Here is a 228,617-nt window from a genome sequence, read left to right as displayed (position 1 = left end):
ATCGCGATGGGTGACGAAGATCAGTTCGTCATAGGCCGGCACGCCGTGTTCCTCCGGAAAGAAGGAGCGGCCTTCATGTCCCTCGAGCTTCATCTGCGTCAGCTCGAAATTGCGGAAGCCGCCCAGCGTGGCATCCACCTTGCCGGCGATCAGTGACGGCGAGAGCGAAAAATTGACATTGATGAGTTCGATATCATCCTTCGTAAGGCCGTCCTTTTCCAGCATGCGCTTCAGCATCGCATCTTCAAAGCCGGAAACGGAAAAACCGACCTTCTTGCCCTTCAGGTCTTTCAGGTTCTTGATCGGGCCATCGGCCAGAACGGTGACGGTGTTGAGCGGGGTTTCGACCAGCGTGCCGAAACGCACGAGCGGCAGGCCGGCATCGTGATCGAGATAGAGGTTCGGCTGGTAGTGCACGCCGATATCGGCCTGTTTGGCCGAGACGAGACGCGGCACGGCGGAGGGGTCTGCGGGCGGAACCAGTTCCACCTCCAGCCCTGCATCGGCAAACAGGCCGCGTTCCTTGGCGATCACCATCGGCGCATGATCGGGGTTCACGAACCATTCGAGCAACACGGTCAGCTTGTCGGCCGCATGCGATTGCATCGGTGAAAGCACGCTTGCTGCCGCGACGACGAGGGAAAGAAGAGTTCGTTTCATGGTGCCGAAAGTCTCCGTAAAGATCTGAAAGGAATGGTGTGTTCTGTTTCCTTGGCCCAGGGGGCCAGATTGGCGGTCGCCCGATCTACGATGAGCCGCAGCAGCACAGCCATGACGGCGAGAATGGCCATGGCGGCGAACATGGTGTCGGTCTGCATGCGGGCATTGGACTGGATCATCACAAACCCAAGCCCGGCCGATGCGCCCACCCATTCGCCGATGACGGCGCCGAGCGGGGCGAGTGGCGCCGCCACCCTCAGGCCTGAAATCAGCGAGGGCAACGCCAGCGGCACACGCAACCGGGTGAGGATCTGCCAGTGGCTCGCCTCAGTCAGCGAGGCGGCATCGAGGATGGCGCGATCGGTGCGGTTGAGCCCGTCAGTGAAAGCGGAGGCAACGGGGAAGAAGATGATGATCGCCGTCATGACCACTTTCGAAGCCATGCCGAAACCGAACCAGAGGACGAGGATGGGGGCGAGCACGAAGACCGGGAAGGCCTGCAACACCAGAACTATCGGCCAGACAAGGCGGCCGAGGCGCGGGATGGCGGCAATCGTGAAAGCGACGAGAATGCCGGCGGCGATGCCCGCCGCAAGCCCGAGCGCCATTTCACCAAGCGTTACCAGTGCCTGCCCGAACAGGAAGCCGGGCTGGCGCCAGAAAGCGCCAGCGACATCGGCGGGCGATGGCAGGATATAGCGGGGCGGCGAAAACAGCCATGTACCCGCTTGCCAGAAAACCAGCAGAAGACCGACACCGTTCAGCGCATGGGTGGCACGCATGAGCCGGACCTCAGACGCAGACGCACCGTGTGCGAAGGGCGGGAGGTTTCAGCATCATCATTCGTCTCCAGATATGACAATCCCGGAGATCAGGCAAAGCGGAGAAGAGAAAGGGCAGCGCCTCTTGGCGCGACAGTTCCGTTCCTACGCCGGCATGACCCGGATCAGGTTCAAGGGTCCAGCTCATCGCCATCTCAGCACCGTTCGGTGCTCCCCTCGGAAGAGTTTGTTTTGTAGGTCAAGTTTCATAAATGTCAACGTCCCGCCGGCGATCCGTCGTCAGGCGTGATCGTCAATGCCTGAACGGGTTTGCGCTGATGCGCATCTCCCATTGGTGTATTAGTTATTGAGGAAATTAGATTTATCGAAAATTAGTTATCTCTTGAAACTGCCTTTCAATATTATTCGGCTAACTTTCGCTCCGGGGAAAAGTTCCGGGGGCGAATTTGAAGAACATCTGGCAGGATAAATCGGGAAATTTCGGCATTCTCAGCGCCCTGTTGATGGTGCCGCTGATTGGGGCGGCCGGCGTGGCCCTTGATGTGACGCATGGCATGGCCGTCAAATCGGACCTGCAGATGGCGGCGGATGCTGCGGCGCTTGCTGTGGTTGCCGATACGTCGTCGAGCGTTCACAAAGCAAAGGAAATGTCGGGCGACGGTGTCATTTCGCTTGGCACTGATGAAGCGTCCGCATTCTTTGAAAGCAATGAGCGGGCCAATCCCGATTATAAGCTCCTGTCTCTTGATGTGTCGGTGATCAAGAAGGGTAACGCGATCGAATCCTCGGTCAGCTTCAAGGCATCCGTCGGCACGACGCTTTCACGGATACTCGGAGGGGATCTCATTACCGTTTCGGGCAAGGCGACCGCCAAATACGAGACGGAAACATTCAGCGACTTCTATGTCCTGCTGGATAACACCCCCTCGATGGGTGTCGGCGCGACGCCGACCGACGTTGCTACCATGGTTGCCAATACGAGCGACAAATGTGCTTTCGCCTGTCACATCGTGAAAAACGGGGTGGTCGATACAAACAGCTATTACTACAAAGCCAAAAGCCTCGGGGTCACGACGCGCATCAATGTGGTGGCGCAGGCCACGGCAAGCCTGATGGATACGGCAAAGTCCACGCGGAAAAGCAGCAATCAATATCGCATGGCGGTCTATACCTTCGGAGAGAAGGCGGAAGACACGAAGCTGCTCGAAGTCGTTCCCCTGACCTCGGATCTGGCGACCGCGAAGAAAAAAGCGGGCGAAATAGATCTGATGTCCATTCCCTATCAGGGCTATAATAACGACCAGCAGACCGACTTCGACCGGGCGCTGACCCAGATTGGAGACAGGATCGGCTCTTCGGGCACCGGTGCGAGTTCGGCGAGCCCGGAGAAGATCGTCTTCTTCGTGTCAGATGGCGTCGGCGACAGCTACAAGCCATCCTCCTGTACCAAAAAAACGACCAGCGGCCGCTGTCAGGAACCGATCGATATCAAATATTGCACGAAGCTGAAGGAAAAGGGTTTTCGCATCGCCGTGCTTTATACCACCTATCTGCCGCTGCCGACCAATGGCTGGTACAATAGCTGGATCGCGCCCTTTCAGCCGGAAATCGGCGCACGTATGCAGCAATGCGCTTCGCCGGGCCTGTTCTTCGAAGTCAGCCCATCGCAGGGCATCAGCGATGCGATGACCGCCCTTTTCAAAAAGGCCATCACATCACCCCGCCTGACGGGGTGATGGCAGGGACGAACCCACTAGTTCAGCCGATGGTGCGAAGCTGTTCAAACAGCGAACGATGGCTGCTATCGGCACGATAGAACACCGCCGGCTCGCCGAGCGGCGCTTCGACGATGACGTCCTGTCCGCCGGGATAATGCGCGCCGCTCCACAGGTGCACCCATTCACCGTCGCCCGGAAGATAAAGCGAGCGTTGCGTTTCGCCCGCTTTCCAGACGGGTGCGACAAGCATGTCCGCCCCGTAGAGATAGCAGTCCTGAATGATATAGGTCCGCCGATCATTCTCGTAGTGCAGGAAGAGCGGACGCTGTACTGGCAGGCCCGTCCTGGCCGCTTCCGCCGAGAGCGATTTCAGATAAGGGGCCAGCGCGACATAGATGGATGTCATGCGGGCGAAATGGGCAAGAACCGCCTCATCCTGATCGATCTGGAGATTGTCGCGCGGCCGGTTGCCCTCATGGGTACGCATGACCGGCGTGAAGGCGGCCATCTCCGTCCAGCGCATGATGAGCTCTGCGGTTCTGACATTGCCGAACAGGCTGGTGTAACCGCCAATATCGGAATGGTGATAGGCATTGCCCATGAGGCCGGAGGAGAGCGCCCCGCAGATGACGGTGACCAGACCGTCGTGACGGGAGAAATCGACCGACTGGTCGCCGCCCCAGATGAGCGGGCAATGGGCCTGTACACCGGTGAAGCCGGCGCGCATGAAGAACAGCGCTTCGCCGGTCTTGCCGCGACTTTCGACGGCCTTGGCGTTGACCTCGGCCCAGAGCGTTGGCCAGGCATTGTGCATCAGCTTGGCGTCGACGCCATTGGAAAGCGTGATGTCGATCGGCAGATATTCACCGAAATCGGCCATCCAGCCGGAAAGGCCGAAATCGAGCATGTTCCTGCCGATGATCTCCTCGGCAAACCAGTCGGCCGCAGCCGGATTGGTGAAATCGACCACGCCGCAATCGAACTCGCCGAAATCCACCAGCGCCGTCTTGCCCTCGGCGTCGGTGGCGAAATAGCCGGCTTTTTCGGCCACCGGGAACAGCGGGCCATCGACGCAGAGATAGGGGTTCACATAACCCAGGAAACGGATGCCCTGATCGGCAAGCTCGGCGATCTTCTGGCGCAGATGCGGATAACGCGTATCATTCGCCTGCCAGTCCCAGAACAGGCGCGCGCCGAAGGATGTCTGGCGCAGACCCACCCAGTCTTCGCACCACAGGCCGGACACCTTCGTTCCAGCCGCACGGATTTTCTCCAGCCGCGCAAAGGAGTTGACGCCGTCCTTTAATCCGATGATCGCGCCGCCATAGATCCATTCCGGCAGTTCCGGCTGGCGTCCGAACCGCAGCGACAGGGCGGAAACTATATCGGTGAAATGATCGCCGGTGAAGAATTCGATCTTTTCGGGGATGGCCCAGATTTCGATCTCATGGAAATCGCCGTTGCGGAAATCGAACACCGAATAGGCGCTTGTCTCCACATGGAGGGCGTATCTGCGCGACGACAGGTAAGTCGGCTGCGGGTAGTTGGTGTTGTAATAATCACCGCCCGCCTTGCCGCTGACATCGGACTTGAAGGTGATTTCGGTGGTCTTGTCGCGGCCGACCCCCGGCTCGGAGGTCCAGAGCGGGAAATGCCGGCCGCGCATGTCGAAATAGGACATCTGCTCGCCGCCGCCCCAGACATGCTCATCCGTTTCCGCCACGACGCGCAGCCAGAGGCGGTTGATGGTCTCATCCAGTGCGGTGAGCCGCATCGCATTGCCGTCGAGCGTCAGGCGAAGGCGCGGTGCCTGTCCCTGCGCGGATGAGAGCGTGACGCTGTCGCCGCTGACCTCGGCGTGGCGCAGGGCGGTTCGTTCGATAAGGTAGTCCTCGATATCGAAATTGCCGCGATACATATCCATTCGCTCCTTGCCGAAACCGGCGAAGAAGGCCGGGTTTTCGGATGAATGGGAAAGTATGGTGCGATTGCCTATCGCGAGCGTGAAGCCGTCTTTGGTCGTTTCGAAATGCATGACTGTACCTGTTTAGCCCTTGAGACCGCCGGCGGTGAGGCCGGAGACGACCCGTTCCTGAAAGATGACGATCAGGATCGCGACCGGCACGATGCCAACCACCAGCGCTGCCGAAATGACCGGCCAGGGGAAGGCGAATTCACCCTGATAAAGCTGGATGCCAACGGGAAGCGTGCGGAGCGCCGGATTGGAATTGAAGGACAGCGCCAGCAGGAACTCATCCCAGGCATTCACGAAGGCAAGGATGCCGGCGGTGAAGACGCCCGGCGCGCAGAGTGGCACGACGACCTTGAACAGCGCGCCGATGCGGGTGCATCCGTCGATCATGGCGGCGTTTTCGAGATCGCGCGGAATGCTTTCGAAGAAGGAGACCAGCATCAGCGTGCAGACCGGCAGCGAAAGCACCGTGTAGGGCAGGATAAGCGCCGTCCAGCTGTTGAGCAGGTTCAGCGCCCGCATGATTTCGAACAGCGGCACCAGCAGCGTCACCAGCGGGAAGGTGGAGACGGCGATGATGAGCGAGAGGATCAGCGCGCGATATTTGAGGTTCAGCCGCGCCAGCGCGTAGGCGGCCAGCACCGAAATCAGGATGGTGAGCGCGGTCGAAAGCAGCGCCACCATGAAACTGTTGAACAGGAAGAGATGCAGCGGCTGGTCGGAAAAGGCCTGCATGTAATTGGCCAGCGTCGGCGCGTGCGGAAACCAGGTGATCGGCTTGACCGTCAGTTCCGCTTCGGTCTTCAGCGAGGTGAAAAGGATCCAGATCGCCGGAAACAGGCCGTTGACCAGAAGAATGGAGGCCGCGATGAAGCGTAGCGGCTTGCCGGAAAAGAAGGAGGACAGACCGGAATTCGCAACGGTGCTCATGGGATCAGTCCTTCGTCCTGATGATGCGGAGATAAACGGCGGTAATGCACATGGAGAGGGCAAACATCATGACCGCCAGGGCCGAACCGTAACCGAGATCGAGGAAGGAAACGGTGTTCTGGTGGATATACATGGCAAGCGTGGTGGTGGATGTGCCGGGGCCGCCGCCGGTCATCATGTAAGGAATATCAAAGGTCTGCAGCGCCGTGATCGTGCGGAAGATGAGCGCGACGACAATCGAGGGTTTGAGAAGCGGCAGGGTGATTTCGAAGAACTGCCGGATTTTGCCGGCGCCATCCACATCCGCCGCCTCGTAGAGCGAACGTGGAATGGTCTGCAGGCCGGCAAGGATCATCAGCGCCATGAAGGAGGATGTCTTCCAGATGATCGTCAGGCAGATGGCCGCAAAGGCCCAGTTCGGCGAATTGAACCAGATGATGCCTTCGAAGCCGAAACGGTTGAGCACATCGTTGACGACGCCATATTCGTAATGGAAGAACCATGCGAAGATGAGGCCGGCGAAGGACAGCGGCAGCGCCCAGGGGATCAGCAGCGAAAGCCGCATCGGCCACTGCATGGAAAAAGGCAGGTTGGCGAGCAGTGCGAGGCCAAGGCCCATGATGAGCGCGCCGGGCACGGTGATCAGCGTTATCAGAACCGTATTCCTGGTCGTTTCCCAGAAGATCGGGTCGTCGAACATCGCCGTGTAGTTTTCAAAGCCGATGAATTCCGCTGGCAGGCCCGATGTCAGCGAAAGGCTGAAAAACGAGGTGTAGACGAGCCGCGCCACCGGATAGACGATGATGAGCGACAGCAGGATCGCCGCCGGCGCCAGCAGAAGCACGGCCAGCGGCCGGTCGCCGAGATCGAGCCACCGCGTCCAGCGCGGCTGCGGTTTCTCGTCCACCCGAACCATGGTTCTTTCCGGCATTGTCACGTCTGCCACTCCCGCAACTGGATTCACGTCGTCGTCTCCCGATCGGACCGGTTCTTATCCGGCCCGTTTATCGCGCCCTTCAGGCGGCTTTATTCCTGTCAGTCGAAGCGGCCGGAAAGGGCATGGCAGGCATGCCGCTTTCCGGCCGGAAAGGGCATGGCAGGCATGCCGCTTTCCGGCCCAAAGCTTAGCGCAGAACGCGCCGCAGACGGCTTTCCATCTGCTTTGCGCCATCCTCCGGCGTCATGACGCCGGCAAGCACACCGTTGACGGTGGTGCGGATCGTCTCGCTGACCTCGTTGTAACGCGGCGTTACGGGGCGGGCCTTGGCGGTTTCAACCACGGGCAGGGCATCCGCGAACCACGGGATCGCCTTTGTCACATCCGCATCCTTGTAGAGAGCGGCATAGGTGGGCAGAAGCGCGGCGTTGATGGCCATGAACTTCGAAACATCCTGACCGGAGAGATATTCCACCAGCTTCTTGGCTTCCTCCTGCTGCTTGGAATAGGCGGAAACGCCGAATTCCCAGCCGCCGAGGCAGGTCGTCTGCTCGCCGCCCTTGACGGCCGGCAGGCGGGCGACGCCGACCTTTTCGTTCACCTGCGATTCCTTGCCCTGGAAATGGGTCCAGGCATAGGACCAGTTGACGGCGAAGAGCACCTTTCCGGCCTGGAATTCCTTGCGGGTGTCGTCGGTCGCGACTTCCGAAATATTCTTCTTGGAAATGCCTTCGTCGACAAAGCTCTTCCAGAGCTTCAGCGAATCCACGGCAGCCTTATTGTCGAAATTCAGCTTGCCGTTTTCGACCAGCGACTTGCCTTCGCTCCAATAGGGCAGCAGGAAGGTGCAGACCGCACCCTCGATCGCCTTGCCCTGGAAGGACAGGCCCTGAAGCTCGGGGTTCTTTTCACCCTCCATCACCTTCTTGGATGCTTCCTTCAGCTCGTCCCAGGTGGTTGGCGGCTGAATGCCGTATTTGTCCAACAGGTCCTTGCGGTAATAAAGGAACATGGAGTCGGCGAAGGCGGGCAGCGCCACGATCTTGCCGTCCACGGTGTTGGCTTCGGCATAGGTCGGCAGATAGGCGGACATGTCCTTGCCGGAGAAATCGCTGGTCCAGCCGGCGGTGGCGAATTGCGCGGGGCGGATGACGTCGAGCATCAGCACGTCAAGGCTCGAATCCTTGGCCGACATCACGGTGTTGAGATATTGCGCCTGCATTTCCGAGGTGTTGCCGCCGGTTTCGATGACAACCTTCACGCCCGGCGTTTTCGCCTCATATTGATCCAGCGCCTTGCGCCAGACATCGGGCTGATGCTGGCTGGAAACGAAGATTTTCAGTTCGGCGTCGGCAAAGGCCTGTCCCGAAAAGGCGAGCATGGTTGCGCAGAGCGCGGCACCCATGAGGGCTTTGCCCTTGATGGTTTTAAATGTCATGTGTTCCTCCCATTATTAAACCTGTTGGCCGCAGCGTCTCTTCGCCCGGCAATCAGTGAATCGAGCGTTCCGTCGCGGCGTCGAAAAGATGGACCTTGGACGGATCGACGCCGATCTTCAGTTCCTCATTCGGCGCAGGCCGCAGATGCGGCGGCATGCGTGCGGTCAGCGCCGCATCGCCAAGGCTGAAATGGACGAGCGTGTCCGAGCCGAGCGGCTCCACCACCTGCACCTTGACCGCAAGCTGCGTGTCGAAGCCCTCGACGGGGCCGAAATGTTCCGGACGAATGCCGACGATGACTTCGCGCCCGTCAAGCCCCGTTTCGCGGGATGGCCGGATGGCTGCCATCGGCAGGGAGTTGCCGTCGGAAAATGCCAGCCGGTCGCCGCTCACCTTTGCGCGGGCGAAATTCATCGCCGGCGCGCCGACGAAACCGCCCACGAAGACGCTTTCCGGACGGTTATAGACCTCGTCCGGCGTGCCGACCTGCTCGATATCGCCGCCGCGCAGGATGACGATACGGTCGGCCAGCGTCATGGCCTCCACCTGGTCATGGGTAACGTAGATGATGGTCGTGCCGAGCTGCTGGTGCAGCCGCTTGATTTCCGTGCGCACCTGCCCGCGCAGCTTGGCGTCGAGGTTGGAAAGCGGTTCGTCGAACAGAAACACCTGCGGGCGGCGCACGATGGCGCGGCCCATGGCCACGCGCTGGCGCTGGCCGCCGGAAAGCTGGCCGGGCCTGCGGTCAAGAAGGTGCTCGATGCCGAGCATCTTCGCCGCCTCGTCGATGCTGGCATTGGCCTGCGATGCGCTGACACCGCGCACCTTCAGGCTGAAACCCATGTTTTCGCGCACGGTCTTGTGCGGATAAAGCGCATAGTCCTGAAACACCATGGCTATGTCGCGCTCGCGCGGCGGCAGCCGGTTGACGACGCGGTCGCCGATCTTCACTTCGCCGCCGGTAATGCTTTCAAGCCCGGCGACCATGCGCAACGTTGTCGATTTGCCGCAGCCGGAAGGGCCGACGAACACGACGAATTCGCCATCGTTGATTTCAAGGTCTATGCCCTTGACGATGCGAAGCGCACCGTAACTCTTGTCCAGCTTGCGCAGGCTGACCGAAGCCATATTTTCCTCCTCACGACCGGCGCGTCCAGAATTCGGATGGACGCCATTGCCGGTATCAACCTTCAAGTTCCACGCATCGCATCGTCGAAAATCGATCCCGATTGTCTGGCGATATCGTGGGATGGCGAAACGCCTGTCTCCCTGAGGACGTGATATTACCTTTCAAAAAAAGGAAATCAATAGTGTATCAATTTTATTTCTGACAGAAATCAAAAACTATTAAGTCATTGATTTAAAGAAATATAGTCGCAAAACAGCCTGCAAGACAGGCCGCTGCTTGCTTGCCTCCCGTCAAATTTCTCTGCCGATCTGGAACACGCGAATTTTGTGCAGTCTCAACGTATGCGGGAAACGTATCGTGCAACGCTATGATCGAACCAGGTCCATGAAACTTCGGCCACCGCACCATCCTGCGCCTGGCTAAGACGCAACACCCGCGGCACCAGCGCGCCTGATTTCTGACCGAAGACCTCGGGCGCCCATTCCGGTACTTCGCTGAGATCGATGCGATCCTCCGCCTTCGATATCCAGAGGTTGAGGCGGGTGCGATAATAGAGATAAAGGGATTCCGACATGTTCTCGATGGCGATAGTGTCGACGTAAGAACCGTCCAGCCAGATTTCTTCGATGGCTGCCGGTTTGCCGGCAATGCGCCGCAGGCGGCGAATCCTGTGTCCTTCGGTCGATGTGCCGAAAGCGGGCAGGTCGGCGGGCTTGGCAAGACGCGCCACATCCAGAACTTCCGCCGTCGGCAGGCCGCCGCCCTCGATCAGTTCAAGCCGGAAGAAGGCGTAGACGCTTTGCGGATCGCTGACGGCGCGAATGTAATTGCCTGAGCCCTGCACCCGCTCCAGCAGGCCGCGCTCCTGCAATTCGGCGAGCGACTTGCGCAACGTGCCAACGGCGATGCCGAGATCGGCCGCCATATCGCGCTCCGGCGCGAGCTTCTCGCCATCGATCAGCCGACCCGCGGCCACTTCGCGCACCAGCATTTCCGCGATCTGCATATACATTGGCAGGCTGCCGCCAGTGTGTTTCATATGCCGTTTCCTCCCCCGAAACAAAAATTGATACATCATTGATTTACATATTTCTTGATGTTATGCAAGAAAAACGAGAGCGGCCCTGAGGAGGAATTGCATGACCGTCGTACCCGTTACATCCGCTGATCTCGATGCTGCCGAGGTCTCCTGGTTTTCCGCTTTGTGTTCCGATGACTACGCCTATCTTGGCGTGCCGGATGGCAGCCTGCGTTCCAGTTTCGAGCATTGTTCCGATATCGTCAAAAAGGCCGAAGAACTCGGCTTCCGCAACATCCTCTGCCCTTCATCCTATCAGGTGGGGCAGGATACGCTGAGCTTCGTCGCTGGCTGTGCGCCGATCAGCGACCGCATCAATTTTCTTGCTGCTATCCGTTGCGGCGAGATGCAGCCGATCATGCTGGCGCGCACGGTGGCGACGCTCGACCACATGTTGAAGGGCCGCCTGACGCTCAACGTCATCAGCTCCGATTTCCCCGGCGAAGTGGCTGATAGCGCGTTTCGTTACAAGCGCAGCCATGAGGTGGTTGAGATTCTGCGCCAGGCCTGGACGCGCGACACCATCGACCATGACGGTGAAATCTACCAGTTCAAGGGCGTCTCCACCGAGCCGGCACGGCCGTACCAGCAAAATGGCGGACCGCTCCTTTATTTCGGTGGCTACTCGCCGGATGCGCTGGAACTCTGCGGCGCGCAATGCGATGTCTATCTGATGTGGCCGGAAACGAATGACCAGCTTGCGGACCGCATGCGTGCCGCAAATGAACGCGCCGCCGCCCATGGCCGCACGCTGGATTATGGCCTGCGTGTCCATATGGTGGTGCGCGATACCGAACAGGAAGCCCGCGAATATGCCGAACATCTTGTTTCGAAGCTCGATGACGAATATGGGCAGCTGATCCGCAACCGCGCGCATGACAGCGGCTCGCTCGGCGTGTCGCATCAGGCGCGTGCCCGCGAACTCGCCGATAAGTTCGGTTATGTCGAACCCAATCTGTGGACCGGCATCGGCCGGGCGCGTTCGGGCTGCGGTGCGGCGCTGGTCGGTTCCACCGACAAGGTGCTTTCGGCGCTGGAGGAATACCAGAAGATGGGCATTCGCGCCTTCATCCTTTCCGGTTATCCGCATCTCGATGAGGCGGAGCACTTCGGCACCAAGGTTCTGCCGCAGATGAAAACCTGCTCCCTGCCACATGCCTATGGCCGGGTGCCTTCTGAAACGCCGGCCACGCCGCTCGGCAACGGGGAACGCCACTGATGGAACGTATCGCTCTTTCCGACAAACTCGAACTCAGCCGCATCGTCTACGGCATGTGGCGCATCGGTGACGATGCCGATACCTCGCCCGCCCACGTGCAGGCCAAGATCGAGGCTTGCCTCGCGCAGGGCATCACCACCATGGATCAGGCCGATATTTACGGCGGATACACGGCGGAAGCCATTCTGGGGGCCGGCCTGAAAGCCGCTCCGGGGCTGCGTGACAGAATAGAAATCGTCACCAAATGCGGCATCGTAGCACCTGCAGGCCGTCACTCCGCCGCCCGCGTCAAGCATTACGACACGACGGCCGGCCACATCAACGCCTCGGTCGAGGCGTCGCTTCGCGACATGGGTACGGATCACGTCGACCTGCTGCTCATTCACCGTCCCGATCCGTTGATCGATGCGGAAGAAACCGGCAAGGCACTCGATGCGCTGGTGGCATCCGGCAAGGTCAAGGCCGTCGGCGTCTCCAACTTTCGCCCGTGGGATTTCTCCCTGCTGCAATCGGCGATGAGCAACCGGCTCGTGACCAACCAGATCGAAATGAGCCTTCTTGCCACGGATTGCTTCACCAATGGCGATCTGGCCTTCTTGCAGGAAAAGCGCGTTTCTCCGATGGCATGGTCGCCGCTTGGCGGCGGCTCGCTGTTCTCCGGTGCTCATGGCGGCACCATGGCCGCCTTGCAGCGCATCGGCAATGAGCAGGGCGTGGATGCCACGGCAGTGGCGATCGCTTGGCTTTTGCGGCATCCGGCCAAAATCGTGCCTGTGCTCGGCACCAACAATATCGAGCGTATCAGAACGGCGGCCGATGCGCTTCGCGTGACGATGGACCGCCAGACGTGGTTCGAACTCTACACCCTTGCGCTTGGAAAAGAGGTGCCGTGATGACAGTGGCAGAGGCGATCAAAATGCCCAATGAGCATGTATTCGTTCCCGGCGGCGAAAACAGCCGCAGCTTCCGCAATGCGCTCGGCGCTTTCACGACAGGTGTGACGGTGGTGACCGCCACGACGCCGGAAGGGCCGATCGGCATGACGGTCAACAGCTTTGCGTCCGTGTCGCTCGATCCGCCGTTGGTACTCTGGTCGCCGGCCAAAAGCTCGTCGCGTTATCAGGCCTTCAGCGGCGCCACCCATTTCGCCATCCACGTGCTGAGCGCCGATCAGGATGTGCTGAGCGCCCGCTTCACCCGCAACGGCCGCGCTTTTGACGACCTCGACTGGGAAATGAACGACGAGGGCGTTCCCGTCATTCCCGGCACGCTTGCCCGTTTCGAATGCCGGCAGGCGGCGTCCCACGATGCGGGCGACCACACCATCATCGTCGGCGAGGTGCTGCGCGCCGCCCATCGCGACGGGGACCCGCTGTGCTTTTCGGGCGGAGCATTTGGCCGGTTTTCACGGCAATAGGCAGAGGCCGATAGTATTTTACCTGCTGCTTAAAAAGAATATTATTACAGAAATATTTCATCAGTATTGCGGAGCGCGCCCGTCGTGCTCCGTTTTTGTTTTTTTATCATCAGTAAAAATACAGTTTGTTCAGTTTTTACTGACAATCATTTTTCAAAAATAGGCTAATTGAGTTGATTGTGACGATGATTCGCCGAATCGGGAGCGAGGCGCCGGTAAGGGAGATAGAATGTCCGGTTGTTTTTGCCGTGACAGGGGTAAGCCGCCGAAGACCGGCCTGAGCGCGACGGTTACGTCGGGCTGTTCGGGGAAGGGACAGGCGAGCTTTTTCGCGCTCGCGTTTTCCGCAGTGCTTGCGCCGTCCGCTCTGGCGGAAACGGTCGTCTGGGTCGGATCGCCGACGGATGACTGGTTCCTGGCCTCCAGTTGGTACGGTTATACGCGCGTTCCTGGATCAAACGATACCGCTAGCATCAACTCCGCCGGGCCGACGATTGCGGCTGGAACAAGCGTAAATCTCGATGGTTTGGTCATCGGGGTCGACGCCGGAGGAACGATGTCGGTGAATGGCGCGCTGTCGACAGTTTCCACTACTCTCGGGTCCTCGGCCGGCTTTTCCGGCAGGTTGGATTTTTCCGGTGCGACATGGTCGAATGACAGCAATGTGTCGGTGGGTAGCAAAGGGATCGGCGACCTCCGTCTCAGTGGCAGCTCGGCGGTTTCCGGCGGAAATATCTATATCGGCGAGACAAATACGGGACAGGGCGCCTTCGTACTGGACAATTCGTCCAGCCTCGAAAATTCCGGCACGGTTTTCGTGGGGTATGGCGGCAGCTTCAATCTGCTGGAGGTGTTGGATGCAAGCCGTCTGGAAACCGGCGAGCTGGTCGTGGCCGATGGGGCTGGGGAGAATCAAGCCACCGTGAAGGGGCAGGACAGCAGCCTGACCGCTTCCGGCAATATGGTTATCGGCAACGGCGGCAGGGGGATTTTCACCATTGTCGGCGGCGGGGCGGTCACGAGCCGGGGCAACACGATCGTCGGCAATCTCGAATCGGCGGACGGAAGTGCGCTCAATATCGATGGCGCCGGTTCCCTGCTGAAAACGGAAGGCACGCTGGTCGTAGGCAATATGGGCGCCGCAACTATGTCGGTCGGCACGGCGGCGGCCGTTCTCAGCGGGACCGTGGTTATCGGCCGCCATTCGGGGAGTTCTGTCACAATAAAAGGTGGCGGCACGAAATGGACGACAGATGGTTTGCTGATCGGCGGCGATGCTTCCGATCCTGCCGAACCCGCAGGCAACGGCAGGCTTGAGGTCACGACGGGCGGTAAGGTGGAGAGCACTTCCGCGCGCCTCGGTATCGTTACGGGCGCGACGGGAGCAGTCACCGTGGATGGCGGCGGTTCTGGCTGGACGGTCGGAAGTGCCGGTCTTGGTGTCGGCATCGACGGTATCGGCTCGCTGGGCGTAAGCGGCGGCGGGGTCGTCGATTCCGCCACCACGGTCCTCGCGGTAAACCCCGGCAGCAGCGGCAGCGCCACGGTTTCCGGTTCCGGAAGCATCCTGCGCAATGCCGGCGACCTCTATGTCGGCGGCGCTGGCGAGGCTTCGCTCCATATCGAGGCGGACGGCGTTGTCATCAGCGATAGCGGATATGTTGCGCAGCTTAGCGGTTCGATATCGTCCGTGACCGTCTCCGGGGGCGGGTCAAAATGGACGCTGGGCAGAACCCTGATTGTGGGCCATCAGAGCGGCACCATGGGAGACGTTTCTGTCACCGATGGCGGCGGCATTCAGGCGGGACAGCTCGCGCTGGGTGCCCTTGAAGGTTCCTCCGGCTCGCTGATGATCCGCGGAGCTGGCTCGGAGGTTACGGTAAAGGTCGACAATAGTCTTGCCTACTCCGGCTATATGGACGTCGGTTACGATGGCTCCGGCAGCCTAATCGTATCCGACGCGGCCTCGCTCGATGCCTATCAGCTTTATCTGGGCACGAAGGCGGGATCGAGCGGCACATTGCATGTGATCGGCACGGGGTCGCGCGTTGAGATCGGCAATGCTCTCACGATTGGCTCCAGCGGCAGCGGCACAGTGGAAGTGGCGGGCGACGGCTCACTGGCGGCGACGACCATCTTCATCGCTTTCGAGGCAGGCTCGACCGGTGTGCTGAATATTGGTGCAACCGCAGGACAGACGGCCTACGCCGCCGGAACCGTGGAAGCTGACACAATCACCTTCGGCGCCGGCAACGGCCGCATCGTGCTCAACCATTCCGAGACGAATTATACCTTATCCGCCGATATTTCCGGTGCAGGCCATGTCGATGCGGAAAACGGCGTCACTATCCTCAACGGTGACAACACCTATTCCGGCGGCACGACGATTTCGGGCGGAACGCTGAAGGGAAGCGCCACGAGTTTCGGTTCGGGCAGGATCGCCAACGATGCGCAGCTTGTCGTGGATGGGGCGGGTACGCTTTCGAATGTCATCAGCGGTTCCGGCACCGTTGAGAAGACGGGCAGCGGGAATCTGGTTCTTACCGGGAACAACAGCTATTCCGGCGGCACCGCGATTGCGGCCGGCACATTGACGGGAGGGGCGACAGGCTTCGGTTCGGGAGAAATCATCAATAATGCGCAACTCGTCGTGGAGGGTGCGGGGATTTTTTCGAATGTCGTCAGTGGCACCGGCGCTTTTGAGAAGACGGGCGATGGCAATCTGGTTCTTAGCGGCGACAGCACATATACCGGCGTTACCGAGGTTTCGTCCGGCAAGCTCAGCGTCAACGGCTCGCTTGTCAGCACCGTTTTCGTAGATGACGGGGCGACGCTTGGCGGTTCCGGCACCATTGGCGGCCTGACCGTTGCTTCCGGCGGCACGCTTTCGCCAGGCAATTCCGTCGGCACGCTCACCTCCACCGGCGATGTGACATTCGCCAGCGGCTCGGTCTATGCGGTCGAAATCGATGCGTCCGGCAATTCCGACAGGCTCGATGTCAATGGCACGATCACCATCGGCAACAATGTCAATCTCGTCGTCACGACGCTTTCGAGCCATTCGGCCTATAGTCTCGGCACACGATACACCATCTTAACGGCGACGGGCGGCGTTAGCGGCGTTTTTTCCAGCATAGATGAAAATTTCGCCTATTTGATCGCAAGCGTAACCAAGAGCACCGATGGCGGTACCGCTTATCTCTCCTTCACCCGGACATCGCCGGAGGCAGGGCTCCTTGCCTCCGCGACGTCGACGGAAAATGCGGGCGCGGCGAATGCTGTCGAGGCGCTCGGGGAGGCTGCGCCGCTTTATCAGGCAGCCGTGTTTCTTCAGCAGGGAGAAGCCCAATCCGCCTTCTCGCAGCTTGCCGGTGCACTCCAGCCTTCGCTTGCAATGGCATTGATAAGCCGTAGCCAGCTGACGCGCGACGTTATTCTCGACAGGATGCGCAGCGCCTTTAACGGCATCGATGCGCGACCGATTTTGCCCCTTGCCGGTTCAGGCGGAAGGCAACCAGAGAATATCGGCGAAGACCACCTCACTTTCTGGTCCAGTGGTTTTGGCTCGCGCAGTCGTCTCGGTGGCGATGGTCATGGTTTTTCTGTCGAGACCAAGGGTGGCGGCGTTCTTTTCGGTGTCGATGGAGATTGGGACAACGGCTGGCGCACGGGTCTGGCCGCCGGTTACGGTCACGACACCGTCAGCCAGATCGACCTCGCCGCCTCGGCGAATGTGGACAGCTATTATCTCGCCGCTTATGCGGGCACGGCGATTGGACCCACTTCCCTGCGCTTCGGCGCAATTCACGCCTTCCAGAATGTGGAAACCCAACGGGCGATTTCGTTTTCGACACTGAAGGGGGAACTCGCTGCCGGTTACGATGCCTCCACCACGCAGGCCTTTGCCGAAGCGGCCTGGCGTTTCGACTTCGACCCGACCCATGTCGAGCCCTATGCCAATATCAGCTACGTGAACACCCATACGGATGCTTTTCGGGAGGTTGGCGGCATTGCCGCCGTTTCGTCCGGCCCGGCAAACCACGGCCAGCTCTATACCACGCTCGGCGCGCGCATCGGTCGCGATTTCGCCGTTGAGGGTGGGCTTGGGCGGGCGATGTTCGACGTGGCGTGGCGACATGGCTATGGCGATCGGACCCTGGAGAGCAGATTGTTTTATGATGGCGGCAGCGGCTTTTCCGTCGCAAGTGCTGCGACGGCACGCGATGCGGCATTGCTGAATGTCGGCCTGAGCTATGATCTCAATCCCTTCGCCACTTTGACATTCCGTTATGGCGCAGTTTTCGGAGCGGGGGTGCTGGAGCAATCCGCCTTTGCCGAGCTGGGAGTTCGTTTCTGATGACGTGCACTCTAAACCGGCTCTGGAAAGCATTCCTGCTTATTCTCGCCGCCAGCGGTGGAGCGAATGGTTCGACTGCGCAGGAGGCTGCGAAGACGGCTGCGCCCTTGCATGAGGTTTATGGTAGCTGGCAGGTCGCCTGCGCGGCGCTTGCGAAAAAAGGGGATGCTGCTGCAACCCCAATACCGCTCTGCGCCATCGCCCAGATACAGCTCGAGGAAAAAACGCGAAAGTTGGCCATGTCCGCCGAATTCCGGCTGGACGATGCGGCAAGGCCGGAAAGGCTTTCCGGCGCATTGGTGATGCCTTTCGGTCTGGCGGTCACGAAGCTTTTTTCGGTGAAATCCGGAAATATTCGGCTGCAGGAAGTACAGGTCAGCACCTGTCTGCCGGTGGGTTGCATTGTTTCCTTCACGCCATTCGTGGAACTCGTGTCGGCTTTGAAGGCGGAGCAGACCTTGACGATTGAGGCCCCTGATCTCGAGGGGCGCATCATTTCGTTCCAGCTGCAGGGCAAGGGATTTGCCGAGGCGCTGAAGCGCCTCGAAAATCTGCGTTAAGCGGCAACGGAGTCCGGTTCGCCGGTCCCTTCTGGCTTCTGCGGTTCGGCGTGTTTTTCCGCCTTTTTCCGGCGGGAGAACAGCCCGGTGAGGAAATGGCCGAACCGGCCCATTTCCACGAAGATGACGGGCGTGATGAACAGCGTCAGCAATTGCGACACGATGAGGCCGCCGACCACGGCGATGCCGAGCGGCTGGCGCAGTTCCGAACTCGCGCCCGAGCCGAGCGCGATGGGAAGCGCCCCAAGCAGCGCGCAGAAGGTCGTCATCATGATCGGCCGGAACCGGCGCACGCAGGCCTCGTGAATGGCGGTTGCGGGCGGTTCGGCCTTTTCGCGCATCAGTTCCACCGCGACATCGATCATCATGATCGCGTTTTTCTTGACGATGCCGATCAGCATCAGCAGGCCGATCAGCGCGATGATCGAGAAATCCATGCCCATCACCTTCAGCGCCACCAGCGCGCCGAAGGCCGCCGCCGGCAGGCCGGAGAGGATGGTCAGCGGGTGGATGAAGCTCTCGTAAAGCACGCCGAGAACCACATAGATGGTTAGCACCGCCGCCAGAATGAGGATGCCGGTATTGCCCTGGCTCTGCTGGAAGATCGCCGCCGTGCCGCCATAGCTGGTGAACACATCCTGCGGCAGGCCTATCGTGCTCTTGATCTGATCGATCCGGCTTGTGGCATCGGACAGCGCCACGCCATCCGGCAGGTTGAAGGAGATGGTGGTGGAGACGAGCTGGCCCGTCTGGTTGATGGTAACAGGCGCCTGTGTGCGGGTGAGGCTGGCGAAGTTTGAAAGCGGAACCAGAACGCCCGATTTCGCCGAAAGAATGTTGATATCGCTGAGGAAATCATCATTCCACGGTTTCGAGCTGTCGAATTCCACAATCACGTCGTAGCTGTCGCCGGTCGACTGGATCTGTGCCGCCGTATAACCGCCAAAGGACATTTCCAGCGTCTTGCGCAACTGGTCATTGGTGATGCCGAAGGCGGCGGCCTTTTCCGGGTCGACGGAAATCGTTGCGGCGATCGCGCCGTTCTGGGCGTCCGAGGTGACGGAGGTGAAGGTGTGGTCGCGGCGCATCGCCTCCATCAGCTTGTTCGACCATTCATTGGTCGTGTCGGCGTTCAGGCCCTGAACGACGAGCTGGTATTGGCTGGCGGAGCTGCGCCCGCCGAAACGCAGGCTCTGCTGCGGATTGATATAGGTGCGGATGCCCGCCACTTTCGACGTGGCCTGCCCCAGTTCCGCCAGCACCTGGCTGAGCGGCGCGCGCTCTTCCTTGGGCTTCAGCTCCACGAACATCGAGCCGTTGTTCAGCGGATTGCGTGAATTGCCGCCGACAATGGAGGTGACATGCACCACGGCCGGATTCTTGCGGATCTGATCGGCGACCTGAGCCTGGAGATCGCGCATCGCCGTATAGGAAATATCCTCACGCGCCTGCGTCGAAACGGAAAGACGGCCAATATCTTCCTGGGGAAAGAAGCTGGAGGGCAGGGTTTCGAAGAGATAGAGCGATGCCGCGACCGAAGCGAGAAACGATGCCAAAACGATGCGGCGATGGGAGAGGCACCAGCCGACGGCGCGGCCATAGGCACGCAGCGTGCGTTCGAAACCCGCATCGAACCAGCGGATGATCGCCGGTGGTCTGGAGGAGTGGCCGGAGAGGCGCGAAGCGAGCATCGGCGTCACCGTCAGCGAGACCAGCGCCGAGGCCATGATCGCGAGCGTGACGACCATGCCGAACTCGTTGAAGAGCCTGCCGATAACCCCGCCCATCAACAGGATGGGAATGAAGACGGCAACCAGCGAGATGGACATGGAAAGAATGGTGCTGCTGACCTCCGCCGCGCCCTGAAGGGCCGCTTCGCGCATGGGCAGGCCTTTTTCATGCAGGCGCAGGATGTTTTCCAGCATGACGATGGCGTCGTCCACCACCAGCCCCACCGAAAGCGTCAGGCCGAGCAGCGAGATATTGTCGATGCTGTAGCCCAGAACATACATCATGCCGAAGGCGGTGATGAGAGACAGGGGGACTGCAAGACCCGGAATGATGGTCGCCGTCAGGTGCCCAGTGAAGAGATAGATGACCGCAACCACCAGCCCGATGGTGAGAAACAGCGTGAACTGCACGTCCGAAATCGCGTCCTTGATGGCGGTCGAGGCGTCATTCATGACGTTGATATTGACCGAAGGCGGCAATTGCTGGTGAAGCGCCGGCAGCTTGGCCTTGATGGCGTCCACTACGTCGACCGTATTGGCGTCCGGCTGGCGCTGCACGGCGAGAACGATGGCCTGTTCGCCGTCGAACCAGCTGCCGGCATTGGTGTTGTCGATGCTGTCGGTGACATTGGCGATATCGCCGAGATGGATCGGCGCGCCATTATTCGTCGAGACGACCAGCGAGCGGAAGGCGGCCGCATTGGTGCGCTGGGTATCGGCCTCGATCGTCAGGCGCTGATTGTCGTTCTGTAGCGCCCCGACGGGCACCTGATTATTCGCCTGGGCGATGGCGGTGGTGACGGTGTCGACGCCGAGCCCTCTTGCCTGAAGCTGGGCCGGATCGAGGCCGATACGCACGGCATAGGTCTGCGCGCCATAGATGCTCACCTGCGCGACGCCCGATATGGTGGAAAGAAGCGGCGAGATGATGTTCTCGGCGATTTCATCGACCTTGCTGGTCGGCATCTCCTTGCTGTTGACGGCCAGCAGCAGCACCGGCGCATCGGCCGGGTTGGTCTTGCGATAGCTCGGCGTTGTCGTCATATTGCTCGGCAATTGCCGCTGTGCGCGGGAAATCGCGGCCTGTACATCGGCTGCCGCTGCATCGATATCGCGGTTGAGATCGAACTGCAGCACGATCGAGCTGTTGCCGAGCGTATTGGTGGCGCTGATTTCGCTGACGCCGGGAATGGTCTCGAACTGCTTGACCAGCGGTGTGGTGACCGATGTGGCCATGGTTTGCGGCGAAGCACCTGACAGCGACGAGGAAACGTTGATCGTCGGGAAATCCACCTTCGGCAGGGCGGCGACGGGCAGCAGGCGGAAGCCGGCAAGCCCGGCCAGCACCAGGCCGATGGCGAGAAGCGTGGTGGCGACGGGCCGGTTGATGCAGAAATTGGGGATCATTGGTCGCCAACCTTCTCCTGCGGAATATTGGCGGCCAGATTGCCGGCCGCGCCGCCCTTGTCGGAAAATTGCTCGACAACGAACTGGCCGTCGGCAAGTTCGGATTGACCCTCGATAATCACATGCTCGCCGCCATTGAGGCCGCTTGCGATGGCGGTAAGATCGCCGTTCGAGCGGGCGACTTCCACCGGCGTCATATGGGCATGATGCTCGCTATCGACGGTATAGACGAAATTGCCCTTCGGCCCCGGCCGCACGGCAACCGTCGGTACGACGATCATTTCATCGTCCGACACGAAGTGGGCCGTGACGTTGACGGACTGGCCGGGCCATAAAAGACCGCGATCGTTCTTGAATTCCGCCTTGGCCAGCACCGTGCCGGAGGTCTGGTCCACCGTATTGTCGTAGAACCGCAGTACGCCGCTCATCGGTTCGCCCCCCGTCGCCGCGGGGTCGACATCGACTGCGGTATCCTTCGCCACGCCTTCGCGCAATTGCGGCAGATAGCGCTGCGAGAGCCGGAAACTGACCGAAATCGGATCGTATTTGGTGATCGTCACGATATTGACGCCGGCGCTGAGATAGGCGCCGGGGCTGACGCTGATATCGCCGAGCCGCCCATCGAAGGGGGCGCGGATTTCCATGTGCTCGAGCGTCACCTGGTCGGAGGCAAGCGTTGCCTTGTCGGCATCGATCTTGGCGCTGGCGCTATCCCGCGCCGCCCTTGCCTGATCCAGCACCTGCTGGGATTCCGCGCTCTGCTTGACGAGGTTGGCGGCGCGCTGGAAGGCGGCCTCCGTCTGCTCCAGCGTTGCCTGATCGGCCGCGATATTGGCCTTGTCCTTGTCGACAGCGGCGCGGGCGATGCGGTCATCCATCTTGAGGATAAGGTCGCCCGCCTTGATATGCTGACCGTCCTTCGCCTCGATTTCCATGACGAGGCCGGCCTGAAGCGGCGCGATATTGGTAATGTCGGCCGCAACCGCCCAGCCCGTCGCCGTTGCATCCATCGGCAGCGTCGCCTTGCCGACGGCGATGGTGCTGACGGTGGGTGGCCCGCCATTGCGCCGCCCTCCGCCCTGTCTTTGTCCCTGCTGCCGGGCTGGTTGGCCGCTTTGGGAGGACTGCGTCGCCGTTTCGGCGTCGGCCCTGGGAGACACGCTGGCAAATTGTTTGAGATAGGGGACTTGATCGAGCGGCAGGCGATCCTTGAAATACCAGGCACCGGCGGCTGCGATGGCAAGAACGCTGAGAGCGGTCCAGAAACGTTTCATCTGACGATTCCGCGTAATGAGAGCGATACATGTTTCCCGAACATGTGCGGTAAGCCTTGGGAGCAGCTTTCCCCCACAAGACACCCAATGCGCTGCGAAATCACCTTAAACTTTTGTAATGGCGGCGACAATGACCGTCGCTATATGCCCTGTCTTTTGGGGAACTGACGTTTTCGGTTCCTGCCCCATGCAATGCTTGACCATGTTCCCTTTCGCCACTGGTTCCGGCCAAAGAAAAAGCCGCCTCGTTTCCGGGGCGGCTCTGGCATGGATGGTGAAAAGCCTCCGATTAGAAGGCCCGGATGGCGTTGCGGGTCGCAAGCACGTCCTCGGCGACATTGCCCGTCGTTGCCGGTACGGAGCCGACGAGATCCAGGAACTTGTAAAGTTCGGTGGCCTGCGAGTTGGTGACATAGATGATGTCGCGATCCTGCATCGGGAACTTCGTGGCGGCGAAGAAGGTCGACGGATCGCGCAGATTGGCGCGGAAGATGACCGGAACGTCCTGTCCGGGGAACTTCGACGTATTGATGCCGAGCTTCACGAGAAGATCGCGCTTGACGATACGATAAACATAGACCTGAGCCGGGTCGGCACGGGAATCGAGCAGTCCACCCGCTTTGCCGAGTGCATCCGAAAGCTTGAGATCGGCATCCTCGAACTCGAAACGTCCGTTGAGGCCCGAAGCGCCGAAGGCAAGGTAGGTGCGGCGCTCACGTTCCACCATGATCGTGTCGCCCGGAACCACATAGATGTTTTCGGACGGCGTGCTGACGAGGTGGTTGTAGTTGACGCGGGCGGTCTTGCCGCGGCGGATCAGCGTGACATAGGACTCGATATTCGGGGCGCTGAGGCCCTTTGCATAGGAGATGACGTCGAGAACCCGATCGCCCGCTTCCGAAAGCTGAACCTTTGTTGGCTCCTTGACGTCGCCCAGCACGGAGGCCTGTGCGGAGCGGCTGGAAATCTTGGTGATGAGAACCTGCGGCTCGATGGCGCGGTTGGCGAGCCGTTCCTCGATTTCGCTCTGCACATCCTCGACATTGCGGCCGGTGGCGCGAATCTTGCCCGCATAGGGGACGCTGATATTGCCTTCCCGGTCCACGGTCTGGTTCGGCAGGCTGATGAAGTTGCCGGGACGGCTGCCCGCGTCGTTCGGAATGAACAGGCCGCCGGCCTGGCTTTCAAAGATTGCAACCTGCACCACGTCGCCGACGCCCATCGGCAGCGCCGGAACGCCGCCCTTGCCGCCGCCGAAACTGCCGAGCAGGGTGGTGGTTGTGGTGTCGCCGACGTAATTGAGGACGGAACTGTTGATGTCGAGCAGTGCGTAGTCGACACCGGCGGTTTTCTGCTTATCCTTGGAGGCGAATTTCACCGAAGCGTTAGATTCGATCGAGGCTGCATCGGGGCCGGAGGCCGCGGTCACCGTGCAACCCGCCAGTGCTGCAGAGGCAAGCAGAATCGAAACATTCAATAAACGCATTTGGTCCTCGAAATGAATGCCGTCCGAAAAGCAGAAATAATCCGGACATCGTATAAGTTTTTAAAAATAAGCACTTCATAAATGACACCGGTAAAGGAAATCCAAACCGGCATTACATCCGTTCAGCGGAATCGCATCCCTGGATGTTTACCTCCCCTATCAGGCATATGCCCAATTTCAGACGATGCTTCAAGTTCATCATCGCTCAACTGCGCCGAAAAATTCCGGGCGGGGCACGGTGTTCGAACCTTCTGATGGTGTCAGTATTGTTGCGCTTCAATATTCAGTTGGATGCCATAATCTCTTTGATTGCTGCATTGCGCTAGTGCAGTTTTGTCACGCTTGCGCGGTTTCTTTTGCTGTTGACTGACGTGAAGACTAATCAATTGTTTTATAAAATAATTTTTCCTATTTCAGTATAAATGCTTCTGAAATAAAGAGCCTGCCCGCGACTTCAAGTCGTTCTTTAACTCCCGGAATTGCGAGGTTCGCGTCCACGCTAATCGTCAGACCCTTGGACTGCTATGCAGCACTGGCATTATGTCGGCGATATGCCGAAGCGGGCAGAGCCACCCATTCATGTATCCCGAAACGTATTGCGGCCATCTGAACAATGGCAGGCAGGGCAACGCCAATGATTGTCGTGATTGCCAACAGGCTCGCTATGTCCGTTACATGAAGCAACTTGACCGCGACAGCCCGGCCAAAACCGATGGCGATGATATGCATCACATAAATTCCGACGGACAACTGGCCGAGTGTCTTGAACATCAATGAAATAGGGCTTTCGCGAATAACTAGTGCCTGCGAAATTGCGATCATCAAGACTATGCCGAGACCCGCCGATAAGAAAGGAAACCGTTCGGGGATTTCAATTTGCCACGAGACATAGGCGGAAATCGCAAAGGCTGCCAAAAGCGCGAGAAATGAGGGCGTCGTGTATCGCTTCTGCTGAAAGCCGTATTGTTTTGCGACAATGCCGAGTGTGAAATAGATCAAGCCATACGCAATGTCCCATGGGACCTGTTGGCCCTGCAGATAAAAGAAAATGAACAGAATAAGCGCGAACGCCGCTCGGACGAGGGCAGGCACCCGAAGGAATACATGAGAGGCAAGTTGGCAGAAAAATAGTGAGTAAAGAAACCAGAAGGGGCTGATTGGGCTCCATAGGATTTCCAGGACTCTGGTAAAATCGATGGTCGTGTTTGTAAGACCCAAACGCCCCATCACCACCATCAGGCTGCCATGCAGGACTGACCAGAATAGATAGGGATAAACGATATTTCTTACGAGCTTGGCGAAAAAATCCCTAGGTGCGGTATCTTGTCCAGAGAAGAACAGTCCCGATACGAAGAAAAAAAACGGCATATGGAAGGTGTAAATTGCATAGTCGGCGAAGCCCATAAGGCTGAAGTGCGGCGGCGCAACGGAACCATTTAGGCCTCTTTCCGCATGGCCGAAAACAACAAGGAATATACACAGACCTTTGGCGACATCATAACTATAGTCACGCGGAATATTAGGTTTCATCCAAGCACTCAATGGAAGTTTTCATGTGTAGATGTTGGCCGAAGGCATTTCTTTATTACGCCCGCTCAGCCAGTGCGAAATTCACCGTATCCGCGAATTCCCGCAGGAAGCGCTCGCGTGAGAAGCGGGCGGCATTGTTGATGCAGGCGTTCTTGTCGAAGCGGTCGGAATTGTCGACGAACTCCTGTACGGCGGCACAGATCGCCTCCGGTGTCTGCTCACCGAAATAAAGGCCGGTCGGATGGTTGGAGGCGCCGAGCGGAACGACGGTTTCCAGCACGCCGCCCTTGCCATAGGCGATGACCGGTGTGCCGAGCGCCTGGGATTCGACGGGCACGATGCCGAAATCGTCTTCTGCTGCAAAAACAAAGGCCCTGGCCTCGGCCATGTATTTGTGAAGTTCCTCATTGCCGACGAAACCGAGGATTTCGACATTCGGCGTGGCGATTTCGCGGATGCGTTTCATGTCCGGTCCGTCGCCGATGACGACCAGCCGTTTGTCGGGCATCTTTGCAAAGGCTTCAACGATCAGGTGCACCTTCTTGTAGGGCACGAGCCGCGATGCCGTGACGAAATAGTCACCCTTAAGCTCGGACGGGGAAAGATGGGACGTGTCCACCGGCGGATAGATCACGGTGGAATCGCGGCCATAACACTTGCGCACCCGGTTACGGATGAATTTGGAGTTGACCGTCATCAGGTCGACGCCGTTGGCGGTGCGGATGTCCCACATGCGGATATAGTGAAGAATGGCGCGCGCGATCCATGAGGTGAAGCCGCGCGTCAGTCTGGTTTCCTTGAGATACTGGTGCTGGAGGTCCCAGGCGTAGCGGATGGGGCTATGGATATAGGAGACGTGAAACTGGCCCGGGCCGGTGATGACGCCCTTGGCGACCGCATAGCTCGAGGAAATCACCAGATCGTAGCCGCTCAGATCGAACTGCTCGATGGCGAGCGGCATGAGCGGCAGATAGGAGCGGTATTTTTTCCGGGCGAAAGGCAGCTTCTGGATGAAGGATGTGTTGACGGGGCGGCCGCCGAGAAACCCCCGGTCGCGCTCGCTCATGAAATCGACAAGGCAGTACAGATCCGCGTGAGGATAAATTTCAAGAAGGTTGTGAAGCACTTTTTCGGCCCCGCCTCTGTCGGTGAGCCAGTCATGCACGATTGCCGTCTTCATAATTTCCTCAATAATTTCAACGTAATAAAAATTAATGTTCCGCCATGGAATAAAGTTTGGCGGTGTAGAATATCAGGTCTGTCTGCAGCCCTTGAAAATACGGCTGGCGGCGTCAAATAGCGTAACGATTAATAAAAATATGCGGGTATGTCTGTGGTGGCCTAGCGTTAGTCCGCTCTTTAATAGCACTTTGTTCGCAAATGCGAAATATCCAACCTTCTTAATTCCCTTTCTTCCTTTGCAGTCAAGCGCCGGTCGTCATTCCCTCTCTCCCAGCCGGAAGAGATGGTTATCACAGCACGCCGCATTTTTGGCGAAACTCCCATTTTTTCATCGCCTTAAACGGTGCCGCTTTCTTTCGCAAAGACCTGTCTTGCGTTTCGCCGATCATGGAAACCCATCATCGTGCCGCATTGTCATTGACAAGGCGTCTTATCGAGATATTCTGTTATAAAGATGCATATAACATAATAATGGAACACATAAGAGCTGGGAGCTTGACCATGAGACGTAAACTTGCATTTCTCGCCACCGCCGCTTTGCTGCTTGCGCCGGGTGTAATGATGGCTGCGGAGAAGGGTGGCGTCATCAATGTCGCCACCATCGGCGAGCCGCCGACCCTCGATCCCATGGCGTCTACTGCCGATCTCGTCGGCATCGTCACGCAGCATATTTTCGAAACGCTCTATACCTTCGACAAGGGCTGGAAGGTGACACCGCTTCTGGCGGAAAGCCTGCCCGAGATCAGTGCGGACGGCAAAACCTACACGATCAAGCTCAGGCAGGGCATCAAGTTCCATGACGGCAGCGACATGACGTCCGAAGATGTCGTCGCCTCGCTCGGCCGCTGGATGAAGATCGCTTCGCGCGGCAAGCAGGCAGCCGGCTTTATCGAGAATATCTCCGCGCCGGATGCCGGAACGGTGACGATCGCCCTCAAGCAGCCCTATGCGCCGCTCGCCTCGCTGCTCGCCTTCAACAATTCCGCAGCCATCATTCTGCCGGCCGAAAAGCAGGCGGAGCCGATGGCCGAATTCATCGGCACCGGCCCCTATATGCTGAAGGAGCGCAAGGCAGACCAGTATATCCAGCTCGTCCGTTTCGATGGCTACAAGTCCCGCGATGGCGAAAGCGACGGTTATGGCGGCGCACGCCATCAGTATCTCGATGAAATCCGCTTCGTTCCGGTGCCCGATCCGAATACCCGCGTCGAAGCCGCCGTTTCCGGCCAGTATGATTACGTCGATTCCATTCCGGTCGAATCCTTCGACAAGGTGAAGTCTTCCTCGGCCTCGCAGCCGCTGATGCTGAAGCCTTTCGGTTATCCGGTCTTCGTGTTCAACACGAAGGAGGGGCTTTCTTCCAAGCTGGAGGTCCGCAAGGCGGTGACCGAAGCGCTGAACACGGAGGATATGCTGGCGGCTGCATTCGGCAGCACGGATTTCTATGCGCTCGATGGCGCCTATTATCCCGATAATTTCTCCTGGCATTCGGAAGAGGGCGTCGAGGGCAATTACAATCTCGGCAACCCGGAAGCCGCCGCCGAAAAGCTGAAGGCGGCCGGCTACAACGGCGAGCCGCTGCGCATCCTCACCAGCCGCCAGTATGAGTTCCATTACAAGATGGCGCAGGTCGCGGCGGAATATCTGAAGCTTGCCGGTTTCAAGGTGGATATGCAGGTGGTGGACTGGGCGACACTGACGCAGCGCCGCGCCGACCCGAAGCTCTGGGATATCTACATCACCCACAGCCCCTTCCTGCCGGAGCCGGCGCTGATCGGCGCGCTCTCCACCGGCTCGCCGGGCTGGTGGGATACGCCGGCGCGCAAGGCGGCGGTTGATGCCTTCACCTCCGAAGCCGATCCGGACAAGCGTATCGCGCTTTGGGCCAATGTGCAGAAAACGATCTATGCCGAGCTGCCGCTCATCAAGATCGGCGACTTCAATGCCGTGGCGGCCAAGTCCAACAAGCTGGAAGGCGTCGATCCGGCTCCATGGCCTTACTTCTGGAACGCTTCGGTTACGAAATAAGGCCGGCACCGCACGCCGTCACCCCGGCCTTGAGCCGGGGTCCAGCGCGATCAAGTCCTTGATCGCAAGAGACCTTTTCACCACGCGGACGCGTGGTGGCTGGATGCCGGATCAAGTCCGGCATGACGGAAGTGAGCAGTCGATCTTTAAGCAACCCGGTTCAACCGTCGCCTGATAGCGGCAATCACGCGCTTCGGAGCTATTATACGTGATACGGTATATTTTCCAGAGACTTGCGGGAATGATTGTGGTGATGTTCCTTGTCGTCACCATCGTCTTCGTCATCCTGCGCGTAACACCCGGAGACCCGGCGGCCGTGATGCTGGGGCCGGATGCCTCGGCGCAGGACATTGCCGAGTTGCGCAGCCGGCTTGGCCTCGATCAGTCGCTCGGCGTGCAATATGTCTATTATATCGGGCAATTGCTGAAGGGCGATCTCGGTCAGTCGATCTTTCTCAACATGCCGGTCGGCTCAGCGCTGCTGGACCGGGCCGAGCCGACCTTCTTCCTGACGATCTTTTCGCTGCTGATCGCCAGCGTCATCGCGCTTCCCATCGGTATTTATGCCGCTCACCGTCGTGGCTCTTTTGTCGATCAGGCAGCGACCACGGTGGCGATGCTGGCGGCGAGCATTCCGAGCTTCTGGCTTGGCCTTATCCTCATGCAGGTCTTCGCCGTGCGGCTCGATATGTTCCCGGTGTCGGGTTATGGCGGTCCGGGCGCGAGCTTCCTTGAGCGCATGTATCACCTGACCCTACCGGCAATCGCGCTCGGCCTCGTTTCCTCCGCCCTTATTTTGCGCTTCACCCGCGCCTCGATGCTGGATGTTTTAGGCGACGACTATGTCCGGACCGCCCGTGCTAAGGGCGTCAAGGAGCGCCGCGTGGTGATGAAACATGCGCTGAAGAACGCGCTTATCCCCATCCTCACCGTGCTCGGGCTCACCGCCGCCGTGCTGATTTCCGGCGCAGTGGTGACGGAAACCGTTTTCGGCCTGCCGGGCGTCGGCAATCTCGTCGTCTCGGCCGTTCTCCGGCGGGATTATCCGGTCATTCAGGGCGCGCTTCTCGTCATCGCCGGGCTTTACGTCCTCATCAATTTTGCAATCGACATGCTCTATTTGCTGGTCGATCCGAGGGTTCGTTACTGATGGCCGATATTGTTTCCACCGCCCCGCCGGCACGCAACCCGACCGTCCTGTTCATTCGGCGTCTCCTGAAGCGCAAGACGGTCGCTGCCGGTCTCATCGTGCTGCTCGTCTTCGTGCTTCTCGCGGTTTTCGCGCCGATGATTGCGCCGTATTTGCCATCGAAACTGTCGATTGTGAACCGCCTGAAGCCGCCAAGCGAGCTTTACTGGTTCGGCACCGACGAGTTTGGTCGCGACGTCTTCTCGCGCACCATCTATGCCGGAAGACTGTCGCTGTTGGTGGGTGCAGCCGTGGTGGCGCTTTCGGCGCTGATCGGCATCACGCTCGGTTTGCTCGCCGGTTTCTTCCAGAAACTTGATACACCGATTGCCCGGTTGATCGACGCAATGATGGCCTTTCCGGATATTCTGCTCGCCATCGCTTTGGTGGCCGCGCTCGGTCCGTCGCTGACGACGGTGATCATCGCGCTTGCCGTCGTTTATTCGCCGCGCCTTGCCCGCATCGTGCGCGCCTCGACGCTGGTGATCCGTGAATTGCCCTATGTGGAGGCGGCGAAGGCGCTCGGCATTTCCACCTTCCATATCATGACGCGGCATGTGCTGCGTAATCTGGTCTCGCCGATCCTCGTGCAATGCACCTTCCTTTTCGCCAGCGCCATGCTGGCCGAGGCCGGCCTGTCGTTTCTGGGGCTCGGTGTCAGCCCGGAAATTCCGACCTGGGGAACCATGATCTCCGCCGGCCGCCAATATATCGGCCAGGCCGACTGGATGACCTATTTCCCCGGCCTTGCCATCATTCTTTCCGTGCTGTCGCTGCAAATGGTGGGTGACGGGCTGCGGGACATGCTCGACCCAAGACTGCGAAGGGATTTGTAATATGACGTCCGGTGAACAGGCGAAAACGCCTCTTCAAGCTCCCATTCTTCTCACCAATGTCAAACCCGTCGGTTTTGGAAAGGGGGCATCCCAAGCCTCGACCGATATTCTGATCGGCGGCGATGGCAAGATCGCTGCGGTTGGGCCTGCCATTCAGGCGCCTGCTGATGCGCAGCGCATTGATGCCAAAGGCGCCTTCATTTCGCCCGGCTGGGTGGATCTGCACGTGCATATCTGGCACGGCGGCACCGATATTTCCATCCGCCCCTCCGAGTGCGGGGCGGGACGCGGCGTCACGACGCTGGTGGATGCCGGTTCGGCGGGCGAGGCGAATTTCCACGGTTTCCGGGAATATATCATCGAGCCCTCGAGGGAACGCATCAAGGCCTTCCTCAATCTCGGCTCCATCGGGCTCGTCGCCTGTAACCGCGTGCCTGAACTGCGCGACATCAAGGATATCGATCTCGATCGTATCATCGAATGTTACGCCGAAAACAGCGAACATATTGTCGGCCTCAAGGTGCGGGCGAGCCACGTCATCACCGGCTCCTGGGGTGTCACACCGGTCAAGCTCGGCAAGAAGATCGCCAAGATCCTGAAAGTCCCGATGATGGTGCATGTGGGCGAACCGCCGGCACTTTACGATGAGGTGCTGGAAATTCTCGGCCCAGGCGATGTCGTGACCCATTGCTTCAACGGTAAGTCGGGTTCCAGCATCATGGAAGACGAGGACCTGTTCAACCTTGCCGAACGCTGCGCGGGCGAAGGCATCCGGCTGGATATCGGCCATGGTGGCGCATCCTTCTCCTTCAAGGTGGCGGAAGCGGCGATTGCACGCGGGCTGCTGCCGTTCTCGATCTCGACGGATTTGCATGGGCACTCGATGAATTTCCCGGTCTGGGATCTGGCGACGACCATGTCGAAGCTGCTGTCGGTTGATATGCCCTTCGAAAATGTCGTCGAGGCCGTTACCCGCAATCCTGCCTCCGTCATCCGCCTCGATATGGAAAACCGTCTCGATGTTGGCCAACGCGCCGATTTCACCATTTTCGATCTAGTGGATTCCGATCTGGAAGCGACCGATTCCAACGGCGATGTGGCGCGCCTGACGCGTCTGTTCGAGCCGCGTTACGCGGTCATCGGCGCGGAAGCGATTGCTGCCAGCCGTTATATTCCAAGAGCGCGCAAGCTGGTGCGCCACAGCCATGGTTATTCCTGGCGCTGAACCCAAATGGACAAGGCGGAGGAGGGCAATCCCCTCCGTCTTCCGCAGAGATTAAGGGATACCCGTCCCTGTATTATGAGGAATTCGCGTGAAACAGTCTTCGCTTGAGGCAGAGGGACGCCATTCGCCCTATGACCGGCTCGCCGCGCTCGGCATCTCCCTGCCGCCGCCGCCGCCGCCGATTGCCAATTTCGTCACGCATGTGGTGGAAGGCAACATGCTTTATCTTTCGGGCCAGGGACCGCGGGAGGAAAACGGCCATCTTTACGCCGGCAAGGTGGGCGCGGAAATCGGGCTGGAAGAGGCCTATAACCACGCGCGGCTCACCGGCATCAACCTGCTTGCCGTCATGCATGAGGCGCTGGGTGATCTGTCGCGGGTGAAAAAGGTGGTCAAGCTGCTCGGCATGGTGAACGCCGTCAGCGATTTCCGCGATCACCCGAGCGTCATCAATGGTTGCTCCGATCTCTTCATCGATGTGTTCGGCGATGCGGGACAGCACGCCCGCTCCGCCGTTGGTTTCGGCTCGCTGCCGGGTAACATCACCGTTGAGATAGAAGCCATCGTCGCGCTCAAGGATTGAGGCCGTTCAATGGTTGCGCCAGCCCATCAGCTTTTCGATCCGTTCCGCCGAAACCCTGACCTGTTCGGTATAATGGTTTTCGTCCGCCAGCACCTTTTGTTCCGGCAGCACGATGGAAATCGTCGCCACGCATTCGCCCCTGTTGTCGCAGATCGGCGAGGCGATGCAGGCGACGGCGTAATCGGATTCGGCGACCTGTATCGACAGCCGGTCATGGAAGGCGGCGCCTGCCGATTGCGACAGGGTCTCCGGGTTGATTTCCGCACGGCCCGTGGGCGAGGTGCGGGCGCAACGGCGGAAAAGCTCGACGCGTTCTGCCTCCGGCAGATGCCCGACGAGCAGGCGGCCGGAGGCCGTCCAGTTCAGGGGAACACGGGTACCGACGCGCGAGGCGACCTGAAAATGGCTCGGACCATCGGCCATGGCCAACACCAGCATATGGTCGCCATCGCGGCCGCAAAGCTGCACGGTTTCGCCCGCATGGCGGCACAGATCGTGCATTTCGTGGGTGGCGACACCCATGAAGTCCAGCGAGCGGGCATAGGCGAGGCCATAATGATAAAGCCGCGCGCCGAGCCAGATGTTGCCGTCGGCATTACGCGCCAGCATGTTCTTTTCGACGAGATCGTCGACGATCACATAAACGGTGGAAAGCGGCGCCTTGATCGCCTTGGCGATGGCGTAAGCGCCGGCCGGCGATCCGGTTTCATAAAGGTAATCAATAACCTGAAGGGCGCGGTCGATGCCGCTGACGCGCGAGCGCTTGGCCGCCTTCGCGTCCGCGTTTTCGTCGGCGTCGGACAGGGCGGTTGAAGGCGTTTCGTCCAGTTTATGGGCGTCCAATTTTGGCTCCTCATGAATTTTGAGAAGCTATTACATTATTATGGCATATATGTCGATGCCCATCGCATCGCAAAGACAGGAGAAAGACATGACCGAGGATATCAGAAGCAGGATCGGCCTTCGCCCGGTCATCAACGTCTCGGGCACCATGACCTCGCTCGGCGCTTCTATCGTCGTTCCCGAAGCGGTCGAGGCCATGGCGGCGATCCTGCCGCAATTCGTCGAGATCAACGATCTGCAACGCAAGGCAAGCGCGATCATTGCAAGGTTGACGGGCGGCGAGGCCGGTTTCGTCACGGCCTCCTGCTCCTCGGGCATCAGCCTTGCGGTTGCGGGTGCGATTACCGGCAACAATCTGCTGGCCATCGAAAAACTGCCCGATGTGACCCCGGAAAAGAATGAGGTTCTGGTCCAGATGGGCCATGTGGTGAGCTATGGCGCGCCGGTGGATCAGGCAATCCGGCTCGGCGGCGGCAAGGTGGTGCTGATCGGGCAGGCAACATCGACCCACCGTTTCCATATGGAAAACGCCATCACCGAAAAGACGGCGGCGGCGGTCTATGTCGTCTCGCACCATGTGGTGGATTACGGCCTGCTGCATCTTTCCGAATTCGTCGAGATCGCCCATGCCAAGGGCGTGCCTGTCATCGTGGATGCGGCTTCCGAATATGATCTGAAGCTGTTTCTGGCAACGGGCGCGGATGTGGTGCTTTATTCCGGCCACAAGTTCCTCGGCGGCCCGACTTCCGGCATCGTCGCCGGCAAAAAGGAGCTGGTGCGCAACGCCTTCCTGCAGAATATGGGTATCGGCCGCGGCATGAAGGTCGGCAAGGAAAGCATCTATGGCGTCATGGCGGCGCTGGAAGCCTGGGAAAAGCGCGATCATGCCGGTATTCGCGAGCGTGAAACCGGCTATCTCAACCTCTGGAAAAAGACGCTGGACGGGCGCCCCGGCGTGACGGCGCTAATCGAGCCCGACCCGACCAATAACCCGCTCGACCGGCTGCGCGTCATCATCGATGCCGAAGAAGCCCATATCACCGCCTGGGACCTGACGACGGCGCTCGCCAAAGGCAGCCCGCCGATCATTGCCCGCGATCACGAGGTGGAACACCGTTATTTCTATCTCGATCCCTGCAACCTGCATCCCGGCCAGGAAACCATCGTGGCTTCCCGGCTGGCCGAGGAACTGGACAAGGCGCGCGCCTCCAACGAGGTGATTGCGACGCCGTTCGAGGACCGCAGCCGTCACCGTTTCGACGGCATGCTGCGCTGGCCGGATTAAGCGAAGCGAGCGGGTGCCGCGTATTTCTTCTCCCCGAGGGGGAGAAGGTCGCGGCAACGGGATGAGGGGGCACGGGTGCGGTCTATCTCCGGCGTTGCCCCCTCATCCGACCCTTCGGGCCACCTTCTCCCCGGCGGGGAGAAGAAATTTGCCGCAACGCCGTGCTTGAGTTGAAACATAAAAAGAAGGGAACGATCATGACCATGCCGCAGGCAGCACCGCTTGGTGCCGAAGATGCCGTGCTTTCCGTCCGCAATCTCACCACGTCCTTTCACGTGGATGGCGGCTGGAAGCCGGTGGTGCGTGATATTTCCTTCGATGTCGGACCGGGAGAGACGGTCGCGATCGTCGGCGAAAGCGGCTCCGGCAAGAGCGTAACATCGCTCTCCATCATGCGGCTGCTGGATCGGGAGAGCAGCAGGGTTCAGGGTGAAATCCTGCTGGGCGGGCGCAATCTGCTGTCCCTTTCCGAAGACGCCATGCGGCGGGTGCGGGGCAATGAGGTCGCCATGATCTTTCAGGAGCCGATGACCAGCCTCAACCCGCTCTTCACCATCGGCGACCAGATTTCCGAGGCCCTGCTGTGCCATCAGCCGATGTCGAAAGCTGAAGCGCGGGCCGAGACGATCCGCCTTCTCGAAAAGGTCCGTATCCCGTCTGCCGCCTCGCGCTTCGATGAATATCCGCATCGCTTTTCCGGCGGCATGCGCCAGCGCGTGATGATCGCCATGGCGCTTGCCTCGCGACCAAAACTCTTGATCGCCGACGAGCCGACGACGGCGCTCGATGTGACGATTCAGGGCCAGATTCTCGACCTCATCAAGACGCTGCAGGAAGAGGAGGGCACGTCGGTCCTCTTCATTACCCATGACATGGGTGTGGTGGCCGAAATCGCCGACCGTACGGTCGTCATGTATCGCGGCGAGCAGGTGGAGGTCGGTGCGACGGCCGATATTTTCCATCGCGGCAAACATCCCTATACGCGCGCACTTTTGTCCGCCGTTCCGGTTCTGGGGTCGATGAAAGGTGAGGAAAGACCGCTCCGTTTTCCCATCGTCAACACCACCACGGGAGAAACGCAGGAGCCGGCGCGTCCGGCCGATACCGTCGACGCCGCTGCACAGCCCGTGCTCAAGGTGGAGGGGCTGACCAAGCGCTTCGATATTCACTCCGGTCTTCTGGGGCGTCTAAGTGGCCGCGTGCATGCGGTGGAAAACGTGTCCTTCGATCTCAGGGCCGGTGAAACATTGTCGCTGGTGGGCGAAAGCGGCTGCGGCAAATCCACCACCGGACGCGCCATCATGCGGCTGATAGAGCCGAATGCCGGTTCGGTCATGGTCAATGGCGAAAACATTCTCGCGCTCGACAAGACGGGCATGCGGGACATGCGCAAGACGGTTCAGATGATCTTTCAGGACCCCTTCGCCTCGCTCAATCCGCGTATGACGGTGGGTGCGGCGATTGCCGAACCTTTTCTGGAGCACCGCATGGGAAGCGCCCGCGAGGCGAAGGATGTGGTGGCCGACATGCTCAAAAAGGTTGGTCTCTCACCGGACATGGCTTCGCGTTACCCGCATGAATTTTCCGGCGGCCAGCGCCAGCGCATCTGCATTGCCCGCGCGCTCGCCCTCCAGCCCAAGGTGATCGTCGCTGATGAGAGCGTTTCGGCGCTGGATGTTTCCATCAAGGCGCAGGTCATCAACCTGATGCTGGACCTGCAACAGAGCCTCGACCTTGCCTTCCTGTTCATCAGCCATGACATGGCGGTGGTGGAACGCGTCAGCCACCGGGTGGCGGTGATGTATCTCGGCGAGATCGTGGAAATCGGGCCGCGCGCGGCTGTCTTCGACAATCCGCAGCATGACTATACCCGCAAGCTGATGGCCGCCGTTCCGGTGCCGGACCCGGATCGCCGCAACACGCGTCGGGGTGCTGCGAATGACGAGCTGAAAAGCCCGATCCGCGCCGTCGATTATGTCGTCAAGCCGCGTGAATATCGTGAGGTTTCGCCCGGCCACCTCGTTGCCTGCTGAAGCTGGTTACAGGCCGGGCACGTCCGATGTCGCGAAAGGTATACGGTAACCGCGCTGAAAACTTTCCCGCTGTCCGAGATGGCGATACCATGTCTGCACGGCTGGAAAGTCGTCGAGGTTGATCCTGTGGCGCGCGAAACGCGAGACCCATGGCCAGATGGCAATATCGGCTATTGAAAAATCGCCGGCCACGAACTCCCGCTCGTTCAAGCGGTCGTTCAATGTCCGGTAAAGCCGCGCCACATCCGTCGCGAAACGCGTCTCGGCAAAGGGGGCCTTTCCGGCATGGTAGGTCAGGAAATAATGGGCATAACCGAGTGTCGGGCCGAAATTGGCGGCCTGCCACATCAGCCATTCGGTGACGACCAGTCGCTCGGTCGCGGCGGCGGGCAGAAGCCGGCCTGCCTTTTCGGCAAGATAGATCAGGATCGCGTTCGATTCCGTCAGGACGGTGCCGTTTTCATCATCGACAATCGCAGGGATTTTCGAGCCGGGATTGATGCGGACGTAATCGGCGGCAAATTGCTCGCCTTTTTCGATGTCGATGGCATGGCTTTGATAGGGCAAGCCAAGTTCTTCCAGTGCAATCGAGATTTTAAGGCCGTTGGGCGTGATCCAGGTATAAAGGTCGATCATGCTAGTCGAACATCGCCTCATCAAGCGGCAGTGCCCGTCTGCCTTTCTTGCCGGTCACATCGGAAAGGTCCGTGTAAAGACCGCGCAATGTCAGAACGAGCTCAATAATTCGCGGATCGGTGACACGATAGATCACTGCTTTGCCTTCCCGCGAGCCTTCGATCACACCAGCGTCGCGCAATTCGGCAAGTTGCTGCGAAAGCGTTGGCTGCTGGATGCCGAGTTCATATTCCAGCGCGGAAACGGAAGCCTCCGTTTCCATGAGATAACAGACGATGGCCAGACGATTGGCGTTGGCGACAAGCTTCAAAAGCTCGCTCGCTTCCACCACGCTGCGGCAGATGAGATTGGAAACCGGTTTCGTCACGACTACAGGCCCATTTTTCAAACTACAAAAAAGTAGAATGTATGACGATAAATTTCAATGGCTTGATGAAAGCTAGTTCGACTCGATCAAGCATTTTTCAAAATCTACAGGATTGGTAGACTTCTCTTTCGCTTTCCGGCCGAGGATCGCCAAAACGTTCCTCGAAAACATTCTATAAAAAAGTAGATTGATTGCGAAATGAGGTGTCGACATGAAAATCGGGGTCCATCCCAACAATCTGCATTTACGTCTCGCCCGGCTCTGGCCCGGCGCCTTTGAAGAATTCGATCCGGAATTCGTGGCCTATCGTGAAGGCCGAGATACGGCGGCGCTTCTGGAAAAGGGCGAAATCCATTTCGGCGGTACGGGTTCGACGCCGCCCATCGAGGCGGATGCGCGCGGACTTTCAGCGGTCTATATCGCTGCTTCCGCACCACGGCCCGCCAATGGCGCGATCCTCGTGCGGCGCGATAGCTCGATCTGCTCCGCCGCCGATCTTGCGGCAAAGCGCATATCGCTGATTGACGGATCGTTTCATACCTATCTTCTGGCGCGCAGCCTGGAAGGGGCGGGGCTTGGTCTTGCGGATGTGACCCGTATCGAAAGCGGCGACAGCGATAGCCTGCGCGATCTCGTGGAAGGCCGTGTCGATGCCTGGGTGACGATGTCGCCGCGGCTGGAAAAGGCCCTGACCCATGAGGAGATCAGCCTTCTGGTTCGCTGTGGCTCCACCATTCCCAACCGTTCGCTATTCTGGACGCTTTCGCGCCACAACATAGGGGGCGAGACAGGGCAGGCAATTGCAACCGAACTGGATCGCGTCGGCCGGGCCGTGATGGCGGATATCGACAAAGCCGCCGCCCTTCTCGCCGCGGAACCGGGCAGCGAAGGTGATGCACAGTCCTGGGCCAAGGTGCTGAGGTCGCGTGACCTTTCGGTCGTGGCCGCTGCCGAAAATATCCTTGCCGAACAGCAGGAGGAGGCCGATACGCTTTACAGGCACGGTCATTTCTCTTTACCGGTTCTGACCGGGCAATCAGCCAGCGTGGGAGGCGGCAGATGAATGTTTTCTGGTACATGTGCGCGCCCGATGGCGCCTATCCCTGGCAGCCGGAAGGGTCCCGCAAGGTCGATCTCGGTTATTACAAACAGCTGGCGCTCGCTTACGACCAGCTGGGTTACACCGGTGCGCTGTTTGCCACAGGCGCGCATGACGTCTGGGTTCTGGCGGGCGCGCTGCTTTCCTATACCGAGCGGCTGAAGTTTCTGGTCGCCATTCATCCGGGCCTTGTCGCGCCGACGCTGCTCGCCAAGATGGCGGCAACGCTTCAGGAGTTTTCGCGCGGGCGCCTGCTGATCAATGTCGTCTCGGGCGATGCCAAGATGCTCGGCGCATACGGCATGACCATGCCGCATGATGAGCGCTACGATATGGCGGATGAGTATCTGCAGATCTGGCACCGTCTTTTTGCCGGCGAAACGGTCGATTTCAAGGGCCGGCATTTCCAGACGGAGGGCGCAAAGCTGGCGCTGCCGGTTGGGCAGGGCATAGAGCCGCCGCCTTTGTGGTTCGGCGGCTCCTCGGACAAGGCCATCGACGTCGCGGCCAAACATGTCGAGACCTATCTTTCCTGGGGGGAAACACCGGACCAGATCGGCGCGAAGGTCGATCTCGTCAAGGCGCGGGCGGAAAAGCTCGGTCGTGAGCTGGAATACGGCATTCGCCTTTACGTTATTGTGCGTGATACGGATGAAGAGGCATGGGCCGCCGCCGCCGATCTTTACGGGCGCATGGATGAGCGTGCCATTGCCGCCAACCAGCGTTTCGTCGGCAAGACAGATTCCGTCGGCCAGCAGCGCATGACGGCGATGCATGGCGGGCAGAAACCGGAGAACCTGCGCGATCTTGAAATCGCGCCCAACCTCTGGGCGGGCATCGGCCTCGTGCGGCCGGGGCCGGGAACCGCGATTGTCGGTTCGCCGGATACTATCATCCGCACGCTGGAGGCCTATAAGAAGGCGGGCGTGAATACCTTCATCCTTTCCGGCATGCCATTGCTGGAAGAGGCTTTCCGCTTCGGCGAAAAGGTTCTGCCGCGTCTTGACGTATCGCGTGAGGTCTCGACGGCAAAACAATTCACCTGGTCGACCCTGTTCGATCGCGACCTCTCGGCCAAGGCCTCCTGAGCATGGTGCGGGAGTGGAGAGACAAGACATGACGGCAAGTCCGGCAACAACAATCGCGCAACGGCGCATCGGCCCGCAGCTCGCAGCGGAGCGGGCGCTTGCCATTCTCGACAAGGCGCTCGGCGCAGTCGCCGCCGCGATCCTTGCAACGCTTCTCGTGGTGGTGCTGGTCAACGTCACCCTGCGTTACCTGTTCCATACCGGCTTTATCGGCGCGGAAGACCTCGGCATCTGGCTGCATGTGGCCATGATCGCGGTCGGTGCGCCGCTCAGTCTCAAAAGCGCGCTCGCCATGCGACTCGATGTCTTTGTGCGGTTCCTTCCGCAACGATTTCACGCGGCGACCGAAATTCTGGCCGATGCCTTCTCCTTCGTCGCAGCACTCATCCTCGCCTTCGGCGGGGTGGAGATCGCGGCGATGCTCGGCGGCACGTCTCCAACGCTTGGCCTGCCGGAATGGGTGCGTTTCGGCTTTCTGGGTGCAGGCGGTGCGCTTATCCTTCTTTATCTGGCACTTCAGCGTGTCAGTGAAGGCAAGCTGTTTGCCGTTCTCGCATCTCTTGCCATCGCTATTGTGGCTTACGTCGGCCTGCCGGAAGTTTTCGTCGATACGAGCCTGCCCCCGAGCCTGTTTCTGGCGCTGACGGCGGCGGTGGGGCTGGTGCTCGCCGCACCGCTTGCCCATGCCTTCCTTGCCGCCGCTTATGTGGCGATCGCCTTCGGCAGCACTTTGCCGGAACCGGCCATCGTTTCGTCAACCGTGACCGGCATGTCGAAATTCCTGCTGCTCGCCATTCCCTTCTTCCTGCTGGCCGGCAGCCTGCTGACGGAATCGGGCGTCGCCAACCAGCTCGTCCGTTTCGCCACCTCCATGGTCGGGCACCGGCGGGCAGGGCTGGCGCAGACGACGCTTTTGACCAGCGTGCTGTTTTCCGGCGCGTCCGGCTCATCGGTCGCCAATGCCGCCTTCGGGGCCTCCACCTTCCAGCCGGAACTGGTGAAACATGGCTATCCCCCGGCGCAGGCGGGCGCGATCATTGCCGCCACCTCCGTGCTGGACAATGTCATTCCACCTTCCATCGCCTTTCTCATCCTCGCAACGGCCACCAACCTGTCGGTCGGCTCGCTGCTGGTCGGCGGTTTCTTTGCCGGCGGGCTGATGGCAATCTGCCTTGCGGTGGCGATCCATCTCAGCGTGCGCAGCGTCGATACCCTGCCGCGCGCGACAGGCAGCGAACGCTGGCGTTCGGCCGTGGCCGCGATACCCGCCTTCGGGCTTGGCGTCATCGTGGTGGTCGGCATCCGCATCGGTGTTGTCACCACCACGGAGGCTGCGGCTCTTGCCGCCCTCTACACGCTGTTTCTCGGTTTCGGTTACCGGCTGGGCGCGGGCCGCATTTTCGCGACCTTCCGCCAGTCGGCGGGTGAGGCGGCGGCCATCGGTCTTCTGATTGGCACGGCGGGGCCTTTCGCCTTCCTGCTGGCGGTGGACAATGTCTCCGGCCTCGTCACCGACTTCGTGACTTTGCTCGGCGGCAGCAAGATCGCGGTACTGCTGCTCTCGAACCTCATCCTGCTCGTGGTGGGACTGGTGCTGGATATCGGCGCGGCCATTCTGCTGTTCGGGCCGATCCTGCTGCCTGCGGCCGTGGCCGCCGGCATCGATCCGATCCATTTCGGCGTCATCCTCGTGGTCAATCTGATGATCCATGGCCTGACACCGCCGCTTGGCATGCTGATCTTCGTGGTCAGCGGCGTCACCCGCATTCCGGCGACGGCGCTGTTCCGGGCCGTCACTCCCTATCTCGTCTCCCTTCTCGTTTCCCTCGCCATTCTGTGCGCCTGGGCCATTTTCTTCTAAATCCGGGGTTTTATTCATGACTATTATCGATCGCCGTAATCTCCTGAAACTGTCTGCCGCGGGCGCTGCCGCACTTGCTGCACCCGCCTTCATTCGCACCGCCAATGCCAGAACGCGCAGCCTCACCGTGGCGTCGCTTTTCGCCGACGACAAGCCGGAAACGAAAATCTGGGTAAAGATCAGCGAGCTGGTGGAGGCGAAGCTGCCCGGCCGTTTCCGTTTCAACATCGTCAAGAGCGGTGCGCTTGGTGGTGAAAAGGAAGTGGCGGAAAATATCCGGCTCGGATCGGTTCAGGCGAGCCTTTCCACCGTCTCCTCGCTTTCCGGCTGGGTGCCGGAATTGCAGATTCTCGATCTGCCCTTCCTGTTCCGCGATGCCGAGCATGTGCGCAAGGTGGTGACGGGTGAGACCGGCAACGAGCTGAAGACGAAACTCGGTGCGCAGCAATTCGTCGCCGCGGATTTCATCAATTACGGCGCTCGCCATCTTCTGACCAAGGAGCCTGTTACCCGACCGGAGCAGTTGGAGGGCAAGAAGATCCGCGTCATCCAGAGCCCGCTGCACACCAAGCTCTGGAGCGCCTTCGGCACCACGCCGGTCGGTATTCCGATCACAGAGACCTATAATGCGCTGGCGACCGGGGTGGCCGATGCCATGGACCTTACCAAGTCCGCCTATGCCGGCTTCAAGCTTTACGAGGTCGTGCCCTATATGACCGAGACCGGCCATATCTGGGCCTCGGGCGTCGTCTATTACGGCGCGACCTTCTGGAACCAGCTGGACGACGAAGAAAAGAAGGTTCTTTCGGAAGCCTCCAGCGAGGGCGCACAATATTTCAACCAGCTGATCGTCGAAGACGAAACGAAGTCCGTTGAGCTTGCGCTCTCCAAGGGCGGCAAGGTGCTGCAGCCGGAAGCGCTGGATGAATGGCGCAGGGGTGCTCAGGGCGTCTGGCAGGATTTTGCCGGCATCGTCGGCGGCATCGACAAGATCGAGGCGATCCAGTCCGCCAGAGGATAGGGTCTTTGAAATTGAAGAACCCCGGGCACCAGTCGGCGCACGGGGTTTTCTTTGTTCAGGATCAGTGCGAAGCGCCGGAACCGCCGACGGCGACGATGGAGAAGGGCTGGCCTTCCACCGCAACCGTGCGGTTTTCCTTCAGGCTTTCCGCATCCACCACGCGCACCAGCGAATGGCGCGGATCGGAAATTGCGACCTGCCCGTCGGCAACGGCGAGGCGCGGACGCGGATCGCGCCAGTGGCCGTCCTTGCTGTAGGGCTCGGTCACCTTCGCCTTGCGGGTGATGGCGCCTTCCAGCACGTCAAGCACATGCAGGTCGCCGTCTTCCGTCAGAATATAGGCGTTGCGCGGATTGGCGGGATCGAGAATGAAATCGACGCGCCGGGTCGGCAGTTCCACCAGACGGAAGGCGTCCTTGCTATCCGGATCGATCAGGACAACCTTGTCCTCACCGTAATTGCCGAGGAAGAACTGCATGGATTTGCCGCCCAGCAGCGTGCCGGTATAGGCTTTCGGGAAATCTTCCGGATAGGGCAGCATTTCAAGCTTGGGACCATCGGTGCCGCCGGGGCGGGCAACGAGAATGCCTTCCTTGCAGCCAAAAGCGACAAGCCGCGCGGATGTTGCCTCGCCATGCAGATCGGTGCATGCCGCCTGTTCGCCGACCTGCTTGCCCTCCCTGTCGAGAACACGTAGCCCGATGCGTGGCGGCAGCGTGTCGGGTTTGGTTTCGATCTGCGTGTTGGGTACGGATACCAGAACGTAACGGCCCATGGTCACCGCCACGCCGTGATGCGGGGCGGTCGTATCGACGGTGCGGACCTTGGCCTTGCCGTCCAGCAGGGCCGCCTCGTCGATGATCTCCGCCTTGCCGCCACGGTCATAGAAAAGGATTGCATGATCGTCATGCGGCACGACGTGGAAAGGGCGCTTGCCTTCGAAGGTGACGGGCAAAAGCGCTGCATCTTCCACATCCAGATCGCGATGCTCGCCGTGATCGGAAAAAACGATGCCGGTCTTGATCACATGCACCATGTCGGCATCCGATTGCGTCGCGAAGACCGTCTTGCCGGAGGCGCTGGCGGTCAGCGCCGCATAGCCCTTGAGATCGTAGCGTCCGAGTTCCTTGCCGGTTTCGAAATCAATTGCGCGCACCACCGGCTGGCTGTGATCGGCGACGAACAGCCGCCATTCCTTGACGCTGTCGCTGCTTTCTTCGGCCAGCGCCATGCCTGGGGCAAGGGGCATGGCGAGGGCAAGGCATGTTGCAAGCGTGCTCATGCCGAGATGGTGATGAAGGGAAAATCTCATGGTGTTCCTTCCAGACGTTGTCATCCTCTTGCGGAGTTGAACCGATAGCGGTCTTTTGAGGATGATTGTAATGTTATTACGTTACGAGTTACGTATTAGCATTACGTGCAGGGCCAGTGTCAACCGAGCAGAACGTCGCAATGTGGAAAATCTGGAAGAGGCTGGAAGAAGTAGATGACGCGCCGGCGTTGGGCCGCATCTCTCGAAAGGCCGATAGCCCTCTTTAAAGGCCGGCTGAAAGAATGGCAGGCGCGTTGCCGCGCCTGCCGTCGTTCAATTTAGCGAATGTCTTCCGGCAGAACGTCCGAAGGGATGTTTTGGTAGGAAACCGGGCGCGTGAAGCGGCGGATGGACATGGTGCCGACCGAAGTTGCGCCGAAGTTCGTAGAGGCCGGGTAGGGGCCGCCGTGAACCATGGCGTCGCAGACTTCAACGCCGGTCGGGAAACCGTTGGCGAGAACGCGGCCGGCCTTGCGCTCAAGGATCGGCAGCAGCTTGCGGCCGAGTTCGGCGTCGCCAGCATCGAGATGCAGGGTGGCGGTCAGCTGGCCTTCGAAGCTTTTCGCAACCGCGATCATCTCTTCCGGGCTCTCGACCGTCACGATCAGGCCGAGCGGTCCGAAGACCTCTTCGGCAAGCGCGTGGTTTGCAATCCAGTCCTTGCCGGACACGCGGTAGAGATAAGGCGTGGCGTTGCGCAGGTTGCAGGTGGTGGTCAGCACGTTACGTACGCCATTGCCGGCGGCGATGCGGTCGCGGCCGTCGCGATAGGCGGCAGCGATGCCGTCGGTCAGCATGACCTGCGGGCCGACTTCCGACAGGGCTGCACGGGCGGTTTCAGCAACGGCATCCGCCTGCGAGGCGAGAATGACGGCAATGCCGGGATTGGTGCAGAACTGGCCCGCGCCCATGGTGAGCGAACCCGCCCAACCCTTGGCGATGGCTTCGCCGCGGGCGGCAACGGCTTCCGGCAGCAGGAACATCGGGTTGACGGAACCGAGTTCGCCGAAGAAGGGGATCGGCTCGGGGCGCTGGGCGCAGAGATCGAACAGCGCGCGGCCGCCGGCGAGCGAGCCGGTGAAACCGACCGCCTTGATGCGCGGATGCTGCACGAGCGCGGAGCCGACATCGCGGCGGCCGCCCTGGATCAGCGAGAAGACGCCGGGATGCAGATTGTGCTTCTTGACGGCGGCGAGAACGGCTTCGGCAACGATTTCGCCGGTGCCGGGATGGGCGGAATGGCCCTTGACGACGACCGGGCAGCCGGCTGCCAGAGCGGCGGCGGTGTCGCCACCGGCTGTCGAGAAGGCGAGCGGGAAGTTGGAGGCACCGAAGACCGCAACGGGGCCGATCGGACGCTGCATCAGGCGGATATCCGGGCGCGGCAGCGGCTGGCGGTCCGGCAACGCCTCGTCGTGACGGCGGTCGAGATAATCACCCTTGCGGATATGCGAGGCGAAAAGGCGCAGCTGGCCAACGGTGCGGCCGCGTTCGCCCTGCAGGCGTCCTGCGGGCAGGCCGGTCTCGGAGGAGCCGATTTCGGTGATGGCGTCGGCGCGGGCTTCGATCTCATCGGCAATGGTGTCGAGGAATGCGGCGCGCTCTTCGCGGGTGGTATAACCATAGCTCCAGAAGGCGTCTTCGGCTGCTTCACAGGCCGCATTCACCAGATCGACGGTGCCGACCGAAAAATCGAAAGCTTCGCCATGTGCAGGCTCGCTGCGGAATTTAGCTTCCGTTGCGACCCATTCTCCTGCAACCAGATGTTTGCCATGCGGCTTGAAACTCATTTTGCTCTTCCCTGAAAATCTGATCCTGTGTGGAAAATCCACCCGACACCGTGACGTTGCACCGAAGGGCGACAGCGCAAACGCCATCAGCCGCGATCCTCGCCCGGTTGCCTTCTGCCTTAGCCCGTGTGGGGCCTGAGCGAAAGCCGGTTTTTCAACTATCTGACCGAAAAGTGTGATTAATTGGGCGAGGCGTGAAAAAGACCCGCTTCCGTTTACGCGTACGGCGCTCTATTGTGACGCCATGATGACAAATAGACTTCCGAAATATGTCGCCTGGTCGGTTTTTCTGCTGATCGTGATCGTTACAGTTTGCCCTATCGGCTTTCGTCCGCACACGCTGACGACGGTGGGCATGGACCGCGCCGCGGCCTTCGCCTTCTGCTCGGCCGCCTTCGTGCTCGCCTATCCGCGTTACTGGCTGGCGATCATCGTGGCAGGCATTGCGGCGGCTTTCGGCATCGAGGCGCTGCAATTCCTGTCGCCCACCCGCCATCCGCATCTGATGGACGCCGCCGTGAAAGCCGCCGGCGTCATTGCCGGCGGGCTAGGGGCTTTTTCCTGGCTTCAGTTCAAGGCGCGATTGACCGCAGGTTCTCTTATCCGTCATTCCGGCCTTGAGCCGGAATCCAGCCAGCCCAAGTCCTTGGGCTGAAAGGAGTCTTTTCGCCGCGCAGACGCGCGTCGGCTGGATTCCGGCTCGAGGCCGGAATGACGGATAGGAAGCCGATCAAACGCGCCGTGCTTTCGCTTTTGCTCAGCGATCACCCTTCGCCAGCCCGAAACGGTTGTGCGATAACGTGCGTTCGATGCCGCGCAGCTCAGCCAATCCCTTCAGCCGGCCAATGGCGGGATAACCGGGCTGTGCGCCGCGCGTCAGGTCGTCGAGGATTTCCTGACCGTGATCGGGCCGCATCGGAATGGTGTGGTCTTCGCGGCCCTCCGCCCGGCGGCGCGCCTCTTCGGTGAGGAGTGCTGCGATGACGGCGACCATGTCGGTTCCGCCTTCCAGATGTTCATCCTCGAAGAAGGAGCAGGGCACGGTGTCTGTGTCGCGCGTCACGTTGCGCAGATGTACGAAATGGATGCGATCTGCAAAACGGCTGGCGATGAAGGGCAGATCGTTATCCGCCCGTGCGCCCAGCGAACCGGTGCAGAGCGTCACGCCATTGGCGCGGCTGTCGACCTTTGAGAGCATATGGGCGTAGTCGGCTTCGGTGGAGAGAATACGCGGCAGGCCGAGCAGCGGCCATGGCGGATCGTCGCCATGGGCGCAGATGTTGATGCCCACTTCCTCGGCAACCGGCGTCACTTCCGAGAGAAAGTCGATGAGGTTCTGTTGCAGCCTTTCGCGGTCGATGCCGTGATAGGACCGCAGCTTTTCCAGAAGCTGGGCAAGCGTGTAACCATCCGCCGAGCCGGGCAGACCCGCGCCGATATTGCGCCCGAGGGCGGCGATTTTCGTGTCCGACATGTCGGCGAAACGTTTTGCCGCTTCCTCCGCAAGCCAGTCCGGATAATCGGCCTTTGCTCCGGGGCGTTTCAGGATGTGGATGTCGAAGGCGGCGAAATCGGTGAGGTCGAAACGCATCGCCTTTGCGCCGTGCCTCGTTTCCCAGCGCAGGTCGGTGCGGGTCCAGTCCAGCACGGGCATGAAATTGTAACAGACGGTGCGGATGCCGGAGGCGGAGAGGCGGCGCAGCGTTTCCTGCCAGTTGGTTATATGGGTTTTCCAGTCACCGGTCTGGGTCTTGATATCCTCGGAGACCGGCACGCTTTCCACCACGTCCCAGTATAGACCACCGGCCCTGATCGCCTCATGCCGTTTGGCGATTTCATCCACCGGCCAGACATCGCCGGTGGCGATGTGATGCAGCGCGCTGACGATGCCTTCCGCACCCGCCTGAGCCGCATCCTGAACTGTGACCTTGTCGACCGGGCCGAACCAGCGCCATGTATGTCTCATCTTTAATCCTCAAATATCAGTCTGCGGAAAATGTCAGTTGCACCTTGCAGGCGGCGGAGCGGTCTCCGGCCTGTTCGAATGCCGCTTCCGCCTCGCCAAGCGGGAAGCTGTGGGAAATGATCGGTCGCACATCGATCCTGCGGGTGGAGATCAGCCCGGCGGCAATGGCGAATTCGTCGTGGAAACGCTGTGAGCCGCGCCAGAGAATTTCCTTGCCGACCAGCGCGTTGAGCGGAATGGTGATGTCGCCGGTGACACCGACCTGCACGATGGTGCCGCGCGGGCGCACGCAGGTAAAGGCGGTGCGAAGTGCTGGACCGGCTGCGGAGCAATCGAAAATGACGTCGAAATAACCCTTATTGTCCTGATAGGGCAAAAGCGCCTCGGCGTCTTTCGCGACATTGATCGTGCGGTTGGCACCCATGGCGGGAGCGCGTTCCAGCGCCGCATCGGTGAGGTCGGTGGCGACAATGGTGGCCGCACCGGCATGGCGAGCGGCGGCGATGGTCAACAGACCGATGGGGCCGGCGCCCGTCACGAGTACGTTTGCCCCTTTCAGGTCGCCGGCCTGGGCCACCGCATGCAGGCAGACCGCAAGCGGCTCGGTACAGGCGGCTTCGGCGGGTGAGGTATCCTCTGAAAATGTCGCGCATTGTTTGGCGGGAACCACCAGCCGGTCTCGGAACATCCCCTGTTCATGTGGCAGGCGCATGGCGCTGCCCATGAAGCGCATTTCAAGGCAATGGATCGGCTGGCCCTTCAGGCAGAAATGGCAATGGCCGCAGGGCTGGGAGGGATTGACGGCGACAAGCTGGCCGATGGCAAGCCCGCTGACACCAGCGCCCAAAGCCGCGATATGGCCGGATGCCTCGTGACCGCAGATGATCGGCTCACGCACACGGACCGGGCCGAAGCCGCCATCCTGATAATAATGCAGATCGGAGCCGCAGATGCCGCCCGCCGCCATGGCAAGCAGCACTTCGCCGGGTCCCGGTGCGGGAAGGTCCTGCGTTTCGACGCGAATGTCCTTCTGGCCGTATAGACGTGCCACGCGTGTCTGCATGACGATGCCCTCATATGTGTATGGGATGAAGAAGCCCGCGCGGGAAACCGCGCGGGCGATGATGTTGGCGTTAGCGGATCAGGCCCATTTCGGTCGGCAGCCACAAAGTGATGGCCGGAACGAAGGTGATCAGCAGCAGCGCCACGAACAGCGGCACCAGCCATGGCAGGATGGCCATTGTCGTGCGTTCGACGGAGAGTTTCGCCACGCGCGAGAGCACGAACAGCACCATGCCGAGCGGCGGGTGCAACAGCCCTATCATCAGGTTGAGCGTGATGATGAGGCCGAAATGCACCGGGTCGATATTAAACTGCAGCACCAGCGGCAGCAGGATCGGCACGAGGATGGTGATGGCTGCGATGGTATCGAGGAAGCAGCCGACGAACAGCATCAGGAGGTTGACCAGCACGAGGAAAATCCACTTGCTGTCGGTGATCGTCAGGATCGCCGCCGAGAGAAGCTGTGCCGCCTGACTGACCGTCAGTAGCCATGCGAAGACCGATGCCGCCGCGACGATGAAGAGCACCGAAGCGGTCGTCTCAATCGTGTCGAAGGTCGATTTCGCCAGCGTCTTGAAGGTCATCGTCCGGTAACGGACGAGCCCGAGGAACAGCGACCACAACACGGCCGCGACAGCCGCCTCCGTCGGTGTGAACCAGCCCATGGTCATGCCGCCGATCAGGATCACCGGTGTCATCAGCGCCATCACGGCCGAGAAGTCGAAATACCAGTCGCAGGCCAGCAATATAACCAGCACGATCAGGATCGACAGGTTGAGCGACAGGCCGAACGCCGTGAGGATATAGATGCCGAGCGGCACCATCATCACCACGAAGACTTCGATCGACGCGCCGAAGATGGTTCTGAGGCTGAACGGCGTATCGGAGCCCCAGCCCTTGATATAGGCGAAGACCGCAACCGTGATCATCATCAGAAGCGTCATGACGACGCCCGGAACGATGCCGGCCATGAACAGTGCGCCGATGGAGACGTTGGCCATCATGCCGTAGATGACGAAGGGCAGCGACGGCGGGAAGATCGGCCCGAGCGTTGCGGAAGCGGCGGTGACGCCGACGGCCGCTTCGACCGGATAACCGTGATCCTTCATGGCCTTGATTTCGATGGTGCCGATACCGGCCGCATCGGCAAGTGCTGTGCCGGACATGCCGGAAAAGATAACCGAGCCGATGATGTTGACCTGTGCAAGGCCGCCCTTCATCCAGCCGACGAGTGCGACCGCGAAGGAATAGATGCGTCCCGTCACCCCTGCCGTATTCATCAGGTTGCCGGCAAGGATGAAGAAGGGAACGGCCAGAAGCGGGAAGCTTTCCACGCCCGCAATCAGGCGCTGCGCGGCGATGATGTCAGGCGCGACATTGTAAAACACGATGTAGAGCAGCGAGGCCGAGGCCATGGAAATGGCGACCGGCAGGCCGATCAGCATCAGGAGAAGAAATGAGCCGATAAGAAGCAGCATATGATCAATCTCCCGCGCTCTGGAATTCTTCAGGCCGCTCGAGCACGGAATAACCACGCTGCATATTGGCGATGAAGACCTGCACCGACCGGAAGAACATCAGAACGAAAGCGGCCAGAACCGTATAAAAGACGATGTTGCGCGGCAGCGCCACGGTGACCATCTCCTCATCGGCGACGATTTCCATATACCGCCACATCAGCCACGAGGTGTAGGCGAAGAAGAGGATGCGCAGCACGTCGACGAGGATCGACATGGCGCGGGCCACCTGCGGCGGCACATAATGATAAAGCACATCCACCTGGATGTGGCGCGACATGCGCACGCACATGACCGAACCTAAAAAGACGACGCCGATCAGGCAGTTGACGGCGATTTCTTCCGTCCAGGCGTAGCTGTCGTTGAGCACGTAGCGGGTGAAGAACTGAAGGAACACGCAGCCTGTCATCAGCCAGAAGAGGCCGAGCGTGACCCAGTCTTCGAATGAATAGACCTTGAGATCGACTTCCGGCGGCGCCTCGTCGAACGTATGGGCGAGTTCCTCAGGCGTGACCTGAGTATGGATTTCCTGCGACATTGAGATATCCCGTCTGGAGAGAAAGGGCGGTGCGGCAACGGGGCCGCACCGGATCTTGGCTCACTTGACGGCGCGAATGGCTTCCCAGTCGGCCTTGTCGTAACCGAAGTCCTCGAACTTCACCTTCTCCAGAACGTTCTTCTCGAAGTCGGCCTTGTCCACCTCGGCGACGGTGAGACCACGCTTCTTGAAGTCTTCGACGAGGCTTTTTTCGCGGCCTTCGATGGTCTTGGTGGTGCGCTCGGCGGCCTGCTGCATGACTTCGGTGAAGATTTTCTTGTCTTCATCGGAGAGCTGCGACCACAGGTTCTTGGAGATCACCGTGTTGAGGTGGTCGACGATATGGCCGGTCAGGACGATGTTCTTCTGCACTTCGAAGAACTTCTTCGCCTCGATGGTGGTCAGCGGGTTTTCCTGTGCGTCGACCGTGCCGTTCTGGAGCGCCAGATAGACTTCCGCAAAGGCAATCGGGGTCGTGTTGGCACCGCAGGCGCGCGGCATGGCGAGATAGGCCGGAACGTCGGGAACGCGCATCTTCAGCCCCGCCATGTCGGCGCAGGCGGCAATCGGCTTGTTCGATGTGGTGTGACGTGTGCCGTAATAGCTGACGGCGGCGATGTGGTTGCCGGTCTTGTCTTCGTAACCCTTGGCGAGACGCTTGAAGATATCGCTCTTGGTATAGGCGATCAGATGGCTCGGGTCGCGGAAAATGTAAGGGAAATAGGTGACGCCGATCGGCTTGAAGTCACGCGCGGCAAAGCTCGAGCCGGAAATGATGATATCGACGGTGCCGATCTTCAGGCCCTGGTTGATATCGGCTTCCTTGCCGAGCTGCGAGGCGGGGAAAACATCCACCTTGTAGCGGCCGTCGGTGCGCTTGGCGATTTCTTCCGCGGCCCAGACCGAATCCGTATGGAAAGGTTCAGAGGTCTCGTAGACATGCGCCCATTTCAGCGTGGTCTGCGCCTGTGCCGCCATGGCGGAAAGCAGGATGGCGGCTGTTGCGCCCATCAAAGTCGACAATCTGATTTTCATTCTTAACTCCTCCCGAATTAAAGCCAGATTTCTCATTTTTCCCGTCGCCGGTTGCGGCGCGGTCACTCTTCTCCGATCGTTTCCTCCCCGAAACTTTCGGAAAATCTCTTTTGCGACAGCGTCAGATGCTGCCGCATCGCCTCGCGTGCGCCTTCCGGGTCGTTGGCGGCAATGGCGTCGCGGATTGCGCGGTGTTCCTGAACGGCAAGGCTCCAGGTGTGCGGCCCCTCGAAATAGCTGGCGAGCTTTTCGAAAAAGGGTGACAGGCTGCGCTCGTCATAGATCAGGCCGGTAAAGCGATTGAGCGCCGAGTTACCGATGATATCGGCGATGGCGGTGTGGAAGGCCCGGTCGAAATTGAGCGCCTGCGGCGAGTTGTCGAGCGCGCCGGCCATGCGTTCGATGATATCATCGAGCTTGGCGATGCATTCCGGCGTCGCAAGCCTTGCCGCTTCCTCCGCAATCGCGCTTTCGATGATGCAGCGCGCCTGCAGGATTTCGAATGGCCCATGCGCATCCGGCACCGGCGGCTTTTCCTTGGCCTGCTTGCCGGCTGCGCTGACATAGACGCCCGAACCCATGCGGATATGGATATGGCCTTCCACTTCCAGAACGATAAGCGCTTCGCGAACCGTCGGGCGCGATACGCCGAAACGTTCGGCAAGATCCCGTTCCGCCGGCAGGCGCTGACCTTCGGTCAGTTCCCCGCTTTCGATGAGCAAACGAATTTGTTCCGCGACCAGCCGGTAAAGGCGGCGCGGCTCCAGAGCCACAAACATGATATCCTCCCAGCGCGAAAGTCTCCCCCGATCGCGCAAGCGGTAAGATGGTCTTACCAATTTTATTAGGGCGCATTTATGCGGTGCTGTCAATTGGCCGCTGGTGGAAAAGTGTGCGGGGCCTGGCTTGAGGTCAGTACGGCAGGCTCGGCATTTGCTTTAGTTTACTGCTTTGCCGTCTCCGTCATTCCGGCCTTGAGCCGGAATCCGGCCAGCCCAAGTCCTTGGGCCGAGGGTTATGGCAAAGTCCGAAAACGTCTCCTCCGTCATGCTCGGGCCTGTCCCGAGCATCTGCAGCCGATCGGCTTTACGATACGTGGTTGGATCCTCGGGACAGGCCCGAGGATGACGGCGCATTTGGGGATGTTGTCAGCGCAATGAACCCAAGCCGTTGGGTCAAAGGGGCTTTCAGCCTCTGTTGCCCGCGAGCTTCAGGCCGCCATTCTCACCAATGACGACCTCCAGCTCACCATAACCCCCAATGGAAAGATGCGGCGTTTCGATGAGATGGGAGTGGGTGGCGTTGATGACGACCACGGTTGCGCCCATACTTTCCCCGGCCTGAATGCCGGCGGGGGCGTCCTCGAAGACGACACAGTTTTCAGGCGCGACGCCGAGCTTTTCTGCCGCCTTTTTATATCCTTCCGGATCAGGCTTGCCGTTCACCACATCCTCGGCGCAGATCATTACCGGAGGCGGGGTGAGGCCTGCGGCGGCCAGCCGGCGCTCGGCGAGCGCGCGGGCGGCGGAGGTGACGATGGCCCATTTGCCGGCCGGCAATTTTTCGAGAAATGCCGCAGCCTCGGGAATCTGGAGGATGCCGTCGACATCGTCCATTTCCTTCTGCAGCAGCATCGCCGCCTGTTCCGCGACATCGAGACCGGGAACGGCCTCGCGGCGCACCACTTCCGACGCGCGCATGCCATGGATGCGCTGCAGGAAAGCGTTCGGCTCTATGCCGTTGTCCACGGCCCATTCGCGCCAGACCCGCTCCACCACCGCAATCGAGTTGAGCAATGTTCCATCCATGTCGAACAGGAAGGCCGCATAGTCTTGCGAAAATATCTGGTTCTGCGGCGGGACTTTGCTGTGCATCTCATTCTTCCGTTGAAGCTGTCGGGACCGCCTGTCTCTACAGCATCGGCGGACATAACGGAATCGCTTTTCCACCTTGAAGGCATAATGCGCTCATCTGGCCGAAGGCGGATATTGTCCCGGAATCGGACGTTCGCGTGTTCCGCGACTCGCCGGGTTGGGGTAGGGGAGAAGGCGTGCCCATCTCGCGATGCCGGGCGTCAGGTTGCAGCAAGGATGAGCTGCTATCGTGAGTTTTCACGAGCGCCGGAAACGCGCTAAATCAAAAGGTAATGAGGGATTTTGAATGTTTCGCATGAAGTTTTTCGGGGCGGAATTTTCTTAACGAATCCGCCGCTTCAGGGGTGGCGTTAACCATTTGTTAACCATATTCGAGGTACCTAATTGTCAACGATTTGTTTACCAAGATGACCAAAGTGCTAACAGACCAGCGTTCGATCCGTATCAAAGGCCGCTCCTTCCTTGCAGTCGTCCTGTCCCCCGAATCTCCGGTCGATCAATGGCTGGAAAGGCTCGATGATCTCGCCGCCCGTTCGGCGGGCTTCTTCCTGTCGCGTCCGGTGGTTCTGGATGTGTCGGAGCTGTCGCTCGACAAGGCGGGGCTGAAGGAGCTGCTGGCGGCGCTGACGGAGCGCAATGTCGGCATCATGGGTATAGAGGGCGTTCGCCCCTCGATGATCGAGCCGGGCATGCCGCCGTCGCTGAAGGGCGGAAAGCCCGCTTCCGATGTCGAGGTTGAGCCGGTCGCCATCGCCGCCGAACTGCCGGAGGAAAAGCCGCGCGCTGCCGGCGAGGTCAGGGCCGTCGTGCCGTCGCTGGTCATCAACGAGCCGGTTCGCTCCGGCCAGTCGATCATGTTTCCCGAGGGTGACGTGACTGTCATCGGTTCTGTCGCCTCGGGGGCGGAAATCATCGCCGGCGGTTCGGTGCATATTTACGGCGCCCTGCGCGGTCGCGCCATGGCCGGTTCGCTCGGCAATGTTTCGGCGCGCATCTTCTGCCGCAAGCTCGAAGCGGAGCTTCTGGCCATCGACGGCGTCTACAAGGTGGCCGAGGACATTGACGACAAGCTGCGCGGCCAGCCCGTTCAGCTCTGGCTGGAAAACGATACGATCAAGGCCGCAAAGCTTGGCTGATAACAGAGAAACAACACAGGAACAGGAGAGCCATATGGGGAAGGTAGTCGTTGTAACTTCCGGCAAGGGCGGGGTGGGAAAGACCACCTCGACCGCAGCGCTTGGCGCCGCACTGGCGCAGAACAAGGAGAAGGTCGTGGTCGTCGATTTCGATGTCGGCCTGCGCAACCTCGATCTCGTCATGGGTGCTGAACGCCGCGTGGTTTACGATCTCGTCAACGTCATCCAGGGCGATGCCAAGCTGACGCAGGCGCTGATCCGCGACAAGCGCCTCGAGACGCTGTTCCTCCTGCCTGCCTCGCAGACGCGCGACAAGGACAATCTGACGCCGGAAGGTGTCGAATGGGTCATCAACGAGCTGAAGAAGCACTTCGACTGGGTGATCTGCGACAGCCCCGCCGGCATCGAACGCGGCGCGACGCTGGCCATGCGCCATGCGGATGTGGCCGTCGTCGTCACCAATCCGGAAGTCTCCTCGGTGCGCGACAGCGACCGCATCATCGGTCTGCTGGATTCCAAGACGCTGAAGGCGGAACGCGGCGAGCGTATGGAGAAGCATCTGCTTCTGACGCGTTACGACGCTTCCCGCGCCGAGCGTGGCGACATGCTGAAGGTCGACGACGTTCTGGAAATCCTTTCCATTCCGCTGCTCGGCATCATTCCGGAAAGCACGGATGTGCTGCGGGCCTCGAACGTCGGTGCGCCTGTTACGCTGGCGGATGCCCGCTGCGCGCCGGCCATGGCCTATTTCGACGCCGCCCGCCGCCTGTCCGGTGAGGATATTCCGGTGGTCATTCCGGGCGAGAAGCGTGGCATCTTCTCCAAGATCTTCGCAAGGAGGGCTGCATGAGCATCTTCAGTCTTTTCCGCAAACAGAAGTCGGCACCGCTTGCGCGTGAACGCCTGCAGGTGCTGCTCGCCCACGAAAGGGCATCCTCCGGCTCCGATCTGGTCGCCATCCTCAGGGAAGAAATTCTCGGCGTCATCGCCAAACATGTGCAGATCGACAATGATCGGGTGCATGTGAAGATGGATCGCGACGAGCATGTCTCCATCTTGGAGATCGATGTCGAGATTCCTCTGGGTGCCGATCTGCGCGCCGCGTAAGATACGTGTCGAAAAACGCCGCCCGCCACCGGGCGGCGTTTTTATTCCGCTGTCGTATCGACGGGTTTTCGAAATGCCTCGGCCAGATCGCCGGGCAGCGGGCGCTGCAGGTTGATGCCGTTTGGCGGGATCGGCGCGTTGAACCATTTGTCGTAGATTTTATCGATTTCGCCGCTCTCATAAATTTGGCCGAGCGCCTCGTTGACGGCGTCGCGAAAGCCGGTATCGCCGTGGCGGAGCATCAAACCATAGGGTTGCGGCGGAGCGAGATATTCATCGGAGATGACGTAGTCTTCCGGCTTGCCGGTCTCGGCGACGAAGGATCGCAGAAGTATATCGTCCATGACGAAGGCCGAGGCACGGTTTTCCGTCACCATGTCGAAACTGCCCTCGGTGCTGTCATTTTGCAGAACCGCGACGTTCAACCCCAGTTTGCGATTGAGCACGTTGAGTTGGGTGATGTTGATGGTTCCCGTCGTCACCACCACCGTTCGCCCGGCGAGATCGGCGACGGTGTTCAGGCCGCTCGATTTCAGCGCCACATAACGGGTGCCGGTGATGAAGTGGCTGTAGGAGAACCACACGGCCTTGCGTCTCTCTTCCGTGTTCGTGCTCGCCACGCATTCCATGTCCATCGTGCCGTCATTGAGAAGCATGATGCGGTTGCTGGGCGTGCGCTTGACGAACTCGACCTTCAGTTCCGGCAGGCCGAGCTTTTTCTTGATGGAATCCGCCACTCTCAGGCATAGCTCGATGCTGTAGCCGATAGGCTCCGGCCCGGCGCCGAGATAGGAAAAGGGAATATTGCGATCTGCATAACCGAGCTTGATGGTGCCGGTTCTGGCAATGGTTTCAAGTGTCGGCGGTTGGGCATCCTCGCTCACCGCCTGGGCGGGAAGAAGACTTGAAAAAACGAGCATAAGCCATAATGTCGATCTCTGCATCGCGCATCTCCAGCCAAAGAATCCGTCAAAACATTTTCATGAAAATCGATACGGGTGGACGCCTTGCGCTCTCAGTCCTGGTATTCGCTCGGATGTTCGTATGCCTGTTTCAGAGAGGCGGCCATCGGCAGGTTCAGGTTCATGCCGTTTGGGGGAATGGGCTTGGTGAACCACTTTTCATAAAGGCCATGAATAACCGGCCCGGTGAAAATATGCCGAAGGCTCTCATTGACCGCCGCCTTGAAACCCGGATCGTTGCGCCGGAAAACCAGGCCATAAGGCTCGGGGGCGCTCAGCGTTTCCTCAGAAAGCGCATAGAGGTCCGGATTCTCTGATGTTGCCGCCAGCGCCGCGAGCAATATGCCATCCATGACAAAGGCGGAGGCCTTGCCGGAAACCACGAGTTCGAAGGCTTCCTCATTGGTTTTCGTCGGCATCACCGAGATATTGAGGTTCTTCGCCCGGTTGACGGCGTTGAGCTGCTCGATATTGACCGTGCCGGAAGCGGATGTGACGGACCGCCCGGCGAGATCGGCAAGGCTTTTCAGATTGTCCTCTTTGCGGGAGAGAAACTGCGTCGCGGTCATGAAGTTGGGATAGGAGAAATCCACGATCTTGCGGCGTTCGCTATTATTGGTCGTGGCCGCGCATTCAATGTCGATCTGGCCGCCGCGGACAAGGATGAAGCGGGTCGCGGGCGTCGCCTTGACATATTCGAGTTCGATCCTGTCGAGCTTCAGTTTCCTGCGAATATCTTCGCTGATCGCCCGACAAAGATCGGTCGAGAAACCGGTGACCTCCCCATTCGGCAATTGATAGGAAAAGGGCGGTTCGGCTTCGCGATAGCCGATGCGGATCTTTGCGGTTTTGGCGATCTGCTGAAGCGTGTCGCCTTCGCCGGCAGCCTGGAGAGGCGTGATGGGAGCAAGGCATGTGAGGAAAAGGCAAAATACTGAAAGACGCATTTTATGTCCTCTGGGCCGGCGGCCGGTTTCTCAAATGGCTTTTTGCGGTGGGCAATAGGTTTCCTGTGTCGGTCGACCGATATCGCCGAATTCATCCTTCCCAATCGGAGCGATGACGGCGCGGTTCTTGAGAATGCGGGCAAGCGGCGCGGGCTCGGCAAAATAATAGCCCTGCGCTTCGTCGCAGCCGGAAAGCTTGAGCGCTTCGACCTGCTCCCTGTTTTCAACGCCCTCAGCGGTGACCTTCAGGCCGATCTGTTCTGCCATGTCGATGACGGTGTTGACGATGGCGGAACACATGGGATTGGACGGCAGGCCGGAAACGAATTCCCGGTCGATCTTGATCTTGTCGAAGGCGACATGGGTGAGCGTGCTGAGGCCCGCATAGCCGGTGCCGAAATCGTCAAGCGCGAGGCGAACGCCCCTTTCCTTCAGCAGTTTCAGGGCTCGGGCGCTGTTGTCGCGCTCCAGCATGACCGTTTCCGTCACTTCCAGTTCAAGCCGTTCCGCCGGGAAGCCGGATGTTTCAAGCGCCCGGTCCACAATCGGTACGATGTCGTCATTGCTGAGCTGAACGGCGGATAGATTGACGGCGAGCCTGATATCCTTCGGCCATGTCATCGCATCTCTGCAGGCCTGCGCCAGAACCCACTCGCCCAACGGTTTGATGAAGTTGTTTTCTTCGGCAAGCGCGATGAAGCGGTCCGGTGCGATGAGGCCAAGCTTGCTGTGCCGCCAGCGGGCCAGCGCTTCATAAGCGACGATGCGACCGCTCTGCAGATTGACAACCGGCTGGTAGTGCAGCTCGAATTCCTGGTTTTCGAGCGCGGATTTCATGTCTATTTCCAGCGCATGCTTGTGCTGCGCCGCCATGTCCATGCCGGGCTCATAAAAGACGAAATAACCGCAGCCCATGGATTTCGCCCGGTAAAGGCCGAGATCGGCATGTTGCAGAAGCTGCGTTGCGGATGTGCCGTGGCCCGGCGCGCAGGCGATGCCGATGCTGGTGTCGATGCTGATATCGCTGCCTTCGAGACTGAAACTGCGCGAGACGGCATGCACCACCCGCGCGGCCAGCATCGCCGCGTCGCTCTCGCAGTCGCCGTTTGCCGATTGTATGATCGCGAATTCGTCGCCGCCGAGACGGCTCACCATGTCGTTTTCACCCAGCACGGAGGAAATCCGTGAGGCCACCGCCACCAGCAAGGCATCGCCGGCGGCATGTCCGAGTGTGTCATTGACGGCCTTGAAGCGGTCCAGATCGAGCAGCATGACATTGAACGGCTGGCCTGACGCGGCAAGCTGTTCGAGACGGTTTTCCAGCGTCTTCATCAGCAGCACGCGGTTTGGAAGTCCGGTCAGCGCATCGTGATGGGCCATATGTTCCAACTGCTGCGCCATATCGCGAATCTGCCGCAGGCGTCCGCGTTCCAGAACCGCCTCGCGCAACGTCTCGATAGCGGTGGCCATGTCGCCGATCTCGTCCCGCCGCTCCTGAAACGGCGTGGCGACATCCGTTTCCTCGCGGGCGATCCGAAGCGTCGCCTGCACCAGCGCCGGGACCGGTTTCAGGAAATGCCGGGCGATGACGGTCACAAGCACGCCGGTGACGGTCAAGACCACGATCAGCGCGGCGAGCGAATTATAGATGAGCTTGCGCTGCGCGCCATAAAGCGCGTCCGAGCCGCCGATGCTGACGGCGACCGCGCCGATGGGTTTCTTCGTTTCCGTGCTGATGATCGGCAGCAGGCCGATATAATGGCTGGATTCGCCGATGGTCGCAAAACCGGTGGAAAAACGCGCGGCGACCGCATCCCGGGAAAAGATGGGATCGGTGGCGAGCGGCTTTTCATCGTCGTCGGTGGCGTTGTCGAAAGCCGCCGCGATCTGCCGGAAGCCGGAATCTGCCTCGTCATAACGGAAAAGCCAGACGGCATTCTTGGTCTGTGCGCCGATAAGCGCGAGAACGTCGCTGGGGTTGAAGCCGGTGACGAGAATGGATTCGTCGTCGCCGATGGGTTTGTCGGTCAATATGCCGTTGACCTGCCCGTCGGCATCGGCGGTGACGCTGACATAGGTGTAGATGCTGCGAAGCGTGGCGCTGGCGATCTGCGAATTGACGCGGGCCTGGTTGAGCCATTGTTCGCTGGCGGCGGCGACGAACATATACCAGCCGACAAGTGCGCCGATGCTGTAGGAAAAGATCACGCCGCCGAGGAATATCAGGGTTATCTTGTTGGCGAGCGAACGCCGCCGCGAAAACCGGCCTGTTTCCGGCTGCGTTGGCGAGCGAAGCGTGTGGCCCGGTTCAACCTGTCTATCTGTCCCGCGATAGGCAGTCTCTTCCATTCGCGATAGTCCCCCGCGATGTCGCGTTATAATTGTTATATGGAATTTTATAGGGCATGCATTTCAATGCTGTCTGCTAAATAATTCAACAAAGTTTAGATGCGATTAAGAATTAATCCGTCTTTTTATAGTCGTAGCTTATATAAGAGATGGCGTTCCTGCACCTCAGGTTGAAAAAATCGGAGGTTAGAAATGAATCGTCAAGGATAAACTCCAAAATTCTGCGATCTCCGCCATGTTTCCCGATCCGGTATGTCTCTCATCGATAGCGCGGCGATTGGCCTTGCCAACTGGCCGATAAACGGCATGTTGTGCGCAACATGCCGCTTTCAGGGAAGATATCATGGCTCATAAAGGCAAAAGCATCGCGCAGCTTTCCGTTCTCCTCCAGAGCGGCCATCTCGATCCGCGTGCCCTGGTGGAAGAGACGCTGGATGCGGTTGGCGGAGAGGACGATCAGGCGATTTTTGTCGAGTTGACGGCAGCGCGGGCGATGTCGGAGGCGGAAGCCGCGGCAAAACGCATTGGTGAGGGCCGTTCCTGTGGTGTGCTCGATGGTATTCCGGTGGCCTGGAAGGACCTGTTTGACCTTGAAGGCATGGTGACCACGGCGGGATCGACGGTGCTTGCGAACGATAAGCCTGCATCGCGCGACGCGGATGTGGTGACGGCGCTGAAACAGGCGGGCATGATCTGTATCGGCCGCACCAATATGAGCGAGTTCGCGTTCTCCGGTCTCGGCATCAATCCGCATTACGGTACGCCACGCAATCCTGCTTCTACGGATGGTCACCGTCTGCCGGGCGGCTCTTCATCGGGCGCGGGCGTCGCCGTGGCTGCCGGTCTGGTGCCGGTAGCGGTCGGCACCGATACCGGCGGATCGGTGCGTATTCCCGCCGCCTTCAACGGCGTGGTGGGTTACAAGGCAAGCCGTGGCCGTTATTCGATGCGCGGGGTTTATCCCTTGGCGAAAAGCCTCGATTCGCTCGGACCGCTCACGCACACCGTACAGGACGCCGTCTGGGTGGATGCCGCCATGCGCGGCAAGGTGGCTGCCGATTTCACGCGCGCGCCTCTTTCCGGCCTGTCGCTGGTGGTGCCGGAAACGGTCTTTTTCGATGGCATCGAGGATGGCGTCGCAGCCGCTTTCGAGCAGGCGGTGGAACGTCTCGTCCGCGCCGGCGCCTCGGTGCGGCGGCAGGCATTCCCGATTTTTTCGGAACTGTTCGATCTTATCAGGGAAAAGGGTGCGCTGGTGACGGCGGAGGCCTTCGCCCTGCACAAGACCCGGCTGGAAGGTGCCGACGCCGCCCGCATGGACCCGCGCGTGGTGGCCAGAGCGAGGCTCGGCGCGAATATTTCCATGCCGGACTATATCGCCATCATCGAGGCGCGCGAACGGATGACGGCGGCGTTTTCCGGCATGATTGGCAGGCAAGAACTACTGGTGTCGCCGACATTGCCGCATGTCGCGGCCAAGGTTGCGCCGCTTCTCGAGAGTGACGATGCCTTTTTCGCCATGAATGCGAAGACCCTGCGCAACACCCAGATCGGCAATTTTTTCGATCTCTGCGGTGTTTCGATCCCATGTGGAACGGGCGATGCGGGCATGCCGGTCGGCCTGCTGCTTTCCGGCCTGCACGGCACTGATAACCATGTGCTGGGTGTCGCGATGACGGCGGAAGAGATCATTCGGGGCTGAGGAGAAGGCGGTTCACACAGCCATACTCCGTCACCCCGGACTTGATCCGGGGTCCAGCGCGATCAAGTCCTTGATCGTGAAAGACTCCTGACGCCGCGCAGACGCGCGGCTGCTGGATGCCGGATCAAGTCCGGCATGACGGAGAGAGTACTTGGCCGCCTACTCCCATAACCTCACCGCGCCGCCCAATTCGCGCCACGGCGGAACATGGTTTTCATCTGCGGCACGGAAAACTCCTTGGCCTGATGGCCGAGCGCCGAATAGAAGACGCGGCCCTTGCCGTATTTGCGTTTCCAGACAACCGGCATCACCACGCCGTCAATCCACCAGGCATGATCGCCGGTGAATTTCGTCGTCGCCAGCACCTCGTTGGAGGGGTCGACATGCATGTAATATTGCTCCGACGTATAGGGGAAATCGGCAATCCCCTCCATCAGCGGGTCGTCGGGACGAGTGATGTTGACGTGGTAGTCGATGATATTGCCGGGATGGGCAACCCATTGGCCGCCGATCATGAACTGATATTCGACGCATTCGCGGAAACTATCGCCCGCACCGCCATGAAAGCCGGCAATGCCGACGCCGTTTTCCACGGCGGCCGTCAGGTTCTTGATCTCTTCCTTTTCGATCTTCGACATGGTGACGATGGGCACCACGAGGCTGAGATCATGCACCGAAGGATCGGCGAAGGCCTCCGTGCTGTGCTCTACATAGACCTTGAAACCGTCCTCCTCCAGCATGTCCTTGACGATGGTGGCGCATTCCTGCGGCTCATGGCCGCTCCAGCCGCCCCAGACGATGAGTGCTTCGCGCATTATTTCCTCCTCCGGATTATTTGCCGAGCTGGCCGTCGACCAGCGATGTTTCGAGCGGAGCCGGGCGCTCCGCCTTGGTGGTGATGGAAACGGCGGTGCCACTGTCCGATGCGGTCTGGAAGGCTTCCATCACCTCCAGCACATGCAGGGCAAGATCGCCATTGGCGCGATGCGGGCGGTTTTCGCGGATCGCATGGGCCATATCCGCTACGCCTATCGAACGGTAATTGCCGTCCGCATAGGGGGATGACAGGGCCTGCGGCTCGAACTGGCCGCCCTTCTTCAGCAATTGCACCTCGCCGCCGAAATGGTTGGGATCGGGCACGATCAGCGTGCCTTCAGTGCCATAGAGTTCCAGCGGCACATGTTTGTGGCCTGCCACATCGAAGCTCATGCCCACCTGCACCACGGCGCCGTTCTCAAAAGCCAGCACGCCGGACACATGAGTGGCGACATGAACAGGGATTTTTTCGCCGTTCTTCGGCTCGCTGGTGATGAGGCGCTCATTGCGCGGGGCGATGGCAAAGCCCGCCACTTTGGCGACCGGGCCGAACAGATTGACGAGATCGGTGATGTAATAGGGGCCCATATCCAGCATCGGCCCGCCGCCAACCTCGTAATAAAAGGCCGGGTTGGGGTGCCAGCGCTCGTGGCCGGGGCACATGAATGTGGCCGTTCCACCGACCGGCTGGCCAAGCACGCCCTCATCGATCAGCCAGCGTGCGGTCTGGTGCCCGCCGCCGAGGAAAGTATCCGGGGCCGAGCCAATGCGCAGACCCTTTGCCTTTGCCGCATCCGCAAGCCGCTTGCCCTCGGCGAAATTGATACCGAGCGGTTTTTCGGAATATGCGTGTTTGCCGGCGTCAAGCGCGCGCAGCCCCACCTCCACATGCGCCTTGGGAATGGTGAGGTTGACGATGATCTCTACGGAAGGATCGGAGAGAAGCGCGTCGATGCTGGTTGCCTGAAGGCCGAATTCATCGGCACGGGCTTTCGCCGCCGCCTCGTTCATATCCGCAAGACCGCGAATGTCGAGAATGGGAAACGACGCCATGGCCTTGAGATAGGCGCTGGAGATGTTGCCGCAGCCGATGATGCCGATACCGACCCTGTTCATGTGATTTCCTCCCGTAAATCAGAAATGCCGAAGCCCGTGCTCAACCCGTGGGCTAAAGCGCCGGTCCCGTGGTGTTCCATGGCGATTCGTAAAGTTCGTAAAGCGCGACGGCCGCAGCCCCCTGCGCCCATAATTCGTCGCTCGCAATGTCGAAAACCAGCGCGGCGACGCCGGCCAGCGAAGGCGGCACGGCGGCATTGTAGCTGTCACGAATACTGGCGATGAAGGGTTCTCCGAGCTCGAGGCTGGAGCCGGTGATGATGACCCGTGGCGGCGCGAACAGTGTGACGATATTGGCAAGCGTCAGGCCAAGCGCTGCGCCGGCGCGCAAGGCTGCCGCGATGAGGTCGTGGTCTTCCGCCGCAATCAATGCATGGGCATGCTGCATGCCGCGGCCGAGCCGGATCGCCTCGGCAAAGCGCCCATCCGCCGGGCGGGAGCCCAGAATGGCGTTTTCGCCCGCCTGGCTCGCCAGCCGCACCGTGCCCTCATTGGCAAGGCCGATGACGAGGTCGCCGAGATTGTGGCTGAGCCCGCCAGCGCCGCGAAACAGCTGGTTCTGGTGCAGCACGCCAAGCCCGAGCGTCTGTTCGAGCGAAATCAGCACCATGTCTTCCAGATCGCGGGCATGGCCGAACCAGTGATGGGCGAGCGTGATGGCGTGGGCGTCGCTTTCGATGATGGTCGGCGAATTCAGCCGCGCGGTCATTTCCTCGGCGAAATTGACGTTCACTTCGCGTAAAATCGGGCTGCTGCGAATTTTCCCGGTGCGATGCTCGATGACGCCGGGCAGGCCGAGGCAGACCATGTCCACATCTTCCAGCGAAAGCCCGGCATCGACGACGCAGCGCCGCACCCCGTCCTCCACCAGATCGGCGATGACGCCGATGGGCTGACGGTCGACACGGATCGGTAGTGCAAGCGTTGAAAGCACGTTGCCGCAGAAATCGGTGACGACGAAGACCATGCGGCTTGCGGCGATCTTGGCGCCCACCACGCGGGCGGCATCCGGGTTCAGTTCCAGCATCACGCGCGGCCTGCCGCGTGCGCCTTCGGTGCGGATATCGCCGATATGACGGGTGAGGATAAGCCCGTCATCGAGCAGCGAGGCGGTGATCGCCGAGACGGTGGTGGTGGAAAGCTGCGTTCTTTCGCTGATTTCCACCCGCGAGATCGGCCCATGGCGGCGGATGCTGTCCAGCACGCTCAGCCTGTTGATCGCGCGCATTAATTCTGGGTCTGCGGTCTTCATGGGGTCCTGCTGCGATCGGCTTCGATCTAAAACGAATTTATATCGGATTGCGGATTAAATAACGTCTGCCGGGAGGGGTGTGTCAAGCCATCAGGGTAAAAAATCAGCAACCCGCCTTGACATTGGGCAGGGTGTGGGGTGAATTAATCCGCATTGGGGAATAAATGGTGAGGAACCCCAGGGAGGATCACGAACATGACCTATTGGCACGCAGGCGCAAGCCTGAGCGGCAGGCGGATCGCTTTTGCCGCAACGACAAGCATAGCCCTGATGCTCGGCGCGGCCAGCGCCTCGGCGGCGACCGTTGTTAAATGGATGCATGTGGAATTGGACCCAAAATCCGTGGCTGTCTGGGAGGAGATCGCCAAGGAATACGAGGCCAAGCACCCCGATGTTGATATTCAGCTGCAGTTCCTCGAAAACGAGGCTTTCAAGGCGAAATTGCCGACGCTGCTGCAATCCAACGACGTGCCGGATTTCTTTTATAGCTGGGGTGGCGGCGTCCTTGAGGAACAGTCCAAGACCGGTGCGCTGAAGGATCTGACCGAGGTTTTCGACGCCAATGGCGGCAAGCTGCGGCAGGCCTATAATGCATCCGCAATCGACGGCCTGTCTTTCGACGGTAAGGTCTGGGCCGTGCCTTACCGTGTCAGCCTCGTCAGCTTCTTTTACAACAAGGAGCTGTTTGCCAAGGCCGGCGTGAAGGCCGAGGACATCAAGACCTGGGACGATTTCAGCGCCACGGTCAAGAAGATCAAGGAAGCGGGCATCGTCCCGATTGCCGGTGGCGGCGGTGAAAAATGGCCGATCCATTTCTACTGGAGCTATCTCGTCATGCGCAATGGCGGGCAGGCCGTGTTCGATGCCGCCCGCAAGGGCGAAGGCGAAGGTTTCATGGATCCGGCGATCATCAAGGCGGGTGAACAGCTGGCCGAGTTCGGCAAGCTCGAACCCTTCCAGCCCGGTTATCTCGGCTCCACCTGGCCACAGGCGCTCGGTGTCTTCGGTGACGGCAAGGCAGCGATTATTCTCGGTTTCGACAATACGGAAGCCAACCAGCGCAAGAATGCCGGTGACGGCAAGGGGCTGGCCGCAGACAATATCGGCCGCTTCGCCTTCCCGGTTGTCGAGGGCGGTGCGGGCAAGGCCACAGATACGCTGGGCGGCCTGAACGGCTGGGCTGTCACGAAAAACGCGTCCAAGGAAGCGATCGATTTCGCCACCTTCCTTACCAGCAAGGAAAGCGAAGAGAAAATGGCGACCGCCGGTATGATCCTGCCGGTTGCCACAGGGGCTGCCGGTGCGGTGAAGAACCCGCTGCTGGCGGATTCCGCCAAGCAGCTGGCTGCTTCCACCTGGCACCAGAACTTCTTCGACCAGACGCTCGGCGCTGCCGTCGGTCGTGTCGTCAACGATATCTCGGTTGAGATCGTTTCCGGCCAGATGACTGCCGAAGAGGGTGCCCAGCAGATTCAGGACGCATTCGAACTGCGCTGATCTGGTTTCCATGGCGGCGCCGCGAATGTGCGGCGCTGCTTATCTGCCTCCACGAAAGCGGATAGAGATGACGGATATTTCCATGACTTCTGCGTCCATACCGGCGCGCGGCGCGGCGAAGACAAAGCGCAAGCAAAGCTCGGTCGCGCACGACCGGGCGCTGACCCTTCTGGTCTTCCTGCCGCCCGCACTGCTGCTCTTTACCCTGTTCGTCATCCTGCCCATGGGCGAGGCGGCGTGGTACAGTCTTTACCGCTGGAACGGCTACGGCACGCCGACCGATTTTGTCGGCTTGAAGAATTTCCAGGTGCTTTTCGGCAATGCCGCATTCTCGCAGGCCCTGATCAATAACGGCCTCATCATCCTCATTTCGATCCTGATCCAGATTCCGCTGGCCATCTGGCTCGCCATGATGCTGGCGCACCGCATTCCCGGTGTCGTCGCTTTCCGCCTGGTGTTCTTTCTGCCTTACGTTCTCGCTGACGTCGCGGCGGGTCTGATCTGGCGTTTCGTTTATGATGGCGATTATGGCCTGTTTGCCGCCATTTCCAATTTCTTCGGTTTCGCCAATCCCTATGTGCTGGCCGATAAGGATGTGGCGATCTATGCCGTGCTCGGCGTCATCGTCTGGAAATATTTCGGCTTTCACATGATGCTGTTCATCGCCGGCCTCCAATCCGTCGACAAGAATGTGCTGGAAGCAGCCGAAATCGATGGCGCTTCCGGCTGGCAGAAATTCCGATACGTCACCTTGCCGATGCTCGGCTCCACCGTTCGCCTCTCCGTCTTCTTTGCGGTCATCGGCTCGCTGCAGCTCTTCGACATGATCATGCCGCTCACCGGCGGCGGGCCGTCCAACTCCACGCAGACCATGGTCACCTTCCTATACACCTACGGCGTCATGCGCATGCAGGTGGGGCTTGGCAGCGCGGTCGGCGTCGTTCTCTTCGTCATCTGCGTGACGCTCGCCTTCGGTTACAAAAGGATTTTCATGCGCCATGACTGACACATCCACCTCCGTCCGCATGCCGCTGCAAACCAAGCTTTATCTTTATATATCGCTGAGCCTGATTGCGGCCATTGTGCTCATCCCGTTGCTCACCACCGCGCTTGGCGGCTTCAAGACGCTGGGAGACCTGCGCGTCAACCCGTTCGGCATTCCGGCCGAATGGCAATGGGCCAATTACGGCGATATCCTTTTCGGCAAACGCTACTGGCTGCAAATCTTCAACTCGCTTGTCATCGCGCTGTTGACGGTGTTCCTGACGCTGACCGTCTCGGCCATGGCCGCCTTCACCTTCGCGCATGTGAAGTTTTTCGGCTCGTCCTTCCTGCTGAATTATTTCCTGCTGGGGCTGATGTTCCCGGCGGCCACCGCCATCCTGCCGCTGTTCATCCGCATTCGCGATCTGGGCCTGCTCGATACCTATTGGGGTGTGGTGCTGCCGCAGGTGGCCTTCGGGCTGGGCATGAGCATTCTCCTGTTCCGCAATTATTTCCGCAATCTGCCGGAGGAGCTGTTTCAGGCCGCCTTCGTGGATGGGTGCGGTTATCTGCGCTTCTTCTGGCACATTTCCGTGCCGCTCTCGCGGCCGATCGTGGCGACCGTCGGCATCGTTTCCTTCGTCGGCAGCTGGAACAGCTATATCCTGCCGCTGATCATGCTAAATTCGGAATCGAAATATCCCTGGCCGCTCGGCATCATGGTCTATCGCGGTGAATTCGGCACCGAATGGCAGCTCGTTCTCGCCTTCATCACGCTGACGATCCTGCCGACCGTCATCGTCTTCTTCCTCGCACAGAAACACATCATCGCGGGCCTGACGGCCGGTGCCGTCAAATCGTGACGTGAAAGGAGCAAAACATGGCTTCCGTCGAACTCAAGGATATCCGCAAGTCCTATGCCGCCCTCGATGTCATTCACGGCATCTCGCTCGATATTGCGGACGGCGAATTCATCGCCCTGGTCGGGCCTTCCGGCTGCGGCAAGTCCACCCTGCTGCGCATGATCGCCGGGCTGGAGGAAATCACCGATGGGGATATTCTCATCGGCGACAAGGTGGTCAATGGCATGACCCCGCGTGAGCGCAACATCGCCATGGTGTTTCAGTCCTATGCGCTTTATCCGCATATGACGGTGGCCGAAAACATGGGCTTCAACCTGAAGCTAGCCGGCCAGCCGAAAAACATCATCGAGGAGCGCGTGGCGGAAGCCGCTCGTATGCTCGATCTCGGCAAGCTTCTCGACCGCAAGCCCTCGCAGCTTTCCGGTGGCCAGCGCCAGCGCGTCGCCATGGGCCGCGCCGTGGTGCGCAATCCGGCCGTCTTCCTGTTCGATGAGCCGCTGTCCAACCTCGACGCCAAGCTTCGCGTGCAGATGCGTAGCGAAATCAAGGCGCTTCACCAGAAGGTCGGCACCACCTCCATCTATGTCACCCATGACCAGATCGAGGCGATGACATTGGCGGACCGGGTGGTGGTGCTCAATCACGGTCGCATCGAACAGCAGGGCACGCCGCTCGAGCTCTACAAGACGCCCGCCAATCTCTTCGTCGCCGCCTTCATCGGCTCGCCGGCCATGAACCTCATCGAAGGCGTTGTCGATGGCGAGGGGGATCAGCCTGCCGCCCGGCTGAAGGACGGAACCGCGATCCGTATTGCCGCGACACGCAAGGTCAAGCGCGGCCAGCCGGTGACGATCGGGCTCCGCCCCGAACATATCGGTTCGACCATCGGCGGCGATATATCGCTGTCCGGCCGGACGGTTTTGGTGGAACCGACGGGAGCGCAGACCCATGTGGTCTTCGAACTGGCGGGCGATCAGGTGACGGCGGTGGTGGATGGCGAGCAGCCGGTCAAGGTCAATACCCCCTTTGCCGCGACCGTGCATCATGAGCGCGTGCATGTGTTCGACAGGGCGAGCGGGCTGGCGCTTTAGCCGGTTTTCGCTTTTTTAGTGAAATAGCGAAATTCTCTCGCCCCTCCGCTTTTGGGGCTTGTTTGAAAATTACGACCGGTTAGCTTGGCGCTGGGAGCCAAAGCGGTTTTACCGCTTAACTGTATCGATACAGGGAGGAGTTTTTATGAGAACGATCAAGGGACCGGGTATTTTTCTCGGCCAGTTCGCCGGTGATGTCGCCCCTTTCAACAGCTGGGACAGCATTACCAAATGGGCGGCGGAAAAGGGCTATGCCGGTGTGCAGGTGCCGACATGGGCAGGACAGCTGATCGATCTCAGAAAAGCGGCGGAATCGAAGGATTATTGCGACGAATTTGCCGGGGTGGCGCGCCAGAACGGTGTCGAGGTGACCGAGCTTTCCACCCATTTGCAGGGCCAGCTGGTTGCCGTTCACCCGGCCTATGACGAGGCTTTCGACGGTTTTGCAGCACCTGAAGTGCGCGGCAATCCGAAAGCCCGCCAGCAATGGGCGGTGGAGCAGGTGAAGCTGGCGCTGAAAGCGTCGAAAAATCTCGGCATCAAGGCGCATGCGACCTTTTCGGGCGCGCTCGCCTGGCCCTTCGTCTACCCGTGGCCGCAGCGTCCGGCCGGTCTGGTGGAAACCGCCTTCGATGAGCTGGCGAAACGCTGGACGCCGATCCTCGATTATGCCGATGAGCAGGGTGTGGATGTCTGCTACGAAATCCATCCCGGCGAAGACCTGCATGATGGCGTGACTTTCGAGATGTTCCTGGAGCGGGTGAGGAACCACAAGCGCGCCAACATGCTCTACGATCCGTCGCATTACATTCTGCAATGCCTCGATTATCTCGACAATATCGACATCTACAAGGACCGCATCAAGATGTTCCACGTTAAGGACGCGGAGTTCAATCCGACCGGCCGGCACGGCGTTTATGGCGGTTATCAGGGCTGGGTCAACCGCGCGGGCCGGTTCCGTTCGCTGGGCGACGGGCAGGTGGATTTCGGTGCGGTCTTCTCCAAGATGGCGGCCAATGATTTCGATGGCTGGGCCGTGGTCGAATGGGAATGCGCGCTGAAGCATCCTGAAGACGGTGCCCGGGAAGGAGCCGAATTCGTCAAGGCACATATCATCCGCGTCACGGAAAAAGCCTTTGACGATTTCGCATCGAGCGGCACGGACGATGCGGCCAACCGCCGTATGCTCGGGCTTTAAAAGCATTTCAGGGGAGATATTATGGCTATTGAAGGAAAGACAACCGACAAGGCGAACAGGCGGATTCGCCTTGGCATGGTGGGTGGCGGTTCGGGCGCATTTATCGGCGGCGTTCACCGCATGGCCGCGCGACTCGACAATCGTTTCGATCTCGTGGCGGGGGCCCTGTCCTCGACGCCGGAAAAATCGCTAGCCTCCGGCCGTGAGCTGGGGCTCGATCCCGAGCGCTGCTACGGTTCGTTCGAGGAAATGGCCGAAAAGGAAGCGCTGCGCGAGGATGGCATCGAGGCGGTGGCGATCGTCACCCCGAACCATGTGCATTATCCGGCCGCCAAGGCGTTTCTGGAGCGCGGCATCCATGTCATCTGCGACAAGCCGCTGACCTCCAATCTGGAAGACGCCAAAAAGCTGAAGCAGGTGGCCGACAAGGCCGATGCGCTGTTCATCCTGACGCATAATTATACCGGCTATCCCATGGTGCGGCACGCGCGGGAACTGGTGGAGGCCGGTGAACTCGGCAATATCCGTCTGGTGCAGATGGAATATCCGCAGGACTGGCTGACGGAAGCGGTGGAACAGACCGGTGCGAAACAGGCTGTCTGGCGTACCGATCCGGCGCAATCGGGCGTCGGCGGCTCCACCGGCGATATTGGCACCCATGCCTATAATCTCGGCTGCTTCATTTCCGGTCTGGAAGCGGATGAGCTGGCGGCAGATGTGCACACCTTTGTCGAAGGCCGTCGACTGGACGACAATGCGCATGTGATGCTGCGCTTCAAGCAAAAGGGCGGCAAGCAGGCGGCCAAGGGGCTGCTCTGGTGCAGCCAGGTTGCGGTCGGCCACGAAAACGGGCTGAAGGTTCGTGTTTATGGCGACAAGGCCGGTATCGAGTGGACGCAGGCGGACCCAAACTATCTCTGGTTCACGAGGCTTGGCGAACCCAAGCAATTGATCACCCGCGGCGGCGCCGGGGCAGGGGCTGCCGCAGCGCGCGTCACCCGCATTCCGTCCGGCCACCCGGAAGGTTATCTCGAAGCCTTCGCCACCATCTATACCGAAGCGGCGCATGCCATCGAGGCCCGCCGCAGCGGCTCGGCGCTCGACAAGGCGGTGATTTACCCCACCGTGGACGACGGGGTTAAAGGTGTCGCTTTCGTCACAGCCTGCATCGAGTCCGGCAAGAAGAATGGTGGCTGGGTGAAGCTGTAAGACTGGGTTGCCGCGTATTTCTTCTCCCCGATGGCGGGGAGAAGATGCCCTTGGCGTCATCTGCCGATGGGATCAATTGACGCGGGTTGATTGCGTCTGAACCCTATCCGTTATGGGGCAACCGTCCTGAAGCTTGGTCCAGGACGAAACGTTGAGCTTCATCTCGCAGCGCGCAAGATAAGAGCCGCCGTCGACCTTCAGGCAGGATGTCTGGCCGAGCTGGAACATGACGCCGCGATTTCGGCATTTGCAATTGTGGGCATCCGCCAAAGTCGGAATAAGGGCCAAGATCAGGCCAAGTATGAGCACTCCAGGTCGCATGGCTGAGGCTCCAAAGGATCTCCAGCCAGATTACTCCTGTCCGAGGGCATAGTCAAAACGTCTTCCCTCCGCGATCCACGCCGGAAAGCCCGTAATCGCTGCGAACTCCCCCGCTATCACCCGATCAAAATCGCGCGGATATCATTCACATTCGTCAGCGTCGGCCCCGTCACGACAAGGTCTCCTGCTGCCCTGAAAGCGGTGTAGCTGTCGTGGCCCACGAGCGACTGACGCGGATCGACACCGGCTTTGCGCATACGGGCAAGCGTGTCCGGTGTTACTACCGCACCTGCCGCATCCTCCACGCCGTCTATGCCGTCGCTATCGCCGGCAATGGCCCAGATGCCGTCCGCACCTTTGAGCGTCAGCGCAAGGCTCAGCAGGAATTCCGTATTGCGTCCGCCCTTGCCGGCCGGCCCCTTGCCGATCGTCACTGTGGTTTCGCCGCCGGAAAGCAGTACGGCCGGACCTTTGACCGGCAGACCCTTGCGGCTGGCGGAAAGAGCGATGCCGGCCATGACAGCGCCGACATCCCTGGATTCGCCTTCCAGCGAATCTCCGAGGATGAGCGGCGTAAGCCCGAGTTTCACCGCCTCATCCGCCGCGGCCTGCAGGGCGAGCGAGGGGGCGGCGATGAGCCGGATATCTTCCTCGATATCGCCCGCCTTCGGGGTTTCCTCGCCTTTTTCCAGCACCTTGCGCACGTTTTCGGGAAGATCGAGCGCATAACGGGAGACGATTTCCCGCACGGTTTCAATATCGCTCGGATCTGCAACCGTCGGGCCGGAGGCGATTTCGGAGGGATCGTCTCCCGGCACATCGGAAATCAGCAGCGAAACGACCCTGGCCGGTTTGGCAGCCAGCGCCAGCCGCCCGCCCTTGATGCGGGAGAGATGTTTGCGCACGGCGTTCATTTCGGAAATCGTCGCGCCGCTGGCCAAAAGGGCACGATTGACGGCCATCTTGTCGGCAAGTGCCATGCCTTCGGCCGGCGCGACCATCAGCGCCGAACCGCCGCCGGAAATCAGTGCGATGACCATGTCGTCGGCGGTCAGGCCTTCAACGGCGGCGAGAATGCGTTTTGCCGCTTCCGCGCTTTTATCGTCGGGCACGGGGTGCGAGGCCTCGATGATCTCGATACGTGTGGTTGGGACGGCATGGCCGTAACGCGTCACCACCACGCCGGAAAGATCGACATGCGGCCATGCCGCTTCGAGCGCGGCAGCCATGGCGGCGGAAGCCTTGCCGGCGCCCACCACCACGCAGCGGCCTTTGGGCGGGGAGGGAAGGTGGTGTTGCAGCACCTTTGCCGGATCGGCGCTTGCGACTGCCGCCATGAAAATCCGGTTGAGAGCGTCTTTTGCGCTGTGATCGTTCCATGCGCTCATCGGTTCATGCTCCGATCCAGAGGAAGCCGAGCGCGAACAATGCCGGCAATGCCTGAATGAACAGGATCTTCATATTGGCGGTGATGGCGCCGAAAATACCGGCCACCAGAACGCAGGTCAGGAAGAAAACCTTGAAGCTCAGCCCTTCATCGCCCTGCATCAGCCCATAGATCAGCCCCGCTGCGAGAAAACCGTTATAAAGTCCCTGATTGGCGGCCAGTACTTTCGTCTGCCGGGCAAAATCCGCCGAAAGACCGAAGGCCTTGCGGCCGGCTGGTTTTTCCCACAGCAGCATTTCCAGAATGACGATGTAAATATGGATGGCCGCAACCACGGCAATCAGAATGCTGGCGATCATCGGCGGTTTCCTCCAAACCATGATGTCCGTTGCCGGCGGCTGTCAGAGTAAAACAGGTGGCGAGCGGACAATTCCGTTTTAACGGCAGGGCAGAGGGCCGCAAGGCCAGAATCCTCTCTTCCCGTGCAAACTGTTGAAGACCGGCAGCCTATTGCTTGACTCTTTGCTGAAATAGGAACAAAACAGGAACAATAAAGATGAATAACCGGAATTGAAACCTGTCATGCCATGCAAAAGCGCGCGGATCAGTTGCTCGTTGTCGAAGAGCTGCGTGAAAGGCTGGAAAGGATCGGTAACGGCGCTCCGCGCCTGCACGAGACCTTGCCTTTCGGCGTGGATGCCATCGACCATCGCCTGCCGGGAGGCGGGCTGAAGCTCGGTTGCCTGCATGAGGTGAGCGGCGGCGGCAATGGCGCTGCCGATGGCGCGGCGGCCGCCCTTTTTGCGGCCGGTGTGGCGGCACGGCTTTCCGGCAAGGTTTTATGGTGTGTCACCCGCCGGGATCTGTTCATGCCGGGGCTGACGCAGGCCGGCCTGTCGCAGAACCGGGTCATCATCGTTGAATGCCGCGATGAGAAAGGCGTGCTCGATTGTTTCGAGGAGGGCTTACGCTGCAACGGTTTCGGCGCGGTGATGGGCGAGCTGGCGAAGCTGCCGATGAATGCCTCGCGGCGGCTGCAACTGGCGGCGGAAACCTCCGGTGTTACCGGCATCGCCATCCGCCGCTTCCGGCGTGCGGCCGATGCGGCGCTGTTCGGCGAGCCGACGGCGGCGGTGACCCGCTGGCGCATCTCTGTCCGGCCCTCATCCCCCTTGCCGGTGCCGGGGGTGGGCAGGCCGCGCTGGTTTCTGGAACTTTTGCGATGTCGCGGCGGCGAAAGTGCCGAATTTGAAGTGGAAGCCTGTGATGCAAAGGGTCGTCTCGCTCTACCTGCCGACATGGTCGACGGATCGTTTCCGGCGTCTTTCGGGCAAGGACGCGCCGCCGGTTGAAAAGCCGCTGGTCATGATCGGCCGCCAGGGCAGCCGCCGGCTGGTGCTGGCGCTCGACAAGGCGGCAAAGGCGGCGGGCATCCGGCCCGGCACGCCGGTCAGCAAGGCGCAGGCGCTGGTGCCGGGCCTTATCGTGGAAGATATGGATACGGCTGGAGATGCCCGCGCCCTGCAGCAGCTGGCCTTTCATTTCCTGCGCATCTATGCCCCCATCGTTGCCGCCGACCCGCCGGACGGGCTGGTGCTGGACACGGCGGGGGCGGACCATCTGCACGGCAATGAGGCGCTGATGCTGAGCGGCATGGTCAACCGCCTGCATGCCGCAGGCTTTGCCGCCCGCGCCGCCATTGCCGATAGCTGGGGGGCGGCCCATGCGCTGGCCCGTTTCGGCCGTGAGGAAATCAGCATCGTGCCACCGGGCGGGCAGCGGGTGGCGGTTAGCGGCTTGCCATTGGCCGCGCTCAGGCTGGAAGAGCGTATTGTTTCCGGGCTGAAGGTGCTCGGTTTCCGCAGCATCGGCGAGCTGGCCGATGCCCCGCGTGCGCCGCTGACCCTGCGTTTCGGCCCCGAACTCGTGCGCCGTCTTTCCCAGGCTTTGGGGGAGATCGGTGAACCCATCGAACCGGTGCGCGTGGCCGAGCTGGTGGAGGTGCGGCGCGCCTTTCCCGAACCCATTGCAGCGGCGGAGACGATTGCCCGTTATACGCAAAAACTGGTTGCTGACCTTTGTATCGCGCTGGAAAAGCGCGGCCTCGGCGCACGCCGGGTCGATCTGGTGCTGCACCGGGTCGATAGCGGCCTGCAGGCGGTGCGGGCCGGCACCTCCAGACCGGTGCGAGACATTAAACAGCTTGTCCGGCTTCTGACCGACCGTATCGACACCATCGATCCCGGTTTCGGCATCGAGATGATGGTGCTGACCGCCACCCATGCCGAGCCGCTTGTCGCCGCGCAGGCCCGATCCTCGCTTCTGGAGGAAGGCCGTGCGGACATCGCCGATACGGTCGATGTCATTCTCAATCGCGGCCACCGGGTCTATCGTTATGCGGCGGTGGCGAGCGATGTGCCGGAACGCTCCGTTGCCCCCGTTGCGGCGCTTGCGCCAGAGGATAGGCTCGGCTGGCCCGGCCACTGGCCGCGCCCGGTCAGGCTTTTTGCAAGGCCGGAACCCATCGAGACGCTGGCGCTGCTGCCGGACCATCCGCCGCGTTATTTCCTCTGGAAAGGCGTGCGCCACAATGTGCGGCGCGCCGACGGGCCGGAGCGGGTGTTCGGCGAATGGTGGAAACGCGACCGGGAAAAGGCCGCCGTGCGCGATTATTTCACGGTGGAAAATGAAAGCGGCGAGCGCTTCTGGATTTTCCGCTCCGGCGACGGCGAACATATCGAGACTGGTTCTCAGGGCTGGTTCATTCACGGGGTCTTCGCATGAGCGCGCCGCGTTATGCCGAACTTCAGGTGACCACGCATTTTTCCTTCCTGCGCGGTGCAAGCTCCTGCGACGAACTGTTTGAACAGGCCAAAAATCTGGGCATCGAGGCGCTCGGCATTGTCGATCGCAACAGTCTTGCGGGCATTCCCCGCGCTTACGAGGCGGCGAACAAGCTTGGCATCCGCCTCGTCATCGGCTGTCGTCTCGATCTGGATGACGATATCTCCGTGCTTGCCTATCCCATGGATCGCGCGGCTTACGGGCGGCTTTGTCGGCTGCTTTCCGTCGGCAAGAAAAGAGGCGGCAAGGGCAAATGCCGGCTGGCTTGGGACGATCTGGTTGCCTATGGCGAAGGCCTGATCGTCGTATTGCTCGCCGATCTGGCCGACGATCTCTGCGCGCTTCGCCTGCGCCGGCTGAAGACAGCCTTTGCGGACCGGGCCTATATGGCGCTCAGCCTCAGAAGGCGGCCCAACGACCAGATGCGGCTTTTCGAACTGTCGAACATGGCGGAAGCGGCTGGTGTGCCGACCGTGGTGACCAATGACGTGCTGTTCCATGTGCCCGAGCGGCGCATGCTGCAGGATGTCGTCACCTGTATCCGGCACAATTGCACCATCGACGAGGCGGGTTTCCGGCGCGAACGCCATGCCGACCGCTATATGAAGCCGCCGGAAGAGATGCATCGGCTGTTTGCCCGCTACCCCGAAGCGCTCTCCCGCAGTCTCGAAATCGCGAAGCGCTGCACCTTTTCACTGAAAGAACTGGTCTATCAATATCCCGAGGAGCGCACGCTGCCGGGACTGACGGCGCAGCAGGCGCTGGAAAAGCTCGTCTGGGATGCGGTGCCGGGGCGATATCCGCATGGTTTGCCGGAGAAGGTGGAAAAGGCACTGCATCATGAGTTGGATGTTGTCGGCAGATTAAATTACGCCCCCTACTTTCTGACCGTGAGTGCTATCGTCCGACAGGCACGTAAGATGGATATCTTGTGCCAAGGACGCGGTTCGGCGGCAAACTCAGTTATCTGTTTTGTACTTGGTATCACCGCCATTGATCCTGCTCGTTTCAGCAATCTCGTCTTTGAGCGTTTCGTTTCCGAAAACCGGGGTGAACCGCCTGACATCGACGTCGATTTTGAGCATCAGCGTCGTGAGGAAATTATTCAATGGGTCTACAAAACCTATGGCCACGATAAAGCCGCGCTTTGTTCAGTCGTTACCCGCTATCGTGGTCGAGGGGCATTGCGAGATGTTGGTAAAGTACTGGGTCTGCCGGAGGACCTGACCAAACTTCTATCCTCGCAAGTCTGGCGCTGGAGCGAAGGTGTTGATGAAAAACAGGTAAGGGAACTAAACCTCAATATGGATGATCGCCGCCTGAAACTGGCTTTCGAGCTTGCCAACCAGCTTGTTGGCACGCCACGCCATCACAGCCAGCATCCGGGTGGCTTCGTACTTTCCCATGATCGGCTAGATGAGCTCGTGCCGATTGAACCTGCTGCCATGGATGATCGCCAGATCATCGAATGGGACAAGGATGATATCGATATCGTGCAGTTCATGAAAATGGATTGCCTGGCACTTGGGATGCTTTCCTGCATGAAGCGTGGCTTCGATCTGCTGGAGGCTCGTACAGGAGAAAAATACGATCTTGCTGCGATGCCACCGGATGATCCTGCAACGTTTGCAATGATCCAAAAAGCAGACACGCTAGGCACTTTCCAGATCGAAAGCCGGGCGCAGATGTCGATGTTGCCGCGTTTGAAGCCCGCCAAATTTTACGATCTTGTTATTCAGGTCGCCATTGTCCGTCCCGGCCCCATTCAGGGAGATATGGTACATCCCTATTTGCGGCGGCGTCAGGGAAAAGAGCCCGTTCGGTATGAAAAACCGGAGCTTAAAAATATTCTCAAAAAGACGCTGGGCGTCCCGCTGTTTCAGGAACAGGCCATGCGGATTGCCATGGATTGCGCCGGTTTCACCGCAGATGAGGCGGACCAGTTGCGTCGAGCCATGGCTACTTTCAAGAATGTCGGTACTATTTCCAAATTCAAGGAAAAACTGGTCACCGGAATGGTGACGAACGGCTATGAAAAAGAATTCGCCGAACGTATCTTCAAACAGCTCGAAGGTTTCGGCAGCTATGGTTTTCCCGAAAGCCACGCGGCATCCTTCGCGCTGATCGCCTATGCCTCCTCATGGCTTAAATGCCACCATCCCGATATTTTCTGCACGGCGCTTCTCAATTCACAGCCCATGGGGTTTTACGCCCCGGCGCAGATCGTGCGCGATGCGCGCGATCATGGCGTGGAGGTGCGCCCGGTCTGCGTCAATAACAGCCGCTTCGATTGCACACTGGAACCGACTGGCAAGAGGGATGCCAATGGCAAAGAACGTTATGCCGTGCGGCTCGGCATGCGTCTGGTGAAGGGGCTTTCCAACAATCATGCTGCCGATATCGTCGCCGGCCGGCAGGACCGGGCGTTTGCCTCGGTGGATGATCTCTGGCGAAGGGCGGGCGTTCCCGCCGCCGCACTGGTCTGTCTTGCCGAAGCCGATGCCTTTCTGCCGTCGCTTTCGCTTGCCAGACGCGAGGCGCTCTGGGCCATCAAGGCTTTGCGGGATGAGCCGCTGCCGCTTTTCGCCGCCGCCGCCAGCCGGGAAAATACTGTCGTGGACGAGCTTCAGGAACCCGCCGTCGCGCTCCGGCCCATGACGGATGGCGGCGAGGTGGTGCAGGATTACGGTCATGTGGGGCTGACGCTACGCGAACATCCCATGACCTTCCTGCGGCGCGATCTTTCCCGCCGGCGCATCGTTACCTGTGCGGAGGCGGTGCGTGTGCGTGACGGCACATGGCTGGAAACGGCGGGTCTGGTGCTGGTGCGCCAGCGCCCCGGCTCGGCCAAGGGCGTGATTTTCATGACGCTGGAGGATGAGACGGGCATTGCCAATGCGGTGCTGTGGGTCAAGACCTTCGAAAAATACCGGCGTGTGGTGCTGTCCGCCGGCATGGTCGGCATTTACGGCAAGATCCAGCGGGAGGGCGAGGTGGTGCATCTGGTCGCCCACCGGTTGACCGATCTGTCGGAAGCGCTGGCAAGTGTGGGCGAGCGTAACCACGCATTCCCCCTGCCGCATGGGCGGGGCGATGAGTTCCACCACGGCATGCCGCCGGAAGATCATCGCACTATTAGGAAACGCCCGCCGGCTACGGTCGATGATGACGATGAGGTGGAGCGGATAAAGGTCATTTCCCGCAATTTTCATTGAAAAGGCGGTTCAGATTATCTTTTACGCGCCACGATATAAGGGCGCTTGTCATTGCCCTTTGTCGCGTGAAATTCCGTGGCCAGAATGTCGAAGCCTCCGGCTGTCATATGTCGGCTCAACTCGGTGGCGGTGAAGATGCCGGCATAGGGCGCCTTGCCGATTGCGCGCATGGCCGGCAACACAAGGCGGATGAGTGGGTTCATATCGCCGACGCAGGGTGTCTTGGTGATGAGAAGCCCCTGCGCGGCGAGCAGGGAATGGATGTGCTGCAATGTGCCGGGCAGATCGCGGACCAGATGAAGGTAATTGAAACCCAGAACCGCGTTAAACTGCGCGGGGTCGGGCACAAGCGTTTCCACGGTCGCCATGCTGAAAACGAGGTTGGTGAGAGAGCCGGCGGCGTGTTTTCTTTCCTGCGCAATCGCAATCATGTCGGTGGAAATATCCGTCGCAAGATAGTTTTTGACACCGCCTGCCAGCCGGATTGCCGTTGTCCCGGTGCCGCAGCCCAGTTCCAGTACCCTGTCATCCGGTTTCAGCAGGGCAAGGGTCCGTTCCAGCGTGCGCGCATATCCGGTTTCGTCCGAAATCCTGCCCCCGGCATATTTCCGGGCAGACCGGTTCCAGAAACGGGCGTCGTCGGCAATGCTCATGGTGGATGTTCCCCGAACCCCACGCTTTCGCGTCACGCGGATCTGATTTCACCCGATATTCATATCTGTTTTATTTGAAGCTTTTAAGCCGCATCCTCCAACCCGGCCGTGTCCTTCCTGCGGAACTGGCTGGGCGGCGCGCCGAGCACGCGTTTGAAGGCGCGGCTGAAGGAGGCTTCGGAATCGTAACCGAGCTTTTCCGCCGCCAGCGTCACGCGCATGCCTTCGCGCAGCCACAGCCGCGCCTGATGCATGCGCACGCGCACCACATAACGGGCGGGGCTTTCGCCCACCACGCGGGTGAAACGTTCTGCGAAACTGGAGCGGGATGCGCCCATCAGAGAGGCAAGCTCCTCCACGCTCCAGTCCTTTTCGGGGTTGAGGTGGATGGCGGCCAGCACCCGCCCGAGTTCGGGATTGCGCACGGCGGCCAGCCAGCCGCTGGAATCGCCGCAGCCATATTCCACCCATGTGCGGATCAACGTCGCGGTCAGCACATCGGCAAGCCGTGCCAGAATGCCGCCCGCGCCCACGCGGTTCAGTTCCACCTCGCGCGTCATGGCTTCAAGCAGATGGGGGATAGCCGGGTCGCTTTTGGCCAGATCGCTGGTCAGCATCACATCCGGCATCAGCTGCAGCAGCGGGTGCAGATTGTCCATGTTGAAACGCATCGAAGCGGTAAAGGCGACGGTATCGCCGCCGGCGCTCGCGCATTCCATATCGAAGATGCCCTGGCAGACTTCCTTCTTGCCGAAGCGGTCGAAAAGGGTGGGCTTCACATCCTCGCCGCTGCCCAGCACATGGGCGTGCCCTCGCGGCAGAAGCACGGCGTCACCGCAGGTCAGCGTCAGCCATTCCCCGGAAGGTTTCAGCAATTTCGCCTGACCGACGCCGATGAAATGAAACCGCGCGGCTTCCTGTTCGGGAAAGGCCGTTGCCCAGGGCGTGGCCATTCGGCACCGGCCGTATTCGACACCATCGAGCCTCAGGCCACGCAACATTTCGGTCAGGGCATCGTTCATGGCTTGCTCGCAAATTCGGATTTTTGGTTAAGGAATATGGATTTTCTAGCATGGAAACGCCGGGATGTCACGCATAGCTTATGTGCATCGATTTGCGGTTGTTGAACCGGGCTCCCACCGGTTTCACCATTTCGCCTTTCCGTTTCAGGACGCATTCCGGGAATGCGCATCAGGAGATTTTCATGAACAACCGGACCATAAACGAGCTTGAATATGTGCCGCGCAAGACAGAGCCGGATGCGAAATGGGCGGCCGTGGTTTCGCTTTCGCTCGGCGTTTTTGGGCTGGTGACGGCGGAGTTCCTGCCGGTCAGCCTGCTCACGCCGCTTTCGGCCGATCTCGCCGTCAGCTCCGGCATCGCCGGTCAATCCATCACCGTTACGGCGCTGGTCGCGGCGGTCGCCGGCCCCGGCGTCGTCATCGGCACGCGCAGCATCGACCGCCGCTGGACATTGCTTGGGCTGACCACGCTGCTGATCATTTCCAGCACGCTGGCCGCCTTCGCCAACGGTCTTTTCATGCTGTTCGCCTCGCGTGTCCTGCTCGGCATCGGCCTTGGCGGTTTCTGGGCCATGTCGGCGGCGCTGGCGCTGAGGCTGGTGCCGCTTGAGAAGATGCCGCGCGCCATGGCCATCATCCTGACAGGGGTTTCGGTTGCCACCGTCTGTGCAGCGCCGGTGGGCGCGTGGATCGGCGCGACGCTTGGCTGGCGCTCGGCCTTTGTCGTTGCGGGTGCGCTCGGTGTCATCGCACTTCTCGTGCAATTGCTCACCGTTCCGTCGCTGCCGCCGGCTGGCGCACCCGGTCTTTCCACAATGTTCCGCCTGTTGCAGCGGCCGCAGGTCCGGATCGGCCTCCTGACGACGCTGTTCATCGTTGCGGGTCACTTTGCCGGCTTCACCTATGTCCGTCCGTTCCTGGAAGATGTGACGCTTCTTGGCGTCGAGGCGATTTCCCTCATCCTTCTGGTTTATGGTGTCGGCGGCTTTTTCGGCAATCTTTTCGGCGGTTTCCTCTCCGAGAAAAACACGGCATGGGCGGTGACGTTCGCCGCGACTCTCATCGCGGCATCGGCCTCCGTTCTGGTCGTTGCGGGTGCGTCGCCCCTCGTTGCGGGCCTTGCCATCGCTGCCTGGGGCTTTGCCTTCGGTGCGCTTCCGGTCAGTGTGCAGAGCTTCATCACGCGGGCCGCTTCCGATGAAGCAGAAAGCGCCGGTGCGCTGCTGCTCACCACGTTCCAGATCGCCATTTCCAGCGGTGCGGTTCTGGGCGGCCTGCTGATCGATCTTCAAGGGGCGACGATGGTCTTCGTCTTCGTAGCGATTGCCGCCCTTCTCGGCGCATCGCTGATGGCGTCGCGCCGTGGCGTGGTGCCGCAGGTCGAGGCATAGCAGGGGTAATTGGTCGAAGAAAAACGGCCCCGCATTCCTGCGGGTCCTACTACTCCTCAAACCGTCTTGATCGCCTTCTGCGTCCGGTCTTTACCGACCTCGATCACGTGGCGCATGGCTTTCACCGCCGCATCCGCGTCACGCGCCGCAATCGCATGCACGATGCGCAGATGATTGGACGCGATTTCGGCAATGGTGCCAGGCGAAGCGGCCGGCGAAGAGAGCTGGAAGGAAATGGCAAGTGCTGCTTCGATCAGCCCGCTTGCCGAGCGCATGAAGGGGTTGCCGGACATATGCGCCACGGCAAGGTGGAATTCGAGATCGACCTTGGCAATGCTTTCGGGCGTATGTTTCGGATTGTCGAATTTGGCGGCGATGACGTAAAGCGAAACGATATCGTCATTGGAGGCCTGCAGGGCCGCTGCCGCTGCCGCCGCCGGTTCCAGCGCCAGGCGGATCTCCGCCAGATGCGTGACGAATTCCTGGTCTATGCCGGCCTCGCAGCGCCAGCCCAGCACATCCGGATCGAAGAAGTTCCAGCTTGAGCGGTCGAGAACGCGGGTGCCGACCTTCGCCTTGGGTTCGACCAGCCGCTTGGCCGCCAGCGTCTTCATGGTTTCGCGCAGCACGGTGCGCGAGACGCCGAAGCGCATGGAAAGTTCCGCGTCATTGGGCAACAGGGAGCCTTCCGCAATTCTGCCCGAAACGATGGCGCTGCCGAGTTCGGAGACCACATGGGCGTGGCTGTTCCGGCGTTTTCGCCCGCTTATCGTCGTTTCGAGCAGCCCCAAGCAAGCCTCCCTTGGCAATTATGCCGGATGCGGTCCGGCCAGTCTCCTGTTTGAATACCAGATGATTGCGCGCTGCAACACGATGAAGATGAAAAGCAGCACACCGATGACGATTTTCGTCCACCAGGAGGAAAGCGTCCCGTCAAAAACGATGTAGGTCTGGATCAAGCCCTGTATCAGAAGGCCGATGAAGGTTCCCGCCACCAGCCCCGTGCCGCCGGTCAAAAGCGTGCCGCCAATGACGACGGCGGCGATGGCGTCGAGTTCCACGCCCACCGTCGCCAGCGAATAACCTGACGAAGTGTAGAGCGTATAGACGATGCCGGCGAGGCCCGACAGGAAACCGGAAAGCGCATAGATGCCGATGGTCGTCGCCCCGATCGGCACGCCCATCAGCTCGGCCGATTGCGGGTTGCCACCCAGCGCATAGACATTGGCGCCAAAGCGGGTGCGGCTGGCGATCAGCATGCCGGCAGCAAAGACGAGAAGCATCAGCAGGGCCAGCGCCGTCAGCCTGCCGCCGCCGGGAAAGCGATAATAAAAGCCCTGTATCGCATCGATGAAGGGATGCGAGATCGGCACGGACTGGGTGGAGATGAGGTAAGCCGCGCCGCGTGCCAGAAACATGCCCGCCAGCGTCACCACGAAGGGCGGGATGGCGAGGAAGCGGATCATCGCCCCCATCAGGCAGCCGAACAATGTCGAGACAACCAGCACGATGGCGAAGGCAAGCAGCGGATGGATATTATAGGTGCCGACCATCACGGCCACGAAGACGCTGGTGAAGGCGATGACCGAACCGATGGACAGATCGATGCCGCCAGACAGGATGACGAAGGTCATGCCGACGGCCGCGATGCCGAGAAAGGCGTTATCGGTCAGAAGGTTGCCGATTACCCGCGTGGAAAAGATCGCCGGATATTGCAGCACGCAGAGGAGATAGGCGATGACGAAGATCGTCAGCGTGGTGAGGAAGGGCAAGTTGCGGCTGTGGATCATCGCGCGGTTCCTTCCTTGGTCATGCCATTGGCGGCGGCCGGTTTAGCGTGTGGCTTGGGCGCTTTCACGAAGCCAAGCACCGTCATGATTGCCGGCGATTGCAGTGTCAGCACCACCATGATGATGCCGGCCTTGATGATGAGGTTGAATTCCGGCGGAAAGCCCGAGACGAGAATGCCGGTATTGATGGTCTGGATGATGAGCGCGCCGATCAGCGAGGCGGTGATGGAGAAGCGCCCGCCGTTCAGCGAGGTGCCGCCGATGACCACGGCGAGGATGGCGTCCAGCTCCAGCCAAAGCCCGGCATTGTTGGCATCCGCGCCGCGAATATCGGCGGTCACGATCATGCCGGCGATGGCCGCGCAGAGGCCGGAAACGGCATAGACGAAAAACAGCAGGAAGCGCGCCCTCACGCCGGCCAAGGCTGCGGCGCGGCGATTGATGCCGGTCGCCTCGATCAGGAAACCGAGCGCGCTCTTGCGCACCAGAAGGCCGATCAGCAGTGCGGCCGCCACCCAGATGATGACGGGCAGCGGAATGCCAGCGAATGCGCCGGAACCGATGGCGGCAAAGCTGTCATTGTTGAAGGTGAGAATGACGCCTTCGGTAATAAGCTGGGCGATGCCGCGCCCCGCCACCATCAGGATCAGGGTGGCGATGATCGGCTGTATGTCGAGAAGGGCGACCAGCACGCCGTTCCAGAGGCCGCAGGCGATGCCCACCGCAAGCGAGATGACGATGACCAAGGGAATGGAATGGCCATTGCTGATGAGCGTGGCTGCGACCGCGCCGCAAATGGCGATGACGGCGCCGATGGAAAGGTCGATGCCCTTGGTGGCGATGACCAGCGTCATGCCGATGGTCAACAGCGCGACCGGTGCGGCGCGAACGAGAATATCCACCAGACTGCCATAGAGCCGGCCGTTCTGGAACGAAACATGCAGGAAACCCTGCGAAATGATTGTAATCGCTGCCAGAATGATGAAGAGCGCGGCAAGCTGGGGAGCAAGCCTTTTCAGGCGTCGTGTCACTGCTGCCATCACGCCGCCTCCGTTTTCGCCGCATCGGCAATCGCCCGCATGATGTTGTCGGCGGTCACTTCGCCGCCCTTCAATTCGCTGACATGGCGGCGGTCGGAGAGCACGATCACACGATGGGCGACGGCGGTAAGCTCTTCCAGTTCGGAGGAGATGACGACAAGCGACATGCCCTCGCTGCAGAGTTTTTCGATCATTTTCAGGATTTCCGCATGCGCGCCGATATCGATGCCGCGTGTCGGCTCGTCGAGGATCAGCAGCCGGGGATGGGTGGCGAGCCAGCGCGCCAGAATGGCTTTCTGCTGATTGCCGCCGGACAGGAATTTGATCGGCCGCTCGGAGTCGGCCGGGCGGATATCGAGCGACTTGATGAAGCTTTCGGCAAGCTCAGCCTTCTGCCGGCGCGAGAGTGGCCGTGCCCAACCCTGTCGCGCCTGCAGCGCCAGCGCGATATTGTCGGTGACGGAAAAGTCGCCGATGATGCCGTCCGTCTTGCGCTCTTCCGGACAGAAGCCGAACCCGGCTGAGATGGCGGCTTCAGGAGACGAAATCGCCGCCGTCTTTCCGTCGATTGTCGCCGTGCCGGTATCGGGCCGGTCGATGCCGAACAGCAGGAAGGCGGTTTCGGTTCGGCCGGAGCCAAGGAGACCGGCGACGCCGACGATTTCTCCCGGCCGGATGCCGAGATCGAAAGGCGCGATGCTGCCGCGTTTGCCGTAACCTTCGAAACGGATCGGCGGCTCACCCTCGGCAACCGTATCTTCGGTCGCCTGATGGTCATGCGTGATGTGCTGAAGCTCGCGGCCGAGCATCATCGAGATCAGTTCGGAACGGGGCAGGCTGCCGATGTCGCGGGTGCCGACGAGGCGGCCATTGCGCAGCACCGTCACCCGGTCGGCGATATCATAGACCTGGTTGAGGAAGTGGGTGATGATGACGATGCCGATGCCGCGGGCGCGCAGGTTTTTCAAAACCCCGAACAGCATCTCGACCTCATGGGCATCAAGGCTGGCGGTTGGCTCGTCCAGCACCAGCACCTTGCCGGAAAGATCGACGGCGCGGGCAATGGCGATGATTTGCCGGATGGCGACGGAATAACTTGAAAGAAGCGCGTTGACATCGATGGAAAGCCCGTATTGGGCAAGCAGCGCCTGCGAATTCTTTTGCATCGTGTTGCGGTCGATCAGCCCGAAGCGGCGCGGTTGGCGGCCGAGAAACAGGTTTTCGGCAACCGTCAAGTTTTCGAGAAGGTTCACTTCCTGATAGACCGTGCCGATGCCGAGCGCCTGCGCCTCGCCCACATTGGCGGGCGAAATCTCGCTGCCCTCCAGAAAGATCGAGCCGCTGTCGCGGTGATAAACGCCGGTCAGGATTTTGATGAGCGTCGATTTACCCGCGCCGTTTTCGCCGAGCAGGGCATGGATTTCACCATGTCCAAGCGAAAAATCGACGCCATCGAGCGCCGTGATCCCCAGAAAGGATTTGCCGATGGCGCGTGCTTCCAGAAGTGGTGCCGTTTCGGACATTGAGCAGGTTCCGCATGAAGAATGCCATGATGGAGCGGCACGAACGACGCGCCGCTCCTTCCGAAGAATGGGTTGTTAGTAACCCAGACCCTTCTTCGCCTCGTAGACCTTCATCGGGTCGTCGGACGCCGTATAGAGCTTGGATTCGGTCTGAATCCACTTCGGCGGCGCCTTCTTGTCCTTCAGATAGGCTTCGAGCGCGTCGAAAGCGGGGCCGGCCATGTCAGGCGTCAGTTCGACGGTGGCGTTGGCTTCGCCGGCCGCCATGGCCTTGAAGATATCAGGCACGGCATCGATGGAAACGACCTTGATGTCGGTTCCGGGTTTCAGGCCGGCTTCCTTGATCGCCTGGATCGCGCCGACGGCCATGTCGTCATTGTGAGCGTAGACCGCACAGATATCCTTGCCGCCGCCTTCGGCCTTGATGAAGCTTTCCATCACTTCCTTGCCCTTGGTGCGGGTGAAGTCACCCGTCTGCGAGCGCGCGATCTTGATGTTCTTGTGCGAGGCAATCGCCTCTTCGAAGCCCTTCTTGCGGTTGATGGCGGGCGAAGAGCCGGTCGTGCCCTGCAATTCAACGACCTTGCAGTCCTTGGAGCCGACATCCTTGACCAGCCAGTCGCCGGCAACCTTGCCTTCATGAACCTGATCGGAGGTTACGGCGGTGAGGTAAAGATCGTCCGAAGCCTCGATCTGGCGGTCGAGCAGGATGACAGGGATTTTTTCTTCCTTGGCTTCCTTCAGTACGGCGTCCCAGCCGGTTGCGACGACCGGAGCGATCAGGATCGCATCGACGCCCTGCGCGATGAAGCCGCGAACGGCCTTGATCTGGTTTTCCTGCTTCTGCTGCGCATCGGCGAATTTCAGCGTGACGCCGCGCTTCTCCGCCTGCTGCTTGGTGACGGTGGTTTCAGCCGCGCGCCAGCCGGATTCCGAACCGATCTGCGAGAAGCCGACGGTAAGCGATTGTGCGGAAACACTGGATGCAAGGCATGCGGAAACGGCGACAGTGAATGCCGCAAGAGCTTTTCTCATCTTATCCTCCCAGAGATGATGTCAGCGTGACGGCGATACTATGAGCATATAGTAATACTCTTGAAAAGTGGTTTTTTGGCCTTTTTGCAATTTGGCTTTCACGAACTGTGACTAAATTTTGTCATAAAATACAATGAATCAATGGTTTGTGCAGAAATCAATTATACTCTTTCTCTGTTTGAACACGCCGAAAATGGCCTGTGATGTGGCTTGACAGCCAATGACGGCATCTAATAGTAATACAAATAAAGAGATCAGACTGAGGCGGAGTGCCGGGCCATCGGGCCAGACGCATTCCGGCAAGGCAGGGAGGAAGAGGCCGTTGCGCGACACCGGTATCATCGTAAATGCCGAAAAATATTCGGTTAAAGCCGAAGAACAGCTCCAAATCACTCGTCTGGGGCTGCTCTGTCGGTTATGCGTGATCTCCGAAAGCTGATTCCATTTTCCTTGCGCACAACATAAGCTTGTCGCATTTCGTAATATTTTACCGTTGGCCACTTCCGGCTGGAGACCCGCATCATGACTACATCCGACAATCTTCCCGCAACCCAGGGCAAGGGAGGCAAGCTTCGCTCGCGCGCGTGGTTCGACAATCCCGCCAACGCGGATATGACCGCGCTTTATCTCGAGCGTTACATGAACTTCGGTCTCAGCCAGGCCGAGCTTCAGTCCGACCGCCCGATCATCGGCATTGCGCAGACGGGTTCTGACCTTTCCCCTTGCAACCGTCACCACTTGGAGCTGGCAAACCGCCTGCGTGAAGGCATCCGTGAAGCGGGCGGCATCGCCATCGAGTTCCCGGTGCATCCGATCCAGGAAACCGGCAAGCGCCCGACCGCCGGTCTCGACCGCAACCTTGCCTATCTCGGCCTCGTGGAAGTGCTTTACGGCTATCCGCTCGATGGCGTCGTCCTGACCATCGGCTGCGACAAGACCACGCCTGCCTGTCTTATGGCGGCGGCCACCGTCAACATTCCCGCCATCGCCCTTTCCGTCGGCCCCATGCTGAACGGCTGGTTCCGTGGCGAGCGCACCGGTTCCGGCACCATCGTCTGGAAGGCGCGCGAATTGCTGGCGAAGGGCGAGATCGATTATCAGGGCTTCGTCAAGCTCGTCGCCTCGTCGGCTCCCTCCACCGGTTACTGCAACACCATGGGCACGGCGACGACCATGAACTCGCTTGCCGAAGCGCTCGGCATGCAGCTTCCGGGTTCGGCCGCCATTCCGGCGCCTTACCGCGACCGTCAGGAAGTCTCCTACCTGACCGGCCTGCGCATCGTTGAAATGGTCAAGGAAGACCTGAAGCCCTCAGACATCATGACCAAGGATGCCTTCATCAACGCCATCCGCGTCAATTCCGCCATCGGCGGCTCCACCAACGCGCCGATCCACCTGAACGGCCTTGCCCGCCATGTCGGCGTCGAGCTGACGGTGGATGACTGGCAGACCTATGGCGAAGACGTGCCGCTGCTCGTCAACCTGCAGCCGGCCGGCGAATATCTCGGCGAGGATTATTACCATGCCGGCGGCGTTCCTGCCGTCGTCAACCAGTTGATGAACCAGGGACTGATCATGGAAGACGCCATGACCGTCAACGGCAAGACCATCGGCGAAAACTGCCGTGGCGCGATCATCGAAGACGAAAAGGTCATCCGTCCCTATGAGCAGCCGCTCAAGGAGCGCGCCGGCTTCCGCGTTCTGCGCGGCAATCTGTTCTCCTCCGCCATCATGAAAACCAGCGTGATTTCGGAAGAGTTCCGCAACCGTTACCTCTCCAACCCGAACGATCCGGAAGCCTTCGAGGGCCGCGCCGTGGTGTTCGACGGTCCGGAGGACTACCATCACCGCATCGACGATCCGTCGCTGAAGATCGACGCCAACACCATCCTCTTCATGCGTGGCGCCGGTCCCATCGGTTACCCGGGTGCCGCGGAAGTGGTGAACATGCGCGCGCCGGATTATCTTTTGAAGGAAGGCGTCAATTCGCTGCCCTGCATCGGCGATGGTCGTCAGTCCGGCACATCCGGCAGCCCGTCCATCCTCAATGCTTCGCCCGAAGCGGCGGCCGGCGGCGGTCTCGCCATCCTGCAGACGGGCGACCGCGTCCGCATCGACGTGGGTCGCGGCAAGGCGGATATCCTGATTTCCGGCGAGGAACTGGCCAAGCGTTACGAGGCGCTTTCCGCCGAGGGCGGTTACAAGTTCCCCGATCACCAGACGCCATGGCAGGAAATCCAGCGCGGTATCGTCAGCCAGATGGAAACCGGCGCGGTTCTGGAGCCGGCCGTGAAGTATCAGCGCATCGCCCAGACCAAGGGCCTGCCGCGCGACAACCACTAAGGCAAGGCCGTTTCGGCCGACCGCTTTTTAATCGGCCCCGGGGTAAAACCCGGGGCCGAAACATTTTGAACACCGTGCTTCGCAACCGCGTAAACCGTGCGGGCGGCCGAAGAGCGAGATAGCATCATTGCTTACCTGCCTACTTCCCCGATGGGGCTGGCGGCTTTCCCAGATATGGCAGGAAGAACATGTACAGCCCGCTGAAAACAAGCAAAGTCAGCGGAATCAGCGGAGCATAGACGATCATCGGCGGCGTCGGGCCGAAGGCCATCGAAGCGAAGTTCGCCAGAATGGTGACGGTCAGCAGAATGCCCAGCCACCGATGGCCCTGCCTTATCCAGTTTCGCAAGATCAAAGTCGCCCCCAAGAAAAAGCATCCATGATGGAATGTGACACATCGGCGCTTCAGCGGGCCTGAACGAGCTTCCAGCCATTGCCGGAAGGATCGCGGAAGCTCGCATCCACCGAGCCGTAGCGGGCGATCGGTTCCTGGGTGAATTCGACGCCGCGTTTGTGCATGGCGTCAAAGGCTTTCTGGCAATCCTCGACCACCAGAACCAGCGGCGGCATGGCGCCTTTGGCCACGGCTTCGTTCAGGTCCTGCGCCGTCGCATCGTCAACGGTCGGGGCCTGCGGCCGAAACAGACCCAGCTGGAAATCCGGCTGGTCCGGGTGCTGCACGGTCAACCAGCGATAATCGCCGTTGCGTGCGTCCGTATGCAGACGAAATCCGACTTTTTCGACATAAAATTGCAACGCTTCGTCCTGATCATGAACATAAAGCCCGACAAGTTGAACACCATTTTTCATGAGCTATCTCCCTTTCACTCACCGTGCCTACCGCTTTCCGATCGCCGGCGCTTCTCCGAAACTGCGATTGTGAGATGGGGACGATGCGCGGCGCTGACGAAGCAATGGGGAACCTGCTCAAGGTCGGCAGGCAAAAGCCGCATCCTGCGCCGCAATTCACTCGGGTTTTCCCCCGTCACGTCGCGGAAAACACGGCCGAATGTGCCGATGCTGTTCCAGCCGGTTTGCAGCGCGATGTCGATGATCGGAAGGTCCGTGTCACGCAACAGCGCCACGGCGCGCTCCACCCGGCGGGTTAGCAGATAACGGTGAGGAGGTATGCCGAAAGCATCGCGAAACGATCTCGCGAAGTGCGCCTGCGAGGCGCCGCTGACACTTGCAAGGCGTGAAACAGGCCACGCCTCATGGGGCGCCGCGTCCATATGATCCTTGGCCCGCAGAAGGCGGCGCAACAGTTGCAAGTCTCTGTTCGCAGAGTTCTTTTCGGGCCGGCGCATGCGGCAATCATTGAATGAACCCGCGGTCCTTGGCAAGGTTCATGCCTGCAAGCCGCTGTGAGTGGCTCAGATCACCGGGTAAAGCGACCAGAAGAACAGTTCATATTCCTGATCGCGGTCGTCATCGTGCGACTCGTCATCGGGTCTGCGCGGTGTTTTGTCCTGAAACTCGGTCTCCACCCGCTCATTGACGACGGGCATCCTTCGGCCGATGCCAAAGAGGTCAAAGGAGAGCATATTGAACCCTGCTACCATGGCCATTTCCCTTCTTCACGCGAGTTAACGTAGCGTTAAGTTTCGCGCGTTGCCATGATTTCGTCAAGATTGGCCGAGGAATTTGTCTACCATTTTTAACAACAATGTCGTGACTGACATTCCAACGCTGCCGGATTTGGCGCAATGAACGTTTATTAGCCGCATTAAACGCCGTTCGCAGGGGCGTCAGAATAGGTTTTTTCAGTCGCTTCCAGTGCGGAATCGGTATCTGCGGCATGGCCGAGGCTTTTCAGGGCGCTGGAGAAGGCGGCGATATTGGCTTTCACCGCCTCCGGATGCGCCCTCCGACCGGTGTGATTGAGCCTTATCAGCCGTTCCGCGCCGGGGCCGACACCGGCGGAAAGATCAGCGCCCTGCTTTTGGGATGCAGCCGCGAGAAACGCTCCGGCTTCTAGGGTATCCGGCAGGATCGCCGTGGAAACGAGGGCGGAGGCGTGTGCCTCTTCCACCCAGGTCGGGATACCGAGCGCCCTGATGCCGTTCCGGGTGGCCGCCGCCGCTCTTTCGTGGCGTTCGTTGGCGGATGCCAGACCTTCCGCCTCTATCCGGTCGAGGGCGGCCTCCAGCGCGTAGAATTCCAGCGGAGCGGGCGTTCCGGGCAGTGCGCCGCGGCCGGCATCGAGCCAGAGTTTCTTCTGGTCCAGAAGCGAGAGCATGGAGTTTTCCGGCGCCTCACCATGGGAAAGAAGCTCCCACGCTTTTTCGCTGACGGAAATGGCGGAAACCCCCGCCGGGCCGGCCAGCGCCTTTTGCGGGCCGATCACGGCGATATCGATGCCCAGCCTATCGACCTCGAAGGCATGGCCGCCGATGGAGGCGACGGCATCGACAAGGGTCACGATGCCCCTTTGCCGAGCGAGCGCGGCAATGGCGGGCAGGGGGTTGAGAATGCCGCTTGCCGATTCCGCATGGACGATGGCGAGAAGATCGAAGCCCGGACCCTCGTTCAGCGCCCGCTCCACCTCCTCCAGCGTGACCGGCTTTGCCGGGCTGGCGGTCAGGTTGCGCACCGTCGCGCCGCCTCTCGCGAGCCAGCCGCCGAACCATGCGCCATAGGGGCTGGTGACGATGTTGAGCGCTCTAAGGCCCGGTCGGGCAAGGCTCGTCGCCGCCGCCTCAAGCGCCAGCACGGCTTCCGCCTGCATGAGAAGGACGTCGTTCCCCGTGCCCATCAAGGCTGCCAGCCGGTCAGAAAGAATGGCGTAACGCTCCGCGGGAAAAGCGGGTGGGTCGAGCAGCAATGCATAATCCGGAACGGGCATGTCTTTTCCTTACGTGGCAATGGTCAGGCGCGGTGCGGCGTCGATCAGAGTTCTGGCGGTCGAGGATTGCGGCGCCGAGACGATATTTCCCGTCCTGCCGATTTCAACGATCCGCCCCGCTTCCATGATGGCGACGCGGTGGCAGACGGCCCGGATGACTGCGAGGTCATGGGAAACGAAAATACAGGAAACGGCCGTCTCCCGCTGTATTTCCACCAGCAGTTCGAGGATTTGTCGGCGAACCGAAACATCGAGCGCGGAGACGGCTTCGTCCAGAATGAGAAGCGACGGTTTGAGCGCAATGGCGCGTGCAATCGCAACACGCTGCCTTTGGCCGCCGGAAAGCTCGAAGACCGAGCGGCCGGCATAGCTGGCGGGCAGGCCCACGCGCTCGAGAAGGCGGTGTATTTCCGCTGCACGCTCGCGTCTTTTGACCGTGCGGTGAATGCGCAACGGTTCGCCGATGGCATCCTCGACGCTGGCGCGCGGATTGAAGGCGCCATGCGTGTCCTGAAACACCATCTGCATGTGCCGGCGGGCGGCGCGAAGCGTGCCGCCGTCAAGCGCCAGCCAGTCACGGCCTTTGAAATGGATCGTGCCTTCATCGGCCGGGATCAGCCGCATCAGAATGCGCGCCAGCGTCGATTTCCCGCAGCCGGAGGGACCGGCTAGCCCCATGGTCTCGCCGGGCTGAAGCGAAAAGGAGATGTCGGAAAGCGCCGCCACCGTTCTTGCGCCGGTGCGATAGGTTTTCGACAGTCCGTCGACACTCAGAAGGGCTTCGTTCATGACGCGGCCTCGCCGATGAGCGGCGGGGTGGAGAGATCGAGATAATCGGCAAGCAGCGCACGCGTATAGTCATGGCTAGGTGCGGAAAGCACCCGCCGCGTCGGGCCGTGTTCCACCAGCAGCCCCGCGCGCAGAACCGCGATCTCGTCGGCAAGGCTGGAAGCAAGGCCGATATCATGGGTGATGAAGACCAGCGTCTTGTTTTCCTGCCGCACCAGATCGTCCAGCAGCGTGGCGATGGCGGCCTGACTGACCGTATCGAGCGCGCTCGTGGCCTCGTCGGCAATCAGGATCGAAGGACTGGCGGCAATGGCGGCGGCAATCGCCACGCGCTGCCTCTGGCCGCCGGAAAGCTGGTGCGGATAGGCGGTGAGCAGATAGGAAGGATGCGGCAGCCGCACCCGGTCCAGAAGATCGCGGGCAAGATCGCGCGCTTGCCTCCATGACAGGCCGAGATGCCGCACGGCGCCTTCCGCCACCTGTTCGCCGATGGTGAGAACCGGGTTCAGCGTCGCGCCGATATCCTGAAAGATCGTGCCGATATCGCGCCCCGGCAGCGGTCTGCCATGAAACAGGCCGCTATCGCGGCTCCAGGAAATATCGCCGGAAACCCGCGCATTGCCGGGAAGAAGCCCGGCAATGGCTCTGCCGAGCGTGGATTTTCCCGAACCGCTTTCGCCGATGATCGCCAGCCTCTGCGCCTGCCGGATCGTCAGCGAAACATTCTGCAAGGCCGGTGCATCGCCTGCCGCATAAAAAACGCTGAGATCGTCGATCCGGCACAGCGCATTTCCGCTCATGGCGCTTGCCTCCTCGTCGCCATCGCCCTGTTGATGCCTTCGCCGAGAAGGTAGACGCCGAGAACGGTGACCAGAAGGCCGATGCCGGGGATAACGGACAAAAACGCGGCCGAGCGCAGGACGTTGCGTCCTTCGGCGATCATCGAACCCCAGGTGACGATATTGGGATCGCCGAGCCCGAGGAAGGACAGCGCGGCCTCGGTGAGGATGGCGGCCGCGACGATGATGGCGGCCAGCGCCAGAACCGGCGGCAGGGCATTCGGTAAAATCTGCCGGAAGGCGATTTCCAGCGGATGCATGCCGATGGCGCGGGCGGATTGCACGTAGTCGCGCTCGCGGATGCTCAACACCTGCGCCCGCATCAGCCGCGCCGGATCCGCCCATGCGCCGAGCGCAATGGCGAGAATGACGATGGGCATGGAAGGGCCGATGGTGCTGACGAAGGCGAGCGCGAGCAGGAAATTCGGCACGATCTGGAAGGCATCGGTGACGCGCATCAATGCTTCGTCCACGAGACCGCCGGCAAAACCGGCGATGGTGCCGATGACGGTGCCGATCACCAGCGCGGCGGCGGCGGCACCCATGCCGACGAGCAGGGAGGCCTGCGCGCCATGGGCAAGCTCGGCCAGCACATTGCGGCCCAGCCGGTCGGTGCCCAGCGGCAGGGCGGCATCCGTAAAGGGCGCAATCAGCGGCTCGCCGACGATGGCCAGCGGGTCGCCCGGAAAGAGGAGGGGGGCGACAAGCGCCGTCATGGCAAGCAGCACCAGAATGATGGTGCCCGTGGCGCCTTCGAAACTGCGCAGCAGCCGGAGAGCGAAACTCATGCCTGTCGCTCTCCGCTGCCGATGCGCGGATCGAGGACGGCATAGACAATATCGACGGCGAGATTGACGAGGATGACGAAGACGGCGCTTGTCAGAATAATGCCCATCAAAAGCGGCGTATCGCGGCCGCTGACCGCCTCCTGCGCCAGCCGGCCGAAGCCGGGAATCGCGAAGACGCTTTCGATCACCACGCTGCCGCCCAGCATGGTCGCAGCCTGCAGGCCAAGTACGGTGACAAGCGGAAGAGCGGCATTGCGCGCGACATGGCGCAGCACGATCCGCCGTTTGGAAAGCCCCTTGGATTGAGCAAAAAGCACGAAATCCAGCGGCCAGACCGCAGCCATGGCAGTGCGCATGACGCGCAGGAACAGCGCGAGATAAATGAGGCCGAGGCTGGCGACCGGCAGCACGAGATGGCGGGCAATATCGAGCGCCCTTGCAAATCCCTGCTTGCCCGAGGCGATGGTTTCGATGCCTGAGGTCGGCAGCCATTTGAGTTGAACGGCAAAGACGATGGCCAGCACGAGGCCGAGCCAGAAGCCGGGCGTGGCGTAAAGCGCCAGCGAAAGCGTTGAAAGCACGCGGTCCGTCAGCCCGCCGGGACGCGCACCGGCCACGATGCCAAGCCCGGTGCCGAGGATGAAGGCGAATGCGGTGGCGCTGCCCATCAGGAGAAGCGTGTTCGGCAGCCGCTCGAGGATCAGCCCCAGCACCGGCCGGTCGAAGGCAAGCGACCAGCCAAGATCGAGCCGCAGCACCGAGCTGGCATAGAGCCAGAAACGGGCCAGCACCGAACCGTTCAGGCCATATTGCTCGCGCAATACATCCCGCAGCCCGGCATCGCCGCCGCCGATGGAGACGAGATAGGCGTCTACCGCGTCTCCAGATGCATTTTCAAGCAGTACGAAAGTGAAGATGAGAACGATCAGCAGCACCGGAATGGCGCTGACTGCCCTTCGCTTCAGCAATGTTACTGCACGCTTCACGATGCGTCCTTACGTATCGACCGCCGTATCCGCCCAGTTGGAAACGGCCCAGCGGGGATTGCTGGCGACATGTTTGACGGTATCGCGCGCCACCGTGATGAATCCCCATTCGGCAACGTTGATCAGCGGCAGATCGGCGGCGACCTGCTTCTGGAAATCCTTGTAAAGCGCTGTGCGCGCGGCGGTGTCGACCGTTATCGCCGCCTTGTCGATCAATTCGTCCAGCGTCCTGTTCTCGTAACCGCCCTGGTTGGAGAAGCCGACGCCCGCCGGAATGCCGGAACGCACGAGAATGGTGGTGGAAATTGCCGGATCGCCGCGGAAGACCGGCGGCGCAATGGCGAGATCGAAAGCATGATCGGTGTAGACAGCCTTCTGGTGAGCGGCTGAATCATTATTGACCAACTCGGCATCGATGCCGATTTCCTGCAGCGCCTGACGAAGATAGGAGCCGAACTGTCTGGTTTCGTTGAAATAGGGCGCCGGCAGAAGTTTCAGCGAGAAACGTGTTCCGTTCGGGCCGCGCGGATAACCCGCCTCGTCCAGCAGGGCATTGGCCTTGGCCACATCGAAATCATAGGTCTCGACATCGTCGGTGTAGAATTCAGGGGCGTTCTTCGGCACCGGGCCTGTGGATGCCGTGGCGTAACCGAGGAAGACCTTGTCGATGACGAATTTTTTGTCGATGGCGTGGGCGATGGCCTTTCTGACCTTGAGATCGGCCAGTTCCTTGCGGCGATGGTTGATTTCGACCACCAGCTGATAGGTAAGCGCTTCGTAACCATCGGCAATGACCTTGATGCCCGCCACCTTTGAGATGCGGTCGAGATCGGCCAGAGGCACGGCGGAGAAGGCGGCGAGCTGGATTTCCTCTGCTTCGAGCGCGGAGGCCGCACCCGCCCGGTCCGGCAGGACGCGGTAGATGATCTCTTCGAGCTGCGGTTCGTCCTTGCCCCAGTAATTGGGATTGCGGGTCAGGCGATAATATTCGCCGGGCTTGTATTCGGCAAAGACGAAAGGCCCGGTGCCGACCGGTTTGGTATTGGCCGGGTTGGTGGCGATATCGGTGCCTTCATAAAGATGTTTCGGCACGACGCTGGTAACGACCGGCAGCGCGTTGCGGATGAGCTGGAAGGGCGTGGGCTTGGAGAAGCGGAAGATCGCCGTGTGTTCATCCGGCGTATCCACTTTCTCGAGATTGGCGAAGACCAGCCGTCCGAGATTCTGCAGCGGCTTCCAGATGGAGAGCGCCGAAAAGGCGACGTCCGCCGAGGTGAACGGCTTGCCGTCATGCCAGGAGACGCCTTCGCGCAGCTTGAAAGTGGCGCTGAGACCGTCATCCGATCCCTGCCATTCGGTCGCAAGCCGCGGCGTGAGCCCGTCCTTGCCATCGAAGGAGGCCTCGGCCAGCGGCTCGACGATCTTGCTGGCAATATAAAACACGCCGTTTGAGGCGACGATTGCCGGGTTGAGGTTCTTCGGTTCCGAATCGGCCGCCACGATCAGCCTTCCGCCGGGTGCCGCCTGCTGCGCGGCGGCGATGCCCGCCAAACCCGTGGTTGCGGCAAGAAGGAGTGACGTCTTGAGAAGCGAGCGGCGGGACAGGTGGACAGGCGACATGATTCACTCCGGAAATGAGGGCTGGGCGGGCCTTTCCACTTGGTCCGCGGCGGCCGATCTTAAGACTGCAACCTCGGCAGTGTCCACGTTAATTCGCGGGCTTTACAGCAATGATTTTACGTTGCGCGGGCCTTTGCGGAAACAATATGCTTTCCGGCGGCAATGCGCTTTTCTCCTGCTGCGGTGCTACCGGCGACGATGTTCCGGAAAATTGATTTAACGCAATGAAATTAGGTGGTTGGGATGCCGGCGTTTCGGCCGTGTGTGTCCCGTTGCCCCTGTGGGCGGAGCGAAAATCTGCCGCGGTGACCCCGTTTGGAAAGGGGTAATTAACCTTTATTTTCTATTTCAGGGAGACCGAAATATGTACGTTTATGATGAGTGTGCACGCTGCCATGAGTTTCTCCCGATCCAGATTCCAGAATTCGTCCAATAGCGTAGGGGAGGGGAGCGAGAAGGCTCGTCATGCCGGCGGCCAGTCGGTTGCCGCTCAGCAGACGGCGGGAATGAAGGCGGGCGCGGCACCCCGGCCGAATGCCGATGTCAGCGCAGCCGATGCCATTGAAGGCCGCGCCGAGATGCCCGGCTGGCAGAATGCTTTCGTGCTCGGCCCGAATGTGCGATTCACCCGCACGCCGGAAAGCGCCTTTGCCCGGCGCATGCCGGTCGAGACACCCAATATTCCGGAAGAGGAAATTCTGGATGCTGCCCCGCCTGAAACGGTGGAGCAGGAAGCGGTGGCGCAGCAACACGCCGTGCAGCAGGAGGTTTCTGTCCCTCAACCCGTCGTGAAGCCGGCTGAACAGCGCGTGCCGCCGCCGCGCATGCCGTTTCTGCCGCAGCCGCCGGAGGCCCGGGGCGCCAGGGCGCTGACTTACAAATTGCGGCTGGAGCTTGCCCGCAAGCAAGCGGAAGAGGCGGCTGCCGCTGCTCAGATGCCGGTTCAGGAGGGTATCTCCGTAGCCGTGGAAGCGCCTGTGCCGCAGATATTCCCGTCGGTTCAGCCGCAATCCGTCGCGCCTGCTGTCGAGGTCGCTCAGGCTGTCATTCCTGCTTTCGCCGCCCATCTGCCGGATGAGCTTTTCTGGGAAGTGATGACGCTCGATCTGCCGGGCAGTGCCGGCGAGGGCATTTCCGCGTCCACGCGCGCCGTTCTTGCAAATTCGGTCGTCACGGCGCCAGCGATAATCGCGCCGGTCGCCGTCGTGTCGCCGGCAGCCGCTGCGATCGTGCTTTCGTCCGAACCTCCTGTCGTCACCGTGCCGGGCGGTTCTGCAATCCGGCTTTACCGCGAGATCGGCGTGCGTCAGTCCGCCATTCCTGCCGCGCTTCCGGTCGTGGAACAGGAAGTCGCGCCGCTGCCTGTCGCTGAAGCGCCGATGGTTGTCGAGACGCCGAGACCTGTGGAGCAGGTTCAGCCGGTTGAGAGAATTGCGGCCGAGCCGCGCTTCACGCCGCGCGCGCCCATCCAGGCCTCGCAGCCGATGTTCCGCGAAGCGCCTGTCTTCGCCGAGGGGGAATATGAATATCCCTCGATCGATCTTCTGCAGGAGGCCCGCGTCCAGCAGACCACGACCATGACGCCGGAAGCGCTGGAGCAGAGCGCCGGGCTTCTCGAAAGCGTGCTGGAGGATTTCGGCATCAAGGGCGAGATCATCGATGTCCGCCCCGGCCCCGTCGTCACGCTGTATGAGTTCGAACCCGCCCCTGGCGTCAAGTCCTCGCGCGTCATCGGTCTCTCGGATGATATCGCCCGCTCCATGTCGGCGCTCTCGGCCCGTGTCGCCGTTGTGCCCGGCCGCAATGTCATCGGCATCGAACTGCCGAACCCGGTGCGCGAGACGGTTTATCTGCGGGAACTGATCGAAGCGACAGACTATGCCGAGACCCGCCAGAAGCTCGCACTTTGCCTCGGCAAGACCATCGGCGGCGAACCTGTCATCGCCGAACTGGCGAAGATGCCGCATCTGCTGGTCGCCGGCACCACCGGCTCCGGCAAGTCGGTCGCCATCAACACCATGATCCTGTCGCTGCTCTATCGTCTGAAGCCGGAAGAGTGCCGTCTCATCATGGTCGATCCCAAGATGCTCGAGCTTTCCGTTTATGACGGTATTCCGCATCTGTTGACGCCTGTGGTTACCGATCCGAAAAAGGCGGTCATGGCGTTGAAGTGGGCCGTGCGCGAAATGGAAGACCGTTATCGCAAGATGTCGCGTCTAGGCGTGCGCAATATCGACGGCTACAATGCAAGGGCCGCTGCCGCCCGCGCCAAGGGCGAGACGGTGTTCTGCAACGTGCAGAGTGGTTTTGACCGCGCCACCGGCGAGGCGGTCTACGAGCAGGAGGAAATGGACCTCACGGCCATGCCTTATATCGTCGTCATCGTCGACGAAATGGCAGACCTGATGATGGTGGCCGGCAAGGAAATCGAAGGCGCGATCCAGCGTCTGGCGCAGATGGCGCGTGCTGCCGGCATCCATCTCATCATGGCAACCCAGCGCCCGTCGGTCGATGTCATCACCGGTACGATCAAGGCGAATTTCCCGACCCGTATCTCCTTCCAGGTGACCTCGAAGATCGACAGCCGCACCATCCTCGGTGAACAGGGCGCGGAGCATCTGCTCGGCCAGGGCGATATGCTGCACATGATGGGCGGCGGCCGCATCGCCCGTGTCCACGGTCCCTTCGTTTCGGATGAGGAAGTGGAAAAGGTGGTCGCGCATCTGAAGACGCAGGGACGTCCGGAATATCTCGGCACCGTTACCGAAGACGCTGACGAAACCGACGAAGAGGCGGAAGAGGAAGCCGCTGTTTTCGACAAGACCGCCATGGGTGAGGACGATAGCGACGATCTTTATGAAAAGGCCGTCAAGGTGGTGATGCGCGACAAGAAGTGCTCCACATCCTATATCCAGCGCCGCCTGTCCGTCGGTTACAACCGTGCCGCTTCGCTGGTCGAGCGTATGGAACAGGAAGGCATCGTCGGGCCTGCCAACCATGTCGGCAAACGCGCGATTATCGCCGGCGAACGCTCTTCTTACGATGCCATGGGAGCGGAAGACTGATTGAGCCTTCGGGCGCGCGATATTCGATTGCAAAAACGCGCCCCGTGAATAGCTTGTGCGGCATGGATTCTGGAATTGGGAGGATTCCCTCATGGCGCACAGCAATGAAAAAGCCACCGTTCTGGCGAGTCTGGATGAGCTGGAGCGGTTTTGCCGCACCGTTTTCCTGGCCGCCGGCACCGATGACGAAACGGCCGATGCGGCGACGCGCGCCATGATGCACGGCACAAGGCTCGGTGTAGACAGCCACGGTGTGCGCCTGCTCGCACATTATATTACTGCGCTCGAAGGCGGGCGTCTCAATCGGCGGCCGCAGATTCGCCGCGTTTCGGGCTTCGGCGCGGTGGAGACGATCGACGCCGACCACGCCCATGGCGCCCGCGCCACCTATGCGGCGATGGACAGCGCCATGGCGCTCGCGGAAAAATTCGGCATTGGCGCGGTGGCGATCCGCAACTCATCGCATTTCGGCCCGGCCGGCGCTTATGCGCTGGAAGCGGCGCGACAGGGCTATATCGGCCTCACCTTCTGCAATTCCGACAGTTTCGTGCGCCTGCACGATGGCGCCATGCGTTTCCACGGCACCAATCCCATCGCCATCGGTGTGCCGGCAGCGGATGACATGCCCTGGCTGCTGGATATGGCCACCAGCGCGGTGCCCTATAACCGTGTCCTGCTTTACCGGAGCCTTGGCCAGCAATTGCCGCAAGGTGTCGCCTCGGATGGTGATGGTATCGATACCCGCGATCCCCATGCCGTTGAAATGCTTGCCCCGGTCGGCGGTGAGTTCGGTTTCAAGGGGGCCGCACTTGCGGGAATGGTCGAGATTTTCAGCGCTGTTCTAACGGGCATGAAACTCAGCTTCGATATCGCTCCCATGGGCGGGCCGGATTTTTCCACGCCGCGCGGGCTTGGGGCCTTCGTTCTGGTGCTGAAGCCGGAAGCCTTCCTGGAGCGCGAGGTGTTCGACGAGGGCATGAAACGTTATCTCGAGGTCCTGCGCGGCTCCCCCGTGCGGGAAGACTGCAAGGTCATGGCGCCGGGTGACCGGGAGTGGGCGGTGGCGGCAAGGCGGGAGAGGGAAGGGGCTCCCGTCGATCCCGTCACGCGGGCGGCCTTCTCGGAGCTTGCCGCAAAATTCTCGCTCAACCCGCCCGCTTATCATTAAAGCGGCCCGCAGCTGACGGCGGCGTTCCGCCGTCATCCAGCGATCAGGCGGGGCGTAGCAGCATATTCGGGCGCGGATAGGGCGCTGCCGCCGCGCCCAGCCTTTCGGCGCCGATGGGGCGACCGATATAATAACCCTGCGCGTAGTCGATCTCCATCTGACGCACGAGCCTCAACTGTTCCTCGGTCTCTACGCCTTCGATCAGGATCTTGTGGCCGCGATTGCGGATGAGGCGGATCATGTCCTGCAGCATCGCCCGGCCACGCGGGGTCTTGCTGTCGTGCAGGAAGGAGCGGTCGATCTTGACGGTATCGAAATCCGTCATGCGCAGCCACGAAAGGCCGGCAAAACCCGTTCCGAAATCATCCAGCCAGATATTGATGCCGAGCGTTTTCAGGTCGTTCAGACAACGCAGCACGTCCGAATGCATTTCCATGTCGACGCCTTCGGTGATTTCGAAGGCAAGCCTGTTGCCGGCAATTCCCGCCTCCACGAGAATGGCCGCCACGGAGGTGGCGAAACCCGGATTTTTCAATTGCATCGGCGACACGTTGACACTGACGACGGCCACCTTGTCATCGGCCAGTATCTGCTTGCAGACGGTCTTGATGGTCCACAGGCCCAGTTCCATGATCGTGCCGGTGCGTTCGGCAATCGGAATGAAAATACCGGGTGCGACTGGATTGCCATCCAGCAGGCGAAGCCGCATCAGTGCTTCGACCCCCGCGGTCTCGTTGGTCGAAATGTTGAGAATAGGCTGATAGACGAGGGAAACGAGATCTTCCGCGACGGCGATTTTCAGCAGGGCGGCAATATTCTCCGTCTCGTCGCTGGTTTGCGGGTCGTCCGGATCGAACAGCTTCATGCAGTTGCGGCCATTGCCCTTGGCGATATAGAGCGCGCGGTCGGCCTCGTTGATGATCTTTTCCAGCTTGCCGTCCGCATTGGGGCGGGTGAAGGACGCACCGATGCTGACGGTGACGATGAAGGTGCCATCCCGGCGCTGGTCATGCGCAAGCGACAGGTCTTCAACGGTGTGGCGGATCGTCTCGGCAAGCTCACCCACCTGCTGCTTGGATTTGAACGGCGCCAGCACGATGAATTCCTCACCGCCATAGCGGCCGATGGAAGCGCCATGTTCGGTGATCGCATTCTGCAGGGCTTTGCCCACCGTCACCAGGCATTTGTCGCCTTCCTGGTGGCCGTAACGGTCGTTGTATTTCTTGAAGAAGTCGACATCTATCAGGAAAACGGCAAAGCCTTCTTCCTTCCTGATCCAGTTGTCCCACAGCAGGCGCAGATGGTGGTCGATGGCGCGGCGGTTCTGCAGGCCCGTCAGGGAATCGGTATTGGAAAGCCGCAGCAGCGCCTGGCCACGTTCGTCAGCCGCCTTCTGCTGGGCCTTCGCCTCCAGCCCATTGACGAAGACATGGTAGCGCTCCCGGTTCAGATTCCAGTTTACGTAAGATGTGAAGACGAAACAGGATATGTAGAAGGTGCCGAAGGCGAACTTGTAGAAGCTGTCTTCGGGAAACTGCGTTGCCGCCAGAAAATAGGTGACGAGAATAATGCCAGAAGACACCAGCGACAGATGGAAGCGGAAGGTGAAAAACAGATTGGCGCCCATCATGAAGATCGCCCCGAAAACCATGTAATAGGACATGTTTTCGGTATTGTCGGTCAACAGCGACGGCAGCAGCCAGCCGATATAGCCCATGACGAGAGCGGTGGCGCAGGTGAGATCGAGCGCCGTGGTGCTGGCGCCCTTGCTTAGCTGAATCTCCAGCGTCAGCAGGGATGACAGCACAACAATCAGGCGTGCGATAATGGTGTAAAAAGCGACGTCGGGTATCAGAATGATGTCGGTTGCGGCAAACAGCAGATAGATGAAGACAGCGGTCCACAGGCCCCGCCGGATAGAACCGCGGCGGCTGCGCTCACCTTCCTGCTGGTAAAGGGCAAGGAGTTCATCAGAAAACCGGGAGTCCGGCCGCCGATAGTCTTGCTGTCCACTCACCTCTCCCAATGTGTGCTTCATGCACTTTCCCATAGTGTTGCGTATACTTTATTAAGTAACTGCTTATTCCACTTTTCCGTGTGCTGTCGCACCCAGTGCGGGTTCCCGTCGATCTCTGCCGATGTGTGCGGAGAACATGGAAAGGAAGAACGCATCATACGTTCGCAACATTAAGTTTCACTAAATCGCGTATCTGCTTTCTCCCGTCCTCACGAGTGTGACCAAAAAAATACGCTAATTTACTAATGTATCCCTACACCGCTCAAAAATCGAAAGCGAGTGGCCTTCCACCTCCCAGAAACGTATAGTTAACAATGCGTTAATACTGGAGGCTGAAGTGGTGCGGGTAAAGAAGAAAAATCTTGACGGGGCAAGTCTGATTACCCCGGATACTGTCGCAAAAGAGATTTTTGCACGCAGAACGGAAACATTCGATGAGCAGTTCGCCGTTGCGAAAGCAGAGATTGCGCTCATTCTCGAATTGGCACAGCAGCAGTTCGACAATCGTATTTCAGCACGTGAGATAATACATAGAACGGCGGGCGCACTGCATGGTCTGCGTGAGAAGCTCCACTCCAGCGTGTGGGCTGAACTGATTCCGTTGGTGCAGAATCACCCTGTTTCGGTCCATTTTCTGGAGGACCCGTTCACGCGCTGGTCTTTCGAAAAGCCGCGGGGTTATTCGGGCGATGCGCAGTTGCTCGATTTCATTTATGGCCACGACAGTGTTGCCGAACTGGTAAATAATGCCACGCCGCTCGGTGCGGCCCTTTACGACTACACCAAGGATGCCAGCTCCTCGGTTGCCGTGCGCGAGCGGCGCGATTTGCTGACACGGTTCGTCGATGAGGCTGCGGCCCGGCACGGTAATGAGACGGAAATCCTCACCATCGCTTCCGGCCATCTGCGCGAGGCGGATGCCTCCGTTGCGCTGAAAGAGGGCAAAATCAAGCGCTGGGTGGCGCTCGATCAGGACCCCTTGAGCGTCGGTTCCGTCGCCCGCGATTTCAACGGCAGCTGCATCGAGGCGATCGACGGTTCCGTGCGCGATATCGTCCTGCGCACGCAGGAACTCGGCACTTTCGACCTGATCTACGCGGCCGGTCTCTACGACTATCTGAACGACCGCGTGGCGATCAAACTCACGCGGCGCTGCATGGAAATGCTGAAGCCCGGCGGCATGTTCCTCTTCGCCAATTTCTCGGAAGACATCGTCGTCGACGGTTACATGGAAACCTTCATGAACTGGGCGCTGCTGTTGCGCTCCAAGGCGGATATGTGGCGGATCGTCAATGCCAGCGCCGATCCCGCAAGCATCGAGGCGGATGTGTTCTTCGGCGAGAACCACAATATCGTCTACGCCACGATGCGTAAGAAGGTGTGACATCCTTCGGGCCAGTCTCTGCTTGCCAATAACCATTTGATTAAACGCCGGCGCGGGCCTAAGAATCCGCGCCGAATGCGTTGCAGAATGGAATGGCTGAAATGAAGAGATATTATTCGGATATGGGCGGTCTGCCGGGACAGACGGAACTTCTGTCGAGCAAGGCGGTGTTCAAGACCGCCTATGCGGTCATCCCCAAAACCGTCATGTCCGATATCGTAACGAGCGTGCTGCCGCACTGGGCTGGCACCCGGGCCTGGATCATCGCCCGGCCGATGACGGGTTTTTCCGAAACCTTCGCGCAATATATCGTCGAGGTGCAGCCGGGCGGCGGTAGCGACCGGCCGGAACCGGACGCACGGGCCGAAGCGGCGATCTTCGTTGTCGACGGCGAAATGACCGTGGAATTCGAGGGCGTGCAGCATGCGTTGCGGGAGGGCTCCTTCGCCTTCCTGCCGGCCGGCTCCCGCTGGCAGCTTCGCAATTCGGGCAAGGCGCCCGTCAAGTTCCACTGGGTCCGCAAAGCGTTTCAGGCGGTCGACGGGCTGGAGCCGCCGCCGGCGATCTTCACGCATGAGGATGAGCACGCTTTGTCGGCCATGCCGGATACGGACGGCAAATGGGCGACGACCCGCTTCATCGATCCGGAAGACGTGCGTTATGACATGCATCTCAACATCGTCACCTTCGAGCCGGGCGCGACCATTCCTTTCATGGAAACCCATGTGATGGAACATGGCCTTTATGTGCTGGAAGGCAAGGCCGTCTACCGGCTGAACGAGGACTGGGTGGAAGTGCAGGCGGGCGACTTCATGTGGCTGCGCGCCTATTGCCCGCAGGCCTGCTATGCGGGTGGGCCGGGCCGCTTCCGTTACCTGCTCTACAAGGATGTGAACCGGCACGTGAAGCTCTGGTAACGGGCGTCATATCCGCAAAACCCATGAATTATCGCGCAATCCGGCGGTTTGCGCGATAAATGCTTGCGTTAAATCGAATATCTCTAATAAATCCGGTTATGTGGGCGGCTATCGCCGTTGCGCACCGTTTCGGCATTCGCCTGCTATCCTTGAGAAGACCTCCCGTATGAATGAGATAATCGATACCAATGTCTTCAATCTTGCCCCCGTGGCGATGTGGATCGAGGATTTCAGCGAGGTGAAAAGCCAGTTCGATATCTGGCGATCGCAGGGCGTCGAGGATATCCGGGCGTTTCTTCTGGAAGATTTATCGAGGGTGGCGGCCTGCTCGCAGAAAATCCGCGTGATCAAGGTCAACGCCAGGACGCTGGAACTGTTCGAGGCCCGCGATCAGGCGCATCTCATCGACAATCTCCACCGGATTTTTCGTGACGACATGCTGGAAAGCCATGTGAACGAGCTTTCCGAACTCTGGGCGGGCAAGACGGAATTCACCAGCAACGCGGTCAATTATTCAATCGGCGGCAAGCGGCTGGATATCCAGTTGCGCGGCGCGGTCATACCCGGCCATGAAGAAACCCTTGGGCGGCTGCTTCTGACCACCGAGGATGTGACGGAGCGGGAGGAGGCGCGCCGCAAGGAGCTTCTCAACCGCCGTTACGCCGAAGGCATGTTCAAACATTCGCCCGTTTCCCTGTGGGTGGAGGATTTCAGCCGGGTGCGGCGGCTGATCGAGGAGGTCAGGGAGCGCGGTATCATCGATTTCCGCGTGTTCATGGATGTGCATCCCGAATTCGTGCGGCAATGCATGAGCGAAATCCGCGTCATCGACGTCAACCGCGCCACGCTCGACCTGTTCTGCGCGCCGGACCGGCAGGTTCTGTTGCAGCGGCTCGGCGATATTTTCCGCGGCGAGATGGAAAAACCGTTCCGGGAACAGCTGATGGAGCTTTGGAACGGCAATCTCACCCACCATCGCGAGGTGGTGAATTACGCGCTTGACGGTTCGGAGCGGCATGTGCTCCTGCATTTTTCCGTCTTCCCCGGCCATGAGCGCGACTGGTCACTGGTGCAGGTGGCGCTGACGGACATTACCGCGCGCAAGAAGGCGGAAGCCTATCTCGAATATCTCGGCAAGCACGATGTGCTGACCAAGCTGCACAATCGTGCCTTCTATTCGGACGAGCTGAACCGGCTGGAGCGCAGCGCGCTCAGGCCGGTTTCGGCCATCGTCATCGATCTCAACGGCCTGAAGGACGCCAATGACAAGCTGGGACACGATGCCGGCGACGCATTGTTGCGGCGTGTGGGCGAGGTGCTGAACGGCGTGGTGACCGCGCCGAACCATGCCGCGCGCATCGGCGGCGACGAATTCGCGATCCTTCTTCCCGGCGCCGACAGGCAGGTGGCCGCCGCCATGGTCGAGACCGTTTATGAGCTGCTGAAGATCAACAACCAGTTCTATTCCAGCGCGCCGCTCAGCCTGTCGCTGGGCGTGGCCACCAGCGAGGCCGGCGAGACGATGGAATCGCTGGTGCGTCGTGCCGATATGAATATGTACGAGCAGAAGAACGCCTATTATGCGGCCCTGCGCAACAGATCCGCCGACAATAACGACACGACGAAACCTGGCCCGCAGTCGGAAGCCTCCTCGCTGAAGCGTCAGTTCTGAACGGGCGGGTGACGGCGATTAGGATGCTACGCCAGCACCCGCCGCCCTGAGAACCAGTGCTATGCTGCTGCGGGCGATGCGCTCCAGATCCGCTCGCGCCGTGCCGGCCCGGGCGCGTTGCGCAAGGCTGTGCTGCAGGGCGGCAAGCATGTCGGCAACGGCATTAATGTCGGTGTCGGGCGGCAGCTGGCCGTTGTCGTACGCCATCGCGATCCGCTCGCGAAACCGTGCATCGGTGCGATCGAGGGCGGTGGAGAGTTCCGCTCCCATCACCGGATCGGTCGTCGCTTCGCCGGTGATGACGCTGAGCACGGGGCAGCCGAGCGGGTAATCGTCGCCTTGCGAATAGATCGCAACAATCATCATGAAATAGTCATTGAGCGCCTTTGCGAGCGAGACGGCGGCAAAGAGCGCGTGGCGGCGACTTTCGCCGCTCTTCGCGATGTAATGCGCGATGGCTCTGAGATAGATGGCGCGCTTGTTGCCGAAGGCGGCGTAAAGGCTTGGCCGCGCCATTTTTGTCACCTCCGACAGATGGTCGAGCGAGGTGGCGGTGTAGCCGTGGCGGCGGAATTCGGTGAGGGCCGCGTCGAGGGCGGCGTCGGTATCATATTGGCGGGGGCGCCCTCTGGCGGACTTCTGTTTCATTTTTGTACCGTTTCGCAATAAATTTGTTGCGCCGTATTTTTGTGCGGTCTAGTATAAAAATAAGCGACATGGAAAACAATCCCTTCGGGGAGGGCGGCGGCGCACATGCGCGGCGTGCCATTCGGGCTGCGCGGGCGGGAGAATTCCTGCCTTTTCTTCTCGATCAAAAGGACAATCGATGACTGACAAAATCCGTATCGGCATTAACGGGTTCGGCCGCATCGGCCGCACGGTTTTAAGGGCGGCGACGGCGCGGGGCGATGTCGAGATCGTGGCGATCAACGATCTGCTGCCGATAGACCACCTCGCTTACCTGCTTAAATATGACAGCGTGCACGGTGCTTTCCCGGGCAGGGTGGCGGCATCGGAAAGTGCGCTTGCCATCGATGACAGGGCGGTCAGGGCCTTCAGCGAACGGGAGCCGGGCGCAATCGGCTGGGCCGGGATTGGCGTGGATGTCGTCATCGAATCGACTGGTTTCTTCCTGGCGAAAAAGGCAGCGGATGCACATCTCGCCGCCGGTGCCGGCAAGGTTCTGATCTCGGCGCCTCCCGATGACGACACGCCGGTCTTCGTCATGGGCGTCAACGCGAATGATTATGCCGGGCAAGCCATCGTTTCTAACGCTTCCTGCACGACCAATTGCGTCGCGCCGCTCGCCAAGGCGCTGAACGACGCCTTCGGTATCGAAGAAGCTTTGATGCTGACGGTGCATGCAACGACCTCGGGACAGAACACGGTGGATGGCGTGGCCCGCAAGGACTGGCGTTTCGGTCGCGGCATTCTGGACAATATCATTCCGGCAACGACCGGCGCTGCCCGCATGGTTGGCCGAGTGGTGCCGGAACTGAACGGGCGTATCAACGGCCTGGCGGTACGCGTGCCGGTCTCTGATGTCTCCATGATCGACCTGACATGCCGGCTCCGGGACAAGGTCTCCTACAGGGATATCTGTGCGATGATCCGCACGCAGGCGGCGGGCGACATGCGCGGCATTCTCGCCTACTGCGACGAACCCGTCGTCTCCACCGACATGCGTGGCAATTCGCATTCCTCGATCTTCGATGCGCTGGCCGGAATGCAGACGGAAGGCGGTCTTACCAAACTGGTCGCCTGGTACGACAATGAATGGGGCTATGCCTGCCGCTGCCTTGACATGGCGGCGCACATCTTCCGGGCCGGATAGGCAGTTTCGGCGCTGCCATCGGGCAGCCTCCGACGCCGAGAAGCGTCTCCGTTCTCGGCGTCGTCCTCGGGCCTGTCCCGGGGATTTGCCCCACGCCGGGAAAAGAGGAAGGTCGCAGATATTCTGTGCAGCCTGCGGGGCAGGGCGGTTTTCATTGGCCCCGCACCGTCTGTAAGCCTCCGGCTGCGGTTGGATACCTGCCCTGTCCCCCCGGCCTCGCCGCATCATTCCGGCTAATTTCCGTCCGTTTGCACGCAACTTCACAAGCGCGTGAGACGGCTTTTGCGCTGCAACAATTTTATTGCCGAAGTTTTACATACGTCTTAGTATGTATGTAAATGTGACATTTTTTATGGATTCGGAGCGCAGTATGGCGAAGAGATTGGGGCAGATCGCGGCGGTGTTGTTGACGGGCATCGTTCTTGTCGGATGTAGCGATGAGCAGGCGTCTGCGCCCGGCGCGCCGCCGCCCGGTGCGGTGAAGGTCGTGACGGTGAGCCAGGAAGAACTGCCCATCACCAACGAATTGCCAGGACGCATTGCGCCGACGCGGCTTGCCGAAGTGCGCCCGCGTGTCTCCGGCATTATCGTGGAGCGGGTGTTCGAACAGGGCTCGCTGGTGACGGAAGGCGATGTTCTCTACCGGATCGATCCCGCGCCGTTCCAGGTGCGTGTCGACAGCGCCGAGGGCACGTTGCGTCGGGCGCAGGCCGCGCAGCTGCAGGCGCGGCAGACGGCCGATAGACAACAGCAGCTGCGCCGTTCCAATGTCGGTTCCCAGCAGGAATTCGATAACGCCATCGCCCAGCTGGCGCAGGCCGATGCCGAGGTGGCCGTGGCCGAAGCCGGTGTCGCGGAAGCGAAGCTCAATCTGCAATATGCCGATGTCAAAGCCCCGATCAGCGGCCGGATCGGTCGCGCGCGTATTACCGAAGGCGCCCTCGTCAGCGCCACTGGCTCTGAAAATCTCGCGACGATCCAGCAGCTCGATCCGATCTATGCCGACTTCACCCAGCCGGCGGCCGATCTTATCCGTCTGCGCAAGGCCCTGCAGGATGGCAAGCTGATGACTGGCCCGAACGAGGCAGAAGTCAACCTGCTGTTCGATGACGGCAGCCGTTATCCGCTGCCCGGCCGCCTGCTGTTTTCCGAAGCGGCGGTGGATGAAACCACCGGTCAGGTGACGCTGCGCGGTGAGTTCCCGAACCCGAACGGCGATCTGCTGCCGGGCATGTATGTCCGCGTACAGATCCAGCAGGGTATCCAGAAAGCGGCCTTCGCCGTGCCGCAGCAGGCGGTTCAGCGCGATGCCGGCGGGCAGGCGAGCGTGCTTGTCGTCAATGCCGAAGACACGGTCGAGCAGCGTCGCGTCAGCGTCGGCCGCTCCATCGGCGATCGCTGGGTGATTTCCGAGGGCCTGAAGGATGGCGACCGCGTCGTGGCCGAAGGTTTCCAGAAGACCGCTCCGGGCGCGAAAGTGAAGCCGGAACCGTGGTCCGATGAGGCCGATGTCGCCACCGCCGCTGACAGCGAGAGCGCGGCTCCGGCTGCGAAGCAATAAGGACCGATTTCATGGCACGTTTTTTCATCGATCGGCCCATTTTTGCCTGGGTCGTCGCCATTTTCATCATGCTGGCGGGCCTGCTCGCCATTCCCATGCTGCCGATTGCGCAATATCCGAATGTCGCTCCGCCGCAGATCTCCGTCTCGACGACCTATCCGGGCGCATCGCCGGAGGATATTTACCAGAGCGTCACGCGTCCCATCGAAGAAGAGCTGAACGGCGTTCCAGGCCTGATCTATTTCGAATCGACGTCGGAATCTTCGGGCCGCATTTCCATCAACGTCACCTTTGCGCCGGGCTCCAACATCGGTGAAGCTCAGGTTGAGGTCCAGAACCGCATCGCCCGCGTCGAACCCCGCCTGCCGCAGGCGGTGACGCAGCAGGGCCTGCGCGTGGAGCAGGCGGGTACGTCGTTCCTGATGATGGTGGCGCTCACCTCCGTCGACGGCAACACGGACGCCATCGGTCTCGGCGATTATCTCAGCCGCAATGTGCTCGGCGAATTACGCCGCGTTCCCGGCGTCGGCAGCGCGCAGCTCTTCGCTACCCAGCGCTCCATGCGTATCTGGATGGACCCGGACAAGATGCTGGGCCTCAGCCTGACCTCGAACGACGTCATCGGCGCCATTCAGGCGCAGAATTCGCAGGTTGCCGCCGGCCGCATCGGCGCGTCGCCAAATCCCATCGGGCAGCAGATTTCCGCAACCGTCAACGTGCAGGGCCAGCTCACCTCGCCGGAAGAATTCGGCTCCATCGTGCTGCGCGCCAATCCGGACGGCTCATCCGTGCGGTTGCGCGATGTCGCACGTGTGGAAGTGGGCGGCGAAAGCTATAACTTCTCGAGCCGCCTGAACGGCAAGCCGAGCGCCGCCATCGGCGTGCAGCTTTCGCCCACCGGCAATGCGCTGCAGACCTCCGAGGGCGTTCGCGCCACCATGGAAGAGCTGTCCCGATATTTCCCGCCGGGTCTGGAATATGAAGTTCCCTATGACACCAGCCCCTTCGTGAAAATCTCCATCCAGAAGGTAATCAACACGCTGGTGGAGGCGATCATCCTCGTCTTCGTGGTGATGTTCGTCTTCCTGCAGAATATCCGCTACACCATCATCCCGACACTGGTGGTGCCCGTGGCGCTGCTCGGCACCTGCGCCATCATGTATGTCTCGGGTTTCTCGATCAACGTTCTGACCATGTTCGCCATGGTTCTCGCCATCGGCATTCTGGTGGATGACGCGATTGTCGTCGTCGAGAATGTCGAGCGCATCATGGCAGAGGAGCATCTGTCGCCCAAGGAGGCCACCCGCAAGGCGATGGGCCAGATTTCCGGCGCGATCATCGGCATCACGCTGGTGCTGACCGCCGTGTTCGTGCCCATGGCCTTCTTCCCGGGCGCCGTCGGCATCATCTATCAGCAGTTCAGCCTGACCATGGTGGTGTCGATCCTGTTTTCGGGCTTCCTTGCTTTGTCGCTCACGCCGGCGCTCTGCGCATCGTTCCTGAAGCCCATCAAGGCCGGACACCATGAGAAGAAGGGCTTCTTTGGCTGGTTCAACCGCGGCTTCGACAAGGCGTCACACAAATATTCCTCGTCCGTCGGCAGCATCATCAAGCGTTCCGGTCGCTTCATGGTCATCTACGCGGCTTTGCTGGTCGGTCTTGGCTGGGCGTATATGCAATTGCCGAGCTCGTTCCTTCCAAACGAAGATCAGGGCTATCTGATCGTCGACATTCAGGCGCCGGCGGAAGCCAGCAGCGACCGCACCCTGCAATCCATCCAGCAGATCGAAAAGATCTTCATGGAAGAGCCGGCGGTGGATCGTGTGATTGCGGTTTCGGGTTTCTCCTTCTCCGGCTCCGGCCAGAATGCGGGTCTCGCCTTCGCCACCCTGAAAGACTGGAGCGAACGCGGACCGAACGATTCCGCCGCCGCCATATCGGCGCGCGTCAACGCCAAGCTGTGGGGTCTTCCGGACGCCATGTCGTTTGCGCTGTCGCCGCCGCCGATCCAGGGCCTCGGCAATTCCAGCGGCTTCACCTTCCGCCTGCAGGATCGCTCGGGCGCGGGACAGGCGGCTCTCAGCGCCGCCGGTGCGCAACTGATGGCCGCCGCCCGTCAGAGCCCCATCCTTGCCGGTCTTCGCATCGAAGGCATGCCGGATGCGGCGCAGGTCAATCTCATCATCGACCGTGAGAAGGCCAATACGTTCGGCGTCACCTTCAGCGACATCAACGCCACCATCTCTGCCAATATGGGGTCGTCCTACGTCAACGACTTCCCCAATGCCGGCCGCATGCAGCGCGTGACGGTGCAGGCGGAACAGGGCCAGCGCATGAAGACGGAGGATCTTTTGAACCTCAACGTCCGCAATGCAAATGGCGGCATGGTGCCGGTGAGCTCATTCGCCACGGTGGAATGGGTGCGCGGTCCCTCGCAGGTGGTCGGTTACAACGGCTATCCGGCGGTCCGTATCGGCGGCCAGTCCGCACCGGATTACTCCTCCGGTGACGCCATTGCCGAAATGGAGCGCTTAGCGGGTGAGTTGCCGAGCGGCTTCGGTTTCGAATGGACCGGCCAGTCGCTGCAGGAAATCCAGTCCGGGTCGCAGGCGCCGGTATTGATCGGGCTCAGCGTTCTGTTCGTCTTCCTGCTGCTTGCAGCACTTTACGAAAGCTGGTCCATTCCGCTCTCCGTCATGCTGGTGGTGCCGCTCGGCGTCATCGGCTCGGTGGCGGCGGTGATGCTGCGCGGCATGCCGAACGACGTCTACTTCCTCGTGGGTCTCGTCGCGATTATCGGGCTTTCGGCCAAGAACGCGATCCTGATCATCGAATTCGCCAAGGATTTGCGGGCGGAAGGAAAATCCACCTATGATGCGACGGTGGAGGCGGCGCACCTGCGCTTCCGGCCGATCCTGATGACGTCGCTCGCCTTCTCGCTCGGCGTGCTGCCGATGGCGATTGCGTCGGGCGCCAGCGCGGCGAGCCAGAACGCCATCGGCACCGGGGTTCTCGGCGGCATGATCTCGGCGACGATCCTTGCGATCTTCTTCGTTCCCGTCTTCTTCGTCTTCGTCATGAAGATTTTCGGGGATCGGAAGAAGGAGAATGAGATTGCTGCTGACGCGGTATCGCCGGCGGAATAAAACGGGTGTGACGGCTGGGCGAAAAGTCACGTGAATGCGTTCATCTGATTGACAGCCCGGCAAAGCAAACAAGGCACGGTGCGAAAGCGCCGTGCCGCGACTGGAAGGAGACATCAGCATGCGCCGAACCAAGGCCGAGGCAGAAGAGACCCGTCAGGCGATCCTTGCCGCTGCCGAGCGGGTGTTCTTCAAGAAGGGCGTGGCCAACAGCTCTCTGGATGAGGTGGCGGCTGCGGCCGGCGTTACGCGCGGGGCGATCTACTGGCATTTTTCCAGCAAGAGCGACCTTTTCATCGGCCTTTACGAATCGGTGGCGCTGCCGGAATCGGACCTGCTCGATTTCGGCGATCCGGACCTCAAGGGGGAAGCGCTGCTGGCCAAGATCGAGGACGCCGCGTGCAACTGGCTTTCGCTTCTTTCAAAAGACGAACAGCGCCAGCGCATCATGACCATCAGCCTGCGCACCAATTATTCCGATGAATTCGCCCCCGTGCTGCGCGCGCAGGAGGAGCTGGACCGTTACCACAAGCGGCTGCTCGAGGAGGCTTTCGAACGGGCGCAGGCGGAAGGGGCTTTCAACGATAACTGGACAGCCGAGTCCGCGCTCGGGGCGCTCTACTGGCTGCTGAAAGGCATGTGCTCGGACTGGCTGCTGTTCGGCAAGCGTTTCGATCTGGCCAACGAGGGTGCGGAAGCGGTGCATCGTCTCATGAAGGCTTTTCGACGCTCCCCGGCATAGCGACCGGATTTCCCGGACCCGCGCGGCGCTCAAATTTGAGTGTATTCTAAAACACCAACGAAATTTGCTTTACGTACCTCAAAACGAAGGCTAGCTTCTTCCTCGAGCTTTGGGAGGAGTTCGCAGATGGTCGTTTCAGATAAAATCAAGGGGCAAGCGCCGTCCGTTCACGCCGGATTCCGGTGACGGCACATGGCTTTTGCTGACGAATCTCCAGACCACGCCCTTATCCGGACGGTTGGGCTGTCCAAGTCTTTCGGGCCGGTACAGGTTCTCAAGGATATAGAGATCGCGGTGCGCGCCGGTGAGGTCCACGCGATCATTGGCGAGAATGGCGCCGGCAAGTCGACGCTGATGAAGCTGCTGGCCGGTAATGAAAAGCCGTCGGGCGGCGAAATCCGCATCGATGGCGAAGCCGTTATGCTGAGCGGTCCGGTGGATGCCGAACATCGCGGCATCGTTCTCGTGCATCAGGAAATATTGCTGGCCCCGGATTTGACGGTGGCGCAGAACATCTATCTCGGCCGCGAAGTGCGCCGGGGCGCCATGGTGGACGACCGCGCCATGCGTGCCGGCGCCCGCAAGGCAATCGCCGATCTTGGCGGTACGATCGATCCGGACGCCATTGTCGGCAGCCTGTCGATTGCCCAGCGGCAGCTGGTGCAGATCGCCCGTGTGCTGCTCGTGCCGCATCGCGTGGTCATTTTCGATGAACCGACGGCGAGCCTGACGCCCATCGAAACGGATGCGCTGCTGAATGTCATCAGGGACATCCGGGCGAAAGGCGTGGCCGTGCTTTACATTTCGCATCGTCTGCCGGAGGTGAAGGAGATCGCCGACCGTGTGACGGTTCTGCGAGACGGCAGGCTGGTCGCCTCCCATCCGGCATCGGCGCTGGAGCCTGCCGATATGGCGCGGCTGATGGTGGGGCGCGATGTCGCCAAGCTTTATCCGGACCGCGCCGCCGGCGGCGAGCACGAGCCGGTTCTGCAGGTGGAGCATTTTACCGTACCGGGTTATGCTCAGGATGCCGGTTTCAGCCTGCGCAGGGGCGAAATCCTCGGTTTTGCCGGTCTGGTCGGCGCGGGCAGAACGGAACTCATGGAAGGAATACTCGGCCTGCGCGCCGGTCGAGGAGCGGTGCGTCATCACGGCAGGCCGGTGCATTTCGCAAAGGCGGAAGACAGCCTGAAGGCCGGCATCGTTTATCTGAGCGAGGATCGCAAGGGCAAGGGCCTGCTGCTCACCAAGGATTTGCGTGTCAATCTCACGCTTGCTTCGCTCAAGAAATTCAGCCGGCTGTTCCAGATCGATACCCGCCGGGAAACGGCGGCGCTCGATGATGCGGTCCGCGATTTCGACATCCGCACCGGCCGCAAGGATCTGCTGGCGGGCCAGCTTTCCGGCGGCAACCAGCAGAAGCTGCTGCTGGCCAAGATGATGCTCATCGATCCGTCCATCGTCATCATCGACGAACCGACGCGCGGCATCGATATCGGCACCAAGGAGCAGATTTACCGCTTCATCGCCAGGCTCGCGGATGAGGGGCGCTCGATCATCGTCGTTTCCTCGGAAATGCCGGAGCTGATCGGCATCTGCGACCGCATTCTGGTGATGCGGTCGGGCAGGATCGTCGGCGAGGTGACGGGTGAGCGCATGACTGAAAACGACATCGTGGCGCTGGCGACGGGCGTTCATACGCAGGAACCCGCCTGAGCGCCCGCGTGCCGGGAAACATGGCCTGATAAAAGAGACTGAGGGGAAACATGACTGAGGCCGCATTTGACAACGGCAAAACGCCGAAGACCTCGAAGGACTGGGATCTGCGCGCCGTCGCGCCTTTCGTGGCGCTGGCCCTGCTGCTGGTTCTCGGCACCATCGCCAATCCCAATTTCATCGGCATCGACAATCTCCTGAACGTCATCACCCGCAGCGCCTTCATCGCCATCATCGCGCTCGGCGCAACTTACGTCATAACCTCGGGCGGGCTCGATCTTTCGGTTGGCGCGATGGTGGCTTTCGTCGCCAGCCTGATGATCCTGTTCATGAATAGCGGCGTCATCGCCAGTCCGCTTTTGATGCTGCTCACCGCCATGGCGCTGGCGCTCGCCATCGGGGCTGCCTGCGGGCTGACGAACGGCCTCATCACAACTATCGGCCGCATCGAACCCTTCATCGCCACGCTCGGCACCATGGGCATCTATCGCGGCTTGACCACATGGCTGTCTCAGGGCGGGGCGATCACGCTGCGCAATCCGGAAATCCAGACGCTTTATCGTCCGGTCTATTTCGGCAATGTCCTTGGCGTGCCGGTGCCGGTCATCGTCATCTTCGTCACCGCTGCGATAGCCGCCTTCGTGCTTTACCGCACCCGGTACGGGCGGCATCTGACCGCAGTAGGGTCGAGCGAGGATGTGGCGCGTTATTCCGGTATTTCGGTCGCGCGGGTGCGCACCATCGCTTATGTGGTGCAGGGGCTGTGTGTCGCCGTTGCGGTGCTGCTTTACGTGCCGCGCCTCGCTTCCACGTCGGCCACCACAGGCATGTTGTGGGAGCTGCAGGCCATCACCGCCGTCGTCGTCGGCGGCACGGCGCTGAGAGGCGGGGTAGGGCGCATCTGGGGGACGATCTGCGGCGCCTTCATTCTGGAGATCGTCGGCAACATCATGATCCTGTCGAACTTCGTCAGCGAATATCTGATCGGCGCCATTCAGGGGGCCATCATCATCATCGCCATGCTGGTGCAGCGTTCGCTCAGCCGCAGGTGACGTATCACGCCGCGCCATGTGGGGCAGGCGCGGTCGAAGGAGGAACGCCCCAGTCTTGGGAGGAAAGAGACTATGCGTAGTAAATTCATCGGCGTGGCCTTTGCCGCGCTGGCCACGGTGCTTGCCGCTTCAGCGCATGCGCAGGACAAGAAGGTCACCATCGGCGTATCCATTCCAGCGGCCGACCATGGCTGGACGGCGGGCGTCGTCTACCATGCCGAGCGCGTGGCGAAGCTTTTGATGCAGGAACATCCGGGGCTCAACGTCATCGTCAAGACGTCGCCGGACGCCGCCAATCAGGCGAATGCGCTGCAGGACCTTGCCGTGCAGGGGCTTGATGCGCTGGTCGTGCTGCCGTCCGATCCCGATCCGCTGGTCAACGCCATCAAGGAGATCAAGGACAAGGGCACCTTCGTCGCGCTGGTCGACCGCGCGCCGAGCGTCAACGACAATTCGATCCGCGATCTCTATGTTGCCGGCAACAACCCCGCACTTGGCCAGGTGGCCGGCGAATACATCAAGAAGACCACGCCTGACGCCGAAGTCGTGGTCATTCGCGGCCTGCCGATCCCGATCGACCAGCAGCGCCAGGATGGTTTTGACAAGGGTATCGCCGGTTCCAGCGTCAAGGTTCTCGACCGTCAATATGGCAACTGGAACCGCGACGACGCCTTCCGCGTGATGCAGGACTATCTGACCAAATACAAGAAGATCGACGTGGTCTGGTGTCAGGATGACGATATGGCTATCGGCGTGCTGGAGGCCATCCAGCAGGCGAAACGCACCGATATCCAGTATATCGTTGCGGGCGCCGGTTCCAAGGACATGATCAAGAAGGTCATGGACGGCGACAAGCTAGTGCCGGTCGACGTGCTCTATCCGCCGGCGATGGTGGCGACCGCCATGCAGCTGACGGCCGGGCATTTCTACGATCAGGTGCCGGTTGCGGGTGAATATATCCTCGATGCGACGCTCATCACCAAGGACAATGCCGAGCAGTTCTACTTCCCGGATTCGCCGTTCTGACGAGCTGGCTTCTGCCATGCGACGCCCGCTGAAACGCGGGCGTCGATGCTGCTAAAAGTTTGCCGAGGTTTGGATTTGGCGAGACGGCTGCATCCCACTCCGTCACCTCGGACTTGATCCGGGGGCCAGGGCGATCAAGTCCTTGATCGCGGGAGAGTCCTTTCACGGCGCAGACGCGCCGTGGCTGGATGCCGGATCAAGTCCGGCATGACGGAGGGATGCTCGGCGAATGCCATGCGGCTCTTCAACCGTTCTTCCTGAACCAGGCCGAGAGATAATCCACGAAGCTGCGCACCTTGGCCGGCAGGTAACGGCGATGCGGATAGACCGCATAGATACCCCTGTCCTTGGAAATATAATCGTCGAACAGCGTCACCAGCTCGCCGGACTGGATATAGGGCCGGGCGATGAAATCCGGCACCATGGCGATGCCGAGGCCGGCGCGGGCGGCGCGCAGCGTCGCCTGTGGGCTGTTGACCTCGATAGGCCCACTGATGGTGACCGAATTCGAGCCGCCATCCGGTTCGAGATAGCGCACTGTATTGTGGAAACGCGTATTGGTGTCGATGATGAAGGGAACGCGGGAGAAATCCTGCGGTCCGTCGAGCGGTCCATGCTGGGCCACAAAATCCGCCGTCGCCACCGCGTAGACCCGGAAATCGGAAAGCTTGCGGGCGATGAGGCCCGAATCCTCCAGCCGGGTTATGCGAACCGCGAGATCGAAACCCTCCTCGATCAGGTCGACGAACCGGTCCTCGGCGACGATTTCCAGCGACAGTTCTGGATTTTCCTTGGCGAAGTCGATCAGGCTCTGGCCGACATCGGCATCGATGAAGGTGCGGGGAACGGAAATCCTGAGCTTGCCCTTCAGATCGGCATTCTTTTCGCGCACCAGATCGGCGAGATTGTCGATCTCCTTCAAAATATCGGAAGCGGTGCGGTAATAGGTGTGCCCGGCTTCCGTCAGAGAGAACTGCCGGGTGGTGCGGTTGAGGAGCAGCGCGCCGAGATCGTCCTCCAGTTCCCGCACATATTTGGACAGAAGCGCCTTGGAACGCCCCGTCTTGCGCGCAGCGGCGGAAAAACCCTCCGCTTCGACGACATCGATAAAGGCGCGGATGCGGGTGAGCGTGTCCATGAAAATCCTCCAGTTCGTTCCATATAATTGAACGGCGAGGGCGGACTGTTCAACCCTTAATTCATTGCCGAAAAAATCCGCTCTTTGGTGAAAAAATCCTCTTGATTATGACTGCGAATATTCTTATTTCCCGTGCTGCCCAAAGTCGCACGTGCCCATGTGTGTCCGCCGATTCCTCGATGTGGTGAGGATTTAGGTAAGGTACCTGGAACTAACCCCTCCAGTCGCTATTCCGGCCAACCGGAAAATGCGAGGACATACGAAGCAACGACGGTGCGGGCCTTTCTGGTTCTCTGCCGGCTTTCCATCAGCCGGGGTACTAAAGAGGCACACCATCATTGCCTGAAGTGCGGTCGGGTCATTCCCTCCAATCCATGGCAGACAAAGCCGAATGATGCTCTGGCAGGGCATCGTTCACATTCGCGCCTTGAGCGTATGCTATCGATTCTGCGCCTCCACCGGCTGATTCGAATGCATATCTCGAGCGTCCTTTGTCCTCCGGATTTTTCCGGAGCCGGTTTAACAGGGAATACATCGATGACGACTGCACGCATTCTCGACTTCATCAAGACCCGACGTCCCGAAGGCCCTTGCCTCGTGGTTGATCTCGACGTCGTGCGCGACAATTTCAACGCTTTCCGGCATTCCCTGCCGAACAGCGCCATCTATTACGCCGTCAAGGCAAACCCGGCTCCCGAAATCCTGAAGCTGCTCGCTTCGCTCGGCTCCAACTTCGATTGCGCCTCCGTCGCTGAAATCCAGATGGCGCTCGATGCGGGCGCGACGGCCGACCGTATCTCCTTCGGCAACACCATCAAGAAGGAACGCGATGTTGCACGCGCCCATGCGCTCGGCATCGATCTCTTCGCCGTGGACAGCCATGAGGAAGTCGAGAAGGTTGCCCGTGCCGCTCCCGGCGCGCGCGTCTTCTGCCGCGTGCTGACGGATGGCGAAGGTGCCGAGTGGCCGCTGTCGCGCAAATTCGGCTGCGTTCCGCAGATGGCTGTCGACGTTCTGGTCTATGCACATCAGCTCGGCCTCGAATCCTACGGCGTTTCCTTCCATGTCGGTTCGCAGATGATGAATCTCGACGCATGGGATGCGGCGCTGGCCGACGCCAAGCGCGTCTTCGCTTCGCTTGCCAAGCAGGGCATCCACCTGCAGATGGTCAACATGGGCGGCGGTTTCCCGACCAAGTACCTGCGTGACGTTCCTGCCGCCGAAGAATACGGCCAGGCGATCGACACGGCGCTGCGCAAGCACTTCGGCAACCAGATCCCGAAGACGATCATCGAGCCGGGCCGTGGCATGGTCGGCAATGCCGGCGTGATCAAGGCGGAAGTCGTTCTCGTGTCGCGCAAGTCCGACAATGACAACCACCGCTGGGTGTTCCTCGACATCGGCAAGTTCGGCGGTCTCGCCGAGACGATGGACGAGGCTATCCGTTACCCGATCCGCACGGAGCGCGATCAGGACGAGATGGAGCCCTGTGTTCTGGCCGGTCCGACCTGCGACAGCGCCGATGTGCTGTATGAAAAGAACATGTACCCGCTGCCGGTCTCGCTGACCATCGGCGACGAAGTTCTGATCGAAGGCACGGGCGCTTACACGACCACCTATTCGGCGGTCGCGTTCAACGGCTTCGAGCCGCTGAAGGCCTACGTCATCTAAAGCATCGAACCGAAAAGCGTTACGCGGTTTTCGGAAAATCCGATGCTCCTTAAAAGTCCGAACGCCGTCCGCTGAGCAGGGCGGCGTCTCGACCAAGCTTCCGTTCCGGCTTTGCCGATTTTGCTGATGCGCAAATCCCTGCTTGCTGCACCTCTTCCAGCCGAGGAAAGCGTGTCGGCGGGCCGGAACGGCTCCACCAATTTTTCATCAAGGGCCGCGTGTGGGCGGTAGTGTGACGGGAGGCCAAGGATGGCCGCTCTTTTGAATTCGGTACGGGCATTTTTCACGCCGCAGACATTTCATGTCGATCAGGAAAATCCGGGCGATGTCGTCGCCCGTGAGAACCTGCTCGACCGCGCCATGGGCGCCGGCCGCCGCCGCAAGTCTTCCGAAAAGCTGCGCGCGGGTCGCATTCCGGCCGAAGGTCTCGCGCTCGTCGCTCGCGATGAGGATGGCCATGTCATCGGCACGGTGCGCCTGTGGAACGTCGAGGCCGGCATCTCGCGCGAAGGCCGCGCCGTCGAAGCGCTTCTGCTCGGCCCGCTGGCCGTCGATGCCGCCCATGAGGGCAAGGGCATCGGCTCGGCGCTGATGCGCGCCGCCATTGCCGAGGCCACCAAGCGTGGCCACGGCGCCGTTCTTCTGGTTGGCGATGCACCTTATTACGAGCGCTTCGGCTTTTTCGCCGACAAGGCCCAGCACCTCATCATGCCCGGCCCGTTCGAGCGCAGCCGTTTTCTGGCGCTGGAACTGAAAGCCGGCTGGCTTGAAGGCTCTGCCGGCCTGCTGGTGGCAAGCGGGCGCAGGCTCTCGGCCTGAGACTGGCCTCGCTGCTGATATCAAACCCCGGGCCAAAGCCGGGGTTTATTGTTTCTGCTCTATGGCCATGGGGTCGGCCGTTGCCCGCCGATAATTTCTCCCAGCGCATCTTGCGCGCAGAAATTTACGGGTATATACCCGAGACAAATGCCAAACGATAGTTGCCATTGCATCCTGTTGCGCAAAGCATCCCGCAAGGTTTCGTCCTATTATGACGAGGCCCTGGCGCCGCTTGGCGTGAATATCGGTCAGTTCAGCCTGTTGCGGAACATCAATCGCACCGCGCCTGTCTCGCTGACCGATCTGGCCGCGCGGGTGGAACTGGATCGCTCCACCGTCGGCCGCAACGCCAAGGTGCTGGCTCGCATGGGTCTGGTGGCCATCGGTCACGGCGAGGATCAGCGGGAAGCGATGCTGACCGTGACGAAGGAAGGGCATGCTATCCTGAAAGCGGGCGCGCCGCTCTGGGATGGGGTGCAGGATGAAATCGAGGCCCGGCTTGGGCCTGAGAAGACAGCACAATTGCAGGAATTGCTCGCAGCCCTGTGATTTTTTGGGGACACAAGCGGGTATCTGCCCGCAATACAGGGTATATACCCGTAAATCGGCCGCGGCCGCTGGAAAGGGAATTTGAACATGCTCTCCACACGCCTCGCCAGCTGGATGGCTGGCAGAAATCTGCATTATGGCTGGCTCGTTGCCGCAACCACCTTTTTGACCATGCTGGCCACCGCCGGTGCCATGGGGTCCGCCGGGGTGATGATCCAGCCGCTGCATCAGGAATTCGGCTGGGATATTGCCGATATTTCCTCTGCAATGGCGGTCAGGCTGGTGCTTTTTGGCCTGCTCGGGCCTTTTGCCGCCGCCTTCATGAATCATTTTGGTGTCCGGCAGGTGGTTTCCACCGCGCTTGCCCTGATCATGGGCGGCATTGTCGCCTCCTTCTTCATGACCGAGGTATGGCAATTGCTGCTGCTTTGGGGCGTGGTGATCGGCGTCGGCACCGGCATGACCGCGCTGGTATTGGGCGCCACCGTGGCGACACGCTGGTTTTCCAAGCGCCGTGGACTGGTGATCGGCCTCATGACGGCGAGTAACGCCACCGGCCAGCTGGTTTTCCTGCCGCTGCTGGCGGCGCTGACGGAAGCCTATGGCTGGCGAACCGCCTTGACCCTGTCCGTTGCGGTGATCGCCACCGCCATGGTCCTCGTCCTGCTTTTGATGCGTGACCATCCTGCCGATGTCGGCCTGCCGGCCTATGGCGAGACAGCGGTGGCAAAACCGGTCAAGCAGGATCACAATCTTCTTGCCACACTGGTATCGCCGCTGGTGACCCTGAAGAGCGTCTCGGGCAACCCCGTCTTCTGGGTACTTTTCGGCACCTTCTTTGTCTGCGGACTTTCGACCAACGGTCTCATCCAGACACACTGGATTTCGATCTGCGGCGATTTCGGCATGGCTGCGGTGACGGCGGCAGGCACGCTGGCGGTGATCGGCATTTTCGATTTCTTCGGCACCATCTTCGCCGGCTGGCTTTCCGACCGGTTCGACAATCGCTTCCTGCTGTTCTGGTTCTACGGTCTGCGCGGCCTGTCCCTGCTTTATCTCTCATTCTCGGGGTTCAGCTTCGTGGAGCTTTCGGTCTTCGCCGTCTTTTATGGGCTGGACTGGGTGGCGACCGTGCCGCCGACGGTGAAGCTCGCTGCCGAGAATTTCGGCCGCGAAAAGGCCGGTCTCGTTTTCGGCTGGGTGTTTGCCGGCCATCAGCTGGGAGCCGCCACCGCCGCCTTCGGCGCCGGTTTCTTCAAGAGCGACTTCGATACCTATATGCCCGCGCTGCAGATTGCCGGTCTGATGTGCATGATCGCAGCCGTCTCGGTTCTGCTTCTGCGCAAGCCGGGTTCCGCAACACTGACGCCCCAGGCCGCGTGATAGAGGTGATGCACTGGAAGGAGGCCTGCAAATGCGGGCCTTTTTGTATTTTTCCGACATCTGCCGGGCGCGTTGTGCACCCGCTCTTTGATTGCTGGACGGCACTTGTTGCGCAATTGTCACAATGCTTGCCGGTTAATCGTTCCGATCCATGATCGGGGTCCCGGTTTGATCCATCTCAATCGGCCCGCCTCTCCCTTCGTCATAGTGGCCCCAAGCGGTTGCGGCAGGCGAAGATTCGCGAAAGCCCGCCGTCATCAGCCGGTTCCGGGGACTTGCCCGGCTGCGGTGCGCTATAGGAGAGATGGAATGACGAACAGAAACAAAAAAACCGCCTTGCTTGCCAGTGTCGCAGTTGGTGTTGCGGCCATGCTGGTATCCGCCGATGCCATGGCTGCCGATCTGGCCCAGGCAGCGCCGGCCCCCACCGCCGAAGAGGCGATTGCGGCGGCAAGCCCGTGGATGCTGCGCGTGCGCGGCCTCGGCGTCATCACCCATGACAGCGGTAGCGTCGACGGTTTGCCGGGAGCGGGCCTGTCCTATTCGGACACCGTGATCCCGGAACTCGACATCAGCTATTTCTTCACCGAAAACTTCGCCGCAGAGCTTATCCTCGGCACCACCTATGCCAAGATCAATGGCGAGGGGTTGCTGGCCGGCACGCCGGTCGGCAAGACTTGGCTGCTGCCGCCGACATTGACGCTGCAATATCACTTCACCGATTTCGGTGCTTTCAAGCCCTATATCGGCGCGGGCGTGAACTATTCGCTGTTCTATAACCAGACGGAAAAGCCCGGTTTCAGCAATCTCGACGTCAAGAACAAGGTCGGTGCAGCCGTGCAGGTCGGTTTCGACTATATGCTGGACGAGCATTGGGGCGTGAACTTCGACGTGAAGAAGATCTTCATCAAGACCGACTGGACGGCGGAACTCGGCGGCACGCCGATCAGCGGCAAGGCCAAGCTCGATCCATGGCTGATCGGCGCGGGTATCACCTATCGCTTCTGATTGCGTGGGTGCCGGGCGCTCCCTTTGACGGGCGGCGCTTTCTGGGCTATAGGGACGGCCACGGGCATAAGAGCCCCGGCCGTCCGCAGGCGTTTGCGCCCCTGGTGAAGCTCTTTCTTAAATAACGGTCATCCCATGTTTTGCATGTCGTCGATGGCAACGCGGACCCCCTTCGGAACATTCGGCATGCGCATGTTGGAGAACCGTTATGAACGTGTCCAAACCGCTTCCCGCACTTGAGGGGCTGAAAGAACAGGCAAAGCGCCTGCGCGCCGCCCTTGAGGATCAGGGGCAGGCAATCACCCATTCGAAAGCGCTGGAACTCATCGCCGCGCAATATGGCTTCCGCGACTGGAACACCCTCCACGCATCGGCCGGCAACCGCCCCGCCTTCAACCCCTATCTTCTGGGTTCAAGGGTGGAAGGTTTTTACCTCGGCCAGCCTTTCGTGGCCTCCGTTCTGGGCGTGCAGGCGCTCGGCGGCGATCCCGAACGCTACCGGCTGACCCTGCATCTCGACGATCCGGTGGATGTGGTGACTTTCGAAAGCTTTTCCGCCTTCCGCCAGCGCGTCCACTGCAATGTCGACACATCCGGCCGCACCGTGGAGAAAACCTCCAACGGTCGGCCGCAGGTGGAACTCGTCTGGTAACGAGCCGTCGGAGATTCTAGCTATAGTGCGAGCACCCACCGAGTGGCGGGTGTCCCTTTTTCGTCGGCAGGCTTAGATTCTCTTCCCCGCCGCATCGAACAGGTGAAAATCCTTCGCCTGTGCGGCGATCTTCAGCGTTTCGCCGATGCGAAGCTGAGAGCGGCCGTGGACGCGGAAGACGATGGTGGTGCCGTCGGCGAAGGAGCCGTGCACATAGCTCTCCGCACCCACCAGTTCCACGGCATCCACCTGCACGGTGCCGGTGAAGGCGGCGTCTGCGGGGGCTTCATCGGCAAGGGTAATGTCTTCGGGGCGAATGCCGAGCGTGGCGACGCCCTGCGGCAGTGCCTCGGTTCCCTGCACCGACCAGCCGGAAGAGCCGTTTGCCGATGTCGCGCCATGGCTCAGCAGGTTCATGGAGGGCGAGCCGATGAAGGTGGCGACGAAGGTTGTCGCCGGTTTTTCATAAAGCTCGATCGGCGTGCCCATCTGCTCGATGCGGCCTGCATTCAAGACCACCAGCCGGTCGGCCAGCGTCATGGCCTCCATCTGGTCATGGGTGACATAAACGCTGGTCGTGGCGAGCGAGCGTTGCAGGCGGCGGATTTCCACCCGCATCTGCACGCGCAGCTTGGCATCGAGGTTGGAGAGCGGCTCATCGAACAGGAAGGCCGCCGGTTTGCGCACGATGGCACGGCCCATGGCCACGCGCTGGCGCTGGCCGCCGGAAAGCTGGCGCGGCTTACGCTCCAGGAACTGCTCGATCTCCAGCGCCTTGGCCGCCTCGGTGATGCGCCGTTCGATTTCCTCCTTCGGCGTGTTGCGGTTCTTCAGGCCATAAGCAAGGTTCTGGCGCACCGTCATATGCGGATAAAGCGCATAGTTCTGGAACACCATGGCGATATCGCGGTCGGAGGGTTCGAGATCGTTGACGACGCGGTCGCCGATGACGATCTGGCCGCCGGAAATGCCCTCCAGCCCGGCGATCATGCGCAGCAGGGTGGATTTTCCGCAGCCGGAGGGGCCGACGAGCACGATCATTTCGCCGTCGGCGATATCCATCGATACGCCCTTGATGGCCTCGACATTGCCGCCATAAACCTTGCGGACGTCTTTCAGCGCAATTTTTGCCATTACTTTTCGGTCTCCACCAAACCTTTGACGAACCAGCGCTGCATCAGCACCACAACGATAATCGGGGGGATGATGGCGAGGATCGCCGTCACCATCACATAATTCCAGGGCGTCGAAGCGTCGGTGAAATCCACCATGCGCTTCAAGCCGATGATGATCGTGTTCATCTTGGCGTCGTTGGTCACGAGCAGCGGCCAGAGATACTGGGTCCAGCCATAGATGAACAGGATCACGAAAAGGGCGGCGATATTGGTTCTCGACAGCGGCAGCAGAATATCCCGCATGAAGCGGAATGGCCCTGCATTGTCGATACGCGCCGCCTCGACCAGCTCACCGGGAATGGTCAGGAAGAACTGCCGGAACAGGAAGGTTGCGGTCGCCGACGCCATTAGCGGCAGTGTCAGCCCGGCATAGGTGTCAATCAGGCCCAAATCGACGATGACCTTGTAGGTGGGCAGGATGCGCACTTCCACCGGCAGCATGAGCGTGATGAAGATCATCCAGAAGAAGCCCATGCGGAAGGGAAAGCGGAAGAAGACGATGGCGAAGGCCGACAGGAACGAGATGACGATCTTGCCGATGGCGATGGCGAACGCCACGACGAAGCTGTTGAACAGCAGCCGTTCGAGGCTGACGCCGACCACTCTTTCGACACCGCCGACCATGGCCTCGGTGTAATTGGCGCTCAGATGATCGCCGGGCAAAAGCGACATGGGCGGGCGGATGATATCCGTCGACGTCATGGAGGAGGCGACGAAGGTGTAATAGATCGGGAAGGCCACGATGATGATGCCGAGTACCAGCATCAGATGGGCGATCACGCGGGCGACCGGGCGATTTTCAATCATCAGTAAATCCTCAGCCGTAATGCACGCGCTTCTCGACGAAGCGGAACTGGAAGGCGGTGAGCGCGATGACGATCACCATCAGGATCACGGATTGCGCGGCGGAAGAGCCGAGATTGAGGTTCACGAAACCATCATTATAGACCTTGTAGACCAGCGTTTCCGTCGCCTTGGCGGGGCCGCCGCCGGTGACGGCATGGATGATGCCGAACGTATCGAAGAAGGCGTAAACCGTGTTGACGACCAGAAGGAAGAAGGTTGTCGGCGCAAGCAGCGGGAAAACGATGGTCCAGAAGCGCCGCGAACCGCGCGCGCCATCAATGGAGGCCGCTTCCAGCAATGATTTAGGAATTGCCTGCAAGCCTGCGACAAAAAACAGGAAATTATAACTGATCTGCTTCCACGCGGCAGCCGCGACGACGAGCAGCATGGCCTGATCGCCGTTGAGCAGCGGGTCCCACATGATGCCGTTGCGGCGCAGAATGTAGGAGAAGGTGCCCATGGCCGGGTTGAACATGAAGAGCCACAACATGCCGGCCACCGCAGGGGCGACGGCATAGGGCATGATCATCATGGTGCGGTAAAAGCCCTTGCCGCGCACCACGCGGTCCGCCGCCGTCGCCAGAAGCAGCGCCAGCCCCATGGAGACGAGCGCGGTCAGGATGCTGAAGATGACGGTGACCTGCAGCGAGTTCAGATAGCTTTCATCCGACAGCACGGCGGAAAAATTCGCCAGCCCGACGAAATTGCTGTTCAGCCCGAAGGCGTCCTCGCGCATGGTCGACTGGTAAAGCGCCTGGCTTGCCGGCCAGAAGAAAAAGATCACCGTGAGGATGATCTGCGGCGCGACCAGTAGATAGGGCAGAATCTTGTTGGGGAATACGACGCTTTGCACGGCGATCTCCTGATGAGATGGGAATGCCGCCCGCACCCTGTCGAGGATGCGGGCGGGGCAGGGGATCTCTTAGTTGCCGGCAGCCTGTTTGATGGCCGCATCGCCGCGCTCGACGATCTTGTCGAGTGCCGCTTTCGCGTCCTGCTTGCCGGCCAGCATCGCCTCGAACTCCTCATTCATGATGTCGCGCACCTGCGGCAGGTTCACGAGACGCACGCCCTTGGAGTTTTCTGTCGGCGGCTTTCCCATCATCTGCAGCAGCGGCGTTTCACGGGCGGGGTTCTTGTCGTAGAAGCCGGATTTCTTGGTTTCCTCATAGGCCGCGATGGTCACGGGCATGTAGCCGGAGACCTGATGCAGGCGTGCCTGAATCTTGGTCTGGGAGAGGAAGTGGAAGAACTCGGCCACACCCTTATATTCGGCATCGCTCTTGCCGCCGAAGACCCAGAGGCTGGCGCCGCCGGGAATGGTGTTCTGCGGACCATGGCCCTCGTAATAGGGAAGCTGACCGATGCCGTAATTCATGCCGGTCTTGACGATATCGCCAAGGCCGCCGGAAGATTCGGTCAGGATGCCGCATTCGCCGGACATGAACAGCTGCTTGGCTTCCGAAGTGCGGCCGCCATAACGGAAGGTGCCGTCTTTCGCGAGATCGGCAATCGCCTGGAAATGCTCGACGAAGAGCGGTGCATTGACCGCAAGCTTCACATCCGTGCCGCCAAGGCCGTTTTCATTGCTGCCATAGGAGACGTTGTTCCAGGCGGCGAAGTTTTCGGTCTGAATCCAGGTAAGCCAGGTGGAGGTGAAACCGCATTGCGCCGCACCGCTGGTCTTGATCTTCTTGGCGGCTTCGAAAACTTCCGGCCAGGTCTTCGGTGGGTTAGCGGCGTCGAGGCCGGCCTTCTGGAAGACATCCTTGTTGTAATAGAGGATCGGCGAGGACGAATTGTAAGGGAAGGACAGCATGGTGCCGTCAGGCTTGGAATAATAGGCCACGATGCCGGCCAGATAGTCGGCCTTGTTGAAAGTGTAGCCGCCTTCCTTCAGCACGTCCGCCACCGGCTTGATGGCGCCGGCAGCACCCATCATCACGCCCGAACCGGCGTCGAAGACCTGAATGATCGCCGGCGGCTGCTTGGCGCGGAACGCCGCAATGCCGGCATTCAGCGTTTCCGGATAGGTGCCCTTGAAGACGGGCGTGATCTTGTATTCTTTCTGGCTATCGTTGAATTCTTTGGCAAGCGTATCCACGACCTCGTTGTTGGCGCCGGTCATGGCGTGCCACCACTGAATGTCCGTTACTGCATATGCATTCGATGTGACAAAAAACGAAAGCGCGGATGCCGCGGCGAGGCGGTAGCTGAGTTTTTTCAAGGTCATTCCTCCCGTTATGAAAACAGTAAAAGATACAGCCCCTTATTGCAGTCGTTCCTCCTCGATCCGGCTGCGGGCGATCTTTTCTGTACTAGCGATCTGATTAAAAGCGAACTCTAACGAAAATGCAAGAGAACGTGGAACGATTAAAACGAAAGTGAAGGAAACGGATTTATTATTCCATTTCCTTCGTTCCATGGTTTTTTCATGCGCCCGACCGTTAGGGGCATGCCGGCGCGGGATCAGCTCCCGCCGGAAATCCAATAATCGTCATTGATATGTTATTACATTACGTATTATGGTGCGGCGAATTTATGGATGGCGAAGGTGCGGATGTGTTCGGAATGAAGCGGAAGAAGGCGGTCGATTCCAGGGACGATTCGGCCGTCGCGCCACCTGTCCGCACGGTGCCGGTTACGCTGCTGACCGGTTTTCTGGGAGCGGGCAAGACGACGTTGCTGAACGCGCTTCTGACTGAGCCGTCCATGCGCGATGCCGCGGTCATCGTCAATGAATTCGGCTCGGTGCCAATCGATCACGGTCTGGTGCGAACGGGTTCTGAACGATATTTCAGAACGACGACGGGCTGCATCTGCTGTACGGCCACCAGCGATATCCGCACCTCGCTTTATGAGCTGCATCAGGCCTTTCTGGAAGGGATGATGCCGGAAGTATCGCGGGTCGTCATCGAAACCACCGGCCTTGCCGATCCCGCGCCGATCATCAACAGCCTGATCGCCGGTGGCACGCCGGCGCTTGGCCTGCGCGATCACATCGTCGCCCGGCATTTCCACCTTTCAGGCGTGGTCACGGCTTTCGACGTTGTCTCCGGTCCGGCGATGCTCGACAGCTTTATCGAAGGTTGGAAACAGCTTGCCTTTGCCGACCATATCGTTCTAACGAAAACCGATCTTGCCGATGCCGCAGCCGTGGACCGAGAAAGTCTCGCCGATCTCAATCCTGCGGCCTTGTTTCACGACCGTAATGCCGCCGATTTCGATCTGATGTCGTTGTTTGCAGCCTCGGATTATTCGCTGCGCGGCAAGCCGGAGGATGCGCCGGGGTGGCTTGCGGCCGACAGGCTGAGCCTTCATGCCGCCCACCAGCACGATATCAACCGCCATGGCGTCGGGGTCGAGGCTTTCGATCTCACCTTTGACGGCGCTTTCGATCCGCAGGCGATCGTCACGTTTCTGGAGCTCGTCACAAGCAATGTGCATTCCGGCCTGCTGCGGCTCAAGGGAATTTTCGGTGCGACGGATGACCCGGAGCGGCCGGTTGTCGCCCATGCGGTGCAGCACCGGCTTTATCCATTGACCCGCCTGGAGCGCTGGCCGGATGGCAATCGTTCCACGCGCATCGTGCTGATCGGCATGGACATGCCGCAGCAGCCGATCCGCGCTCTCTTCGAGACATTGGCCTCGCAGGCGGGGCGAAAGGGCAGGGCATGAACAATCCGCTTGCGCGCAGCGGCTCCGCAATTGTCTCGCAGGCCCGTCTTCTGAAGCAATGGTCCCGCGATCTGCTGCATCTCCACCCCGAAGACATTATCACCGTCAGCGAGCTTTCCTGCTCCCTGCCGGATTGTCCGCCGCGGGAAACGGTGATCGTCATCCTGTCAGCTGCCGGCACAAGCCGGCAACTATCCGTCCACAAGCCGCTTCTCGCGGTGGATCATGACGATATCGTGCGCGCCATTGCCGCGAATTCGGCTTGAGAACCCGTTTTCAGGCTCAAGATGCGCTTGACCGCCGACGCCCTCATCCGCCACTTCAGGGGCAGTGACGGGATTCGCGGATGATAAAGGGCGGGCGATGGCCGATCTGGCGGTATATGCGGGTTTGTTCCTGACGGCGTTTATCGCGGCGACCATTCTGCCCATGCAGTCGGAGGCGGCACTGGCCGGCCTCATCCTTCTGAAATCACAGCCCGTCTGGCTGCTGGTCGTCGTGGCCAGCGCCGGCAATGTCGCCGGCTCCTTTGCGAACTGGCTGCTTGGCCGCGGCATCGAGCGCTTTCGGCATGAACGCTGGTTTCCCGTCGGGGAGGCGGCGCTGGAGCGCGCCCAGAACTGGTATCGTCGTTATGGCAAATGGTCCCTGCTCATCAGCTGGGCGCCGCTGATTGGCGATCCGCTGACTGTCGCCGCCGGCATCATGAAGGAACCGCTGCCGGTCTTCCTGCTGCTGGTCACCATCGCCAAGGTCGGGCGTTATCTCGTTCTGGCGCTGGTGACGCTGAATTTTCTATGAAGCCTCTCCTCCGTCATGCCGGACTAGATCCGGCATCCAGCCACGGCGCGTCTGCGCCGTGAAAGGAGTCTCTCGCGATCAGGTACTTGATCGCGCTGGACCCCGGACCTAGTCCGGGGTGACGGTTTACGGATGCTCCGCATCGGTAGCTATCGATCAAGCCGCCTGCCGGTCCCAGCTTGCAAAAGGATCGGGCAGGTGCCGCCATGCATCCGGCGTGAATGCCTCGGTATCGATCAGGCAGGCGTCGAGCTGCGCGCGGATGCGCGCCTCGTTCATCGGATCGGAGCCGATGAAGACGATTTCCTGTCGGCGGTCGCCGAAGACCGGATCGAGATAGGGCTTCATCATATCGAGGAACTGCTTTTCGCGCGGCCATTGCTCCTTCGGCACGGCGGACCACCACAGGCCCATCTTGCCGGTGCGCACCAATGCGCCGGCCTGGCTGATCTCGCCGACGTAACGCGGACGCGTCGCCAGCCAGAAGAAGCCCTTGGCGCGCACCACGCCTGGCCAGGCGCGGTCGATGAAGCGCTGGAACAGCACGGGGTCGAAGGGTTTTTGGGCGCGGTAAACGAAGGAGCGGATGCCATATTCCTCGGTTTCGGGAATGTGGTCCTTGAAGCCGTGCAATTCCTTGAACCACAGAGGGTGTTCTTCGGCCCTGGCGAAATCGAAACGCCCCGTGCCCAGAACCTCCTTCAGCACCACTTTGCCGAAATCGGCTTCAATCAATTTCGCATCCGGGTTCAGCCCGACAATGATTTTGCGGGCGGCGTCTCGCTGTTCCGGTGTGGCAGTCCCGATCTTGTTGAGAACGACGACATCGGCGAATTCGATCTGCTCCACCAGAAGGTCGACGATGGTGCGGTTGTCGCCATCGCCCGCCGTTTCGCCCCGGTCGGCGAGAAAATCGGACGAGCCGTAATCGTTGAGAAGATTGGCGGCATCCACCACCGTCACCATGGTGTCGAGACGCGCGACATCGGAAAGGCTGCGGCCGTTTTCATCGCGAAAATCGAAGGTTGCCGCGACCGGAAGCGGCTCGGCGATACCGGTGGATTCGATCAGCAGGTAATCGAAACGACCCTGTTCGGCCAGCGCCCGCACCTCCGTCAGGAGGTCGTCGCGCAGCGTGCAACAGATGCAGCCATTGGTCATTTCCACCAACTGCTCCTCGGTGCGTGAAAGATTGGCGCCGCCATCGCGCACCAATGCGGCGTCGATATTGATCTCGCTCATGTCGTTGACGATCAACGCCACGCGCAGACCATCGCGATTGGCGAGAATATGGTTGAGAAGCGTCGTCTTGCCAGCGCCGAGAAAGCCGGAAAGCACGGTGACGGGAAGTTTTTGCGACATATGGACCTCGTTCTTTGGCAACGCTCGCGTGGACCTCATGGCGGCCATGCGCACGATCTGGAAACGACGGGTTCAGTGCTGCCCCGTCCTTGTTTTGTAACGTAATAACATTACATATTGGCCGCCTGTCAACGGGCGACAGAAAAAAAGCGTCCCCGCAATGCGGAGCTGCGGCTTATGCGAAGCGCAACGTATCTTTCCGATAGTTAATGTTATTTCATTACATATTCGTTTGACGAATGTAATAACATTACATATCAAGGGCCATCGAATGACATCCTGCCCCGGAGGGATCGATGAGCGATCCGTGCCTCGCCTTCAAAAACCTGACGCTTGGATATGCCGGCCGCGCGGCCGTGCATCATCTGAACGGCGATATTGCCAGAGGCTCGCTCACTGCGGTGGTTGGCGCCAATGGCTCTGGAAAATCGACGCTGATGAAAGGCATTGCCGGCATTTTGAAGCCGCTCGGCGGCGAATGCCGGGTAAGCCCAAATCTGTCCGTCGCTTATCTGCCGCAGCAATCGGAACTCGACCGTTCCTTTCCAGCGCAGGTGCGGGATCTGGTAGCGCTTGGTCTCTGGCCGAAACGCGGCCTGCTTGGCCGCCACCGTCCCGAAGACCGGGCGGCGATGGGCCGCGTGATGGAGGCGGTCGGGCTTTCCGGTTTTGAAAAGCGCAATATCGACTCGCTCTCCGGCGGCCAGATGCAGCGCGCCCTGTTTGCCCGCGCCATGTTGCAGGATGCGCAGCTGATCCTGCTCGACGAACCCTTCAACGCCGTCGACGAGCGCACCGTTTCCGACCTTATGGTCCTCATCAAATCATGGGTGGCGGAGGGGCGCACGGTTCTGGCCGTCCTTCATGATTTCCAGCTCGTGCGGCAGCATTTTCCGGAGACCCTGTTCCTTGCCCGAAAGCTTGTCGGGCTGGGTCCGACGGCCGAAGTCCTGAAGGCGGAGAACATCCGGCAGGCGCGGCATTTCCACGAGGCGTGGGAGGAAAATGCGCCCTGGTGCGAACCGGCCGAGGCGCCCTCGCTGCAGATCGTCGGGGCAAGCCCGCAGGCGGCATCCGCCCATTCCCATGCCCACTCCCACGCGAATTCGAATGTCCATGGCTGATATCTTCATCCAACCCTTCGTCCAATATGTCTTCATGCAGCGCGCGCTTGCCGGTGCGCTGATCCTTGCCGTCAGCTGTGGCCCGGTCGGTGTGTTTCTGATGCTGCGCCGCATGAGCCTGACGGGCGACGCCATGTCCCACGCCATCCTGCCGGGAGCGGCGGTCGGGTTTCTGTTCTACGGGCTGGAAATCCTGCCCATGACCATCGGCGGGCTGGCCGTCGGCCTTCTGGTCGCGCTGGGTGCAGGCGCTGTGTCACGCTTCACCATCCAGAAGGAAGACGCCTCGCTTGCCGCCTTTTATCTCATTTCGCTGGCGCTTGGCGTGCTGCTCGTCTCATGGCGCGGTTCCAGCGTCGATCTGATGCATGTGCTGTTCGGCACCGTGCTGGCGCTGAACAATGAGGCGCTCGGCCTGATCGGCGGCATCTGCATCGTGACGTTGGTGGTGATGATAACCTTCTGGCGGGCGCTGCTGGCGGAATGCCTCGATCCCCTGTTTCTGCGCTCGGTCAGCAACTGGGGCAGCCCGGTGCATTTCCTCTTCCTTGCCATCGTCGTGCTCAATCTGGTCGGCGGCTTTCAGGCGCTGGGAACACTGCTCTCGGTCGGGCTGATGATGCTGCCCGCCGCCGCCAGCCGCTTCTGGTCCAACCGTGTCGCGCCCATGTGCTTCATTTCCATCGGCATCGGCATGGTGTCCTGCTTCGCTGGCCTGCTTCTGTCCTATCACGCGTCGCTGCCATCCGGCCCGGCGATCATCCTTTCCGCGGGCGTCATCTATGCGCTCTCCATCCTCATCGGCACGCGTGGCGTGCTCAGCGATCTTCTCGGTTCCGGCCGTCACAGGACGGCCTGAAAACAGCGTTCGAAAAAGGAGAACCTTCATGTTCAAAACCTTCCGTCTGGCCACCTGCGCCAGCCTTCTTTCCCTCTCCCCGGTTCTGATGGCGCAGGCGTCCGCCGCCGAACTCAAGGTCGTTGCCAGTTTCTCGATCATCGCCGATTTCGCGAAGAACGTTGGCGGTGATCGCGTCGAAATCACCACGCTGGTCGGGCCGGATGGCGACGCCCATGTCTATGAACCCCGTCCGGCCGATGCCGTCGCCGTCAGCAAGGCGGATGTGGTGCTGGTCAACGGTCTGGAATTCGAAGGCTTCCTGAAGCGGCTGATCGACACCAGCGGCACCAAGGCGCCGGTGGTGGAGCTGACCAAGGGTGTGGAGCCGCTCAAGCTTTCCGAAGAGCCGGCCGGTCACGCCCATCCGGAAGCCGAGGAAGAGGAAGGTCACGACCACAAGGCAGAAGAAGCCGGCCACAGCCATGAGACCGCCGAGGCCCACGATCACGACCATGGCCATGAGGGTCATCACCATCACGGCGAGTTCGACCCGCATGCCTGGCAGTCGATCAAGAACGCTGAAATCTACGTGAAGAACATTGCCGGCGCCTTTTGCGAGGTCGACAAGGCCGGTTGCGCGACCTACACCGCCAATTCGGATGCCTATATTGCCAAGCTTGCCGCTCTGAACGAGAAGGTGAAGACCGAGATCGCCGCCATCCCGCCGGAAAAGCGCGTCATCATTACCTCGCATGACGCCTTCGGTTATTTCGAGCATGCCTATGGCCTGAATTTCCTCGCACCTGAAGGCGTTTCGACGGAATCCGAAGCCTCGGCCGCCGATGTCGCCAAGCTGGTGGATCAGGTGAAGCACGACAAGGCTTCGGCGATCTTCGTCGAAAACATCACCGACAAGCGGCTGATCGACCAGATCGCCAGCGAAACCGGCCTGAAGGTTGGCGGCACGCTCTATTCCGACGCGCTTTCGACTGCCGAAGGCCCGGCTGCAACCTATATCGACATGATCAACCACAATATCGAGACGATCACGGCGGCCGTGCTCGGCCAGTAAGTTCGACCATATCGCTGTGAGTTCGGGGAGGGTGGCTTGTGCCGCCCTCTCTGCTTTTGTGTTCATGCAATGGCCCTGGAACTCTTCCTTTAGCGATTTCCATATCGGTGCTACAAAGCCTCCTCATGTCCGATGCGCTTCACATCTTCACCGACGGCTCCTTCGACGATGCTTCCAAATCCGGAGGATGGGCGTTCGTGGTTCATGAAGCGGGTCACCAAGTCCATTCCGCTTCAGGCAGGACTGTCGGCACATCGAACAATACGTTCGAGGTTCTCGCCGTCCTCAATGCACTATCCTGGATCGCTGTCGAGGCGCCAACGCGGGCAGTCACACTCTGGACGGATGCCGTTCATGTCATCGAAGGCTGCCGCCGATATAGGGCGATCTGGCGCAACAACGGCTGGAAGCGGATCACGCCCAACCAGCGCACTCGCCGAAGACCGATCCCCGACAGGGACATCTGGCAGCAGCTCGACAGCCTGCTGGAGCGGCATCCCCATGTGGTTGTAGAATGGTGCAAAGGGCATTCCGGCACTGTCGGCAACGAGCATGCCGATGCTTTGGCGCGTGGAGTGGCCCGCGCGACGGTGCTTTAGCCGGCGGCCGTCAGTCGTCGTGATTCGGCGCTTTAATCTCTTCACTTCAGCCATCTCCCGTCTCGACCTTTTTCCGTATCGAGCGGTCGCGCCGGTACTCTTTCGCGACTCCAACCGAATGGTGTGCACGCACGGCCGCTTGCCGGTTGACAATCGACATCCCGTTTGAAATGGTAAGATGTCAGACCAATTTAGAGGGTGCGTCTTGGACAGGTCCAGCCGGGAACTCATGCAGCCGATTCCGCCGAGCGACCGCGTGCGCCAGGTCGAGGCCGCGCTTTCCGACTATGTGGAGCGGGCGGGGCTGAAGGCGGGAGACCGGCTGCCGGCCGAGCGGGAACTGATGGCGGCGCTCGGCGTCGGCCGCTCCACCATCCGCGAAGTCATCCGCAAGTTTCAGGCGCTGGGCGTCATCGACAGCCGCAAGGGTAGCGGCAATTATCTGCTGAAGCCGATTTCCGCCGCCACCGTGCATATGCCGATTTCCATCGATGCCGAAAGCCTGCGCGATGCGCTACTGATGACGCTGGAGGTACGGCGCGGCATCGAAGTGGAGGCCTCCATGGCCGCCGCCCGCCGCCGCACTCCAGAAGATATCGCCATCATGGAAACGCGGCTCGATGAGATGGAGCGGGTGCATCTGGCCGAAGGCACCTCCGGCAAGGCCGATCTCGCCTTCCATCTGTCGATTTATGACGCCACCCACAATACGCTGTTCAAGCAGCTTCTGGAGCAGATGCGCGAAGGTTTCGAACGTTTCTGGTCGAAGCCGTTCGACCGCCCGGATTTCGCCGGCCGCTCCTTCCCCTTTCACCGCACGCTGTTCAACGCCATCGCCGCCGGCGATGCGGCCGGTGCGCGTGAAGAAACACTGAAAATCCTCGCTGTCGTCGAGGAGGATATCAAGGACATGTCGAAATGAACCATGGCAACGATCTCTTCGATCCCGCCTCATTTATCGTTGCGCATGACGAGGCCCACGCCTTCGAAGCCGTGGTGCCGCCCATCGTGCAGACCTCGCTTTTCACCTTTTCCAGCTATGACGAAATGGTCTCCACCTATCGCGGTGAGAAGGTGCGGCCGGTCTATACGCGCGGGCTGAACCCCACCGTGCGGCTGTTTGAGGAGATGCTGGCGAAGCTGGAAGGGGCGGAAGATGCGCTCGGTTTTGCGAGCGGCATGTCGGCCATTTCCTCCACCGTGCTTTCCTTCGTTTCGCCGGGCGACCGTATTGTCGCGGTGCGCCATGTCTATCCCGATGCGTTCCGCCTGTTCGGCACCTTCATGCAGCGCATGAATATAGAGGTGGTCTATGTCGACGGCCGCGACGAGGCGGCGGTTGAAAAGGCGATGCCGGGTGCGAAGCTGTTCTACATGGAAAGCCCGACGAGCTGGGTGATGGAGGCCCATGATGTCGGCGCGCTGGCGGCCATTGCCAAGCGGCACGGCGCCGTCACCGTCATCGACAATTCCTGGGCAAGCCCGGTCTTCCAGCAGCCGATCTCGCTCGGCGTCGATCTCGTCGTGCATTCCGCCTCGAAATATCTCGGCGGCCATAGCGACGTGGTCTCCGGCGTGGTGGCCGGTTCGAAGGCGATGATCGACCGCATCCGGGCGGAAACCTATCCCTATCTCGGCGGCAAGATGTCGCCCTTCGATGCCTGGCTGCTCATTCGCGGGCTTCGCACCCTGCCGCTGCGCATGAAGGCGCATCAGGCCTCGGCGCTTGAGATCGCAACCCGCCTGCAGGCGCTGGATGTGGTGGAGAAGGTCTGCCATCCGGGACTGGCGAACCGCCTGCCGCCCGGCCTTAACGGCACGTCGGGCCTGTTTTCCTTCATCTTCAAGGAAGGGGTGGATGTGCGCGCTTTTGCCGACCGCCTCAAGCTTTTCAAACTGGGTGTTTCCTGGGGCGGGCATGAAAGCCTGATCGTTCCGGGGGAAGTGGTGCTCGAACAGAAGGCGCAGCCGAACTCCGCTCACACCTTCGGCATCAGCGCGCGTTCGGTGCGCCTGCATGTCGGGCTGGAGGGCACGGAAGCCCTCTGGAGAGATCTCGAACCCGCGATCAAGGCGGCCTCTGCCGCCTGACGCATTTTTAAACTGACCACAAAAAAGGGGAGAACAGACATGAAAAAACTGGTAACAGCAGCAATCTTCACCGCCCTGATGACCGGAACGGCGCTGGCGGACACGACCTTGAAGCTGGTGGAAGTCATCACCAGCCCGGAACGCACCGAAACGCTGAAGGGCATCGTTTCGAAATTCGAGGCCGCCAATCCCGGCACCAAGGTGGAAATCATCTCGCTTCCCTGGAGCGAGGCCTTCCAGAAATTCGCCACCATGGTCTCTGCGGGCGATATTCCGGACGTGATGGAAATGCCCGACACCTGGCTGTCGCTCTATGCCAATAACGGCATGCTCGAAAGCCTCGAGCCATATCTCGCCAAATGGGAGCACACCGCGGGTCTCAGCGACCGCACGCTGGAACTCGGCCGCGACGTGAAGGACACGGCCTATATGCTGCCTTACGGCTTCTATCTCCGCGCCATGTTCTACAACAAGAAATTGCTGGAACAGGCGGGCGTGAAGGAGCCACCGAAGACGCTCGACGAATTCGCCGATGCCTCGAAGAAGGTCGCGGCCCTTCCCGGCAAATATGGCTATTGCCTGCGCGGCGGTCCGGGCGGGCTGAATGGCTGGGTCATGTTCGGCGCATCCATGGCAGGTTCGAACGAGTTCTTCACCAAGGACGGCACCTCCACCTTCGACAGCCCCGGCTGGGTGAAGGGCCTGACCTATGTGGTCGATCTCTACAAGAACGGTTACGCGCCGAAGGACAGCGTCAACTGGGGCTTCAATGAGATCGTCGCCGGCTTTTATTCCGGCACCTGCGCCTTCCTCGATCAGGACCCGGATGCGCTTATCGCTATTGCACAGCGCATGAAGCCGGAAGATTTCGGCGTCATGACCATGCCCAAGGGACCTGACGGCAAGACCTTCCCGACGATCGGTTTCGCCGGCTGGTCGATGATGTCGAAATCCGAAAACAAGGACCTTTCCTGGAAGCTGATCGAGACACTTGAGGGGCCGGAAGGCAATATCGAGTGGAACAAGAAGACCGGTGCGCTGCCGGTGCACAAGTCGGCGGAGAAGGACCCCTTCTATGCCAGCGAGCAGTTCAAGGGCTGGTTCGACGAACTGGCCGACAAGAACGCCGTGCCGACGACGATGCCGACCTATCTTGAGGAATTCGCCTTCTTCAAGGATTCGCTTGTGATCAAGACATCGCAGGAAGCGCTGCTCGGCGACATCACGCCGGAAGACCTTGCCAAGCAATGGGCTGATTACATGACCAAGGCGCAGCAGAAGTTCCTGGCGTCCAAGTAACGACATTGACCAGCCGTGCGGGCGCAAATGCCCGTGCGGCGGTCTTGCCGGCCTTCGCTGCGACAGGCCGTTTCCTCGCAATTTTTCGGATCGGTAAGCCGAGAGGCTGGAAAACCCGTCCGTTCCGTCGTCCGATCAGGGAGCGATACAATGTCCTATGCCCATGGCGCCGGGCCGGTGGCTGCGCGCAAACCGGCTGGCAAGCCCGCGATGCGGCGGTTTGCTGATTGGGCCGAACCGTGGCTTTACAGCGCGCCCGTGCTGGTGCTCATCGTCGCCGTCATGCTGGTGCCGCTGGTGCTCGGCCTCTCTTATGCCTTTCGCGATGTGCAGCTGCTCAATCCGTTTTCCGGCGGTTTTGTTGGCCTCAAACATCTGGAGGCGCTGTCGCAGGATGCGGCTTTTTACCGGGCGCTGAAAAACACGCTGTGGTGGACGGGCGCTTCGGTTTTCCTGCAATTCTTCTTCGGCCTCATTCTGGCGCTGCTGCTCGATAAACCCTTTGCGGGCAGGGGGCTGGCACAGGCGCTGGTGTTCCTGCCATGGGCCGTGCCGACCTTCCTTGCCGGTCTCAACTGGGCATGGCTGTTCAATCCGGTCATCGGGCCGCTGCCGCACTGGATGGTTTCGCTCGGGCTGTTATCCGCACCCAACAATATTCTCGCCGATCCGCAGCTTGCCATGTGGGGGCCGATCATCGCCAATGTCTGGTGGGGCATTCCCTTCTTCGCCATCACTTTGCTGGCAGCACTTCAGGCCATCCCGCGCGATCTTTATGAGGCGGCGGAAATCGATGGGGCGAACCCGTTGCAGCGTTTCACCTCCATCACCCTGCCGTTTCTGGCGCCCACCATCGCCATCACCATCCTGCTGCGCACCGTCTGGATCGCCAATTTCGCCGATCTCATCATCGTCATGACCAATGGCGGGCCGGCCGACCGCACGCAGATCGTCGCCAGCTACATCTTCACCCAGGCCTTCCGGCGTCTGGATTTCGGTTATGCCTCGGCCATTGCGCTGGTGCTGCTGGTGCTGCTGCTTGCCTATTCCATGCTGATCGTGCTGCTGCGCCAGCGCCTGATCGAGAAGGACTGACCGATGACCTCAAGGATATTTCTTACCCTTGCCCATCGTCTGGCGATCCTTGCCTATATCGCCTTTGCGCTGTTCCCATTGTTCTGGCTGCTCAAGGTTTCCGTGACGCCGAACGATCTGCTCTATAGCGAAGGTGTCAGGATGTGGCCATCGCGGGCGACCTGGGATCATTATCGTTTCGTCATAGAAAACAGTGCCTTCCCGACGTTTTTTAAGAACAGTGTCATCGTCGCGGGCTCCACGGCAATTGCCGTGACGATACTCTCGTCGCTGTCGGGTTACGCACTGTCACGCTTCCGTTTCAAGGGCAAATACTGGATCGTGGCGTTAATGCTGATCACCCAGATGTTTCCGCTGGTCATGCTGGTCGCGCCGATCTTCAAGATGCTGTCGCCGCTCGGCCTCACCAACAGCCTGACGGGCCTCGTCATCGTCTACACCGCCTTCAACGTTCCCTTCGCCACCTTCCTGATGCAGTCCTTCTTCGATGGCATTCCGAAGGATCTGGAAGAGGCGGCGATGATCGACGGGGCAAGCCGGTTTACGGCCTTCCGCCAGATCATCCTGCCGCTGACGCTGCCGGGCATCGCCGCGACGCTCGGTTTCGTCTTCACCGCCGCGTGGAGCGAGCTTCTGTTTGCGCTGATGCTGATTTCCGGCAACCAGAGTGCCACTTTCCCGGTTGGCCTTCTGACCTTCGTTTCGAAATTCTCCGTCGATTTCGGGCAGATGATGGCGGCGGGCGTTCTGGCGCTCATTCCGGCCTGCCTCTTCTTCCTGCTCATTCAACGTTATCTCGTGCAGGGCCTGACGGCCGGCGCGGTGAAAGGATAATCCCATGGCTTCCATCGAGCTGAAGAATGTCGGCAAGACCTATGGCGACCTCGCCGTGCTGCATGGCGTCGATCTTGATATCAGGGATGGCGAGTTCATCGTCCTCGTCGGTCCCTCCGGCTGCGGAAAATCGACGCTGCTGCGCATGATCGCAGGCCTTGAAGAGATAACATCCGGCGACCTGTCCATCGATGGCGAACGTGTCAATGATCGCCGGCCGAAGGATCGCGATATCGCCATGGTGTTCCAGTCCTATGCGCTCTATCCGCATATGAGCGTCGCCGACAATATGAGCTATAGCCTGCGCCTGCGCCGCAGCCCGAAAGAAACCATCGCTGCGGCGGTGGCCGGTGCTTCCGCGAAACTCGGCCTCGATCCCTATCTCGCCCGCCGTCCGAAGGCGCTTTCCGGCGGCCAGCGCCAGCGCGTCGCCATGGGCCGCGCCATCGTGCGGCAGCCAAAGGCCTTCCTGTTTGACGAGCCGCTGTCCAACCTCGATGCCCGGCTGCGCGAGCAGATGCGCGCCGAGATCAAACGCATGCACGCCGATCTTGGCGCAACCTCGGTCTACGTCACCCATGACCAGATCGAGGCGATGACGCTTGCCTCACGTATCGTCGCCATGAATGCCGGCCATGTGCAGCAGATCGGCGCGCCGCTCGATCTCTATGATCGCCCCGCCAATCTCTTCGTCGCCGGTTTCATCGGCTCGCCGGGCATGAATTTTCTCGAAGGCCGGATCGGGCGAGAGAATGGCGGCAGCTTCGTCGTGCTGGGCGATGGCACGCGCCTCGCACTCGGTCGCGATGTGAAGCTTGCCGATGGCGAGCCGGTCACGCTCGGCATCCGGCCGGAACATGTCGCCGTCTCACCCGCCGAAAGCAGCGTCGAGGCAACGGTGGATCTGGTCGAGCCAACCGGCCTCGGCGTCATCCTGCACCTCACCGTGCATGGATTGCCGTTCAAGCTGTTTTCGTCAGACCGGGCATTGTTGCAGCCGGGTAAATCCCTGCGGGTCGGTTTCCCGCAGGAAAGGCTGCATGTCTTCGACAGGAATGGCGTCAGGATCGGGGAGGCGTGAGGTTTGGCATAGTACGCAGGAATATTTCCTGTGCGGTTGCACACCCACCTCCGTCATTCCGGCCTTGAGCCGGAATCCAGACGACGCGCGTCTGCGCGGCGAGAGACCCCTTTCAGCCCAAGGACTTGGGCTGGCTAGATTCCGGCTCAAGGCCGGAATGACGGAAAGTTGGGGGTGTTGGGAGCCGTCGCAAACGCCGCGAATCTGGCGTCAGATTATCCTTTCCAGTCTTCCCGTCATATCGCCTTACCCTTTTCTTCGAACCTGTGGATCTTGGTATCATCGGGCGTGATGAAGACAGTATCGCCGTGTTTGCATTCGAACTCGCCGTCCGTGCGGGCAGTGATCGGGCCGATACCGTCGACCTCGAGATGCAGGAAGGTATCCGATCCGAGATGTTCGGCCACCGTGACCTTGCCCTGCCACAGCCCGCTTTCCTTCGACAGCAGCAGATGCTCGGGCCGCACGCCGGCGGTGGTGGCGCCCTTTTGGCGGGCAAAGTCGCCCGTCACCAGGTTCATGCGCGGCGAGCCGATGAAGCCGGCGACGAAGAGGTTGGCGGGGGAGCGGTAAAGCTCCATCGGCGAACCGACCTGCTCGATATTGCCGCGGTTGAGCACGACGATCTTGTCGGCCATGGTCATGGCCTCCACCTGGTCGTGGGTGACGTAGATCATCGTCGTTTTCAGCGTGTTGTGCAGTTCTGAGATTTCCAGCCGCATGGTGCCGCGCAGCGCCGCATCGAGGTTGGAAAGCGGCTCGTCGAACAGGAAGGCTTTCGGTTCGCGCACGATGGCGCGGCCGATGGCGACGCGCTGGCGCTGGCCGCCCGACAGCTGCGAGGGCCGGCGTTCGAGATAATCGGTAAGGTTCAGCACCCGGGCGGCGTCCTCGACCTTTTTATCGATGATGGCCTTGTCGAGCTTGGCCATCTTCAGCGGAAAGGCGATGTTGTTCCTGACACTCATATGCGGATAAAGCGCATAGGACTGGAACACCATGGCAAGGCCACGCTCGGCCGGCGCCTTTTCGGTGACATCCTTGCCATCGATGACGATCTTGCCGCCGGAGACATCTTCCAGCCCGGCAATCAGGCGCAAAAGCGTGGACTTGCCGCAGCCGGAGGGACCGACGAAGACGACGAACTCGCCGTCGTTGATATCGAGATCGATCGACGGGATGACTTTCGCCTCACCGAAGAGCTTGGACACGTTCTGAAGGGAAATGCTGCCCATGTTTGTCGTTCCTTATTTCACGGCGCCGAAGGTCAGGCCACGCACGAGTTGTTTCTGCGAGAACCAGCCGATGACGAGAATGGGGGCGATCGCCATCATTGAGGCGGCCGAGAGTTTTGCCCAGAACAGCCCCTGTGGGCTCGAGAAGGAGGCGATGAAGGCCGTCAGCGGCGCTGCATTGGTGGTCGTCAGCCGGATCGTCCAGAAGGCTTCGTTCCAGGCGAGGATGACGTTGAGGAGCAGCGTCGAGGCAATGCCCGGAACCGCCATCGGCGTCAGCACATGCACGATCTCGTTCCACAAGGATGCGCCATCCATGCGGGCGGCTTCCAGAATCTCGCCGGGGATTTCCCGAAAGTAAGTGTAGAGCATCCAGATGACGATCGGCAGGTTGATGAAGGTGAGCATGATGGTGAGCCCGATGCGGGTATCGAGCAGGCCGGCATTGCGGAAGATCAGGTAGATCGGCACCAAGACGGCGACGGCCGGCATCATCTTGGTGGAGAGCATCCACATCAAAATGTCCTTGGTGCGTTTGGTCGGCGAGAACGCCATGGCCCAGGCGGCGGGAATGGCGATGATCAGCGCGATGATCGTCGAGCCGAGCGACAGCACCACCGAGTTCATGAACGGCTTGAAGTAATCGCGCTGGGTCTGCACCGTCACGTAATTCTCGAGCGTGCCCGAGGGAATGAGGCTGAAGCCGGCGATTGCCTCGGGTTCGGTCTTGATCGAGGTGAGGAAGGCATAGAGGATCGGGAAGAACAGCAGCAGCGCCACGGCCCAGGCCGCGATGGAAAAGCCGATCTTCGCACGTGTGGTTGTCTTGCGGGCCATGATGTTTCCCCCTTACCGGTCGAGGTTCTTGCCGACGGCGCGCATCAGGAAGATGGCGACGATATTGGCGAGGATGACGGCGATGATGCCGCCGGCCGAAGCGCCGCCGACGTCGTAACCGAGAAGCGCCGTGCGATAGATGAGGAAGGCGAGGTTGGTGGAGGCATAACCGGGGCCGCCATTGGTGGTGACGAGGATTTCCGCATAGACGCCGAGCAGGAAGATCGTTTGGATGAGAATGACGACGGTGATGGCGCGCGACAGATGCGGCAGGGTCAGATGGATGAAGCGGTTGACGAAGTTGGCGCCATCCATCTCGGCGGCTTCCTTCTGCTCGCCATCGAGCGACTGCAGCGCCGTCAAGAGGATCAGTGTCGCAAACGGCAACCATTGCCAGGCGACGATGATGATGATGGAGAGCAGCGGAAACTGCGCGAACCAGTCGACCGGCTGGAAACCGAAGAAGCGTGAGAGATCGGCGAGAACGCCGTAACCGGGATGCATGATCATGTTCTTCCACACCAATGCGGCCACCGGCGGCATGACGAAGAAGGGCGAGATGATCATGATGCGCACGATGCCCTGGCCGAAAATGTCATTGTCGAGCAGAAGCGCAATGGCGATGCCGCCAACCACCGTGATCAGAAGGACGCCGCCGACGATCAGCAGCGTGTTCCAGATCGACTGGAAGAAGGCCGGGTCGGTGTAGAAATACTGGTAATTGAAGAGACCCGCGAAGCTGACATTGGCCGGGTTGAGGAGATTGTAGTTCTGGAACGAAAACCACAGGGTCATCGCCAGAGGCACGATCATCCACACCAGCAACAACAGCACCGATGGCGCTAGCATAACCCGCGCTAATCCGCTTGTGTTTCGGGTTGCCATGAGTTTCCCCTCCCTGACCGATACCCGCAACGTCTCCCGCCGGGGTATCCGAATTTAACGATTGTCTTAGTGACGATCTTCGCCGGTTGCCGCATGGTAGGTCGCCAGCACCTGATCCACTGCCGCGACCAGAACCTCCTCCATATCCTTTCCTGCAACTGCCGCGAGCGGCAATTCGCCGAGATACTGGCGCAGCAGGGGTTCGGGAATTGTCTTCCCATCCAGCGCCTTATGCAAGGCGGAAACGGCCGCAAGCGCTTCCGGCCGCGTCCAGTAATAGCGGATGCGGTCGCTGTAGCTGTAGTGGCGCTGCAATCGGAGCGTGATGTCATCGCCATGGTAATGTCCGCGCCAGTCGCCGGGTGAGGAGAGCATCAGCTCCTCCATGGTCCGCGCCAAAGGACGGTCGCCATAATCGCCGATCATCTCGGAGGCGATCATATCGAGAGCGTAAAGCGCCTCGCGATAGGCGAAGGTCAGGCCGGGGCCCACTTTCAGGATGGGATATCCATCGCATACCAGTGTCGTGAGGGCGGCCTGCGTCTGGTAATCGGTGGAATGGGCCTCGAAGACCAGTTGCGGTTCGGCGTCCAGCACGGCGCTCAAGGCGGTGGCCGCTTGCGGATCGTAAGCGACGACATTGTCGCTGCCGAATTCCACGCCGGGCTGCACGACAAAGGCGATGACCCGTTCGAACGCATCGGAAAGGCCGTGTCGCGCGAATATTTCGCGGTGAAGGTCGATGGTCTGGCGCGCCGCCTGCGGCTGCGTCGGCGCGACCGTATCGAGCACATGGTCAGCCCCGCCTGGCACCGGCACCTCGGTGCCGAGAATATAAAGCGGTTTCGGCAGGCCGGCAGCCGCGGCGGCCTTTTCGGCGACGGCCGCAAGTTTGGCGGCGCGGTTGGCTATCGTGTCGTCGTCCAGCGCCGCCGGTTCACCGGCGCAGCCCATCGAGGCATCGAGATGGATCTTGCGAAAACCTGCCGTCACATAGGCCTCGACCATGGCGGCGGCTTTTGTCAGCGCTTCCTCGGCCGGTTCCTTGCGCCAGGGATTGGGGCCGAGATGGTCTCCGCCAAAAATCACCAGTTCGCGGGGCAACCCTTCTTCCTCGGCAATGCTGTTGACGAAGCTGACGAAGTCCCGCGGCGTCATACCGGTATAACCGCCGAGATGATTGACCTGATTGCAGGTCGCCTCGATCAGCACCGGTGTCCTACCGGCGGCGGCGCGGCGGATTGCGGCGCGCAGAACAACGGGATGGGCGGAGCAGACGGAGGTGATGCCGGCGGGCTTGCCGGAGCGGCGCGCGGCGGCGAGATTTTCGAGTATACCGGTCACAGGATTTCCTCCGACAGTTGCGCGGCCAGAAAGGCGTCGAGTTCGGAAAGGCTGGCGGCGCCCTCCATCGGGCCGCGGCGGGTGACATTGTGCGCACCGGCGGCATTGGCATAGGTGAGCGCCTTTTGCGGATGCATGCCGAGGCGGCGGCAGGTGAGATAGGTCGCACCGAAACAGTCGCCGGCACCGGTCGGGTCGATTTCGCGGACCCGCAAGCCGGGGACGTCGATGCGCCCATGGGCGCGGCTGAAATGGCTTGCGCCATCCGCGCCGCGCTTCAGCACGATTTCGCCGATACCGGAGGCCAGCAGCTTTTCGATAGCCGCGTCCTCGTCATCCAGCCCGGAGGCTGCCTGAAGCTCCTCACCGGAGGGCAGGAGAAGATCGGTAACACCAAGCAGATCGTCGATCAGCCTGCGGCCGGCATCGCCCTGCGCCAGTTCCTTGCGGATGTTGGGATCGAAGGAGACCGAGCCGCCGCGCGCCTTGACGCTTCTGATGGCTTCGAGAATGATGTCGCCAATGCCGGCAATCGCGAAGGCCGATCCCATGACATGCACATGGCCGGCTTTTTCGATAAGAGCCTGCGCTTCATCGGTCATATGCGTTTCGCTGGCCGCCGAATGGGCAATGTTGAAAACGAAGTCCCTTGCGCCGTTTTCCCGGTAACGCACGAAGGCGCTGCCCGTCGGCCGGTCGGCTATGGTGGCGATGGCAGATACGTCGACGCCGTCGCCGCGCAGCCTCTCGACATTGAGACGGCCGAAATCATCGTCACCCACCGCCGCGATGATGCCGGCCGCTCCGCCGCAGCGCGCCACCTGATCGATGAAGATGGCGGGTGCGCCGCTCGGGAAGGGGCCGATCAGTGCCTGCGGCTCCAGAAAGCCGTCGCCCACCGTCGTCGCCATGATTTCCACGAGGATTTCCCCCGCCGTGATGGTCGGGCCTTTCGTGTGCGGCGCCAGTGCGGATGTCTGCCTCATCGTCTCCTCCATATGCATTCGGCTCCCGTCCTTTTGGCGGATGCAAATCCACCGTCCCGAGGGCTTCTGGTTTTCGGATATCATTCAAAAATTTACGCGCGTCAATATATTGGATGATGAAAATTTTGTTGCATCGCAGCAAGAGAGGCGCCTCTGGAAATAATTTTTTATGGTATTATTCGCTTTAAAACAGCGGCTTATCGGCACGGGTGACGATATCTCCATGCTCCGATTTATTTTCAGATGTTGACAAGAGAGCGAATTTCGCGAGATAAAAAATTTACGCATGTATTGTTATGCGTGGACATCCGTAAAGGAGGAGCGGGTCTCATGAGCAAATTCATTGGAATTCTGTCGTCGTCTGTCGTGGGAGCGGGCCTTTTGGCCGGTCTGGCGCAGGCGGAGGAAATCAACATCGCCACCGTCAACAATGGCGACATGATCATCATGCAGAAGCTTTCCAGCGCCTGGGAGAAGGAGACGGGCAACAAGATCAACTGGATCGTGCTGGAAGAGAATGTCCTGCGCGAACGTGTCACCACCGATATCGCCACCAATGGTGGGCAGTTCGACATCATGACCATCGGCGGTTACGAAGCGCCGATCTGGGGCAAGCAGGGCTGGCTGGCGCCGGTCGACGATCTCGGCGACGACTATGATTATGCCGATCTGCTCGACCCGATCAAAAAGGGCCTGACGGTGGACGGCAAGCTTTACGCCGTGCCGTTCTACACTGAAAGCTCGTTCACGCTTTACCGCAAGGACATGTTCGACGCCGCCGGCCTGAAGATGCCGGACAATCCGACCTACGACCAGATCAAGGATTTCGCCGCCAAGCTGACCGACAAGCCGAAACAGCAATATGGCATCTGCCTGCGCGGCAAGCCGGGCTGGGGCGAGAACATGGCTTTCCTCGGCACCATGATCAACACCTATGGCGGCCGCTGGTTTGACATGGACTGGAAACCGCAGCTGACGAGCGAGCCGTGGAAAAAGGCGATCTCGGATTATGTGGCGCTGATGACCTCCTACGGCCCGCCCGGTGCGGCCGCCAACGGCTTCAACGAGAACCAGACGCTGTTTTCATCCGGCCGTTGCGCCATGTGGATCGACGCCACCTCGGCGGCGGGCCGCGTTTACGACCCCAAGCAGAGCCAGGTTGCCGACAAGACCGCGTTTACGCGTGCTCCGGTGGAGGCAACGCCGAACGGTTCGAGCTGGTCTTGGTCCTGGAACCTTGCAATTCCGAACACCACGAAGAAGCTTGAAACCGCCAAGTCCTTCGTCAAATGGGCGACGTCAAAGAACTATGTGAAGACGGTCGGTGAAAGCGAAGGCTGGGTGGCGGTGCCGCCGGGCACGCGCAAATCCACCTATGAGCTGCCGGAATACAAGAAGGCCGCGCCCTTTGCGGATACCGTGCTGAAAGCCATCATGTCGGCCGATCCGTCCAAGCCGACCAAGGATCCGGTGCCCTATACCGGCGTGCAGTTCGTCGCCATACCGGAGTTCCAGTCCATCGGTACGGTTGTCGGCCAGCAGATCGCGGCAGCACTTTCCGGCCAGCAGACCGTCGATGCGGCGCTCGAAGGCGCACAGAAGCAGGTCGAGCGTGACATGACCCGCGCGGGCTACATCAAGTAGCCGCGTCCTCCCGGCGTGCCGCCCGTTCGCCTTTCGGGGGCGGGCGGCATGGGTGGGTTCACACACCCGCCACTCTCATTCCTGTGCTTGTCACAGGAATCCAGTCAGTCCAAGTCTTTGGGCTGGAAGGACTCTCTCGCCGCGTGGGAGCCGCGTCTGCTGGTTTCCTGTGACAAGCACAGGAATAAGCCGGTGAGAACAGTATCTAACAACAAGCGAGCATGGCCAGATTCCCCACCATGCATCACGGAGATCGACATGAGATTGAATAACAAGGTCGCGCTGATCACCGGCGCCGCCCGCGGCATCGGCCTTGGTTTCGCGCAGGCTTTTGCCGATGAAGGTGCGAAGGTGATTATCGCCGATATCGATATTGCCCGCGCGACGGCTTCCGCCGCCGCCATCGGCCCTGCAGCCAAGGCCGTGAAGCTGGATGTGACCAATCTTTCCGAGATCGACGCCGTGGTGAAGGCGGTGGATCAGGAATTCGGCGGTATCGACATTCTCGTCAACAATGCCGCGATCTTCGATATGGCGCCGATCAATGGCATTACCGAACAGAGTTATGAGCGGGTCTTCGACATCAATCTCAAGGGGCCGCTGTTCATGATGAAGGCGGTTTCCAATGTGATGATCGAGCGGGCGCGCGGTGGCAAGATCATCAATATGGCCAGCCAGGCCGGCCGTCGCGGCGAAGCGCTCGTCACGCTTTATTGCGCTTCCAAGGCGGCGATCATTTCCGCCACGCAGTCGGCGGCGCTGGCGCTCATCAAGCACGGCATCAATGTCAACGCCATTGCACCCGGCGTGGTGGATGGTGAGCACTGGGAAGTGGTCGATGCGGAATTTGCCAAATGGGAAGGCCTGAAGCCGGGCGAGAAGAAGGCGGCGGTGGCGAAATCCGTGCCGATCGGCCGTTTTGCGACGCCCGATGACATCAAGGGTCTCGCGGTTTTCCTCGCCTCTTCCGACAGCGACTATATTCTCGCCCAGACATATAATGTCGACGGCGGCAACTGGATGAGCTGAAAAGCCGGAGATGACCATGCATGCCATTCAATTCGTCGAGAAGGGACAGGCCGTTCTGGCGGACGTTCCGGTTGCCGATCTGCCGCCGGGCCACGCGCTCGTGCGGGTCAAGGCTTCGGGGCTTTGCCACACCGATATCGACGTTCTCCACGCGCGTTACGGCGACGGCGCCTTTCCGGTCATTCCGGGGCATGAATATGCCGGTGAAGTCGCGGCCGTGGCCGCCGATGTGACGGGCATAAAGGCCGGCGACCGGGTGGTGGTCGATCCCAATCTGCCCTGTGGCACGTGCCCGAGCTGCCGTAAGGGGCTGACCAATCTTTGTAGCACGCTGAAGGCCTATGGCGTTTCCCATAATGGCGGTTTCGCGGAATTCAGCGTCGTACACGCCGATCACCTGCATGGCATCGGCTCCATGCCCTATCATGTCGCGGCGCTGGCCGAACCGCTCGCCTGCGTCGTCAACGGCATGCAGAGCGCGGGCATCGGCGAGAACGGAACGGTGGCTGAAAATGCGCTGGTTTTTGGCGCCGGTCCCATCGGCCTGCTGCTTGCGCTGTCGCTGAAAGCGCGCGGCATCGAGACGGTGACGATTGCCGACATCAACGAAAGCAGGCTGGCTTTTGCCGAAGGTCTCGGGCTTCAGGTGGCGGTTTCCGGCTCGGAAACGCTCCTGCGGCAACAGAAGTTTTTCGATGTTGTGGCGGATGCGACCGGTATCGCACCCGTTGCGGAAGCGATGATCCCGCTGGTTGCCGATGGCGGCACGGCGCTGTTCTTCGGCGTTTGCGCGCCTGATGCCCGCATTTCGGTTGCGCCCTTCGAAATCTTCAGGCGTCAGCTCAAGCTTGTCGGTTCGCATTCGCTGAACCGCAACATACCGCAGGCGCTCGCCATTCTGGAAACGGATGGCGATGTCATGGCGCGGCTCGTCTCGCACCGGCTGCCGCTTTCGGAGATGCTGCCGTTCTTTACGAAGAAACCATCCGATCCGGCCACCATGAAAGTGCAATTTGCAGCCGAATGATCGTTTGGTGGTTGATAACCGCAGTCGACCGGCTTTTCGTGCGAAGGCCGGTCGATATAAAGTACCACATGTAATATCTCATGGGGGCAAGCACTTTGGCCAAATCTATCAGGACGATGGAAGAGTTTTCGGAATTCGTCGGCCTTTCGCGCCCGACTGTTTCGAAATACTTCAATGATCCGGCCTCGGTCCGCAAGAAGACGCGGGATGCCATCGAGGATGCGCTGAAGAAATCGGGCTTCAGGCCCAATATTTTCGCCGTCAATCTCAACCGCCGCCGCTCCAATATCATCGGCATCATCATCCCGAATTCCACCGATCCCTTCTATATGGCGCTGACGAGCCGCATCGAGCTCATCGCCAACGAGGCGGGCTTCCTTGCTTTCGTGCTGTCATCGGATGGCAAGGCGGAAATCGAAGACCGCGCCATCCGCACCTTCAAGTCGATGAATGTGGCGGGCGCGATCATCGCGCCGCTCGGCGTCAAATCCCACCGCGCCACGCTGGAGCAGCTCGCGGCCAGCATTCCGATCGTTTATGTCGATTCGCCGCTCGACGAGACCTCGGCCTTTGTCGGCACCGACAACCGCCAGAGCGTCGGGCTGATGGTCGACTATCTCTGCCGCTCGGGCGAGCCGCCCTGTTTCTTCGACATGCCGCAGGTCAATACCAATGCCGCCACGCGTCGCACAGCCTATGAGGAGGCCATGCGGCGCCTTGGTTTCGAGCCGCAGGTGATCAACGTTCCGGATATTGTCACCTGGGATTTCGAGCGTTTCGCTTTCGATGAGGCCGGCCGACTGCTGGAAGGGGCGGGGTCTCTGCCCTCGCGCACCATTCTGTGCGCCAACGACCGTATCGCCTTCGGCGTCATCGCCGCCGCCTTTCAGAAGGGCATCAGGGTCGGCCATGGTGCGGATTACGACCTCAGGGTCGCCGGCCATGACGATCATCCGCTGTCGCGTTATGCCTGCCCGCCGATTACCACGGTGGCGCAGAATTATAACGAGATCGGCAGGCTGTCGATCGAGCTTCTGTTGCAGAAGCTGGACGAGGAGGCGGATGACACGACGCGGATGCGCGAGCGCATTCTCCTCAGCGCCGATCTGATGCTGCGCAAATCGGCCTGATTATTTGTTAGATAAGCTAAACAAAGAATCTGATTTTCTAAATAGAACTAATATTTGAACGCTCCTACTCTGTTCTCAAGGTTGCTTTGGGAGGCGACCGCGAGAGTCGGCGCAAAGGCGTGCCGGTATCCGGGAGGAACGTTAGATCGTCATGCCATCGGTGCCGCGAGGGACAAGCCTTCGCTGCCTCGGTATCGCATGGCCTTCGCCGGGCTGACTGGACATTCTCGCCAGCAATTTCCCCAGCGAAGGATGTCAAAACATGAATCTCTATTCTCTTCTGTCAGAGCGTGCAGCCGGCGGCAGGCCTGTGCGGGTCGGCCTCATCGGCGCGGGCAAGTTCGGCTCCATGGTGCTGGCGCAGGCGCAGCGCATTGCCGGTTTCCACATGGTCGCGGTCGCAGACCTCAATGTCGGCAAGGCGAAGGAATCGCTGGATCGCGTCGGCTGGCCGAAGGAGCGTTACGATGCGAAGAGCTGCGCCGAGGCGCTGAAGAGCGGCAAGACCTATGTGACCGACGACGTGAACGAGCTTTTCGCCTGCGGCGAGATCGAATGCGTGATCGAGGCCACCGGCCATCCGCTGGCCGGCGCGCGCCATGCGCTGGGCGCCATCGACCACAACAAGCACGTCGTCATGGTCAACGTCGAAGCCGACGTGATGGTCGGGCCGATCCTTGCCGAGAAGGCCCGCGCCAAGGGCCTGATCTATTCCATGGCTTATGGCGATCAGCCGGCGCTGATCTGCGAGCTGGTCGACTGGGCGCGCGCCACCGGTTTCGAGGTCGTCTCCGCCGGCAAGGGCATGAATTTCGAGCCGCGTTACCGTTATTCGACGCCGGACACGGTCTGGGGTTATTTCGGCTGGACGGACGAGGAAGTGGCCAAGGGCGACTTCAATCCGAAAATGTACAATTCCTTCACCGACGGCACCAAGGCGGCCATCGAAATGGCGGCCGTCGCCAACGGCACGGGGCTGGATTGCCCGGATGACGGTCTGGCCTTCCCGCCCGCCGGCCTGCACGATCTCGCCCGCGTCTTCCGTCCCGCTGCCGATGGCGGCCGCATGGCGCGCTCCGGTCTCGTCGACATTGCCGCAAGCCAGGAGCCGGATGGACGCGAGGTGTTCAACAACATCCGCTACGGTGTTTTCGTCACCTTCAAGGCGCATAATGAATATGCCCGCGCCTGCTTCAAGCAATATGGCCTCTTGACCGACCCATCCGGCTGGTACGCCTCCATGTGGCGTCCGTTCCACATTATCGGTCTCGAAACATCGATCAGCGTGCTCTCCGCCGTGCTGCGCAACGAGGCCACCGGTTGCTCGAAAGAATTTCGCGGCGATGCGGTTGCGACCGCGAAGAAGGACATGCAGCCCGGCGAGATGCTTGACGGCGAGGGCGGTTACGCGGTCTGGGCCAATGCCATTCCCGCCACCCGCAGCCTCGATATGAAGGCGCTACCGATTGGCCTTGCGCATAATGTCAAGCTGAAGCGCGCCATCAAAAAAGACCAGATCGTCAGCTTCGACGATGTGGAGCTGGTGAACGACCTCGATGTGGTGAAGCTGCGTCAGGACATGGAAAACCGCTTCCGTCCGCAAAAAGACGCAGCCGCGTGATGGGCGGAGAACGGGACATGTCGAAGGGAGCTTTCGTGGTAATCGCGGAATTCCGGGTGAAGCCCGACGCGATGGACGCCTTTCTCGACGCCGCGCGCGATGACGCCAGGCATTCGGTTCAGGATGAACCGGGTTGCCGGCAATTCGATGTGGTGCGGCCGGAAACGGGAAACAACGTGGTGTTTTATGAGGTCTATGACAGCCGTCAGGCTTTCGACGATCATCTCAAAACACCGCATCTGGACCGGTTTCGCGAGGCGTTTCCCGTCCTTATCGAAGAAGAACTGCCGGTACGTTTCCTGAACCGGCAATGGCTTTGAAGGATGGGGACGATGGCAGACATCCGCCGGATCGCCGTTATCGGAACGGGTATCATGGGTGCTCCCATGGCGGCGCGTCTGGCGGAGGCCGGATTTTCCGTCAAGGTCTGGAACCGCAGCGCTGAAAAAGCTGCGGTTCTGGCGGAGAAGGGCGTGCTGGCGGCGGCAACGGCTGCCGATGCTGTGTCCGAAGCGGATGCCGTGCTCTGCATGCTGAGTTCCGGGCCGGTCTGCAACGAGCTTCTGCTCGGCTCCTCGGGCGTCGTTTCAGCCATGAAGCCCGGCGCGGTTCTGCTGGTCATGAGTTCCATTCCCGTCGAGACCGCGATGGAACAGGCGGAGGCGGCCAGGGCATGCGGGGTCAGATATGTCGATGCGCCCGTATCCGGTGGTGAAAAAGGAGCGATCGAAGGAACGCTCGCCATCATGGCCGGCGGCGAACAACAGGATGTGGATGCATTGCGACCACTCCTCAATTGCCTCGGCCGCGTCACCCATGTCGGGCCTGTGGGCTGCGGTTCTCTGGCCAAGCTCGCCAACCAGCTGATCGTCGCCTCGACAATCTGCGCTGTCGCCGAGGCTCTCACCCTCGTCGAAGCAGGGGGAGCCGACCCGGCGCAGGTGCGCCGGGCTTTGCTTGGCGGTTTTGCAGAGTCCACCGTCTTCCGTCAGCACGGAAAACGCATGGTGGAGGGTGATTTCCGTCCCGGCGGGCCGGCGAAATATCAGGTGAAGGATACGTCCACGGCGCTGGCCTTCGCCAGAAGCCGGGGCCTCAGACTACCGGTCGGCGAGGAGGTTGACCGGCTGTTCCGCTCCATGGTCGAGCATGGCGCGGGCGACCTTGATCACAGCGGTGTGATCCTTGAGATTAAGCGCATGAATGCGTTCGGAGGAACGCTCGAAACTGTTTGAGATACAACAAAGGGAGGAACACATGAAAATTTCAAAACTTTACGGGCTGGCTCTGGCCGCCACCATGCTCGTGGCATCCATCGCACAGGCGGAAACGCTGACACTTTCGACGCCCGATGCGGATACGTCCGAAATTACGCTTGCCGCCAACAAGTTTGCCGAGATCGTTTCGAAAAAGACCGATGGCAAGCTCAAGATCAAGGTGTTTCCGAACGGGACACTTTATGGCGGCGACCCTTCAGCGGGCGTCAAGCAGCTGGCCGGTGGTTCGCTGGACATGCTGTTGAATTCGACCTCGCTTTACGCGACCTTCAATCCCAAGTTCACAGCCATCGCCATTCCCTACCAGTTCCGCGATATCGACCAGCTCAGGGTCTATCTCGACAGCGATCTCGGCAAGGAACTTTCCACCGATCTCAGCAAAATAGGCATTCTCGGGCTCGATCTCTGGTCGCGGCCGCTGCGCCAGATCACCAATTCCAAGGCGCCGATCAAGTCGCCGGCCGATCTCAAGGGCATGAAGCTGCGCGTTCCGAACAATCCGCTCTGGGTCGAATTCTTCGGCGCCATGGGGGCTGCTCCGACGCCTATGGCCTTTGCCGAAGTCTATAACGCTCTTCAGCTGAAAGTCGTCGATGGGCAGGAAAATCCGGTCAACGTGCCGGTCAGCGCCAAGCTTTACGAAGTGCAGAAGTACCTGACGATCAGCAATCACATCGCCGACGCCTGGGTGCTGGGAATGAACCCGGCCCGCTTCGAAGGTCTCGATGAGAACTTCAAGACCGCGCTGAAGGAAGCCGCCACCGAGACCGAAGCGTGGAAGGCGCAGAACGACGCTGCCGATATCGACAAGTCGCTCGAAACGCTGAAGAAGAACGGCATGGAGGTGAACACGCTGACGGACGACGAGCGCAAGGCTTTCGTGGCGGTGGCGGCCGGGCTTTCGGCGAAGTTCTCCGCGCTGGTGAAAGATCAGGCGTTCTTCGACAAGACGCAGGCTTTTCTCAAGACGAACTGACGTTTTCGCACAGGGAAGGCCGGATTTTTATCCGGCCTTTCCGAACGTCAGGCAGGGTTGTCTCGCCGTTAGGGCAGGGTGGCATTCGTTTTACCGGATATCCGGTTTCAGCAGTGGAAGGGTATTGTCATGAACGATACGAAACCTTCGGTGCTCGGCACCATCGTTAAACTCATCGCCGATGTGGCCGCAGGGGCAGCCTGTGCCGGCATTCTCATCGTCGTTCTTCTTCAGGTCATCGGCCGCCTTGCCGGCAGCCCGCTTCCCTGGACGGAGGAGGCGACGCGTTTCCTCTTCATCTGGATGGTGTTTCTCGGCCTTGCCGCCGGCTTCCGCACCGTTGAAAGCGCGCGTGTCGTGGTGTTTCTGGTGCTGTTTCACCGCTTCTTCCGGCGGCTGGCGGTGCCGATCTATGTCGGTTCCTCGGTGTTCTTTTTCGGCATGATGGGCTGGACGGGTCTGACCCTGGTGCGCCAGCAGATCATGATGAACGAGACTGCCGCCACCCTGCCGATCCCCATGTGGACCATCGGCATTGTGTTGCCGGTCTCCGCCATCATCGCCGTGCTGGCCATCATCGAATCGCTGCGCAGCCGCCGGGAGCTCATCGCGCTTCCCGAACTTGGCCTGCCGGCGGATGAGATCGCCCATGCCGATATCTCCATTTCAGCAGGACATTGAGCCATGTCGGTCTTTCTTCTCGTCGCCTTTTTCGGTCTCAGCATGCTCGGCGTGCCGCTCGCCATCGCGCTGGCGCTCGCCAGTGTCGGCACGCTCTGGCTCTTCACCTCCATGCCCATGGACCTGCTGTCGCAGACGATGTTCTCGTCGATGAACTCCTTCCTCCTCGTCGCCGTGCCGCTGTTCATCCTCGTCGGCACCGTCATGGAACGGGGGCGTGTGGCGGAGCGTATCTTCGATTTCGCCGAGGCCATGGTCGGCTGGCTTCCCGGCGGGCTCGGCCACGTCAACGTCATCTCATCGGTGATCTTTTCCGGCGTCTCCGGCTCCTCCGTTGCCGATATCGCCTCGGTCGGCGCCATCGAGATCAAGGCCATGGAGCGGCATGGATTTCCAAAGGGTTATGCCGTCGGCATGACGCTTTGCGCCTCCACGCTCTCCTCGATCATTCCGCCGTCGATCCTGATCGTGATTGCCGGTTCCATCGCCAACGTGTCCATCGGCACGCTGCTGATCGCGGGTCTGGTGCCAGGCCTCTTCATCGCCTTCGCCTTTCTGGTCTTTAACCACTTCTATTCGGTGCATTACGGTTACAATCCGCCGACGCCGTTCAATTTCCGTCTGGTTGTCGTCACGGGTCTTCGTGCCATCCTGCCGATGCTGACGCCGCTGATCCTCATCATCGGCATCGCCAGCGGCCTGTTCACGCCGACGGAGGCTGCAGCCATCGCGGTGGTTTACGTAGCGGTGCTCGGCGTCATCGTTTATCGCACGCTGCCGGTACGCGAACTGCCGGAAATATTGATCTCGACGGCGCGCATTTCCGGCACCCTCCTGTTCATCGCCGCCACCTCGCAGCTTGCTGCATGGGTCTTCACCTTCGATGGCCTGCCGGAGCAGGTCGCCGATCTCCTGAAGGCTATGAATCTCGGGCCAATGACCGGCATGCTTGTCATCTTCGTGTTCCTGCTGATCATCGGCATCTTCATGGAAGCGATTCCGGCGATGTTCATCCTCATCCCGGTGCTGATGCCGCCGGTCGAGGCACTGGGCATCGATCCGATCCATTTTCTGATCGTGACTGTCATGACGCTGACGCTCGGGCTGGTGACGCCGCCGGTGGGGGTCTGCCTGTTTGCAGCAGCACAGGTGGCGAATATGAAGATCGAGGATGTCATTCGCGGTTCGCTGGCGCCAATGATGGTGCTGACGCTCGCTATCTTCGCGCTGGTGCTTTTCCCGGTGCTGACGCTCGGGCCGATACGGCTGATGGGGCTTTATTGAAACGGGAAGAGCAGAACTGAAAAATCAGACAACGCGACGGGCACGCCACTCGTCGCGTTGTTTTCGCATCCACTCCAGAAACAGCGTCACCTTTCTCTGCCGCAGATGGGAATGCGGGCAAACGATCCATTGGGTGACGAGCTTGATGCGCGGCGCATCCGTCACGGCCGGCACCAGCATCTTGTCCTGCAGCTCCCGCTCCATCATCAAGGTGCTTTCCAGCGCCACGCCAATGCCGAGAACGGCGGCATCGATGGCCATGTGGCTGCGGTCGAACAGGACCCGCCGCCAGCGCTTCTCAGCCGTGACACCGGCCAGCGGGAACCAGTGGTTCCATTGCGCCTGCGCCTTCACCGAATGGATCAGCCGCTGGTTCTGCAATTCCTCGGGCAGGAATTTACCCGCACCCTTATAATTCGGCGAACAGACCGGCAGGAATTCCTCCTCCACCAGCCCTTCCACGAAGAGGCCCGGCCAGCGCCCATCGCCGTGGCGCAGCTCTATATCGACAAGCTCCTGCGAAAAATCGGTCGGCTCGTTGGTGCCGTCGAGGCGCACTTCCAGTTCGGGATGCTCCTCCAGAAACGAGCCGAGACGCGGCAGCAGCCATTTGTTGGAAATGGTCGGCGTCGCCCGGATCGTCAATGTCGTGACCGAGCGGAAACCGCGAATGCTGTCAGTGGCATCCGCGATCTGTTCGATCTGGGCGGTGATCATCGAGAAGTACCGCTCGCCCGCTTCGGTCAGCGTCACCTTGCGGCCGGTTCGCGCCATCAGGGTCGTGCCGAGCTGGCCTTCCAGCAGCTGGATTTGCTGGGAAACGGCCGAAGGCGTGACGCTCAACTCTTCCGCCGCCCGTGAAATGCTGCCCGCCCTTGCCGCGGCGTGGAAAACGAGGATCGATTTTATCGGGATTTGCATGGGTGGGGCTTTGCTCAACGGATCACGGCGGTCACCTGAGTATCACAGGTGACCGCCGTGTTGAAAAGCGTTGAAGGCTCAGCTTTTAGCGGTGGCTCGGCAGTTTCGGCAGGAACACCGTGAGCAGGCCGAGCAGCGGCATGTAGGAGCAGATGCGGTAGACGAACTCGATGCCTTCCTTATCCGCATAAACGCCCAGAACCGCAGCGCCGATGCCGCCGAAACCGAAGGCGAAACCGAAGAACATGCCGGCGATGAGGCCGACACGGCCCGGCACCAGTTCCTGCGCGAACACGACGATGGCCGAGAAAGCGGAGGAGAAGACGAAGCCGATGACGACGACCAGAACCGCCGTCCAGAACAGGTTGGCATAGGGCAGCATCAGCGCGAAGGGGATGACGCCGAGGATCGAGAACCAGATGACGACGCGTGAGCCGAAACGGTCGCCGATCGGGCCGCCGAAGAACACGCCGAGCGCCGAAGCCCCGAGGAAGAGGAACAGCAGAACCTGCGCGTCCTGAACACCAAGACCGAATTTGTCGATGGTGTAGAAGGTGAAGTAGCTGGACAGGCTGGCGAGATAGGCATTCTTGGTGGCGGTCAGAACCACCAGCACCAGTAGCGTCATGATCACCGTGCCACGGGCAAGGGGAAGGGTGCGGCTGGCCGGGGCCTTACCGACCGTTGCGCGGCGGTGGCGGGTGTACCAGACGCCAACCCAGGAAAGCACGCCAAAACCGACGAGCGCGATCAGCGAGAACCAGCTGAGGCTCGTCTGACCGAGCGGGATGACGATGAAAGCGGCGAGCAGCGGGCCGATGGCCGTGCCGGTATTGCCACCCACCTGGAAGAAGGACTGCGCCAGACCATGACGGCCGCCGGATGCCAGGCGTGCGACGCGGGAAGCTTCCGGATGGAAGATCGCCGAACCGATGCCGATGAGGCAGGCGCCGATCACCAGAACCTCGAAACTATGGGCAAAAGCAAGCGTGATGAGGCCGGCGCAGGTGGACAGCATGGCGACGGGCAGGGAGAACGGCATGGGCCAGCGATCCGTCACCATGCCGACAACCGGCTGCAGCAGCGAGGCGGTGACCTGAAAGGCGAAGGTAAGCAGGCCGATCTGCATGAAATCGAGCGCGTAATTCGCCTTCAGCAGCGGATAAAGCGACGTCAGCAGCGATTGCATGATGTCGTTCAGCATGTGGCAGAAGCTGGCGGCTGCGATGATCGAAAACGCCGTGCGTTGCGGATTGAAGCTGTTGCCGGCGCTGGTAACAGTGGCCATGATGAAGTCCTCTCGGGTTCCCGGCGGAAGACGGGAAACATGTCTTTATTTCTTCCCGCTTTTATTCATATTGTTTCTGGCCTGCATTTGTGTTCTGGACGATTTTCTTTGTGAGTGGGCCAAATGGCTAAAATCAAATCGCGGCAGCCTTCAGGACTGACGCATGACGAGCATGAACGCAGTCTGAAATTGATCGATGGTACCAATGAGCCGGTGCTGGCGCTTTGCCGCGTTTACCCCACCGGGCACCGGACGCCGCCCCACAGCCATAGCCGCGTGCAGATCTGGTGCGCCCGTCAGGGCGTCGTGCTTGTCAGCACTGCGGATGGTCGCTGGATGATACCGCCCGGTCATGGATTGCTCATTCCCGCCGGGCTGCAACATGAGGCGGAAACCATCTCGACGGTGGAGATGCATTCGATCTACGTCCATCCGGACCTGTTTCATGCGGGCGCACCGCGCGTGGTGGAAATAACCGATCTCGCCTCCAGCCTGATTTCGGAATTGCTGGGTGAAGAACACCAGCCGACGGCTTTTCACCGGCAGGGCCTTGTGCGGGCGCTGTTGCTGGACGAGGTCAACCGCCTGCCGGAAAGGCCGCTCGGACTGCCTTTTCCAGATAATCAGCGTCTGGCGGCGCTGTGCCGCGATTTCCTGAAAAAGCCGGTGGCGCGGGTGGAGATCGATGACTGGGCGGCGGCCATGGGCATCAGCCGGCGTTCTTTTACGCGGCTGTTCCGCAACGAACTGGGGGTGAGTTTCGTCACCTGGCGCCAGCAGGCCTGTATCTTCGCCTCCCTGCCGAGACTGGCGGCCGGCGAAGCGGTGACGAATGTGGCGTTGGATGCCGGTTATGAAAACATCCCGGCTTTCACCACCATGTTCCGGCGAATGCTGGGCAGTTCACCAAGGGCCTATCGGCAGGCGGCGCGGCAGCGCAGCGCTGCTTTTTCCGATTTTGAAGAGATGGGTGGTTAGGGTTAGGGTGCTCACTCACCCTCATCCCTGTGCTCATCACAGGGATCCAGCCAGACCAAGTCCTTGGGCTGGAAGGACTCTTTTCGCCGCGCAGACGCGCGTCGGCTGGATTCCTGTGACGAGCACAGGAATGAGGGTACCCTAAGCCGCAGTCGCCCGCATGTCGCGGCGGAAATCGGAAGGCGACATGCCGGCGATTTGGCGGAACGCCTTGTTGAAGGCGCTGACGGAGCCGAAGCCGCTTTCCATGGCGATCTGCAGGATATTGTCCTTGCCGGTCATCAGCATCGCTTGCGCGCGCGAAAGCCGCAGCAGGGTCAGATATTTGATCAGCGTCATGCCGGTGGATTTGCGGAACAGGTTCATCGCATATTTCGGATGCAGCGAGGCGGCACGGGCAATTTCCGTCGCGTCGATATCGTCGAGAAAATTGGCGGCGATGAAGTCGCACATGCGCACCACGCCGATCGAGGGCGCCATGCCCTCGTCATCCTCCCTGCGTTTGCCATTGGCGGCGGATGATATGACGGAGTAGGGTTCAAGGAACATCCGCTCGACCCTGAGCAGCAATTCCTCCACCGCGTGCTGGGCTTTCGCCTGTTCGCCCGAAGTGACGTAACGAAACCAGCGGCCGAAGTTTTCTGCATCTGCCCGGTCGGTCTCAGCGCTCACCATCGTAGCACCACCCATCAGCAGGCTGGAGACGGTGGCGGGCAGCCGCATGCGGAAGAAGTGCACCAGCGGCAGATGTGCGCCGGCGTAAAAGGAATCGTCGGAGGAATGGTCCATCTGGTGCGGCTGGCCACCCCAGAAGATGCACATCTGGCCGGCATCGAGCGTCAGGTCGTGATCGCCCATGCGATAATGCACCGATCCCGACATCACGTAATTCACTTCCACCTGCGCGTGCCAGTGAGGCCTGAGCATGATGGGCGGATGATTGTGAAAAAGCTGAAGCGTCGTCGGCATGCCTTCGATGCTGCTCGCACCCGGCTGGTAGAAGGCTCTTTCGGCAATCTTACTTTCCGCCAAATCGATGTTCCCTTTTTACGAGACAGATTTCCTGCCGCCGCTAATGTGCCCATGTTCGCTGAAGAACGGCAATTGAAAAAGGGAGGTTTTCAATGTGCTTGAAATTTCTTGGCGCGTCTACGGCTATGCTGCTTCTCGCAGCCCCGGCTTTCGCGCAAACAGAAACCGTCACCATCTGGAGCTGGAATGTCGCGGCTTCCGCGCTGAAATCCACGGTAGAGGGCTTCAACAAGCAGAATCCGGATATCAAGATCGTCGTTGAAGACCTTGGAAACAATCAGGTTTTTGACAAGACGCTGGCTGCTTGCGCCGCCGGGGGCGATGGTCTTCCTGATATCGTCACCATTGAAAATTTCGAGGCGGAACTGTTCTGGAGTCGGTTTCCCGATTGTTTCGCCAATCTGACCGAGCTTGGCTATACGCCTGAGAAACAGGCGCTTTTCCCTGATTTCAAGCGCACGGAACTGGAGGTTGACGGCGTCGCCTATGCGGTTCCGTGGGATTCCGGTCCGGTGGCGGTGTTCTATCGCCGCGACTTCTATGAGAAGGCGGGTGTCGATCCGGCCGCCATCAAAAGCTGGGACGACTTCATCGCCGCCGGCAAGAAGGTCATGGCCGCCAATCCCGGCACCGTCATGGCGCAGGCCGATTTCAACGGCGACAGCGAATGGTTTCGCATGATCGCCAATGAGCAGGGATGCGGTTACTTTTCGACCGATGGCCAGAACATCACCATCAACCAGCCCGCCTGTGTCGCGACCCTTGAAAAGGTCAAGGAGATGAAGGACGTCGGCATCATCACGGCGGCGATCTGGGATGAAAAAATCCAGGCCAATACGGCCGGCAAGGCCGCCAGCCAGATGTATGGCGCCTGGTATGAAGGTACGGTTCGTTCCGGCTCTCCTGATCTTTCCGGCAAATGGGGTGTCTATCTGATGCCGAGCCTGACGCCGGATGGCCCGCATGCGGCCAATCTCGGTGGTTCGTCGCTGGCGATCAGCTCGACATCCGAACACAAGGAGGCGGCGTGGAAATATATCGACTACGCGCTGACCACCAATGAAGGCCAGGTGACGATGCTGAAATCCTTCGGCCTCGTTCCGTCGCTGCTCTCAGCCATTGATGATCCTTTCGTCAAGGAGAAGCAGGCCTATTGGGGCGGGCAGGCGGTGTGGACCGATATTCTCGCCACTCTGCCGAAGATCGTGCCGAGCCGGGGCACGGCTTTCCAGTCGGATGCGGATGCGATCTACAAGGCGACGCAGACGAAATATTTCGCCGGCGGATATCCCGATGCGAAAGCGGCGCTTGACGATGCGGCCAAGCAGATCGAAACGGCCACCGGTTTGCCGGTCGCGGAGTAAGCCGGCGGCTGTTTATGGACCGCGCGGGTGCCACGAATTTCTTCTCCCCGAGGGGGAGAAGTCCGCGGCAGCGGGATGAGGGGGCGAGGGTAGCGATATCCGGTGAGCTAGCCCCCTCATCCGACCCTTCGGGCCACCTTCTCCCCCTCGGGGAGAAGAAACGCGCGGCACCGTTGTGCAAAAGCATTCCCCTCAACGGGGGAAGCTCTTTCTGAAGCTTTTCCATTTATCCGGCCCACCGTCCGGCACATGGAGGTCGTCATGCCGTCCAGGAACAGGATCGCTTATGCGTTCCTTGCGCCCTATCTCCTGATTTTCGCCACCTTCTGGGTCTGGCCGATCATCAGCTCGTTCATGCTGTCGTTCCAGAATACCCGCATCAACCCATGGCGGTTCGCGCCTTCCATGAACTGGGGGCGGCTCGTTTCCGATCCGGCCTTTTATAATGCGCTTTATAATACGCTGATCATTCTGGTCATTCAGGTGCCCGTGATGATCGCGCTCGCCACCGTCATGGCGGTGCTGTTGAATTCGCCGCTCCTGAAAGCGCGGCCCCTTTACCGCTTTGCCTTTTTCGCGCCTGTCGTCGTTGGCGAGGTGGCCTATGCGGCTGTCTTCCGGCTGATGTTCAGCGCCGATTTCGGCATCATCAACAAGCTCATCACGTCAGTTGGTCTTTCGCCCATCTCGTGGTTCGACAATGCCAATGCGGCCATGGCGCTCGTCATCATCGCTGTCACCTGGCGCTGGGCGGGTTATAACGCCATCATCATTCTGGCCGGCCTGCAATCCATCCCCGGCGATGTCTATGAAGCGGCGACGCTGGACAAGGTGAGCAAGCGGCAGCAGTTCTTCCACATCACCCTGCCGCTCCTCAAACCCATCATCCTCTTCTGCGTCGTCCTGTCGGTCATCGGCACCATGCAGCTGTTTGCCGAACCCTTCCTCATCACCAATCGCGGCGGGCCGGGTGGTGGCACGGAAACGCTGGGGCTGTTCCTTTACCGGCAGGGCTTCACCTCGCTCAATTTCGGTTACGCCTCGGCCATCGCCTACACCATGGCGGCGCTCGCCATCGCCATTTCGCTGCTTAATCTCTGGGTCGGGAGGGAGCCGAAATGAGATCGAAATCGAGATCGCTTTTCTGGCAGAAGATCGCGCTGCATGCGGTGCTGACACCGCTTGCCATCATCTGGCTGTTTCCGCTGTGGATGATGTTCGTGTTCTCGACCATGCCGGATTACGGCATTTTCAGCCCCGACATCGTGCTCGTCCCGTCCACCAATTTCGTCGAGAATTTCAACAACCTGCAGGCGGATACCAATTTCCTCAGGGCCATGTTCATCTCGATCACCGTCGCCGTCATTTACACCGTGCTTTCGGTGTTCCTGACGTCGATGGCCGGCTGGGCGCTGGCGCGTTACCGCTTTGCCGGACGCGGGGTGGTGATCGCCATCATTCTCGGCACCATCACTTTGCCTTTTGCCGTCGTTGTCATTCCGCAATTCATCATGGTGGCACGGGAATTCAAGCTCGCCAACACCTGGGTCGCGCTGATCGTGCCGCCGCTGTTCAACTCGCTCGGCGTTTTGTTCATGCGGCAATCCTTCTCGATGATGCCGACGGAGCTTTTCGATGCGGCAAGGGTGGAGGGCGTCAAGGAATGGCAGATCTTCCTGCGCATCGCCCTGCCATTGGCGCGGCCCACCATGGCGGCGCTCTCCATCATTCTCTTCCTGGCCTCGTGGAACAATTATCTCTGGCCGCTTCTCATCAATTCCCGCCCAGGAATGATGACCGCACCCGTGGCGCTTGGCACCCTCATCGGGCTCACCAAGGTGTCATGGGGCGGCATCATGGCCGGCGCGGTGCTGCTCACCGCACCCATCCTCGTGGTTTTCGTGGCTTTGCAGCGCCACTTCATCGCCGGCATTTCCGCCGGCGCAGTCAAGTAAGGGGGCCGCATGGCGGAACTTTCGCTCAACAACGTGGTCAAGCGTTATGGCGCGCTGGAGGTGATCCATGGCGCAAATCTCGAGGTGAAAGACGGGGAATTTGTCGTTTTCGTCGGCCCGTCCGGCTGTGGCAAATCCACGCTTCTCAGAATGATCGCCGGGCTGGAAGATATTTCCGGCGGCGATATCGTGATCGGCGGCAGGACGGTCAGCGATGCCGATCCGGCCGATCGCGGCATTGCCATGGTGTTCCAGTCCTATGCGCTTTATCCGCATATGACGGTGGCCGAAAACCTCTCCTTCGGCCTTAGAATGAACGGCAACCCCAAGGCGGATACGCAAAAGCGGGTCAACCGCGCCGCCGAAATCCTGCAGATCAACGAGTTGATGGAGCGCCGGCCGAAACAGCTGTCCGGCGGCCAGCGCCAGCGCGTCGCCATCGGCCGCGCGATCGTGCGCGAACCGCAGGTGTTCCTGTTCGATGAGCCATTGTCCAACCTCGATGCCGAATTGCGGGTGCAGATGCGCGTGGAAATCTCGCGCCTGCACAAGCAGCTCGGCACCACGATGATTTATGTGACGCATGACCAGACCGAGGCGATGACGCTGGCCGACAAGATCGTTGTGCTGCGCGCGGGCAATATCGAGCAGGTCGGCGCGCCGCTCGATCTCTATGACGATCCCGCCAACCGCTTCGTTGCTGGTTTCGTTGGGTCGCCGAAGATGAATTTTCTCGACGCTACCATCATCGGCAGTGGGGCCGACAGCGTCACGCTCGCCCTCAACAGCGATCCCGCGGTGCGGCTGAACCTGCCGGTCACGGCCGGTTTGAACGAGGGAGCCAGGGTCTCGCTCGGCATCCGGCCCGAACATTTTGCCGATGCGGGCGCGGGCGATGCCGATCTCACCGTTCATGTCGATGTCGCCGAACATCTCGGCAATACCAGCTATGTCTATGCCCGAACCGAAGGCGGCGAGCAGCTCATCATCGAGCGGCCGGAATCGCGGGATGTCGGCAATCGCGACCGGTTGACGGTCGGCCTTTCCGCCCGCCGGGCTTTCCTTTTCGACAGCAAGGGCGAACGCCTGCGCTGAACCCTTTCCCAAGCACCCAAGACTGATATGAAAGACGAGGATTTCATGACGACCGAACAACCGATCCGCTGGGGCATCATCGGCCCGGGCACCATCGCGAGAACCTTTGCCGATGGTATCGCGCATTCCCGCACCGGCAGGTTAGAGGCCATCGCCACCCGCAATCCGGACAAGCCCGGCCTTGCCGAGGCCTTCGCCGGTGCGCGCATCATCCATGGTTACGATGCGCTGCTTGCCGATCCCGATATCGACGCCGTCTATATCGCCACACCCCATACCGGCCATGCCGAATGGGCGATCAAGGCCATCCGGGCGGGTAAAAACGTGCTGGTGGAAAAGCCCATCGCGCTTTCCGCCTATGATGCCGACGCCATTTTCCACGAGGCGAAAAAGGCGGGCGTCTTCGCGGGCGAAGCCTATATGTACCGCCTGCACCCGCAGACGGCGAAATTGCTGGAACTGGTCAAGAGTCGTGCGGTGGGCGATATCCGCATCATCCGCTCCAGCTTCGGTTTCAACATGGGCTCGTTCCGGGCCGATCACCGGCTTTTCGCCAATGAAATGGCGGGCGGCGGCATTCTCGATGTCGGCGGTTATCCGGTTTCCATGGTGCGGATGATTGCCGGCGCCGTGGAGGGCAAACCCTTTGCCGAGCCGGAAAAGGTTGCGGGTGCGGCGCATCTCGGCCAGTCGGGCGTCGATGAATGGGCCTCGGCGGTGCTGAAATTCGCAAACGGCATCGTCGCCGAAGTCTCATGCTCGATCATGGCGGCGCAGGACAATGTGCTGCGCATCATCGGCTCGGAGGGCCGTATCGAGGTCAAGGATTTCTGGTTCGCCGCCGGCCACAAGGGCGGCACCGGCCGGATCGATATCATCAGGGGCGACAAGGTGGAAACCATCGAGCTGCCGGAGGATCGCTGGCTTTATTCCTTCGAGGTCGACGCGGCTGGCGAGGCGATCCGGCAGGGTAAAAAGGAATTCGATGCACCCGGTATGGCTTGGGCGGACAGCCTCGGCAATCTGCGTGTCATGGATCAATGGCGGGCTTCCGTCGGGCTCGAATACAGCATTGAAAAAGCAACGTCCCGCGTTGCCAATATTGCCGGCGGCAAGGTCGTGGCCGGAAACGCAGTGCCGAAGCGGCAGATTCCGGGCCTTGCCAAACCCGCTTCCGTGGTCGCGCTCGGTTTCGAATTCTTCCCCAATTTCGCTTCCGCATCCCTGACGCTGGATGCCTTTTACGAGGCGGGCGGCAATCTCTTCGATACGGCCTATGTCTATGGCGCAGGCAGGACGGAGACGATCTTCGGCGACTGGCACACCAGCCGCAACGTGCCGCGCGAAGAGATCGTGCTGATCGGCAAGGGCGCACATTCGCCGCTCTGCTATCCTGATATGATCGCAAAGCAGCTCGATCAGTCGCTTGAGCGGCTGAAAACGGATTATGTCGATGCCTATTTCATGCATCGCGATAATCTGGATGTTCCGGTCGGCGAGTTCGTCGATGCCATGGATGCCGAAGTCCGGCGCGGGCGCATTCGCGGCATTTTCGGCGGCTCGAACTGGACGCGCGAGCGCATGGATGAGGCCGCGGCTTACGCGCAAAAGAACGGCAAGCAGGCGCCCGGCGCGCTTTCCAACAATTTCTCGCTTGCCGAAATGCTCGATCCCATCTGGGCAGGCTGCGTTGCGGCATCAGACGACGAGTGGAAGGCATGGCTGCAATCGCGCCAGATCCCCAATTTCGCCTGGTCCAGCCAGGGGCGCGGTTTCTTCACCGACCGGGCAGGGCGCGACAAGCATGACGATGAGGAAATCGTCCGCGTCTGGTATTCCGACCGCAATTTCGTGCGCCGCGACCGGGCGATCGAGCTTGCGCAAAAACTTGGGCGGCACCCGATCCATATCGCGCTCGCTTATGTCATCGCCCAGCCTTTCCCGGTCATCCCGCTGATCGGGCCGCGCACGATTGCGGAGCTGGAGGATAGTCTTTCGGCGCTGGATATTGCGCTGACGGATGAGCAGGTAAAGTGGCTGGAGGCGTGAAAGGTAATGAGACGGCGGATCTATCCGCCGTCTCAACGACATTGGGCAAGACCTTGCCGCCCGTTTCTTCCCCCCGCCGGGGAGAAGGTGGCCCGAAGGGTCGGATGAGGGGGCAAGCTGTCGGTCTATCGCTAACGTCGCCCCCTCATCCCGCTGCCGCGGACTTCTCCCCGGCGGGGAGAAGAAACAGGCGGTAACCGCTCGCTCGTACTAACGATCTTCGGGGTGGAGATGTCATCTTCCACCTTCATTCCTCTCCCGGCGACTGCTAAAGCGTAGGTCCATAAACCTGCAGCGAAACACCGCAGCCAAACAATCACCGGGGTTCCCATGAGCGATATCGACCGAAGCCGTGCCCAGCAGCTGATGCGGGAAGCGGGCATCGACGCGCTGGTGCTGTTCCAGCCCGAGGCCTTCCGTTATGCGGTCGGCGCCCATGCCGGCGTCGCGACCATGTGGGGCAGGGCGGGTTCGGCAATTGCGCTGGTGCCGGCCGATGCCGGGGCGGGGCTGGCGGCCATCGTCAGCGATCATGCCGCTCCGCTCGTCAGGAAGGCCGCGCCGGAGATCGATCTGCGCTGCCATCGCATCTGGATCGATATGGTCGATCTGTCGGGCGTCGAAACCGTCCCGCAGGTGGACGATGCCTATCGCCGCAACAATTCCGGTGGCCCGAGGCCGGAGACGTTCGATCGCGCCGCCTGTTTCGGCCTGCTGGCCGACCTGCTGCGGGAGCGCGGGCTTTCGGCGGCGCGCATTGGCGCAGACCTCGAATTCATGCCCGCCGCCGATTTTCTGGCGCTGCGTCAGGCGCTGCCCGATGTGGACTGGGTTGACGGATCGGCCGTGCTGCGCCGTCTGCGCGCCGTGAAATCCGAGCGTGAGATCGAGCTTCTGAGGCGCGCGGCAGCGGCTGCGGAGGCCGGGCTGGTCGCGATGGCCGCTGCCGTCAGGCCCGGCGCTGCACTCGGCGGGCTTTCTGCCGCCTGGAAGGCCGGCGCACAGGCCCATGCCGCGAAATCCGGGTTTTCGCTGAGCGGCCATTGGGACTACATATCCGTCGGGCCCGCTTTGTCGGATATGGCGGCGGTTGTTACGCCGGGTGCGCTTATCAAGGCCGATGTCGGCACGCTGGTCGACGGTTATTCATCGGATGGCGCGCGGAGTTTTTCGTGGGGGCCGGTCTCGCCGCTGGCCGCCGATGTTTTCAGCGCGCTGGAAGTGGCCTTTGCCCGTGGGCTGGAAGCGCTTCGTCCCGGCAATACATTCGGTGCTGTGCACGCCGCCATGCTGGCCTCGATGCGCGGGCAAGGTTTCAGCGAATATTATCGCGGCCATTTCGGCCATTCCGTCGGCGGTGGCGTGGGCATCGAGGAGTGGCCGTTCTTTTCCCATGACAATCCGGAAATCATTCTTCCCGGCATGGTCGTGGCGCTCGAAGCGCCGTTTTATGGCGAAGGGCTCGGCGCGCTGATGATCGAGGACCAGTTCCTCGTCACCTCCTCCGGCGCGGAATGCATGAACAGCCTGCCGCGCACCCTGCGGGATTTATCGGCGGACTGAGCGCCGCATCAGAGGAAATCGTCGCGGCGCGGGGTAAAGCAGTCAATCAGCTCGCCCTCTTCCAGACACAGGCAGCCATGCTCGATATGGCCGGGAATGACGAGGCTATCGCCCTTCTGAAGGTCGTAGGCCTCACCGTCGCGGTAAAAGCGGAAGCTGCCGCTGGCGACATAGGTGGATTGCACATGCGGATGGCTGTGCAGCCTGCCTTCGGCGCCGGTCTTGAAGCGGAAGGAGACCACCATCAGTTCCGGCGCTTCGGAAAGCACGGTGCGCTCCACGCCATCGTCGGGGGAAACGGTGGGGAAGGTCGGAAGCTGCTGCATATCGTTCTCCTCAGTCATGCAATGCGGTTTAAACAGGTAGTCTCAGCGCGGCGCGCGCAGCATGGAGCGATAACGCGTCTGGCTGCTTTTCAGGTGGCTGCGCATGGCGCTGCGCGCCGCCTCCTCGTCGCCGTCCTGTATCGCGATCAGGATCGCTTCATGTTCACCGACGAGCCGGGCGAGATCGGCGGGCGAAAGCACGGTTTCCGTGCCGTTTTCGGCCACGGCGCGGCGCGGAATGAGGGTGGGGCCGAGCACCTGCAGAAATTCGCTGAAGCGGGGATTGTTGGTCGCTTCGGCAATGGCGAGATGGAAGGCGAAATCGGCCTCCGCCGTCGGCACGCCCTTGGTGGCGCTGGCGCGGAAGGCATCGAAGGCCTCAATGATCTTTTCCTCCTGCGCCGGCGAACGGCGAATGGCGGCAAGACCGGCGGCGTCACCTTCAACGGCGGTGCGCAATTCCAGCATTTCGATCAGCGACGAGACGCGCGCAAGATCGACATTGTGGAAGGGACGCCGCTCAGTGGGGGCTGGTTCCAGTACGAAAACACCCGCGCCCTGACGCGGCTCGACCAGACCGTCGGATCGCAGCGAAGCGATCGCCTCCCGCACCACGGTACGGCTGACACCGAATTCCTGCGTCATCTGCGCTTCGGACGGCAGGCGTTCGCCCGTCTTGTAACGGCCCTTGGCGATCTGGCTGCGGAGTTCCTCCGAAACCTTCACCACAAGCGTTCTGCCTTGTGGAGCTGCCGGTTCGGAGCTTGTCGCTTTTGTCATCTTGGTCGCCGTTCTAAAAAATGTCGGTTGCGTGCACCGTTCCTCGATACGTCATTCGCGGCCTGGCATGCAATCCCGCCTTTTTAGCGGGAAAGGTCCGTGCGACATTTCACGTCTCCTTGAAGATCGGGTTGTCGACAAACACGCCACCCTGAAAGCGGACTACCGCGTCACTCGGGTCCGGTTTGGGAGCTGTCCGGGCGATGTGCTCCCGGAAGGTCTCGGCATTGTCCTTCGGTTTCCATCCAAGAAAGCCGAGATGCGAATTGTCCCACCAGCTCGCATCGTTGTCGGAGGCCCCCCAGACGACCGGGCAGCCGAGAACGGGTGCGCGGAACGCCGCTTCGATCAGCGAGACGAAATCGTCATGCGAGAACCATGTGGACAGCATGCGGTAATTGTTGGGTTCCGGCGTGCAGGAGCCGATGCGCACAAGCGCCGTCTCCTGTCCGAATTTCTCGAAATACAGGCGGGCGAGGTTTTCGCCGAAACATTTGGAAACGCCGTAGAGGCCGTCCGGGCGGAAGGGAACGTCGGGACCAAGCCGTTCGGTCTGGGGATAATAGCCGATCGTATGGTTGGAACTGGCGAAAACAATTCGCGGCTGGCCGTGGGCGCGGGCTGCCTCGTAGAGATTATAAAGCCCGATGATGTTGCCCTGAAGGATTTGTTCGAAAGGCTTCTCCACCGATATGCCGCCGAGGTGGACGATGCCGTCGCAACCGGCAACCATGGCATCCACTGCGTCTGCATCCGCAAGGTCGCATTGCATGCATTCCTCATTCGGGCCTGCCGGATCGAGCGGGGCGAGATCGGCAAGGCGAATGGTCTCGGCCATCGATGCAAGGCGTTTGCGCATAACGCGGCCAAGCTGGCCCGCAGCACCGGTAACAAGAAGCCGTTTCATTGCCATTCTCCCTCAGCGTTGCACGTCCCTGGCGTGGTCGAGATATGCCTATGCCTCTTGACCTTGTCATACAGATCGTACAAAAAGCGGATAACATATATTATGTGCCATACGCAACAATCATGAAGGATGAGTTTGATGTTGACCGTCGAAACAAGGCAGGCCGTGAACCCGGAATATGCAAAAACGCTGGATACCGAAGGGCTCCGCCGGCATTTCCTCGCCAACGACATGTTTCGTTCCGGCGAAATCAGGCTGATCTATACCCATTATGACCGCTTCGTGATGGGCGGCGCGGTGCCGAACGGTGCGCCGCTGACGCTGGACAAGGTGGAAGAAACCAAAACGCCGTCCTTCCTCGACCGGCGTGAGATGGGCATCGTTAATATCGGCGAGACCGGCACGGTCAGCGCCGGCGGCGAGACTTACACCCTCAATCGCGGCGACGTGCTTTATCTCGGTGCAGGCAGCGGCGCGGTGACCTTTGACGGGGCAGGGCGATTCTACATCACCTCCTGCCCGGCGCATCGCAGCCTGCCGGCGAAGCTCGTGACGCTGGCCAATAGCAAGGAGGTCAAGCTCGGCGCGACCGAAACCTCCAACAAGCGCACCATCAACCAGTTCATCCATCCGCTGGTCATGGAAAGCTGCCAGCTGGTGCTGGGGTATACCACGCTGGAGGACGGTTCCGTCTGGAACACCATTCCATCCCATATTCACGACCGCCGCATGGAAGCCTATCTCTATTTCGGCATGGATGAGAAGTCGCGCGTGCTGCATCTGATGGGTGAGCCGCAGGAAACCCGGCATCTGTTCATTTCGAATGAAGAGGGTGCGATTTCCCCGCCCTGGTCCATCCATTCCGGTGCCGGCATCGGTTCTTACACCTTCATCTGGGCCATGGCGGGAGACAATGTCGATTACACCGACATGGACTTCATCCAGCCGGGAGATCTGAAATGAAGAATCCCTTTTCGCTTCAGGGGCGTAAGGCGCTCGTCACCGGCGCGAATACAGGGCTTGGCCAGGCAATTGCGGTGGGGCTCGCCGCTGCCGGCGCGGAGGTGGTCTGCGCCGCCCGCCGCGCGCCGGATGAAACGCTGGAGATGATCGCCAGGGACGGCGGCAAGGCCAGCGCATTGTCTATCGATTTTGCCGATCCGCTGGCGGCGAAGGACAGTTTTGCCGGCGCCGGTTTCGATATTCTCGTCAACAATGCCGGCATCATCCGCCGTGCCGATTCCGTCGAGTTTTCCGAACTCGACTGGGACGAGGTGATGGACGTCAATCTCAAGGCGCTGTTTTTCACCACCCAGGCTTTTGCGAAAGAGTTGCTGGCGAAAAGCCGGTCCGGCAAGGTGGTCAATATCGCTTCGCTCCTCTCCTTTCAGGGCGGCATTCGCGTGCCGTCCTATACGGCGGCGAAACATGGCGTCGCGGGCCTTACCAAGCTACTGGCGAATGAGTGGGCGGCAAAGGGCATCAATGTGAATGCGATTGCGCCCGGCTACATCGAAACCAACAATACCGAGGCGCTGCGTGCGGATGCGGCCCGTAACAAGGCCATTCTCGAGCGTATTCCGGCCGGCCGCTGGGGCCATTCCGACGACATAGCCGGGGCGGCGGTTTTCCTTGCCTCGCCGGCGGCGGATTATGTGCATGGCGCCATTCTCAATGTCGATGGCGGCTGGCTGGCGCGCTGATCTATTACAGATTTCAACAATTCATCATACAAGATGTATGATGAATTGTTGACAAGTATGCGGCAACCGGGTTAGGTGGCTTCCAGTCAATGAATTTGCAAAGGAATACCAAACATGAACCCTGAACAAATCAAGGCGGCGCTCGGCTCCGGCCTGTTGTCTTTCCCGGTCACCCATTTCGATTCCGAGGGCCGTTTCGCTCAGGACAGTTACAGGGCGCATGTCGAATGGCTTGCCGGTTACAAGGCGCCGGTGCTGTTTGCCGCTGGCGGCACGGGCGAGTTCTTCTCGCTGAAGCCGGATGAAATTCCGACCATCGTTTCCGCCGCCAAGGATGTGGCCGGTGAAACCGCCATCGTTTCCGGCTGCGGTTACGGCACCGAGATAGCCGTCGATATCGCCCGCTCGGTCGAAAAGGTCGGCGCGGACGGCATCCTGCTTCTGCCGCATTATCTCATCGATGCGCCGCAGGAAGGCCTTTACGCCCACATCAAGAAGGTGTGTCAGTCGGTCGGTATCGGCGTCATGGTTTATAACCGTGACAATTCCGTGCTGCAGGCCGATACGCTGGCGCGTCTCTGCGACGAATGCCCGAACCTCGTCGGCTTCAAGGACGGCACCGGCGATATCGGTCTCGTTCGCCAGATCACCGCCAAGATGGGCGACCGCCTGATGTATCTCGGTGGCATGCCGACGGCGGAACTGTTTGCCGAAGCCTATCTCGGCGCCGGTTTCACCACCTATTCCTCGGCTGTCTTCAACTTCGTGCCGGGCCTTGCCAATGAATTCTACGCCGCCTTGCGCGCCGGCGAACGCGCCACCTGCGAGCGTATCCTGACGGAATTCTTCTATCCGTTCATGGCGATCCGCAACCGCGCCAAGGGTTATGCCGTCTCCGCCGTCAAGGCCGGCGTTCGCCTGCAGGGCTTCAATGCCGGTCCGGTGCGCGCGCCGCTGAAGGACCTGACCAATGAGGAAATCGGCATGCTCGACGCCTTGATCGGCACGCACAAGCGCAAAGCCTGATTTGGAGGCCTGATCGAGACAAGCGGGAGGGGAGCCATGAAGATCACAGCGGTGCGCACGCATCTGCTCGAACATTGCCTGGACACGCCGTTCGAAAGCGCATCCATGCGTTTTGATCGCCGCGCCCATATTCTGGTGGAAATCGAATGCGACGACGGAACCGTCGGCTGGGGCGAATGCCTCGGCCCGGCGCGGCCCAACGCCGCCGTGGTTCAGGCTTACTCCGGCTGGCTCATCGGCCAGGACCCGCGTGAGACCGAAAAGATCTGGGCCGTGCTTTATAACGCCCTGCGCGATCAGGGCCAGCGCGGCCTCAGCCTCACGGCCCTGTCCGGCATCGATATCGCGCTGTGGGACATCAAGGGCAAGCATTATGGCGCTTCGATCTCGATGCTGCTCGGCGGGCGCTGGCGCGAAAGCGTGCGGGCCTATGCCACCGGCAGCTTCAAGCGCGATGGCGTCGACCGCGTTTCCGACAATGCCTCGGAGATGGCGGAGCGCCGGGCAGACGGCTTTCACGCCTGCAAGATCAAGATCGGCTTCGGCATCGAGGAGGACCTCCGCGTCATCGCCGCCGTGCGCGAGGCGATTGGGCCGGATATGCGGCTGATGATCGACGCCAATCACGGCTACACCGTCACCGAAGCCGTCGCGCTCGGCAACCGCGCCGCCGACTATGGTATCGACTGGTTCGAGGAGCCGGTGGTTCCCGAACAGCTCGATGCCTATGCCCGGGTTCGGGCCGGCCAGCCGATACCGGTTGCGGGCGGCGAGACCTGGCACGGGCGTTATGGCATGTGGCAGGCGCTTTCCGCCGGCGCCGTGGATATTCTCCAGCCCGATCTCTGCGGCTGCGGCGGTTTTTCCGAAACGCAGAAGATCGCGGCGCTCGCCACGCTGCACGGCGTGCGCATCGTGCCGCATGTCTGGGGCACCGGCGTGCAGATTGCGGCAGCCCTGCAATTCATGGCGGCGATGACGCCAGATCCGGTGCGGGTCAATCCCATCGAGCCGATCATGGAATTCGACCGCACCTATAATCCGTTCCGGCAGGCCGTGCTGAGCGAGCCGATAGAGGCGGTAAACGGCGTCGTCACGATCCCGAACGGCCCCGGCCTCGGCATCGAGATCAACCGCGACGCTTTGATTGAATTCAGGATGCCAGACCCGTGAGCGAACTTGTCAGAAAACTGAGCGGCACAGCGCCTCGGCCCGCTTTCCCGAAAGGCGCCGTCGATACGCAGATGCATCTCTATCTGCGCCACTATCCCGCCCTGCCGGGTGGACCGGGCCTGCCGCCGGGCGCTCTGCCCGGACCGGAGGATTATCGCAGCCTCATGCGATGGCTCGGCATCGACCGGGTCATCATCACCCAGGGCAACGCCCATCAGCGCGATAATGGCAACACACTCGCCTGTGTCGCGGAAATGGGCGAGGCGGCCCGCGCGGTGGTCATCATCGATGCGACCACGACCGAAAAGGACATGGAAAAGCTTGCCGCCGCAGGCGCCGTCGGTGCGCGTATCATGGATTTGCCGGGCGGTGCGGTAAACCTGTCCGAGCTGGAAGCCGTGGACGAGCGCGCGCATGCGGCCGACTGGATGGTGGCGGTGCAATTCGACGGCAATACGCTGCTCGATCACCTGCCGCGCCTTCAGAATATCCGCTCGCGCTGGGTGTTCGATCACCACGGCAAGTTCTTCAAGGGCATCAAAACCGATGGCCCGGAAATGGCGGCGCTTCTGAAACTCATCGACCGCGGCAATCTCTGGTTCAAGTTCGCCGGCGTCTACGAAAGCTCACGCGAGAGCTGGCCCTATGAGGACGTCGCCGCCTTTTCGCGCGTCATCGCCGCCCATGCGCCGGAGCGCATCGTATGGGGCACCAACTGGCCGCATAATTCCATCCGCGAGACGGCGGCCTATCCCGACGATGCCCGCCTTGCGGAACTCATACTCGGCTGGCTGCCGGATGAGGCGACGCGGCATCGCGCGCTGGTGGAAAATCCGGAAGCGCTGTTCAAGCTGCCGCCAGTCACGGCGGCATAAGTCAATTCGGGATGACCGGACTCCATCGCAGCAAGGCCCCGCTATGCCGGGGCCTTTTCCGTTTCAGTGGCAAGCAGCCGCTGCTGTTCGTGTTCGTCAAAGGCCATCAGATTGCCATGCCGGCTGCGGCGTATGCGGTTCATATGGTCGCGCGGGCTTAAACCCAATGTCCGTTTGAACATGCGTGAGAAATAATAGGGATCGCCATAGCCCACTTCGGCGGCCGCTGCCGAGACCGAAAGCCCCGCCTCGAGAAAATGCATGGCGCGTTCCATGCGTTTGAACTCCTGATATTTACGTGGCGTCCGTCCCACCCGTTTCTGGAATTCGCGCAGAAAATAATCGCGATTATAGGGAGCCGCCTCGGTTGCCCGGCCGGCAATGTCGGGGTCGAGCGGATTGGCCGAAATCATGGTGATCGCCTTCATCACCGCAAGGTCGAGGCCTTCCGTGCCCTCCGGCTGGAAACTCGGCCGGTCGACCCATCCGAGGAAGGCGTCGTCGATGAAGGCGATGAGAAGCACCATGAAAAGATGGTGCTGGCCAAGCGTGACGGAGGAGGGCGGGGCGCTCTGCCGGTAGTGGCGCACCAGCGGTTCCAGCAGCGGCCAGCGGCTCAGCCTCACTTTGGGCTTCAGGTCCATCTGCGCGATCAGGTTGTGGCGGCCGTAAATATCCAGCGTGAAATGCTGCGCCACGCCGCGATAGGTGACGGCCTGCTCGTTCCAGCCGACAAAGCGCTGCCCCCGGAAAATCAGCATGGCGTCACCCGGCTCCAGCACCCGCGCCTCGCCATCGACGAGATAATGCCCGCGCCCTTCCAGGCAGATGATGAGATCGTCCACCTGGTTGGATTTGTCGATCTGCCAGGTGCGCGAATGCTCCATCTTGATCGTTGCGCGCGTCAGGTTGAGGTTGAGCGCCGCAGGCGGAACGGACGATAGAATGCCACCTTCGATTTCGTCCATCTTTTTCCTCATCTTTGTTAATTCACCTTGGCGCGGAAATTTGGTTTTGTCACCGCATAAATTGCTTTTACGCGCCGTATCAATGAGGGAGGAGATCGGTCGCGGCGAGAGATTGCGCCATCGCGCGCGTGCCGCCGGCCGTTCCGGGAGAATCACTTGTACGAAATTGTATTCTGTCATTCGCGTTCCACCGGGACGCGGGGAGGAGCATTATGAAATCTCAGCGCTTCCTCGGGCTGGGATATCTGACGCCTTATATCGTCGGGCTTCTGGTCTTCACGGCCATCCCGTTCCTCGGCTCGCTCTATCTCAGCTTCACCCGTTACGACCTGATGAGCGATCCCAGCTGGGCGGGGCTGGCCAATTACGAGCGGCTGTTCACCCGCGACCGCACCTTCATGAAATCGCTGAACGTTACCCTGTTCTACGTGTTTCTGACGGTGCCGCTGAAGCTTGCCTTCGCGCTGTTCATTGCGGCCATACTCAATTATAAGCTGCAATTCATCAACTTCTTCCGTACCGCCTTTTACGTGCCGTCCATTCTCGGCGGCTCCATCGCGATTGCGGTTCTGTGGCGCTACATCTTCGCAAGCGAGGGGCTTGCCAATATGGCGCTGGCCGCCATCGGCCTGTCGCCGGTGGATTGGTTCGGCGATCCGGGCAACGCGCTTTTCACCATCACGCTGTTGCGCTGCTGGCAGTTCGGTTCGGCCATGGTGATCTTTCTCGCCGCGCTGCAATCCATCGACAAGTCGCTTTACGAGGCCGCGGCCATCGATGGCGCGGGCAAGGTGAGAACATTCTTCTTCATCACGCTGCCGCTTCTGACGCCGGTGATCTTCTTCAACCTCATCATGCAGATGGTTCAGGCATTCCAGGAGTTCAACGGGCCTTACATCATCACCCAGGGCGGGCCGCTGAAGTCCACTTATCTCTTGCCTCTTTACATCTATGACGAGGCCTTCAAGAAGTTCAACATGGGCTATGCCTCCGCCATCGCCTGGGTGCTCTTCACCATCATCACCGTGCTGACCCTCGTGGCCTTCTGGTCCTCGAAGAAGTGGGTCTATTACGCCGGCGACAAGCGGAACTGATGCCATGACCGATATCGCAACCCTGAACGACATGCAGGCGGCCCGCCGGGCGCGGCTGAGGCTCGTCTCCACCTCTGTCCGTTACGTGCTTCTCTTCGCAGTCGGCCTCGTCATGCTCTATCCGCTGATCTGGCTGGTGGGCGCGAGCTTCAAGACCAATTCGGAAATCTTCTCCGGCGCCGGCTTCATCCCCGATAATCCGACGCTGGACGGCTATATTCGCGGCTGGGAAACCTCGACGCCCTATACATTCGGTCGGTTCTTCTGGAATTCGTTCCTGATCATCCTGCCGAAAGTCATCGGCACGGCGATTTCCTGCACCATGGCGGCCTATGCCTTTGCCCGCTTCGATTTTCCGCTGAAGAAGATCCTGTTCGGCTCGGTCATCGCCATCCTGCTGCTGCCGAATGTCGTCACCCGCATTCCGCAATATATCCTGTTTCGCGATCTCGGCTGGCTGGACAGTTTCCTGCCGCTCTGGGTGCCCTCGGCGCTCGCCGGCGATGCCTTCTTCGTTTTCATGCTGGTGCAGTTCCTGCGCTCGCTGCCTTCGGACATGGAAGAGGCCGCCCGGGTGGATGGCGCCAACAGCCTGCAGACGCTGATTTACATCGTCGTGCCAATGCTGGCGCCGGCGCTGATCTCGGTTTGCCTGTTCCAGTTCATGTGGACGATGAACGATTTCCTCGGGCCGCTGATCTACCTGTCCTCGGTCGACAAATATCCGGTGAGCCTTGCGCTCAAACTCTCCATCGACACCACCGAAGCCTTCGAATGGAACCGCATCCTGGCGATGTCGGTGCTGACGATCGCGCCTGCGCTGATCGTGTTCTTCGCGGCGCAACGGTATTTCATTGAAGGGATCTCGTCTGGCGGGGTCAAGGGCTGAAAATGGCAAGCGTTCAACTTAAAAATCTCGAAAAAGTCTATGGCGGCAGCTTCAAGGCCGTGCACGGCATCAATCTCGAGGTCGAGGATGGTGAGTTCATGGTGTTCGTCGGCCCCTCCGGCTGCGCCAAATCCACGACGCTGCGCATGGTGGCGGGGCTGGAGGAAATCACCGGCGGCGAAATCCTGATCGGCGACCAGCGCGTCAACGACCTGCCGCCCGGCAAGCGCTCCATCGCCATGGTCTTCCAGAATTATGCGCTTTATCCGCATATGAAGGTGCGCGGCAATCTCGCCTTCGGCCTAAAGATCGCCGGTGTCGCCAGGCCAGAGATCGAAAAGGCAATCGACAATGTCGCGCGCATTCTCGAAATCGAGCCGCTGCTCGACCGTCTGCCGAAACAGCTTTCCGGCGGACAGGCGCAGCGTGTGGCGCTGGGCCGCGCGCTCATCAAGAAGCCCGGCGTGTTCCTGTTCGATGAGCCGCTGTCCAATCTCGATGCCAAGCTGCGCGCCTCCATGCGGGTGCGCATCACCGATCTGCATCGCCAGTTGAAAGCGGAAGGCCTGTCTTCGACGGTCATTTACGTCACCCATGACCAGACGGAGGCCATGACTATGGGCGACCGTATCTGCGTCATGCAGGCGGGTCGCATCATGCAGGTCGCGACGCCGAAGGAGCTTTATAACCATCCCGCCAATCTTTTCGTCGCCGGTTTCATCGGCACGCCGGAAATGAACCTGGTGGATGTGGCAATCGACGGCGCGGAATTCGTCATCGCCGGCCAGCGGCTGCCCATCGGTACGCATCTGGAGCAACGGCTCTCGGCCAGACCTGCAGACGCCGTCATCGGCATCCGCCCGCAGCATCTTTCGCTGGCGGGAGAAGCCGATGGCCCGGCGCTGCAGGCGAAACTCACCAATGCGGAATTCATGGGCCACGAGGTCTATCTGCACGCCGATCTCGGCGGCCAGAAGCTGGTGAGCGTGGTCGGTGCGGCAGAGTTCGAGGCGCTCGGGCGCGACGGCATCCTGCGGCTGAAGCCGGACCCTGAGAAGCTGCATATTTTCGACAAGGCCGATGGCCGCAACGTCTCGCTGTGAGGAGGGGACGGGCGTGCCTGATTTTTCGAGGAGGAGAAGAACAATGAAGACGATGACAAGAATGATGGCGATGCTCGCCGGCGCCGCTTATGTGGCGATAGCGACGGCTCCGGCGGCGGGTGCTGCGGAACTGCGCATGTCGTGGTGGGGCGGCGAAAGCCGCCACGTCGCCACCCAGAAGGCCATTGCCGCCTGTGGTGAGAAATACGGTCACACCGTCAAGGGCGAATTCACCGGCTTCGATGGCTATCTGGAAAAGCTCACCACGCAGATGGCGGGCAAGACGGAGGCCGATATCGTTCAGGTCAACTGGCCTTGGCTGCCGCTGTTTTCCAAGAACGGCGAAGGTTTTGCCGATCTGCGCCAACTGAAGCCGCTGGATCTTTCGCAATGGGCCGAGAGCGATCTGGACGCCGGTTCGATGAACGGCGTGTTGCAGGGGCTTTCCGTTTCCACTACCGGCCGCGTCTTCTTCTTCAACGCCACCACTTTCGAAAAGGCCGGCGTGGAAATTCCGAAGACCTGGGACGAATTTTTCGCGGCAACCAAGACCATCAAGGAAAAGCTCGGCAAGGACTATTACACCTTCAATGCCGTGAAGGAGACTGCCCAGCTTCTGCTGACGCTGGCTGTCGTGCAGAAGACCGGCAAGGATCTGGTCGATCCCAGGACCAACCGCGTCGCCTGGACGCCGGAGGAACTGGCCGAGGGTATCTCTTTCGTCGGCAAGCTGGTCGAAACCGGCTCCATCCGCTCGCAGAAAGAGGAAGCGGCCGATGGTAACGTCAATCTCTATGAAAAGCCGTCCTGGTCGGAAGGCCGCATCGCCGGATCATATGAATGGGATTCGACCTATTCGAAATATGCCGATCCGCTGAAGGAAGGGCAGGTTCTGAAACCGTTCCCGATGCTGAAGCTTGCCGATGCCGTGACCGAAGGCGTTTATCGCAAGCCTTCCATGGTGTTTTCGATCTCGAAAAACTCCAGGAACCCGGAAGCGGCCGCGCAAATCCTGAACTGCCTGCTGAACGAACCTGAGGGCATCGATGCGCTCGGCACCTCGCGTGGCCTGCCCGCCTCGAAGGCCGCTGCGGCGCGTCTGGGGGACAAGGGCGAGCCGGAAGTGCGGGCCGCCAACGCCATCGTCATGGCGGCATCGGGACCGGTGGTGTCACCCTTCAACGAACATCCTGAAATCCGCTCGGGCTTCATCGATACGCTTGAGGAATATGCCTATGGCCAGCTGACGGCGGAAGAGGCGGCCGAGCAGATCATCGATACGACCAACGATGTTCTTGCCAAGTTCGATTGACGACAATGGCCTGCCGCCTCCATGGCGGCGGGCTCCCTATCCGGCTGCCGGATGATGTGAGGCATGTCCGCCAAGGGCTTGGCCGGACAGGCACCAAAGACGAGAAAAGAGCATGAACGAACCCCTTATCATCGCGTCTTCGGCGCGAACGGCAGCGCTTTGCCTTGCCGCTCCCGGCGCTCGCTATTTCCTTCCGTCCAAAACGGCATGGCGTCTGACGTCGGCGGATGGCGACGAGCGGCGCGGTGAAACCGCGACCGTGGTGACGCTGCTGCATGATCTTTCCCCGGATACGCGCTATGTCTTCGAAGCGGAGGGGTTTGGACGGCTGGAGTTCAGAACCGCCCCCTGTGCCGGGCTTGTCGAGGCTGCGGAATTTTCCCTGATGCCGGATGTTGCGCTCGATGATGAGACACGCGCGCGCGCCAATGCACAGGCGCTGGAAAGGGCCGTGGCCGCGGTGCCGCACGGCGCCACGTTGCGTCTCGGGGCCGGTCTCTGGACAGCCTTTCCCGTTCGCCTGAAAAGCAACATGACCTTCCACCTTGCCGAAGGAGCCGTGCTGCGCGCGCCCTCCACCCGCAAGGGCTGGCCGATCCTGCCTGCCCGCGATGAGGCAGGCCGTGTGCTCGGAAGCTGGGAAGGCTTGCCGGACGCTTGTTTCGCCGCGCCGGTTCACGCCATCGCGGCAGACAATCTCGTCATCGAGGGCAGGGGCGTTCTCGATGGTTCGGGCGACAGCGGCGACTGGTGGAGCTGGCCGAAAGAAACCCGCGATGGTGCGCGCCGGCCACGCGGCCTGCATCTCGTTTCCTGCCGGAAGACAAACCTGCTTGGTTTCACCATCCGAAACGCCGCCTCCTGGACGATCCATCCGCAGGGCTGCGAAGACTTGATCGCCGCCCGCCTCAGCATCGTCGCACCCCATGACAGCCCGAACACCGATGGTTTCAACCCCGAGAGCTGCCGTAACGTCACGATATCAGGCGTGCGCTTTTCCGTCGGCGACGATTGCATCGCGGTGAAGGCGGGAAAGCGCGGCCCCGATGGCGAGGACGATCATCTTGCGGAAACGCGCGGCATTCGGGTGCGCCATTGCCTGATGCAGCGCGGCCATGGCGGGCTGGTGATCGGTTCGGAAATGTCCGGCGGCGTGCATGATGTGGCGGTTGAGGATTGCGACATGGTCGGCACGGATCGTGGCCTGCGTCTCAAGACACGGCGCGGGCGCGGCGGCACCGTCAGCAACATCGCCATGCGCCGGGTGCTGCTGGATGGCGTGCAGACCGCGCTTTCCGCCAATGCCCATTACCATTGCGATGCCGATGGACATGATGACTGGGTGCAGTCGCGAAACCCGGCGCCGGTCGATGGCGGCACGCCCTTTATCGACGGCATTACGGTGGAGGATGTCGAAATCCGCAATCTCTCCCATGCGGCCGGCGCTTTTCTGGGTCTTGCCGAAGCGCCCATCCGCAACATCGCCATCCGCAATCTCACCATCGTCTCGCGCGATCCTTCGGCCATCGCAACGCCACCGATCATGGCCGACCGGGTGCGTCCCATGCGCCATGAGGCGATTGTTTTCGAGCAGGCGCATATAGTCTGCGATAATCCCGCCCTTTTGAGCGACGCTTCCGTTTCCATTGTGTCAGATTCCGATTGAGAGAACCGATGAAAGCCACTGAATATTTTGATCAATTCTCCAGTCGCTATAAACATTACAAGGGCGGAAGCTGGTGTTATGAGGATGGATGCGTCTATCGTGGCCTGCAGCAGCTGTTCGAGGCGACCGGGGAAGCGCGCTGGAACGACCATCTGCATCGTCTCGCCGATGCGCAGATAGCGCCAGACGGCACGCTCGCCGGTTACGATCCGCAGGAATATAATATCGACCATATCCTCGCCGGCCGTATCCTCTTTCCCCTTGCGGCGGAAACGGGCGATCCGCGTTACCTCGCTGCGGCGGAACATCTGGCAGGGCAACTGCGCAGCCATCCGCGCATCGCATCCGGGAATTACTGGCACAAGAAGCGTTATCCGCATCAGGTCTGGCTGGACGGGCTTTACATGGGGCTTCCTTTCCAGATCGAATATGCGCAGGCGACGGGCCGGGCGGAACTGATCGACGATGCGCTGCGGCAGTTTTCAGCGGCGCTCGCGGCGACGGAGGATAGCGGGGGGCTCTATGCCCATGGTTACGACGACAGCCGCAGCCAGCGTTGGGCCGATCCTCAAAGCGGCAAGTCTCCCGCCATATGGGCGCGTGCGGTCGGCTGGCTCGCCATGGCGCTGGTGGACGCGCTGGCCATCCTGCCGGATGACGGCGCGACGGCGGCGCTTCGCAACAAGACGCAGTCGCTTCTGGCCGGCATCATCGCACGGCAGACCGAGACAGGGCTCTGGATGCAGGTTCTCGACAATCCGGGCCTTGCGGGCAATTACGAGGAAACATCCGCCTCGGCCATGTTTGCCTATGCCTTGCTGCACGCAGTGCGGTTGAAGCTCGTGCAGGGCGAAGAGGCGGATGCCGCCCTTTCGGCGGGTCGTCGCGCGCTTGAGGCGCTTCTGGAAACGCGGCTGAAAGCCGATGAAGAGGGCGTGACCCGCCTCACCGGCATCGTTCATGTCGCGGGCCTCGGCGGCTTCGAGGGCAATTATCGCGATGGAACGCCGGAATATTATCTGACCGAGCCGGTGGTGTCCGACGATGCCAAGGGCGTCGGGCCGCTGATGATGGCCTATGCCGAAAGCCTGCTTCTGGCCAAGCCGCAGGCGCAGGCTGTTTCAGCGGCGTGACGTCACGCCGCCCTTGCGAAGATCACGGTCTGGATCAGGCCCTGTTTCTTGTGGTTGGCAATGGTGATCGTGCCGCCGAAGCGCTCGATGATTTCCCTGGCGATGGCAAGACCAAGACCCACGCCGGGGATTGATTTACGCCGCGCGAGGTCCACCCGGAAGAAGGGCTCGAAAACCCGCCCGATCAGTTCCTGCGGAATGCCGGGGCCCTCGTCCCTGATCGTCACGACGATTTCGCTGTCGTCTCCGGTCAGATCGATATGCGCCTTCTTGCCATGGGTAACGGCGTTCAGGATGAGGTTGCGCAGGGCTCTCTTCAGCGCCAGCGGTGCCGCCTTGATGGTCATGGCGGCTTCCGGCTCGATGAAGTCGAGCGCGCCCGCATGACCAAGATCGGAAACATCGCTGACGATTTCGCTGAGAAGCGTGCCGATGTCGATCGTCTTGACGCTGTCCTGGCTGACCTCTTCCCGCACCAGAAGAATGGCGCTGTCGGCGATGGCGTCCAGCTCCTCGAGGTCCGCCAGCCATTTGGCCCGTTCCTCGTCGTTCTCGATGAATTCCGCCCTCAGCCGCATGCGGGTCATCGGGGTTCTGAGATCGTGGCCGGCGGCGGCGACGAGGCGCATGCGGCTTTCCATCGCCGCCTTCAGGCGGGTCGCGAGTTCGTTCAGCGCCCGCGCGGTGGCGCGGATTTCGCCCGGTCCGGTTTCCGGTAGGTGCGGCAGCGAACCGTCAGGCCCGATGCTGGCGGCGGCATTTTCCAGCATGTCGAGCGGGCGGGTGATCTTGCTGGCGGCAAAGATCGAAACGGCGGCACTGCCGAGGATGATCAGCCCGATCCACATGCCGAAAATCTTCCAGCCGCCCGGCGGCGGACCCATATGCGGAATTTCCGCAACCAGCCAGCCGCCTTTTTCCAGCGCGATAGCCGCTACGGGGGCAGGGTTTCCCGGCGAGCGGATGACCATGGCGGTGCGCGGCTCTCCGACGCGGGCCAGCGCCTTTTCCAGAAATTCCGAAAGCATGCCGTCGAGATCGCCTTCCGGCGGCTTCTGTTCGATCTGGAAATAGCCGGGCTGCTGCAGGGAGGGATCGCGCTCGGCCATGGTCACGGCAAAGGCGAGGCTGCGGGCCAGCGGCTCGATGGTGGCGTCGGGCGGCGGCGGCTGCAATGTCCGGTCGGCCACAAAAGTCGCAAGCGCGATGACCGCGATGATGGAGACGATCATCAGCGCCGTGATGCGGTTTTTAAGCGAGCTCATCGCTGCACCGGCAGGGTTTTGACCTGAACCGTCATCTGGTAACCGCCATTGCGCACGGTCTTGAAGATCGGCGTTTGCGTGTCGGCGTCCAGCTTCTTGCGCAACCGGCTCATCAGCACGTCGATGGAGCGGTCGAACGGGCCGCGATCCTTGCCCTGCGTGAGATCGAGAAGCTGATCGCGGGAAAGCAGCCGGCCGGGCCTGTCGAGAAAGACTTTCAGCAAATCGAATTCCGCTCCCGTCAAATCTATCTTTTCACCGCTGGCGCGGATGACGGAGCGCTGCTCGGGATCGGCGGTGAAATCCGCAAAACCATAGGCGGCGGATGAGGGGCGGGGGGCTTCCTGCGGCGTGGCGCGGCGCAGCACGGCCTTGATGCGCGCCGTGAGTTCGCGCGGATTGAAGGGTTTGCCGAGATAGTCGTCGGCGCCGATTTCCAGCCCGACGATCCGGTCGACATCTTCCTTCAGCGCAGTCAGGAGAATGACCGGCGTGCGCGGCCGGCGACCCTGCAGATCGCGGCAGATATCGAGGCCGGAGCCATCGGGCAGCATCACGTCGAGCACGATGAGATCGGGATTGGAGCTGGCGATCTTTTCCTCGAACTCACGCCTGTCGGCGGCCATCGACACGCGAAACCCCTGCGAGCCGAGATATTTCGCGAGCAATGTGCGTATTTCCGGATCGTCATCGACGATCAATATATGTGTCACCGAAACTGTCGTCATATCGTCCAACCTTTTGATGCCACTATACATAAGCGCTGAAAAGAAACGGCGGATTTTTGCAACGAAAGCTTTCCGGGGCCGTTCTGGCAACATTCGGTTACAAATAGGCGGTTTGCGGAAGCAGCCCGGAAACATTCGGACCAAAGCCGGAAACGCGATGCACCTATCGTCCTTCCATGTTGGAAAACGGAAGGAAGGTAAGATGAGAAACTCGCTACTGGCCACCGCCGTCATCGCGACAGCAATTATCGGCGTTTCCGCCGCCGCGCAGGCAACGGAAGAGAATGCGCCCGCACCCCAGGCGACCGAACAGGCTGCGCCGCCGCCCGCCAATCTCGATCTCGGCCCGGACATCGGCCCGGATCGTGGTCCGGATGAAAGGCCGCTGCCGCCCCATATGCGCAGAATGCCCGGCCCGGATGTTCTCGGGCTGGCGACGAAGCTTTCGGCGGCCGAAATCTATCTCGGCGTCACGCCAGAGCAGCTCGGTCCATGGCGCGCCTATACCACGGCGCTGATCGATCTCGTTTCCCCCGGTCCGGAGCGCAATCCGCGTCCGCCGGTGGCGGGTGAAGGCAAGGCCAAGCCCGAGCCGCGTCTTGCGGGAGAGGAGCTGGCAGGCATTATCGCGCAGAAGGCGGAAAAGGCCAAAGCCTTGCAGGACGCCGTTGCGGCGCTGAAACCGAAGCTTTCGCCGCAGCAGGTGCTGAAGCTTGCCGAACTCGAGCGTGCGCTGATGCCGCCTCCGCCTCCCGGTCCGCGTCATGGCCCCGCAGAGCGCGGCGGCTTTGCTCCCCCGCATGGCGATATGAGGCCGCCGGTTCCCGAGGCGGAACGGGGCTGAGGCAACTATTCGAAGTTTCCTCCTTTAATCTGCCCCCCAGTAAAGGAGGAAATCAGCCGGCAACGGCTGGAGCCGGGGGATCGCACGCCTGCGATCCCCCGCGTGATTTTCAAGCAGGAAGATGATGATGAGATATTTCTATCTGGTGCTAGCAACGGCTTTTGGTTTGAGCTTTGCCTGGTCGGTGGCCGTGGCAAAGGACAAGCCCGTGCAACAGCCGGCAGCCAAATCCCGGCAGGATGAACAGCGGCGTCAGCCCGCCTGTGCGAAGGATCAGCGCGGAAAAACGGATTCCAGACGTCTTCGCAGCACCTGCCGCAAGGCCGCGGTGCGAAAATCGGCCTCTGCCTATGAATGGATCGAAGCGGAGAGGGGTTTCATCCTCGTAAAACACGAGATGACGCCGGTTTCTTCCTTCGAGTGAACCGGCTGGATAGGACATCGATATGAAAACGGCACGCAAGGCAGGTGCATTGCTGGCGGTTGTCGCTCTCGCCGTGGGCGGCTACTGGCTGTCCTCGCAATATACGCGGGCGGCCACACCCGGCTATATCACCGCACCGGTGACGCGCGGCGATATCGAGCAGACGGTGCTGGCGACGGGAACGCTGAAGCCCGTTCGCCTGGTCGCCGTCGGCGCTCAGGCCTCGGGCCGCATCACCGCCGTCAAGGTGGCGCTCGGCGATACGGTCAAGGCGGGCGATCTGATCGCCGAAATCGATTCCGTTACCCAGACGAACAGTCTGCGCACGGCGCAGGCGGCCCTGGCGAATGTGAAGGCGCAACGGGTGGAGAAGCAGGCGACGCTTCTTCTCAACCGCCAGAGCCTTGCCCGTCAGCAGGAGATGGTGTCGAAGAACGCGGCCTCCCGCGCCGATTTCGAAAGCGCCACCGCAGCCCTTGCCGTCACCGAGGCGCAGATCGAAGCCATCGACGCCCAGATCGAGGAAGCGCAGGTCGCGGTGGAAACGGCCGAGGCCAATCTCGGCTATACCAAGATCACCGCGCCCATCGAAGGCACGGTTCTGTCGATCGTCAGCCAGGAAGGGCAGACCGTCAATGCCACCCAATCCGCGCCAACCATCGTCATCCTCGGTCAGCTCGACCGGATGACGGTGCGCACGGAAATTTCCGAGGCGGATGTAACGCGGGTCAGGCCGGACCTGCCGGTCTATTTCACGGTGCTCGGCGAGCCGCAGCAGCGTTACAACGCGACGCTCGCCTCGATAGAGCCGGCGCCGGAATCGGTGCGCAGCGATTCCAGCTTCAGTTCCTCGACCTCTTCATCCTCCAGCTCATCCTCTTCCAGCACGTCGTCCTCCGAGGCGATCTATTATAATGGCGTGTTCGAAGTGCCGAACCCGGAAGGCAAGCTGCGCACCTACATGACGGCGGAGGTTCATATCGTTCTCGGCGAAGCGAAGGACGTGCTGACCGTCCCCTCGGCGGCCCTTGGCAGCATGGACAGCGACGGCAGCTATGCGGTGCGTGTGGCCGGCGCCGATGGCAGGGTTTCCGAGCGCAAGGTCGAAATCGGGCTCAACAACAAGGTCACGGCGGAAGTGCGTTCCGGCCTTGCCGAGAATGAGCACGTGGTGACCGGCGAGCGTTCCACCGACACCACCGCAAACGCCATGCCGGGGCCGGGCGGCCCGCCGATGGGGCTTTGAACCATGGCTGAACCTTTGATTTCGCTTAAATCCGTGCGGCGGGATTATCCCTCCGGCGAAGGCACGATCAGCGTGCTCAAGAATATCGACCTCACCATCGAGGCCGGTGAGATGGTGGCGATCGTCGGCGCGTCCGGGTCGGGCAAGTCGACGCTGATGAATATTCTCGGCTGCCTCGACCGCCCGACATCGGGTAGCTACAGCATCAGGGGCCGGGAAACGGGCAATCTCGATGCCGACGCGCTTTCGGCGCTCAGGCGTGAAAATCTCGGCTTCATCTTCCAGCGCTACCACCTGCTCGCCGAACTGACGGCGCTCGGCAATGTCGAAATTCCGGCGATCTATGCCGGCAAGACGCAGGGCGACCGCAGGCACAATGCCGCAAGGCTGCTCGGCCGCCTCGGCATGGCGGAACGCCTAGATCACCGTCCCGGCCAGCTTTCCGGCGGCCAGCAGCAGCGCGTTTCCATCGCCCGCGCCCTCATGAACGGTGCCGAGATCATTCTTGCCGACGAGCCGACCGGCGCGCTCGACAGCGCCAGCGGCGACGAGGTGCTGCGCATCCTCGGCGAGCTGCATGCCGAAGGCCGCACCGTCATCATCGTTACCCATGACATGTCGATTGCCAGACGCGCCGGGCGGATCATCGAAATCAGCGACGGCACGATCATTTCCGACCGCAGGACGGATGCAACGCCCGTACCGCAGAACGATGCCAAACCCGCTGCCGTTTCCGGCGGGTCTTCCAGTCTCGCGGGTCTCGTTTCGTCTCTGCGCGAGGCGTTGCGCATGGCGCTTCTGTCGATGCGGGCGCACAAGTTGCGCACCTTTCTCACCATGCTCGGCATCATCATCGGCATCGCCTCGGTCATCAGCGTCGTGGCGCTGGGGCAGGGTTCGCAGCAGCGGGTGCTGCAGAACATATCGAGCCTCGGCACCAACACGCTGGAAATCTTCGCCGGCAAGGATTTCGGCGACATAAGGTCGGGCAAGATCACCACGCTCGTCGTTTCCGATGCCGAAGCGCTTGCCAAGCAATCCTATGTCGCGGCAGTGACGCCGACGGTCTCGACCTCCAGCACGGTGCGTTTCGGTGCGAAGGAGGCGAATGCGCTGGTGAACGGCGTCAGCGAGCGCTATTTCGTCGCCAAGGGCACCAAGCTGTCGCAGGGCCGCTTTTTCGATGGAGGAAGCGTCGCGCAGAAGGCGCAGGAAGTGGTGATCGACGAAAATACCCGCAAATCGCTGTTTGCGGATTTCGACGGTAGCCCTGTCGGCCAGGTCATTCTCATCGGCAAGGTGCCGGCCCGCATCGTTGGCGTCACGCAGGCGCAACAGGGTGGTTTCGGCTCAAGCCAGAATCTGTCGCTCTACCTGCCCTATACCGCTGTCCAGTCACGCTTTCTCGGCAGCCTGTCGCTGCGCAGCATCACGGTGCAGGTGGCCGACGATGTCGATGCCTCAATCGCCGAACAGGCGGTGACGACGCTTCTGACCCAGCGGCACGGCACACGGGATTTCTACATTCTCAACACCGACGATATCCGCCAGACGATCACCAGCACCACGCAGACGCTGACCCTTCTGATTGCCGCCATTGCGGTGATTTCGCTGCTGGTCGGCGGCATCGGGGTGATGAACATCATGCTCGTTTCTGTGTCCGAACGTGTATCGGAAATCGGTGTGCGCATGGCGGTGGGCGCACGGCGCACCGATATTCTGCGGCAGTTCCTGATCGAAGCGGTGCTGGTCTGCATCATCGGCGGTGCGCTGGGCGTGCTCGGCAGCCTCGGCTTCGGCGCGCTTTTTTCCGCCTTCAGCAGCAATTTCGCCATGGTCTATTCCACGGCGTCGATCATCGCCGCTTTCGTCTGCTCGACGCTGATCGGCGTTGTCTTCGGTTATCTGCCGGCGCGCAACGCGTCGAAGCTCGATCCCGTCGCGGCTTTGTCTGCGGGGTAAATCCCCCGCCCGTCACGCCTTGTTTTTTTCGACGAAGCGGATGGCGTCGCCAACGGTCAGGATCGTGCTTGCGGCGGAATCTGGAATTTCCACCCCGAATTCCTCTTCGATTTCCATGACGATCTGAACGGTCTCGAGCGAATCCGCACCGAGATCGTCAGCAAAACTGGCCTCGTCCACGATGGTGGCAGGGTCTGCGCCAAGCTGGTCCACGATGATTTTTCTGATACGTTCTGCAATGGTGGACATGGTGAGACTCCGCGAAAGTTGCCTGCCGTCGAACGCCGCCACATCTGAATTTGCGCCGAAGATATCCAAGCGAAATCAAGCTGAAGTTTCGAAAGGACAGGGCACAGAGTCAAAGGTTCGGAAGATCGATGACATCCGGACGTAGCACGCCTTTCGCAGCCGCGAAAGGGTGTCGGTCACCCGTTAGTATTCCATAATAATATGGGACGTTCGCCACGTTAAACAGTTTGTGACTGGCAGCGGTGAACCGCAACGCGGTAAAGCTCGTTGCCTGTGAACCTTAAATCCGTCAGCCACACCGAGCCTCATGCCATGGTCCAGTCGTCTCCGGAACGCTTCATATTGCTCGACGGCATAAGGGGCGTGGCCGCTCTTTTCATCGTCCACCGCCACGCCGAGGATCTGTTCGGGAAAAGCACGGCTTCGAGTTATCTCGCCGTGGATCTGTTCTTTGCGCTCAGCGGTTTCGTGCTCGCGCATGCCTATAGCCGGAAACTGGCCGAAGGGGCGATTACGCCAGGCTTTTTCATGAAGGCGCGCTTCGCACGTCTTTATCCTCTTTATGGGCTGGCGCTGGCCTTGATGGCGGCCTATTTCATCTGTCTCTACGTGCTGGGCCTGCCGACGCCGATCGACGATCTGCATCGTCCCATCGATCCCGGCGAGCTTGCTTTCGCCTTGGTAACGGGGCTGCTCTTTTTGCCGGCACCCTTCACGCTCACCCTGAACGGTGCGTTGTTTCTCGTCAGCCCGGCATGGTCGCTTTTCAACGAACTGGTGGTGAATGCGTTTTACGCCCGCTTCGGTGTCCGGGCCACGACGAAACAGACCGCCGCGGTGCTCATTGTCAGCGCCCTTGTGCTGATGGTGGCTGCCGCCGAGTTCGGCCGTTTGCATGCCGGTTTTCGCTGGCATGAAATGTATGCCGGCATGGGGCGGGTGTTCTTCTCGTTTTTTGCCGGCGTGCTGATTTACCGTTTCCGCAATCGCGTACCGCAGTTGAAACCCTTTCAGGCGGCGCTTTGCCTTCTGCTGGTCTGTTTCATTCTGGCCGTGCCGATGTCGCGCGAGCTTCGGCCGTTCTTCGATCTTGCGGTTGTCCTCATCGTCTGGCCGCTGCTGCTGTTCGTCGCTAGCAAGACGGTTCCGGGGCGCGGGGTGGGAATGGTGTCGGTGTTTCTCGGCACGGCGTCCTATGCGGTCTATGTGCTGCACATTCCGCTTCTGGCCTGGACGGAGCTTCTGATCCCCGCAGTGCACCGGGAAAACCTCGCTTTGCCGGCCGGCATTGTTTTCCTCATTGGCACGACGTGCCTATCATGGTGGCTGACGGTCCATTACGATCAGCCTGTTCAGAAATGGCTGAAGGACCGGTTGAGAAAGCGGAGCGAAATCCGCCAGCCGGTATGACCCTGCCGCGCGGCTGAAAACCTCAATAATGGGCGAAAATCGGGGCAGTCAGCACGAAAGCTGCGACGAGGCTGATGATCGTCAGTTTCGCCGCTCGCATGCGGCGCATTTTGCGGCCGCTCCAGTCATACGTCATACTCACCTCCACGCAGACGCAAAACTTACCGGCATGGGAAACAACTGAAGCTTTGCGCGGACCGGTCATGGTCCCGCAACGCACAGGGTGCACATTCCATACCCAAGCTTCCCGGGACGCGCCTGATCACGCGCGGGACGCTCAATTTCAGTGTTGCCTGATATACGGCTTTTGCCAAGCCGTTATTTTCATCGGTGATTTTGAAGGCCGCCACGAAAAGGCGGCAAGCCCAATCACCGGTAAAGAGGCGGCAGGCCCTGAATGGCGTAACGCGGCAGCGGTTTCCACGGTTTGACGCGTTCATGTTTGTGAACGCCGAACAGGAACAGCATTTCCTCCGAAATATCGGCGGGGTCGGTCAAGCCATCCTGAAAGAGCTGGATCACCTTGCGGGCGGCATTGTTGTAGAGAATGACTTCGTCATCCATGGTGTGGCTATCATAACCGAGACCTTCCAGCACTGACTGGAGCATTTTCAGGTCCTGCGATGTGATGATGCAATTTTCATATGCGGAAGACATGACGCCCTCCTTTCCTGTGAGGTTCACAAAAGCCGGAGCGTCGCGCCACCATCCAGAGGCGGTGCGGGGACGCTTCAACGCCTTGAAACGCGGGCGAGGTCGGGGAAACCGTTCCCGGCCCGTGCCGTCATGCATGTCGCGTGAATTCCGGATCGTTCCCGCCGGACAGCGGGCGGGACAGGGCTTGGAGTGCAGCAGGCCTGACGGCGGCAACGCCCTTTAATTACCGATAAAAAGCGTGCGCCGTTTAGGGGGAATAGGCAAGTTAATTCCACTAACCCGGACGGAAGATGCGGTAGCCGCTGCCGCAGGCAACAAAAAAGGCCGGGGCAATATTGCACCGACCTTCCTCATATCGCTCTCAACACCCGTGCCAGTACATCCGTGGTCAAAAGTCTGAAGCGACTAAAACAACTGCGAACGTCGATTTCATTCGCGCTCACCAGCAGTTGCCATGTGAGCTGTCTAAATGGGCAATGTGGCCAAAACAAGTCCGGTATCCATGGTGATACTTTTATTCGCCATGACATGCCGGCCCGCACGACGCTTATTTCTTTTTGGCATCCGCTGTCGTGGCGTTTGCGAACTTGACCTGCGAACCGGCGGGCGGCGCGGCAGGTGCTTTCGTCTTGTCCTTCTTCGGTTTGCGGATTTCCTTGTTGCTGCGCAATTGACCCTTGGCCATGGTGTCCTCCTCCTGTTGGATCGATACGGCCTCGAGCGGCTATGAGACAATCCGTTCAAGGCCCTTCGCTCGGGCGATGCTGGAAATCCGGCCAGTCAGTTCTTGCCGGATCGTTTTTTTGCGGAAACCGGCGCGTCGGCGATGATCGTCGCTTCCTGTGCTTCGCGAAGCTGGCGAAGGCGTTCCGTTTTGCGGGCGCGCTGGTCGGCCTCGGCCTTTATGATCTGCTTTGCGGCGTTATCCGTCAATGACGCCCTGTCCTGTGCGGATAGTTTGCCGGGTTTGAAAAAAGCTTCCTTTGACGCGGCCATGGCATTCTCCTTTATGGAAGAGCGGTATCGGAAGGCTGTCGGGGGCGGGTAACCTTTTTGGGGGCAGGCAGCAGCCCTTCGCGCTGAATTTTCTTCTTTGCCCTCTTGCGGCGGTGGCGCACGGCTTAGGCTTCTTCGCGGACGCGCTTTTTCCCTGGCCCAAAAACAAAAGGCCGGGCTTTGACCCGACCTCTCACAACCATTCTAACCTGCAGCCAGTACATCCGTGGTCTGCGGGTTAAATGATGAATATCAAGCTGCCTGAAGGTTATCAGCCGAGCTTTTGCCGGACCGACGGTCCTGGACGATCTCGTAGCTGATCTTCTGGCCGTCGTTCAGCGAACGCATGCCAGCGCGCTCAACAGCGGAGATGTGAACGAAAACGTCCGTGCCGCCATTGTCAGGCTGAATGAAGCCGAAGCCCTTGGTGGCGTTGAACCACTTTACAGTACCAGTGTTCATAACGATTTCCTTTCGTAGAATCGTTGTGGTTCCCGCGATACCTTGCGGGATAAGATCGATTATTTGAGAGGAAATCCGACGGGGAACAGTCTGTTCCAGAACGACGTCACAAGCAATGGTCGATAAAGAAAATATAGGCGCAATTTTTGATTTTGCAATGGGCATTGAAGGAAAAAGCACTGGCGAGCGACCGATCATTGGCTAAGTATCTGGTTCACGGTGCTATTTCCCGCTGACCCAATCGTGCGCCCGGTCTGGCGCAGCCTTTGGTTTCGCGCGCATCAACCTCCACCGGGAGCCACGTCCTTCGCACGGTCATCCGGCAGGCTGCCTGCGCCCGGCGTCTTGTCATAGTCGGTGAGGGACGGTTTGGCGTGCGGGCCGGCGGGAGGAGTGTCGTTCGGGCTGGAAGGCCCTTTGTCGACTGTTTTCGGCTTCGTTTTCTTGGTCATGTCGCGTCCTCCTTTTACTGGGAAAACGCAGGGGAAAAGGCGCGGGTTCCGTTTCCACGCCGCGCGGGCGCGCTTTTCCGCCGTCAGCGGCGGGAACGCGGCTTTTTCTCTTCCCGGTTCATATCTCGCCCCACCCATTTGAAAAATACGACGAGGCTGAGGCCGATGATTATGAGCGGAACGAAGGATTCAAAACTGGACATGACTCACTCTTTCTTCCCCCGGCGACCATTTTACCGGCATGGAAGAAGCGCGTAATCTGTGGAATATCGTCCGTTCTTTTTTGGCAATTGCCATCTGCGGCCCAGTTGTCGATGGGCCGCAGACGAAGGCGGTTAAACCGGCAGCGATTTCACCGCTGCCGTGCCGCCTTCACGGGCGCTTTTCAGCGCCGCCACCCCTGTCAGGACGGACATGGCGCCGGCGCGCGAACCCGCCCGCTGCCGCAGCCGGTCGTTGGAGCCGGGCTTGAAGATCATGTCGCGCATGCGGTTGTCGCCGCCATAATGGCCGCCCGGCTCATGCGGCACCCAGATATGTTCGACACCGCCGCCGAAGCTTTTCACCAGCAGGATTTCATCGGCCGGCGGTTCCGTCCAGGGTTGCTTTTCATACTGGCGCATCTCGATGCGGCCTTTGTGGCCGTTGAAGGCGATGTGATGGCCCTCGATCGGCATATAGGTGTTGAGCGAATAGGAGACCTGCACGCCGCTCGCATAACGGATCGAGGCGCTCATCGTGTCGGGAATGTCGATCTCCTCGCGGAAGACGCAGGCATCGCGCACATAACCGTCCACCGCCGAAGGGTCTTCATAAAGTGCATCGAGAAAAGGATCGGCGCCGAGATCCATGAAATAATCGCACTCGCTTTTGTGCGGACAGGTGCGACAGCGCGTTCCGCGGAATGGGCCGTTCTTGCCATAATGCAGCAATTGCCCGAAACCCTTCACCTCCACGGGGTCGGAATCGAGATACCAGTTCAGCAGATCGAAATGGTGCGTGGCCTTGTGTACGAACAGGCTGCCGGAATGTTCGGTGAAGGCGTGCCAGCGGCGGAAATAATCTGCGCCGTGGTGATTATCCAGATACCAGTGGAAGTCGACGGAGGTAATGGTGCCGATTGCGCCGTCGTCGATCAGCTCCTTGATGCGTGCCGCCGTCGGCGAAAAACGGTAATTGAAGGAAACATCGACGCGGCGGCCGCTTTTGGCTTCCGCCGCGCGGATGCGGTCGATCTTTTCCGGAGTGGTGGTCATGGGCTTTTCGCTGATGACATCGGCCCCGCCTTCGAGCGCGCGGATGATGATGTCGTCATGGGTGTCATCAGGTGTGCAGACGATCACCAGTTCCGGTCGCTGCTCCTCCATCATCCGGTCGAAATCGTCGTAAAGCGGCGCGTTCGATCCCATCATGGCGCGGGCGCGTTCGGCGCGCATCAGGTTCAGGTCGCAAATGCCGACCAGTTCGACATAGTCGCTCCAGCCGGCCAGAAGTTCGCGGCCCCACATGGTGGTGCCGCGATTGCCGGTGCCGACCAGCGCATAGCGTTTGCGTTTCACCTTTTCAGGCATCGTCTCTCTCCCGGATAATCAACAAACAGTCTTGAAACGCTCGACCACGGTGGCGAGGACCTCGTCCATCGGGCGCGCCTGCCAGCGATGCGAAAAGATTTCCACTTCCTGCGGGCCGTGGAAGCCGGCGGCCTCGATCATGGCGCGAAATGCCTTGAGGTCAATCACGCCGTCGCCCATCATGCCGCGATCATTGAGCGGATCGGTGGTCGGCACCAGCCAGTCGCAGATGTGGTGGGCGAGAATTTGCCCGTTCCTGCCCGCACGCGCCACCTGTTCCTCCAGTTCCGGATCCCACCAGACGTGATAGACGTCGATGGCAACGCCGGTGCCGGCCCCCAGCCTGTCGCAGAGATCGAGCGACTGTTTCAGCGTGTTGAAGCAGGCGCGGTCGGCGGCATAGAAGGGATGCAGCGGCTCGATGGCGAGCGGCACGCCGGCAGCCCGCGCATAGGGAAGAAGTTCGGCCATGCCGTCCTCCACCATCTGCCGCGCGCCTTTCAGATCGCGTGAGCCGGCGGGCAGGCCGCCCACGACAAGCACAAGGCAATCGGCTTTCATTGCGGCGGCTTCATCGACGGCGCGTTTATTGTCCTCAATGGCGATGCGGCGGCCTTCGGCATCGTGGGCGGGGAAAAAGCCGCCACGGCAATGGCCGCTGAGACGCAGCCCGTTCCGTTCGACAATGCGGGCGGCTTCAGCAAGGCCAACGCCATGCACCTGCTCGCGCCAGGGCGAGATGGCGGTGATGCCATGCGCAAGGCAGGCATCGACGATTGCGCCGAAATCGCCGCCCTGCCGCACGGTGGCGAAATTGATGGAAAGGCCTTCAAGGCTCATCTCGGTATCTCCCCTTGTTTTGCTTCACCCGATGCCACGGACGGCCAGAAACGCCTTCATGCGCTGCGTCGCCAGATCCGGCTCGGCCAGCACATTGGCCTTGTCCGCCAGTCGGAAAAGCTCAGCGAAATGCTGCGTGGAGCGGGTGCTTTCCTGTCCGCCGACCATGGTGAAATGGTCCTGTAACCCGTTGAGATAGGCGAGGAACACCACGCCGGTCTTATAGAAGCGGGTCGGGGCCTTGAAGATATGGCGCGACAGCGCCACCGTCGGCTCCAGTATATCGAAGAACTCGTTGTCCGCCCCGCGCTTCAGGCAGGCCAGCGCTTTCGAAGCCGCAGGCGCTATGGCGTCGAAAATGCCGAGCAGCGCATCCGAATGGCCCTTTTCGTCACCGGCGATCAGTTCGGCATAGTTGAAATCGTCACCGGTATACATGCGCACGCCTGCGGGCAGGCGGCGGCGCATGACGATTTCCTTTTCCTTGGAGAGAAGCGAAATCTTGATGCCGTCGATCCTGTCGGCATTCTCTTCGATCATGGCAAGGCAGGTTTCCATGGCCTGCATGTGGTCACCGGAACCCCAATAACCCTCAAGCGCGGGATCGAACATCTCACCCAGCCAGTGGATCACCACTTTCTGATCGGCATGGGAGAGAACCCGTGCATAAGCCTTGAGATAATCATCCGGCGAACGGGCGGCAGCGGCCAGAGCGCGGCTCGCCATCAGGATCACGCGCCCGCCTTCTCCCTGAACAAAATCAAGCTGTTCGAGATAAGAGTCGACAATCTGGTTCAGGTCGTAACCGCCGCCATTCAGATGATCGGTGCCGACGCCGCAGGCAATCAGCGCATCCTTGCGACTGGCCGCCTCCTTCAGCGAACGGGAAATCAGTTCCTGCGCCTGCGGCCACGCGAGCCCCATGCCGCGCTGCGCCGTATCCATCGCCTCGGCGACGCCGAGGCCGAGATCCCACAGGCGGTGACGGAAACGTAAGGTGGCGTCCCAGTCGATGGCGGGCGTCAGCCATGGGTCGTTATCGGCAAGGGGATCGGCCACCACATGGGCGGCCGCGAAGGCGACGCGATTGAAATCCGCCGCACTGCGTTTTTCAACGGCGACCGGCGTGCCTGATAGTTTGTAGACCTCAATGCTGCGGTCGTCCTTCGGAAGCTCGAGTTCGCTCACCGTCGCCTCCTCAGGAAAGGGCGGGAACGTCGAGCCAGCGGCGTTCCTTCCAGGATTTCAGTCCAAGCTCCGCAAGCTGCACGCCCTTCACGCCTTCCATGAGGCCATAGGGCCACGGGTCGTTGTCGACGAGGTGGCGCACGAACATTTCCCACTGCGCCTTGAAGCCATTGTCATAGACGACATTGTCCGGCACCTCCTGCCAGGTCTTGTAGAAATCGATGGTCTGCGGTTGGTCGGGGTTCCACACCGGCTTCGGTGTGTTGGTGCGGTGCTGGGTAAAGCATTTGGTCAGGCCCGCCACCGCCGAACCATGGGTGCCGTCCACCTGGAAGGTGACGAGGTCGTCGCGGCGCACCCGCACCGCCCATGAGGAGTTGATATGGGCAATGGCGCCGCCTTCCAGCTCGAAGGTGGCATAGGCCGCATCGTCCGCATCCGCCACATAAGCGCGGCCCTGTTCATCGAAACGTTCAGGTATATGGGTGGCGCCGAGGCAGCTTACGGACTTCACCGGCCCGAACAGATTGTCGAGCACATAACGCCAGTGGCACAGCATATCGAGAATGATGCCGCCGCCATCTTTCAGACGGTAATTCCAGGAGGGCCGCTGCGCCGGCTGCCAGTCGCCTTCAAAAACCCAGTAGCCGAATTCGCCACGCACCGAGAGGATTTTGCCGAAAAAGCCGCTGTCGCGCAGCATGGCGAGCTTGCGCAGGCCGGGCAGGAACAGCTTGTCCTGCACCACTCCATGTTTGATGCCAGCGCTTTCGGCGAGCCGGGCAATGGCCAATGCCTCTTCCATCGTGTCGGAAATCGGCTTTTCGCAATAGACGTTCTTGCCCGCCTTTATGGCCTTCTCCAGCAGGCTGCCGCGCATCTGCGTCGTGCCGGCATCGAAGAACAGCGTATCGTCAGGGTTCGCCAGCGCCGCATCGATATCGGTCGTCCAGCGCGCGACATTATGTTTTTTCGCGATTTCCTCGATCTTTGCGCCGTTGCGGCCGACCAGAATGGGGTCGAGCATGACCCTTTCGCCGTTCTTCAAAACCACGCCGCCCTGATCGCGAATGGCGAGAACGGAGCGCACGAGATGCTGGTTGTAACCCATGCGGCCGGTGATGCCGTGCATGATGACGCCGATACGTTTCATGAATTTCCTCCCAAGGCGGTCTCTTCCCGAAAGCCGCTTCCGTCAAACATGGAAATTTGTAACCATTTGGTTATTTGTGGTCGCGAAGGATGCGATCTGTCAAGGTGTTTTTGACAGGAAAAATTCGTGACCTGACGACGGTTGGGTTTTCGTGTTTCCACCGCGCCGCAAAAGAAAACGACGCGCTTCGCGGATGCGAATGGCGCGTCGTCGCTGTTGTTAAAGAGGAATTCGGTTTGGCCGGCTCAGACCGGCCGCACTGCAGCAAGCAGGGTATCGACGATATGCTGGCCCCAGCGCTCCAGCTCGGCGGGGTCGGTCAGGTCGCGCTGGAAGATCGTCGACAGCGTGAACCGGTTCGAAAGATAAAAAGCGCCGAGCGAAGCGATGGTCAGATAGACGTCGATCGGATCGAGGCCGTCACGGAATTCGCCGGCGTCGCTGCCGCGCCGCAACACGTCCTCAAGCTCGGAAATGAAGTTCGAATGCATCGCCGTAATCGTCGGGGATTGCCTGAGATAGCGGGCTTTATTGAGGTTTTCCGTGGCGAGGATGCTCAGGAATTCGGGATGGTCGAGGAAGTAATGCCAGGTGAAAAGTGCAAGCTCGCGCAGGCCCTCCGAGGGGGCCTTGCGGGCCAGGTCAAGCCGTCTCTCGGTATGGCGGATATGGCGATAGGCGTCTTCCAGAACGGCGAGATAAAGTGCATCCTTGTCGCCGAAATAATGGTAGATCATCCGCTTGTTGGTGCCGGCGCGGCGGGCGACGACATCGATTCGCGCCCCTGCCAGCCCCTTGGCGGCCACCTCGCGGCGGGCGGCTTCGAGAATGGCGGCGCGCGTTCTTTCCGGGTTTCGCACCTGTGTCGTCGCGCGTTTGCGCTTGGGTGACGGCGTTTTCTCCATGGCCGCATCGGGGGCAGGATCGGACGGCTGGTTTTTTGTCGTTTCTTCCATTTCAGCACCCGCTTGACAATGTTTGCGATCAGTGTTCCCATGTAACCAATTAGTTATAAAACGGCAAGTGTCGTTTACGTTCATCATCAATTGGCAGTCAATAGGGAGGAGTTGCCAATGCCCGTGATGCTTCAGAGGAGAGGTGTGCTTTCAGCGGGGCTTGCGGCCCTGTCGCTTGCAACACTGGGAGGTGGTTCAGCGCAGGCCCAGGCCGCGCGCCTTCGCATGTTGTGGTGGGGTTCGCAGGAGCGCGCCGACCGCACCAACAAGGCGATAGCAGCCTATAAGCAGGTCAAGCCGGATCTCGATATTGCCGGTGAATTCGCAGGCTGGAGCGATTATTGGCCGCGCCTTGCCACGCAGGTTGCGGGCCGCAATGCGCCCGACCTGATCCAGATGGATTATCGCTATATCTTCGAATATGGCCGCCGCGGCGCGCTGGCGCCGCTGGACGATTATATCGGCAAGAGCCTGAAGATCGAGGATTTCGGCAAGATGAACATCGATTCCGGCCGGGTCGATGGCAAGCTTTACGGCATCAATCTCGGCGTCAATTCCAGCGCCGTTTTCTTCGACCAGGCGGCCTGGGAAAAATCCGGCGCGACGCCGCCATCCATCGGCCAGACCTGGGAAGAGTTTGCCGAAAACGCCGCCAAGCTCAGCAAGAACAAGCCGAAGCCCGGCTATTACGCCACGGCCGATGCCAGCGGCGTGGAGCCGAGCTTCGAGAACTGGCTGCGCCAGAACGGCAAGTCGCTTTACACGCAGGATGGCGGCATCGGCTTCGATCCTGCCGATGCGACCAAGTGGTTCACTTTGTGGGCGGATCTGCGCAAGAGCGGCGCCTGTGTGCCGGCCGATGTGCAGGCGCTCGACCAGCTCAACATCGAAACGAACCCTTTGACGACGGGCAAGGCGGCAACGGCATTCGCCCATTCCAACCAGTTCGTCGGTTATCAGAAGCTCAACAAGTCCAAGCTTGCCATAAGCTCCTATCCGAAGAGCACGAAGGATGGCCCTTCCGGCCATTATCTGAAACCCTCCATGCTCATCAGCGTCGCCAATGGCAGCGCCGGCATCGAGCAGGCCGTCGGTTTCATCAACTTCCTTGTGGCTGAACCGCAGGGCATCGATATTCTCGGCGTCGAGCGCGGCGTTCCGGCCTCGGAATCCATGCGTAGCCAGTTGAGCAGCAAGCTCGACGAGGTGAGCAAGACGATGGTGGACTATATTGCCGAGATTACCCCCGGCGTCGGCGATCTGCCGCCGGCGCCGCCTCCGGGCGCGGGCGAATTCGCCTTCGTCCTCAAACGCACGGCGGAAGAAATCGGCTTCGGCAAGATCACGCCGGAAGAGGGCGGTGACCGCCTCGTCAAGGAATCCGAAACCGTTATCAAACGGAAGTGATGGTTTATGGCCTTTCGATCTGAAACTCTTGTGGGGGAGAGCCGTGGCGCGGCTCTCCCGAAGCGGGGCGGCGTGAAGCGGATTTTCGACCGCAACATTCACGCCTACCTGTTTCTGCTGCCCTGGCTGATTGGCTTTTTCGGCCTCACCCTCGGTCCCGCGCTCGCGTCGCTTTATCTGTCTTTCACCAATTACGACCTGTTGCAGTCGCCGGACTGGGTGGGGGCGGCCAATTATGTGCGCATCGCCACGGCAGACCCCAAATTCGCCGCAGCCATGCAGGTCACCTTCACCTATGTGCTGCTGTCGGTGCCGCTGAAGCTGATCTTCGCGCTGCTGGTCGCGCTCGCCTTCAATCGCGGCATCAAGGGCCTGACGCTCTATCGGGCGATCTTCTATCTGCCGTCGCTGCTGGGTTCGAGCGTCGCGATTGCCGTGCTCTGGCGCCAGCTTTTCGCCTCCGATGGTCTCGTCAACATGATCCTGTGGCAGGCCTTCGGTTATGAAGGGCCGAGCTGGATTTCCAATCCGGATTATTCGATCTACACGCTGGTCATTCTGTCCGTCTGGCAGTTCGGTTCGCCGATGATCATCTTCCTCGCGGGTCTGAGACAAATCCCGCAGGACATGTATGAGGCCGCCGAAATCGACGGTGCGAGCAAGGTGCGGCAGTTCTTCCGCATTACCCTGCCGCTTTTGACGCCGGTGATCTTCTTCAACGCGGTGATCCAGACCATCGATGCCTTCAAGGCCTTCACGCCGGCCTTCATCATTTCCGAAGGCACCGGCGGGCCGATCAACTCGACGCTGTTCTATACGCTTTATCTCTACCAGGAGGCCTTCGGTTTCTTCCGCATGGGCTATGCCTCGGCGCTTGCCTGGATTTTGGTGATCATCATCTCGCTGTTCACGGCCTTCTCGTTCCTCAGCGCGAAATACTGGGTGCACTACGATGACTGATGCTGTTACCGCCCCCCGGCCGGGCCAGGGCCCGCAACGTTCGCCGCTGAAATCGGTGATGCTCCACACGGCGCTGATCGTCGCGTCCTTCGCGATGCTCTATCCGATCCTGTGGATGATCTCGGGTTCCTTCCGGCCGCAGGACGAGCTGTTCGGCTCTTCCTCGCTCATCCCCTCGGCGGTGGATGTCGGCGGTTATATTCGCGGCTGGACCGGGCTGCAGGTGAGCTTCGGGCAGTTCTTCTGGAACTCCTTCTTTATCTCGGTGCTGGCCACCATAGGAAACGTGGTCGGTTGCTCGCTCGCGGCCTTCGCTTTTGCCCGGCTTCGCTTCGGAGGGCGCAATTTCTGGTTTGCGCTGATGCTCGGCACGCTGATGCTGCCCTATCACGTCGTGCTCATTCCCCAATATATCCTGTTTCTGGAAATGGGCTGGGTGAACACCTCGCTGCCGCTGATCGTGCCGAAATACCTCGCAACTGACGCCTTCTTTATCTTTTTGATGGTGCAGTTCTTCCGCGGCATTCCGCGGGAGTTGGACGAGGCGGCTGTCATGGATGGCTGCTCGCCCTTCCGCATCTACTGGAAGATCATGCTGCCCCTGTCGCTGCCGGTGCTGGCGACGGCTGCTATCTTTTCCTTCATCTGGACCTGGGACGACTTCTTCGGTCCGCTGATCTATCTGAACGACATCAACACCTACACCGTGCAGCTCGGCCTCAGATCCTTCGTGGATTCCACCGGCAGCTCGGACTGGACCTCGCTTTTCGCCATGTCCAACCTGTCGTTAGTGCCGGTCTTCCTGTTCTTCCTGTTCTTCCAACGGCTGCTGATCGAAGGCATCGCCACCACCGGAATGAAACGCTGAACGGAACCCGCATCGGAAACGCATTTTAAGACAATCAATACTGTCGCTGCCGCCTTGCATGCGGCGCGACAGTCGGGAGAAACAGCATGGCAAGCAGCATTACGCTCGAAAAAATCGTCAAGCGGTTCGGCGCTTTTCCGGTCGTTCACGGTATCGACCTCAAGATCGAACCGGGCGAGTTCACGGTTTTTGTCGGCCCCTCGGGCTGCGGAAAATCCACGCTTCTGCGCATGATCGCGGGGCTTGAGGAAATCTCCGAAGGCGATCTGCGTATCGATGGCGAAAGGGTCAACGAAACCGCCGCCTCCAAGCGCGGCATCGCCATGGTCTTCCAGTCCTATGCGCTTTATCCGCATATGAGCGTCTACAAGAACCTCGCCTTCGGTCTGGAAACGGCGGGTTACAAGAAACCGGAAGTCCAGGCACGGGTGCAGAAGGCCGCCGATATCCTGCAGATCGGCCCGCTTTTGCAGCGCAAGCCGAAGGCGCTTTCGGGCGGCCAGCGCCAGCGTGTCGCCATCGGCCGCGCCATCGTGCGCGAACCGAAAATCTTCCTGTTCGACGAGCCTTTGTCCAACCTCGATGCGGAATTGCGCGTGCAGATGCGCGTCGAAATCGCCAAGTTGCACCAGACGCTCGGCAGCACCATGATCTATGTGACGCATGACCAGGTGGAGGCCATGACCATGGCCGACAAGATCGTGGTGTTGCGCGACGGCCGCATCATGCAGGTCGGCCGCCCGCTCGATCTCTACAACAATCCCGCCAACCAGTTCGTCGCCGGTTTCATCGGCTCGCCGAAGATGAATTTCCTCTCCGCGAAAGTGGCTTCAGGCGACAGTTCCAACCGCACCATCGAGGTGGCCGGTCAGCGCATCGTTCTGGAAAAGCCGGTGGCGGCGCAACAGGGCGAACCGCTCACCTTCGGCGTGCGCCCGGAACATGTGAACCCGCAGGCGCAATCCGCCTCCCTGGGTGAGGCCTCCATCCAGCTCGTCGAACATCTCGGCGGCTCAACGGTGGTCTACACCGCGACCCCCGACGGCCAGCCCGCCACCGTGCTGCTGGACGGCCAGCGCCATATCCGCATCGGCGAGACCATTCCCTTTGCGTTCGATCTTTCGAAGACGCATCTGTTCGGGGCGGATGGGCGGCGGATATAGCGCTGCCGGCAGCCGTCTTACGCCGCGTGTTTCGGGCGTCCTGGCCGGCGGGGACGGAAATGCGCATGCATGAGAAGCGGGTCGCGCTGGGTGGCCCGCAGCAACATCTTGACCGCGTGGCTTACGGGCGTGCCCGCACGATAGTTGTTCCACGTCCGTAAAGTGACGCCGAGAAAATCCGCCGCCTCATTATTGGAAAGGCCGATTTCCTCCTGCCATTTACGCAGGTCTTCCACATCGAAGTCCCGCTGGTCCTCTGCGATCTGGTAGAGATGATAGGCATCGATTGCCAGGTCGTCTCCGTCCCATTCCACAGTCGCGCCATAGTCGGCGACTGTCGCGGTCTGCCAGATATCTGCCGAAAGGAGCGGATTGAGCAATTCTCCTCCGGTCGCTATCCATCCGGTCAGATCGGCGGTCGACTGGCTCCCGTCCGCCCAGTCGATGGTGAGCGTGCAAGGCGGATTGGGCAGGATGGTTTTGATGCGTGGTGTCATGACTTCTTTCCCTTTCCTACAATGGGAAAACGCGGGTTCGTCCGATTCCATTCATCGACAATCAGGTTCCCATTGCTTCTCGCCCATGCCAAAGCTTCGGCTTCAGCCCTGCGGGATAGCTTGCCGCGCAGGATTTCCAGAGTTTCGATGTCGACAAGGGCATCGGCGTCCGGTGTTATGATGTGAAAATGCGGTGGCAAATGATCGTTCGCATAGACGCGTATGATGATGTTCCCGATCTGAACCAGTTTGCCCATGCAGCCTCCACGGCACCAATAAAACATAGTGCATAAATTTCACTATGTGAAGGGAGCAAAGAAGCATATTTCCGGTCAGTGGGCAGTCAGAGGGCGGGTTCTATGTTCTATAAAGAATGTCGCTGAGAACCGCCGCATCTTCCGCGAACTGCCCGACATCGTCGCCTTTGACGAATTCGAGCATCGCGAAAGCCGGTTTTTTCCAGTCGCCTTCCGGCAATGCATCCACGCACGCCCGCCAAAAATCCGCGCGCTCGTGAAGCGGCAGGCGGCTGGCGTCGGCGAGCCAGGCGAAGACATGCAGGTGGCAGATGCGTGGGCCGAGAACGGATATTTCCGCGAGTGCGTCCTCCAGCGGTAGGCCGGGGGCGGGTTGCCAGTAGAAAAAGAGGTTGGGCATCGGCAAAACCTGCATGAGTTGCAGGGCCGAGGGCAGGGTGTCCGTCAGTGAGTTGGGGTGATATTCGAGGCCGATTGTGATGTCATAGTCGTGCGCTTGGCGGGCGATTGTCGCCAGCGCTTCCGTTGCCGCGCGGCGTTCGCCGGGGGAGTAATCGGCAGATGGACGTTTGCGGCTGCCGGGCCAGATGCGGATATGGCCGGTGCCGAGCGCTTTTGCTGTTTCCAGCACGGCGGTCACATCTTCCGGCGCAAAATCCGGTGCAAAGATGTAGGAGCCGTAGGACGAGACGGAGAGGCCGGCTTCCGCCGTCCGCGCCGCCACATCCCTTGCATTTTCGAGATCGCCGGGCGGTACATGGATATCCGCACCCCATTCGATGGACCTGATGCCGTTTGCGGCGGCAAGCTCGATAACTGCCTGTGGCGACAGGGAGCGGAAGGTGACGGAGCAGAGGCCCGGCTCGAAAAATCTCATGCGATCAGTTCCAGATGTTCCGGCCGCACCTGCTGTTGCAGGGGTGCAGCGCGGCAGAAGCGTTCGATTTCGGCAATCGCCATGTCGCCGAGCCTTGCGCGTTCAAGGCCGGTGGCGCCGGCGATATGCGGCGTCAGGAACACATTCGGCAGGCTGTAAAAGGGTGAGTCCCGCGGCGGCACTTCCGGGTCGGTCACGTCGATGACGGCTTCGATGCGTCCGGTTTTCAGTTCGGCCAGAAGCGCGTTTTCATCCACCAGCGCGCCGCGTGCCGTATTGATCAGCGTCGCGCCATCCTTCATGCGGGCAAGTGCTGCTGCGCCGATCATATGCTGCGTCTGCGGCAGGGAGGGCGCATGCAGGGAAATAACATCGCTCACCGCCATCAGCTCCTCGAGCGATACAAGTTGCACGCCGAGCTTTTCCGCCTCCGCAGGGCTTAGAAGCGGATCGAAAAGGATGAGGTTGAGATCGAAGGGCTGCAACAGATTGATGACGCGACGTCCGATGCGCGATGCGCCGACGATGCCGACCGTCAGGCCGAGATTGCCGATGGCCTGCGCCTGCAATCGCTCGACAGGGGCGCGGTCGCGATGTTCCAGATAAAGGCGTCGGAAGCCGAAGGTGCGCTTGCCGGCCAGCAGGATCATCGCCAGCGAAAATTCGGCGACCGGCTGCGCATTCGCTTCCGCTGCGCTGCACACGGTAACGCCACGATCGAACACCGCTTGCGACAGGAAATATTTGACCGTCCCGGCGGCATGGGAAATCAGCCTGAGGCGCGGCATCAGCGCCAGCTCCCGCGCGCCGATATCCGGACAGCCCCAGCCGGTCAGAAGAATATCCGTCCGCGCCAGCTGCTCCTTCACGGAAGCGGCGTGGAAATCGCAGATCCGCCCCGTGTCGAGAATATCGACGCTCTGCGACAGCCTTTCGAGCGCCTGCGGTGTCAGCACATGCTGGGTTCGCTCCGGCTCCATGGCAAGGCTGAGACGCGGAAGCGGGCTCGTCATTGCGGCTCTCCCGTTGCCGCCATGCTGCTGACCGGAACGCCCCGTTCCGCAAACAGGCGGTCGAGCGCCTCCATATCCGGAAGTGCGGGAACTGTCGCCAACGCTGTTTCGCTTTCTGGCCCGGTCACCCCGGCAAAGACCGCGCAGGCAAGCAGGGTTTCGCCCGCCGGAATCTCGCCCCGCAGTTGCGGCACCGTGGTCTTGGCGTTGACGAGATTGGTGTTGGGCAGAGCCTTCAGTGCCGCGCCGTGGCGGGTAACGCTCGAACCGAGATCGATGATGGCGGATATGTCTGTGCCGCAATCGGCGGTCGCCCGGCCGGTCTCTTCGCGCACGGCATCGCGGTCGCCGTCGTTGCGATTGATCGCGAAGCCGCCTTCGGTCACCGAAAGGGGGCGGGTAGAGGTGATCCGGTGCAGCCTGATATGCCAGCCGCCAGCCGCAACCAGCGTCGTTTCAACCGCCACATCCGGGAAGGGCTTCCATGTCGCCCGCAGGCTTTCCCCGGCCAGCAGAACCTTCTGGTTGGTCTCGCGCACGCGGTAGTGCAGGCCATCTTCGGAGAAGGCCAGCATATTGTCGAAACCGTTGGTCCTGAAACCACGTTCGTCTACTTCGACGCCGAAACCGTAACGGGAGGAATAGGCGAATTTGGCATATTTCTCCGGCCCGCCGCGCATGGAAAGGTTTTCCTGGCCGCTGGAAAGAGCCGTGACATTGCCGCTGGTCCGCATCATCACCATGCCGGGATGAATGAGCGGCTTTGGTTTTACGGATGTTTCGGGCTGCTTTTCCTCCGCCTGCCAGAAGGGATGGCTTTCCGGCAGGGCGAGCGGCAGGAAGGCTTTAAAGGCCCAATAGGGCGAGCCCGCCGAATTATAGCTTTCCGACATGGTGAGCTGCGGATAGGCGTAGCCTATGGAAAGCACGCCGTCGCGATCGGCAATCGGCTTTTTCGCCCACCAGCGCAGATGTTGCAGATAAAGCCCCTTGATCTCGCCCCAGGGCAGCGCCTCCTCATCGGCAAAGGCAAGGCCGGCCCAGAAGCCGCCGCAGGCGAAGCGGTAGGTCATGGAGCGGCCGAAGGCGAGCGTGCCGCCATCCTCATCGAACCAGCTGGCGAAATCGCCGGCGAAGAGGCGCGCTCGTTCCCGGTAGCGTGCGGCGTAGGCATCGTCAGGCTTGCTGAGTTTCGCGTAGATCAGGCCGTAAAAATGCATGGCGAAGGCGATGTAATGGTCGATGCGGCGGTAATTGCCATCGCGATACCAGCCGTCGGCGATATAGAATTCGTCCAGTTCCTTCTGGAATGTTTCGGTCAGGCTGCGGTCGAAATCGATGCCGAGATGATCCAGCGCCATATCGACCATCACCCGGAAAAACTTCCAGTTATTGTCGGCGTAATTGCGCTCGCGTGCCGTCAGCAGATAGCGGCGCACATTGTCTTTCTGCGCGTCGGATAGCGGTTCCCACAGGTGCTGCGGCGCAAGCCGCAGCGCAAAACCGAGGGCTGCAAGCTCTACCAGCCGCTGATCCCTCTGGCGCACGTCGCCCCAATATTCGGGATGGGAAGGATCGGTGCCGTTGGCTATTCCCCGTGCCAGAAGCGGCCAATGGTCGAAATGATCGCCGCTCAGCGCAAGCGGTGCGATGCCCCAGAGCGGCCGGGCAAAACCTTCCAGATCGGCCGCCGCCCGGTCGAAATGCGCGGCGGTGCCGCTCAGCGTCACTCTTGCGCCGCCCGGCGAAAAATGGGCAAGAAGCGGCGCGAAACTGTCATCCAGCGCTCGTCGGACATCGGCGCGGCTTTTGAGCGAATTGCCGTGCAGCGGATTGAATCTCGCCATATTGGGTCTGGTCATGGTGTCATGCATCGCGTGCCGCCTTTCCCGTGTTTTTCGCCTTGCCGGCCGTCTGTCCTTCCACCAGCTGCACGCCAAGTTGCACCTGGCGGGCATTGGCGGAAGGTTCCGTCAGCCGGCGGCGCATCAGTTCCACCGCCTCTCGGGCGATTTCGCGACGGTCGACACGGATCGTGCTGAGACGGGGGGTGGAAAGCTCGGCAAAGGGCAGATCATCGAAGCCGATAATGGAAAGATCGTCCGGCACGGCGAGGCCAAGCTCCTGCGCCGCCCCCAGCGCACCGAGCGCAATCGCGTCATTCATGCAAAAAATGCCGGTGAGTTCAGGGTTTTTGGCCAATAGCTGGCGAACCGCATCGCCCGACTGTCCGAAGCCGCTATCCGCCGTCGAAAGCAGGAACTCCTCATAGGTCGTTCCCTCTTCCTCAAGGATCGTGTGGCGGAAGCCGCGCATACGCTCCCTTATGGTGTGGCGATGGTGCGGGCCGATATAGGCGACCTTGCGGTGACCGAGTTCCAGCAGCCGGCGCGCCGCCATCGCGCCGCCATAAAAATTGGAAGGCGAGACGCAGTCCAGCATCATCGAGGGATCGGCGCTGTTGACCAGAACCGGTTGCAGCACACCCTGCGTGATGCGGTGGATGATTTCATCCTCCGGGTCGAGGCCGATGGCGAGAAGGCCGTCCACCTCGCAGACCCGCTGGGTCAGCGCATCATCCACCTGTTTCTGGTGCAAGAGCCGGATGTCGAGTTCGAAACCGTCCGTCTGGGCAAGGCTGCGCAGCATGTCGAAAATATCGTGATAAAAAGCGCCGATATCGCCGGTCGCCCTTTCGGCGGACATGAGCGCGAGGATTTTCTTGCCCTCCAGCGGCACGCCGCCGGTCTGGTTTGCGACCGGTCGCAACGGATAGCCAAGCTCCGCCGCCACCCCCAGAACCTTGGTCTGGATCGACGCGCTGATACCTTTCTCTCCCGCAAGAACACGCGAGACGGTGCTGATGGAAACGCCGGCGCGCTGGGCGATATCCGACTGGCGCGGGCGGCTGATGTCGGGCGTATCGTTCATATCGTCTCCTGCGCTTGCAAAAAAATCTAATATGATGCAAATATTGCAAACAAAGAAAATTTGCAAGAATTTAAGTAGTCAGTGAAAAATTTGCAAAACGCGGGAGGAGCAGATGCAAACTATCGACAGACGTGGATTTTTGGTGACGGCGGCGCTGGCCGGTCTCGGCGTGGTCGGTCTTGGTGCAGTGGGGGGCGGTTTTCGCGCGGCCGCGGCTGAGACCCGGCTTCGCTGCGTATGGTGGGGATCGGCCGACCGCAGCAAGCGCACCAACGACGTGATCGCCCTTTACCAGAAGGCTAACCCGCAAACGGAGATCAGCGGCGAAATGATCGCCGGTTCCGATTACTGGACCAAGCTTGCGACATCGATGGCGGGGCGCAACGTCGCCGATATCTTCCAGCTCGAACCTTCCACTATTGCCGATTATTCCGGCCGTGGCGCCTGCATGGAGCTGGACCAGTTCGTCGGCAAGTCGCTCGATCTTTCCACCTTCGGCAAAAGCGAGGTCGATCTCTGCCGCATCGATGGCAAGCTTTACGGCGTCGGCCTTGGGCTGAATTCCTTCTGCATGATGTATGACGCCGATACGCTGAAGGAAGCCGGCGTTTCCGTGCCGCAGGAGCAGATCACCTGGAAGGCGCTCTCGGAACTGGCGCGCGATTTCAAGAAGAACGGTCCGGCAAAACGGAATTATTGGGCGGTGCCCTATGGCGCGCGTTATCATTATGTTTTCGATGTCTGGCTGCGCCAGCGCGGCAAGTTGCTGTTTCAGGACGGCACCATCGGCTTCAACAAGGAAGATGCGAAGGAATGGTTCGCCTATTGGGAGGATCTGCGCGAGAACAAGCTCTGCGTTTCCGCCGATATCCAGACGCGTGACGACAATACCATCGAATCCAACGCCCTGACGCTCGGCAATTCGGCTATCGGCTTTGCTTATTCCAACCAGCTTGTCGGTTATCAGAAGCTCAATAAACAAACGCTGTCCATCGGCATGCTGCCAGGTGAGGGGCCGGGCAAGCCGACCGGGCATTATTACCGGCCGGGCCTCATCTGGTCCATTTCGTCCACCTCGACCAATGCGGAAGCGGCGGCGAAATTCATCAATTTCTTCGTCAACGATCTGGAAGCCGGCAAGGTGCTCGGCGTCGAGCGTGGCGTGCCGCCGGCCAAGGTCGTGCGTGAGGCCCTGTTGCCGAGCCTCAACGAGACCGAGCGCAAGACGGTGGATTATATCGAGAGCCTGTCGGGCAAGCTCGATACCTATCCGGAACCCGCGCCGATCGGCGCCAATGAGTTCGACCGTGGCGTGATGCGCCCCATTGCCGATTCGCTCGCCTTCGGCCGCGCCAGCGTGGATGAAGCGGCGCAAAACCTCGTCGACACCGGCACGCGGACCCTGCGCAAGCGCGGCTGACGACGAAACGGGCACCGCCACGCGGCATCGAGACCGTGTGGCGGTGCTCTTTTTTGTGAAGTGTCAGGGGTGAATGGCGCTTCACGCCTTTCAAAAGCACCAGCATGACAAACAGCACTGGACAAGTGCATGGCATTTAAGCCAGAAATTCTGATCTGGATCGATAAATCTGAAGATTAGAATATGGCGCCCAATTTCCTCCTCGTTGATGCTGAAAAAGAATTCGATGTCCTGAAAGCGGCGGCGTCGCTGATCCGCGTGCAGATATTGAAGTTACTGCATGAGGCGAGCGGCCTCAACGTCAACGAAATTGCGCAGAGACTGGAGCTTCCCCAGTCCACCGTTTCCGCCGGAGTGGCCGTTCTCGAGGAAGCGGGGTTGCTGCGAACCGAAACGCGCAAGGCGCGCAAGGGCAACCAGAAAATCTGTTTCGCCACCTGTGACGAACTGATTGTTTCCTTCCGAAAACCCGAGGCGCCGGCCGCATCAAATTACATCGCGGTCGCTATGCCGCTCGGTCTCTACACCCAAAGTTCGGTAACCGCGCCCTGCGGCATTTGCTCGCCGGAGGGCATCATCGGCCTTCTCGATGTGCCCGATACATTCATGGATCCGGACCGCATGAAGGCGGCGCTGCTATGGTTGACATCCGGCTTCGTGGAATATCAATTTCCCAATAATGCCAAGATTCAAGGCCGGGAAGTCGAAGAAATCGAGTTTTCGATGGAGGTCAGCTCGGAAGTGCCGGGAACGCACAGCAACTGGCCGTCCGATATTACACTATCCGTCAACGGCCGGGAAATCGGCGTCTGGACCTCGCCCGGCGACTTCGGCGACAAGCGCGGTGCGTTTACGCCGGACTGGTGGAAGCTCTCCGGTTCCCAATATGGCATGCTCAAGACCTGGCGCATCACCGCGCAGGGAACCTATGTCGATGGAACCCGGATTTCGGATGTGACGCTGGCGGATATCGATCTGACCAGCCACCGTTCCATCCGCCTGCGCATCGAGGTCAAGGCCGATGCAAAACATCCGGGCGGGCTGAATATTTTTGGCCGCGGCTTCGGGAATTACGATCAGGACATCGTTCTGCGCCTGCGCACCGCAGGCTGATCCAGCCAATTTTCAAAAGTATGATTTTCGCGGTTGACAGGCGCGGATTCCCTCGGCAACTATATTATCAAATATGGTTCATATCATATTTTAAGATATAAATGCGCAGGGGAGGAGAGCCTTATGAAAGCGCGGGTTTCAGTCCACCGGGACTTCCGGATTGGGCGTATCGACGATCGTCTTTATTCCGCCTTCATCGAACATATGGGGCGTGCCATCTATGGCGGCATCTATGAGCCCGGCCATCCGCAGGCGGACGCGAACGGCTTCCGCAGGGACGTTCTGAAATTCGTGCAGGACCTGAAAATTCCGGCCATCCGTTATCCCGGCGGCAACTTCGTTTCGGCCTATCGCTGGGAAGACGGCATTGGGCCGCGCGGCCAGCGCCCCATCCGTCTCGATCTCGCATGGCGCTCCAAGGAAACCAACCAGATCGGCATCAACGAATTCGCCGACTGGGCGCAGATGGCCGGCATCGAGATGATGCTCGCCGTCAATCTCGGTTCCCGTGGTCTGGATGACGCCCGCAATTTCCTCGAATATGTGAATTTTCCGGGCGGCACCACGCTCAGCGATCTGCGCCGCAGCCACGGCGCGGAAAAGCCCCACGGTGTGAAAATGTGGTGCCTCGGCAACGAGATGGACGGTCCCTGGCAGATCGGTCACAAGACGGCGGTGGAATATGGCCGTCTGGCCAATGAAACCGCCAAGGCCTTCAAGGGTTTCGATCCGACGATTGAAGCGATTGTATGCGGCAGTTCCAATGACGGCATGCCGACCTATCCCGAATGGGAGCGCGAGGTGCTGGAGGAGTGCTATGAGAATGTCGACCACATCTCGCTGCACAAATATTTCGGCAATAACAGCCGCGACACGCTGAATTATTTCGGCAAGATCGAGGAAACCGGGCGCTATATCCAGACGATTGCCGGGGTCATCGATTACGTGAAGGCCAAAAAGCGCGCCAAAAACGAGGTCTCCATCTGCTTCGACGAATGGAACGTCTGGTATCATATCCGCGAAGAAGACGGCAAACGCATCAAGAGCTGGGACTGGCCGGAAGCGCCCGCACTTCTGGAGGAGACATACAACTTCGAAGATGCGCTTTTTGTCGCCGGTCTGCTCAACGAGTTCATCCGCCGTTCGGACCGTGTGCGCATTGCCTGCATCGCCCAGCTCGTCAATGTCATCGCCCCCATCCGGGCGGAAAAGAACGGGCCGGCCTGGCGGCAGACGATCTATTATCCCTATCAGTTCGCCTCGCTTTATGGCCGTGGCGTCGCGCTGAATGTCGCCGTCGATTGCCCGACTTACGATTGCAACGCGGCCGACGACGTCAAATATCTCGATGTTGCCGGTGTTTATGACGAAGCGGAAGGCGTCGTGACGCTGTTCGTGCTCAACCGCCATCTGACAGAAGCGGCGGAGATCGATGTCAGCCTCACCGGCTATTCATCCGCCACTCTCAGCCTGCATCTTGCCATGGCGGGATATGATCTGCGCCTCGGCAACGGCCCGGATCAGCCGGATCGCGTCGTGCCCGTGCCGGGCAGCGGCGTCGCCGTGGAGGACGGGGCGCTGAAGGGTTCGGTGCCTGCGCTGTCCTACCATGTGCTGCGGCTGAAGGTTCAGTGAGGCGGCCATGGGTGTCCGTCTCAACAATGTCGCCAAGTCCTTCGGATCTTTCACGGCGATCCGGGATGTTTCGATGGAAATTCCAGCCGGCAGCTTCGCGGTCTTCGTGGGGCCTTCCGGCTGCGGAAAATCCACCCTGTTGCGCATGATCGCAGGCCTTGAGGAAACCAGCGGCGGGCGCATCGCCATCGATGAGCGTGATGTCACCGCGGTCGAACCGGCGGATCGCGGCGTTGCGATGGTGTTCCAGAACTATGCGCTCTATCCGCATCTGACGGTGTTCGAGAACATGGCGTTCAGCCTGCGTCTTGCCCGCCGGCCGAAGGCGGAGGTGACGGAGAGGGTGGGCGAGGCCGCGCGCATCCTCCAGCTTGAGGAGCATCTGCACAAGCGGCCCTCGCAGCTTTCCGGCGGCCAGAGGCAACGCGTGGCCATCGGCCGCGCCATCGTGCGGCAGCCGAAGGTATTCCTGTTCGATGAGCCGCTGTCCAATCTGGACGCCGAACTGCGGGTGCAGATGCGGCTGGAACTGACCCGGCTTCACCGCAAGCTGGGCGCGACGATGATCTATGTCACGCATGACCAGGTGGAGGCCATGACGCTTGCGGACAGGATTTTCGTGCTGAAGGGCGGCATCGTGCAGCAGGCGGGGGCACCGCTCACCCTTTACGACGATCCGGACAACCGCTTCGTGGCGGGGTTTATCGGATCGCCCGCGATGAACTTCCTGCGGGCCGATATCGTCTCCCAGGCGGATGGCATCGTGACGCTCGCGCCCGAGGGCGGGGCGGGGCATCTAAGGGCCCGGCTTGCCCAGTCCGTTTCCCCCGGCCAGCGGGTCGAGATCGGAATTCGGCCGGAGCATCTGACGATTACGGAACAGGGCGCCCTGCCGGTCGTCGTTGAGGTCGCGGAAGAGCTTGGCGATCTTTCCTACCTCTATACCCGCACCGGAGCCGGGAAAGAAATCATCGTGCAGCGGCAGGGCACGCGGGAAAGGCTGGATGGCCGGTCGGTATCGCTTACCGCCTCGCCCGACCATGTCCTTGTCTTCGACGATGACGGCAGACGGTTGCGATAGGCGCGAGGAGGCGTCTTTCGAAACAGCAAACCATCCCTCAACGGGATGTTCGATCAAACGGGAGGAGTGAACGATGCGACTGATCAAGACATTGCTTGTTGGTGCGGCTCTGGGTCTCAGCGCCCTGCCGGCTCTCGCGAAACAGGATATCGTCTGGTGGGACTTTCTGTCGGGCGGTGACGGCGTGCGCATGAAGGCGTTGATCGATGCCTTCAACAAGGAACACCCCGACATCCAGATCAAGGGAACGACGCTCGAATGGGGCGTGCCCTTTTATACCAAGGTGCGCACGGCCTCCGCGGTGGGTGAGGGGCCGGATATCATGACCTATCACCTGTCACGCGCGCCGCTCGGCCTTGAAGAAAAAGTGCTGAGCGAAATCACCGAAAAGGATCTCGATGATGCGGGGCTGAAGACCGGCGACTTTTTCAGCGCACCCGTGGATGCGGCCACCCAGAACGGCAAACTCTACGCCGTGCCGTTCGATATCCATGCGCTTGTCCTTTATTACAACGCCGATCTTCTCAAAGGCTCGCCCTATCTCGATGCCGAGGGCAAGCTGACCGACATCAAGACGATCGAGGATTTCGAGAAGGCGCTGGCCTGGGCGAAGGACAATGGCGTGCAGACGCCGATCACCTATCAATCGGGTGGCGAAGGCGGGGTGTGGCGCGTCTTTTATACGCTGCTGTCGCAACAGGGCGGCGAACTCGTCACCGAAAAGGAGGTTCTGGCCGGCGACAATGCCGAAAAGGCGGCAAAAGCCATCGAGACCCTGTCCAGATGGCGGGAAAACGGCTGGGCCCCGGAACAGGCGGAATATGAAGCCTCGGTGGCGCTCTTCTCCGCCGGCAAATCCGCGTTCCAGCTGAACGGCGTCTGGGAAGTTCCGACCTACAAGGATCTGGAAAAGAACGGCAAGCTCGGCTTCAAATGGAGTGCGGTGGAAGTGCCGCCCCTGATGGGCAAGCGCGCCACCTGGGCGGATTCCCATGCTTTCGCCATTCCGAATGAAGGCGATAAAACGGTCTCCGGCGAAAAACGCGCTGCGGTGATGAAGGTGATCGGCTGGATGGAGAAACACGCCATCAGCTGGGCCGATGCCGGGCATATTCCGGCTTACAAATCCATCACCGAAAGCAGCGAATACAGGGCGATGCAGCCGAATGCCACCTATGCCTCGCTGGCGGAAGCGGCGGTGTTCGATCCGAAGACCACCATAACCGGGGTCGCTTCGCCCGCCTATGATGCGGCGCTCAACGTCATTGCCCCCGCCATTCAGGGCTTCATGAGCAGCACCGACGCCGTGGAGCAGATCAAGGATGAGCTGCAGGGCAAGCTCAGGTAATCGGCACTCTGCCCTCCGGTTTGAGGCCGGAGGGCAGAGTGCAATTCGCAAGCTCGCGGAGACATTCCATGGCTATGATTGAAAACCGGCGCAAGAAATCGCTGATCGCGCTGTCGATGGTGACGCCGTTCGTTCTGGTCTTCACCACCTTCTTTCTTTATCCGCTGATAGAGATGGTGCGCATCAGTTTTACCGATGCGCCGCTGATCGGTGAGGGAAACTGGGTCGGCCTGGAGAATTACGCGAAGCTGCTGGGCGACCGCCTGTTCGTCACCTCGCTCAAGAACAACGGCTATTTCGTGCTTCTGACCGTCGTGCCCACGACCGTCATCGCCCTGATGATCGCGCTCGCCGTCAGCCGCCTCTCGGGCGTGAAGCAGACGATTGCCATGAGCCTGTTTTTCCTGCCCTATGTGCTTCCGGTTTCGGTCGTCACGGAAATCTGGGCGTGGATGCTCGATCTGCAGTTCGGCATTCTCCAGCCGGTCATATCGCTGCTGGCGGGCAAACCCGTCGCCGTTTTCAAGAACCCCTATTGGGTCATGCCGATGGTCGCCGTCGTCACCATCTGGTGGACGAACGGCTTTAATGTGCTGCTCTTCATCGCCGGATTGCGGAACATACCGGCCGAGCTTTATGAGGCGGCGGCTCTGGATGGCGCGACGACCTGGCAGCGCTTCCGCCGCGTCACCTGGCCGCTTCTGTGGCCGGTCACGGCGCTGGTGCTGACACTGCAACTGATCCTGCAACTGAAGATATTCGATCAGATCTATCTCTTAAGCGGCGGCGGGCCGTTCAATTCCAGCTTCGTGCTGCTCCTCAAGGTCTATCGCGAGGCCTTCCAGATGAACAATGGCGGTTATGCGTCTGCCGTGGCGACGGTGCTTTTCCTGCTGATCGTCATCGTTTCCGTTTTCCAGTTCCAGCTGCTGCGCATCCGGAGGAATTCATGAGCCCGATGAGAAAATTCGAGAACCTCGTTCTGACGCTGCTGACTTTTTCGGCGGCCCTCGTCTGGATTTTTCCGCTCTACTGGAGCTTCGTCACCTCGCTTCGTGCCGATGAGAACGTTGCGGGCAACATGTCGCTTTTGCCGGACGAGTTCCGCCTCAGCGCTTATTTCAATGCGATATTCAATACCCGGCTGATGACCTGGTATGTGAACTCCATCGGCACGGCGGTCATCGTCACGATCTCGGTGCTGTTCATTTCCATGCTCTGCGCCTATGCGCTGTCGCAGATACGCTTTCCGGGCAGGCGGCTGCTTTATGGCATCGTGCTGGCGAGCTTCATGGTGCCGGCGCAAACGCTGGTCGTTACCCAGTTCATCCTGATGAAGAACCTCAACCTCATCAACACCTGGGCGGGCATCATCCTGCCGCAGTTGATCACGCCCATCGTCATCATCGTCTACAAGCAGTTTTTCGACAGCGTGCCGAAGGAGATGCGCGAAGCGGTGGTGCTGGATGGCGGCGGCGAATACACGACCCTGTTCCGGGTCTATCTGCCGCTCAACTGGGGCATCACGACCGCCATGGCGATCGTGACCTTCATTACGGTATGGAACGCCTTCTTCTGGCCCTTCCTCGTGGTCACCTCCGAAAACATGATGACGATCCCGGTCGGTATCACCCAGGTCAACGATGCTTTCGGTGTCGCCTATGCGCGGCTGATGGCTGTCGCCATGCTGGCGGCCCTGCCGGTCATCATCGCCTATGTCATCTTCCAGCGGCGCGTGACGGAGGCGATCATGATTTCGTCGGGTGTGAAGGGCTGAGGGCGGCTAAAACGCCGCTCCTCCGCCTCAGCGCAGGCGCTGCGGCATCGCATCCGCCGGTATCAGCGGCACATAGCTTTCGCCGTTCAACTGCTCGCGATGCTCGGCTTTCGCCGCGGCGATCATTGCCGGATCGAGCATGGCCTGCACGGCGGAGGCGGCCATGACCTTGCCGGCCTGCAACATGCCCTTGTGGGCGTAACCCGAGGTTCCCTGCGCCACCATCTGCCAGGTGTGGGGCGGTGTGCCATAGGCCTCGGTCGCCACATAGACCTGACCGGTCGGCACCAGCCAGCTGACATCGCCGACATCGGTTGAACCATGCAGGAAGGTTGGCTCTTCCTGAAAACCGTTCAGGTCTTCCGAAAGGACCTTGCCGCGTCTGGCGATGCGGGTCTGCACTTCGGCCGAGAAGGTCTTTTGAATGGATCCGGCAAAATCCTTCTCGCTGTTGGAGAAGGCGGCAACGCCGATCTTTTCGAATTCCCGATGCATCATCCGGGCGAGTGTCACATTCGGCACGAGATCGGCCGATGCCGCGTCGAAGGTGATCTGCAGCTCGGTTCCAGTCATCAGCGCCGCGCCGCGCGCGACATCCTTGACCCGCTCGGTGATGTCGCGGACCTGATCCATTCTGGGCGCCCGGACCTTGTAGAGCACCTGCGCCTGCGACTGCACCACATTGGGCGCCCGCCCGCCCGTGTCGGTGATGGCATAGTGGATGCGGCCGTCCTGAATGATGTGCTCGCGCAGGTAGTTGCAGCCAACATTGGTCAGTTCGACCGCATCGAGCGCCGAGCGGCCAAGATGCGGCTCGAACCCGGCATGGGCGCTGGTGCCGCGAAAGGTGAAATAGAGCTGGTTGGTGGCCAGCATGCGCGCATTGTAAGCGAGGTTTTCGTCCCATGGATGCCAGGTGAAGGCGACGTCCACATCGGCAAACAGGCCTTCGCGGGCCATATAGGCCTTGCCGCCGCCGCCTTCTTCGGCCGGGCAGCCGTAATAGCGGATCGTGCCTTCAAGCTTCAGTTCATCCTTGCAGGCCTTGAGCGCGAGGATTGCCGCAAGCGCGCCGGTGCCGAGAAGATTATGGCCGCAGCCATGGCCGTTTCCACCCTCGGTGATCGGCGTGTGGCTGGCGACACCACTTTCCTGGCTAAGGCCGGTCAAGGCATCGAATTCACCGAGAATAGCCACGACGGGTTGGCCTTCGCCATAGCTGGCGACGAAGGCGGTTTCGATATTGCCGGCATTGCGGGTGACGGCGAAGCCCGCCTTTTCCAGCTCGTCCGCCAGCAGGGCCGCCGACTTTGTTTCCTCGTAACGGATTTCGGCGAAAGACCAGATGGCATCCGCCACGGATTTCAGATTATCCGCATGGGTGGCGACGGTGCGCTCGATGATGTCGATATAAGTCATGGTCTTCCTTCAGGCGGTCTGTTCGACGGTTTTGTTGCCGTGAATGGCAGGGAAGGTGGCAGCGATGGCGCAGACGATCACGGCGCAGCCGACGATCACCGCAAAGGCGATGCCGTAATTCTGTCCGGTGGCGGAAAGCACGGCGCCGATGAGCATGGGCGAGGCGAACGAGCCAAGCTGCGCCAGCGAATTGATGAGGCCGGTGGCCGTGCCGATCGAATTCTGCGGAAAGTGTTTCATGATGCTGACGAAGACACTGATCGAGATGGCGTTGAGGAACACGTTCGAAACCGACAGATAGGCAAAGGCCAGCGGAATGGATTGCGCGTTCGCCATCAGATAGATGAAGATCGCCGACACGGCAGAGCCGATGCAGATGAGGTATTTTTCCTTCTGGTGGAAAAAGCGGTCCAGCAGCCAGCCGCAGGTGAGGAAGGAGACAAAACCAAGTGCTGGCGGGATCATGGAATATGCGCCCATTTCCACCATGCTCATGCCCTTGACCTTCACCCAGTAGGAGGGCAGCCAGGATTGCAGGCCCCAGAAGACGATGTTGGTGAAGAAATAGACCGAGGCGATCTTCCAGGTCAGTGTATTTTTCAGCAATCCGGCGATGCGCTGCTTTTCGGAAACCCTGGGGCCGGCGTCTCGTGCCGCCAGCGTTTGCGAGCGCGGCTTCATGACGGTGTAGAGCGCAATCGACAGAATGACGCCGACCGAACCCAGAACGAAGAACATGATGCGCCAGCTATAGAACGAAATCAGCGTGGTGATGATGATCGCGCCGAGCGCGAAGCCGACGGAGGCGCCCGATTGCAGCACCGATTTGGCGCGGGCCATCTGGGTTTTCTCGAAATTCTCGGTGATCGCGACCGATCCTCCGGCCGGGAAAATCGCTTCCCCCGAACCCGTGATCGCCCGCGCGGCGGCCAGTCCAACCGCACTGGTGACGACGCCGGAGGCGACCGTGCCGAACGACCAGACGGCTACCGCCGAACTTAATACCCGGCGCGAACCGAAGCGATCGACAAGATAGCCGCCAACCAGTTGTGTCATCGAATAGGCGAGGAAAAAGGCGCTGATGATCATGCCCTGATGATCGGTGCCAAGGCCGAATTCCTCGCTGATCGGGATGATCGCATAGTTGATTGCGGTCTTGTCCAGAAAGCCGACGACCCAGCAGACGAACAGCATTCCAATGATAATATGGCGGCGTTTTATCGCAGAAAGCATTTTAACGGTTCCCATTATTTTTGATTTTTAAGTTTGTGTCACCGTCACGAAAAATTCATATGTTGAAAGCGCCATAAAAATCTGAAATTTAATGTGCATTAACACAGGAGACTTCGCGCTTGAAAATCGATCTCCATGCGCATCCCATCCTGCGTGAAATGGTGCAATCGCAGGCCGTTCAGCTCAGAACCATCGATGCCGACGGCCGGGAATTGTCGGTTGGGATATCCCATATTATTGAAATAAAAGAAGGAAATCGGCATCTTTCGGTCGATCATTCCTATTATACCGCCAAGCGAACGGAGTTTGAGATCCGCGACGGTGACGGCGAGAAGGTCGTGGGCCGAATTCTTCAGGCTGTACACGAAGCGGTCATCGGCCTTCAGACGAGAACCTTCGAAATGCTGGCTTCGGTGAATTCCGCGGTCATCAATTCGCTGGATGAAAAGGAGATCGTGCATAACGTCCTTCGGGAAGTGATGAACGTGCTGCCCCATTGCGATGCCGGGGTCTTTCGCCTGTTCGACGAGGAGAGCGGTTTTCTCATTCCGGTCTCGCATGAGGGATTGCCCGACGACTATACCCATTATCGCGTCCAGCCGAACGAGTCCGTTTCGGGCGAAGTTTTCGCCACCGGTCAGCCGGCCATTCACAATGGCCGGCAGAACATCATCGCCGCCCACCGCGTCATGCGTCCCGAAAGCCAGTCTTTCATGGAGCGATCGGAGATTGCGAATGCCCTGCTCTGCGTTCCCGTCATGGCGGACGGCAAACGTCTGGGCACATTGACGACGCTGTGTTTTTCCAGCGACGGCGCCTTTTCGGTCTTCGACAGGACTGTTCTGGAATCGCTGGCGACGCAGATCGCGGTCGCCTATCAGCGCTCGCTCGCCTATCAGAACGCCGTCGCCACCTCGCGCCGGCTGGAGCAGATGCGCAGCGACCTTGCCCGCAAGAATGCCGAACTGGACCGTGCCGTCGCATTGCATGAGGCGCTGTTGCGTATCTTTGCGGCGGGCAGCGGCATGACGGAGCAGCTTCATGCCGTTGCCGGACTGTTTCGCGTCGATTTCCGATTCGAAAATGTACTTGGTCTCGACTATCGCTCCGCCGGCTGGACGGAAGACGGTGAAACGCTGCGGCAGACGGTGGAAGTCGCGGAGGCCCCCGTCGGCCAGTTTCATTTCAGGGCCTCGGGCGATGCCGGTTTCCATCAGGTACTTTTCGGCACATTGGCGACATTCGTGGCGCTGGATTTCGTGCATGACATGTCGCGGATGGATGTGCTGAATGCCCGCAGGAAAGCGCATTTCGAGGCACTGGCCGCCGGCGTCGATCCCGATGGCCGTCGCAGCCATCATGGCTTTCGGCTTGATCGTTACCATCAGGTGTTTGTGGCGCGTGGTCCGCGGCGCGATGTTTCGGCCAATCCGCAGCTATCCCTCTACAAGTCCCAATCCGATTTGCAGCAGGCAATGACGGCGTCGAATTCCCTCATCTTTCACGAAGACGAGCAGATCGTCATGCTGGTTTCCGCCTCCACCGCAGCTGCGCTCGAGCGAAACCTGCGGGCGGTTGCCGAGATTGCCGGTAAAGAGGCCATCTGCATCGGCACGAGCGAGATCTACGATGCGAACGAAGGTCATCTCGCCGCGCGCGATCTGGCTGCGCAGGCAAGCGAGGCCTTGCTGCGACGCGGCCAATCGGGGCTTTTGCGCCACCGCGACATGGGGGTGGAGCTGTTGCTGGAGGGCAGGGCGCGGCAGGATATTCTTGAATTCACGCGGCAGATTCTCGCACCGCTGCTGCGCGATCCCAAACATCGCACCCTGCATGAAACGCTTTCGCGTTACATTCAGGAGGGGAAGTCCGTCGCCTGCACGGCGCAGGCGCTGAATATTCATTCCAACACGCTTTACCAACGGCTGCAGCGCGTGGAGACGCTGACCGGCCGCAGGCTTGCCGATGCCGCTGATTTTACGCTGCTCAGCCTCGCCTGCCAGCTTCACGCCGATTACTCGGGTAAAACCGCAGCCGTCAGATGACGTGGGCATTGTGCAGGGCGGTCAGCACCTCGTTCTTGAGGTTTGCGAGCTGCGGAGACCGCCGGTCGCGCGGGCGCGGTACGTCCACCTCTATCCGCTGCTGGATACGGCCGTCATGGGCGCCCATCATGTAAATCCGGTCGCCGAGATAGAGCGCTTCGTCGATGTCGTGGGTGACGAGCAGGAAGGAGATGCCGCGCTGTTCGACGAGCTTCAGCACCAGGTCCTGCAATTTCATCCGTGTGAAAGCATCGACCGCGCTGAAGGGTTCATCGAGCAGCAGAATGCGCGGCTCGGTATAGAGCGCCCTTGCGATTGCCACACGTTGCGCCATGCCGCCCGAGAGGGCCTTCGGCAGCGCCCCGCCATGGCCGCTCAAACCGACATCGTCGATTAGCCTTTCCACGCGCCCGACATCATATTTCCTCCCCGCCGCATAACCGATATTTTCGGCAACCGTCAGCCAGGGCATCAGGCGTGGTTCCTGAAAGACGAAGGCGATGGGCGGTGAGTTCGATGCCTGCTCCTTGTCCTGCTGAACCCTGACCGCGCCTGAAAAACGCCGGTCGAGGCCGGCGGCGATGCGCAGCAATGTGCTCTTGCCGCAGCCGCTGGGGCCGAGAAGAACCGCCGCTTCGCCATCGCCCAGCGTCAGCTGGATATCCTGAAGGATCACCGCGTCGCCGAAAGCCTTTTCGCGCACATCGACATTAAGCAAACTCATCGCAGGCGTCCTCCCTGCTGAAGCGGATAGGTGTCGCGCCAGCGCAGGCATCGGTCTTCGACGATCTTGAAGAGGCTGTCGGAAATCTTGCCCAGCACCGCAAGGCAGATGATGGCGATCATGACGAGATCGGGCCGGGAAAGCTCCCGCCCGTCGGAGAGCATGTAGCCAATACCTTCCGAGGCAGCGAGAAGTTCAGCGGCGACGACGCTCAGCCAGG

General features: G+C 60.5%; 203 protein-coding genes, 1 pseudogene and 1 riboswitch (2 of these 205 cut by a window edge). Of the genes and pseudogenes, 109 read left to right on the top strand and 95 right to left on the bottom strand.

Annotated elements, in window-relative coordinates:
- Nucleotides 1-660, bottom strand: the 5' portion of a protein-coding gene (locus FGF54_RS16290) for an ABC transporter substrate-binding protein (protein WP_168208156.1). The gene continues 291 nt to the left of window position 1, outside the view; 660 of the gene's 951 nt are visible here — the first part of the coding sequence; it begins with the start codon at nt 658-660; the stop codon falls past the left edge of the window.
- Complete coding sequence (locus FGF54_RS16285) at nt 657-1,442, bottom strand: ABC transporter permease (protein ID WP_142780425.1); 786 nt, start codon at nt 1,440-1,442, stop codon at nt 657-659. Before FGF54_RS16285 ends, FGF54_RS16290 begins: the two co-directional genes overlap by 4 nt.
- Before the next feature lie 124 nt (nt 1,443-1,566).
- Nucleotides 1,567-1,669: riboswitch (TPP riboswitch) on the bottom strand.
- Nucleotides 1,670-1,888: 219 nt separating this feature from the next.
- Here FGF54_RS16285 and FGF54_RS16280 point away from each other — a divergent pair.
- Entirely contained in the window at nt 1,889-3,178 is a 1,290-nt protein-coding gene (locus FGF54_RS16280) for a pilus assembly protein TadG-related protein (protein ID WP_142780424.1), read from the top strand.
- 22 nt (nt 3,179-3,200) lie between these two features.
- Here FGF54_RS16280 and FGF54_RS16275 read toward each other — a convergent pair whose 3' ends face one another.
- From FGF54_RS16275 to FGF54_RS16250, 6 genes are all read right to left on the bottom strand, one after another.
- Complete coding sequence (locus FGF54_RS16275; protein ID WP_142780423.1) at nt 3,201-5,195, bottom strand: alpha-glucosidase; 1,995 nt, start codon at nt 5,193-5,195, stop codon at nt 3,201-3,203.
- 12 nt (nt 5,196-5,207) lie between these two features.
- Entirely contained in the window at nt 5,208-6,062 is an 855-nt protein-coding gene (locus tag FGF54_RS16270; protein ID WP_003519886.1) for a carbohydrate ABC transporter permease, read from the bottom strand.
- A gap of 4 nt (nt 6,063-6,066) precedes the next feature.
- Nucleotides 6,067-6,978 carry a carbohydrate ABC transporter permease gene (locus tag FGF54_RS16265; RefSeq protein WP_168208238.1) on the bottom strand — a complete coding sequence of 304 codons (912 nt, stop codon included), beginning with the start codon at nt 6,976-6,978 and terminating at the stop codon, nt 6,067-6,069.
- A gap of 208 nt (nt 6,979-7,186) precedes the next feature.
- Entirely contained in the window at nt 7,187-8,437 is a 1,251-nt protein-coding gene (locus FGF54_RS16260) for an ABC transporter substrate-binding protein (RefSeq protein WP_142780422.1), read from the bottom strand.
- Nucleotides 8,438-8,489: 52 nt separating this feature from the next.
- Nucleotides 8,490-9,566 carry an ABC transporter ATP-binding protein gene (locus FGF54_RS16255; RefSeq protein ID WP_142780421.1) on the bottom strand — a complete coding sequence of 359 codons (1,077 nt, stop codon included), beginning with the start codon at nt 9,564-9,566 and terminating at the stop codon, nt 8,490-8,492.
- 335 nt (nt 9,567-9,901) lie between these two features.
- Complete coding sequence (locus FGF54_RS16250) at nt 9,902-10,606, bottom strand: GntR family transcriptional regulator (RefSeq protein WP_142780420.1); 705 nt, start codon at nt 10,604-10,606, stop codon at nt 9,902-9,904.
- A 100-nt stretch (nt 10,607-10,706) separates the two neighbouring features.
- On the opposite strand from FGF54_RS16250, the gene FGF54_RS16245 reads away from it, so the two are divergent.
- The 5 genes from FGF54_RS16245 (at nt 10,707) to FGF54_RS16225 (ending at nt 18,198) form a co-directional block, all read left to right on the top strand.
- Nucleotides 10,707-11,864 carry an LLM class flavin-dependent oxidoreductase gene (locus FGF54_RS16245; RefSeq protein ID WP_142780419.1) on the top strand — a complete coding sequence of 386 codons (1,158 nt, stop codon included), beginning with the start codon at nt 10,707-10,709 and terminating at the stop codon, nt 11,862-11,864.
- Entirely contained in the window at nt 11,864-12,757 is an 894-nt protein-coding gene (locus tag FGF54_RS16240) for an aldo/keto reductase family oxidoreductase (RefSeq protein WP_142780418.1), read from the top strand. The genes FGF54_RS16245 and FGF54_RS16240 overlap by 1 nt, the downstream gene beginning before the upstream one ends.
- Complete coding sequence (locus FGF54_RS16235) at nt 12,757-13,281, top strand: flavin reductase family protein (RefSeq protein WP_003519878.1); 525 nt, start codon at nt 12,757-12,759, stop codon at nt 13,279-13,281. Before FGF54_RS16240 ends, FGF54_RS16235 begins: the two co-directional genes overlap by 1 nt.
- Before the next feature lie 229 nt (nt 13,282-13,510).
- Nucleotides 13,511-17,638 (top strand): autotransporter domain-containing protein, encoded by a 4,128-nt coding sequence (locus FGF54_RS16230; protein WP_142780417.1) that lies wholly within the window; start codon nt 13,511-13,513, stop codon nt 17,636-17,638.
- Nucleotides 17,638-18,198, top strand: coding sequence for an invasion associated locus B family protein (locus tag FGF54_RS16225; RefSeq protein ID WP_142780416.1), 561 nt, complete (start codon nt 17,638-17,640; stop codon nt 18,196-18,198). The genes FGF54_RS16230 and FGF54_RS16225 overlap by 1 nt, the downstream gene beginning before the upstream one ends.
- Here the strand turns inward: FGF54_RS16225 and FGF54_RS16220 are convergent.
- The 5 genes from FGF54_RS16220 to FGF54_RS16200 form a co-directional block, all read right to left on the bottom strand.
- Nucleotides 18,195-21,335, bottom strand: coding sequence for an efflux RND transporter permease subunit (locus FGF54_RS16220; RefSeq protein WP_142780415.1), 3,141 nt, complete (start codon nt 21,333-21,335; stop codon nt 18,195-18,197). The genes FGF54_RS16225 and FGF54_RS16220 overlap by 4 nt on opposite strands.
- Complete coding sequence (locus FGF54_RS16215; RefSeq protein ID WP_059758188.1) at nt 21,332-22,609, bottom strand: efflux RND transporter periplasmic adaptor subunit; 1,278 nt, start codon at nt 22,607-22,609, stop codon at nt 21,332-21,334. The genes FGF54_RS16220 and FGF54_RS16215 overlap by 4 nt, the downstream gene beginning before the upstream one ends.
- Nucleotides 22,610-22,898: 289 nt before the next feature.
- The gene (locus FGF54_RS16210) at nt 22,899-24,095 is read right to left on the bottom strand and encodes a polysaccharide biosynthesis/export family protein (protein ID WP_003519875.1); all 1,197 of its coding nucleotides are present in this window, start codon (nt 24,093-24,095) and stop codon (nt 22,899-22,901) included.
- Between the two features lie 522 nt (nt 24,096-24,617).
- A complete protein-coding gene (locus tag FGF54_RS16205) occupies nt 24,618-25,625 on the bottom strand; it encodes an acyltransferase family protein (protein WP_142780414.1) in 1,008 nt (335 codons plus the stop codon).
- 55 nt (nt 25,626-25,680) lie between these two features.
- Entirely contained in the window at nt 25,681-26,805 is a 1,125-nt protein-coding gene (locus tag FGF54_RS16200; protein ID WP_080854588.1) for a glycosyltransferase family 4 protein, read from the bottom strand.
- A gap of 503 nt (nt 26,806-27,308) precedes the next feature.
- Between FGF54_RS16200 and FGF54_RS16190 the strand changes: the two genes are divergently transcribed.
- The 5 genes from FGF54_RS16190 to FGF54_RS16170 all read left to right on the top strand — a co-directional run bounded on the left by FGF54_RS16190 (nt 27,309) and on the right by FGF54_RS16170 (nt 32,668).
- Complete coding sequence (locus tag FGF54_RS16190) at nt 27,309-28,835, top strand: ABC transporter substrate-binding protein (protein ID WP_142780413.1); 1,527 nt, start codon at nt 27,309-27,311, stop codon at nt 28,833-28,835.
- A gap of 208 nt (nt 28,836-29,043) precedes the next feature.
- Nucleotides 29,044-29,985 carry an ABC transporter permease gene (locus FGF54_RS16185; protein ID WP_168208155.1) on the top strand — a complete coding sequence of 314 codons (942 nt, stop codon included), beginning with the start codon at nt 29,044-29,046 and terminating at the stop codon, nt 29,983-29,985.
- The gene (locus FGF54_RS16180; protein WP_142780412.1) at nt 29,985-30,860 is read left to right on the top strand and encodes an ABC transporter permease; all 876 of its coding nucleotides are present in this window, start codon (nt 29,985-29,987) and stop codon (nt 30,858-30,860) included. Before FGF54_RS16185 ends, FGF54_RS16180 begins: the two co-directional genes overlap by 1 nt.
- 1 nt (nt 30,861) lies before the next feature.
- Nucleotides 30,862-32,085 carry an amidohydrolase/deacetylase family metallohydrolase gene (locus FGF54_RS16175; protein WP_142780411.1) on the top strand — a complete coding sequence of 408 codons (1,224 nt, stop codon included), beginning with the start codon at nt 30,862-30,864 and terminating at the stop codon, nt 32,083-32,085.
- Nucleotides 32,086-32,173: 88 nt separating this feature from the next.
- Complete coding sequence (locus tag FGF54_RS16170) at nt 32,174-32,668, top strand: RidA family protein (protein ID WP_003519868.1); 495 nt, start codon at nt 32,174-32,176, stop codon at nt 32,666-32,668.
- Nucleotides 32,669-32,674: 6 nt separating this feature from the next.
- Here FGF54_RS16170 and FGF54_RS16165 read toward each other — a convergent pair whose 3' ends face one another.
- The gene (locus tag FGF54_RS16165; RefSeq protein ID WP_142780410.1) at nt 32,675-33,511 is read right to left on the bottom strand and encodes an IclR family transcriptional regulator; all 837 of its coding nucleotides are present in this window, start codon (nt 33,509-33,511) and stop codon (nt 32,675-32,677) included.
- A gap of 88 nt (nt 33,512-33,599) precedes the next feature.
- Between FGF54_RS16165 and FGF54_RS16160 the strand changes: the two genes are divergently transcribed.
- Nucleotides 33,600-34,796, top strand: a complete 1,197-nt coding sequence (locus FGF54_RS16160) for an aminotransferase class V-fold PLP-dependent enzyme (protein ID WP_142780409.1) — start codon at nt 33,600-33,602, stop codon at nt 34,794-34,796.
- Nucleotides 34,797-34,993: 197 nt separating this feature from the next.
- Nucleotides 34,994-36,829: an ABC transporter ATP-binding protein gene (locus FGF54_RS16155; protein WP_142780408.1), complete on the top strand. Its 1,836-nt coding sequence runs from the start codon at nt 34,994-34,996 to the stop codon at nt 36,827-36,829.
- 6 nt (nt 36,830-36,835) lie between these two features.
- Here FGF54_RS16155 and FGF54_RS16150 read toward each other — a convergent pair whose 3' ends face one another.
- Nucleotides 36,836-37,465: a glutathione S-transferase family protein gene (locus FGF54_RS16150; protein ID WP_142780407.1), complete on the bottom strand. Its 630-nt coding sequence runs from the start codon at nt 37,463-37,465 to the stop codon at nt 36,836-36,838.
- Between the two features lies 1 nt (nt 37,466).
- Nucleotides 37,467-37,832 carry a helix-turn-helix transcriptional regulator gene (locus FGF54_RS16145; RefSeq protein ID WP_035220809.1) on the bottom strand — a complete coding sequence of 122 codons (366 nt, stop codon included), beginning with the start codon at nt 37,830-37,832 and terminating at the stop codon, nt 37,467-37,469.
- 211 nt (nt 37,833-38,043) lie between these two features.
- On the opposite strand from FGF54_RS16145, the gene FGF54_RS16140 reads away from it, so the two are divergent.
- Genes FGF54_RS16140 through FGF54_RS16125 form a run of 4 tightly spaced genes read left to right on the top strand, consistent with a single transcriptional unit; the run spans nt 38,044 to nt 42,901 of the window.
- On the top strand, nt 38,044-38,895 hold the full coding sequence (locus tag FGF54_RS16140) for an ABC transporter substrate-binding protein (RefSeq protein ID WP_142780406.1): 852 nt from the start codon (nt 38,044-38,046) through the stop codon (nt 38,893-38,895).
- Complete coding sequence (locus tag FGF54_RS16135; protein ID WP_142780405.1) at nt 38,892-40,019, top strand: LLM class flavin-dependent oxidoreductase; 1,128 nt, start codon at nt 38,892-38,894, stop codon at nt 40,017-40,019. The genes FGF54_RS16140 and FGF54_RS16135 overlap by 4 nt, the downstream gene beginning before the upstream one ends.
- A gap of 28 nt (nt 40,020-40,047) precedes the next feature.
- The gene (locus tag FGF54_RS16130) at nt 40,048-41,880 is read left to right on the top strand and encodes a TRAP transporter large permease subunit (protein WP_142780404.1); all 1,833 of its coding nucleotides are present in this window, start codon (nt 40,048-40,050) and stop codon (nt 41,878-41,880) included.
- 16 nt (nt 41,881-41,896) lie between these two features.
- Nucleotides 41,897-42,901, top strand: a complete 1,005-nt coding sequence (locus FGF54_RS16125; RefSeq protein WP_142780403.1) for a TRAP transporter substrate-binding protein — start codon at nt 41,897-41,899, stop codon at nt 42,899-42,901.
- A 61-nt stretch (nt 42,902-42,962) separates the two neighbouring features.
- On the opposite strand, the gene aztD is transcribed toward FGF54_RS16125, so the two are convergent.
- Nucleotides 42,963-44,213, bottom strand: coding sequence for a zinc metallochaperone AztD (gene aztD / locus FGF54_RS16120; RefSeq protein ID WP_142780402.1), 1,251 nt, complete (start codon nt 44,211-44,213; stop codon nt 42,963-42,965).
- Between the two features lie 278 nt (nt 44,214-44,491).
- On the bottom strand, nt 44,492-46,003 hold the full coding sequence (locus FGF54_RS16115; RefSeq protein ID WP_142780401.1) for an aldehyde dehydrogenase (NADP(+)): 1,512 nt from the start codon (nt 46,001-46,003) through the stop codon (nt 44,492-44,494).
- A gap of 244 nt (nt 46,004-46,247) precedes the next feature.
- On the opposite strand from FGF54_RS16115, the pseudogene FGF54_RS16110 reads away from it, so the two are divergent.
- Nucleotides 46,248-46,598 (top strand): annotated as a pseudogene (locus FGF54_RS16110) (antibiotic resistance protein VanZ); the annotation flags it as partial.
- A gap of 162 nt (nt 46,599-46,760) precedes the next feature.
- On the opposite strand, the gene uxuA reads toward FGF54_RS16110, so the two are convergent.
- From uxuA to FGF54_RS16075, 7 genes are all read right to left on the bottom strand, one after another.
- A complete protein-coding gene (gene uxuA / locus FGF54_RS16105; RefSeq protein ID WP_142780399.1) occupies nt 46,761-47,969 on the bottom strand; it encodes a mannonate dehydratase in 1,209 nt (402 codons plus the stop codon).
- Nucleotides 47,970-47,985: 16 nt separating this feature from the next.
- Nucleotides 47,986-49,032 carry an L-idonate 5-dehydrogenase gene (locus FGF54_RS16100; protein WP_142780398.1) on the bottom strand — a complete coding sequence of 349 codons (1,047 nt, stop codon included), beginning with the start codon at nt 49,030-49,032 and terminating at the stop codon, nt 47,986-47,988.
- Nucleotides 49,033-49,102: 70 nt separating this feature from the next.
- Nucleotides 49,103-50,509 carry a TRAP transporter large permease gene (locus FGF54_RS16095; RefSeq protein WP_035220793.1) on the bottom strand — a complete coding sequence of 469 codons (1,407 nt, stop codon included), beginning with the start codon at nt 50,507-50,509 and terminating at the stop codon, nt 49,103-49,105.
- A 4-nt stretch (nt 50,510-50,513) separates the two neighbouring features.
- On the bottom strand, nt 50,514-51,086 hold the full coding sequence (locus FGF54_RS16090) for a TRAP transporter small permease (protein WP_064263022.1): 573 nt from the start codon (nt 51,084-51,086) through the stop codon (nt 50,514-50,516).
- 60 nt (nt 51,087-51,146) lie between these two features.
- Nucleotides 51,147-52,121: a sialic acid TRAP transporter substrate-binding protein SiaP gene (locus tag FGF54_RS16085; RefSeq protein ID WP_142780397.1), complete on the bottom strand. Its 975-nt coding sequence runs from the start codon at nt 52,119-52,121 to the stop codon at nt 51,147-51,149.
- 62 nt (nt 52,122-52,183) lie between these two features.
- The gene (locus FGF54_RS16080; RefSeq protein ID WP_142780396.1) at nt 52,184-52,900 is read right to left on the bottom strand and encodes a FadR/GntR family transcriptional regulator; all 717 of its coding nucleotides are present in this window, start codon (nt 52,898-52,900) and stop codon (nt 52,184-52,186) included.
- A 408-nt stretch (nt 52,901-53,308) separates the two neighbouring features.
- Entirely contained in the window at nt 53,309-53,995 is a 687-nt protein-coding gene (locus FGF54_RS16075) for an HAD family hydrolase (RefSeq protein WP_142780395.1), read from the bottom strand.
- Nucleotides 53,996-54,402: 407 nt separating this feature from the next.
- On the opposite strand from FGF54_RS16075, the gene minC reads away from it, so the two are divergent.
- The 3 genes from minC to minE are packed head-to-tail and all read left to right on the top strand — an operon-like array spanning nt 54,403 to nt 56,238.
- Nucleotides 54,403-55,131 (top strand): septum site-determining protein MinC, encoded by a 729-nt coding sequence (minC, locus tag FGF54_RS16070; protein WP_003506496.1) that lies wholly within the window; start codon nt 54,403-54,405, stop codon nt 55,129-55,131.
- Between the two features lie 34 nt (nt 55,132-55,165).
- Nucleotides 55,166-55,981, top strand: a complete 816-nt coding sequence (gene minD / locus FGF54_RS16065) for a septum site-determining protein MinD (RefSeq protein ID WP_003506498.1) — start codon at nt 55,166-55,168, stop codon at nt 55,979-55,981.
- Nucleotides 55,978-56,238, top strand: coding sequence for a cell division topological specificity factor MinE (gene minE, locus FGF54_RS16060; RefSeq protein ID WP_020809474.1), 261 nt, complete (start codon nt 55,978-55,980; stop codon nt 56,236-56,238). Before minD ends, minE begins: the two co-directional genes overlap by 4 nt.
- A 41-nt stretch (nt 56,239-56,279) precedes the next feature.
- On the opposite strand, the gene FGF54_RS16055 is transcribed toward minE, so the two are convergent.
- The 3 genes from FGF54_RS16055 to FGF54_RS16045 form a co-directional block, all read right to left on the bottom strand.
- Nucleotides 56,280-57,182 (bottom strand): amino acid ABC transporter substrate-binding protein, encoded by a 903-nt coding sequence (locus FGF54_RS16055; protein WP_142780394.1) that lies wholly within the window; start codon nt 57,180-57,182, stop codon nt 56,280-56,282.
- 71 nt (nt 57,183-57,253) lie between these two features.
- A complete protein-coding gene (locus tag FGF54_RS16050; RefSeq protein ID WP_142780393.1) occupies nt 57,254-58,147 on the bottom strand; it encodes an amino acid ABC transporter substrate-binding protein in 894 nt (297 codons plus the stop codon).
- Between the two features lie 30 nt (nt 58,148-58,177).
- The gene (locus FGF54_RS16045) at nt 58,178-60,496 is read right to left on the bottom strand and encodes an EAL domain-containing protein (RefSeq protein WP_142780392.1); all 2,319 of its coding nucleotides are present in this window, start codon (nt 60,494-60,496) and stop codon (nt 58,178-58,180) included.
- Nucleotides 60,497-60,839: 343 nt separating this feature from the next.
- Here FGF54_RS16045 and FGF54_RS16040 point away from each other — a divergent pair, with 343 nt between their 5' ends.
- Nucleotides 60,840-62,198, top strand: a complete 1,359-nt coding sequence (locus FGF54_RS16040) for an amidase (RefSeq protein ID WP_142780391.1) — start codon at nt 60,840-60,842, stop codon at nt 62,196-62,198.
- Between the two features lie 173 nt (nt 62,199-62,371).
- Here the strand turns inward: FGF54_RS16040 and FGF54_RS16035 are convergent, their stop codons facing one another.
- The 3 genes from FGF54_RS16035 to FGF54_RS16025 are packed head-to-tail and all read right to left on the bottom strand — an operon-like array spanning nt 62,372 to nt 65,382.
- Nucleotides 62,372-63,013, bottom strand: coding sequence for a ThuA domain-containing protein (locus FGF54_RS16035; protein WP_003500892.1), 642 nt, complete (start codon nt 63,011-63,013; stop codon nt 62,372-62,374).
- A gap of 16 nt (nt 63,014-63,029) precedes the next feature.
- The gene (locus FGF54_RS16030) at nt 63,030-64,130 is read right to left on the bottom strand and encodes a Gfo/Idh/MocA family protein (protein ID WP_142780390.1); all 1,101 of its coding nucleotides are present in this window, start codon (nt 64,128-64,130) and stop codon (nt 63,030-63,032) included.
- 52 nt (nt 64,131-64,182) lie between these two features.
- Nucleotides 64,183-65,382, bottom strand: coding sequence for an ROK family transcriptional regulator (locus tag FGF54_RS16025; protein WP_142780389.1), 1,200 nt, complete (start codon nt 65,380-65,382; stop codon nt 64,183-64,185).
- A 195-nt stretch (nt 65,383-65,577) separates the two neighbouring features.
- Between FGF54_RS16025 and FGF54_RS16020 the strand changes: the two genes are divergently transcribed.
- The 6 genes from FGF54_RS16020 to FGF54_RS15995 all read left to right on the top strand — a co-directional run bounded on the left by FGF54_RS16020 (nt 65,578) and on the right by FGF54_RS15995 (nt 72,224).
- On the top strand, nt 65,578-66,879 hold the full coding sequence (locus tag FGF54_RS16020) for an ABC transporter substrate-binding protein (RefSeq protein WP_142780388.1): 1,302 nt from the start codon (nt 65,578-65,580) through the stop codon (nt 66,877-66,879).
- A 67-nt stretch (nt 66,880-66,946) separates the two neighbouring features.
- Nucleotides 66,947-67,885 (top strand): carbohydrate ABC transporter permease, encoded by a 939-nt coding sequence (locus FGF54_RS16015; protein ID WP_078052711.1) that lies wholly within the window; start codon nt 66,947-66,949, stop codon nt 67,883-67,885.
- Nucleotides 67,878-68,726, top strand: a complete 849-nt coding sequence (locus FGF54_RS16010; protein ID WP_078052712.1) for a carbohydrate ABC transporter permease — start codon at nt 67,878-67,880, stop codon at nt 68,724-68,726. Before FGF54_RS16015 ends, FGF54_RS16010 begins: the two co-directional genes overlap by 8 nt.
- A gap of 17 nt (nt 68,727-68,743) precedes the next feature.
- The gene (locus FGF54_RS16005; RefSeq protein ID WP_142780387.1) at nt 68,744-69,817 is read left to right on the top strand and encodes an ABC transporter ATP-binding protein; all 1,074 of its coding nucleotides are present in this window, start codon (nt 68,744-68,746) and stop codon (nt 69,815-69,817) included.
- A 145-nt stretch (nt 69,818-69,962) separates the two neighbouring features.
- Nucleotides 69,963-71,015, top strand: coding sequence for a sugar phosphate isomerase/epimerase (locus FGF54_RS16000; protein WP_142780386.1), 1,053 nt, complete (start codon nt 69,963-69,965; stop codon nt 71,013-71,015).
- A gap of 21 nt (nt 71,016-71,036) precedes the next feature.
- The gene (locus FGF54_RS15995) at nt 71,037-72,224 is read left to right on the top strand and encodes a Gfo/Idh/MocA family protein (RefSeq protein WP_065655512.1); all 1,188 of its coding nucleotides are present in this window, start codon (nt 71,037-71,039) and stop codon (nt 72,222-72,224) included.
- A 72-nt stretch (nt 72,225-72,296) separates the two neighbouring features.
- On the opposite strand, the gene FGF54_RS15990 is transcribed toward FGF54_RS15995, so the two are convergent.
- The 3 genes from FGF54_RS15990 to FGF54_RS15980 all read right to left on the bottom strand — a co-directional run bounded on the left by FGF54_RS15990 (nt 72,297) and on the right by FGF54_RS15980 (nt 74,291).
- Complete coding sequence (locus tag FGF54_RS15990) at nt 72,297-72,545, bottom strand: hypothetical protein (protein WP_142780385.1); 249 nt, start codon at nt 72,543-72,545, stop codon at nt 72,297-72,299.
- Between the two features lie 116 nt (nt 72,546-72,661).
- Complete coding sequence (locus FGF54_RS15985; RefSeq protein WP_142780384.1) at nt 72,662-73,933, bottom strand: glycerate kinase; 1,272 nt, start codon at nt 73,931-73,933, stop codon at nt 72,662-72,664.
- A gap of 4 nt (nt 73,934-73,937) precedes the next feature.
- The gene (locus tag FGF54_RS15980) at nt 73,938-74,291 is read right to left on the bottom strand and encodes a DUF1304 domain-containing protein (protein WP_078052716.1); all 354 of its coding nucleotides are present in this window, start codon (nt 74,289-74,291) and stop codon (nt 73,938-73,940) included.
- Between the two features lie 228 nt (nt 74,292-74,519).
- Here FGF54_RS15980 and FGF54_RS15975 point away from each other — a divergent pair, with 228 nt between their 5' ends.
- The 3 genes from FGF54_RS15975 to FGF54_RS15965 are packed head-to-tail and all read left to right on the top strand — an operon-like array spanning nt 74,520 to nt 79,991.
- Complete coding sequence (locus tag FGF54_RS15975; protein ID WP_142780383.1) at nt 74,520-75,284, top strand: ImuA family protein; 765 nt, start codon at nt 74,520-74,522, stop codon at nt 75,282-75,284.
- Nucleotides 75,199-76,716, top strand: coding sequence for a DNA polymerase Y family protein (locus FGF54_RS15970; protein WP_168208153.1), 1,518 nt, complete (start codon nt 75,199-75,201; stop codon nt 76,714-76,716). The genes FGF54_RS15975 and FGF54_RS15970 overlap by 86 nt, the downstream gene beginning before the upstream one ends.
- Complete coding sequence (locus FGF54_RS15965; RefSeq protein WP_142780382.1) at nt 76,713-79,991, top strand: error-prone DNA polymerase; 3,279 nt, start codon at nt 76,713-76,715, stop codon at nt 79,989-79,991. Before FGF54_RS15970 ends, FGF54_RS15965 begins: the two co-directional genes overlap by 4 nt.
- Nucleotides 79,992-80,005: 14 nt before the next feature.
- Here FGF54_RS15965 and FGF54_RS15960 read toward each other — a convergent pair whose 3' ends face one another.
- Nucleotides 80,006-80,644, bottom strand: a complete 639-nt coding sequence (locus FGF54_RS15960; RefSeq protein WP_142780381.1) for a bifunctional 2-polyprenyl-6-hydroxyphenol methylase/3-demethylubiquinol 3-O-methyltransferase UbiG — start codon at nt 80,642-80,644, stop codon at nt 80,006-80,008.
- 83 nt (nt 80,645-80,727) lie between these two features.
- Entirely contained in the window at nt 80,728-81,666 is a 939-nt protein-coding gene (locus FGF54_RS15955) for an AraC family transcriptional regulator (RefSeq protein WP_142780380.1), read from the bottom strand.
- Between the two features lie 182 nt (nt 81,667-81,848).
- Between FGF54_RS15955 and FGF54_RS15950 the strand changes: the two genes are divergently transcribed.
- Entirely contained in the window at nt 81,849-83,057 is a 1,209-nt protein-coding gene (locus FGF54_RS15950; RefSeq protein ID WP_142780379.1) for an MFS transporter, read from the top strand.
- Nucleotides 83,058-83,113: 56 nt separating this feature from the next.
- Here the strand turns inward: FGF54_RS15950 and FGF54_RS15945 are convergent, their stop codons facing one another.
- The 5 genes from FGF54_RS15945 to ytfQ all read right to left on the bottom strand — a co-directional run bounded on the left by FGF54_RS15945 (nt 83,114) and on the right by ytfQ (nt 88,445).
- Nucleotides 83,114-83,848 (bottom strand): FadR/GntR family transcriptional regulator, encoded by a 735-nt coding sequence (locus FGF54_RS15945; protein WP_003523755.1) that lies wholly within the window; start codon nt 83,846-83,848, stop codon nt 83,114-83,116.
- An 18-nt stretch (nt 83,849-83,866) separates the two neighbouring features.
- Complete coding sequence (gene yjfF / locus FGF54_RS15940) at nt 83,867-84,847, bottom strand: galactofuranose ABC transporter, permease protein YjfF (protein ID WP_142780378.1); 981 nt, start codon at nt 84,845-84,847, stop codon at nt 83,867-83,869.
- Nucleotides 84,844-85,887 carry an ABC transporter permease gene (locus FGF54_RS15935; protein ID WP_168208152.1) on the bottom strand — a complete coding sequence of 348 codons (1,044 nt, stop codon included), beginning with the start codon at nt 85,885-85,887 and terminating at the stop codon, nt 84,844-84,846. The genes yjfF and FGF54_RS15935 overlap by 4 nt, the downstream gene beginning before the upstream one ends.
- Complete coding sequence (locus FGF54_RS15930) at nt 85,887-87,410, bottom strand: sugar ABC transporter ATP-binding protein (protein WP_142780376.1); 1,524 nt, start codon at nt 87,408-87,410, stop codon at nt 85,887-85,889. The genes FGF54_RS15935 and FGF54_RS15930 overlap by 1 nt, the downstream gene beginning before the upstream one ends.
- A gap of 75 nt (nt 87,411-87,485) precedes the next feature.
- A complete protein-coding gene (ytfQ, locus tag FGF54_RS15925; RefSeq protein ID WP_020809449.1) occupies nt 87,486-88,445 on the bottom strand; it encodes a galactofuranose ABC transporter, galactofuranose-binding protein YtfQ in 960 nt (319 codons plus the stop codon).
- 522 nt (nt 88,446-88,967) lie between these two features.
- Between ytfQ and FGF54_RS15920 the strand changes: the two genes are divergently transcribed.
- Complete coding sequence (locus FGF54_RS15920) at nt 88,968-90,788, top strand: IlvD/Edd family dehydratase (RefSeq protein WP_065655500.1); 1,821 nt, start codon at nt 88,968-88,970, stop codon at nt 90,786-90,788.
- Between the two features lie 139 nt (nt 90,789-90,927).
- Here FGF54_RS15920 and FGF54_RS15915 read toward each other — a convergent pair whose 3' ends face one another.
- From FGF54_RS15915 to FGF54_RS15870, 10 genes are all read right to left on the bottom strand, one after another.
- A complete protein-coding gene (locus FGF54_RS15915) occupies nt 90,928-91,137 on the bottom strand; it encodes a hypothetical protein (RefSeq protein WP_246667026.1) in 210 nt (69 codons plus the stop codon).
- Nucleotides 91,138-91,193: 56 nt separating this feature from the next.
- Complete coding sequence (locus FGF54_RS15910; protein WP_142780374.1) at nt 91,194-91,598, bottom strand: VOC family protein; 405 nt, start codon at nt 91,596-91,598, stop codon at nt 91,194-91,196.
- Between the two features lie 14 nt (nt 91,599-91,612).
- On the bottom strand, nt 91,613-92,095 hold the full coding sequence (locus tag FGF54_RS15905; RefSeq protein WP_142780373.1) for a helix-turn-helix domain-containing protein: 483 nt from the start codon (nt 92,093-92,095) through the stop codon (nt 91,613-91,615).
- A 66-nt stretch (nt 92,096-92,161) separates the two neighbouring features.
- Nucleotides 92,162-92,356, bottom strand: a complete 195-nt coding sequence (locus FGF54_RS27265; protein ID WP_003523745.1) for a hypothetical protein — start codon at nt 92,354-92,356, stop codon at nt 92,162-92,164.
- Nucleotides 92,357-92,514: 158 nt separating this feature from the next.
- Nucleotides 92,515-93,633, bottom strand: a complete 1,119-nt coding sequence (locus FGF54_RS15895; protein ID WP_142780372.1) for an alanine--glyoxylate aminotransferase family protein — start codon at nt 93,631-93,633, stop codon at nt 92,515-92,517.
- 9 nt (nt 93,634-93,642) lie between these two features.
- The gene (locus FGF54_RS15890) at nt 93,643-94,422 is read right to left on the bottom strand and encodes an ABC transporter ATP-binding protein (RefSeq protein WP_142780371.1); all 780 of its coding nucleotides are present in this window, start codon (nt 94,420-94,422) and stop codon (nt 93,643-93,645) included.
- The gene (locus FGF54_RS15885; protein ID WP_142780370.1) at nt 94,419-95,222 is read right to left on the bottom strand and encodes an ABC transporter ATP-binding protein; all 804 of its coding nucleotides are present in this window, start codon (nt 95,220-95,222) and stop codon (nt 94,419-94,421) included. The genes FGF54_RS15890 and FGF54_RS15885 overlap by 4 nt, the downstream gene beginning before the upstream one ends.
- Nucleotides 95,219-96,049, bottom strand: coding sequence for an ABC transporter permease (locus FGF54_RS15880; protein ID WP_142780369.1), 831 nt, complete (start codon nt 96,047-96,049; stop codon nt 95,219-95,221). Before FGF54_RS15880 ends, FGF54_RS15885 begins: the two co-directional genes overlap by 4 nt.
- The gene (locus tag FGF54_RS15875) at nt 96,046-97,035 is read right to left on the bottom strand and encodes an ABC transporter permease (RefSeq protein ID WP_059757292.1); all 990 of its coding nucleotides are present in this window, start codon (nt 97,033-97,035) and stop codon (nt 96,046-96,048) included. The genes FGF54_RS15880 and FGF54_RS15875 overlap by 4 nt, the downstream gene beginning before the upstream one ends.
- Before the next feature lie 9 nt (nt 97,036-97,044).
- The gene (locus FGF54_RS15870) at nt 97,045-98,655 is read right to left on the bottom strand and encodes an ABC transporter substrate-binding protein (RefSeq protein WP_142780368.1); all 1,611 of its coding nucleotides are present in this window, start codon (nt 98,653-98,655) and stop codon (nt 97,045-97,047) included.
- Nucleotides 98,656-99,029: 374 nt separating this feature from the next.
- On the opposite strand from FGF54_RS15870, the gene FGF54_RS15865 reads away from it, so the two are divergent.
- The gene (locus tag FGF54_RS15865) at nt 99,030-101,720 is read left to right on the top strand and encodes a DNA translocase FtsK (protein ID WP_142780367.1); all 2,691 of its coding nucleotides are present in this window, start codon (nt 99,030-99,032) and stop codon (nt 101,718-101,720) included.
- Nucleotides 101,721-101,811: 91 nt separating this feature from the next.
- Complete coding sequence (locus FGF54_RS15860; RefSeq protein ID WP_168208151.1) at nt 101,812-102,888, top strand: Ldh family oxidoreductase; 1,077 nt, start codon at nt 101,812-101,814, stop codon at nt 102,886-102,888.
- Between the two features lie 43 nt (nt 102,889-102,931).
- Here FGF54_RS15860 and FGF54_RS15855 read toward each other — a convergent pair whose 3' ends face one another.
- Entirely contained in the window at nt 102,932-104,926 is a 1,995-nt protein-coding gene (locus FGF54_RS15855; RefSeq protein WP_142780366.1) for a bifunctional diguanylate cyclase/phosphodiesterase, read from the bottom strand.
- Nucleotides 104,927-105,242: 316 nt separating this feature from the next.
- On the opposite strand from FGF54_RS15855, the gene FGF54_RS15850 reads away from it, so the two are divergent.
- The 3 genes from FGF54_RS15850 (at nt 105,243) to FGF54_RS15840 (ending at nt 108,878) form a co-directional block, all read left to right on the top strand.
- Entirely contained in the window at nt 105,243-106,289 is a 1,047-nt protein-coding gene (locus tag FGF54_RS15850; protein ID WP_168208150.1) for a class I SAM-dependent methyltransferase, read from the top strand.
- 92 nt (nt 106,290-106,381) lie between these two features.
- Nucleotides 106,382-107,206 (top strand): bifunctional allantoicase/(S)-ureidoglycine aminohydrolase, encoded by an 825-nt coding sequence (locus FGF54_RS15845; protein ID WP_142780365.1) that lies wholly within the window; start codon nt 106,382-106,384, stop codon nt 107,204-107,206.
- Nucleotides 107,207-107,372: 166 nt separating this feature from the next.
- The gene (locus FGF54_RS15840; RefSeq protein ID WP_142780364.1) at nt 107,373-108,878 is read left to right on the top strand and encodes a sensor domain-containing diguanylate cyclase; all 1,506 of its coding nucleotides are present in this window, start codon (nt 107,373-107,375) and stop codon (nt 108,876-108,878) included.
- Nucleotides 108,879-108,896: 18 nt separating this feature from the next.
- Here the strand turns inward: FGF54_RS15840 and FGF54_RS15835 are convergent, their stop codons facing one another.
- Both FGF54_RS15835 and FGF54_RS27260 read right to left on the bottom strand, forming a co-directional pair.
- Entirely contained in the window at nt 108,897-109,526 is a 630-nt protein-coding gene (locus FGF54_RS15835; protein ID WP_142780363.1) for a TetR/AcrR family transcriptional regulator, read from the bottom strand.
- On the bottom strand, nt 109,523-109,693 hold the full coding sequence (locus FGF54_RS27260) for a hypothetical protein (RefSeq protein WP_168208149.1): 171 nt from the start codon (nt 109,691-109,693) through the stop codon (nt 109,523-109,525). Before FGF54_RS27260 ends, FGF54_RS15835 begins: the two co-directional genes overlap by 4 nt.
- A gap of 11 nt (nt 109,694-109,704) precedes the next feature.
- Between FGF54_RS27260 and gap the strand changes: the two genes are divergently transcribed.
- From gap to FGF54_RS15800, 7 genes are all read left to right on the top strand, one after another.
- Nucleotides 109,705-110,712 carry a type I glyceraldehyde-3-phosphate dehydrogenase gene (gene gap, locus FGF54_RS15830; RefSeq protein ID WP_142780362.1) on the top strand — a complete coding sequence of 336 codons (1,008 nt, stop codon included), beginning with the start codon at nt 109,705-109,707 and terminating at the stop codon, nt 110,710-110,712.
- Nucleotides 110,713-111,082: 370 nt separating this feature from the next.
- Entirely contained in the window at nt 111,083-112,273 is a 1,191-nt protein-coding gene (locus tag FGF54_RS15825; protein ID WP_142780361.1) for an efflux RND transporter periplasmic adaptor subunit, read from the top strand.
- Nucleotides 112,274-112,284: 11 nt separating this feature from the next.
- A complete protein-coding gene (locus tag FGF54_RS15820; RefSeq protein ID WP_142780360.1) occupies nt 112,285-115,419 on the top strand; it encodes an efflux RND transporter permease subunit in 3,135 nt (1,044 codons plus the stop codon).
- 118 nt (nt 115,420-115,537) lie between these two features.
- The gene (locus FGF54_RS15815) at nt 115,538-116,158 is read left to right on the top strand and encodes a TetR family transcriptional regulator (protein ID WP_080854673.1); all 621 of its coding nucleotides are present in this window, start codon (nt 115,538-115,540) and stop codon (nt 116,156-116,158) included.
- A 192-nt stretch (nt 116,159-116,350) separates the two neighbouring features.
- On the top strand, nt 116,351-117,874 hold the full coding sequence (locus FGF54_RS15810; RefSeq protein ID WP_142780359.1) for a sugar ABC transporter ATP-binding protein: 1,524 nt from the start codon (nt 116,351-116,353) through the stop codon (nt 117,872-117,874).
- A gap of 50 nt (nt 117,875-117,924) precedes the next feature.
- Complete coding sequence (locus tag FGF54_RS15805) at nt 117,925-118,926, top strand: ABC transporter permease (protein ID WP_020810859.1); 1,002 nt, start codon at nt 117,925-117,927, stop codon at nt 118,924-118,926.
- A gap of 72 nt (nt 118,927-118,998) precedes the next feature.
- Nucleotides 118,999-119,952, top strand: a complete 954-nt coding sequence (locus tag FGF54_RS15800; protein ID WP_020810860.1) for a substrate-binding domain-containing protein — start codon at nt 118,999-119,001, stop codon at nt 119,950-119,952.
- Nucleotides 119,953-120,196: 244 nt separating this feature from the next.
- Here FGF54_RS15800 and FGF54_RS15795 read toward each other — a convergent pair whose 3' ends face one another.
- Nucleotides 120,197-121,090 carry a LysR family transcriptional regulator gene (locus FGF54_RS15795; RefSeq protein WP_065117027.1) on the bottom strand — a complete coding sequence of 298 codons (894 nt, stop codon included), beginning with the start codon at nt 121,088-121,090 and terminating at the stop codon, nt 120,197-120,199.
- 537 nt (nt 121,091-121,627) lie between these two features.
- On the opposite strand from FGF54_RS15795, the gene odc2 reads away from it, so the two are divergent.
- The 6 genes from odc2 (at nt 121,628) to FGF54_RS15765 (ending at nt 127,172) form a co-directional block, all read left to right on the top strand.
- Entirely contained in the window at nt 121,628-122,761 is a 1,134-nt protein-coding gene (gene odc2, locus FGF54_RS15790; protein ID WP_003523360.1) for an ornithine/lysine decarboxylase, read from the top strand.
- Between the two features lie 249 nt (nt 122,762-123,010).
- Complete coding sequence (locus tag FGF54_RS15785) at nt 123,011-123,580, top strand: GNAT family N-acetyltransferase (RefSeq protein ID WP_142780358.1); 570 nt, start codon at nt 123,011-123,013, stop codon at nt 123,578-123,580.
- A 147-nt stretch (nt 123,581-123,727) separates the two neighbouring features.
- Nucleotides 123,728-124,129, top strand: a complete 402-nt coding sequence (locus FGF54_RS15780) for a MarR family winged helix-turn-helix transcriptional regulator (protein WP_020813347.1) — start codon at nt 123,728-123,730, stop codon at nt 124,127-124,129.
- Nucleotides 124,130-124,216: 87 nt separating this feature from the next.
- Entirely contained in the window at nt 124,217-125,512 is a 1,296-nt protein-coding gene (locus FGF54_RS15775) for an MFS transporter (RefSeq protein ID WP_080820717.1), read from the top strand.
- 309 nt (nt 125,513-125,821) lie between these two features.
- Nucleotides 125,822-126,520 (top strand): OmpW family protein, encoded by a 699-nt coding sequence (locus tag FGF54_RS15770; protein ID WP_142780357.1) that lies wholly within the window; start codon nt 125,822-125,824, stop codon nt 126,518-126,520.
- A gap of 208 nt (nt 126,521-126,728) precedes the next feature.
- A complete protein-coding gene (locus tag FGF54_RS15765; RefSeq protein WP_077984241.1) occupies nt 126,729-127,172 on the top strand; it encodes a glyoxalase superfamily protein in 444 nt (147 codons plus the stop codon).
- A gap of 72 nt (nt 127,173-127,244) precedes the next feature.
- Here FGF54_RS15765 and FGF54_RS15760 read toward each other — a convergent pair whose 3' ends face one another.
- The 4 genes from FGF54_RS15760 to ugpB form a co-directional block, all read right to left on the bottom strand.
- On the bottom strand, nt 127,245-128,306 hold the full coding sequence (locus tag FGF54_RS15760; RefSeq protein WP_142780356.1) for a sn-glycerol-3-phosphate import ATP-binding protein UgpC: 1,062 nt from the start codon (nt 128,304-128,306) through the stop codon (nt 127,245-127,247).
- The gene (ugpE, locus tag FGF54_RS15755) at nt 128,306-129,154 is read right to left on the bottom strand and encodes a sn-glycerol-3-phosphate ABC transporter permease UgpE (RefSeq protein ID WP_142780355.1); all 849 of its coding nucleotides are present in this window, start codon (nt 129,152-129,154) and stop codon (nt 128,306-128,308) included. The genes FGF54_RS15760 and ugpE overlap by 1 nt, the downstream gene beginning before the upstream one ends.
- 10 nt (nt 129,155-129,164) lie before the next feature.
- The gene (gene ugpA / locus FGF54_RS15750; protein ID WP_003523346.1) at nt 129,165-130,046 is read right to left on the bottom strand and encodes a sn-glycerol-3-phosphate ABC transporter permease UgpA; all 882 of its coding nucleotides are present in this window, start codon (nt 130,044-130,046) and stop codon (nt 129,165-129,167) included.
- Between the two features lie 69 nt (nt 130,047-130,115).
- Nucleotides 130,116-131,426 carry a sn-glycerol-3-phosphate ABC transporter substrate-binding protein UgpB gene (gene ugpB / locus FGF54_RS15745; protein WP_003523344.1) on the bottom strand — a complete coding sequence of 437 codons (1,311 nt, stop codon included), beginning with the start codon at nt 131,424-131,426 and terminating at the stop codon, nt 130,116-130,118.
- 338 nt (nt 131,427-131,764) lie between these two features.
- Between ugpB and FGF54_RS15740 the strand changes: the two genes are divergently transcribed.
- From FGF54_RS15740 to FGF54_RS15730, 3 genes are all read left to right on the top strand, one after another.
- Nucleotides 131,765-132,871, top strand: a complete 1,107-nt coding sequence (locus FGF54_RS15740; RefSeq protein ID WP_246666990.1) for a GTP-binding protein — start codon at nt 131,765-131,767, stop codon at nt 132,869-132,871.
- On the top strand, nt 132,868-133,137 hold the full coding sequence (locus FGF54_RS15735) for a hypothetical protein (protein WP_142780353.1): 270 nt from the start codon (nt 132,868-132,870) through the stop codon (nt 133,135-133,137). Before FGF54_RS15740 ends, FGF54_RS15735 begins: the two co-directional genes overlap by 4 nt.
- A 97-nt stretch (nt 133,138-133,234) precedes the next feature.
- A complete protein-coding gene (locus FGF54_RS15730; protein ID WP_142780352.1) occupies nt 133,235-133,672 on the top strand; it encodes a YqaA family protein in 438 nt (145 codons plus the stop codon).
- Between the two features lie 156 nt (nt 133,673-133,828).
- Here the strand turns inward: FGF54_RS15730 and zigA are convergent, their stop codons facing one another.
- Nucleotides 133,829-135,034 carry a zinc metallochaperone GTPase ZigA gene (zigA, locus tag FGF54_RS15725; protein WP_020813337.1) on the bottom strand — a complete coding sequence of 402 codons (1,206 nt, stop codon included), beginning with the start codon at nt 135,032-135,034 and terminating at the stop codon, nt 133,829-133,831.
- Nucleotides 135,035-135,330: 296 nt separating this feature from the next.
- Here zigA and aztA point away from each other — a divergent pair, with 296 nt between their 5' ends.
- From aztA to FGF54_RS15675, 10 genes are all read left to right on the top strand, one after another.
- A complete protein-coding gene (gene aztA, locus FGF54_RS15720) occupies nt 135,331-136,158 on the top strand; it encodes a zinc ABC transporter ATP-binding protein AztA (protein ID WP_142780351.1) in 828 nt (275 codons plus the stop codon).
- Nucleotides 136,151-137,017, top strand: coding sequence for a zinc ABC transporter permease AztB (aztB, locus tag FGF54_RS15715; protein WP_003525097.1), 867 nt, complete (start codon nt 136,151-136,153; stop codon nt 137,015-137,017). Before aztA ends, aztB begins: the two co-directional genes overlap by 8 nt.
- A gap of 28 nt (nt 137,018-137,045) precedes the next feature.
- Nucleotides 137,046-138,071: a zinc ABC transporter substrate-binding protein AztC gene (gene aztC / locus FGF54_RS15710; protein ID WP_142780350.1), complete on the top strand. Its 1,026-nt coding sequence runs from the start codon at nt 137,046-137,048 to the stop codon at nt 138,069-138,071.
- Nucleotides 138,072-138,196: 125 nt separating this feature from the next.
- Nucleotides 138,197-138,670, top strand: coding sequence for a ribonuclease H (locus tag FGF54_RS15705; RefSeq protein ID WP_142780349.1), 474 nt, complete (start codon nt 138,197-138,199; stop codon nt 138,668-138,670).
- A gap of 229 nt (nt 138,671-138,899) precedes the next feature.
- Nucleotides 138,900-139,592, top strand: coding sequence for a FadR/GntR family transcriptional regulator (locus tag FGF54_RS15700; RefSeq protein ID WP_035228153.1), 693 nt, complete (start codon nt 138,900-138,902; stop codon nt 139,590-139,592).
- Nucleotides 139,589-140,761: a PLP-dependent transferase gene (locus tag FGF54_RS15695; RefSeq protein WP_142780348.1), complete on the top strand. Its 1,173-nt coding sequence runs from the start codon at nt 139,589-139,591 to the stop codon at nt 140,759-140,761. Before FGF54_RS15700 ends, FGF54_RS15695 begins: the two co-directional genes overlap by 4 nt.
- Nucleotides 140,762-140,800: 39 nt before the next feature.
- Entirely contained in the window at nt 140,801-142,060 is a 1,260-nt protein-coding gene (locus FGF54_RS15690) for a sugar ABC transporter substrate-binding protein (RefSeq protein ID WP_142780347.1), read from the top strand.
- Nucleotides 142,061-142,210: 150 nt separating this feature from the next.
- Nucleotides 142,211-143,155 (top strand): carbohydrate ABC transporter permease, encoded by a 945-nt coding sequence (locus FGF54_RS15685; protein WP_003525091.1) that lies wholly within the window; start codon nt 142,211-142,213, stop codon nt 143,153-143,155.
- 3 nt (nt 143,156-143,158) lie between these two features.
- Nucleotides 143,159-143,989, top strand: coding sequence for a carbohydrate ABC transporter permease (locus FGF54_RS15680; protein WP_035228147.1), 831 nt, complete (start codon nt 143,159-143,161; stop codon nt 143,987-143,989).
- Nucleotides 143,990-143,993: 4 nt separating this feature from the next.
- Nucleotides 143,994-145,070, top strand: a complete 1,077-nt coding sequence (locus FGF54_RS15675; RefSeq protein ID WP_142780346.1) for an ABC transporter ATP-binding protein — start codon at nt 143,994-143,996, stop codon at nt 145,068-145,070.
- A 236-nt stretch (nt 145,071-145,306) separates the two neighbouring features.
- Here FGF54_RS15675 and FGF54_RS15670 read toward each other — a convergent pair whose 3' ends face one another.
- The 5 genes from FGF54_RS15670 to FGF54_RS15650 all read right to left on the bottom strand — a co-directional run bounded on the left by FGF54_RS15670 (nt 145,307) and on the right by FGF54_RS15650 (nt 150,375).
- Nucleotides 145,307-146,305: an ABC transporter ATP-binding protein gene (locus FGF54_RS15670; RefSeq protein ID WP_142780345.1), complete on the bottom strand. Its 999-nt coding sequence runs from the start codon at nt 146,303-146,305 to the stop codon at nt 145,307-145,309.
- A gap of 12 nt (nt 146,306-146,317) precedes the next feature.
- Nucleotides 146,318-147,142 (bottom strand): carbohydrate ABC transporter permease, encoded by an 825-nt coding sequence (locus FGF54_RS15665; RefSeq protein WP_080837073.1) that lies wholly within the window; start codon nt 147,140-147,142, stop codon nt 146,318-146,320.
- A gap of 12 nt (nt 147,143-147,154) precedes the next feature.
- On the bottom strand, nt 147,155-148,027 hold the full coding sequence (locus tag FGF54_RS15660; RefSeq protein WP_142780344.1) for a carbohydrate ABC transporter permease: 873 nt from the start codon (nt 148,025-148,027) through the stop codon (nt 147,155-147,157).
- Between the two features lie 66 nt (nt 148,028-148,093).
- On the bottom strand, nt 148,094-149,371 hold the full coding sequence (locus FGF54_RS15655; RefSeq protein WP_142780343.1) for a D-tagatose-bisphosphate aldolase, class II, non-catalytic subunit: 1,278 nt from the start codon (nt 149,369-149,371) through the stop codon (nt 148,094-148,096).
- A complete protein-coding gene (locus tag FGF54_RS15650; RefSeq protein ID WP_168208147.1) occupies nt 149,368-150,375 on the bottom strand; it encodes a sugar kinase in 1,008 nt (335 codons plus the stop codon). Before FGF54_RS15650 ends, FGF54_RS15655 begins: the two co-directional genes overlap by 4 nt.
- Nucleotides 150,376-150,687: 312 nt before the next feature.
- On the opposite strand from FGF54_RS15650, the gene FGF54_RS15645 reads away from it, so the two are divergent.
- The 10 genes from FGF54_RS15645 (at nt 150,688) to FGF54_RS15600 (ending at nt 161,026) form a co-directional block, all read left to right on the top strand.
- Complete coding sequence (locus FGF54_RS15645; protein WP_168208146.1) at nt 150,688-152,001, top strand: sugar ABC transporter substrate-binding protein; 1,314 nt, start codon at nt 150,688-150,690, stop codon at nt 151,999-152,001.
- Nucleotides 152,002-152,259: 258 nt separating this feature from the next.
- On the top strand, nt 152,260-153,030 hold the full coding sequence (locus tag FGF54_RS15640) for a galactitol 2-dehydrogenase (RefSeq protein WP_142780341.1): 771 nt from the start codon (nt 152,260-152,262) through the stop codon (nt 153,028-153,030).
- A gap of 16 nt (nt 153,031-153,046) precedes the next feature.
- Entirely contained in the window at nt 153,047-154,057 is a 1,011-nt protein-coding gene (locus tag FGF54_RS15635) for a D-altritol 5-dehydrogenase (protein WP_142780340.1), read from the top strand.
- 116 nt (nt 154,058-154,173) lie between these two features.
- Nucleotides 154,174-155,187, top strand: coding sequence for a LacI family DNA-binding transcriptional regulator (locus FGF54_RS15630; protein ID WP_003522707.1), 1,014 nt, complete (start codon nt 154,174-154,176; stop codon nt 155,185-155,187).
- A gap of 262 nt (nt 155,188-155,449) precedes the next feature.
- Entirely contained in the window at nt 155,450-156,808 is a 1,359-nt protein-coding gene (locus FGF54_RS15625) for an NAD(P)H-dependent oxidoreductase (protein ID WP_059757021.1), read from the top strand.
- Nucleotides 156,809-156,825: 17 nt separating this feature from the next.
- A complete protein-coding gene (locus FGF54_RS15620) occupies nt 156,826-157,128 on the top strand; it encodes a putative quinol monooxygenase (protein ID WP_142780339.1) in 303 nt (100 codons plus the stop codon).
- A gap of 12 nt (nt 157,129-157,140) precedes the next feature.
- Complete coding sequence (locus FGF54_RS15615; RefSeq protein WP_142780338.1) at nt 157,141-158,043, top strand: NAD(P)-dependent oxidoreductase; 903 nt, start codon at nt 157,141-157,143, stop codon at nt 158,041-158,043.
- A 22-nt stretch (nt 158,044-158,065) separates the two neighbouring features.
- Nucleotides 158,066-159,061: a DctP family TRAP transporter solute-binding subunit gene (locus tag FGF54_RS15610; RefSeq protein ID WP_020812272.1), complete on the top strand. Its 996-nt coding sequence runs from the start codon at nt 158,066-158,068 to the stop codon at nt 159,059-159,061.
- A 129-nt stretch (nt 159,062-159,190) separates the two neighbouring features.
- Nucleotides 159,191-159,742, top strand: a complete 552-nt coding sequence (locus FGF54_RS15605) for a TRAP transporter small permease (RefSeq protein ID WP_059757030.1) — start codon at nt 159,191-159,193, stop codon at nt 159,740-159,742.
- A gap of 3 nt (nt 159,743-159,745) precedes the next feature.
- The gene (locus FGF54_RS15600) at nt 159,746-161,026 is read left to right on the top strand and encodes a TRAP transporter large permease (protein WP_142780337.1); all 1,281 of its coding nucleotides are present in this window, start codon (nt 159,746-159,748) and stop codon (nt 161,024-161,026) included.
- A gap of 24 nt (nt 161,027-161,050) precedes the next feature.
- Here the strand turns inward: FGF54_RS15600 and FGF54_RS15595 are convergent, their stop codons facing one another.
- Nucleotides 161,051-161,947 (bottom strand): LysR substrate-binding domain-containing protein, encoded by an 897-nt coding sequence (locus FGF54_RS15595; RefSeq protein WP_142780336.1) that lies wholly within the window; start codon nt 161,945-161,947, stop codon nt 161,051-161,053.
- An 85-nt stretch (nt 161,948-162,032) separates the two neighbouring features.
- Nucleotides 162,033-163,235: an MFS transporter gene (locus FGF54_RS15590; protein ID WP_035225678.1), complete on the bottom strand. Its 1,203-nt coding sequence runs from the start codon at nt 163,233-163,235 to the stop codon at nt 162,033-162,035.
- A gap of 123 nt (nt 163,236-163,358) precedes the next feature.
- On the opposite strand from FGF54_RS15590, the gene FGF54_RS15585 reads away from it, so the two are divergent.
- On the top strand, nt 163,359-164,213 hold the full coding sequence (locus tag FGF54_RS15585) for a helix-turn-helix domain-containing protein (protein ID WP_142780335.1): 855 nt from the start codon (nt 163,359-163,361) through the stop codon (nt 164,211-164,213).
- A gap of 141 nt (nt 164,214-164,354) precedes the next feature.
- Here FGF54_RS15585 and FGF54_RS15575 read toward each other — a convergent pair whose 3' ends face one another.
- Nucleotides 164,355-165,245, bottom strand: a complete 891-nt coding sequence (locus FGF54_RS15575) for a helix-turn-helix domain-containing protein (protein WP_080820769.1) — start codon at nt 165,243-165,245, stop codon at nt 164,355-164,357.
- Nucleotides 165,246-165,337: 92 nt separating this feature from the next.
- Between FGF54_RS15575 and FGF54_RS15570 the strand changes: the two genes are divergently transcribed.
- From FGF54_RS15570 to FGF54_RS15545, 6 genes are all read left to right on the top strand, one after another.
- Nucleotides 165,338-166,609: a sugar ABC transporter substrate-binding protein gene (locus FGF54_RS15570; protein ID WP_142780334.1), complete on the top strand. Its 1,272-nt coding sequence runs from the start codon at nt 165,338-165,340 to the stop codon at nt 166,607-166,609.
- A gap of 261 nt (nt 166,610-166,870) precedes the next feature.
- Nucleotides 166,871-167,731, top strand: coding sequence for a carbohydrate ABC transporter permease (locus FGF54_RS15565; protein WP_080840201.1), 861 nt, complete (start codon nt 166,871-166,873; stop codon nt 167,729-167,731).
- Nucleotides 167,728-168,564 (top strand): carbohydrate ABC transporter permease, encoded by an 837-nt coding sequence (locus FGF54_RS15560; RefSeq protein WP_142780333.1) that lies wholly within the window; start codon nt 167,728-167,730, stop codon nt 168,562-168,564. Before FGF54_RS15565 ends, FGF54_RS15560 begins: the two co-directional genes overlap by 4 nt.
- A gap of 9 nt (nt 168,565-168,573) precedes the next feature.
- Nucleotides 168,574-169,659: an ABC transporter ATP-binding protein gene (locus FGF54_RS15555; protein ID WP_142780332.1), complete on the top strand. Its 1,086-nt coding sequence runs from the start codon at nt 168,574-168,576 to the stop codon at nt 169,657-169,659.
- Nucleotides 169,660-169,704: 45 nt separating this feature from the next.
- Nucleotides 169,705-171,708 (top strand): aldo/keto reductase, encoded by a 2,004-nt coding sequence (locus FGF54_RS15550; RefSeq protein WP_142780331.1) that lies wholly within the window; start codon nt 169,705-169,707, stop codon nt 171,706-171,708.
- Nucleotides 171,709-172,038: 330 nt separating this feature from the next.
- Nucleotides 172,039-173,271, top strand: coding sequence for a Xaa-Pro peptidase family protein (locus FGF54_RS15545; RefSeq protein ID WP_142780330.1), 1,233 nt, complete (start codon nt 172,039-172,041; stop codon nt 173,269-173,271).
- A gap of 8 nt (nt 173,272-173,279) precedes the next feature.
- Here the strand turns inward: FGF54_RS15545 and FGF54_RS15540 are convergent, their stop codons facing one another.
- The 3 genes from FGF54_RS15540 to FGF54_RS15530 all read right to left on the bottom strand — a co-directional run bounded on the left by FGF54_RS15540 (nt 173,280) and on the right by FGF54_RS15530 (nt 175,284).
- Nucleotides 173,280-173,597 carry a cupin domain-containing protein gene (locus FGF54_RS15540; protein ID WP_003522691.1) on the bottom strand — a complete coding sequence of 106 codons (318 nt, stop codon included), beginning with the start codon at nt 173,595-173,597 and terminating at the stop codon, nt 173,280-173,282.
- Nucleotides 173,598-173,639: 42 nt separating this feature from the next.
- Nucleotides 173,640-174,377: a FadR/GntR family transcriptional regulator gene (locus FGF54_RS15535; protein WP_020812260.1), complete on the bottom strand. Its 738-nt coding sequence runs from the start codon at nt 174,375-174,377 to the stop codon at nt 173,640-173,642.
- 109 nt (nt 174,378-174,486) lie between these two features.
- On the bottom strand, nt 174,487-175,284 hold the full coding sequence (locus tag FGF54_RS15530; RefSeq protein WP_142780329.1) for an NAD(P)-dependent oxidoreductase: 798 nt from the start codon (nt 175,282-175,284) through the stop codon (nt 174,487-174,489).
- Between the two features lie 138 nt (nt 175,285-175,422).
- Between FGF54_RS15530 and kduI the strand changes: the two genes are divergently transcribed.
- The 5 genes from kduI to FGF54_RS15505 all read left to right on the top strand — a co-directional run bounded on the left by kduI (nt 175,423) and on the right by FGF54_RS15505 (nt 180,061).
- Nucleotides 175,423-176,247 carry a 5-dehydro-4-deoxy-D-glucuronate isomerase gene (gene kduI, locus FGF54_RS15525; protein ID WP_080820777.1) on the top strand — a complete coding sequence of 275 codons (825 nt, stop codon included), beginning with the start codon at nt 175,423-175,425 and terminating at the stop codon, nt 176,245-176,247.
- Nucleotides 176,244-176,987, top strand: a complete 744-nt coding sequence (gene kduD, locus FGF54_RS15520) for a 2-dehydro-3-deoxy-D-gluconate 5-dehydrogenase KduD (protein ID WP_142780328.1) — start codon at nt 176,244-176,246, stop codon at nt 176,985-176,987. The genes kduI and kduD overlap by 4 nt, the downstream gene beginning before the upstream one ends.
- Nucleotides 176,988-177,101: 114 nt before the next feature.
- Nucleotides 177,102-178,013 (top strand): 5-dehydro-4-deoxyglucarate dehydratase, encoded by a 912-nt coding sequence (kdgD, locus tag FGF54_RS15515; RefSeq protein WP_003522686.1) that lies wholly within the window; start codon nt 177,102-177,104, stop codon nt 178,011-178,013.
- A 36-nt stretch (nt 178,014-178,049) separates the two neighbouring features.
- Entirely contained in the window at nt 178,050-179,186 is a 1,137-nt protein-coding gene (locus FGF54_RS15510; protein WP_142780327.1) for a D-galactarolactone cycloisomerase, read from the top strand.
- On the top strand, nt 179,183-180,061 hold the full coding sequence (locus tag FGF54_RS15505; protein WP_142780326.1) for an amidohydrolase family protein: 879 nt from the start codon (nt 179,183-179,185) through the stop codon (nt 180,059-180,061). Before FGF54_RS15510 ends, FGF54_RS15505 begins: the two co-directional genes overlap by 4 nt.
- Before the next feature lie 41 nt (nt 180,062-180,102).
- Here FGF54_RS15505 and FGF54_RS15500 read toward each other — a convergent pair whose 3' ends face one another.
- Nucleotides 180,103-181,029 (bottom strand): AraC family transcriptional regulator, encoded by a 927-nt coding sequence (locus FGF54_RS15500; protein WP_059757076.1) that lies wholly within the window; start codon nt 181,027-181,029, stop codon nt 180,103-180,105.
- Nucleotides 181,030-181,241: 212 nt separating this feature from the next.
- Between FGF54_RS15500 and FGF54_RS15495 the strand changes: the two genes are divergently transcribed.
- The 6 genes from FGF54_RS15495 to FGF54_RS15470 all read left to right on the top strand — a co-directional run bounded on the left by FGF54_RS15495 (nt 181,242) and on the right by FGF54_RS15470 (nt 188,226).
- Nucleotides 181,242-182,123: a carbohydrate ABC transporter permease gene (locus tag FGF54_RS15495; RefSeq protein ID WP_020812253.1), complete on the top strand. Its 882-nt coding sequence runs from the start codon at nt 181,242-181,244 to the stop codon at nt 182,121-182,123.
- A gap of 4 nt (nt 182,124-182,127) precedes the next feature.
- Nucleotides 182,128-183,012 carry a carbohydrate ABC transporter permease gene (locus tag FGF54_RS15490; RefSeq protein WP_142780325.1) on the top strand — a complete coding sequence of 295 codons (885 nt, stop codon included), beginning with the start codon at nt 182,128-182,130 and terminating at the stop codon, nt 183,010-183,012.
- A 2-nt stretch (nt 183,013-183,014) separates the two neighbouring features.
- Entirely contained in the window at nt 183,015-184,115 is a 1,101-nt protein-coding gene (locus FGF54_RS15485; RefSeq protein ID WP_142780324.1) for an ABC transporter ATP-binding protein, read from the top strand.
- Between the two features lie 43 nt (nt 184,116-184,158).
- Nucleotides 184,159-185,427, top strand: a complete 1,269-nt coding sequence (locus tag FGF54_RS15480) for an ABC transporter substrate-binding protein (protein ID WP_142780323.1) — start codon at nt 184,159-184,161, stop codon at nt 185,425-185,427.
- A 112-nt stretch (nt 185,428-185,539) separates the two neighbouring features.
- Nucleotides 185,540-187,093 (top strand): glycoside hydrolase family 28 protein, encoded by a 1,554-nt coding sequence (locus tag FGF54_RS15475; RefSeq protein WP_142780322.1) that lies wholly within the window; start codon nt 185,540-185,542, stop codon nt 187,091-187,093.
- Between the two features lie 8 nt (nt 187,094-187,101).
- Entirely contained in the window at nt 187,102-188,226 is a 1,125-nt protein-coding gene (locus FGF54_RS15470) for a glycoside hydrolase family 105 protein (RefSeq protein WP_142780321.1), read from the top strand.
- A gap of 2 nt (nt 188,227-188,228) precedes the next feature.
- Here the strand turns inward: FGF54_RS15470 and FGF54_RS15465 are convergent, their stop codons facing one another.
- Nucleotides 188,229-189,491 carry an ATP-binding protein gene (locus FGF54_RS15465; protein ID WP_142780320.1) on the bottom strand — a complete coding sequence of 421 codons (1,263 nt, stop codon included), beginning with the start codon at nt 189,489-189,491 and terminating at the stop codon, nt 188,229-188,231.
- Entirely contained in the window at nt 189,488-190,219 is a 732-nt protein-coding gene (locus FGF54_RS15460; protein WP_210247435.1) for a response regulator, read from the bottom strand. The genes FGF54_RS15465 and FGF54_RS15460 overlap by 4 nt, the downstream gene beginning before the upstream one ends.
- 202 nt (nt 190,220-190,421) lie before the next feature.
- On the opposite strand from FGF54_RS15460, the gene FGF54_RS15455 reads away from it, so the two are divergent.
- The 4 genes from FGF54_RS15455 to FGF54_RS15440 all read left to right on the top strand — a co-directional run bounded on the left by FGF54_RS15455 (nt 190,422) and on the right by FGF54_RS15440 (nt 194,695).
- A complete protein-coding gene (locus tag FGF54_RS15455) occupies nt 190,422-191,063 on the top strand; it encodes a hypothetical protein (protein WP_142780318.1) in 642 nt (213 codons plus the stop codon).
- Between the two features lie 127 nt (nt 191,064-191,190).
- The gene (locus tag FGF54_RS15450; RefSeq protein WP_142781543.1) at nt 191,191-191,487 is read left to right on the top strand and encodes a hypothetical protein; all 297 of its coding nucleotides are present in this window, start codon (nt 191,191-191,193) and stop codon (nt 191,485-191,487) included.
- A 22-nt stretch (nt 191,488-191,509) separates the two neighbouring features.
- Nucleotides 191,510-192,733: an efflux RND transporter periplasmic adaptor subunit gene (locus FGF54_RS15445; protein ID WP_142780317.1), complete on the top strand. Its 1,224-nt coding sequence runs from the start codon at nt 191,510-191,512 to the stop codon at nt 192,731-192,733.
- Between the two features lie 3 nt (nt 192,734-192,736).
- Nucleotides 192,737-194,695 carry a MacB family efflux pump subunit gene (locus tag FGF54_RS15440; protein ID WP_142780316.1) on the top strand — a complete coding sequence of 653 codons (1,959 nt, stop codon included), beginning with the start codon at nt 192,737-192,739 and terminating at the stop codon, nt 194,693-194,695.
- Nucleotides 194,696-194,707: 12 nt separating this feature from the next.
- Here FGF54_RS15440 and FGF54_RS15435 read toward each other — a convergent pair whose 3' ends face one another.
- On the bottom strand, nt 194,708-194,944 hold the full coding sequence (locus FGF54_RS15435; protein WP_003520197.1) for an acyl carrier protein: 237 nt from the start codon (nt 194,942-194,944) through the stop codon (nt 194,708-194,710).
- Nucleotides 194,945-195,256: 312 nt separating this feature from the next.
- Here FGF54_RS15435 and FGF54_RS15430 point away from each other — a divergent pair, with 312 nt between their 5' ends.
- Nucleotides 195,257-196,354, top strand: a complete 1,098-nt coding sequence (locus FGF54_RS15430) for an acyltransferase (protein WP_142780315.1) — start codon at nt 195,257-195,259, stop codon at nt 196,352-196,354.
- Nucleotides 196,355-196,723: 369 nt separating this feature from the next.
- Here the strand turns inward: FGF54_RS15430 and FGF54_RS15425 are convergent, their stop codons facing one another.
- The 10 genes from FGF54_RS15425 to FGF54_RS15385 form a co-directional block, all read right to left on the bottom strand.
- Complete coding sequence (locus tag FGF54_RS15425) at nt 196,724-197,011, bottom strand: hypothetical protein (protein ID WP_059757116.1); 288 nt, start codon at nt 197,009-197,011, stop codon at nt 196,724-196,726.
- 547 nt (nt 197,012-197,558) lie between these two features.
- Entirely contained in the window at nt 197,559-197,696 is a 138-nt protein-coding gene (locus FGF54_RS27255; RefSeq protein ID WP_020809401.1) for a hypothetical protein, read from the bottom strand.
- Nucleotides 197,697-197,791: 95 nt separating this feature from the next.
- Complete coding sequence (locus FGF54_RS15420) at nt 197,792-198,007, bottom strand: hypothetical protein (RefSeq protein WP_142780314.1); 216 nt, start codon at nt 198,005-198,007, stop codon at nt 197,792-197,794.
- Nucleotides 198,008-198,259: 252 nt separating this feature from the next.
- A complete protein-coding gene (locus FGF54_RS15410) occupies nt 198,260-198,469 on the bottom strand; it encodes a cold-shock protein (RefSeq protein ID WP_003508146.1) in 210 nt (69 codons plus the stop codon).
- 281 nt (nt 198,470-198,750) lie between these two features.
- Complete coding sequence (locus FGF54_RS27250) at nt 198,751-198,921, bottom strand: hypothetical protein (protein ID WP_168208145.1); 171 nt, start codon at nt 198,919-198,921, stop codon at nt 198,751-198,753.
- Nucleotides 198,922-199,256: 335 nt separating this feature from the next.
- Nucleotides 199,257-200,492: a Gfo/Idh/MocA family protein gene (locus FGF54_RS15405; protein ID WP_142780313.1), complete on the bottom strand. Its 1,236-nt coding sequence runs from the start codon at nt 200,490-200,492 to the stop codon at nt 199,257-199,259.
- Between the two features lie 18 nt (nt 200,493-200,510).
- Nucleotides 200,511-201,332, bottom strand: coding sequence for a sugar phosphate isomerase/epimerase (locus FGF54_RS15400; RefSeq protein ID WP_142780312.1), 822 nt, complete (start codon nt 201,330-201,332; stop codon nt 200,511-200,513).
- Between the two features lie 24 nt (nt 201,333-201,356).
- The gene (locus FGF54_RS15395) at nt 201,357-202,520 is read right to left on the bottom strand and encodes a dihydrodipicolinate synthase family protein (RefSeq protein ID WP_142780311.1); all 1,164 of its coding nucleotides are present in this window, start codon (nt 202,518-202,520) and stop codon (nt 201,357-201,359) included.
- Between the two features lie 10 nt (nt 202,521-202,530).
- A complete protein-coding gene (locus tag FGF54_RS15390; RefSeq protein WP_168208144.1) occupies nt 202,531-203,673 on the bottom strand; it encodes a Gfo/Idh/MocA family protein in 1,143 nt (380 codons plus the stop codon).
- A 245-nt stretch (nt 203,674-203,918) separates the two neighbouring features.
- Nucleotides 203,919-204,629: a TetR/AcrR family transcriptional regulator gene (locus tag FGF54_RS15385; protein ID WP_035264374.1), complete on the bottom strand. Its 711-nt coding sequence runs from the start codon at nt 204,627-204,629 to the stop codon at nt 203,919-203,921.
- A gap of 117 nt (nt 204,630-204,746) precedes the next feature.
- On the opposite strand from FGF54_RS15385, the gene FGF54_RS15380 reads away from it, so the two are divergent.
- The 4 genes from FGF54_RS15380 to FGF54_RS15365 all read left to right on the top strand — a co-directional run bounded on the left by FGF54_RS15380 (nt 204,747) and on the right by FGF54_RS15365 (nt 209,027).
- On the top strand, nt 204,747-206,036 hold the full coding sequence (locus tag FGF54_RS15380; protein WP_142780310.1) for an ABC transporter substrate-binding protein: 1,290 nt from the start codon (nt 204,747-204,749) through the stop codon (nt 206,034-206,036).
- A gap of 6 nt (nt 206,037-206,042) precedes the next feature.
- Entirely contained in the window at nt 206,043-206,996 is a 954-nt protein-coding gene (locus tag FGF54_RS15375; RefSeq protein ID WP_003520181.1) for a carbohydrate ABC transporter permease, read from the top strand.
- On the top strand, nt 206,989-207,864 hold the full coding sequence (locus FGF54_RS15370; RefSeq protein WP_059757136.1) for a carbohydrate ABC transporter permease: 876 nt from the start codon (nt 206,989-206,991) through the stop codon (nt 207,862-207,864). The genes FGF54_RS15375 and FGF54_RS15370 overlap by 8 nt, the downstream gene beginning before the upstream one ends.
- 86 nt (nt 207,865-207,950) lie before the next feature.
- A complete protein-coding gene (locus FGF54_RS15365; protein WP_003520178.1) occupies nt 207,951-209,027 on the top strand; it encodes an ABC transporter ATP-binding protein in 1,077 nt (358 codons plus the stop codon).
- Between the two features lie 17 nt (nt 209,028-209,044).
- On the opposite strand, the gene FGF54_RS15360 is transcribed toward FGF54_RS15365, so the two are convergent.
- The 6 genes from FGF54_RS15360 to FGF54_RS15335 all read right to left on the bottom strand — a co-directional run bounded on the left by FGF54_RS15360 (nt 209,045) and on the right by FGF54_RS15335 (nt 214,602).
- Nucleotides 209,045-209,524: a hypothetical protein gene (locus tag FGF54_RS15360; protein WP_142780309.1), complete on the bottom strand. Its 480-nt coding sequence runs from the start codon at nt 209,522-209,524 to the stop codon at nt 209,045-209,047.
- A complete protein-coding gene (locus tag FGF54_RS15355) occupies nt 209,521-209,781 on the bottom strand; it encodes a DUF4160 domain-containing protein (protein ID WP_142780308.1) in 261 nt (86 codons plus the stop codon). Before FGF54_RS15355 ends, FGF54_RS15360 begins: the two co-directional genes overlap by 4 nt.
- A gap of 100 nt (nt 209,782-209,881) precedes the next feature.
- Nucleotides 209,882-210,658, bottom strand: coding sequence for a sugar phosphate isomerase/epimerase (locus tag FGF54_RS15350; protein WP_142780307.1), 777 nt, complete (start codon nt 210,656-210,658; stop codon nt 209,882-209,884).
- Nucleotides 210,655-211,671 (bottom strand): hydroxyacid dehydrogenase, encoded by a 1,017-nt coding sequence (locus FGF54_RS15345; protein WP_142780306.1) that lies wholly within the window; start codon nt 211,669-211,671, stop codon nt 210,655-210,657. The genes FGF54_RS15350 and FGF54_RS15345 overlap by 4 nt, the downstream gene beginning before the upstream one ends.
- Nucleotides 211,668-213,545: a DUF2264 domain-containing protein gene (locus tag FGF54_RS15340; RefSeq protein WP_142780305.1), complete on the bottom strand. Its 1,878-nt coding sequence runs from the start codon at nt 213,543-213,545 to the stop codon at nt 211,668-211,670. Before FGF54_RS15340 ends, FGF54_RS15345 begins: the two co-directional genes overlap by 4 nt.
- Entirely contained in the window at nt 213,538-214,602 is a 1,065-nt protein-coding gene (locus FGF54_RS15335; protein ID WP_142780304.1) for a LacI family DNA-binding transcriptional regulator, read from the bottom strand. Before FGF54_RS15335 ends, FGF54_RS15340 begins: the two co-directional genes overlap by 8 nt.
- Before the next feature lie 112 nt (nt 214,603-214,714).
- Here FGF54_RS15335 and FGF54_RS15330 point away from each other — a divergent pair, with 112 nt between their 5' ends.
- The 7 genes from FGF54_RS15330 (at nt 214,715) to FGF54_RS15300 (ending at nt 222,976) form a co-directional block, all read left to right on the top strand.
- Nucleotides 214,715-216,022, top strand: a complete 1,308-nt coding sequence (locus FGF54_RS15330) for an ABC transporter substrate-binding protein (protein ID WP_142780303.1) — start codon at nt 214,715-214,717, stop codon at nt 216,020-216,022.
- A 183-nt stretch (nt 216,023-216,205) separates the two neighbouring features.
- Nucleotides 216,206-217,135 carry a transcriptional regulator gene (locus FGF54_RS15325; RefSeq protein WP_065656073.1) on the top strand — a complete coding sequence of 310 codons (930 nt, stop codon included), beginning with the start codon at nt 216,206-216,208 and terminating at the stop codon, nt 217,133-217,135.
- 123 nt (nt 217,136-217,258) lie between these two features.
- Nucleotides 217,259-218,770 carry an alpha-N-arabinofuranosidase gene (locus FGF54_RS15320; RefSeq protein ID WP_142780302.1) on the top strand — a complete coding sequence of 504 codons (1,512 nt, stop codon included), beginning with the start codon at nt 217,259-217,261 and terminating at the stop codon, nt 218,768-218,770.
- 7 nt (nt 218,771-218,777) lie between these two features.
- Nucleotides 218,778-219,851: an ABC transporter ATP-binding protein gene (locus tag FGF54_RS15315; protein ID WP_142780301.1), complete on the top strand. Its 1,074-nt coding sequence runs from the start codon at nt 218,778-218,780 to the stop codon at nt 219,849-219,851.
- Nucleotides 219,852-219,924: 73 nt separating this feature from the next.
- Nucleotides 219,925-221,199: an extracellular solute-binding protein gene (locus FGF54_RS15310; protein ID WP_142780300.1), complete on the top strand. Its 1,275-nt coding sequence runs from the start codon at nt 219,925-219,927 to the stop codon at nt 221,197-221,199.
- 68 nt (nt 221,200-221,267) lie between these two features.
- Nucleotides 221,268-222,152, top strand: coding sequence for a carbohydrate ABC transporter permease (locus FGF54_RS15305; RefSeq protein WP_020811696.1), 885 nt, complete (start codon nt 221,268-221,270; stop codon nt 222,150-222,152).
- Entirely contained in the window at nt 222,149-222,976 is an 828-nt protein-coding gene (locus FGF54_RS15300) for a carbohydrate ABC transporter permease (RefSeq protein WP_142780299.1), read from the top strand. Before FGF54_RS15305 ends, FGF54_RS15300 begins: the two co-directional genes overlap by 4 nt.
- Nucleotides 222,977-223,003: 27 nt before the next feature.
- On the opposite strand, the gene FGF54_RS15295 is transcribed toward FGF54_RS15300, so the two are convergent.
- Nucleotides 223,004-224,395, bottom strand: a complete 1,392-nt coding sequence (locus tag FGF54_RS15295; RefSeq protein WP_142780298.1) for an amidohydrolase — start codon at nt 224,393-224,395, stop codon at nt 223,004-223,006.
- A 9-nt stretch (nt 224,396-224,404) separates the two neighbouring features.
- On the bottom strand, nt 224,405-225,628 hold the full coding sequence (locus tag FGF54_RS15290; protein ID WP_142780297.1) for an MFS transporter: 1,224 nt from the start codon (nt 225,626-225,628) through the stop codon (nt 224,405-224,407).
- Nucleotides 225,629-225,747: 119 nt separating this feature from the next.
- Here FGF54_RS15290 and FGF54_RS15285 point away from each other — a divergent pair, with 119 nt between their 5' ends.
- Nucleotides 225,748-227,673, top strand: coding sequence for a GAF domain-containing protein (locus FGF54_RS15285; RefSeq protein ID WP_142780296.1), 1,926 nt, complete (start codon nt 225,748-225,750; stop codon nt 227,671-227,673).
- Here FGF54_RS15285 and FGF54_RS15280 read toward each other — a convergent pair.
- A complete protein-coding gene (locus FGF54_RS15280; protein ID WP_142780295.1) occupies nt 227,666-228,397 on the bottom strand; it encodes an ABC transporter ATP-binding protein in 732 nt (243 codons plus the stop codon). The two genes, FGF54_RS15285 and FGF54_RS15280, sit on opposite strands and share 8 nt — an antisense overlap.
- Nucleotides 228,394-228,617: the end of an ABC transporter permease gene (locus FGF54_RS15275; RefSeq protein WP_142780294.1), read on the bottom strand. The gene runs 646 nt beyond the window's last position; the window shows 224 of its 870 coding nt (coding positions 647-870); its start codon lies off the right edge, out of view; the stop codon is at nt 228,394-228,396. The genes FGF54_RS15280 and FGF54_RS15275 overlap by 4 nt, the downstream gene beginning before the upstream one ends.

The organism is Agrobacterium sp. T29 (genome assembly GCF_006970545.1).
Taxonomy (GTDB): domain Bacteria; phylum Pseudomonadota; class Alphaproteobacteria; order Rhizobiales; family Rhizobiaceae; genus Agrobacterium; species Agrobacterium leguminum.
The sequence above is the reverse complement of the archived record's forward strand: the minus strand, read 5'-3'. Positions and strand labels throughout refer to the sequence as shown.

What these genes read in the sequence shown, in the direction of transcription:
- FGF54_RS15325 (WP_065656073.1), top strand. Translation starts at nt 216,206, where the DNA reads ATGGCGCCCAATTTCCTCCTCGTTGATGCTGAAAAAGAATTCGATGTC.
- yjfF (WP_142780378.1), bottom strand. Translation starts at nt 84,847, where the DNA reads ATGATCCACAGCCGCAACTTGCCCTTCCTCACCACGCTGACGATCTTC.
- FGF54_RS15845 (WP_142780365.1), top strand. Translation starts at nt 106,382, where the DNA reads ATGGCTGAAATGAAGAGATATTATTCGGATATGGGCGGTCTGCCGGGA.
- FGF54_RS16140 (WP_142780406.1), top strand. Translation starts at nt 38,044, where the DNA reads ATGAAAATCGGGGTCCATCCCAACAATCTGCATTTACGTCTCGCCCGG.
- FGF54_RS15740 (WP_246666990.1), top strand. Translation starts at nt 131,765, where the DNA reads ATGAAGCGGAAGAAGGCGGTCGATTCCAGGGACGATTCGGCCGTCGCG.
- FGF54_RS15335 (WP_142780304.1), bottom strand. Translation starts at nt 214,602, where the DNA reads ATGAACGATACGCCCGACATCAGCCGCCCGCGCCAGTCGGATATCGCC.
- FGF54_RS15565 (WP_080840201.1), top strand. Translation starts at nt 166,871, where the DNA reads ATGCCGTCCAGGAACAGGATCGCTTATGCGTTCCTTGCGCCCTATCTC.
- FGF54_RS15760 (WP_142780356.1), bottom strand. Translation starts at nt 128,306, where the DNA reads ATGGCAAAAATTGCGCTGAAAGACGTCCGCAAGGTTTATGGCGGCAAT.
- FGF54_RS16285 (WP_142780425.1), bottom strand. Translation starts at nt 1,442, where the DNA reads ATGCGTGCCACCCATGCGCTGAACGGTGTCGGTCTTCTGCTGGTTTTC.
- FGF54_RS15665 (WP_080837073.1), bottom strand. Translation starts at nt 147,142, where the DNA reads ATGGCCCGCAAGACAACCACACGTGCGAAGATCGGCTTTTCCATCGCG.
- FGF54_RS16180 (WP_142780412.1), top strand. Translation starts at nt 29,985, where the DNA reads ATGGCCGATATTGTTTCCACCGCCCCGCCGGCACGCAACCCGACCGTC.
- FGF54_RS15765 (WP_077984241.1), top strand. Translation starts at nt 126,729, where the DNA reads ATGAACGTGTCCAAACCGCTTCCCGCACTTGAGGGGCTGAAAGAACAG.
- kdgD (WP_003522686.1), top strand. Translation starts at nt 177,102, where the DNA reads ATGAACCCTGAACAAATCAAGGCGGCGCTCGGCTCCGGCCTGTTGTCT.
- FGF54_RS15810 (WP_142780359.1), top strand. Translation starts at nt 116,351, where the DNA reads ATGGCTTTTGCTGACGAATCTCCAGACCACGCCCTTATCCGGACGGTT.
- FGF54_RS15590 (WP_035225678.1), bottom strand. Translation starts at nt 163,235, where the DNA reads ATGGCCACTGTTACCAGCGCCGGCAACAGCTTCAATCCGCAACGCACG.
- FGF54_RS15885 (WP_142780370.1), bottom strand. Translation starts at nt 95,222, where the DNA reads ATGAGCGGAAATGCGCTGTGCCGGATCGACGATCTCAGCGTTTTTTAT.
- FGF54_RS16045 (WP_142780392.1), bottom strand. Translation starts at nt 60,496, where the DNA reads ATGGAAGAGACTGCCTATCGCGGGACAGATAGACAGGTTGAACCGGGC.
- FGF54_RS15950 (WP_142780379.1), top strand. Translation starts at nt 81,849, where the DNA reads ATGAACAACCGGACCATAAACGAGCTTGAATATGTGCCGCGCAAGACA.
- FGF54_RS16080 (WP_142780396.1), bottom strand. Translation starts at nt 52,900, where the DNA reads ATGTTTGTGGCTCTGGAGCCGCGCCGCCTTTACCGGCTGGTCGCGGAA.
- FGF54_RS15835 (WP_142780363.1), bottom strand. Translation starts at nt 109,526, where the DNA reads ATGAAACAGAAGTCCGCCAGAGGGCGCCCCCGCCAATATGATACCGAC.
- FGF54_RS27255 (WP_020809401.1), bottom strand. Translation starts at nt 197,696, where the DNA reads ATGGCCAAGGGTCAATTGCGCAGCAACAAGGAAATCCGCAAACCGAAG.
- FGF54_RS15775 (WP_080820717.1), top strand. Translation starts at nt 124,217, where the DNA reads ATGCTCTCCACACGCCTCGCCAGCTGGATGGCTGGCAGAAATCTGCAT.
- FGF54_RS15540 (WP_003522691.1), bottom strand. Translation starts at nt 173,597, where the DNA reads ATGCAGCAGCTTCCGACCTTCCCCACCGTTTCCCCCGACGATGGCGTG.
- FGF54_RS15660 (WP_142780344.1), bottom strand. Translation starts at nt 148,027, where the DNA reads ATGGCAACCCGAAACACAAGCGGATTAGCGCGGGTTATGCTAGCGCCA.
- FGF54_RS15905 (WP_142780373.1), bottom strand. Translation starts at nt 92,095, where the DNA reads ATGCGCCGGCCCGAAAAGAACTCTGCGAACAGAGACTTGCAACTGTTG.
- FGF54_RS15390 (WP_168208144.1), bottom strand. Translation starts at nt 203,673, where the DNA reads ATGAAACGTATCGGCGTCATCATGCACGGCATCACCGGCCGCATGGGT.
- FGF54_RS16050 (WP_142780393.1), bottom strand. Translation starts at nt 58,147, where the DNA reads ATGCGTCTTTCAGTATTTTGCCTTTTCCTCACATGCCTTGCTCCCATC.
- FGF54_RS15690 (WP_142780347.1), top strand. Translation starts at nt 140,801, where the DNA reads ATGAAAAAACTGGTAACAGCAGCAATCTTCACCGCCCTGATGACCGGA.
- FGF54_RS15585 (WP_142780335.1), top strand. Translation starts at nt 163,359, where the DNA reads ATGGCTAAAATCAAATCGCGGCAGCCTTCAGGACTGACGCATGACGAG.
- FGF54_RS15615 (WP_142780338.1), top strand. Translation starts at nt 157,141, where the DNA reads ATGGCAGACATCCGCCGGATCGCCGTTATCGGAACGGGTATCATGGGT.
- FGF54_RS15370 (WP_059757136.1), top strand. Translation starts at nt 206,989, where the DNA reads ATGACTGATGCTGTTACCGCCCCCCGGCCGGGCCAGGGCCCGCAACGT.
- FGF54_RS15280 (WP_142780295.1), bottom strand. Translation starts at nt 228,397, where the DNA reads ATGAGTTTGCTTAATGTCGATGTGCGCGAAAAGGCTTTCGGCGACGCG.
- FGF54_RS15375 (WP_003520181.1), top strand. Translation starts at nt 206,043, where the DNA reads ATGGCCTTTCGATCTGAAACTCTTGTGGGGGAGAGCCGTGGCGCGGCT.
- FGF54_RS16030 (WP_142780390.1), bottom strand. Translation starts at nt 64,130, where the DNA reads ATGAACAGGGTCGGTATCGGCATCATCGGCTGCGGCAACATCTCCAGC.
- FGF54_RS15955 (WP_142780380.1), bottom strand. Translation starts at nt 81,666, where the DNA reads ATGAACGATGCCCTGACCGAAATGTTGCGTGGCCTGAGGCTCGATGGT.
- FGF54_RS15675 (WP_142780346.1), top strand. Translation starts at nt 143,994, where the DNA reads ATGGCTTCCATCGAGCTGAAGAATGTCGGCAAGACCTATGGCGACCTC.
- FGF54_RS15990 (WP_142780385.1), bottom strand. Translation starts at nt 72,545, where the DNA reads ATGCGACCTGGAGTGCTCATACTTGGCCTGATCTTGGCCCTTATTCCG.
- FGF54_RS16040 (WP_142780391.1), top strand. Translation starts at nt 60,840, where the DNA reads ATGGCTCATAAAGGCAAAAGCATCGCGCAGCTTTCCGTTCTCCTCCAG.
- FGF54_RS15290 (WP_142780297.1), bottom strand. Translation starts at nt 225,628, where the DNA reads ATGCTTTCTGCGATAAAACGCCGCCATATTATCATTGGAATGCTGTTC.
- FGF54_RS16075 (WP_142780395.1), bottom strand. Translation starts at nt 53,995, where the DNA reads ATGCACAGCAAAGTCCCGCCGCAGAACCAGATATTTTCGCAAGACTAT.
- FGF54_RS15340 (WP_142780305.1), bottom strand. Translation starts at nt 213,545, where the DNA reads ATGCATGACACCATGACCAGACCCAATATGGCGAGATTCAATCCGCTG.
- FGF54_RS15635 (WP_142780340.1), top strand. Translation starts at nt 153,047, where the DNA reads ATGCATGCCATTCAATTCGTCGAGAAGGGACAGGCCGTTCTGGCGGAC.
- FGF54_RS15650 (WP_168208147.1), bottom strand. Translation starts at nt 150,375, where the DNA reads ATGCATATGGAGGAGACGATGAGGCAGACATCCGCACTGGCGCCGCAC.
- FGF54_RS16020 (WP_142780388.1), top strand. Translation starts at nt 65,578, where the DNA reads ATGACCTATTGGCACGCAGGCGCAAGCCTGAGCGGCAGGCGGATCGCT.
- FGF54_RS16160 (WP_142780409.1), top strand. Translation starts at nt 33,600, where the DNA reads ATGACCGAGGATATCAGAAGCAGGATCGGCCTTCGCCCGGTCATCAAC.
- FGF54_RS15975 (WP_142780383.1), top strand. Translation starts at nt 74,520, where the DNA reads ATGCAAAAGCGCGCGGATCAGTTGCTCGTTGTCGAAGAGCTGCGTGAA.
- FGF54_RS15445 (WP_142780317.1), top strand. Translation starts at nt 191,510, where the DNA reads ATGAAAACGGCACGCAAGGCAGGTGCATTGCTGGCGGTTGTCGCTCTC.
- FGF54_RS15730 (WP_142780352.1), top strand. Translation starts at nt 133,235, where the DNA reads ATGGCCGATCTGGCGGTATATGCGGGTTTGTTCCTGACGGCGTTTATC.
- FGF54_RS15895 (WP_142780372.1), bottom strand. Translation starts at nt 93,633, where the DNA reads ATGCCCGTTCCGGATTATGCATTGCTGCTCGACCCACCCGCTTTTCCC.
- FGF54_RS16005 (WP_142780387.1), top strand. Translation starts at nt 68,744, where the DNA reads ATGGCTTCCGTCGAACTCAAGGATATCCGCAAGTCCTATGCCGCCCTC.
- kduI (WP_080820777.1), top strand. Translation starts at nt 175,423, where the DNA reads ATGTTGACCGTCGAAACAAGGCAGGCCGTGAACCCGGAATATGCAAAA.
- FGF54_RS15465 (WP_142780320.1), bottom strand. Translation starts at nt 189,491, where the DNA reads ATGAGCTCGCTTAAAAACCGCATCACGGCGCTGATGATCGTCTCCATC.
- FGF54_RS15450 (WP_142781543.1), top strand. Translation starts at nt 191,191, where the DNA reads ATGAGATATTTCTATCTGGTGCTAGCAACGGCTTTTGGTTTGAGCTTT.
- FGF54_RS15435 (WP_003520197.1), bottom strand. Translation starts at nt 194,944, where the DNA reads ATGTCCACCATTGCAGAACGTATCAGAAAAATCATCGTGGACCAGCTT.
- FGF54_RS15345 (WP_142780306.1), bottom strand. Translation starts at nt 211,671, where the DNA reads ATGACGAGCCCGCTTCCGCGTCTCAGCCTTGCCATGGAGCCGGAGCGA.
- FGF54_RS15630 (WP_003522707.1), top strand. Translation starts at nt 154,174, where the DNA reads ATGGAAGAGTTTTCGGAATTCGTCGGCCTTTCGCGCCCGACTGTTTCG.
- FGF54_RS15995 (WP_065655512.1), top strand. Translation starts at nt 71,037, where the DNA reads ATGGCTATTGAAGGAAAGACAACCGACAAGGCGAACAGGCGGATTCGC.
- FGF54_RS15330 (WP_142780303.1), top strand. Translation starts at nt 214,715, where the DNA reads ATGCAAACTATCGACAGACGTGGATTTTTGGTGACGGCGGCGCTGGCC.
- FGF54_RS15880 (WP_142780369.1), bottom strand. Translation starts at nt 96,049, where the DNA reads ATGAGTTTCGCTCTCCGGCTGCTGCGCAGTTTCGAAGGCGCCACGGGC.
- FGF54_RS15365 (WP_003520178.1), top strand. Translation starts at nt 207,951, where the DNA reads ATGGCAAGCAGCATTACGCTCGAAAAAATCGTCAAGCGGTTCGGCGCT.
- FGF54_RS16235 (WP_003519878.1), top strand. Translation starts at nt 12,757, where the DNA reads ATGACAGTGGCAGAGGCGATCAAAATGCCCAATGAGCATGTATTCGTT.
- FGF54_RS15800 (WP_020810860.1), top strand. Translation starts at nt 118,999, where the DNA reads ATGCGTAGTAAATTCATCGGCGTGGCCTTTGCCGCGCTGGCCACGGTG.
- FGF54_RS16100 (WP_142780398.1), bottom strand. Translation starts at nt 49,032, where the DNA reads ATGCAGACACGCGTGGCACGTCTATACGGCCAGAAGGACATTCGCGTC.
- FGF54_RS15645 (WP_168208146.1), top strand. Translation starts at nt 150,688, where the DNA reads ATGAGCAAATTCATTGGAATTCTGTCGTCGTCTGTCGTGGGAGCGGGC.
- FGF54_RS15425 (WP_059757116.1), bottom strand. Translation starts at nt 197,011, where the DNA reads ATGTCTTCCGCATATGAAAATTGCATCATCACATCGCAGGACCTGAAA.
- odc2 (WP_003523360.1), top strand. Translation starts at nt 121,628, where the DNA reads ATGACGACTGCACGCATTCTCGACTTCATCAAGACCCGACGTCCCGAA.
- FGF54_RS16155 (WP_142780408.1), top strand. Translation starts at nt 34,994, where the DNA reads ATGACCATGCCGCAGGCAGCACCGCTTGGTGCCGAAGATGCCGTGCTT.
- ugpB (WP_003523344.1), bottom strand. Translation starts at nt 131,426, where the DNA reads ATGACCTTGAAAAAACTCAGCTACCGCCTCGCCGCGGCATCCGCGCTT.
- FGF54_RS16125 (WP_142780403.1), top strand. Translation starts at nt 41,897, where the DNA reads ATGACTATTATCGATCGCCGTAATCTCCTGAAACTGTCTGCCGCGGGC.
- FGF54_RS15620 (WP_142780339.1), top strand. Translation starts at nt 156,826, where the DNA reads ATGTCGAAGGGAGCTTTCGTGGTAATCGCGGAATTCCGGGTGAAGCCC.
- FGF54_RS15965 (WP_142780382.1), top strand. Translation starts at nt 76,713, where the DNA reads ATGAGCGCGCCGCGTTATGCCGAACTTCAGGTGACCACGCATTTTTCC.
- minD (WP_003506498.1), top strand. Translation starts at nt 55,166, where the DNA reads ATGGGGAAGGTAGTCGTTGTAACTTCCGGCAAGGGCGGGGTGGGAAAG.
- FGF54_RS15815 (WP_080854673.1), top strand. Translation starts at nt 115,538, where the DNA reads ATGCGCCGAACCAAGGCCGAGGCAGAAGAGACCCGTCAGGCGATCCTT.
- FGF54_RS16035 (WP_003500892.1), bottom strand. Translation starts at nt 63,013, where the DNA reads ATGCGCGAAGCACTCATCGTCTGGGGCGGCTGGAGCGGCCATGAGCCG.
- FGF54_RS15320 (WP_142780302.1), top strand. Translation starts at nt 217,259, where the DNA reads ATGAAAGCGCGGGTTTCAGTCCACCGGGACTTCCGGATTGGGCGTATC.
- uxuA (WP_142780399.1), bottom strand. Translation starts at nt 47,969, where the DNA reads ATGAGACATACATGGCGCTGGTTCGGCCCGGTCGACAAGGTCACAGTT.
- FGF54_RS16095 (WP_035220793.1), bottom strand. Translation starts at nt 50,509, where the DNA reads ATGCTGCTTCTTATCGGCTCATTTCTTCTCCTGATGCTGATCGGCCTG.
- FGF54_RS15920 (WP_065655500.1), top strand. Translation starts at nt 88,968, where the DNA reads ATGACTACATCCGACAATCTTCCCGCAACCCAGGGCAAGGGAGGCAAG.
- FGF54_RS15550 (WP_142780331.1), top strand. Translation starts at nt 169,705, where the DNA reads ATGACGACCGAACAACCGATCCGCTGGGGCATCATCGGCCCGGGCACC.
- aztB (WP_003525097.1), top strand. Translation starts at nt 136,151, where the DNA reads ATGGCTGATATCTTCATCCAACCCTTCGTCCAATATGTCTTCATGCAG.
- FGF54_RS15600 (WP_142780337.1), top strand. Translation starts at nt 159,746, where the DNA reads ATGTCGGTCTTTCTTCTCGTCGCCTTTTTCGGTCTCAGCATGCTCGGC.
- zigA (WP_020813337.1), bottom strand. Translation starts at nt 135,034, where the DNA reads ATGTCGCAAAAACTTCCCGTCACCGTGCTTTCCGGCTTTCTCGGCGCT.
- FGF54_RS15460 (WP_210247435.1), bottom strand. Translation starts at nt 190,219, where the DNA reads ATGACGACAGTTTCGGTGACACATATATTGATCGTCGATGACGATCCG.
- FGF54_RS15695 (WP_142780348.1), top strand. Translation starts at nt 139,589, where the DNA reads ATGAACCATGGCAACGATCTCTTCGATCCCGCCTCATTTATCGTTGCG.
- FGF54_RS15470 (WP_142780321.1), top strand. Translation starts at nt 187,102, where the DNA reads ATGAAAGCCACTGAATATTTTGATCAATTCTCCAGTCGCTATAAACAT.
- FGF54_RS16090 (WP_064263022.1), bottom strand. Translation starts at nt 51,086, where the DNA reads ATGTCGCAGGAAATCCATACTCAGGTCACGCCTGAGGAACTCGCCCAT.
- FGF54_RS16230 (WP_142780417.1), top strand. Translation starts at nt 13,511, where the DNA reads ATGTCCGGTTGTTTTTGCCGTGACAGGGGTAAGCCGCCGAAGACCGGC.
- ugpE (WP_142780355.1), bottom strand. Translation starts at nt 129,154, where the DNA reads ATGATTGAAAATCGCCCGGTCGCCCGCGTGATCGCCCATCTGATGCTG.
- FGF54_RS16130 (WP_142780404.1), top strand. Translation starts at nt 40,048, where the DNA reads ATGACGGCAAGTCCGGCAACAACAATCGCGCAACGGCGCATCGGCCCG.
- FGF54_RS16255 (WP_142780421.1), bottom strand. Translation starts at nt 9,566, where the DNA reads ATGGCTTCGGTCAGCCTGCGCAAGCTGGACAAGAGTTACGGTGCGCTT.
- FGF54_RS15795 (WP_065117027.1), bottom strand. Translation starts at nt 121,090, where the DNA reads ATGGACACGCTCACCCGCATCCGCGCCTTTATCGATGTCGTCGAAGCG.
- FGF54_RS15625 (WP_059757021.1), top strand. Translation starts at nt 155,450, where the DNA reads ATGAATCTCTATTCTCTTCTGTCAGAGCGTGCAGCCGGCGGCAGGCCT.
- FGF54_RS15485 (WP_142780324.1), top strand. Translation starts at nt 183,015, where the DNA reads ATGGCAAGCGTTCAACTTAAAAATCTCGAAAAAGTCTATGGCGGCAGC.
- FGF54_RS16000 (WP_142780386.1), top strand. Translation starts at nt 69,963, where the DNA reads ATGAGAACGATCAAGGGACCGGGTATTTTTCTCGGCCAGTTCGCCGGT.
- FGF54_RS15860 (WP_168208151.1), top strand. Translation starts at nt 101,812, where the DNA reads ATGGCGCACAGCAATGAAAAAGCCACCGTTCTGGCGAGTCTGGATGAG.
- FGF54_RS16115 (WP_142780401.1), bottom strand. Translation starts at nt 46,003, where the DNA reads ATGAGTTTCAAGCCGCATGGCAAACATCTGGTTGCAGGAGAATGGGTC.
- FGF54_RS16225 (WP_142780416.1), top strand. Translation starts at nt 17,638, where the DNA reads ATGACGTGCACTCTAAACCGGCTCTGGAAAGCATTCCTGCTTATTCTC.
- FGF54_RS15495 (WP_020812253.1), top strand. Translation starts at nt 181,242, where the DNA reads ATGAAATCTCAGCGCTTCCTCGGGCTGGGATATCTGACGCCTTATATC.
- FGF54_RS27265 (WP_003523745.1), bottom strand. Translation starts at nt 92,356, where the DNA reads ATGGCCATGGTAGCAGGGTTCAATATGCTCTCCTTTGACCTCTTTGGC.
- FGF54_RS16240 (WP_142780418.1), top strand. Translation starts at nt 11,864, where the DNA reads ATGGAACGTATCGCTCTTTCCGACAAACTCGAACTCAGCCGCATCGTC.
- FGF54_RS15985 (WP_142780384.1), bottom strand. Translation starts at nt 73,933, where the DNA reads ATGAGCGCATGGAACGATCACAGCGCAAAAGACGCTCTCAACCGGATT.
- FGF54_RS15315 (WP_142780301.1), top strand. Translation starts at nt 218,778, where the DNA reads ATGGGTGTCCGTCTCAACAATGTCGCCAAGTCCTTCGGATCTTTCACG.
- FGF54_RS15670 (WP_142780345.1), bottom strand. Translation starts at nt 146,305, where the DNA reads ATGGGCAGCATTTCCCTTCAGAACGTGTCCAAGCTCTTCGGTGAGGCG.
- FGF54_RS15595 (WP_142780336.1), bottom strand. Translation starts at nt 161,947, where the DNA reads ATGCAAATCCCGATAAAATCGATCCTCGTTTTCCACGCCGCGGCAAGG.
- FGF54_RS16260 (WP_142780422.1), bottom strand. Translation starts at nt 8,437, where the DNA reads ATGACATTTAAAACCATCAAGGGCAAAGCCCTCATGGGTGCCGCGCTC.
- FGF54_RS15545 (WP_142780330.1), top strand. Translation starts at nt 172,039, where the DNA reads ATGAGCGATATCGACCGAAGCCGTGCCCAGCAGCTGATGCGGGAAGCG.
- FGF54_RS15360 (WP_142780309.1), bottom strand. Translation starts at nt 209,524, where the DNA reads ATGACACCACGCATCAAAACCATCCTGCCCAATCCGCCTTGCACGCTC.
- FGF54_RS15380 (WP_142780310.1), top strand. Translation starts at nt 204,747, where the DNA reads ATGCCCGTGATGCTTCAGAGGAGAGGTGTGCTTTCAGCGGGGCTTGCG.
- FGF54_RS15310 (WP_142780300.1), top strand. Translation starts at nt 219,925, where the DNA reads ATGCGACTGATCAAGACATTGCTTGTTGGTGCGGCTCTGGGTCTCAGC.
- FGF54_RS16010 (WP_078052712.1), top strand. Translation starts at nt 67,878, where the DNA reads ATGACTGACACATCCACCTCCGTCCGCATGCCGCTGCAAACCAAGCTT.
- gap (WP_142780362.1), top strand. Translation starts at nt 109,705, where the DNA reads ATGACTGACAAAATCCGTATCGGCATTAACGGGTTCGGCCGCATCGGC.
- FGF54_RS15870 (WP_142780368.1), bottom strand. Translation starts at nt 98,655, where the DNA reads ATGTCGCCTGTCCACCTGTCCCGCCGCTCGCTTCTCAAGACGTCACTC.
- FGF54_RS15510 (WP_142780327.1), top strand. Translation starts at nt 178,050, where the DNA reads ATGAAGATCACAGCGGTGCGCACGCATCTGCTCGAACATTGCCTGGAC.
- FGF54_RS15570 (WP_142780334.1), top strand. Translation starts at nt 165,338, where the DNA reads ATGTGCTTGAAATTTCTTGGCGCGTCTACGGCTATGCTGCTTCTCGCA.
- FGF54_RS15295 (WP_142780298.1), bottom strand. Translation starts at nt 224,395, where the DNA reads ATGACTTATATCGACATCATCGAGCGCACCGTCGCCACCCATGCGGAT.
- FGF54_RS16025 (WP_142780389.1), bottom strand. Translation starts at nt 65,382, where the DNA reads ATGAAGACCGCAGACCCAGAATTAATGCGCGCGATCAACAGGCTGAGC.
- FGF54_RS15910 (WP_142780374.1), bottom strand. Translation starts at nt 91,598, where the DNA reads ATGAAAAATGGTGTTCAACTTGTCGGGCTTTATGTTCATGATCAGGAC.
- FGF54_RS27250 (WP_168208145.1), bottom strand. Translation starts at nt 198,921, where the DNA reads ATGACCAAGAAAACGAAGCCGAAAACAGTCGACAAAGGGCCTTCCAGC.
- FGF54_RS15305 (WP_020811696.1), top strand. Translation starts at nt 221,268, where the DNA reads ATGGCTATGATTGAAAACCGGCGCAAGAAATCGCTGATCGCGCTGTCG.
- FGF54_RS15820 (WP_142780360.1), top strand. Translation starts at nt 112,285, where the DNA reads ATGGCACGTTTTTTCATCGATCGGCCCATTTTTGCCTGGGTCGTCGCC.
- FGF54_RS16245 (WP_142780419.1), top strand. Translation starts at nt 10,707, where the DNA reads ATGACCGTCGTACCCGTTACATCCGCTGATCTCGATGCTGCCGAGGTC.
- FGF54_RS15785 (WP_142780358.1), top strand. Translation starts at nt 123,011, where the DNA reads ATGGCCGCTCTTTTGAATTCGGTACGGGCATTTTTCACGCCGCAGACA.
- FGF54_RS16220 (WP_142780415.1), bottom strand. Translation starts at nt 21,335, where the DNA reads ATGATCCCCAATTTCTGCATCAACCGGCCCGTCGCCACCACGCTTCTC.
- aztC (WP_142780350.1), top strand. Translation starts at nt 137,046, where the DNA reads ATGTTCAAAACCTTCCGTCTGGCCACCTGCGCCAGCCTTCTTTCCCTC.
- FGF54_RS16270 (WP_003519886.1), bottom strand. Translation starts at nt 6,062, where the DNA reads ATGAGCACCGTTGCGAATTCCGGTCTGTCCTCCTTCTTTTCCGGCAAG.
- FGF54_RS15840 (WP_142780364.1), top strand. Translation starts at nt 107,373, where the DNA reads ATGAATGAGATAATCGATACCAATGTCTTCAATCTTGCCCCCGTGGCG.
- FGF54_RS15970 (WP_168208153.1), top strand. Translation starts at nt 75,199, where the DNA reads ATGCAAAGGGTCGTCTCGCTCTACCTGCCGACATGGTCGACGGATCGT.
- FGF54_RS16055 (WP_142780394.1), bottom strand. Translation starts at nt 57,182, where the DNA reads ATGCAGAGATCGACATTATGGCTTATGCTCGTTTTTTCAAGTCTTCTT.
- FGF54_RS16135 (WP_142780405.1), top strand. Translation starts at nt 38,892, where the DNA reads ATGAATGTTTTCTGGTACATGTGCGCGCCCGATGGCGCCTATCCCTGG.
- FGF54_RS15440 (WP_142780316.1), top strand. Translation starts at nt 192,737, where the DNA reads ATGGCTGAACCTTTGATTTCGCTTAAATCCGTGCGGCGGGATTATCCC.
- minC (WP_003506496.1), top strand. Translation starts at nt 54,403, where the DNA reads ATGACCAAAGTGCTAACAGACCAGCGTTCGATCCGTATCAAAGGCCGC.
- FGF54_RS16190 (WP_142780413.1), top strand. Translation starts at nt 27,309, where the DNA reads ATGAGACGTAAACTTGCATTTCTCGCCACCGCCGCTTTGCTGCTTGCG.
- minE (WP_020809474.1), top strand. Translation starts at nt 55,978, where the DNA reads ATGAGCATCTTCAGTCTTTTCCGCAAACAGAAGTCGGCACCGCTTGCG.
- FGF54_RS16205 (WP_142780414.1), bottom strand. Translation starts at nt 25,625, where the DNA reads ATGAAACCTAATATTCCGCGTGACTATAGTTATGATGTCGCCAAAGGT.
- FGF54_RS15560 (WP_142780333.1), top strand. Translation starts at nt 167,728, where the DNA reads ATGAGATCGAAATCGAGATCGCTTTTCTGGCAGAAGATCGCGCTGCAT.
- FGF54_RS15930 (WP_142780376.1), bottom strand. Translation starts at nt 87,410, where the DNA reads ATGTCCGAAACGGCACCACTTCTGGAAGCACGCGCCATCGGCAAATCC.
- aztD (WP_142780402.1), bottom strand. Translation starts at nt 44,213, where the DNA reads ATGAGATTTTCCCTTCATCACCATCTCGGCATGAGCACGCTTGCAACA.
- FGF54_RS16150 (WP_142780407.1), bottom strand. Translation starts at nt 37,465, where the DNA reads ATGATCGACCTTTATACCTGGATCACGCCCAACGGCCTTAAAATCTCG.
- FGF54_RS15530 (WP_142780329.1), bottom strand. Translation starts at nt 175,284, where the DNA reads ATGAAACGGCTTCTTGTTACCGGTGCTGCGGGCCAGCTTGGCCGCGTT.
- FGF54_RS15770 (WP_142780357.1), top strand. Translation starts at nt 125,822, where the DNA reads ATGACGAACAGAAACAAAAAAACCGCCTTGCTTGCCAGTGTCGCAGTT.
- FGF54_RS16265 (WP_168208238.1), bottom strand. Translation starts at nt 6,978, where the DNA reads ATGGTTCGGGTGGACGAGAAACCGCAGCCGCGCTGGACGCGGTGGCTC.
- FGF54_RS15640 (WP_142780341.1), top strand. Translation starts at nt 152,260, where the DNA reads ATGAGATTGAATAACAAGGTCGCGCTGATCACCGGCGCCGCCCGCGGC.
- FGF54_RS15700 (WP_035228153.1), top strand. Translation starts at nt 138,900, where the DNA reads ATGCAGCCGATTCCGCCGAGCGACCGCGTGCGCCAGGTCGAGGCCGCG.
- aztA (WP_142780351.1), top strand. Translation starts at nt 135,331, where the DNA reads ATGAGCGATCCGTGCCTCGCCTTCAAAAACCTGACGCTTGGATATGCC.
- FGF54_RS15980 (WP_078052716.1), bottom strand. Translation starts at nt 74,291, where the DNA reads ATGATCGCCAGCATTCTGATTGCCGTGGTTGCGGCCATCCATATTTAC.
- FGF54_RS15490 (WP_142780325.1), top strand. Translation starts at nt 182,128, where the DNA reads ATGACCGATATCGCAACCCTGAACGACATGCAGGCGGCCCGCCGGGCG.
- FGF54_RS15500 (WP_059757076.1), bottom strand. Translation starts at nt 181,029, where the DNA reads ATGGACGAAATCGAAGGTGGCATTCTATCGTCCGTTCCGCCTGCGGCG.
- FGF54_RS16250 (WP_142780420.1), bottom strand. Translation starts at nt 10,606, where the DNA reads ATGAAACACACTGGCGGCAGCCTGCCAATGTATATGCAGATCGCGGAA.
- FGF54_RS15735 (WP_142780353.1), top strand. Translation starts at nt 132,868, where the DNA reads ATGAACAATCCGCTTGCGCGCAGCGGCTCCGCAATTGTCTCGCAGGCC.
- FGF54_RS15350 (WP_142780307.1), bottom strand. Translation starts at nt 210,658, where the DNA reads ATGAGATTTTTCGAGCCGGGCCTCTGCTCCGTCACCTTCCGCTCCCTG.
- FGF54_RS15890 (WP_142780371.1), bottom strand. Translation starts at nt 94,422, where the DNA reads ATGAACGAAGCCCTTCTGAGTGTCGACGGACTGTCGAAAACCTATCGC.
- FGF54_RS16210 (WP_003519875.1), bottom strand. Translation starts at nt 24,095, where the DNA reads ATGCGTTTATTGAATGTTTCGATTCTGCTTGCCTCTGCAGCACTGGCG.
- FGF54_RS15805 (WP_020810859.1), top strand. Translation starts at nt 117,925, where the DNA reads ATGACTGAGGCCGCATTTGACAACGGCAAAACGCCGAAGACCTCGAAG.
- FGF54_RS16200 (WP_080854588.1), bottom strand. Translation starts at nt 26,805, where the DNA reads ATGAAGACGGCAATCGTGCATGACTGGCTCACCGACAGAGGCGGGGCC.
- FGF54_RS16175 (WP_142780411.1), top strand. Translation starts at nt 30,862, where the DNA reads ATGACGTCCGGTGAACAGGCGAAAACGCCTCTTCAAGCTCCCATTCTT.
- FGF54_RS15385 (WP_035264374.1), bottom strand. Translation starts at nt 204,629, where the DNA reads ATGGAAGAAACGACAAAAAACCAGCCGTCCGATCCTGCCCCCGATGCG.
- FGF54_RS15610 (WP_020812272.1), top strand. Translation starts at nt 158,066, where the DNA reads ATGAAAATTTCAAAACTTTACGGGCTGGCTCTGGCCGCCACCATGCTC.
- kduD (WP_142780328.1), top strand. Translation starts at nt 176,244, where the DNA reads ATGAAGAATCCCTTTTCGCTTCAGGGGCGTAAGGCGCTCGTCACCGGC.
- FGF54_RS15935 (WP_168208152.1), bottom strand. Translation starts at nt 85,887, where the DNA reads ATGGCAGCAGTGACACGACGCCTGAAAAGGCTTGCTCCCCAGCTTGCC.
- FGF54_RS15455 (WP_142780318.1), top strand. Translation starts at nt 190,422, where the DNA reads ATGAGAAACTCGCTACTGGCCACCGCCGTCATCGCGACAGCAATTATC.
- FGF54_RS15300 (WP_142780299.1), top strand. Translation starts at nt 222,149, where the DNA reads ATGAGCCCGATGAGAAAATTCGAGAACCTCGTTCTGACGCTGCTGACT.
- FGF54_RS15475 (WP_142780322.1), top strand. Translation starts at nt 185,540, where the DNA reads ATGAACGAACCCCTTATCATCGCGTCTTCGGCGCGAACGGCAGCGCTT.
- FGF54_RS15705 (WP_142780349.1), top strand. Translation starts at nt 138,197, where the DNA reads ATGTCCGATGCGCTTCACATCTTCACCGACGGCTCCTTCGACGATGCT.
- FGF54_RS16275 (WP_142780423.1), bottom strand. Translation starts at nt 5,195, where the DNA reads ATGCATTTCGAAACGACCAAAGACGGCTTCACGCTCGCGATAGGCAAT.
- FGF54_RS15780 (WP_020813347.1), top strand. Translation starts at nt 123,728, where the DNA reads ATGCCAAACGATAGTTGCCATTGCATCCTGTTGCGCAAAGCATCCCGC.
- FGF54_RS15605 (WP_059757030.1), top strand. Translation starts at nt 159,191, where the DNA reads ATGAACGATACGAAACCTTCGGTGCTCGGCACCATCGTTAAACTCATC.
- FGF54_RS15420 (WP_142780314.1), bottom strand. Translation starts at nt 198,007, where the DNA reads ATGGCCGCGTCAAAGGAAGCTTTTTTCAAACCCGGCAAACTATCCGCA.
- ytfQ (WP_020809449.1), bottom strand. Translation starts at nt 88,445, where the DNA reads ATGAGAAAAGCTCTTGCGGCATTCACTGTCGCCGTTTCCGCATGCCTT.
- FGF54_RS15855 (WP_142780366.1), bottom strand. Translation starts at nt 104,926, where the DNA reads ATGAAGCACACATTGGGAGAGGTGAGTGGACAGCAAGACTATCGGCGG.
- FGF54_RS15535 (WP_020812260.1), bottom strand. Translation starts at nt 174,377, where the DNA reads ATGACAAAAGCGACAAGCTCCGAACCGGCAGCTCCACAAGGCAGAACG.
- FGF54_RS15355 (WP_142780308.1), bottom strand. Translation starts at nt 209,781, where the DNA reads ATGGGCAAACTGGTTCAGATCGGGAACATCATCATACGCGTCTATGCG.
- FGF54_RS15865 (WP_142780367.1), top strand. Translation starts at nt 99,030, where the DNA reads ATGATGAGTGTGCACGCTGCCATGAGTTTCTCCCGATCCAGATTCCAG.
- FGF54_RS16085 (WP_142780397.1), bottom strand. Translation starts at nt 52,121, where the DNA reads ATGAAAATCAGATTGTCGACTTTGATGGGCGCAACAGCCGCCATCCTG.
- FGF54_RS16215 (WP_059758188.1), bottom strand. Translation starts at nt 22,609, where the DNA reads ATGAAACGTTTCTGGACCGCTCTCAGCGTTCTTGCCATCGCAGCCGCC.
- FGF54_RS15405 (WP_142780313.1), bottom strand. Translation starts at nt 200,492, where the DNA reads ATGCCTGAAAAGGTGAAACGCAAACGCTATGCGCTGGTCGGCACCGGC.
- FGF54_RS15960 (WP_142780381.1), bottom strand. Translation starts at nt 80,644, where the DNA reads ATGAGCATTGCCGACGACGCCCGTTTCTGGAACCGGTCTGCCCGGAAA.
- FGF54_RS15400 (WP_142780312.1), bottom strand. Translation starts at nt 201,332, where the DNA reads ATGAGCCTTGAAGGCCTTTCCATCAATTTCGCCACCGTGCGGCAGGGC.
- FGF54_RS15430 (WP_142780315.1), top strand. Translation starts at nt 195,257, where the DNA reads ATGGTCCAGTCGTCTCCGGAACGCTTCATATTGCTCGACGGCATAAGG.
- FGF54_RS15480 (WP_142780323.1), top strand. Translation starts at nt 184,159, where the DNA reads ATGAAGACGATGACAAGAATGATGGCGATGCTCGCCGGCGCCGCTTAT.
- FGF54_RS15410 (WP_003508146.1), bottom strand. Translation starts at nt 198,469, where the DNA reads ATGAACACTGGTACTGTAAAGTGGTTCAACGCCACCAAGGGCTTCGGC.
- FGF54_RS16015 (WP_078052711.1), top strand. Translation starts at nt 66,947, where the DNA reads ATGACGGATATTTCCATGACTTCTGCGTCCATACCGGCGCGCGGCGCG.
- FGF54_RS15555 (WP_142780332.1), top strand. Translation starts at nt 168,574, where the DNA reads ATGGCGGAACTTTCGCTCAACAACGTGGTCAAGCGTTATGGCGCGCTG.
- FGF54_RS15685 (WP_003525091.1), top strand. Translation starts at nt 142,211, where the DNA reads ATGTCCTATGCCCATGGCGCCGGGCCGGTGGCTGCGCGCAAACCGGCT.
- FGF54_RS15680 (WP_035228147.1), top strand. Translation starts at nt 143,159, where the DNA reads ATGACCTCAAGGATATTTCTTACCCTTGCCCATCGTCTGGCGATCCTT.
- FGF54_RS15825 (WP_142780361.1), top strand. Translation starts at nt 111,083, where the DNA reads ATGGCGAAGAGATTGGGGCAGATCGCGGCGGTGTTGTTGACGGGCATC.